At 57.2% G+C, this 230,686-nt stretch carries 198 protein-coding genes, 1 tRNA gene and 1 pseudogene (1 of these 200 only partly in view); 49 read left to right on the forward strand and 151 right to left on the reverse strand.

Annotated elements, in window-relative coordinates; all coding sequences use genetic code 11:
• Positions 1–238, reverse strand: the start of a protein-coding gene (locus ACK2JC_RS04585) for a LacI family DNA-binding transcriptional regulator (RefSeq protein ID WP_411338457.1). Its footprint begins 761 nt before the window's first position; 238 of the gene's 999 nt are visible here — the first part of the coding sequence; it begins with the start codon at positions 236–238; its stop codon lies beyond the left edge, outside the window.
• Between the two features lie 442 nt (positions 239–680).
• Here ACK2JC_RS04585 and ACK2JC_RS04590 point away from each other — a divergent pair, with 442 nt between their 5' ends.
• The 5 genes from ACK2JC_RS04590 (at position 681) to ACK2JC_RS04610 (ending at position 4,333) form a co-directional block, all read left to right on the forward strand.
• Complete coding sequence (locus ACK2JC_RS04590) at positions 681–1,970, forward strand: alkaline phosphatase family protein (RefSeq protein WP_092361702.1); 1,290 nt, start codon at positions 681–683, stop codon at positions 1,968–1,970.
• Positions 1,971–1,974: 4 nt separating this feature from the next.
• Positions 1,975–2,340 carry an L-rhamnose mutarotase gene (locus ACK2JC_RS04595; protein ID WP_007710370.1) on the forward strand — a complete coding sequence of 122 codons (366 nt, stop codon included), beginning with the start codon at positions 1,975–1,977 and terminating at the stop codon, positions 2,338–2,340.
• Positions 2,341–2,352: 12 nt separating this feature from the next.
• A complete protein-coding gene (gene deoC, locus ACK2JC_RS04600; RefSeq protein WP_107434402.1) occupies positions 2,353–3,093 on the forward strand; it encodes a deoxyribose-phosphate aldolase in 741 nt (246 codons plus the stop codon).
• A 181-nt stretch (positions 3,094–3,274) separates the two neighbouring features.
• Positions 3,275–4,165 carry a DUF6709 family protein gene (locus ACK2JC_RS04605; RefSeq protein ID WP_368271512.1) on the forward strand — a complete coding sequence of 297 codons (891 nt, stop codon included), beginning with the start codon at positions 3,275–3,277 and terminating at the stop codon, positions 4,163–4,165.
• 39 nt (positions 4,166–4,204) lie between these two features.
• Positions 4,205–4,333: a hypothetical protein gene (locus tag ACK2JC_RS04610; RefSeq protein WP_368271513.1), complete on the forward strand. Its 129-nt coding sequence runs from the start codon at positions 4,205–4,207 to the stop codon at positions 4,331–4,333.
• Between the two features lie 77 nt (positions 4,334–4,410).
• Here the strand turns inward: ACK2JC_RS04610 and ACK2JC_RS04615 are convergent, their stop codons facing one another.
• The 16 genes from ACK2JC_RS04615 to ACK2JC_RS04690 form a co-directional block, all read right to left on the reverse strand.
• Positions 4,411–5,688 (reverse strand): CapA family protein, encoded by a 1,278-nt coding sequence (locus tag ACK2JC_RS04615; RefSeq protein WP_320936113.1) that lies wholly within the window; start codon positions 5,686–5,688, stop codon positions 4,411–4,413.
• A 273-nt stretch (positions 5,689–5,961) separates the two neighbouring features.
• Positions 5,962–6,819, reverse strand: coding sequence for a DegV family protein (locus tag ACK2JC_RS04620; RefSeq protein ID WP_107434404.1), 858 nt, complete (start codon positions 6,817–6,819; stop codon positions 5,962–5,964).
• Between the two features lie 158 nt (positions 6,820–6,977).
• On the reverse strand, positions 6,978–7,199 hold the full coding sequence (locus tag ACK2JC_RS04625; RefSeq protein WP_024736858.1) for an HPr family phosphocarrier protein: 222 nt from the start codon (positions 7,197–7,199) through the stop codon (positions 6,978–6,980).
• Positions 7,200–7,396: 197 nt separating this feature from the next.
• Positions 7,397–7,771, reverse strand: a complete 375-nt coding sequence (locus ACK2JC_RS04630) for an Hpt domain-containing protein (RefSeq protein WP_092361714.1) — start codon at positions 7,769–7,771, stop codon at positions 7,397–7,399.
• A 47-nt stretch (positions 7,772–7,818) separates the two neighbouring features.
• Positions 7,819–9,828: a molecular chaperone HtpG gene (gene htpG, locus ACK2JC_RS04635; RefSeq protein ID WP_320936114.1), complete on the reverse strand. Its 2,010-nt coding sequence runs from the start codon at positions 9,826–9,828 to the stop codon at positions 7,819–7,821.
• Positions 9,829–9,984: 156 nt separating this feature from the next.
• Positions 9,985–12,096 carry a glycogen debranching protein GlgX gene (glgX, locus tag ACK2JC_RS04640; RefSeq protein WP_320936122.1) on the reverse strand — a complete coding sequence of 704 codons (2,112 nt, stop codon included), beginning with the start codon at positions 12,094–12,096 and terminating at the stop codon, positions 9,985–9,987.
• A 21-nt stretch (positions 12,097–12,117) separates the two neighbouring features.
• Complete coding sequence (rpoD, locus tag ACK2JC_RS04645) at positions 12,118–13,335, reverse strand: RNA polymerase sigma factor RpoD (RefSeq protein WP_092361719.1); 1,218 nt, start codon at positions 13,333–13,335, stop codon at positions 12,118–12,120.
• Between the two features lie 99 nt (positions 13,336–13,434).
• Complete coding sequence (locus ACK2JC_RS04650; RefSeq protein ID WP_320936115.1) at positions 13,435–14,043, reverse strand: thymidine kinase; 609 nt, start codon at positions 14,041–14,043, stop codon at positions 13,435–13,437.
• Between the two features lie 102 nt (positions 14,044–14,145).
• Entirely contained in the window at positions 14,146–14,637 is a 492-nt protein-coding gene (locus tag ACK2JC_RS04655; protein WP_007710346.1) for a DUF5721 family protein, read from the reverse strand.
• A gap of 260 nt (positions 14,638–14,897) precedes the next feature.
• Positions 14,898–15,761 carry a hypothetical protein gene (locus ACK2JC_RS04660; RefSeq protein WP_320936116.1) on the reverse strand — a complete coding sequence of 288 codons (864 nt, stop codon included), beginning with the start codon at positions 15,759–15,761 and terminating at the stop codon, positions 14,898–14,900.
• A 370-nt stretch (positions 15,762–16,131) separates the two neighbouring features.
• On the reverse strand, positions 16,132–17,088 hold the full coding sequence (locus tag ACK2JC_RS04665; RefSeq protein ID WP_320936117.1) for an ROK family protein: 957 nt from the start codon (positions 17,086–17,088) through the stop codon (positions 16,132–16,134).
• 60 nt (positions 17,089–17,148) lie between these two features.
• The gene (locus tag ACK2JC_RS04670) at positions 17,149–20,556 is read right to left on the reverse strand and encodes an alpha-mannosidase (RefSeq protein ID WP_320936118.1); all 3,408 of its coding nucleotides are present in this window, start codon (positions 20,554–20,556) and stop codon (positions 17,149–17,151) included.
• A gap of 13 nt (positions 20,557–20,569) precedes the next feature.
• Positions 20,570–22,258 (reverse strand): hypothetical protein, encoded by a 1,689-nt coding sequence (locus tag ACK2JC_RS04675; RefSeq protein ID WP_368271514.1) that lies wholly within the window; start codon positions 22,256–22,258, stop codon positions 20,570–20,572.
• Between the two features lie 15 nt (positions 22,259–22,273).
• A complete protein-coding gene (locus tag ACK2JC_RS04680; RefSeq protein WP_092361725.1) occupies positions 22,274–23,113 on the reverse strand; it encodes a carbohydrate ABC transporter permease in 840 nt (279 codons plus the stop codon).
• A complete protein-coding gene (locus ACK2JC_RS04685; RefSeq protein WP_368271515.1) occupies positions 23,110–23,994 on the reverse strand; it encodes a carbohydrate ABC transporter permease in 885 nt (294 codons plus the stop codon). The genes ACK2JC_RS04680 and ACK2JC_RS04685 overlap by 4 nt, the downstream gene beginning before the upstream one ends.
• Positions 23,995–24,161: 167 nt before the next feature.
• Complete coding sequence (locus ACK2JC_RS04690) at positions 24,162–25,358, reverse strand: ABC transporter substrate-binding protein (protein WP_411338458.1); 1,197 nt, start codon at positions 25,356–25,358, stop codon at positions 24,162–24,164.
• Positions 25,359–25,649: 291 nt separating this feature from the next.
• Between ACK2JC_RS04690 and ACK2JC_RS04695 the strand changes: the two genes are divergently transcribed.
• Positions 25,650–26,921 carry an IS110 family transposase gene (locus ACK2JC_RS04695; protein WP_022512864.1) on the forward strand — a complete coding sequence of 424 codons (1,272 nt, stop codon included), beginning with the start codon at positions 25,650–25,652 and terminating at the stop codon, positions 26,919–26,921.
• A 117-nt stretch (positions 26,922–27,038) separates the two neighbouring features.
• Here ACK2JC_RS04695 and ACK2JC_RS04700 read toward each other — a convergent pair whose 3' ends face one another.
• The 3 genes from ACK2JC_RS04700 to ACK2JC_RS04710 form a co-directional block, all read right to left on the reverse strand.
• Complete coding sequence (locus tag ACK2JC_RS04700) at positions 27,039–28,157, reverse strand: glycoside hydrolase family 105 protein (RefSeq protein WP_320937030.1); 1,119 nt, start codon at positions 28,155–28,157, stop codon at positions 27,039–27,041.
• On the reverse strand, positions 28,142–29,356 hold the full coding sequence (locus ACK2JC_RS04705; protein WP_320937031.1) for an MFS transporter: 1,215 nt from the start codon (positions 29,354–29,356) through the stop codon (positions 28,142–28,144). The genes ACK2JC_RS04700 and ACK2JC_RS04705 overlap by 16 nt, the downstream gene beginning before the upstream one ends.
• A 302-nt stretch (positions 29,357–29,658) precedes the next feature.
• Positions 29,659–30,834 (reverse strand): IS110 family transposase, encoded by a 1,176-nt coding sequence (locus tag ACK2JC_RS04710; RefSeq protein ID WP_368272759.1) that lies wholly within the window; start codon positions 30,832–30,834, stop codon positions 29,659–29,661.
• Between the two features lie 286 nt (positions 30,835–31,120).
• On the opposite strand from ACK2JC_RS04710, the gene ACK2JC_RS04715 reads away from it, so the two are divergent.
• Positions 31,121–32,038: an AraC family transcriptional regulator gene (locus ACK2JC_RS04715; protein ID WP_320936355.1), complete on the forward strand. Its 918-nt coding sequence runs from the start codon at positions 31,121–31,123 to the stop codon at positions 32,036–32,038.
• Here the strand turns inward: ACK2JC_RS04715 and ACK2JC_RS04720 are convergent.
• The 3 genes from ACK2JC_RS04720 to ACK2JC_RS04730 are packed head-to-tail and all read right to left on the reverse strand — an operon-like array spanning position 32,007 to position 36,619.
• Entirely contained in the window at positions 32,007–32,957 is a 951-nt protein-coding gene (locus ACK2JC_RS04720) for a helix-turn-helix domain-containing protein (protein WP_368271015.1), read from the reverse strand. The genes ACK2JC_RS04715 and ACK2JC_RS04720 overlap by 32 nt on opposite strands.
• A 24-nt stretch (positions 32,958–32,981) precedes the next feature.
• Positions 32,982–34,073, reverse strand: a complete 1,092-nt coding sequence (locus ACK2JC_RS04725) for a glycoside hydrolase family 105 protein (RefSeq protein WP_320936357.1) — start codon at positions 34,071–34,073, stop codon at positions 32,982–32,984.
• A 32-nt stretch (positions 34,074–34,105) separates the two neighbouring features.
• On the reverse strand, positions 34,106–36,619 hold the full coding sequence (locus tag ACK2JC_RS04730; RefSeq protein WP_320936358.1) for a hypothetical protein: 2,514 nt from the start codon (positions 36,617–36,619) through the stop codon (positions 34,106–34,108).
• A 267-nt stretch (positions 36,620–36,886) separates the two neighbouring features.
• On the opposite strand from ACK2JC_RS04730, the gene ACK2JC_RS04735 reads away from it, so the two are divergent.
• Genes ACK2JC_RS04735 through ACK2JC_RS04750 form a run of 4 tightly spaced genes read left to right on the forward strand, consistent with a single transcriptional unit; the run spans position 36,887 to position 41,466 of the window.
• Positions 36,887–38,827 carry an NAD(P)/FAD-dependent oxidoreductase gene (locus ACK2JC_RS04735; RefSeq protein ID WP_320936359.1) on the forward strand — a complete coding sequence of 647 codons (1,941 nt, stop codon included), beginning with the start codon at positions 36,887–36,889 and terminating at the stop codon, positions 38,825–38,827.
• 42 nt (positions 38,828–38,869) lie between these two features.
• Positions 38,870–39,337, forward strand: a complete 468-nt coding sequence (locus ACK2JC_RS04740; RefSeq protein WP_320936360.1) for a VOC family protein — start codon at positions 38,870–38,872, stop codon at positions 39,335–39,337.
• A gap of 21 nt (positions 39,338–39,358) precedes the next feature.
• Positions 39,359–40,402, forward strand: a complete 1,044-nt coding sequence (locus tag ACK2JC_RS04745) for an alcohol dehydrogenase catalytic domain-containing protein (RefSeq protein WP_320936361.1) — start codon at positions 39,359–39,361, stop codon at positions 40,400–40,402.
• Positions 40,403–40,431: 29 nt separating this feature from the next.
• On the forward strand, positions 40,432–41,466 hold the full coding sequence (locus ACK2JC_RS04750; RefSeq protein WP_320936362.1) for a zinc-dependent alcohol dehydrogenase: 1,035 nt from the start codon (positions 40,432–40,434) through the stop codon (positions 41,464–41,466).
• Between the two features lie 42 nt (positions 41,467–41,508).
• Here the strand turns inward: ACK2JC_RS04750 and ACK2JC_RS04755 are convergent, their stop codons facing one another.
• The 3 genes from ACK2JC_RS04755 to ACK2JC_RS04765 form a co-directional block, all read right to left on the reverse strand.
• On the reverse strand, positions 41,509–42,714 hold the full coding sequence (locus tag ACK2JC_RS04755; protein ID WP_320936363.1) for a helix-turn-helix domain-containing protein: 1,206 nt from the start codon (positions 42,712–42,714) through the stop codon (positions 41,509–41,511).
• A 257-nt stretch (positions 42,715–42,971) separates the two neighbouring features.
• Positions 42,972–44,345 carry a C69 family dipeptidase gene (locus ACK2JC_RS04760; RefSeq protein WP_320936364.1) on the reverse strand — a complete coding sequence of 458 codons (1,374 nt, stop codon included), beginning with the start codon at positions 44,343–44,345 and terminating at the stop codon, positions 42,972–42,974.
• Between the two features lie 29 nt (positions 44,346–44,374).
• Positions 44,375–45,304: a LysR family transcriptional regulator gene (locus tag ACK2JC_RS04765; RefSeq protein ID WP_092361772.1), complete on the reverse strand. Its 930-nt coding sequence runs from the start codon at positions 45,302–45,304 to the stop codon at positions 44,375–44,377.
• A 264-nt stretch (positions 45,305–45,568) separates the two neighbouring features.
• Between ACK2JC_RS04765 and ACK2JC_RS04770 the strand changes: the two genes are divergently transcribed.
• From ACK2JC_RS04770 to glnA, 3 genes are all read left to right on the forward strand, one after another.
• Complete coding sequence (locus ACK2JC_RS04770) at positions 45,569–47,002, forward strand: sodium:solute symporter family protein (RefSeq protein ID WP_320936365.1); 1,434 nt, start codon at positions 45,569–45,571, stop codon at positions 47,000–47,002.
• Between the two features lie 103 nt (positions 47,003–47,105).
• Positions 47,106–48,191 carry a hypothetical protein gene (locus ACK2JC_RS04775; protein WP_320936366.1) on the forward strand — a complete coding sequence of 362 codons (1,086 nt, stop codon included), beginning with the start codon at positions 47,106–47,108 and terminating at the stop codon, positions 48,189–48,191.
• A gap of 183 nt (positions 48,192–48,374) precedes the next feature.
• A complete protein-coding gene (glnA, locus tag ACK2JC_RS04780; RefSeq protein ID WP_368271016.1) occupies positions 48,375–49,802 on the forward strand; it encodes a type I glutamate--ammonia ligase in 1,428 nt (475 codons plus the stop codon).
• 172 nt (positions 49,803–49,974) lie between these two features.
• Here glnA and ACK2JC_RS04785 read toward each other — a convergent pair whose 3' ends face one another.
• From ACK2JC_RS04785 to ACK2JC_RS04840, 12 genes are all read right to left on the reverse strand, one after another.
• Positions 49,975–50,241: an HPr family phosphocarrier protein gene (locus ACK2JC_RS04785; protein ID WP_007710252.1), complete on the reverse strand. Its 267-nt coding sequence runs from the start codon at positions 50,239–50,241 to the stop codon at positions 49,975–49,977.
• 98 nt (positions 50,242–50,339) lie between these two features.
• On the reverse strand, positions 50,340–51,107 hold the full coding sequence (locus ACK2JC_RS04790) for an epoxyqueuosine reductase QueH (protein ID WP_320937774.1): 768 nt from the start codon (positions 51,105–51,107) through the stop codon (positions 50,340–50,342).
• Positions 51,108–51,259: 152 nt separating this feature from the next.
• Positions 51,260–52,405: an RNA polymerase sigma factor RpoD gene (gene rpoD, locus ACK2JC_RS04795; protein ID WP_007710248.1), complete on the reverse strand. Its 1,146-nt coding sequence runs from the start codon at positions 52,403–52,405 to the stop codon at positions 51,260–51,262.
• Between the two features lie 217 nt (positions 52,406–52,622).
• On the reverse strand, positions 52,623–53,525 hold the full coding sequence (locus ACK2JC_RS04800; protein ID WP_092361782.1) for a diacylglycerol/lipid kinase family protein: 903 nt from the start codon (positions 53,523–53,525) through the stop codon (positions 52,623–52,625).
• Between the two features lie 58 nt (positions 53,526–53,583).
• Positions 53,584–54,693, reverse strand: coding sequence for an A/G-specific adenine glycosylase (gene mutY, locus ACK2JC_RS04805; RefSeq protein WP_320937775.1), 1,110 nt, complete (start codon positions 54,691–54,693; stop codon positions 53,584–53,586).
• Complete coding sequence (locus tag ACK2JC_RS04810; protein ID WP_118754928.1) at positions 54,693–55,673, reverse strand: biotin--[acetyl-CoA-carboxylase] ligase; 981 nt, start codon at positions 55,671–55,673, stop codon at positions 54,693–54,695. Before ACK2JC_RS04810 ends, mutY begins: the two co-directional genes overlap by 1 nt.
• Before the next feature lie 8 nt (positions 55,674–55,681).
• Positions 55,682–55,984 (reverse strand): DUF6637 family protein, encoded by a 303-nt coding sequence (locus ACK2JC_RS04815; protein ID WP_024736894.1) that lies wholly within the window; start codon positions 55,982–55,984, stop codon positions 55,682–55,684.
• A gap of 9 nt (positions 55,985–55,993) precedes the next feature.
• The gene (gene argF, locus ACK2JC_RS04820) at positions 55,994–56,983 is read right to left on the reverse strand and encodes an ornithine carbamoyltransferase (protein WP_118754929.1); all 990 of its coding nucleotides are present in this window, start codon (positions 56,981–56,983) and stop codon (positions 55,994–55,996) included.
• Between the two features lie 238 nt (positions 56,984–57,221).
• The gene (locus ACK2JC_RS04825; protein WP_092361790.1) at positions 57,222–58,364 is read right to left on the reverse strand and encodes a patatin-like phospholipase family protein; all 1,143 of its coding nucleotides are present in this window, start codon (positions 58,362–58,364) and stop codon (positions 57,222–57,224) included.
• The gene (locus ACK2JC_RS04830; protein ID WP_182481659.1) at positions 58,339–58,617 is read right to left on the reverse strand and encodes a hypothetical protein; all 279 of its coding nucleotides are present in this window, start codon (positions 58,615–58,617) and stop codon (positions 58,339–58,341) included. The genes ACK2JC_RS04825 and ACK2JC_RS04830 overlap by 26 nt, the downstream gene beginning before the upstream one ends.
• A 193-nt stretch (positions 58,618–58,810) precedes the next feature.
• Complete coding sequence (locus ACK2JC_RS04835) at positions 58,811–59,650, reverse strand: TrmH family RNA methyltransferase (protein ID WP_092361792.1); 840 nt, start codon at positions 59,648–59,650, stop codon at positions 58,811–58,813.
• The gene (locus tag ACK2JC_RS04840) at positions 59,647–61,596 is read right to left on the reverse strand and encodes an NAD(+) synthase (RefSeq protein ID WP_368271017.1); all 1,950 of its coding nucleotides are present in this window, start codon (positions 61,594–61,596) and stop codon (positions 59,647–59,649) included. The genes ACK2JC_RS04835 and ACK2JC_RS04840 overlap by 4 nt, the downstream gene beginning before the upstream one ends.
• A gap of 406 nt (positions 61,597–62,002) precedes the next feature.
• Between ACK2JC_RS04840 and ACK2JC_RS04845 the strand changes: the two genes are divergently transcribed.
• Entirely contained in the window at positions 62,003–62,722 is a 720-nt protein-coding gene (locus tag ACK2JC_RS04845; protein WP_368271018.1) for a ThiF family adenylyltransferase, read from the forward strand.
• Positions 62,723–62,908: 186 nt separating this feature from the next.
• On the opposite strand, the gene ACK2JC_RS04850 is transcribed toward ACK2JC_RS04845, so the two are convergent.
• The 3 genes from ACK2JC_RS04850 to ACK2JC_RS04860 are packed head-to-tail and all read right to left on the reverse strand — an operon-like array spanning position 62,909 to position 64,804.
• Positions 62,909–63,367 (reverse strand): hypothetical protein, encoded by a 459-nt coding sequence (locus ACK2JC_RS04850; RefSeq protein ID WP_320937778.1) that lies wholly within the window; start codon positions 63,365–63,367, stop codon positions 62,909–62,911.
• 54 nt (positions 63,368–63,421) lie between these two features.
• Positions 63,422–64,321: a YitT family protein gene (locus tag ACK2JC_RS04855; RefSeq protein ID WP_368271019.1), complete on the reverse strand. Its 900-nt coding sequence runs from the start codon at positions 64,319–64,321 to the stop codon at positions 63,422–63,424.
• A 48-nt stretch (positions 64,322–64,369) separates the two neighbouring features.
• Positions 64,370–64,804, reverse strand: coding sequence for an RrF2 family transcriptional regulator (locus ACK2JC_RS04860; RefSeq protein WP_007710220.1), 435 nt, complete (start codon positions 64,802–64,804; stop codon positions 64,370–64,372).
• Positions 64,805–65,256: 452 nt separating this feature from the next.
• Between ACK2JC_RS04860 and ACK2JC_RS04865 the strand changes: the two genes are divergently transcribed.
• On the forward strand, positions 65,257–66,666 hold the full coding sequence (locus ACK2JC_RS04865) for a spore germination protein (protein ID WP_092361814.1): 1,410 nt from the start codon (positions 65,257–65,259) through the stop codon (positions 66,664–66,666).
• A 97-nt stretch (positions 66,667–66,763) separates the two neighbouring features.
• Here the strand turns inward: ACK2JC_RS04865 and galT are convergent, their stop codons facing one another.
• The gene (gene galT, locus ACK2JC_RS04870; protein WP_320936388.1) at positions 66,764–68,284 is read right to left on the reverse strand and encodes a UDP-glucose--hexose-1-phosphate uridylyltransferase; all 1,521 of its coding nucleotides are present in this window, start codon (positions 68,282–68,284) and stop codon (positions 66,764–66,766) included.
• A 118-nt stretch (positions 68,285–68,402) separates the two neighbouring features.
• On the reverse strand, positions 68,403–68,918 hold the full coding sequence (locus ACK2JC_RS04875) for a Gx transporter family protein (RefSeq protein WP_227169162.1): 516 nt from the start codon (positions 68,916–68,918) through the stop codon (positions 68,403–68,405).
• A gap of 105 nt (positions 68,919–69,023) precedes the next feature.
• On the opposite strand from ACK2JC_RS04875, the gene ACK2JC_RS04880 reads away from it, so the two are divergent.
• Both ACK2JC_RS04880 and ACK2JC_RS04885 read left to right on the forward strand, forming a co-directional pair.
• Positions 69,024–69,515: a hypothetical protein gene (locus ACK2JC_RS04880; RefSeq protein WP_107434414.1), complete on the forward strand. Its 492-nt coding sequence runs from the start codon at positions 69,024–69,026 to the stop codon at positions 69,513–69,515.
• A gap of 3 nt (positions 69,516–69,518) precedes the next feature.
• Entirely contained in the window at positions 69,519–69,884 is a 366-nt protein-coding gene (locus ACK2JC_RS04885) for a NusG domain II-containing protein (RefSeq protein WP_092361821.1), read from the forward strand.
• Positions 69,885–69,995: 111 nt separating this feature from the next.
• Here the strand turns inward: ACK2JC_RS04885 and ACK2JC_RS04890 are convergent, their stop codons facing one another.
• From ACK2JC_RS04890 to ACK2JC_RS04955, 14 genes are all read right to left on the reverse strand, one after another.
• A complete protein-coding gene (locus ACK2JC_RS04890; RefSeq protein WP_320936389.1) occupies positions 69,996–71,972 on the reverse strand; it encodes a leucine-rich repeat domain-containing protein in 1,977 nt (658 codons plus the stop codon).
• Between the two features lie 20 nt (positions 71,973–71,992).
• The gene (locus ACK2JC_RS04895) at positions 71,993–72,742 is read right to left on the reverse strand and encodes a DNA alkylation repair protein (RefSeq protein ID WP_320936390.1); all 750 of its coding nucleotides are present in this window, start codon (positions 72,740–72,742) and stop codon (positions 71,993–71,995) included.
• An 11-nt stretch (positions 72,743–72,753) separates the two neighbouring features.
• Positions 72,754–74,013, reverse strand: coding sequence for a coproporphyrinogen-III oxidase family protein (locus ACK2JC_RS04900; protein WP_227169165.1), 1,260 nt, complete (start codon positions 74,011–74,013; stop codon positions 72,754–72,756).
• Positions 74,014–74,040: 27 nt separating this feature from the next.
• Complete coding sequence (gene lepA, locus ACK2JC_RS04905) at positions 74,041–75,855, reverse strand: translation elongation factor 4 (RefSeq protein ID WP_092361830.1); 1,815 nt, start codon at positions 75,853–75,855, stop codon at positions 74,041–74,043.
• Between the two features lie 113 nt (positions 75,856–75,968).
• Positions 75,969–77,258, reverse strand: a complete 1,290-nt coding sequence (locus ACK2JC_RS04910) for a stage II sporulation protein P (protein WP_320936391.1) — start codon at positions 77,256–77,258, stop codon at positions 75,969–75,971.
• A gap of 900 nt (positions 77,259–78,158) precedes the next feature.
• Entirely contained in the window at positions 78,159–79,334 is a 1,176-nt protein-coding gene (locus tag ACK2JC_RS04915; RefSeq protein WP_320938070.1) for an iron-containing alcohol dehydrogenase, read from the reverse strand.
• 39 nt (positions 79,335–79,373) lie between these two features.
• On the reverse strand, positions 79,374–79,634 hold the full coding sequence (locus tag ACK2JC_RS04920) for a EutN/CcmL family microcompartment protein (RefSeq protein ID WP_092361836.1): 261 nt from the start codon (positions 79,632–79,634) through the stop codon (positions 79,374–79,376).
• A complete protein-coding gene (locus ACK2JC_RS04925; RefSeq protein WP_320938069.1) occupies positions 79,631–80,287 on the reverse strand; it encodes a phosphate propanoyltransferase in 657 nt (218 codons plus the stop codon). Before ACK2JC_RS04925 ends, ACK2JC_RS04920 begins: the two co-directional genes overlap by 4 nt.
• Before the next feature lie 30 nt (positions 80,288–80,317).
• A complete protein-coding gene (locus tag ACK2JC_RS04930; protein ID WP_007710069.1) occupies positions 80,318–80,614 on the reverse strand; it encodes a BMC domain-containing protein in 297 nt (98 codons plus the stop codon).
• Positions 80,598–81,011, reverse strand: coding sequence for a BMC domain-containing protein (locus ACK2JC_RS04935; RefSeq protein WP_092361838.1), 414 nt, complete (start codon positions 81,009–81,011; stop codon positions 80,598–80,600). Before ACK2JC_RS04935 ends, ACK2JC_RS04930 begins: the two co-directional genes overlap by 17 nt.
• Positions 81,012–81,115: 104 nt before the next feature.
• Positions 81,116–81,394, reverse strand: coding sequence for a BMC domain-containing protein (locus ACK2JC_RS04940; RefSeq protein WP_092361840.1), 279 nt, complete (start codon positions 81,392–81,394; stop codon positions 81,116–81,118).
• 34 nt (positions 81,395–81,428) lie between these two features.
• Positions 81,429–81,752 carry a BMC domain-containing protein gene (locus ACK2JC_RS04945; RefSeq protein WP_092361842.1) on the reverse strand — a complete coding sequence of 108 codons (324 nt, stop codon included), beginning with the start codon at positions 81,750–81,752 and terminating at the stop codon, positions 81,429–81,431.
• A gap of 14 nt (positions 81,753–81,766) precedes the next feature.
• A complete protein-coding gene (locus ACK2JC_RS04950) occupies positions 81,767–83,212 on the reverse strand; it encodes an aldehyde dehydrogenase family protein (protein ID WP_368271020.1) in 1,446 nt (481 codons plus the stop codon).
• Positions 83,213–83,224: 12 nt separating this feature from the next.
• A complete protein-coding gene (locus ACK2JC_RS04955) occupies positions 83,225–84,382 on the reverse strand; it encodes a class II aldolase/adducin family protein (RefSeq protein ID WP_118754946.1) in 1,158 nt (385 codons plus the stop codon).
• A 305-nt stretch (positions 84,383–84,687) separates the two neighbouring features.
• On the opposite strand from ACK2JC_RS04955, the gene ACK2JC_RS04960 reads away from it, so the two are divergent.
• Complete coding sequence (locus ACK2JC_RS04960; RefSeq protein WP_092361846.1) at positions 84,688–85,455, forward strand: DeoR/GlpR family DNA-binding transcription regulator; 768 nt, start codon at positions 84,688–84,690, stop codon at positions 85,453–85,455.
• Between the two features lie 93 nt (positions 85,456–85,548).
• On the opposite strand, the gene ACK2JC_RS04965 is transcribed toward ACK2JC_RS04960, so the two are convergent.
• The 6 genes from ACK2JC_RS04965 to ACK2JC_RS04990 form a co-directional block, all read right to left on the reverse strand.
• The gene (locus ACK2JC_RS04965; protein ID WP_007710052.1) at positions 85,549–86,088 is read right to left on the reverse strand and encodes a YcxB family protein; all 540 of its coding nucleotides are present in this window, start codon (positions 86,086–86,088) and stop codon (positions 85,549–85,551) included.
• Positions 86,089–86,121: 33 nt separating this feature from the next.
• Entirely contained in the window at positions 86,122–86,394 is a 273-nt protein-coding gene (locus ACK2JC_RS04970; RefSeq protein WP_092361850.1) for an HPr family phosphocarrier protein, read from the reverse strand.
• 27 nt (positions 86,395–86,421) lie between these two features.
• A complete protein-coding gene (gene ptsP, locus ACK2JC_RS04975; RefSeq protein ID WP_320938596.1) occupies positions 86,422–88,143 on the reverse strand; it encodes a phosphoenolpyruvate--protein phosphotransferase in 1,722 nt (573 codons plus the stop codon).
• A 119-nt stretch (positions 88,144–88,262) separates the two neighbouring features.
• Positions 88,263–89,678 carry a PTS transporter subunit IIC gene (locus ACK2JC_RS04980; RefSeq protein ID WP_227169173.1) on the reverse strand — a complete coding sequence of 472 codons (1,416 nt, stop codon included), beginning with the start codon at positions 89,676–89,678 and terminating at the stop codon, positions 88,263–88,265.
• Between the two features lie 26 nt (positions 89,679–89,704).
• Complete coding sequence (locus ACK2JC_RS04985; protein ID WP_024736918.1) at positions 89,705–90,016, reverse strand: hypothetical protein; 312 nt, start codon at positions 90,014–90,016, stop codon at positions 89,705–89,707.
• Between the two features lie 57 nt (positions 90,017–90,073).
• Positions 90,074–90,523 carry a PTS sugar transporter subunit IIA gene (locus ACK2JC_RS04990; protein ID WP_107434423.1) on the reverse strand — a complete coding sequence of 150 codons (450 nt, stop codon included), beginning with the start codon at positions 90,521–90,523 and terminating at the stop codon, positions 90,074–90,076.
• A gap of 347 nt (positions 90,524–90,870) precedes the next feature.
• Here ACK2JC_RS04990 and ACK2JC_RS04995 point away from each other — a divergent pair, with 347 nt between their 5' ends.
• The 3 genes and pseudogenes from ACK2JC_RS04995 to ACK2JC_RS05005 all read left to right on the forward strand — a co-directional run bounded on the left by ACK2JC_RS04995 (position 90,871) and on the right by ACK2JC_RS05005 (position 93,486).
• Positions 90,871–91,341, forward strand: a complete 471-nt coding sequence (locus ACK2JC_RS04995; RefSeq protein ID WP_092361856.1) for an RpiB/LacA/LacB family sugar-phosphate isomerase — start codon at positions 90,871–90,873, stop codon at positions 91,339–91,341.
• Between the two features lie 23 nt (positions 91,342–91,364).
• Positions 91,365–92,212 (forward strand): annotated as a pseudogene (locus tag ACK2JC_RS05000) (triose-phosphate isomerase).
• On the forward strand, positions 92,209–93,486 hold the full coding sequence (locus ACK2JC_RS05005) for a RuBisCO large subunit C-terminal-like domain-containing protein (RefSeq protein ID WP_320938594.1): 1,278 nt from the start codon (positions 92,209–92,211) through the stop codon (positions 93,484–93,486). The pseudogene ACK2JC_RS05000 and the gene ACK2JC_RS05005 overlap by 4 nt, the downstream one beginning before the upstream one ends.
• Before the next feature lie 472 nt (positions 93,487–93,958).
• Here the strand turns inward: ACK2JC_RS05005 and ACK2JC_RS05010 are convergent, their stop codons facing one another.
• Complete coding sequence (locus ACK2JC_RS05010; protein WP_227169177.1) at positions 93,959–94,672, reverse strand: CAP domain-containing protein; 714 nt, start codon at positions 94,670–94,672, stop codon at positions 93,959–93,961.
• Between the two features lie 464 nt (positions 94,673–95,136).
• On the opposite strand from ACK2JC_RS05010, the gene sdaAB reads away from it, so the two are divergent.
• The 3 genes from sdaAB to ACK2JC_RS05025 all read left to right on the forward strand — a co-directional run bounded on the left by sdaAB (position 95,137) and on the right by ACK2JC_RS05025 (position 97,770).
• The gene (sdaAB, locus tag ACK2JC_RS05015; protein ID WP_107434427.1) at positions 95,137–95,796 is read left to right on the forward strand and encodes an L-serine ammonia-lyase, iron-sulfur-dependent subunit beta; all 660 of its coding nucleotides are present in this window, start codon (positions 95,137–95,139) and stop codon (positions 95,794–95,796) included.
• A 270-nt stretch (positions 95,797–96,066) separates the two neighbouring features.
• A complete protein-coding gene (gene sdaAA / locus ACK2JC_RS05020; protein ID WP_320938593.1) occupies positions 96,067–97,008 on the forward strand; it encodes an L-serine ammonia-lyase, iron-sulfur-dependent, subunit alpha in 942 nt (313 codons plus the stop codon).
• Positions 97,009–97,110: 102 nt separating this feature from the next.
• A complete protein-coding gene (locus ACK2JC_RS05025; protein WP_320938592.1) occupies positions 97,111–97,770 on the forward strand; it encodes a hypothetical protein in 660 nt (219 codons plus the stop codon).
• 144 nt (positions 97,771–97,914) lie between these two features.
• On the opposite strand, the gene gpr is transcribed toward ACK2JC_RS05025, so the two are convergent.
• On the reverse strand, positions 97,915–98,904 hold the full coding sequence (gpr, locus tag ACK2JC_RS05030; RefSeq protein WP_330391375.1) for a GPR endopeptidase: 990 nt from the start codon (positions 98,902–98,904) through the stop codon (positions 97,915–97,917).
• A 248-nt stretch (positions 98,905–99,152) separates the two neighbouring features.
• On the opposite strand from gpr, the gene rpsT reads away from it, so the two are divergent.
• Complete coding sequence (rpsT, locus tag ACK2JC_RS05035) at positions 99,153–99,416, forward strand: 30S ribosomal protein S20 (RefSeq protein WP_024736925.1); 264 nt, start codon at positions 99,153–99,155, stop codon at positions 99,414–99,416.
• Between the two features lie 139 nt (positions 99,417–99,555).
• Here rpsT and ltrA read toward each other — a convergent pair whose 3' ends face one another.
• From ltrA to ACK2JC_RS05055, 4 genes are all read right to left on the reverse strand, one after another.
• Positions 99,556–100,947: a group II intron reverse transcriptase/maturase gene (gene ltrA / locus ACK2JC_RS05040; protein ID WP_411338459.1), complete on the reverse strand. Its 1,392-nt coding sequence runs from the start codon at positions 100,945–100,947 to the stop codon at positions 99,556–99,558.
• A gap of 507 nt (positions 100,948–101,454) precedes the next feature.
• Positions 101,455–102,855 (reverse strand): MFS transporter, encoded by a 1,401-nt coding sequence (locus tag ACK2JC_RS05045; RefSeq protein WP_368271707.1) that lies wholly within the window; start codon positions 102,853–102,855, stop codon positions 101,455–101,457.
• 18 nt (positions 102,856–102,873) lie between these two features.
• Entirely contained in the window at positions 102,874–104,583 is a 1,710-nt protein-coding gene (locus tag ACK2JC_RS05050; protein WP_411338460.1) for a glycoside hydrolase family 3 protein, read from the reverse strand.
• A 17-nt stretch (positions 104,584–104,600) separates the two neighbouring features.
• Positions 104,601–105,455, reverse strand: a complete 855-nt coding sequence (locus ACK2JC_RS05055) for an HAD family hydrolase (RefSeq protein ID WP_320936894.1) — start codon at positions 105,453–105,455, stop codon at positions 104,601–104,603.
• Positions 105,456–105,633: 178 nt separating this feature from the next.
• On the opposite strand from ACK2JC_RS05055, the gene ACK2JC_RS05060 reads away from it, so the two are divergent.
• Positions 105,634–106,911: an AraC family transcriptional regulator gene (locus ACK2JC_RS05060; protein WP_320936895.1), complete on the forward strand. Its 1,278-nt coding sequence runs from the start codon at positions 105,634–105,636 to the stop codon at positions 106,909–106,911.
• A 35-nt stretch (positions 106,912–106,946) separates the two neighbouring features.
• On the opposite strand, the gene ACK2JC_RS05065 is transcribed toward ACK2JC_RS05060, so the two are convergent.
• From ACK2JC_RS05065 to ACK2JC_RS05120, 12 genes are all read right to left on the reverse strand, one after another.
• Positions 106,947–108,458 (reverse strand): ABC transporter ATP-binding protein, encoded by a 1,512-nt coding sequence (locus ACK2JC_RS05065; protein WP_092361878.1) that lies wholly within the window; start codon positions 108,456–108,458, stop codon positions 106,947–106,949.
• A 12-nt stretch (positions 108,459–108,470) separates the two neighbouring features.
• The gene (locus ACK2JC_RS05070) at positions 108,471–109,379 is read right to left on the reverse strand and encodes an ABC transporter permease (protein ID WP_092361880.1); all 909 of its coding nucleotides are present in this window, start codon (positions 109,377–109,379) and stop codon (positions 108,471–108,473) included.
• Positions 109,372–110,466, reverse strand: coding sequence for an ABC transporter permease (locus ACK2JC_RS05075; RefSeq protein ID WP_092361882.1), 1,095 nt, complete (start codon positions 110,464–110,466; stop codon positions 109,372–109,374). Before ACK2JC_RS05075 ends, ACK2JC_RS05070 begins: the two co-directional genes overlap by 8 nt.
• Before the next feature lie 119 nt (positions 110,467–110,585).
• Positions 110,586–111,668, reverse strand: a complete 1,083-nt coding sequence (locus ACK2JC_RS05080; protein WP_007710016.1) for a BMP family protein — start codon at positions 111,666–111,668, stop codon at positions 110,586–110,588.
• A 45-nt stretch (positions 111,669–111,713) separates the two neighbouring features.
• Positions 111,714–112,325 carry a TetR/AcrR family transcriptional regulator gene (locus tag ACK2JC_RS05085; protein WP_320936897.1) on the reverse strand — a complete coding sequence of 204 codons (612 nt, stop codon included), beginning with the start codon at positions 112,323–112,325 and terminating at the stop codon, positions 111,714–111,716.
• A gap of 321 nt (positions 112,326–112,646) precedes the next feature.
• A complete protein-coding gene (locus tag ACK2JC_RS05090; RefSeq protein ID WP_320936898.1) occupies positions 112,647–113,420 on the reverse strand; it encodes a DeoR/GlpR family DNA-binding transcription regulator in 774 nt (257 codons plus the stop codon).
• 148 nt (positions 113,421–113,568) lie between these two features.
• Positions 113,569–114,564, reverse strand: a complete 996-nt coding sequence (pdxA, locus tag ACK2JC_RS05095) for a 4-hydroxythreonine-4-phosphate dehydrogenase PdxA (protein ID WP_276855340.1) — start codon at positions 114,562–114,564, stop codon at positions 113,569–113,571.
• A gap of 39 nt (positions 114,565–114,603) precedes the next feature.
• Positions 114,604–115,965, reverse strand: a complete 1,362-nt coding sequence (locus ACK2JC_RS05100; RefSeq protein WP_368271701.1) for a GntP family permease — start codon at positions 115,963–115,965, stop codon at positions 114,604–114,606.
• 32 nt (positions 115,966–115,997) lie between these two features.
• On the reverse strand, positions 115,998–117,284 hold the full coding sequence (locus tag ACK2JC_RS05105) for a four-carbon acid sugar kinase family protein (protein ID WP_320936900.1): 1,287 nt from the start codon (positions 117,282–117,284) through the stop codon (positions 115,998–116,000).
• A gap of 284 nt (positions 117,285–117,568) precedes the next feature.
• Positions 117,569–118,141 carry a TIGR01440 family protein gene (locus tag ACK2JC_RS05110; protein ID WP_320936911.1) on the reverse strand — a complete coding sequence of 191 codons (573 nt, stop codon included), beginning with the start codon at positions 118,139–118,141 and terminating at the stop codon, positions 117,569–117,571.
• A 19-nt stretch (positions 118,142–118,160) separates the two neighbouring features.
• Positions 118,161–119,138 (reverse strand): DNA polymerase III subunit delta, encoded by a 978-nt coding sequence (holA, locus tag ACK2JC_RS05115; protein WP_320936901.1) that lies wholly within the window; start codon positions 119,136–119,138, stop codon positions 118,161–118,163.
• Positions 119,139–119,252: 114 nt separating this feature from the next.
• Positions 119,253–120,893 carry an amidohydrolase gene (locus ACK2JC_RS05120; protein WP_320936902.1) on the reverse strand — a complete coding sequence of 547 codons (1,641 nt, stop codon included), beginning with the start codon at positions 120,891–120,893 and terminating at the stop codon, positions 119,253–119,255.
• A gap of 263 nt (positions 120,894–121,156) precedes the next feature.
• On the opposite strand from ACK2JC_RS05120, the gene ACK2JC_RS05125 reads away from it, so the two are divergent.
• From ACK2JC_RS05125 to ACK2JC_RS05135, 3 genes are read left to right on the forward strand one after another with little or no spacing between them, the layout of a single operon-like run.
• Complete coding sequence (locus ACK2JC_RS05125) at positions 121,157–122,641, forward strand: AAA family ATPase (protein WP_118754959.1); 1,485 nt, start codon at positions 121,157–121,159, stop codon at positions 122,639–122,641.
• A gap of 14 nt (positions 122,642–122,655) precedes the next feature.
• Positions 122,656–122,808, forward strand: a complete 153-nt coding sequence (locus tag ACK2JC_RS05130) for a hypothetical protein (protein WP_166434374.1) — start codon at positions 122,656–122,658, stop codon at positions 122,806–122,808.
• Positions 122,809–122,833: 25 nt separating this feature from the next.
• Positions 122,834–123,310, forward strand: coding sequence for a hypothetical protein (locus tag ACK2JC_RS05135; protein ID WP_320936903.1), 477 nt, complete (start codon positions 122,834–122,836; stop codon positions 123,308–123,310).
• 129 nt (positions 123,311–123,439) lie between these two features.
• On the opposite strand, the gene ACK2JC_RS05140 is transcribed toward ACK2JC_RS05135, so the two are convergent.
• Both ACK2JC_RS05140 and ACK2JC_RS05145 read right to left on the reverse strand, forming a co-directional pair.
• Positions 123,440–123,517: a putative holin-like toxin gene (locus tag ACK2JC_RS05140; RefSeq protein WP_227030990.1), complete on the reverse strand. Its 78-nt coding sequence runs from the start codon at positions 123,515–123,517 to the stop codon at positions 123,440–123,442.
• A 416-nt stretch (positions 123,518–123,933) separates the two neighbouring features.
• Positions 123,934–124,071 (reverse strand): putative holin-like toxin, encoded by a 138-nt coding sequence (locus ACK2JC_RS05145; protein WP_368282647.1) that lies wholly within the window; start codon positions 124,069–124,071, stop codon positions 123,934–123,936.
• A gap of 110 nt (positions 124,072–124,181) precedes the next feature.
• Between ACK2JC_RS05145 and ACK2JC_RS05150 the strand changes: the two genes are divergently transcribed.
• The gene (locus ACK2JC_RS05150) at positions 124,182–124,685 is read left to right on the forward strand and encodes a low molecular weight protein-tyrosine-phosphatase (RefSeq protein ID WP_320936904.1); all 504 of its coding nucleotides are present in this window, start codon (positions 124,182–124,184) and stop codon (positions 124,683–124,685) included.
• A gap of 234 nt (positions 124,686–124,919) precedes the next feature.
• Here the strand turns inward: ACK2JC_RS05150 and arcC are convergent, their stop codons facing one another.
• The 9 genes from arcC to ACK2JC_RS05195 form a co-directional block, all read right to left on the reverse strand.
• A complete protein-coding gene (gene arcC, locus ACK2JC_RS05155; protein WP_334309315.1) occupies positions 124,920–125,882 on the reverse strand; it encodes a carbamate kinase in 963 nt (320 codons plus the stop codon).
• On the reverse strand, positions 125,857–127,290 hold the full coding sequence (locus ACK2JC_RS05160) for a DUF1116 domain-containing protein (protein ID WP_320936905.1): 1,434 nt from the start codon (positions 127,288–127,290) through the stop codon (positions 125,857–125,859). The genes arcC and ACK2JC_RS05160 overlap by 26 nt, the downstream gene beginning before the upstream one ends.
• 17 nt (positions 127,291–127,307) lie before the next feature.
• The gene (gene fdrA, locus ACK2JC_RS05165; protein WP_320936906.1) at positions 127,308–128,855 is read right to left on the reverse strand and encodes an acyl-CoA synthetase FdrA; all 1,548 of its coding nucleotides are present in this window, start codon (positions 128,853–128,855) and stop codon (positions 127,308–127,310) included.
• A complete protein-coding gene (locus ACK2JC_RS05170) occupies positions 128,837–129,820 on the reverse strand; it encodes a DUF2877 domain-containing protein (protein WP_320936907.1) in 984 nt (327 codons plus the stop codon). Before ACK2JC_RS05170 ends, fdrA begins: the two co-directional genes overlap by 19 nt.
• A complete protein-coding gene (locus ACK2JC_RS05175) occupies positions 129,817–131,160 on the reverse strand; it encodes a uracil-xanthine permease family protein (protein WP_233460674.1) in 1,344 nt (447 codons plus the stop codon). Before ACK2JC_RS05175 ends, ACK2JC_RS05170 begins: the two co-directional genes overlap by 4 nt.
• Positions 131,161–131,249: 89 nt before the next feature.
• Positions 131,250–132,503 carry a hypothetical protein gene (locus ACK2JC_RS05180; RefSeq protein ID WP_320936908.1) on the reverse strand — a complete coding sequence of 418 codons (1,254 nt, stop codon included), beginning with the start codon at positions 132,501–132,503 and terminating at the stop codon, positions 131,250–131,252.
• 3 nt (positions 132,504–132,506) lie between these two features.
• Entirely contained in the window at positions 132,507–133,700 is a 1,194-nt protein-coding gene (locus ACK2JC_RS05185; RefSeq protein ID WP_320936909.1) for an amidohydrolase family protein, read from the reverse strand.
• Between the two features lie 11 nt (positions 133,701–133,711).
• Entirely contained in the window at positions 133,712–134,812 is a 1,101-nt protein-coding gene (locus ACK2JC_RS05190; RefSeq protein ID WP_320936910.1) for a ring-opening amidohydrolase, read from the reverse strand.
• A 152-nt stretch (positions 134,813–134,964) separates the two neighbouring features.
• Positions 134,965–136,569: a PucR family transcriptional regulator gene (locus tag ACK2JC_RS05195; RefSeq protein ID WP_227169196.1), complete on the reverse strand. Its 1,605-nt coding sequence runs from the start codon at positions 136,567–136,569 to the stop codon at positions 134,965–134,967.
• Between the two features lie 251 nt (positions 136,570–136,820).
• On the opposite strand from ACK2JC_RS05195, the gene ACK2JC_RS05200 reads away from it, so the two are divergent.
• Positions 136,821–138,554: an IS1634 family transposase gene (locus tag ACK2JC_RS05200; protein ID WP_368275008.1), complete on the forward strand. Its 1,734-nt coding sequence runs from the start codon at positions 136,821–136,823 to the stop codon at positions 138,552–138,554.
• Between the two features lie 305 nt (positions 138,555–138,859).
• Here ACK2JC_RS05200 and ACK2JC_RS05205 read toward each other — a convergent pair whose 3' ends face one another.
• The 12 genes from ACK2JC_RS05205 to ACK2JC_RS05260 form a co-directional block, all read right to left on the reverse strand.
• The gene (locus ACK2JC_RS05205) at positions 138,860–141,538 is read right to left on the reverse strand and encodes a ComEC/Rec2 family competence protein (protein WP_320936273.1); all 2,679 of its coding nucleotides are present in this window, start codon (positions 141,536–141,538) and stop codon (positions 138,860–138,862) included.
• Between the two features lie 7 nt (positions 141,539–141,545).
• Complete coding sequence (locus ACK2JC_RS05210; protein ID WP_276853873.1) at positions 141,546–142,502, reverse strand: GerMN domain-containing protein; 957 nt, start codon at positions 142,500–142,502, stop codon at positions 141,546–141,548.
• On the reverse strand, positions 142,499–143,968 hold the full coding sequence (locus ACK2JC_RS05215; protein WP_092361926.1) for a sensor histidine kinase: 1,470 nt from the start codon (positions 143,966–143,968) through the stop codon (positions 142,499–142,501). The genes ACK2JC_RS05210 and ACK2JC_RS05215 overlap by 4 nt, the downstream gene beginning before the upstream one ends.
• Positions 143,969–144,838, reverse strand: a complete 870-nt coding sequence (locus ACK2JC_RS05220; protein WP_092361928.1) for a DegV family protein — start codon at positions 144,836–144,838, stop codon at positions 143,969–143,971.
• A gap of 85 nt (positions 144,839–144,923) precedes the next feature.
• Positions 144,924–146,696: an ABC transporter ATP-binding protein gene (locus ACK2JC_RS05225; protein WP_092361930.1), complete on the reverse strand. Its 1,773-nt coding sequence runs from the start codon at positions 146,694–146,696 to the stop codon at positions 144,924–144,926.
• A 188-nt stretch (positions 146,697–146,884) separates the two neighbouring features.
• Complete coding sequence (locus ACK2JC_RS05230; RefSeq protein ID WP_092361932.1) at positions 146,885–147,346, reverse strand: DUF6672 family protein; 462 nt, start codon at positions 147,344–147,346, stop codon at positions 146,885–146,887.
• A 2-nt stretch (positions 147,347–147,348) separates the two neighbouring features.
• Positions 147,349–148,470 (reverse strand): ABC transporter permease, encoded by a 1,122-nt coding sequence (locus tag ACK2JC_RS05235; protein ID WP_092361934.1) that lies wholly within the window; start codon positions 148,468–148,470, stop codon positions 147,349–147,351.
• Complete coding sequence (locus tag ACK2JC_RS05240) at positions 148,467–149,546, reverse strand: ABC transporter permease (RefSeq protein WP_276853881.1); 1,080 nt, start codon at positions 149,544–149,546, stop codon at positions 148,467–148,469. The genes ACK2JC_RS05235 and ACK2JC_RS05240 overlap by 4 nt, the downstream gene beginning before the upstream one ends.
• A gap of 12 nt (positions 149,547–149,558) precedes the next feature.
• Positions 149,559–151,148 (reverse strand): sugar ABC transporter ATP-binding protein, encoded by a 1,590-nt coding sequence (locus ACK2JC_RS05245; protein WP_276853884.1) that lies wholly within the window; start codon positions 151,146–151,148, stop codon positions 149,559–149,561.
• A 75-nt stretch (positions 151,149–151,223) separates the two neighbouring features.
• The gene (locus ACK2JC_RS05250) at positions 151,224–152,531 is read right to left on the reverse strand and encodes a DUF3798 domain-containing protein (protein WP_092361940.1); all 1,308 of its coding nucleotides are present in this window, start codon (positions 152,529–152,531) and stop codon (positions 151,224–151,226) included.
• Positions 152,532–152,666: 135 nt separating this feature from the next.
• Positions 152,667–154,007 carry a hypothetical protein gene (locus ACK2JC_RS05255; RefSeq protein WP_276853889.1) on the reverse strand — a complete coding sequence of 447 codons (1,341 nt, stop codon included), beginning with the start codon at positions 154,005–154,007 and terminating at the stop codon, positions 152,667–152,669.
• A gap of 54 nt (positions 154,008–154,061) precedes the next feature.
• A complete protein-coding gene (locus ACK2JC_RS05260; protein WP_007709922.1) occupies positions 154,062–154,955 on the reverse strand; it encodes a LysR family transcriptional regulator in 894 nt (297 codons plus the stop codon).
• A 270-nt stretch (positions 154,956–155,225) separates the two neighbouring features.
• Here ACK2JC_RS05260 and ACK2JC_RS05265 point away from each other — a divergent pair, with 270 nt between their 5' ends.
• A complete protein-coding gene (locus ACK2JC_RS05265) occupies positions 155,226–156,548 on the forward strand; it encodes a cation:proton antiporter (RefSeq protein ID WP_276853895.1) in 1,323 nt (440 codons plus the stop codon).
• Positions 156,549–156,862: 314 nt separating this feature from the next.
• On the opposite strand, the gene ACK2JC_RS05270 is transcribed toward ACK2JC_RS05265, so the two are convergent.
• From ACK2JC_RS05270 to gap, 5 genes are all read right to left on the reverse strand, one after another.
• On the reverse strand, positions 156,863–157,072 hold the full coding sequence (locus ACK2JC_RS05270; RefSeq protein WP_276853897.1) for a hypothetical protein: 210 nt from the start codon (positions 157,070–157,072) through the stop codon (positions 156,863–156,865).
• 519 nt (positions 157,073–157,591) lie between these two features.
• Positions 157,592–159,133, reverse strand: a complete 1,542-nt coding sequence (gene gpmI / locus ACK2JC_RS05275; protein ID WP_276853901.1) for a 2,3-bisphosphoglycerate-independent phosphoglycerate mutase — start codon at positions 159,131–159,133, stop codon at positions 157,592–157,594.
• A gap of 317 nt (positions 159,134–159,450) precedes the next feature.
• A complete protein-coding gene (tpiA, locus tag ACK2JC_RS05280) occupies positions 159,451–160,203 on the reverse strand; it encodes a triose-phosphate isomerase (protein WP_118754980.1) in 753 nt (250 codons plus the stop codon).
• Positions 160,204–160,283: 80 nt separating this feature from the next.
• Positions 160,284–161,501: a phosphoglycerate kinase gene (locus ACK2JC_RS05285; protein ID WP_007709869.1), complete on the reverse strand. Its 1,218-nt coding sequence runs from the start codon at positions 161,499–161,501 to the stop codon at positions 160,284–160,286.
• Positions 161,502–161,650: 149 nt separating this feature from the next.
• On the reverse strand, positions 161,651–162,682 hold the full coding sequence (gene gap / locus ACK2JC_RS05290) for a type I glyceraldehyde-3-phosphate dehydrogenase (protein WP_276853908.1): 1,032 nt from the start codon (positions 162,680–162,682) through the stop codon (positions 161,651–161,653).
• A 450-nt stretch (positions 162,683–163,132) separates the two neighbouring features.
• On the opposite strand from gap, the gene ACK2JC_RS05295 reads away from it, so the two are divergent.
• A complete protein-coding gene (locus tag ACK2JC_RS05295) occupies positions 163,133–163,939 on the forward strand; it encodes a histidinol-phosphatase HisJ family protein (protein WP_118754982.1) in 807 nt (268 codons plus the stop codon).
• 234 nt (positions 163,940–164,173) lie between these two features.
• Here ACK2JC_RS05295 and ACK2JC_RS05300 read toward each other — a convergent pair whose 3' ends face one another.
• Positions 164,174–164,947 (reverse strand): N-acetylmuramoyl-L-alanine amidase family protein, encoded by a 774-nt coding sequence (locus ACK2JC_RS05300; RefSeq protein ID WP_092362332.1) that lies wholly within the window; start codon positions 164,945–164,947, stop codon positions 164,174–164,176.
• Positions 164,948–165,140: 193 nt separating this feature from the next.
• Here ACK2JC_RS05300 and ACK2JC_RS05305 point away from each other — a divergent pair, with 193 nt between their 5' ends.
• The 4 genes from ACK2JC_RS05305 (at position 165,141) to ACK2JC_RS05320 (ending at position 168,289) form a co-directional block, all read left to right on the forward strand.
• A complete protein-coding gene (locus ACK2JC_RS05305) occupies positions 165,141–165,647 on the forward strand; it encodes a sigma-70 family RNA polymerase sigma factor (RefSeq protein WP_320937461.1) in 507 nt (168 codons plus the stop codon).
• Positions 165,644–166,510, forward strand: coding sequence for an RsiV family protein (locus tag ACK2JC_RS05310; RefSeq protein ID WP_320937462.1), 867 nt, complete (start codon positions 165,644–165,646; stop codon positions 166,508–166,510). The genes ACK2JC_RS05305 and ACK2JC_RS05310 overlap by 4 nt, the downstream gene beginning before the upstream one ends.
• Before the next feature lie 81 nt (positions 166,511–166,591).
• Positions 166,592–167,107 (forward strand): superoxide dismutase family protein, encoded by a 516-nt coding sequence (locus ACK2JC_RS05315; protein ID WP_117777517.1) that lies wholly within the window; start codon positions 166,592–166,594, stop codon positions 167,105–167,107.
• Positions 167,108–167,539: 432 nt separating this feature from the next.
• A complete protein-coding gene (locus ACK2JC_RS05320; protein WP_320937463.1) occupies positions 167,540–168,289 on the forward strand; it encodes an SIR2 family NAD-dependent protein deacylase in 750 nt (249 codons plus the stop codon).
• Positions 168,290–168,538: 249 nt separating this feature from the next.
• Here the strand turns inward: ACK2JC_RS05320 and tnpA are convergent, their stop codons facing one another.
• The 5 genes from tnpA to ACK2JC_RS05345 form a co-directional block, all read right to left on the reverse strand.
• Positions 168,539–169,012, reverse strand: a complete 474-nt coding sequence (gene tnpA, locus ACK2JC_RS05325) for an IS200/IS605 family transposase (RefSeq protein ID WP_048931400.1) — start codon at positions 169,010–169,012, stop codon at positions 168,539–168,541.
• 212 nt (positions 169,013–169,224) lie between these two features.
• Positions 169,225–169,416, reverse strand: coding sequence for a PspC domain-containing protein (locus ACK2JC_RS05330; protein WP_007709828.1), 192 nt, complete (start codon positions 169,414–169,416; stop codon positions 169,225–169,227).
• A gap of 19 nt (positions 169,417–169,435) precedes the next feature.
• Positions 169,436–170,491 carry a DUF4097 family beta strand repeat-containing protein gene (locus ACK2JC_RS05335; protein ID WP_411338511.1) on the reverse strand — a complete coding sequence of 352 codons (1,056 nt, stop codon included), beginning with the start codon at positions 170,489–170,491 and terminating at the stop codon, positions 169,436–169,438.
• A 5-nt stretch (positions 170,492–170,496) separates the two neighbouring features.
• Entirely contained in the window at positions 170,497–171,240 is a 744-nt protein-coding gene (locus ACK2JC_RS05340) for a DUF1700 domain-containing protein (protein WP_302326735.1), read from the reverse strand.
• On the reverse strand, positions 171,237–171,557 hold the full coding sequence (locus tag ACK2JC_RS05345) for a PadR family transcriptional regulator (protein ID WP_007709820.1): 321 nt from the start codon (positions 171,555–171,557) through the stop codon (positions 171,237–171,239). Before ACK2JC_RS05345 ends, ACK2JC_RS05340 begins: the two co-directional genes overlap by 4 nt.
• Before the next feature lie 531 nt (positions 171,558–172,088).
• On the opposite strand from ACK2JC_RS05345, the gene ACK2JC_RS05350 reads away from it, so the two are divergent.
• The 4 genes from ACK2JC_RS05350 (at position 172,089) to ACK2JC_RS05365 (ending at position 174,638) form a co-directional block, all read left to right on the forward strand.
• A complete protein-coding gene (locus tag ACK2JC_RS05350) occupies positions 172,089–172,919 on the forward strand; it encodes an AraC family transcriptional regulator (protein ID WP_092362322.1) in 831 nt (276 codons plus the stop codon).
• 11 nt (positions 172,920–172,930) lie between these two features.
• A complete protein-coding gene (locus ACK2JC_RS05355) occupies positions 172,931–173,851 on the forward strand; it encodes a DMT family transporter (RefSeq protein WP_320937859.1) in 921 nt (306 codons plus the stop codon).
• A complete protein-coding gene (locus ACK2JC_RS05360; RefSeq protein WP_092362318.1) occupies positions 173,835–174,257 on the forward strand; it encodes a DUF2000 domain-containing protein in 423 nt (140 codons plus the stop codon). The genes ACK2JC_RS05355 and ACK2JC_RS05360 overlap by 17 nt, the downstream gene beginning before the upstream one ends.
• A gap of 243 nt (positions 174,258–174,500) precedes the next feature.
• Positions 174,501–174,638, forward strand: a complete 138-nt coding sequence (locus ACK2JC_RS05365) for a hypothetical protein (RefSeq protein ID WP_007709797.1) — start codon at positions 174,501–174,503, stop codon at positions 174,636–174,638.
• Between the two features lie 115 nt (positions 174,639–174,753).
• On the opposite strand, the gene ACK2JC_RS05370 is transcribed toward ACK2JC_RS05365, so the two are convergent.
• From ACK2JC_RS05370 to ACK2JC_RS05430, 13 genes are all read right to left on the reverse strand, one after another.
• Positions 174,754–176,256, reverse strand: coding sequence for a GntR family transcriptional regulator (locus ACK2JC_RS05370; protein ID WP_320937858.1), 1,503 nt, complete (start codon positions 176,254–176,256; stop codon positions 174,754–174,756).
• Positions 176,257–176,297: 41 nt separating this feature from the next.
• Positions 176,298–179,885: a response regulator gene (locus ACK2JC_RS05375; RefSeq protein ID WP_320937857.1), complete on the reverse strand. Its 3,588-nt coding sequence runs from the start codon at positions 179,883–179,885 to the stop codon at positions 176,298–176,300.
• A gap of 5 nt (positions 179,886–179,890) precedes the next feature.
• Positions 179,891–182,473, reverse strand: a complete 2,583-nt coding sequence (locus ACK2JC_RS05380; protein WP_320937856.1) for an EAL domain-containing protein — start codon at positions 182,471–182,473, stop codon at positions 179,891–179,893.
• A gap of 358 nt (positions 182,474–182,831) precedes the next feature.
• Positions 182,832–185,714, reverse strand: coding sequence for a response regulator (locus tag ACK2JC_RS05385; protein WP_320937855.1), 2,883 nt, complete (start codon positions 185,712–185,714; stop codon positions 182,832–182,834).
• Positions 185,715–185,859: 145 nt separating this feature from the next.
• A tRNA-Ser gene (locus ACK2JC_RS05390) sits at positions 185,860–185,949 on the reverse strand.
• Positions 185,950–186,182: 233 nt separating this feature from the next.
• On the reverse strand, positions 186,183–187,451 hold the full coding sequence (locus ACK2JC_RS05395) for an N-acetylmuramoyl-L-alanine amidase (RefSeq protein ID WP_320936172.1): 1,269 nt from the start codon (positions 187,449–187,451) through the stop codon (positions 186,183–186,185).
• The gene (mnmA, locus tag ACK2JC_RS05400) at positions 187,448–188,533 is read right to left on the reverse strand and encodes a tRNA 2-thiouridine(34) synthase MnmA (protein WP_320936171.1); all 1,086 of its coding nucleotides are present in this window, start codon (positions 188,531–188,533) and stop codon (positions 187,448–187,450) included. Before mnmA ends, ACK2JC_RS05395 begins: the two co-directional genes overlap by 4 nt.
• A 6-nt stretch (positions 188,534–188,539) precedes the next feature.
• Positions 188,540–188,977: a Fe-S cluster assembly scaffold protein NifU gene (gene nifU, locus ACK2JC_RS05405; RefSeq protein WP_007709768.1), complete on the reverse strand. Its 438-nt coding sequence runs from the start codon at positions 188,975–188,977 to the stop codon at positions 188,540–188,542.
• Positions 188,978–189,224: 247 nt separating this feature from the next.
• Positions 189,225–190,409, reverse strand: a complete 1,185-nt coding sequence (gene nifS / locus ACK2JC_RS05410; protein WP_276950180.1) for a cysteine desulfurase NifS — start codon at positions 190,407–190,409, stop codon at positions 189,225–189,227.
• Positions 190,410–190,671: 262 nt separating this feature from the next.
• Positions 190,672–191,499 carry a carbohydrate ABC transporter permease gene (locus tag ACK2JC_RS05415; protein WP_092362304.1) on the reverse strand — a complete coding sequence of 276 codons (828 nt, stop codon included), beginning with the start codon at positions 191,497–191,499 and terminating at the stop codon, positions 190,672–190,674.
• Positions 191,496–192,377 carry a carbohydrate ABC transporter permease gene (locus ACK2JC_RS05420; protein WP_092362302.1) on the reverse strand — a complete coding sequence of 294 codons (882 nt, stop codon included), beginning with the start codon at positions 192,375–192,377 and terminating at the stop codon, positions 191,496–191,498. Before ACK2JC_RS05420 ends, ACK2JC_RS05415 begins: the two co-directional genes overlap by 4 nt.
• 23 nt (positions 192,378–192,400) lie before the next feature.
• Complete coding sequence (locus tag ACK2JC_RS05425; RefSeq protein ID WP_092362300.1) at positions 192,401–193,792, reverse strand: extracellular solute-binding protein; 1,392 nt, start codon at positions 193,790–193,792, stop codon at positions 192,401–192,403.
• A 63-nt stretch (positions 193,793–193,855) separates the two neighbouring features.
• Positions 193,856–195,586 (reverse strand): glycoside hydrolase family 2 protein, encoded by a 1,731-nt coding sequence (locus tag ACK2JC_RS05430; RefSeq protein ID WP_368271474.1) that lies wholly within the window; start codon positions 195,584–195,586, stop codon positions 193,856–193,858.
• Between the two features lie 309 nt (positions 195,587–195,895).
• Here ACK2JC_RS05430 and ACK2JC_RS05435 point away from each other — a divergent pair, with 309 nt between their 5' ends.
• From ACK2JC_RS05435 to ACK2JC_RS05445, 3 genes are all read left to right on the forward strand, one after another.
• Complete coding sequence (locus tag ACK2JC_RS05435; protein WP_320936169.1) at positions 195,896–196,861, forward strand: ArsR/SmtB family transcription factor; 966 nt, start codon at positions 195,896–195,898, stop codon at positions 196,859–196,861.
• A 206-nt stretch (positions 196,862–197,067) separates the two neighbouring features.
• Positions 197,068–198,645: a polysaccharide biosynthesis protein gene (locus ACK2JC_RS05440; protein WP_320936168.1), complete on the forward strand. Its 1,578-nt coding sequence runs from the start codon at positions 197,068–197,070 to the stop codon at positions 198,643–198,645.
• Positions 198,646–198,722: 77 nt separating this feature from the next.
• Positions 198,723–200,600 (forward strand): PEP/pyruvate-binding domain-containing protein, encoded by a 1,878-nt coding sequence (locus ACK2JC_RS05445; RefSeq protein ID WP_320936167.1) that lies wholly within the window; start codon positions 198,723–198,725, stop codon positions 200,598–200,600.
• A gap of 111 nt (positions 200,601–200,711) precedes the next feature.
• Here the strand turns inward: ACK2JC_RS05445 and ACK2JC_RS05450 are convergent, their stop codons facing one another.
• The gene (locus ACK2JC_RS05450; RefSeq protein ID WP_320936166.1) at positions 200,712–201,512 is read right to left on the reverse strand and encodes a Cof-type HAD-IIB family hydrolase; all 801 of its coding nucleotides are present in this window, start codon (positions 201,510–201,512) and stop codon (positions 200,712–200,714) included.
• Positions 201,513–201,600: 88 nt separating this feature from the next.
• Here ACK2JC_RS05450 and ACK2JC_RS05455 point away from each other — a divergent pair, with 88 nt between their 5' ends.
• On the forward strand, positions 201,601–202,974 hold the full coding sequence (locus ACK2JC_RS05455) for an MATE family efflux transporter (RefSeq protein WP_320936165.1): 1,374 nt from the start codon (positions 201,601–201,603) through the stop codon (positions 202,972–202,974).
• 199 nt (positions 202,975–203,173) lie between these two features.
• Here the strand turns inward: ACK2JC_RS05455 and ACK2JC_RS05460 are convergent, their stop codons facing one another.
• The 4 genes from ACK2JC_RS05460 to ACK2JC_RS05475 all read right to left on the reverse strand — a co-directional run bounded on the left by ACK2JC_RS05460 (position 203,174) and on the right by ACK2JC_RS05475 (position 206,786).
• Entirely contained in the window at positions 203,174–203,833 is a 660-nt protein-coding gene (locus tag ACK2JC_RS05460; RefSeq protein ID WP_368271475.1) for a suppressor of fused domain protein, read from the reverse strand.
• A 215-nt stretch (positions 203,834–204,048) separates the two neighbouring features.
• Positions 204,049–205,209 (reverse strand): UxaA family hydrolase, encoded by a 1,161-nt coding sequence (locus ACK2JC_RS05465; protein ID WP_092362283.1) that lies wholly within the window; start codon positions 205,207–205,209, stop codon positions 204,049–204,051.
• An 11-nt stretch (positions 205,210–205,220) separates the two neighbouring features.
• Entirely contained in the window at positions 205,221–205,526 is a 306-nt protein-coding gene (locus ACK2JC_RS05470; RefSeq protein WP_092362281.1) for a UxaA family hydrolase, read from the reverse strand.
• 18 nt (positions 205,527–205,544) lie between these two features.
• The gene (locus ACK2JC_RS05475; protein WP_092362279.1) at positions 205,545–206,786 is read right to left on the reverse strand and encodes a dicarboxylate/amino acid:cation symporter; all 1,242 of its coding nucleotides are present in this window, start codon (positions 206,784–206,786) and stop codon (positions 205,545–205,547) included.
• 229 nt (positions 206,787–207,015) lie between these two features.
• Between ACK2JC_RS05475 and ACK2JC_RS05480 the strand changes: the two genes are divergently transcribed.
• Entirely contained in the window at positions 207,016–207,960 is a 945-nt protein-coding gene (locus tag ACK2JC_RS05480; RefSeq protein WP_368271476.1) for a LysR family transcriptional regulator, read from the forward strand.
• Between the two features lie 12 nt (positions 207,961–207,972).
• Here ACK2JC_RS05480 and ACK2JC_RS05485 read toward each other — a convergent pair whose 3' ends face one another.
• From ACK2JC_RS05485 to ACK2JC_RS05570, 18 genes are all read right to left on the reverse strand, one after another.
• The gene (locus tag ACK2JC_RS05485; protein WP_276853968.1) at positions 207,973–209,448 is read right to left on the reverse strand and encodes a carbon starvation protein A; all 1,476 of its coding nucleotides are present in this window, start codon (positions 209,446–209,448) and stop codon (positions 207,973–207,975) included.
• A 250-nt stretch (positions 209,449–209,698) separates the two neighbouring features.
• Entirely contained in the window at positions 209,699–210,721 is a 1,023-nt protein-coding gene (locus tag ACK2JC_RS05490; RefSeq protein WP_320936162.1) for a zinc-binding alcohol dehydrogenase family protein, read from the reverse strand.
• Positions 210,722–210,741: 20 nt separating this feature from the next.
• Positions 210,742–212,232, reverse strand: a complete 1,491-nt coding sequence (locus ACK2JC_RS05495; RefSeq protein WP_320936161.1) for a tagaturonate reductase — start codon at positions 212,230–212,232, stop codon at positions 210,742–210,744.
• Positions 212,233–212,249: 17 nt separating this feature from the next.
• Positions 212,250–213,200 carry a D-2-hydroxyacid dehydrogenase gene (locus tag ACK2JC_RS05500; protein ID WP_276853974.1) on the reverse strand — a complete coding sequence of 317 codons (951 nt, stop codon included), beginning with the start codon at positions 213,198–213,200 and terminating at the stop codon, positions 212,250–212,252.
• Positions 213,201–213,376: 176 nt separating this feature from the next.
• A complete protein-coding gene (locus ACK2JC_RS05505) occupies positions 213,377–214,273 on the reverse strand; it encodes a sugar phosphate isomerase/epimerase family protein (protein WP_368272548.1) in 897 nt (298 codons plus the stop codon).
• Positions 214,270–215,772 carry an altronate dehydratase family protein gene (locus ACK2JC_RS05510; protein WP_320936159.1) on the reverse strand — a complete coding sequence of 501 codons (1,503 nt, stop codon included), beginning with the start codon at positions 215,770–215,772 and terminating at the stop codon, positions 214,270–214,272. The genes ACK2JC_RS05505 and ACK2JC_RS05510 overlap by 4 nt, the downstream gene beginning before the upstream one ends.
• 3 nt (positions 215,773–215,775) lie before the next feature.
• Positions 215,776–216,759: a hydroxyacid dehydrogenase gene (locus ACK2JC_RS05515; protein ID WP_320936158.1), complete on the reverse strand. Its 984-nt coding sequence runs from the start codon at positions 216,757–216,759 to the stop codon at positions 215,776–215,778.
• Between the two features lie 39 nt (positions 216,760–216,798).
• Positions 216,799–217,521 (reverse strand): ABC transporter ATP-binding protein, encoded by a 723-nt coding sequence (locus tag ACK2JC_RS05520; RefSeq protein ID WP_166445647.1) that lies wholly within the window; start codon positions 217,519–217,521, stop codon positions 216,799–216,801.
• A 1-nt stretch (position 217,522) separates the two neighbouring features.
• A complete protein-coding gene (locus tag ACK2JC_RS05525) occupies positions 217,523–218,278 on the reverse strand; it encodes an ABC transporter ATP-binding protein (RefSeq protein WP_320936157.1) in 756 nt (251 codons plus the stop codon).
• On the reverse strand, positions 218,265–219,248 hold the full coding sequence (locus ACK2JC_RS05530; RefSeq protein ID WP_227169231.1) for a branched-chain amino acid ABC transporter permease: 984 nt from the start codon (positions 219,246–219,248) through the stop codon (positions 218,265–218,267). Before ACK2JC_RS05530 ends, ACK2JC_RS05525 begins: the two co-directional genes overlap by 14 nt.
• A gap of 12 nt (positions 219,249–219,260) precedes the next feature.
• Positions 219,261–220,133, reverse strand: a complete 873-nt coding sequence (locus tag ACK2JC_RS05535; RefSeq protein WP_092362255.1) for a branched-chain amino acid ABC transporter permease — start codon at positions 220,131–220,133, stop codon at positions 219,261–219,263.
• A gap of 110 nt (positions 220,134–220,243) precedes the next feature.
• Complete coding sequence (locus ACK2JC_RS05540) at positions 220,244–221,542, reverse strand: ABC transporter substrate-binding protein (protein WP_368272213.1); 1,299 nt, start codon at positions 221,540–221,542, stop codon at positions 220,244–220,246.
• A gap of 47 nt (positions 221,543–221,589) precedes the next feature.
• The gene (locus ACK2JC_RS05545; protein WP_320936155.1) at positions 221,590–222,870 is read right to left on the reverse strand and encodes a lactate racemase domain-containing protein; all 1,281 of its coding nucleotides are present in this window, start codon (positions 222,868–222,870) and stop codon (positions 221,590–221,592) included.
• Positions 222,871–222,945: 75 nt separating this feature from the next.
• Complete coding sequence (locus ACK2JC_RS05550) at positions 222,946–223,707, reverse strand: HpcH/HpaI aldolase family protein (RefSeq protein WP_276950203.1); 762 nt, start codon at positions 223,705–223,707, stop codon at positions 222,946–222,948.
• A gap of 62 nt (positions 223,708–223,769) precedes the next feature.
• Positions 223,770–225,140, reverse strand: coding sequence for a sedoheptulokinase (locus ACK2JC_RS05555; protein WP_368272214.1), 1,371 nt, complete (start codon positions 225,138–225,140; stop codon positions 223,770–223,772).
• A gap of 169 nt (positions 225,141–225,309) precedes the next feature.
• Positions 225,310–226,131 carry a class II fructose-bisphosphate aldolase gene (locus tag ACK2JC_RS05560; protein ID WP_411338461.1) on the reverse strand — a complete coding sequence of 274 codons (822 nt, stop codon included), beginning with the start codon at positions 226,129–226,131 and terminating at the stop codon, positions 225,310–225,312.
• Positions 226,132–226,145: 14 nt separating this feature from the next.
• The gene (gene iolC, locus ACK2JC_RS05565; RefSeq protein WP_092362372.1) at positions 226,146–227,165 is read right to left on the reverse strand and encodes a 5-dehydro-2-deoxygluconokinase; all 1,020 of its coding nucleotides are present in this window, start codon (positions 227,163–227,165) and stop codon (positions 226,146–226,148) included.
• Between the two features lie 107 nt (positions 227,166–227,272).
• Positions 227,273–228,766: a CoA-acylating methylmalonate-semialdehyde dehydrogenase gene (locus tag ACK2JC_RS05570; protein ID WP_368272215.1), complete on the reverse strand. Its 1,494-nt coding sequence runs from the start codon at positions 228,764–228,766 to the stop codon at positions 227,273–227,275.
• A gap of 345 nt (positions 228,767–229,111) precedes the next feature.
• Between ACK2JC_RS05570 and ACK2JC_RS05575 the strand changes: the two genes are divergently transcribed.
• Positions 229,112–229,891, forward strand: coding sequence for a DeoR/GlpR family DNA-binding transcription regulator (locus tag ACK2JC_RS05575; protein WP_368272216.1), 780 nt, complete (start codon positions 229,112–229,114; stop codon positions 229,889–229,891).
• A gap of 25 nt (positions 229,892–229,916) precedes the next feature.
• Positions 229,917–230,672, forward strand: a complete 756-nt coding sequence (locus ACK2JC_RS05580) for a DeoR/GlpR family DNA-binding transcription regulator (RefSeq protein WP_092362243.1) — start codon at positions 229,917–229,919, stop codon at positions 230,670–230,672.
• The last annotated feature ends 14 nt before the right edge of the window (positions 230,673–230,686 follow it).

Genomic DNA, 230,686 nt, shown 5'->3' on the forward strand with positions numbered 1-230,686 from the left:
CCTCTTTGATCCCTTTGATCACTGCCCCGAAAAATGGATTGGACAGGTCCGGCACAATCACGCCCACAATGTTGTTGTTCAGCACGGTGTTCTTTTTCTTCTGAAAATATCCGCCTTCCTCAGCGGCCTGCATGACCTTCCGGTAGGTCTCCTCGTTCACATAACCGGTCCGGTTCATCACTCTGGAAATCGTTGTGATCGAAAATCCGGTTTTCTCTGAAATTTCTTTTAACGTCATTTCTGTCTTCCTTTCCTGTTAATGAACACAAAAGTTGTTATATGAGACAGGTATATCAAATCATTGCGTATTTGTACAGTCCTCTTTGTGAAAATTTTCATATATTTTTCCATGCTTTTTCGCTTGTGTTTTCATTATATTTTCTTATGTGAAATTTTTCAATACACAAAGTGCCTCATCTTTTTATTATTTTATAGATAAATATGCACAAGAAAATTTTCATATTATTCGTAAATTTGTTCAAAGTTTATCTGAATTGCAGTTTGTCCCCTTGAACTGCCGAATCCTTTGTGCTATACTCCACAGTAAGAACCGTGCAGAAATTTTTCACATGATTTTTTCTGAATTTCATCAATAATATGAAAAATATATGAAAATTAATGTGTGAATTTTCCGCAGGCAAACCAGAAGTTTATATTCTATATCAGAAAGGCGATGCATTATGGAAAAGAGAAAATTGATTGTAATCTCCATCGACTCAATGGTGACGGAGGATTTAGAGATCATCCGAAGGATGCCGCACATGGGGAAGCTGCTGGAACACTCCTCCATTATCAGGCGCAATCTCACCACCTACCCCAGCTACACCCACTCCATCCACACCTCCATCAGCACGGGCTGCTATCCCGGAACCCACGGCGTGATCGGCAACGAACATTTCGATCCCGGCAACATGGAACCCGAATGGTTTGAGAAGGCCACGGACGTGAAAGTGCCCACCCTGATCCAGGAAGCCAGAAAACACGGCTACACCGCGGCCGAGGTCTACTGGCCCCTGACCCTGGGGGACGACGCGGAGTGGAATATCCACCGGGCAGGCATCCACGTGATTCCGGAAAATGAGCAGGAGATCATCCGCCAGCGCTCCAAGCCGGGATTCTTTGACGAGGTTTATCCCTATATCAAGGACTCCTTCAAGCTACATAAATATTACAAAGGCGACGAGCTCTGCTTTGACACCGCCGAGTACCTGATCGGAAAATACCAGCCGGACGTGATGTACCTTCACCTGGTCTGCATCGATTACCTGCGGCACAACTACGGCGTGTTCAGCAAGGAGCTTTGGACCGGCTACGAGTATCTGGACAAGGGCTTCGCCCGCATCTTAAAGGCGTTAAAGGACCAGGGCCTGGAGAACCGCACCATCATCAACGTGACCAGCGACCACGGCCACCTGGACATCCGCAGAGTGTACTCTATCAACCGTTTCCTGCGGGACCACGGCTTTATCACCGTGGATGAAAACGGCCGGCTGGCGGACTGGACCGCGTACTTCCACACCTGCTCCCTGTCCGGCCATCTCTACATTAAGAACCACGACCCCGAGGTTGCAGGGAAGGTAATCTCCCTGTTAAAGGAGCACGCCGGGGAGCTGAACATTGAAACGTTCTACACCCGCGAGGAGGTGAAGGAGAAATACCATCTGGACGGCGATTTCGACTATGTGCTGGAATCCTTCGGCAACGCATCCTTCTCCTCGGATTTCAACGCCGAGCTGGTGCAGGACACCAACAACGCCAGCTACCGCTCCAGCATCGCCACCCACGGCCACGAGCCCTACAAGGGCGTGCAGCCCACCTATTTCCTCTACAACCCCTATTCCGGGCGCAAGGTGGACCTGCCCCAGGGCCGCATCATCGACCAGGCGCCCACATTGGCCCGCCTGCTTGGATTCGAGATGACCACCTGCGACGGATCACCGATCAAAGAACTGTTAGAAGAAGGAGAATAATACAATGGGAAAACGCTATGTGATGATCAATGAACTGAAACCGGAACACGTGCAGGACTACATCGACATGCACATGAACTGCCCCTCCAGCGAGATCTACAAGGGCCAGCTGGACGCGTTGAAGGAAGCCGGGGCCGAGGAGTGTATTGTGTACATGTGGAAAAATTACTCCATCCTCATCGTCAAGACCGACGACATCGATGCCTACATGAAGAAGCTGGGCGAAACCCACGCCAACCAGATCTGGGAGGAGAAGGCCACGCCCTGGTTCGCAAACGCCACCAAATTCGACGGCTCCTGCGAGATGGAATTCCTGCAGAAGGTATTCGACATGAAGCAGATGGCCGAGGGCGATTTCAACCCGTACTAAAGGAGGCGCGCTATGGGATTATCAAATGTAAAAATGTTTCATGACGGGGATTCCATCACCGTGAGGGAGATCGCGGGTACCATCGACCACTCCCTGCTGAGGCCGGACATCACCACCGCAGAGCTGGTGGAGGGCTGCGCCCTTGCAAAGGAATACCACTGCGTTTCCGTGTGCGTGCGCCCCTCGGACCTTCCCATCGTGGCCCGGGAGCTTAAGGACAGCGGCGTGCTGGTCACCACCGTGGCCGCCTTCCCCCACGGCACCGCCACCACGGAGTCCAAGGTTTTTGAGACCATTGACGCCATCGAAAAGGGCGCGGTGGAGGTGGACGTGGTAATGAACTACGCCAGATTTCTGTCCGGAGAGTTCGACTATGTACAGGATGAGCTGGCAAGGGTTGCGGCAGCCGCCCACGGGCGCGGCGCGCTGTTGAAGGTCATTTTCGAGAACCACTACCTGACCGGCGATCAGATTGCGCACGCCTGCCGCATCGCGGAGAAGGCGGGGGTGGATTTTGTGAAAACCTCCACCGGCTACGCGCCCTCCGGCTCTAAAATCGAGGACTTAAAGATCATGCGCGCGTCGGTCAGCCCGGACATCATGGTCAAATCCGCCGGCGGCGTGAAAACCCTGGACCAGGCGCTGGCGGTGCTGGCCACCGGCACCGTGCGGATCGGAACCCGTTCCACAAAGGCCATTCTGGAGGAAGCGGCCCAGAGGGAGCGGGAAGGGAAATTGTTCGTGAGATTCTAGCTGGGAAATGGATTCCCCCTGGACCGCTGTTTGCGCCTCGTTTCCGCCGGAATTTACCAGATAAGATGTTTGACAGAAGCCGGGGGATGTGGTTAAATACAGGTAGATGTTAAAATTTGGTGAAAACTGGCGGCTCGCGGCAGAGATTACCCCGCGGCTACCGGGGACGAGGGGGATCTGTATGTCAAAGTACAAAGGTTTAAAGTCAAGTTGGTTTTTAATTGTGCTCTTTTTGGGAATCGGAATATTTATGCTGGGCAACTCCGGTAAATCCCTGTTTACAAGGGCGTTCAGCCAGCCCATGACGCTGGACGAGCTGGACTACAGCGGGGAAATCGAGGGAACATACGTGCGCACCACGGTTTACGGGATTTACGGCGCTTACTCGGAGACCGTCTCCTCCAAGACGAACTCCGTCAAAGCCCGGGAATACGTGATCGACGCCGGAGATTACCACTACATCTCCCTGAAAGCCCGCAGCGGCGACTTAAAGAAGGCGGACGCGCTGATGGAAGCCTCCTTCGATTACCTGGACGGCAAGATCGACTCGGACGCGCTGGAGCCTTATCAGTTTGAGATCACCGGCACCATCCAGCCGCTGTCCAGCAAAAGCCTGCAGTATTACCACGAATTTTTTGACTGGTACCAGCTGGACGATGAGGTGAAGGAAAGCATTCTGCCCTACTATGTTGAGATCGGCGAGGTCGCCGGGATGGATAACGGCACCATGTGGGGTCTGTTCGCCATCGGCGTTGCGGCGACCGGCCTTGGAATGTTCTTTCTCTACAACAGCCTGACCGGCTATGAGCGGGCGGTCCGGAAGTTCTTAAAATCCGCGCCTGATTCCCGCTCCGAGGAGCGCGTGCGCGATTTCCTCTCCCACACCCAGGAGCTTCACGGCCTACAGATCGACCGGAACTTCCTGTTTATGCTGGTAGGCGGCGCAGGCTACTACCTGGATCTGCCGGATCACGTGGTGTGGATGTACAAGCGGATCACCAGCCACCGCTACAACGGAATTCCCACCGGAAAGACCTACGGCGTCAACATCGCCTTCGCAGACCACAAATAGCGGGAGATCACGGTCAAGAACGAACAGCAGGCCGACGAGGTGATCCAGGCATTAGCCAGCTACTGCCCCAGGGCCATCGCCGGGTACTCCAAGGATCTGGACAATCTGTACCAGAAAAATTATAACCAGTTTCTGGAACTGCGTTATAATCAGACCGGACAGAGCTGAATTGTTTTATGAGACGGTAAAAGCCTGGAAAGCAAAACGCTTTCCAGGCTTTTTGAATTTAAATGCAATGGGCCGCCTTACTGTGCGCTGATCCCCTGCTCCGTGACGGTAACGCCGTAGGAGATATCCGTCATATACTGGTAAAATTCCTGCTTTTTGGCCTCGTCCATCACCATCCGGGTGTAGCCCGCCGACGAGGTGGCGGGCACCAGGCGCAGGGTGGTGTTCTCGCCGTCCCAGTCCGCCTCCAGCAGGGCGGTTCTGGGAATACTGCTGCCGAACACCAGGTTGCCCAGGCTGTACACGATGGGTTTGCCCTTGTAATATTCCAGGCCCTGGAGCACGTGAGGATGGGCGCCGATCACCAGGTCCGCCCCCGCGTCAATGTACTGCTGCCCCAGGGAGCGCTGGTAGTCCTGGGGGCGCTCATCCCGCTCAATCCCCCAGTGCACATAGACGACCAGGTAATCGCAGCGCTCCCGGAGAGCCTTGATCTGTTCCACCAGAGCCGCAGGATCGTAGGTGGTCAGCATACCCGGTCTGGTGGACGAAGCGTTCCAGGAGCCCTCGGGGATCACCCGGGAAGCGCCCAGAAAGCCGATATTCCTGCCCTTGGCCGTGAGGATCACCGGCTCCTTGGCCTCATCCAGATTCCGCCCCGCGCCCACGTGGGGGATGCCCGCCCCGTCCAGGGTGTCCAGCGTGTCCACCAGCGCATCGGTGCCGAAATCCAGAGCGTGGTTGTTGGCCAGCGTCACAATGTCCACGCCCATTTCATTCAAAATGGATACCTTTTCCGGCGGCAGGCGGAAGGTGTACTGTTTGTCCGCCGCCGCTGTCCCCCGGCTGCTGAATGGGAATTCCTGGTTGACCATAAACAGATCGCTGCCCCCAATGACCTCCCGCAGCCCGTCGTCCAGCACGCCGGTGATATCCCCGGTCTTGCTGTAAGCGTTGAGCACATGGTCCGAAAACAGCACGTCTCCGCCGAACACCAGGCGCACGGTGTCATCCTCGGGTTCAGCCGTTTCGGACTCCGCCGCCTCTGCCGGATCCCCGTGTCCAAAGGAGCCGATGTCTCCGGTTTCATTCGCCCCGATGCCGTCCCCGTCAGCCGCTTTGTCCCCGCCTCCGCCAAAACCGGTATTCCCAAACGCCTCGTTCTCACCGCCGGGCGCTGCATTTGCGCCTTCCTGCCCGCCGCTTCCGGCCCTCCCGGCCTCCCCGGCAGCGGTTTGCGTCTCCACCGCCTGATAAGAATGTCCGGCGCTGTGCCACACCATATAACCGATCACGCCGGCAAGCGCGATCCCCAGCACTGCCGCCAGCGCGGCAGCCCATCCTGTCCTGTTCATCTGTCCACCTCTGTCACGTTCCTGTTCGTCTGAAAACAGCCGCCGCACCGGCTTTAACCGGCTCCGGCGGCCGCCCTGATATTCCCGCTCATTTCCCGTTCACAGACCATCCGGATACCAGGTCCTGCAAACAGTAAGCTAATCATACCATTAAAACGCCATTGTGCCAAGCCGCATATTATCCGCGGTTTGGCACAATTTTGATCTCTATCATTTGATTTACAACGCGCTCCAACGCAAACCGTCCGGCGCAAACCGCCGGATCTCCGGCCGTCAGACCGCCAGTACGATCCCTCCGTCCCCGGCGTACACCGTCGCAACGCCTGCGGTCTCGGTGATCACAATCTCTTTGAACTTCGCCCGCTTTGCCAGCTCCGCTTTCACGTAATCCGCCCGCTGGGCGTTGTTGCAGTGGGCGATCACAGCCACCTTATCCGCGCTGTCGCCCGCTTCCTGAACCGCGATATCGCACATCCGCTGCAGTCCCTTGTTGATCCCCCGGGCCTGGTCCAGCTTGATGATGGTACCCTTGTCCGCTCCCATCACAGGCTTGATGTTTAACGCCGTGGCAAAAAACGCCTGAAGGCCGGAAAGGCGGCCGTTCTTGCGCAGGGTGTCCAGCGTCTCCAATACGAAATACGTGTGCATCCGGTCCCGGAACTCCAGGGCCCGCTTCACCACCTCGTCGAACTCCAGCCCGGCCTCGCAGAGCCCCTGGATATAGAGGGCGATGTTCAGCTCCCCAGCGGACGCGGAAAGGGAATCGATCACCTCCACGCGCTTGTTGTCCGTGATCTGCTTCTCCGCACGCTCCTCCTCGAAGAGCCGCTTGGCCAGGACCGCCGAATTGTTGGAACCGCTTAAATGGCCGGACAGCGTGATGACGAACACCGCTTCCGCCTCCGCCTGCTCATAGGCTTCCTTGTAGGTCTCCGGCGACGGGCACGCCGTCTTGGGACACTCCGGACAGGCCTTTACCAGCCCCAGGAATTTTTTCTGGTCAAATGTCTCGTCATCCACTACCTGGGCGCTCCCCACCTGGAGTGTCAGCGGAACCATCTGAAAGCGGGAATCCCGCTTCATCTCCTCCGTCAGATCCAGGCAGCTGTCCCCGATGATTTTGTAGGTCATATTAAGCTTCCTCCAAACCCGAAGCATCCTTGTCTTCCGGCAAGGATCCCTCCACTTTTTTAACATGTCTGTATCACATGTAGTATTCATTACTACTTATTATATCATGATAGGTCCAGATGTCAAGCGGACCCTGGGTTGGATTTGGGTTTCTTTTCTCATGCTTTGGCTTTCAGCCGCTCCAGATCCTCCGGGTCCTGGGAGTGGACCACGGCTTTGGCGTGGCAGCCGCAGCCCATAGCCAGCACGCCCTGGATGGACTTTGCGTCCACCAGAATGTGGCCGAACTGCAGGTCAACGTCCGCCTCCACTGTATTTGCCCGGCGCACAAAATCCACCATCTCTTCCATATTTTTAAAATAAATTTCCAAATATTGCATCGCGTTCCTCCGCGTCCTCGTTTCCGGGATTCCCTATCAGTATATGCGGTTCCCTGTCCTTAAATGCAGGACGCGCGCCGGGGCAATTTCCCAATGCAGCCGCCGGCAGGCAGCGTTTCCGCCGCAATGTATCCAGACAACCTCCCCGGCTCACTGCATACAAAAATGCGGCGCCGCTTTCGCGGCACCGCACCTTATCATTCGTTCCAATTTTTCTCGATAATATCCACAATCTTCCCGTATTCCACCTTGCAGGCACTCACCTGTTCTTCGGAGGGTTCTTTGCCGGCGCGCAGCACCTCCACCATGGGGACCAGCACGGCCAGCAGGTTATTGATTCCCAGATTGCCCGCAACGCCCTTGAGCGTATGGGCCTGGCGGAACGCCTCCTCCGGATCGTGACCAGCGAGACTTTCCAGCATATCGGGGTAGGACCTGTCCTCAAGGAATTTTTTCATGAACTTCTTGTAGAGCGATGTCTTCCCCATAAACCGGTTCAACGCGCCATCCACATCGGCTCCGGCCGCATCCAGCGCCACCAGGAATTTATCGTTTTTGTACTCTTCTTTCATCCCCGTAAATCCTCCTACGTTATTCAGGGAACTGCAGCTTCAGGGGATTATTCCGCCTTCTCACCAGCCATGATCAGCATGATCTCATTGCTGCGGGCCACGAACTTTGTCATGCGCTCCGGCGACAGCGGGCCATGGCTTAAGCTGGCCAGATCGTAGAGCTGCTCACAGATCTTGTCCGTATTCTGGCTCTCCTTATTGTTCAGGACGTACTTGACCAGCGGATGGTTGGCGTTTAATACCAGCGTTTCCCCAGTGCCGCCGAACATCGACGGATCCATGCCGCCCATGTTGTACATCTTCATCATATCCTGCATCCGGCGGGTTTCCTCGCTGACCGTGATCATGGAGGCCACGCCCTCGTTCTTCATCTTCTCCACCTTGATGTCCAGCTTATCGTTGGACAGGGCTTTCTTGAACAGCTCGGTCAGTTCCTCGGAGCTCTTCTTGAACTCCTCGTCGTCCTCCTTCACTTCCTCCTTGAAAGCGGCGTTCAAGTCCGTATCGATGCGCAGGAACTTCACACCCTCGTGCTTCTGCTCCATGTGGCTGATAAAGGGGCTGTCGATGTTGTGGGGAAGCAGCACCGCGTCGATTCCCTCCTGGCGGAACAGGTTGATATACTGGCTCTGCTCCTTCTCGTTGGTCACGTAGAAAATCGTGTTCTCGTGCTTCTCCTTATTCTCCTCCAGGCAGTCCGTAAAGGTCAGATACTTGCCATCCAGATTCTTGAACAGGATATAATCTCCCATCTTCTCTGCAAATTTCTCATCCTTAATATACCCGAATTTGATGAAAGGTGCAATATCATCCCAATATTTTTCATAATTTTCACGGTCCGTCTTGCACATGCCGGACAGCTTGTCCGCCACCTTCTTGGTGATGTAGTCGGAAATCTTCTTCACAAAGCCGTCGTTCTGCAGCGCGCTTCTGGACACGTTAAGCGGCAGATCCGGGCAGTCGATCACACCCTTGAGCAGCATCAGGAACTCCGGAATCACCTCTTTGATGTTGTCCGCGATAAACACCTGATTGTTGTACAGCTTGATGGTGCCCTCCAGGCTGTCGTACTCCATGTTGATCTTTGGGAAATACAGGATGCCCTTTAAGTTGAAGGGATAGTCCATATTCAAATGGATCCAGAACAGGGGCTCCTTGTAATCCATAAACACCTTGCGGTAAAACGCCTTGTAATCCTCTGCGGTGCACTCGTTGGGGTGCTTGTTCCACAGCGGGCTCACGTCGTTTAACGCCACCGGGCGCTTTAAAATCTTGTACTTCTCCCGGGAGGGCTCCACCTCCACGGTCTCCTTGGTGCCGTCCTCATTCTCCTTTTCCTCGGTTTTGGCCGGCTCCACCACAGTCTCCACGATGGTGTCCTTGTCCGTCAGCTCGTCCTTCTCAATGGTCTCATACTGCGGCTCTGCGGTCTCGTTGTCCAGGAAAATCGGTACGGGCATGAACGCGCAATACTTGTCCAGAACTTCCCTGGCCCGGTACTCGTTGCAGAACTCGTGGCTGTCCTCATTCAGATACAGGGTGATGGTGGTTCCCACCTGCTCCTTGCCGCTCTCGGCCATCTCAAAGTTGATGCCGCCCTCGGACTCCCAGTGCACGGGCTTGGCGTCCTTCTGATAGGAAAGGGTATCGATGGTCACCTTGTCGGCCACCATAAACGCGGAGTAGAAGCCCAGGCCGAAATGACCGATAATCTGATCCTCGTTGGCTTTGTCCTTGTATTTTTCCAGGAAATCCTGGACGCCGGAAAATGCGATCTGGTTGATGTATTTGTCGATCTCGTCCTCGGTCATACCCAGGCCGTTGTCCGTGACCTTGATGGTCTTTTCATTGGGGTTGACGGAAACCTGAATCTTGTAATCCATATCCTCCGGTCTCTCGTACTCTCCGATCAGCTCCAGCTTTTTCAGCTTGGTAATTGCATCGCAGCCGTTGCTGACCAACTCGCGGTAGAAAATATCGTGGTCGGAATACAGCCACTTTTTGATCACCGGAAATATGTTCTCACTGGTAATGGATAAACTGCCTTTCTTAGCCATATCTTATACGCCTCTTTCTTTTCGTTCTTGTCAGAGATTCCACACCCGGAACCCTTTATTCTACATTTTAGTACCATCCAATGAAAAAGTCAACAAAAAATTAGCACTCAATCAAAATGAGTGCTAATAAATAAAATTCAACACCTTTTTCCGCTGTCACTGGTTGCCGTTCGCCGTGAACACGGCTACGGAACGGGGCCGCATCAGAAAGCCGGAGTCTACCCTGCTACGCTCTCCGCAGCGGTAGCAGAAACGGCTCTGCCCGTCCCCCGCGGTGTTCACAACCGCGTACCAGGCCAGATACCTGGGCAGCTCCGGCAGCTGAATGTTCACATCCTCCCAGTAGACGTTGACGGCCAGGTAAACCACGTCGTCTTGCCCCCGCTTCCGGTCATATCCGGCGTAGAGAATTCCCAGGGCGGCGGTGCCGTCGTCCACCCGGTTCCCGCCGCCGTTTCCGTACACGGTCAGGGCGGGCAGGCCGCAGACCGCGCCGGGCAGATCCCTCCGGATCGCCGGATGGCTCCTGCGGAAGCGGATCATAAAGCGGAAAAAGTCGAACAGGTCCTCATTTTCCTTGAGCAGATCCCAGTTGAGCCAGGAAATCTCGTTGTCCTGGCAGTAGGCGTTGTTGTTGCCAAGCTGCGTGTTACCGAACTCGTCCCCGGCAAAAAACATGGGCGTGCCGCGGCTGCACATCAGCACCGCGCAGGCGTTGCGCATCATGCGGAAACGCAGACCCAGCACCTCTTTGTCGTCCGTCGGCCCCTCTGCGCCGCAGTTCCAGCTGCGGTTGTCGTCCGTGCCGTCGGTATTCCCCCAGCCGTTCTCCTGGTTGTGCTTTTCGTTATAGGCGTACAGGTCGTAGAGGGTGAAGCCGTCGTGGCAGGTGATGAAATTCACCGAGGAATTGTAGCCCGCATAGTGGCCGTTGTAGAGGTCCCCGGAGCCGGTGATCCGCCTGGCTGCCTCCCGGGCCGCCCAGGTTCCGCCCTTTAAGAACTCCCGCAGGGTATCCCGGTATTTTCCGTTCCACTCGGCCCAGCGCTTCCAGGCCGGAAAGGTCCCCACCTGGTAGAGTCCGCCCGCATCCCAGGCCTCGGCGATCAGCTTTACATTTCCCAGAATGGGGTCAAAGGCCAGGCGCTGCAGCAGGGGCGGATTGTTCATAGGAGAGCCGTCCTCGTTCCGCCCCAGAATGCTGGCCAAATCAAACCGGAAGCCGTCCACCCGGTAGTCCACGGTCCAGTAGCGCAGGCATTCCACGATCATCTGCTGCACGATTGGGTGATTGCAGTTGAGCGTGTTGCCGCAGCCGCTGAAGTTGTAATAGTAGCCGTCAGGCGTCAGCATGTAGTAGATGTTATTGTCAAACCCCTTAAAGGAGATCACCGGCCCCTTTTCATTGCCCTCGGCGGTGTGGTTGAACACCACGTCCAGGATCACCTCGATGCCATTCTCGTGCAGGGTGCGGATGAGGTTCTTGAACTCCGTCCCCTCCCGGTTGTACTCCAGACCGGCGGTGTAGCTGGTGTTGGGCGCGAAAAATCCCACCGTATTGTACCCCCAGTAGTCCAGCAGCTTTTGGCCGTTCACCTCCCGACCGCCCATGGTCTCGTCGAACTCAAATACGGGCATCAGCTCCACCGCGTTGACCCCCAGACGTTTTAAATAGGGGATTTTTTCCAAAATCCCCTCGAAAGTACCGGGATGGACCACGCCGGAGGAGCTGTGGCGGGTAAAGCCCCGCACATGAAGCTCATAGATCACCAGGTCGCTCATCTCCCGGCTGGACTGCGGCATGTCTCCCCAGTCGAAATTGTTCTTCACCACCCTGGCCCGGTATGTACGGCCCGGCTCCTGTTTTTCACCCCAGACGCTCTGTCCGGTCACTGCCTTGGCGTAGGGGTCTAAGAGAATCTGCTCCCGGTCAAACAGCAGTCCCGCACCGGGATCATGGGGTCCATCCACCCGGTAAGCGTACTCGAACTCCCCGATGTCCAGGCCAAACACGATCATGGAATACACGTTACCGATCTTGTACTCCTCCGGGAACGGCAACACTGCGTAGGGCTCCCTGCCCTCACGCTTAAACAGCAGCAGCTCACAGCCGGTCCCGTAGTGGGTGTGCACCGTAAAATTCACCCCGTCCTGCAGCAGCGTGGCTCCGTTCATGTCGTACAGCCCCGGACGCACCGGAAATCCTGCGATTTCCCGCAGCGGCAGCAGGGAAACCGGGATACTCTCCGCTGATTCCTGATTGATCATCTTCACCGGCTGTCCCTCCCTTTAAGGTAAAAAATCCCTGACTTTCTTGCTCCGCACGGGATTGCGCAGTTTCCGCAGCGCCGCCGTCTCGATCTGGCGGATGCGCTCCCTGGTGACGTTGAACTGTCTTCCCACTTCCTCCAGGGTCAGGGGCCGGCCGTTCTCCAGGCCGAAGCGCAGCTTGATTACCTGGCGCTCCCGCTCGTTGAGCCCTTGTAACATGCTGTCGATCTCCTCCCGAAGCAGCACATTCTCCGCCTGGTCCTCCGTGGAGTCGCCCGCGTTGTCGGCCACGAAATCCCCCAGGCTGGAGCCGTCCTCATCCCCCACCGGGGTCTCTAAGGACACCGTGTCGCCGGAAGTCTGAATCAGCTCCTCCACCCGCTTCTCGGTCATTCCCACCGCCTCCGCCAGCTCCCGGTTGGAGGGGTCTCTGCCCAGCTGCACGGACAGGTCCCGCTGGGTACGGCGGATCTTGTTCACCGCCTCCACCATATGCACGGGCAGCCGGATCGTGCGCGCCTGGTCCGCCAGAGCTCTTGTGATGGCCTGCTTCACCCACCAGGTGGCGTAGGTGCTCAGACGGTATCCCTTCTCATAGTCGAATTTCTCCACCGCCTTCATCAGGCCGATGTTGCCCTCCTGAACCAGGTCCAGAAAGCTCATCCCCCTGCCGGTGTAGCGCTTGGCGATGGAGACTACCAGCCGGAGATTGGCTTCCACCAGGCGTTTTCCCGCCTCCTCGTCCCCCTCCGCGCAGCGCTTGGCCAGTCCGGCTTCCTCCTCGGGAGTCAGCAGCGCGATGGCGCCGATCTCCTTCAAATATTCCCGGATGGGATCACCGGTGCTCACGCCCTCCAGCACCTTCTGGGGCGCTTCCTCGCTGAACAGGTCCTCCTCGGCCTCGCCGTATTCCGACGGCTTCTCCCGCAGAACCAGACCGTCCTCCGTCTCCTCGTCCCCGGTCAGAAGCTTGTCCTTGCCCAGAACCCCCGCGTCCAGCCCGGTATCAAAATCGTCCTCCAAATCCAGCTCCGGCTCCAGTTCTGCGTCCCCCTCCGGGGTCCCCACGCGGATTCCCTTCCGCTCCAGACGGCTGTAAACTTCTTCCAATTCCTCCGGTGTCACCTGGACATCCCGCAGACAGTCCAGCACCGCGGTCAATTCCAGGAAGTTCTCCTGTTTTGCCGCCATGTCCTGAAGAATCCCCAGCTTCTCCGCCAGTACCTTTTTGTCCATACACCGCCGTCCTTTCCGTGTGCGCTTTTATAACCGCGCCGTCCGCTGCCTCCATAGTTGCTGTCAAAACAGGTCCAAACCGCCTGTATCCGGGATTTCTCAGGCGCGTCTTCCCGCGCCCTCCGCCACCGGTTCCTTAAGCCCCGGCCCCAGGTCGCCCTGGTTGTAGTGTTTCCGGCAGAGCGCCACATAGCGGTCGTCGCCGCCCATAACCACCTGGTCCCCGATCCGCACCATCCGGCCGTCCTCGCCGATCCGGGCGGTACAGTTGGCCGCCTTTCCGCACCAGCAGACGGTTTTCAACTCTTCAACCTTGTCCGCCCAGGCCATCAGCCACTTGCTGCCCTCAAAAAACTCATGGCGGAAATCGGTCCGCAGCCCGTAACAGATCACCGGAATATCCAGATCGTCCACAATATGGACCAGAAATTCCACCTGTTCCTTGGTTGCGAACTGAGCCTCATCCAGAATAATGCAGTCGTACTCCCGCAGCCGGACGTCGCTCATCTGTGTCAGCTCTTCCAGCAGAACGCCCTCGCACTCCAGGCCGATCCGCGACCGGATCATGTGATCCCCGTCCCGGCTGTCCAGCCTGGGTTTCACCAGCAGAGCCCGCTTGCCCCGCTCGCCGTAGTTGTATTCCACCATCAGCGCGTTGGCCGTCTTGGAACTGCCCATCGCGCCGTAACGATAGTATAATTTTGCCATCTCATCATCCCCGCACGTAAAAATCATCCGCAGGCCGAGACCCGCGGCTTTAATCTCCGCTCCATATCCCGGACGGATCAACACTGACCCGGTCAGGGTATGCTATTCCCGCAGGCAGGCGATTCCCCGCTTGCGCAGAAATTCTTCCGCGGACCGGTCCCACAAATCCTCCAGGGTCTTGTCCAGTGTAAAAAAGCCCAGGGACAGCCCGGTTATACAATAGAGTGCTCCATCCTCGTACCGAATATTCAGATACATACCCTGAATCTGCCCGGCCTCCACGCCGTTTCCGGATGCAAAGCGCTCCACCTGACCGGCCGGCAGCTGGAGCACGATGTGAAAACTCCCCGGCAGCCGCTTTCCCTTGATCAGGCCGAAACACACCGGCCGCAGCAGCTTCCAGGGCGCAAATCCCTCATCTCCGATCTCTTCCAGCTCTTCCTCGGAAAAATATCCCTTTCGGATATGCCCGTCGATGGAAAAGCTGTTGAAGGTGACAATCTGTACCTCCTTTACCAGAAACAAATCAAAGTCTTCTTTTACAAAAAGCTTGCTGGTAAAGCCCTTTACATCCTCAATTTTTAGTCCAACCATCTGCGTTCACCGCTCCCAAAAACTTACTTCCATCATTATACTTGCTTTTCCATACAGCGTCAAATAGTATTTTCCCACGCGGTTTTTCTGGCATTTCCCCCTCGCTTCGGTCAATTTATCGACAACAAAATCATTGACTGCAATCTGCCTTTACACTTTTTACGCCATCACGCGGCAAAACGGCGGCACACAGTCCTCACAAAGGCCTGCATGCCGCTGGGTCGCTCCTTCCCATGCCGTCTGCTAAAATCAAAAGGGGATCAAAGGTCCTCTTCCTCGCGCAGAATGTCGTCTACCTCCTTCCGCCCGATCCCGCAGTCCTCGGCAATCTGATCCCGCGTGAGCCCCTTCGCCGACAGGCGGAGCACCCGCTTTGTGAGGGCGATCCCCTGTTCGATTCCCTGGGCAATTCCACGGGCAATCCCGTCCTCAACCAACATTTGACCAAGTCTCGTCATCGCAATCATCTCCTTTACCTGTTCCAAATCCCCAGCGGATAAGAACTTATCCGCAAACGTGTACAGCACCGCCTGCATCTTTTCCATCTCCAGCCCGGTCACCGCCGCCTCTTCCTCCCGAAGAATTTCCAGGCTCTTCACAATCCGCACTCTCACGCTCAGACGGCTGGACATCAGCGGCGTCAGAAGTAAGGGCACCAGCTCCGCCTTCTGAACCTTCCCGCCATTTCTGCGCTTTTCCTCCAGCCCCGCGAATACCTTGTCCCCGTCCTGGCCTCTCATCCGGATCACGCGCACCCGGTAAACATTGATCCCCTCCGCCAGCTCGGTGACCGGTTCCGCCACCCGGGAGGAGCAGATCACATAGGTGACCACAGCCACCCTGTGGGTGCGGCTGGTGGAAGCCTCATACTCCCGGAACCTCCGCAGGTCTTCCAGGGTGATGAGATCGCTCTCAAACTCCAGATGCACCCAATCGCCGCCCTCCATCACGTAATTGAAGTCCTGGTACATTTTCCGGGCTTCCAGCTTCACCGTCTCCGTAGGCGCGGCCAGCGCCACCACCCCGGGTACGCCCATAAACCGCAGCAGCTCCTCGCCAAAATACTGGGCCGCCGTTTTGAGCGCCAGGTCCTCGTGATGAATCCCCTGTTTTTCTTTGTCCACACAGCCTCCTTGTCCCGCAAAGCTATGTGCAAACACCTGTCTACATTATAATTATAGTAACTATTCCGGCACCAGGCAACCGGCCCCCGCGATATTTCAATCAACCTTATGTATTATACGTATTATACTACAGATTGTCGTTTAACTGAACATTCGTCCGAAACGGACTGGATAATCGACTGCCGCGCGGTCTGACCGCCCGCGGCAAAATGAATGAAACATATGATGATTCGATCGTTGTGAATCCGGCAGACAGGCATTTGGCACACGCTCCGGTTCCCGGTGTTCTTTTAATATAACATAAAGAACGGCGGTTGCCAAGACGGATATTTACGTCTTGGCAACCTTCTTCCGCCTCCCCACTCCCTTCTCAACGCCTCCCAAGCAGCGCCGCCCCGATCAATCCCGCGTCGTTTCCCAGCTCCGCCAGGCGGATTTCAGTGTGGACACTGCTGTCCCTGGCGTAATCTCCGGCCGCCACAATCTGTTTCAACGGCTCTAACAGAGCAGCTCCCGCCAGGCTGACGCCTCCGCCGATGCAGATAATCTCCGGCTGAAAGAGGTTGACCAGGTTGGTGATTCCGACCGCCAGATAACCGATATACCGCTCCACCACCATGGCCGCGGTCCGGTCTCCGCGGCCGGCCGCCTCAAAGACGGTTCTGCCGTCCGCCATCCGCTTGTCTCCTCCGCAGAGCTCCCACATCAGGGACTTAGGCGCATTGTCCATGGCCTCCCGTGTCTGGCGGATCAGAGCCGTGGCCGAGGCCAGGGCCTCGAAGCATCCCCTGCGCCCGCAGTTGCACTCCGGCCCGTTTTGGTCGATCACCATGTGGCCCAGCTCCCCGGCGCCGTAGTTCACGCCGTTCCAGAGCTTCCCGCCCAGGATGATCCCTCCGCCCACGCCGGTGCCCAGGGTCACGGCGATCATGGAATCAGCGCCTCTTCCACCCCCCGCCAGGTACTCGCCCCAGGCAGCGGCGTTGGCGTCGTTGTCAAACCAAATCTGTTTGCCCGGAAAGCAGCCCGCCATCATCTCCACAATGGGCTCGTGGAGAAAGCCCAGATTGTTGGCGAATTCCAGCACCCCATCCTTCTGGTTGGCAGTGCCGGGCACGCCCATGCCCACGGCGCTCACCTGCTCGATGGGAACGCCCGCCTGCTCTGCAGCTCTGCGGCCCGCGTGAGCCATGTCCGCCGCGATCTCCGCCGCAGGCCGGCCCGCCCCGGTGGCAAGGTTGGCCCTGCCCAGGATTTTGCCCTGCCCGTCCACCAGAGCCGCCGCGATATTGGTGCCTCCCAGGTCGATTCCGATATAGTATTCCATGTTGTCCTCCTGTTATCATCAAAATGCCGCCGTTGTTTTCTGTAAACCACCGTCCCAATATCAGCTGATCCTGAGGGTGAGAATTTCGTAGGGTTTTATGGTGATCTCCGCCCGCTCTCCATCGTGCTTCAGCTCTTGCAGCCGGTTTTCCATGCAGCCGCACGCCCAGAGCTGTTTTCCCGCCAGGATAGAGGCCTCCATCTCGGTCCGGGTCCGTTTTCCATAAGCCTCGTACAGGCGGATCTCAATTCCATCTCCGTCCTCCGCCTGTTTAACGGTCTCGACGATCACATTTTCCGCTTTGACGCGGAGGAGGGAAAAACCGGTGTGAGGGACGCCGGTAAGCGCGGCTGTGGTTTTAAAGCTTCCGGGGCGTATAGCTGCGTTTACGCCGTCCCCGCACTGCACTGCTGCCGTTTCACCGTTCCCATACCCCACATCTACATTTTTACCGTCCCCCCATACCTCAATCCCATTTTTCCGTTTCCCCTCCGTCTGCCACCCAATCAACGGACAATTCAGATCATACGCCTCCTGAACCACCCGCCCGGCCCGGAAATCTCCGGCGTGGGGGTACAGCGCGTAGGTGAACCGGTGGATCTCCTGATCCGCCTCGGGATAGGGGAATATGCCGGATTTGATCAGCGTCAGCCGCATCACCCCGTCGTGGATATCATAGCCGTACTTGCAGTTGTTGAGCATCGCCACGCCGTATCCGTACTCTGACAAATCGGCCCACTTGTGGGCGCAGACCTCAAACTTTGCCTGTTCCCAGCTGGTATTCCGGTGGGTTGGACGCTCCACATTTCCGAACTGCACATCGTAAACCGCGCGCTCCGCCAGCACGTCCACCGGGAAGGCGGCTTTTAACAGCAGCTGGCTCTCGCGCCAGTCCACGGTGGTGACGAAATCAATCCGGCCCGTATGGCGGTAGAAGCAGATATCCTGACGGATCGCGGAATTCATAAAGCGCTTTTCACAGCGGACCACCGCTCTGACCGCCGTATTCTCCACCAGCTCCAGGCGGGTCACATCCGTGACGGTCCACTGCTTCTCCTCGTAGGATTCGTCGATATTCCAGGCGTCATAGCTCTCCGGCCGGTCCTCAAAGACCACCAGGGCGTTGCCCGCCCCGCCCGGAGCGATCACCTCCCGCTCCTCCCTGCGGTCATACAGGGAAATGATCTGCCCCTGCCCGTCAAACCGCAGGTCATAGAATTCGGTGCAAAGGCCGGTGAGAAAACCGCTGCCGCCGGTCTCACAGCTGAGAACCACCCCCGGCCGTTCTTCTTCCTCCGGCTCCTCCAAACCGGTCAGTCCGAACGCCAATACGCCTTTGGACGGCACGTTCTCCACCAAGAATAGCCGTTTTTGTCCGTTTACAACCGTCTCAACCAGGCCGCTGCGGTCAAATCCCAGCTGGTTTGCCACAAACAGCGTACCGGAAGCGTCCATCACCCGGGCCGGACCGCAATTTCCGCCGCACTGGGCGTCCACCGTCTGGCCCGCGTCGCGATTTCCCCCGCACTGTGCGTCCACCGCCCGGCCCGCGCCTGCCGTTTCCAGAGTCTCAGCCAATCCCTGATACCCTGCCTCAATCCCCCGTTTTGCCCGCTCCATCACCTGCGCGCAAATCTCCCGCAGCCTCGCAAACTGCCGGTCCGAATCCTCGTAGACCTCCCCGACGGAGGACCCGGGCAGAATGTCGTGGAACTGGTTCAACAGCAGCAGCTTCCACGCCTCCTCCAGCTCCTTTCGCGGGTAGGCGAATCCCTGATCCGCCAATCCCGCCATCACACAGAGCAGCTCCGCGTCCATGAGCAGGAACTCACATTCCCGGTTGTTCTTCTTGATCCGGGCCATGGAGGTGTAGGTTCCCCGATGGAATTCCAGATACAGCTCCCCGCACCACCTGGGCACCTTCTTCCCCTCTAAATTGTTCTCCAGAATATGGAAAAACTCGTTCACGCCGGTGATCCGGACCGCCGGGCAGTCCCCAGCGAAGTTTCCCGCCCCCGCTTCCAGGCGCTTCTCCTCCTCCAGCATCTCCCGGGTGGTTCCTCCCCCACCGTCCCCGAAGCCGAAGCAGGTCAACACGTCCCGGCTCAGATCCTTGTTCCGGTAGCGCTGCCAGGTCCCCAGGACCTGATTGGCGTTCATACGCCCGTTGTAAGTGGTCTCAAAGGACTTGCGGCCGCCCACCTGGGGGTACTTTTTGTAGTCGCTGGTGGTGATAAAATAGGTCAGCACCTCGCTGCCGTCCAGTCCCCGCCAGTAAAAGGTATCGTTTGGAATCTGGTTGTACTCGTTCCATCCCAGCTTTGTGGTCATAAAATATTTGATTCCCGCCTGCCTTAAAATCTGGGGCAGGGCCACGCAGTAGCCGAACACGTCCGGCAGCCAAAGCACCTCCTGGCCGTCCCCGGTTCCAAACTCTTCCTGGAAAAAGGACTTTCCGTAGAGAATGTGCCGGATCAGGGATTCCCCTGAGGACAGGTTGCAGTCCGCCTCCAGCCACATGGCGCCCTCGGTCTCCCAACGCCCTTCCCGCACCCGCTCCCGGATCTTCTCATAGAGCCAGGGCGCTTCCTCCTTCACAAACTGGTAGAGCTGGGGCTGGCTGGACATAAAGCGGTACCGGGGATACTCCTCCATCAGCCGGATCACGGTGAGGAAGCTGCGCACCGCCTTCTGCCGGGTCTGGCGCAGAGGCCATTTCCAGGCCACATCGATGTGGGTGTGGCCGATGCCGTGAACCACCACCCGGGGCAGCGGCCGTTCTGCGCTATAGTGCGAGGTCTGCAAAAACGCCTCCGCCTCCTTTACGGACTGAGCAAAGGCCGGGCCGCTCACGTCCCGCAGATCCAGCAGGTTGACGCACCGGTTCAACACGTCCTCCAGCTCCAGCCGGCCGTTTTCCTCGTCGCCCATCAGATCGGCCAGGTCCCACAACACCTTGAGATCATAATACAGCTGATCAATCTCCCTGTCCAGGGCGCACAGGGAGACGTCGAAAAAGTTCGTCCTGCCCGCCGAATTGGAGTAGGCGTAAAAGCTCAGGCCCACGGTCTCCCCGCCCGCCGCCCGCTCCTCCAGCAAAATCCGGTTGTGGTTCAGATCCATGGTGCCGTACATCTGCCCGTCCCGGTACACGATCACCTGGGGATTGTCCGTGTTCCAGAGATCCGTCGCCCCGGTGGACAGACAGAGAAGCACCTTCTCCCCCCGCCAGTCCGCCGGCAGTTTCACCTGGGTGTCAAACCAGAAATGCCGGTCCGCCCCGCCCCAGGTGTCCCCTGGGAGCGCCGTCTCCCAGTTCAGCCCCGCAAACGCCTCCGGTTTAAAAACAGCGGGCAGATCATATGCCGCGTCCGCCCGCCTGATGGTCTCCGGGCGGAGCCGCCCTTTAAAGCGCAGCTCCCCCAGTGTCTTTATAATTGTGTGGATTCTGTCCCATTTTCGATTCATATTCCGTCCCGCCTCACTGCAAGTCACGGTTTCCCGCCGCCACAAGGCGGATATCCACCGTTTTTTCAAATGGCGTGTACTCGTTTAAGTACACGGTGTAGCCGGAAGCGAAAACTTCCTCGCCGCTGTAATGCCCGCCGAACTCGTGGGTTCCGAAGCCGGGCCCAAACTCCACCGTCCGGTCGCCCAGCCGTAGTTTTGCCATTCCGCTCTTTAAAATCATCCAGCCGCCCGCAGCCGTGCGCAGGTGGAAGCAATCGTGCTCCAGCACCGCATCCTTTGGCGCGCAGACCTGCACCCGCAGCGGAACCCTGGAAAGCCCCTCCGCCTTGATGCGCAGGCTCAGTCCGTCCGCCGCCTCGGCAATCTCCACCTGGATGTCCAGGCGCGCGTTGTTCAGAATCTCCCGGCTGGCGTGGTCCATTTTCCACCAGTCGTTTGTGCCCTGGAACTCCCCAAAGGGCTGGTAATAGCTGGTGTAAACCGTGGATTTCAGGGTACATTTCCCCTCCTCCACCTCCATGGTCTCCGGAATAAAATTGCGGCAGCTGCCTACGCTCTCGCCGATCTTCACAAACAGCGGCAGCTCGCCGAACTTGACGTACAGGAACGCGGATTTTCCGCTGAGCACGCTGTAGCCGTACCGCTCATTTTTGACCCTGAGCACCCCTGCGTCCCGGAAATATTTCCGGTAGGTATCCGGGAAGCCGCAGCCCGCAAAAACATGCTCATACATCGCCTTGTGGGCCATGACAATGTGCAGGCAGTCCGGCGCCAGATCGCCCCGCTCCTGATTGTCACGGATGATCCTGTGGGCCGCCGCGTCGAACTCCTCACGATATTTTCCATATTCTCCCAGTTTTTCCTCCGGCAGTGAGACCATAAACAGGTACTGGTAGAAGTATTTGTCCGGGTAGTCGGCCTTTCCCTGATCCTGACGGGTGGAATTCTGGGTGAAAATGGTGCCGTCCGGGTCGATGTAGGTCAGCATCATATGAAGGTTTCTGGCCACGTAACCCAGGTAATCCAGGTCGCCGGACTCCTCATACATGGCCATCATGGCGTTGTTGACCACCGCGTTGTAATTGCCTGTGGACCGCTCCGCATACTCTCCGTCCGCGCTTCTGTCGATGCCCTCCGCCAGGTACTGTCCGGCCCGGGCCATAAGCTCCGGCGCCAGGTCTGGAAACAAACCCGCGCCCTGCATCAGGGCCGCGGTTATGCCCCAGCGGTGGTTAGGGGTGTGGAAGCCGCCGGTGCGGATCATTTCCAGGGAACGCCTCATAACAAAGCGGTATTTTTCCCGCAGCGTTTCCACCTGTTTGTCCGCTCCCGCGGGCTCGTACAGTTCCAGCACGCGGTAGGCGGCGATCAGCCGCTTGAAGCAGAAGGAGGTGTCGGCCGCGGAGTTGAAATTGCAGGTGGGATAATCCAGCGCTCCGTTGTCCCGCTGCCATCTGCCGATGAAATCCATCGCCAGGTTCATGGCCTCAAGCAGCTCCTTGTCATGGTAGTACCGGCTGTCCCGGTTACAGTACACCGAAACGGCCGCAGCCAGGGCGTAGATCGTGGGTTTTCCCTCGATCACGTCCCCCCGCATGGCCCCGAAGTCCTCCCTGGACCGGTCCAGAACCTGTGCGTTTAAGAAATGTTCCACCCTTCGCTCCGCAGAGCGGATCAGATGTCCCAGATAGCGCCTCATACGATGTCCTCCTTATCAGCCTTTCACGCCTGTGGTAGCGATTCCCCCGGTGATGTATTTCTGGAGGAAAATGAAAATCACGATGATGGGCAGAATGGAGAGGATGGAGGACGCCAGAATCGCATTCCAGTTGACTCCCATGGTGCCGATGTAGCTCTTGATCGCGATCTGAATGGTAAATTTCTTCTGGTCGGACAGCACCATCAGAGGCAGAATATAGTCGTTCCATCTCCACACAAAGGAGAAAATGGTCAGGGAAACGGTCACCGACGACGCAAGCGGCATCATGATGGTGGTGAAAATCTTGAACTCCCCGGCCCCGTCCAGCCTGGCCGACTCCGCAAGGGACAGCGGAATGGACATGAAATGCTGGCGGTACATGAAGATTCCCGTGGTGGTGGTGACCACCGGCAGGATCACGCCCCAGATGTTGTTGTACAGGCCGATGGCGCTGATCACGGTGAACTGGGAGACCGTCAGAATCTCGCCGGGAATCAGGGTGCCAAGCAGGAACACGGCGAACACCTTGTTGGAGTAGGTGATCTCATGGCGGTAGATCGCCAGGCCGTACCCGCACATAGCGCTGATGGCCAGGGTGATCAGAGTGCCCACCACGGCCAGAAACAGGCTGTTCTTCACATACTGGAAAAATCCGCTGCCGATCACATTTTTGTAGGAATCCAGACTGAAGTTTTCCGGCAGAAAATGAAGGGGGTACGCGAACAGCTCCGTGGAGTCCTTAAAGGAGCTCATGAGCAGCCAGATGATGGGAAACACCATCACAAAGGATACGCCGAGGCCCACAATGGTGGTGACCACGGTCAGCACGCGCTTTTTATCGGACGCCTTACTCATTCGATTTCTCCTCCCTTCGTAGCCTTAAACTGGATTGCCGCAATGATAATGAACACAATACTCACAACCACGCCGATTGCGGAAGCGTAGCCGTAGCGGTACTGGGTAAAGCCCTGGTTAAACATGTACTGCACAATATAGGTGGTGGAAGTTCCCGGCCCGCCGGAGGTGATACCCTGTACCAGCGCGTACTCCTTTAACAGGTTTACGGTGGATAAAAGCAGCACGATGAAAATGGTGGGGCTGAGCATGGGCAGGGTGATCTTAAAGAAGGTCTGGTAGCCCTTGGCCCCGTCCACGCTGGAAGCCTCGTACAGCTCCCTGGAAATGTTGTTGATACCTCCGATAAACATGATCATGTAAAATCCGGTGGAGGCCCAGTTGGAGGCGAAGCTGACCACAAAGGTGGCTAGCATGGGATTTAAGGCCCACTGAAGGGGCTCCCCGCCCAGGAACTGGATGATGAAGTTGATCAGACCGTACTCCTGGCCGAACATCCAGTTGATGGTGATACCTACCACCAGGGCCGAGATCAGCACCGGCAGATAGCTGATGGTGCGGACCACGGTGATGCCCTTGCAGTATTTGGTGGTAGCCAGAACCGCGATCAAAAGGGGGATGATCACTTTGAACGGAAGGCTGAACAGTGCGTAGCCGAAGGTCCTCCCCAGCGTCTTGTAGAACTCCCCGCTGGACAACAATTTTGTGTAGTTCTGCAGCCCCGTAAAGTTCATGGTTTTCCAGCCGTCGTAATCCGTGAAGGAAAAACCGATGCTAAGGATCAGCGGCAGTATGAAAAATACGGAAAACAGCAGCAGCGCCGGCAAAACAAACATCCAGAACGCCCTGGTATGGCAAAACGCCTGTTTCCTCTTACCCATTTGATCATCCTCCTTAAACTATGGCGCGGCTTATCTTACTCGGCAATGGACCAGCCTGAGGACTCAGACAGCTCCTTTGCGAAGGAATCCAGCGCATCCTTTGCGGACAGCTCGCCGCTCACCGCGCGTTTGATGTAATCCCGGTACTCGTTATCCTTGTAGGTTCTTCATGCAGAGCTCTCGTCCACCATGAAGGTGTCGGTCACATAGCCCACTTCCTCCTGGAGAATCTTGTAATCCGCGGCAGCGCCCTCTTCCGACGGCTCGTACACCACGTTCTTTAATGCGGAAAGTCCCTTGTCGTCCTGGAGATAATTCTTGAAATTGCCCTCCTCGAAGAACCATTTCACAAATTCCTCGGCCAGATCCTTATTCTTTGCGTTCTCCGGGATCGCCAGGGCGCTTCCGCCGATGATGGCCGCCTGGGAAACCGTTCCCTTGGGAGAGGGCATAACGCCGAATTCGAACTTGGTGATGTCGGTGGTCATGGAGTTGTAGTTCCAGGAACCGGACAGCAGGATGGCCACGTCGCCGTTCTTGAAATATTCCACCGGGTTGTCCGTGGAACCGCCGGCCCAGATGGCCTTGGGCATCACGCCGTCCTCGTTGGCCTTCACGAACTGCTCCAGTGTGGACACGTTGGCGGGGCTGTTCACCGCCACCTTGAAGGAATCGCCGTCCTTCACCGTCAGGGAGCCGCCGTTTGCGTACATGAGAATATCGTATCTGGCTCTGGAAACGTCGGCAGCAAAGCCGTACTTGATGTTTCCACCCGCCTGAATCTTAGCCGCGTTCTCGTACAGCTCGTCCCAGGTCCAGGGATTCTCCACGGTGGGAGCTTCCACGCCGGCAGCCGCAAACGCGTCCTTATTATAATAGAAGTTTGTGGTCGTAAACTGGCTGGGCAGGCCGGAAATCTTGTCGGACTTGTAGTCCTTGCCTACGATCTTTAACGCGGACTCCTCAAAGAGGCTGGTGTCCACCACCGTGCTCATGTCCACGAACTCCTCGGGATAGAGCTGGTGCAGTCTGGTGGTCTGGATCAGGTCCGGCAGATCCTTGTTCTTAGCCATGGAGGGGAACTTGGTCAGCTGGTCGTCGTGGGAGATCACCATCTTGTCCAATGTCACGCCCGCCTCAGCCGCCCAGGCGTCCATCGCCTTGTTCAGCGCGTCCTCAGCGCCGGGCTCCTCGGGGTTTAACACCTTCATGGTTCTCCCCTCGGTCTTTACGGAGCCGTCCGCCTGGGTCTCAGCCGGAGCCGGAGCGCCGGAATTCGAGCTGCCGCCGCAGGCCGCCAGAGACAGAGCCATCATTGCCGCCAGAACTCCGGCAGCCGCCATCTTACTTGTTTTTTTCATCATTTTTGTCATTCCTTTCGCTTCGCTCAAGGCACAAACAAGTTATGAAAAAATGTTGTACCTCTCCACTATTTGATTTATAATCCCTGTAGGGAATAGCAATACACTACAGAGCACGGAAGGAGGAGTGGCGAATTTATTCCGACCCCGTATCATTATATGTGCCGTCATCCTTTCAAGCACAAACAAGTGGGACTTTGAGCCCGGACTCTTATCATTGGTAATAAACCATGTTTATTCAGTCACAGGATGACAGTCACTGTTGCTATTCCTTTTTATAAGGTGGTGATACTTATGATGAAGTTAAAATACCCCATCTGCTGTGGGCTTGACGTCCACAAAAATGTTATCGTTGCAACCATCGTAATCACTAACAGGGACGGAGTATCCGAATACAGGCAAAAATCCTTTTCAACCATCAACTCGGATATTCAAAAGTTTCACAACTGGCTTATCGAGAATAATTGTTATCACGTTTGTATGGAATCCACAGGAAAGTATTGGATTCCTATTTTTAATTATCTCGAAAAGGACATAGAGGTCTGCCTTACACATCCCAAATATGTCAAAGCTATCAAAGGCAAGAAAACGGACAAAAAGGATTCAAAATGGATTGCCGACCTCTACAAATTTGACCTTGTCAGATGTTCCTTTATCCCTCCCAAGGATTTCCGCCAGCTCCGGGAACTTGCCAGATACCGCTTTAAGCTGGTCTGCATGAAATCCTCTGAGAAGAACCGCATCCAGAACTGTATGACCGTTTCCAATGTCGGCATTGCCAGCGTGCTTTCTGACCCTTTCGGCAAAACAGCAACCGAAATCATGTCTTATCTGCTGGAGCATACCGCTGATTCCATTGACGAAAAGGCTGTCCGAAAACTGATAAAAAAAGGGGCCAAAGCCAAGTCTGATGAAATCATCGAAGCAATCAGAGGCTGCAACATTGAAACAGACCAGGCAAAAAAACTGGAACTGGCCCTTGGCCATCTGGAATATCTTGACGGTATGATTACCCAGACCGAAGTGGAACTCTATGTCCGTATCAAACCTTATTATGAGTTTGTGGAATTTGTCAGCACCATGCCCGGCATGACAGAGTTAAGTTCCACCATTGTTCTCGCAGAAACAGGCGTTGACATGAACATTTTTGATGATGCCAAACACCTCTGTTCCTGGTGTGGACTTTCTCCTTCCAACAATGAATCCGCAGGTAAGAAAAAATCTGTCCGAATTGCCAAAGCAGGCGCTTACTTGAAACCGATGATGGTACAGTGTGCCCTTGCCGCAATCAAAAACAAAAAGCAGCCTTATTTTGCAATCAAATATGGGCGAATCAAAAAGCGTCGTGGCCATAAGAAAGCAATCATTGCCATCGCAAGAATGATGATGGTCTGTATTTACCATATGGTCTCGGAAAAGAAACCTTTTACCCCTGCTGACTATGAGGAATTGATGAAGCCTCAAAACCATGTAGAGCGTGTTGTTCTGAATGAAAACAATGTTTTTGCCTATCTTGAAAGTCTTGGTTACGATAGTTCTAAGTTAGTGAAGCGCAACGATAACTAATCTTTATTCTATTGTCAAACAATCGCAAAATCAGGGGTTTTATGAACCCTTATATAAGTGCGCCCAAAAATCCACTTTATTTTTCACTCTTACCTTCCTCTCTTTCCTTTTATCTTATCATTTCATTGATTGGTGATCCAGTTCCAAAAAATACAGCATAGCCAGCGCCTGGCCGTAGGGCATGGGCTTTAAGGGGATTTCCTTGTAGAAATTCTTATCCTCCCGCCCCATGGGCGTGCCGTAGGAAACCTGCTGAAGAATCCCCTCCCCGTCCGTGTAAGCCAGAATCTGCTCCATGGGCTTTAAAGCCACCGCCTCGTAAGCGCCGTCCAGCAATCCCATGTGGACTCCTTTGAGCAGCCCGTAGGCGAACCCGCAGGTGGCGCTGGACTCCACATAGGAATCCGGGTCATCAATCAGGGTGTGCCACATCCCGTTCTCCGCCTGGTATTTCTCCAGGGACCGCGCCTGGGCCCGCAGGGCTTCCGTCAAATAACGGCGCACGCTCTCGTCGCAGTCCGCGATCTCCAGGTATTCCGGGATCGCCGCCGTGATCCAGCAGTTACCCCGGCCCCAGAAGGCCCCGGCGAAATTGTTCCGCTCCTCAAAGGTCCAGCCGTGGTACCACAGTCCGGTCTCCCGGTCGCACAGATATTTGGTGTGAAGCAGAAACTGGTACTGTGCTTCCTCTTTATAGTCCTTTCGGTCCAGAATCCGGCCCATGTTGGCCAGAAACAGCACGGTCATAAACAGGGTGTCGTCCCAGAGCTCGCCCTTGTTCACGCTGTCCGAGGTGATGTGCTGCAATCCTCCCTCCTCGGTTCTGGGGAAATCTGTCATAATCCAATCCGCCCACTGAGTACAGACCTCCAGGTAATCTTCCCGGCCCAGATGCTCCGCCAGAAAGGACAGGGGCAGCATGGGCGTCATGGTATTCACATTTTTTGCCGGCAGGCCGATGGCAAACTGCCGCTCGTAATATTTGTTCAGAACCGACAGATACCGCTCCTGTCCGGTCGCCTTAAACAGCTTCCAGTAACCGAAGAGTCCAACGCCCTGGGTCCATTCCCAGAACTGGTACCGCCTGATGTCATCACAGGCCAGGCTGTTTTTCTTCATCCCCTCGAGAAAGGTTTCATCCTCTTCGTAGAGCACTTTCTCGAAGCTGGAGGCGTACAGCCGCAGCGCTGCTTTGATCGTTTCCTGGTTCATATCGTCGTTCATCCCCTCTTCCATATAATCTGTCCGCTCCGCGCCCCGAACCTTCCCGCAAACACCAGATATGCGAGATAAAAGCCGGCCATGCACAGAGGAACCGCCATAAAGCTGATTCCGTAGCCAAAATAGTCCGTCGCTCTCCCGAACACCAGGTTAAACCCGATGTCCGCCAGGGTGCCCAGGCTGATCACCGCCCCCGCCGCCGTGGAAAGCATGTGCTGCGGGAAAACGGACCCGATCATGAACACCATAGTTGGGTACACAATGGAGAGGAACAGGCCGGACAGGCTCAAAAGCCACAGCCCGCTTCCGCCCAGGACCGATCCCAGGATAAACAGGACCGCGCCGATTCCGCCGAACCCGCCGATGCTCTTCACTGCTCCCAGAGCGGATACTGCCGGTGAAAATACCAGCCTCCCCACCGTCATCCCGCCGTAGAACCCGGAGAGGTAGAGGGCCGCCCGGGAGGCCTCAAGGCCCAGGGCTCCGGTGCCGTAAGCCACCAGCCAGTTCATGATTCCGTGCTCCGCCACAAAGTAGAATCCGAAGATCACCACCAGGAGCCAGAAGCCCGGCTGCCGCGTCACGGCTGCAAAGGAGACGGCCTTTTTGGGGGACTGCGCAGAAGATGCGGCTTCGGGGCGCTCCCCGCTTCCCGGGATCTTCACCCCTGCCAGAAACAGCGCCGCCAGAATACCAAGCCCCAGCAGAAACAGGTTCACGCCCCGGAACACGCCGTAGCTGTCCGCCATCCGCCCCACCAGGTTCTGGCTGGCGCTGGTTCCCACCCCTTGCACGAAGAAGAACACATTGACCAGCATCCCCGGAGCCGCGGTAAAGATAAGCGGCGTCAGCAGGTTGACCGTGGTGTTGAGCAGCGTGGACGCGCCCATGGCGAAAAACACGCTGACCAAAAGAAGCAGAAAGTGGTCGGAAACCACATAGACGACCAGCGCCGCCATCCACAGAAGCAGCACCGCCATGGTGGTTTTCTTCCGGTCGAACCAGTCCATCATCTGACCGCCCAGGCTGAGAAACACCAGGTTTCCGAGATAGCTGACCATGATGATCACCGACAGGCCGGAGGCGTTCAGGGTAAAATGCTGTTGGAACACCGGGGCGAAAATCCCTCTCAGGGAATCGCTCACTCCCAGACCTGCCATCAAAATCATAAAACCGGCTGCCGCCCGCAGCTCCCCGACTCTCCTGTGTTCCACGCCGTACCTCCGATGTTTCAATCCGTCTCTCGACTACGCACCTAGTATAGCGGTTTTGCTCCTCCAAATTCTACTTCTTTTTTGCTTATTATCGCTAATTATATTGCATTCTTTGCTTTTTTCGTTGTATAATCAAGGAAATGTACCACGACCCCCATACAGAAGAAACTCTCTTGAGGTGACAAACTATAAATAGTCAAGAGGATTTTGAAAAAATTTTCCTTTAGTAAAAATGGGTAACTTTAATAGACCATCTGAATGCAGTGTATTTCAGATGGGAAAAGGGTTATTTATGTAAGTAGCTATCTGAGCTTCAGCGCGTTAAAGTCTACCCCCTGCCTCTCCAATGCATAGATGACTCTAACAAGCTTCTTCGCCACATGGGTGACAGCAACCCTGTGTGGCTTGCCTTCTCCTCGTTTTTTGGCATAGTAAGCAGCAAATGTCATATCGAAACGGATTAGAGGAAGGCAGCAATTAATAAGGACATACCGGAGCTGAGACGAGCCGTGTTTCACCATCCGCCCTCCGTGTGATTCGGTTCCAGAATCGTTTATACCGGGTTCAATACCTGCAAATGCGAGCATCTGGGCCGGTGTTGAAAAGTTTGATATATCTCCGTATTCCGAATAAATGACGGCGGCAGATATAGGCCCGATGCCGGGAACAGACATATAGTGAGGATGCACTTCCTCGATCAGCCGGTTGATTTCCTTTTCAAGTGTGTCAATCTCTTTTATGAGAGACTTATATAGGGCAAGCAGGCTGTTCAGTTCCACATCAAAGATGGAGTTGTTTACGCCGACCGTATTGGCAGCAAGCTCCTTTAACCGAATGAACTGCTGGGGAGAAAATTTTCCTCTTGACAGGGAGCGTAGCTTCTCATAGGCTGCAGAATTCATTTTTACCATTTTTTCAGCAGAACCATAGTTTTCAAGAAGATAGAGAGCAGTCTTGGATAAGCGCTCATGAAAAAACGGCTTGAATTCAGGGAATGTGTGATCCAAGACATTTGTGATTTTCACAAGATAAAAAGAGCGCTGGCGAATGAGCCGATCTCTTAAACGTGTTAGTGACTTTAAGGAATAAGAGTGGTAAAATCCTTTTGAATGGGGTTTGTATTCAACAGTCATTAACCACCGAGCTATTGATTCGCAGTCAACAGAGTCGGTTTTGGTACGCCTGAGAGATGTGGATTTCTTGTATTCCTTGATAAGAAGTGGATTAATTTCCATGAAGCTGTGGTGGGCATTTTCAAGGAAGAGTTCAAGATTGAGGGCATAGTGTGCTGTTGATTCAAACCCTATTTTTATGTTATCTGGATTGGAGAGGGAATTAAAAACAGTAAGCAACTGTTCAAAGCCAGCTTTATCATTTTTAACGGTAAGTTTTGAAACAATCTTTTGATCAACTGCCGATATAATACAGCAATCGTGTTTGTACTTGGAAATATCAATTCCGACAAAGTACATGGCCATAGAGTAATACCTCCTGATAAAAATATTTTGAGCACTGTTGTCTTCCACAGGGAATTCGGCTGTGTAATCACGTAAATAGAAACGTCAGGCGTTAACAAACTGATTAACAGTAATAGACGAAAAGCTGTGGTCTGAGTCACCTCGGAACAGTCAAAGCTGTAAAAAGATAGGTACAGATCCACAGTGCCAAAGTAAATATATCAGATAAGGATTGAATAACCCAGTAGAACCTGGGAGAAAGGAAAATCCAATCACTTTCTAATATGATTGGATTATACGTGATCAGATGAGCGAATTAATCAACGGAATTCTCTATGAAAAGCGCCACGACATTATCATCAACAACATGTCCGACGGCATCTATTATTACTTTGACTACGACGAGCGTTCCTTCCAGGTGAACATGGATTTCCAGCATTTCCACAGCTTCTACGAGATCCACATCCTGCTGGCCAAGAGCGCCAGCCATCTGGTGGAGGGCATCCCCTACACCATACACGCCGGGGACATCGTCCTGCTGCGCCCCTCCCTGCTCCACAAGACCATCTACCCACAGGGAGCGCCCAGCCGCCGTCTGATCATCAACTTCCTCTATCCCCAGGAGTATCTGGACAGCCACCCGGCATTTTCCCGGATTCTGGAACCCTTCGGCCAGGATATCCCCATCTTCCGCTTTGACCAGGAAAAGACGGCGATCCTAAGCGATATGCTCAACCAGGTGTTTCTCCTGTCCACCCGGTCCATGCCCGCGGACATCTTAAACACCATGGTCCACGCGGAGTTCACCCGGTTCCTCTACCGGCTCTGGGAGCTGAGGAGCTTTAACGTCTATGTGCCGGAGAAATTCGAGAGCCCGCTTTCGGAGAAAATTTACCAGATCACAAGCTACATCCACAACCACTATTCCGAGGAGTTGTCCCTGGAGTCCCTGGCGGAGCAGTTCTATATCAGCACCTACTACCTGTCCCACCGGTTCCGGCAGGTGACGGGTTACACCCTGATCCACTACATCCAGATGACCCGCATCCGCAGCGCCCAGTACGCGTTAATCAACACCCGTGAAAAGATCACCGACATCTCCGCCGCCTGTGGATTTACCAGTTTTTCCCAGTTCAACCGGGTGTTCCGCAAATTCTGCGGGGTGTCCCCGTCGGACTTCCGGCGGGATCCGGTCACTTCCTCATTTCCGACGCATAGCGCTTAGGGGTGGTGCCGGTCAGGCGCTTGAAGGTGTTGATAAAATGGCTGTCGCTGTTGTAAGACAGGGAAATGGCCATGTCCGTCACGGAAAATCCCTTTTGCAACAGTTCCTTGGCCCGGTCGATCTTGGCCTGGGCGATAAACTGCCCCAGGGTAAACCCCGTCTCCCGCCGGAAATAGTGGCTCAGGTAATGGCTGCTGATGTAAAACTGCCGTGCGATGTCCTCCAGGTCCAGGCGCTCGTCGATATGTTCGCGCACGTAGGATTTGATCTGCTCTACGCGCTCCCGGTCCGGGAGCGCGGTGCCTTGCTTCCGGGTGATGGTGCCGGGCTCCCGGCTCATGCTGCCGCTGGGCTCCCGCCCGTCCTTCCCCCATCCGGCTCTCCCGCAGTTCTCCCAGCCGTCTCCTCCTCCCGCTTCCAGGGAACGCGAAAATTCATCCAATTTCACCAGCAATTCCAATATGCAGAGCTTTAAGAGCACCTGCCCGGCCTCATCCTCCCGCCTGCGGCTGTACCCCTCGATGCGCTCCATCTGCCGGATCACCTGCTCCAGGGTGCCGCCGGACAGATGCAGTCTCACGCCGCCCTCCTCCCGGTCCTCAAAAAGCCGCGAAAACCGATAACCCAGAGCCGGTTCCAGGCCCAAAATCCAGTCCGGATCAAACATCAGCACATACCGGCTGTAAGCCGCTCCCTCCGCGCCCTCGGTCTTGTGGTATTCCCGGTTGTTGATCAAAAACAAATCCCCCGGTCTGGTCTGATACATCCGGCTGCCGATTCGGATGGAAGCGCCCCCGCTCATAAACAGCAATAGCTCATACTCCTTGTGGATATGAAGCCCCTTCATTTTCCAACTTCTGGTACTGCCGCTGTAGTAGTAAAAGGAGTGGAATTCCTCATAAAATCCTTCCTGTCTCATCTCCCGCCGCCTTTCCTCCATTCCTCACAGAAGCCGTGTCTCCTGCAACAGCAGGATCGTCATCGCCTGACCATAGGTGATCGGGCAGCAGACAATCTCATTGTAAAAGTCCGAGTTCCAGCCGATGGGCGTGCCGTAGGAAACACCCTCCACCGTGCCGTCCTCCGAAATCTTCCCCAACACTCCGGGAATTCCCCGCCGGATCACCGGCTCAAACTCCTCCCGGTCCAGGTATCCCAGACGGACCCCCTTCATAATCCCGGCAAGGAACGCGGCGCTGGCCGACGTTTCCAGATAAGTGTGCGGGTTGTTGATCACGGTATGCCACAGCCCGGTCTCTGAATCCTGATACCCCTTCAGCGCCCGGGCCTGGCAGCCAAACACGCTGAGGAAATAGCGCCGCAGCGGGTCTCCTGTGCCCATCTGCTCCAGATATTCCATGATCCCCATGGTATACCACCCGTTCCCGCGCCCCCACAGTACCTTGCCGTAATTGTGGTTCCCCCGGAAATTCCAGCCGTGGCAGAACAGACCCGTCTCCCGGCTCAGCAGAAAACGGATGTGGTTTAAAATCTGATAATCCGCCTCCCGGACGAGCTCCTCCCGCCCCAGGATTTTCCCGGCCCGGGCCAGGAAAAACACCGCCATAAACAGGGTGTCGATCAGAATCTCACCGTCGTTTGGATCGCCGGTGATCATGTGCTGGAAGCAGCCCTCCCCGGCGCGCAGCAGACCCGTTTCATCCATCATCCACTGAACCCATTCCTCCATAAACCGCCGGTACGTCTCCTTCCCCGTGATCTCGTACAGGTAGGTGAGCGTCAGCATGGGGGCCGTGGTATTCACATTCCGCTCCATTCCCCCCTCCGCGATCTTCCGGTCAAACCATGCGGTCAGAAACTCCAAAACCCGCGGATCCTTCTCCATCTGATAATTCCGGTACATCCCGTACAGGCCCACGCCCTGAGGCCACTCCCAGCAGTCCATGTCGATCAGGCTCACCGGAAATTTTTCCTCCATCCCGGTGTTCTTCATATCCATCATCCGGGCATTCACCCGCTTTTCAGTCTCCCGGATCCATTCCCTATCCCAGGCATTCTCCATCATGTAGTTCATATCCTACCAGCCTTTCCTGTTTATCTCTCCCTCTATTCCCAAATGCGCCGCACTGTCCCGGCATTACCCGCCGGGTAATCGTACGGGCTGCTCCCGTTCACCGTAAACCCGTCCCTCGTCAGAACCATCCGCCCCAAACGTTGATCTATCACTTCGGCCTTCACTCCCGGCTCCCAATGAATCTCCATTCCGTCCAGGCTCTCATAAAAAGCTTCCAGCGAGGGATATTCCCGGCAATTTCCAATCTTGACGATCCATAGATTGTCCCGCCCCGGGCTCTTAAACTCCCGGTACCGGCACGGCCCGCTCTCCTCCATTCTCAGTCCGTTGACCGCCCGGACGCCCACATAGCCGCCCTCCTTGCAGGCCGCCACCGTGTACTCCCCGCCGATATAGGAAGAAAATTCCATCAGCGGCGCGTAAGCATGGGTAAAATCCACCGGGTGCTCCGGGTCCAGACGGTACATCATAATCCCCAGGTTCCGGTACTGGGCCGCCAGAGGCAGCGTGCCGTTCCCCGCCCAGTAATTGGGCCTGCCATTGCCGTAGGGCTGCACCTCCCCGGGATGGCTCACATACATCTGCGCCGTCATATCCAGGGTGGCCTGCATGATATGCTCCTGATATCCCGGCGTGAACGGCCGGAAATTCACCGCAGTGGAAAGCTGGGCGTACCGGTCCTTGTACAGGTACAGATTCACATGCCCCTTATAGCCCTGGGTTTTCCGGTACTCCAGCGCCTCCCCCTCCGCCGTCTCCAGAAACGCCTCATTCTCCGCCTTCGGCCGGTAATCCCCCAGCGCAAAGGAAATGTAGGCCAGGGCCGCCCGGTTCAGATTTCCTCTATTGTATGCAATGTACAATAACGCCGTGGTGCCCGCCGCGTAATTTCCCTTATTCTCCTTCTCGTAGCTTCTCCCGAAGGTGGTCATCACCGCCCCCCGGTGGGCCAGCAGCGCCAGATCCCGGAAAATTACATCCAACGCCTTTTCGGACGCCTGATGCCAACGGCTTCCCTTCTCCGCCAGGTTGTGGAGGCCGCATAATCCCAGCACATCCACCGGTATGTAAGCGTTGCTGTTCCACTCCGTGATATACTCCCCGAAAAACGTGCCGAACCATTCCTCCAGCAGCTCTTCCGCCCGCTCCCGCTGGCAGCGCCCGGTGCGCCCGCTGCATGTAAATACCTCATTCGGGTACAGCATCCCGGCGTAATACTGGCAGATATGGAACAACAGCGCGTGGTTCTCGCTGAAAAACCACATCACGTCGTTGCCCAGCTCGTCGATCCAGTAGCGGAAATTCAGGATCACCCGGCGGACCTCCTCCCGCACTTCCGTTTCCAGCAGTTCTCCGAACCGCTTCACGATCTGCAGCACCACAATCAGATGAAAATCGCTGCAATCCTTGCGCGCATCAATCCCCGCCAGTTCCTCCAGGATAATACCCCCGGCCCGCTTCCGGTCCCCGCCGGTGGCCAGGATCGCCGCAGCCTTGTATACATTATCCACCTCTGTATCCGCCAGGTATTGCAGGGCCCGCCGCTTTCTCCCCTCCAGGGTATCCGGCCCGCTCAAAAGCAGCTTCCGGTTAAAAATCTGCGTAGCGATTTTCCGCCTCACCCACACCTGTCCGGACCGGCAGCCGATGGTAAAATAGTAAAATCCGGGCAGCTCCCGCTCCGCGTCAAAAAGCCTCAGACTTTTAGACCCGGCGGCCAGGTGGTATTTTGAACGGCGCACCAGCGTCTCGCTGCGCGCAATCTTATCCGCCACCGGCTTGTACACGGCCTCCATGTCCACCTCGCGCCCCAGGGGATTTTCCAGGGACAGCTCCACCGGCCCGTCCAGATAAACCTCCCGGTCAAAGGCCATGTCCTTTAACATTCCCTCCAGCCGGTCCACCTCGTCCACATCCACCTCGTCCTCCGCCGGGATGCAGATTTTGAGCTTTTGATCCCCCAGATACCGGAGCCGGAAATAATAATCCGTGTCCCGCTCCGCCAGATCCTCCAGGCAGACCACGATTTTGTTCATCCCCCTGCAAAGCGCCGCGCTCACCCGCCTGCGCTTCACCATGTTGCGGGTAAACGGAATAAAATCCTCCACCAGCTGTCCGTTGATCCACAGGGTAACACCCCCGCAGGTCTGTAGCTCAAACTCCGCCCGCTCCTCCTCCTGCGCGAAAAGCCCTGCATAGCAGTAGGTGCGCAGATAGGTCGGATTGAAATAGAACTCCGAGAAATCCACCCCCTGGTTGCCGAAGGGAACATACAGCTCCACCTGTCTGTGGCAGCCGAACACCTCCACCTCTGCCCCCAGCCCGCACTCGCTCAAATCCACGTACTCCGGCAGCACGCCCGTCCGCTGCCCGATCATCTCCCGTCGGCAGGGATTCTCATAGACCGAAAAACCCTTCTCCAACCATTCGTTCACCGTGCCGGACAGAGTCGCTTTTGCGTACTCCCCCGGCTTGCAGAAGGTGCCCGCAGTCAGAAAGCGGTTGATATACCCTTCTGCTTCCAGATTATATATAAAATGCTTCATTTGTGATTCCTCCCGTCTCCCCGCCATAGTCCGGCGGTATTTCTTATCATATCACATCACGCTCTGACCCATTTACATTTTTTTACGAGAAAATTGCAAAATCTTGCCCTGTGCCACCCTTCTTGTGCAAACCCCAAAATATCCGCTCATAATTCCGTCGGAACGAACATGGCCTGCCATCACCCTTTCCCGTTAAAATAAAATCATCACAATCCGTAACCCCGGCGGCCAAACCGCCTCAGAGAAAAAGAAAGGAAGGAAATCACTATGTACAAATACCCTCACATGTTTTCCGGCTTCCAGATCAATGGGATGCACTTAAAAAACCGCATCGTCATGGCGCCCATGGGCACCTTCTCGGAGAACCGGAACGGTTCCCCCAACGCCAAACAGATTGAATATTACCGCGCCAGAGCCAGGGGCGGCGTGGGCATGGTGCTGCTGGAAGGCCAGTACACCACCAACAAAACCGACCCCTGGATCGATTACGTGACCATCGCCGGTACCGACGAGCAGATGCAGGGCTGGGCCCTTCTGGCGGAGGCCTGCCACGCGGAGGGCGCTAAAATTTGTCTGCAGCTGAGCTGCGGCCTGGGCCGGAACGCCTTCCCCTTCAGCGACGACCAGATGGTGTCCGCCTCCGAGGTTCCCTCCTTCTACATGCCTGATAAGCTCTGCCGCGCCCTGACCATAGACGAGGTCCACGACATTGTGGAACACTACCGCATCGCCGCCCGCAACGCCGTGAGGGCCGAGGCCGATGCGGTGGAAATTCACGCCCACGCCGGCTACATGATCGACCAGTTCATCACCCCCGCCTGGAACAAGCGTACCGACCAGTACGGCGGAAGCTTTGAAAACCGCATGCGCCTGCTCACTGAGATTTACCATGCCATCCGCGGCGAGGTCGGCCCCGGCTATCCCGTGCTGATCCGTCTGGCCGCGGCCCACGACTTCCCGGAGGGCCGGACCATCGAGGAAACCATTGAGATCGTACAGTATCTGGAAAAGCTTGGAATCGACGCCTTTGACATCGACATGGGCTGCTATGAGCGCAAACAGTGGATCGTTCCCTCCATCTACGCTGGCGACGCCTGTATGGTGGACTACGCGGCCAAAATCAAGGAGGCAGTCCACGTGCCCGTGCTCTCCGCAGGCACCTTCACCCCGGAAACAGCGGAACAGGCCCTGGCGGACGGAAAATGCGACATCGTCATGTTCGGCAGACAGTTGATCGCAGACCCCGACATGCCCAACAAGCTTCTGGAGGACAAGGAGGAGGACGTCCGTCCCTGTCTGTACTGCAACCAAATCTGCGTGGGACGTCTCTACGAGAACCGGGTGATCTCCTGCGCCATCAACGCCCAGGCGGTATTCGAGGCGGATTATCCCATTGTCAAAACCACAGCCCCCAAGAAGGTGGCCGTGGTGGGCGGAGGCCCCGGCGGCATGGAGGCGGCCAGAGTTGCGGCCCTTCAGGGACATCAGGTGACTCTCTACGAAAAATCCGGCGCCCTGGGCGGGCAGATCAACGCGGCGGAGAAGCCGGTATTCAAACGCCGCCTGAAAAAATTCAACCAGTGGCAGCAGCTCCAGCTGGAAAAAGCAGGGGTCAAGGTCTGCCTGAACCATGAGATAAACGCCGATTCACCGGAACTGGCCGAAGCGGAGCGCATCATCGTGGCCCTGGGAGCCGTCCCCGCCGTGCCGCCTATCCCCGGCATCGATGGTCCTGGCGTGGTAAATGTGATCGACGCCCATCTGGATCCCTCCCTTGTCAAGGGTCAGAGCATCGTGGTCTGCGGCGGCGGAGCCTCAGGCTGCGACTGTGCCCTGGAGCTGGCCATGGAGGGCCGCAGCGTGACCATCATCGAGATGATGGATGAACTGGCTCCGGGCATGATCATCGACAACCGCAATCCGCTGATATTCCGTCTGGAGGACTACCACGTGAAGGGACTGACAGGCACGAAGATCAGCCGCATCGAGGGCGGCGCAGTGTACGCCTCCGGCAGGGACGGGGCGGAAATCAGGATCGACGCGGACACCGTAATCACCGCCTTCGGCATGAAACCGTTAAACGCTCCCGCCAATGAGATACGCGACCGCTACACCCCCATCACCACTGTGATCGGCGACTGCGGCAAGGTTGCCCAGATCGGAGAGGCAGTCCGTGAAGGCTTCTTCGCCGCCTGGTCCATCCATTAACAATCCTGACCTCAACACAGAGATTTGAAAGGAGAGAAACATATGATCGATGCCTGCAATGGTTTGAGAATGCATCACAGCGCCCTATGCGTGTCGGACTGGGAGCAGTCGAAAAAGTTCTACTGCGACGGCCTGGGCTTTGAGTACATGCTGGAATTCCCGGGATTTTTCCCGGAACAGAAGATCGCCATGCTGCGGCTGCCAAACGGCGGCGTCATTGAAATGTTTTCCCACGGAAAGCCCGGTCTGCCAAGCGCCGACGACAGGACCTTCACCGCGGGAAGCTATTTCCAATACTGCTTCCAGGTCCCCTCTGCGGAGGATGTGGACCGCCTTTACGACTATGTTATCCATGAGCTTGGCGGCACAAGCCACGTTCCCCCCGCGGACTATGATATGAAACACGACGGAACCGTCATGGCCCACGCCTGCTTTGTCTGCGGCCCGGACGGGGAGATTCTGGAATTTATCAAGCTCCCCGACGAGTACCTGACTGTGCCACGCAAATAAGCGGAAAAAGGAGGGCTGCAAATGAGAGGACTTATCTTGATAGAACAGGGCAGGGTGGCACTGGGCGAGCGCCCCACCCCCAGGCCCGGGCCCTATGAGGCCCTGATCCGGGTCACCGCGGCGGCGGCCTGCAACACGGATCTTGAGATCGTGGAACACTTCATCATGCCCCCGGTACAGGGCCGTTTCATCGGCCATGAGTGCGTGGGCGTCATCGAGGAGGTGGGCTCGGAGGTCACCTATTTTAAGCCCGGCGACCGGGTGTGCGTCCCCGCCCTGACGCCGGAATGGCGTTCCATCGAGGCCCAGCAGGGATGGGCCACCTTCTCCAACGGCGGCATGTCCTTTGACTGGGGACTCATGCGGGACGGCACCTTTGCCGAGTACGTGTGCTGCCGCGACGTGGATATGAACTGCGGAAAAATCCCCGACGAGGTCACGGACCTTCAGGCCGTCATGGTCTCCGACATGATCTCCACCGCCTGGAACGGCCTGGACAACACCCATTTCCGGCTGGGTGACAATATTGCTGTGTTCGGAATCGGCCCGGTGGGGCTCTGCGCCATCGCCGGAGTCAGGCGCAAGGGCGCTGGGCGGATTTTCGCCATCGGGACCAATCCCAAGGGCATCGAGCTGGCGCTGGAGTTCGGCGCCACGGACATTATCAGCTACAAGGGTGGGGACGTGGTGGCCCAGATCCGTGAGAAGAACGGCGGCCCTGTAGACGTGTCGGTCCTTGCGGGCGGAAACGGCTCCACCGTGGCCCAGGCCTACCGGCTCACCAGGCCGGGCGGCCAGATTTGCAGCGTCAATGCATTCTACGACGACGTGGTCATTTCCCCGGGAGACTGGAACAGCGGAATGGAGACCAAGCAGATGACAGGCTACCAGAACACCGGCGGCAGGTGGATGTTCGAACGGTATCTGAACATGCTGAAATACGACAAATCCTTCGATCCATCCAAAATCATCACCCACATCAACCACGGCCTGGAGGGGCTGGAAGAGACCCTCTGGAACAAAAAAAAGAGGGAATGCCTCAAATCCGTCACCATACTGGACTGAGACTTCCCCAATAAACGAGGTAAGCGATTATGAAAGCTGGAATCTATAACGGCATCAAACAGATTGAAGTTCAGGAACTGCCCAGTCCCACGGCAGGCGACAGCGACGCCGTCATCCGCGTGGTAAAAGCAGGCATCTGCGGCACAGACGTTCACGCCTATCTGGCCGGCGGGGACGACGTGGGCATTCACGCCGGCAGCCAGTTCGGCCATGAGCTGGTAGGTATTATCTGTGAAATCGGAAAAAATGTCACCGGCCTGCATGCCGGCGACCGGGTCACCCTCTGCCCCACCACCCGACGGAGCGAGAGCTGCGGCTTAAACTCCACGGAAATCGCCGATATGACCGGCGCGTTTTCCGAGTATGTGTACGTGGAAAATGCACAGGCAGGTTACAACGTGTTTGTCCTCCCCGACAGTCTTTCCTTTGAGACCGGGGTTCTGACGGAGCCGTTAAGCGTAGCCTCCCACGGGGTAGCCATCGCGGACCTGAAGGGTCATGAAAATGCGGTAGTGTATGGCGCGGGAACCATCGGGCTCTGCGCCGTGGCCGCCCTGCAGAATAAGGGAATCCGCGACATCATCGTCTCAGACATCAGCGATTCCCGGCTGGAGGTGGCGCGGCGCATGGGCGCTGTGGTATTTAACTCCAAAGACGGCGGTCTCATCGACTTCATTAAAGCTCAGTGGGGCGTCCACACCGGCAATTCCAGCGAGGAGTGCATAAACGCGGACGTGGTCATCGACTGCGCCGGACTGCCCTTTATCATCAACGAATTTATCGATCACGCCAAGACTCTGTCCTCCTTAATCATCATCGCGGTCCACGGGAAAAACGTGGAGATCAGCCCCTACTGGGTCCTGGCCAAGGAGCTGACCCTAAAAGGCTCCCGGGGTTATACGCCGGAGGACATTCTTACCGCGATCCGCACCCTGGACGCTCCCTCCTGCAAGCTGGGAGAGATCATCACCCAGGTCTACCCACACAGCCAGCTGTGCCAGGCTTTTGAACAGGCATGCGACGCCGAAAGCTCCATCAAGGTTGTCATCGATTACGAAAAATAACCAAGGTCTTACCCAACAGGCCCGCCCTCCCGGCGGGCCCTTTTAGCGCTCCAGATAGTAAAAGCTGATCAAAAGATGAAGCGCCGTCATGGGATCCCGCAGGTTCACGCCGGTGATCTCGCCGATCTTCTCCAGGCGGTAGGCCAGGGTATTCCGGTGGATGTTAAGCGCCTCCGAGGTGCCGCTTTTGCTGTAGCAGGCGTGAATATAGGTCTTAAGCGTCACCAGATATTCCGTGTTGTATGCCTGGTCGTATGCCTCCAGCTGCCGGATCACCGGGTGCAGCAGGTTCTCCTCCGAAATATTCCGCGCCAAAGCTTCCATAGCGATATAGAGGGCGTTTTCCCGATAATGCAGGACTGTCCGCCCGGCCCTGAAACTCTCCGGCAGTCCCAGCAGGCTGTCCACCTGTTCCCTGTAAAGAGGCAGCTGCATAGGATCGGAGAACACATTACTGAACGCCGCCCTCAGCGCCTGGGCATCCTTCAGCCGGACGGTCATCCTGCGGATCGCCTCCTCTTTTTGCGGAATCTGCCGTCCGTCCGTGAGCACGTAGAAGCAGCCCTGCTGTCGAATTTGCAGGGAGCCGGGGAAAAAGTCCATCATCCGTCTTGCGATATAGTCCGAAAACAGCTTGTTCTGCATATCTCCAATCAGAAAACCGATCAGCACGTACTCCGGGCCGGCTTTAAGTCCCGCCAGCTCCGCCATGCTTTGAAACTGTTCCATAGAATTGATATTGTTCAGAAAGAGGGACCGCATCATCACCTCCTTCAAGTCCACCAGCTTTTTCAGCCTGGAGTCCTGGCTGTCCATGGCGATGCCTGCCGCCCGGGCGATGATCCTCACCGCCTCCAGATGCCAGTCCTCCCTGGGATGATCGCCGATCAAAAATGCAAGACTGCCCAGCACCTTGTCCTCCTTTTCCACCAGTGCCGCGTATTTGGGGTGTTCCTTGCAGTATCCCCAGTCGATGTACAAGGCTCCCTGAGCCTCCCGGATGGCGTTCCAGTGTCCGTCATACTGGTAAGCGATGATGGCCTCCACCAAAATCGGCTCCCCCATTCTACTGCTGTCCCACTGCCGGTCCCCGGTCTCCTCCTCCGGGTACATGGCCGTCACCACATAGGAGGTATCCGCGATCATCACCGGCATGTCCATAATCCGGTACGCCGCCTCCGCCACCCGATCCAGACCTCCTTGCTGCAGGGCCGCGAACATTTCCTGGTAAATATGGCAGAAATCCATTTTTTGTCCCCCCTCTCCCGCATAATGTTTCAATCCAATTATATATTGTCGGCAGACGCAGGCTGTCGATAAGAGATATGTTTCCTTAATTATAGCAAAACCCGGACGATGCCACAATGTAAATGACGTTTTTCACCCGGGTTCTATGGAAGCTGCATCCGACGATCCTGAAAATACACTGTGGGGTTTGAGACGCGACACATCTAAGAAGCGGAGATTTGAGTCCTCTATCGGTCTCAAACCTCCGCCCGGATATCTCACACAAGCTCCATCCCCGTTCTCCTGCAATAATCCTCCAAAAACTCCCTCCGCGGCCCCAAAACGTCTCCATCCCGCTCCAGCTGCCCGCGTACGGCCTCAAAATGCCGCTGTGCAAACGCTTTTGCCTGCTCTGCGGCTGACTCCATCATCCGGTTTAAAACCGCAGCGGCCTGTCCGGCCTCCCCCTGTTCCAACAGGGCGGCCGCCTGAGCCTCCGCCTGCTTTGCCTCCCGGTCAAGCCGCTCCTCAAGCTCCGCTGCCTCCCGTTGGACCGCAGGTGCAAACCGCTCATAATCCGCGCTGACCGCCATAGCCAGCCGCTCGAACAGCCACCACAGGGAAGTCGCCTCAAATTGTTCTCCTCCCGCCTCCATGCAGGCCGGAAGCCATCCGGTCAGATAAACCGGCAGATACACGGAACAGCAGGGCAGAGACATCGCATGGCGCGCCACAGGCCCCAGAATGTCATGGTAAAACACCTGCATAGACGCGGTGGTCTGGCAGGCATCCCAGGTCATGGCGTGCATGCAGATGGTGGGAAACGTTCCGTACGCCGCCCCAAACCTGGGCTTTAGCAGGCTGTCCTCATAGTGGTCCCGCATCATCCTTCTGATCCCTGAAATACTCTGAGGCTCCCCGCCTTCCAGAAGCTGGTTCAAACGTCTCCACCGGGTGACGGAATTGGTCTGCCTGGGCGCGGGAAGCGTGTAGGCCTTGGCAAAATTGAAGGGTTCCCCCGGGGACAGCCATCCATTCTCCCGGGCGTGCCGCTCCAGGTCGCCGCTGCACAAGTCGAATTCCCGCTCAATGGAATAACAGTTGCTGATCGCCCCGTAGGTGTGAATCTGCCGCGCGATCCACCTGCGCCCCGCGGTCTCCAGCACCCAGATTTCATCGGGGTCCATCACCATGTACGAGTTTTCATACCGCCGCTCAAACAAACGGCTGGCATTTCCCCGCTGCCCGTACTGCTCCAGCAGGCCGGTGATGACCTCTACCGCCTCCCTGGCGGTAGCGCCTCGTTCCAGTCCCAGGCGCAGCAGGTCCATTCCCAATAACCCGGGTTGCATTTCACCGCTCTCATCCCTGCTTCCCTGAGCCTCGTTTCCAATCGCCACGCCACGCTCATTCACCCCCATCTCAAATCCCCAGATCCAGTACGGGCGCGATCCCAGAACGCCGTAGGTATGGGCGGCCTGAGGGATGGAGATATAGGTGCACTCCACCATCTCGCCGTCCCCGTGATCCCGCGGCGGAAACCAGATGAGGGGCTGCGCCTCCCCCAGAGGGCGGTCGCTGTTTTTTGCCATAGTATTGCTGCCCTGCGCGCAAAACCGCGCTGTTACGGCAAGGGTGTCGCATGATAGCATCGTGTGTTCCTCCTCGTATTATAAATAAATTAATCCGGCATGTGAAAGGACTGCCTCAATATCTCGATAAAGGATTGTTCCGGCGGCATAAGCACATACCCTTCCCGTTGAATCCAATATGTTTTGATGGTCAGGTTGGTATCGTTCAGTGGAATATATTGGATATTCTGCGTGACCCCCAGATTGTAATGGCTCCAATCGCAGCCCAGATAATAACCGTCCGTTCCCCCAATCACCTGCAATAACGTCCCCCGATCCTGTACGATGATCCGCTTCTCCACCACATTCTGATTATACTGGAATATATCCGAACAATAGTTGATCTTTGTGATATCCTCATCTGAGTAGGTAACGTGTGGATATGCCTCCAGCGCCTTGCTCCCTATGCTGACCTGTCCGGCCAGAGGGTGGCCGCAGCGCACCTGCGCACAAACAGGGCTCTCGTCCAGCAGATGGCTCTCCAGCCCCAGATTCCGGCACATTTGCAAAAAGTCTGCCTCCCGGTCGTTGGTGGTGTGCAGAATGCCCAGATGACAGACCCGGTTCGCCACCAGGCGCAGGATATTCTCCGTGGGTTCCTCCTGGAGAACCAGATTCAGCAGCCTGGCTTCTCCGCAGTTCTGATGGTAAAAATTTACAAATGCATTCACCACCACGGAACAGCGCTGTGTGGCAATCAAAAGCGTTATCTCGGCGGTTTTCTGACAGCTGAAATATTGGCTGTCCAGCTCCTCCATATCCGCCAGCACCTTCTTAACCTTAGCCAGGAACAGCGCCCCGTCGTTTGTCGGAATTACGCCCTTGTTCGTACGCCTGAAAATCGTGATGCCGGTCTGCGCCTCCACCTCCTTTAAAATACGGCTCAAAGTCGACTGGGATACATACAGAGATTGGGCTGCCCGGTTGATGGAGCCGATCTGTTCGATCTGCACCAAATAGCGTAGATTCTGAATATCCATCTGTTTTACCCTCCGTTACTTAAACAATACCTGTTTTGAAACATCATTGCAACTGAAATCTGCACGCGGTGTTATGAGGATTCTGCATGACCGCTATGGGAAAATCGCACTTCTCGTATTCAGTAGTATTTGCTATAATTTTATTGTGACAATTTATTTTTTTATTCATTTTGCCGGGCCGGTATAAAGGAAATGTTAATTGGGGTAATGTTTACAATGTGACACTGCGGGATTTTTCCAAAAGAAAAGGAATGGGGGAAACTTATGACAACAACGATTAAAATAGGCGTCATACTGGTCTATGTAGGGCTGATAACTGCAATCGCGCTGTACTGTGGCCGCGGCAACAAAACATTCAAGGATTTTGCCATCGGGGGCGCAAAAATCCCATGGTTCATCATGGCGGGTACGCTCTTCTCCACCTTCTGCGGCGGCGCCACAATGGTTGCTTATGTAGGCAACTTCTACTCTCAGGGAATGATCTGGATCTGGATTCCCATCCAGGTGTCCCTGGTGGGTCTGATCTATCTGGTCATATGCCGCCGGATTTTTAATATGAGGCAGATTTCCACCGCTGATATTATGGCAAGGCGCTACGGCGAAAAAACGCGGCTGCTCTCATCCGTTGTGGTCATGATCGCAGAGGTAGGCATGGCCGCGGCGATGATGAACACCTTTGCCGCAATGGTCACCACCTATGTAGGCCTCTCCAAAGGTATGGCCCTGGCGCTGGCCGTAGTGCTGTTTATCGCCACCGCTGCTCTGGGAGGTTATAAGGGGGTGGCCACCACGGATGCGCTCCAGGGCGTGATTATTTTCTTTGGGCTTTTGATGGGCGTAGTCGTCTTTACCGGAAAGGCGGGCGGCTTCCACGCCATCACACAGGCGGCCGGACCTGAAAAGATGAGTATTTTCAGCACTGCCAACGGCTGCTCCTTTATCACCATATTCGGCACCTTCGTCTCCAGCTTCGGCATGCACATGGCCCTTCAAAGCGGGTACGTGAGCCGTATTAACTCCGTAGGGACCCTGAAGGAGGCGCGTAAAGGCCTTACCGCCTATGTCATTTTCATCACCCTGGCCTTTGCGGTTTTTGTGCCGATCATCGGTATGAGCGCCAATGTGCTGTTGGAAAATGAGACCATCGGCGACTCCGTAATCGGTACCATGCTGAACCTTTACATGAGTCCTGCCATATCCTGTATTTATGTGGCCGCCATTGTCTCCGCCGTACTCACCACAGCCAATTCCTCCCTGCTGTCCGCTTCCATCTGTATCACCCATGACATTTACGGGCGCATCATCCGCAAGGATGCAACGGACCGGCAGCAGCTGGCAGTGTCAAAGGCTGCGATTATAGTGCTCACGCTGATCGCCCTGGTGATCACCCAATATTTCACCACCATCATTTCCATGATGTTTGTGACCTACACCATCAACGCCCTGATCGCAATTTCCCTGTTTGCAGGGCTTTATTCCAAAAAGGGCGGTTCCACCGCGGCCAACCTGTCCCTGGGGCTTGGAATTGCCAGCGTGTTAATCTGGCTGCTTTTGGGTACTCCTTTTGAAATCCATGTGGCAATCATCGGACTGCCCGTGGCGGGCATCGGTTATCTGATCGGAATCCTTGTGGGGAAAAAGCCCACCGAAGCCCAGATGGCCGTTGTGGACGAATCCGCCCGGCATTTGGCTGAGTGATAAAACACAATCCAATCCCTGTTGTAACCTGCGGCAGCTGCCCTGTTCGGATAGCTGCCGCTTTTCAATCACCTTTATTCGCGAAATGGAAAGGAAAACGCTTATGAAACCTTTGAACCCGCTGCGCCTGGGAATGACGTTCGCCGGCTGCTTTCTCGGCGCCGGATATGTCTCCGGCCAGGAACTCCTGCAATTTTTTGGCGTCTTTGGCGCCCGGGGATGGGTGGGCCTGATGGTTGCACTGCTGTTGATCTGCGCCGCCGGCTTAAGCCTTCTAAAGCTGGCCTTTACACACGCCGGACAGACGCCCGAACAGCTCATACTTGGGCGGAAAGCTCCTGCACTTCGGGGACTGCTGACCGCACTGCAGCTGTTGTTTCTGTTCAGCGTCACCTCCGTCATGACCGCCGGAGCGGGGGCCCTGATGGAACAGCTGGTGGGGCTCAAACCCTGGCTGGGCGCCCTGGGATTTACGGTGCTTCTGTTCTTCGCGGCTATTCATGGGCTGGAAAATGTAATTTCCATCTTTTCCCTGTCCGTTCCCCTTCTCACCGTCACTTCCGCCGCCTGTTCCCTGTTTGCACATTTTGTTCTGGCGCCGGATGCGGCAATGGACGCCGCTGTTAACCCCCTCATCGGCGGCTGGCTCACAGGAAGCGTAACCTTCGCCAGCTACAATCTGTTCAGCGCCATCGGGATATTGACCTTGTTGGGAAGGCGGACTGCCGAGAAGCCCATTCTCTTTAAAGGGACTCTCTTAGGCATTCTCCTCCTCTTTCTGATCGCAGCCAGCGTACTCTGTTCACTTAACGCTTACCCGCAGATCCGCGCAGCGCAGCTGCCGATGCTGGCCCTGGCCGGGGCCATTCACCCATATCTCGCTTACCTGTACGGAGCTCTGCTCCTGGCATCCATGTTCGGCACCGCTCTCTCCTGTACAACGGCCCTGACCGAACAACTTCGCTGGTATTTTCCCTCTCTGGGCGGACGCCGGAAAATGCTGTCGGCGCTTCTACTGACCGCTGCTTTTACAGGCAGTCTGGCCGGATTTTCAAGCCTGGTCGGCACCGCATATCCGCTGTTCGGATATTGCAGTAGTATCGTTCTCGTCTGCCTGTTGTGGCGCTTAGCCGGCCCCCCGTTGCGCGCCCTTCTCAAGAGGCTGTTTGCGGCGCGGCGCTATTCATAGTCCGCGGCAGCATTGTTTCCAATTAAATATTTCCATTTGGAAAATATAAACGGCCATAATCTCCCCAAACTATGGTATAATCAAGGAAACGCATCCCTTGTCATCAACCTTCCGGTTGGTGACAAAGTATAATCAGGGAAAGCGAACGCGTTTCGTAAACACACCAATTTTGGAGGGGAAAACATGTCTAAGAGTACAGAAGTATTACAGATCTGCCAGGAGCAGGGAATCAAAATGATTGATTTCAAGATGACGGATTTAAACGGCCGGTGGCGGCACATCACAATCCCGGTGGAGCGCTTTAACGAGGATATTTTCACCCAGGGCATCGGCTTTGACGGCTCCAACTACGGGTACGCCCCGGTGGAGAAGAGCGATATGGTCTTTATCCCGGACCCGGAGACCGCGGTGGTAGACCCGTTTACAGAGATTCCCACCCTGACCATGTGCGGGGACGTCTGCGTCATCGGGAAGGAGAACCGCCCCTTTGACCAGTATCCCAGAAACGTGAGCCTGCGGGCCATCCAGTACATGAAGGACCAGGGGATCGCGGACCAGATGCTCATCGGGCCGGAGTTTGAGTTCCATTTATTCGACAACGTCAGCTACATGGTAGAGCCCCAGCGCATGGCCTTCACCGTGGACACCAGGCAGGCGTCCTGGAACAGCGGCCGGGAGACCGCGGACAACAAGGGCTTCCAGGTACCCGGAGGCGGCGGATACCACATCGCAGCGCCTCAGGACGTGGCCTACACCCTGCGCAGCAAGATGTGCATGCTGCTCCAGGACTGGGGTGTGGACGTCAAATACCACCACCACGAGGTGGGCGGCTCCGGTCAGATGGAGATCGAGGTGGAGCTGGGCGATATGGTGGACATGGCGGACAAGACCATGATCATCAAGTATGTGATCCACAACGCCGCCGTCCAGGACGGAAGAACCGCCACTTTCATGCCCAAACCCATCTACAAGGAGGCGGGCAACGGCATGCACGTGCACATGCTGCTGTTAAAGGACGGGGAGCCCGTTTTCTTCGACGAGAACGGCTATTCCGGCCTGAGCAAAACAGCCCACTATTTTATCGGCGGACTGTTAAAGCACGTCCCGTCCCTGTGCGCCTTCACCAACCCGTCCACCAACTCCTTCAAACGCCTGGTGCCGGGGTTTGAAGCGCCGGTGACCATCGGTTACGCCACCTCCAACCGCAGCGCCGTGATCCGCATCCCGGCTTACGCCAAAACGCCGAAGGCCAAGCGGTTCGAGCTGAGGAACCCGGACGCCACGGCCAATCCCTACTATGCCTACGCCGCCATTCTCATGGCCGGACTGGATGGAATCAAAAACCAGATCGATCCGGAAGCCCACGGCTGGGGTCCCTTTGACTGCAACCTCTACGATCTGCCCGAGGAGGAGAAGGCGAAGATCCAGTCCCTTCCCAAGACATTGGACGAGGCATTGGACGCCCTGGAGGCGGACCACGACTATCTGACCGCAGGCGGCGTGTTCCCGAAGCGCCTCATTGAAATCTGGCTGAGGAAGAAACGCCAGGAGAGCCGGGAGCTGTCCCAGATCCCCCATCCGGCGGAGTTCCAGCGGTATTTTGACTTATAATTTGGAAATACACCGGGCGCGGTCTTTTGCAGACTGCGCCCGGTGTATTCTGCCAGATCCCAAAAAATCCGGCAAAAAGGGGTACCGCTCCGTTCAGGAACGCGGTACCCCTTCTCAAAATTCTTATTTACCTGTATGGGAGTCCTGGGACTCCAATCATGCAGAGACGGACTTACAGCTCGCCCAGTCCGCTCTCAATCGCCTCGGACAGAGTCTTTAACGCCTCTTCCTCGTCCTCGCCGTCGCAGATCAGGTTGATCTCGGTGCCGGACTTGATCCCGGCAGCCATCACGTTTAATACGCTCTTTGCAACGATCTTTTTATCCCCACACTCAATGATTACGTCGCATTTGAACTTCATGGCAGCCTGAGAGAGAACGCCGGCGGGTCTTAAATGTAATCCGGAGGGATTCACAACGGTTAATGTTTTACTGATCATATCAATTCTCCTTATTAATATATTTTATACTCGTTTGGGAGCCTTAGAAAGGCATGTCTCCTACCAAGATTTTATTACAATCACCCATTGATGTCAAGTTAATCGGCCACTTCGCGGTCAACTTTTTCACAAGCTTTTTCACAGGCGTCCGCCGCCCCGCCTTCTGTTATGGCGTCCCCGTCCTTTCCTCTCCTGGCTTCCTGGGAAAATACGCAGCCGCAGTAGTCCTGCCGGTAAAGGCCGTACCGGGCCGACAGCTCAGTGGAGCGCTTGTAGCCGTTCTTTTTCTTAAAATCGGACATTAGATAGGGCACGCCGTACTCTCCGGCCAGCCGCTCCCCGATCTCGTTGAGCTTCCCTGCATTTTTCAGGGGGCTGATGGACAGCGTGGTGGTGAAATAGTCGAACTTCCCCTCTGCCGCCGCCCGGGCGGCTCGGCGCAAGCGCAGCTCATAGCAGATAAAGCAGCGCTCTCCCCCTTCCCGGTCTCCCTCATGCCCCCTCACCGCCCGGTAAAACTCCTCCGGTTCATACTCCCCGCCCTGAAATTCCACCGGAATTCCCAGGGCCCCGGCGCACTCCATCTCCCGGATCAGCCGCTCCTGCTCTCCGATCCTCTCCTGATACTCCTGCGGCGGGTAGATGTTGGGATTAAAATAAAACAGCGTGATGGTAAAATACCGGGAAAGGTACTCCAGCACGTAGCTGCTGCAGGGCGCGCAGCAGCTGTGCAGCAGCAGTCTGGGCTTTTTGCCTTCCCGCTCCAGACCCTCGATCACCTTGTCCAGCTCCCGCTGGTAATTGCGCTTCTGCGCCGTCCGGCCCGCGTCTGCGCCCCGGCCGTTTTTTGTCGTCTCTCGCTCCATTCGCTCTCCTCCCCGCCGCTTTGTAACGGCGGCCTCTGTTTTCCCTGGCTGCGGCGTCATTTTCCGGCGCCTGCTGCATTTTTGAAACGCGAAAAACGGGGCCGCCCAACCGGCGGTCCCGCACAACGTTCCATTCACTCTATACCCGAAGCTTACAGGAAATCCCGGATCCGCTTGCTGCGCACCGGATTGCGCAGTTTGCGCAGGGCCTTGGCCTCGATCTGGCGGATGCGCTCCCTGGTGACGTTGAACTCCTTGCCAACTTCCTCCAGCGTGCGGGGATGTCCGTCCTCCAGGCCGAAGCGCAGCACGATCACCTGGCGCTCCCGCTCCTTCAAATCTCCCAGCAGCGCATCGATGTGCTCGCGCAGCATCACGGACTCCACGTTGCCCTCGGGAGTCACCACATTGTTGTCCGCCACAAAATCGCCCAGGTTGGAGTCGTCCTCCTCGCCGATGGGAGTCTCTAAGGAAGCAGGCTCTCTGGCGATCTGCATGATCTCCATCACCTTGTCCTCGGTCATGTCCAAAGCCTCCGCCAGCTCGGTCACGGAGGGCTCATAGCCCAGCTCCAGTGTCAGCTTGCGCTGCATCTTGGACATCTTGTTAATCGTCTCCACCATATGCACCGGCACCCGGATGGTGCGGGCCTGGTCTGCCAGTGCCCGTGTCACGGACTGACGAATCCACCAGGTAGCATATGTACTTAGCTTATAACCCTTTGTATAGTCGAATTTTTCAACGCCTTTAATCAGTCCCAGATTTCCCTCCTGAACCAGATCCAGGAAGCTCATTCCCCTGCCGGTATAGCGCTTGGCAATGCTGACCACCAAACGCAGATTGGCCTCAATCAACCGCTCTTTTGCAGCTTCGTCGCCCTCTGCCTTGCGCTGGGCCAGCTGTAATTCTTCATCTGCCGTAAGAAGCGGTACCGTGCCGATCTCCTTCAGGTACATACGGACGGGATCTTCGGTTCCGATACCCTCGAGCAGGTCCACCGCATCCAGGTCGATCTCCTCTTCCTCCGTATCCTTCATAAAGCTGTCATCATCAAGGTCCAGATCCAAATCCAGATCGTCCAGGAGCGCGGATTCCTCTGAGAGCATCTTCTCGTCCAGTTCGGGAACTACGTCGATATTACGGTTCTCCAGATAACTGTAAATGTGGTCCATCTGCTCCGGCGACAGGCTGTCTCCGGCAAAGAAGTCGTTGATCTCCCCGGCATCGAGCGTATTGTGTTTGCCCTTTGCAAGTTCAACCAGCTTTTCCAGCTTTTTTAAAAAATCGTCCTTTTCCACTGATAAACGTCCTTTCGCTTGAAAGTAAGTAGGTTGCCTACGCAGAAGCTCCTGTGGAGAAACTTCTACAACTTATCATTATATACGATCAATCGATACTTTTCAACATATTTACGGAAAAACTTATTAAAATCGACGCAATCGTCCAGGCGGCTGGAAAATCAGCGCGAAAAACAGCCTCCAAGTCCGATTTTTCCTCAAAAACAGCCGTTGGGATTCACATCAGCTCGTCGGTTCTGCGCAGAATCCGGATCTTTTTCTGCAGATTCACGATCTCCACCTCAGTCCTGCTGCCGCCGAACTCGCCGTCCAGCACCCAGTCCACCGGCGCATCCGACACCATGCGGATCGCCCGGGTCTTAAACTTGTAGACGTACTCGTTGGGCTCTTCCTTCAGAAACATGTAGTTGATAATGTTGGTCAGGTCCACCGGCGTCCTGGGCATGCGGATCAAAAGCACCTCGAACTCGCCGTCGTTTAAGGCCACGGACTGGTTCACCAGACCCTTGAAGCCGCCCACGCTGATGGTGTTGGTGACCATGCCGAACACAAAATCCTCCTCCAGCACCTGGTCGTCCCACTCCACCCGCATATGTCTGGGCTTTAAGCCCGCCAGGCTCTTTACGCCCTCCAGCACATAGGCGTTGTGGCCCAGCCAGTTTTTCTTGTCCTGGGGCGTCAGATAGGAAACCTCCGTGAAGGCTCCGAAACCGGCGATGTAGACGAAATACTGGTCTTTGCAGAAGCGCCCGATGTCGATGGGGTAGGGACTGCCCTCCACAATGTCGGCGGCTGCCTCCTGCATGGACTTTGGAAGCCCCAGGCTGGCGGCAAAATCGTTGGTGGACCCGGCCGGAATATACCCAAGTAACGGGAGGCGCTCCAGATTCATCATACCGGTCACCGCCTCGTTCAAGGTACCGTCCCCTCCGCTCACCACCAGCACGTCCATCCGGCCCGCGTAATCCTTCACCCACTCCACACAATCTTTCTGGCTCTGGGTCACGTGGACATGGATATCGAAACCCGCTTTGGTGAAAATGTCCAGGATTCCCATGAGCTGGCCCCGGATCTGTTCCTTACCGGAACGCGGATTGAAGATAAACATCAGTTTTTTCATTCCACATTCCCTCCTTTCCAAAGTATGTCCCCTTTTTCTTCCATTATCCAACAAAATCCTAAATCAATTTGGTGTACGCCTTAAATGCGCCCGGCAGCGGGTATTCCCCTTTCACCGCGCTTCGCTCTACAAAGAAAAACGCTCCCTCCCGGTTCATTTCCCCGCTCTCCCTAAGCGATACGGCGTAACCGGCCATATGCCACTCCACATGGGAAAAAATGTGCTTGGCCGGGGGAAGGGGTTCCACCGCCTCCACCAGGTCCGTGGATAACCCGAAGGCCCCGGGAACCTGGTCCGGTTCCAGATGTCCCGGCACGTTGGGCAGCTCGTAGAGGGAAGCCAAAAGTCCCGTGTCCGGGCGCTTATGGATGGCTACCTCCTTCCCCCGCCGGATCAGGCAGACGGTCAGTTCCTCCACCTTCCGCTTCTTCAGAGCGCCGCGCACCGGAATCTCCTTCCACAGCCCCTGCCTGCGGGTCAGGCAGATGGATTCCATGGGGCACTCTGCGCAGCGCGGTTCCCCGCCCGGCACGCAGACGATGGCTCCCACCTCGATCAGACCCTGGTTGTACTGGCTGGTCCGCTCCCGGGGCATGATCTCCTTGAGCTCCCGCTCCATCCTGGCCTTGACCGCCGGCTGCCGGATATCCTCCCGGTCCGCCAGCACCCGGGAAATCACCCGCAGCACGTTTCCGTCCACCGCCGGAACCGGAAGCCCGAAGGCGATGGAAGCGATGGCCCCCGCCGTGTAGCTTCCGATCCCGGGAAGAGCCAAAAGCGCCTCGTAGGAACCGGGCAATTCGCCGCCGTGGCGCTCTGTGATCATAAGCGCCGCTTTCTTTAAATTCCTGGCCCGGGTGTAGTACCCAAGGCCCTCCCACAACTTCATCAGGCGGTCATCCTCCACCGCTGCCAAAGCCTGCACGGTGGGGAGGGCCGCCATAAAACGTTCAAAATAGGGTTTTACCGCCTCCACCCTGGTCTGCTGGAGCATAATCTCCGAAATCCAGACCCGGTAGGGCGTGGGATCGTCGCGCCAGGGAAGGGATCTGGCATGTCCCTCATACCAGGAAAGCAGCGGCCTGGCCATTGCCTTAAGCCGCTGCTGACGGTCCAATTCATCTTCTCGTTCCAAGACCTGTATCCGGTCATACAAATGTTTCGTCATCACACATACCCGTAAACGCCCCGAACGGAAACCTCGCCCGATATCACGGACTTTACTTCTCCTTCGGAACATTTTACCAGGAGAGCCCCCTGGCTGTCAATACCAAGGGCCTCCCCCTGGTACTCTCCGGCCGGATCCAGAACCCGGACCTGGCGGCCCGTGTTGGCGGACCAGAGGTTGTAGGTGTCCACCAGGCCCGATAAGTCGCCCGCCTTCTCGAACAGAGCGTAATACTTCTCGAAGGCGTTCATCACCGCCGCCACAAGGGGACTGCGCTTCACGCCGCGCCCCAGCTCCAGCTTCAGGGAGGTGGCGGTTTTTCCCAGCTCCCCGGGAAAGCCGTCCATATTCACATTGATCCCGATGCCCACGATCACGTAACGGATCCACTCCGCCTCCGTGCTCATTTCCGTCAGGATGCCCACGACCTTTTTCCCGCCACAGACAATGTCGTTGGGCCACTTGATCACCGCCTCCAGGCCGGTCAGGCTGCGGATTGCATCCGACACCGCCAGGGCGGTCACCAGCGTCAGCATGGACGCCCGATGAGGCTCAAACTCCGGGCGCAGGATCAGGGTCATCCAGATTCCCGTCCCGTCCGGCGCCTCCCAGTGGCGGCCCCGGCGGCCCTTTCCGGCTGTCTGGCTGTCCGCCACCACCAGGGTCCCGTGGGGCGCGCCCTGCTCGGCCAGCTGTCTGGCCCGGGTGTTGGTGGAGTCCGTGCGGTCGTAGTAGACCAGGTTGGAACCGGCCCAGGCGGAATCCAGGCTGCTCACCAGCTCGGCCCGGGTGATCACATCCGCCCCCTGTACCAGCCGGTATCCCTTATTGCGCACAGCCTGAATCTGGTAGCCTTCCTCCTTGAGCTGTCCGATGGTTTTCCACACCGCCGTCCGGGATACCCCAAGCTGTTCGCAGAGCTGCTGGCCGGAGAGATAACCCTCCGACTCCCGCAGCATTTTTAAAATTTCTGTTTTCATGGCTTCATTTACCCCCAGATACTGATGGCGCTGAGCACGCCCACCGCGGCCAGGACCACGGTGAGCAAAATGTGTATTATGCCCGTTCTGCGCTTTTTCTTGTCATGTCCCTGAGTTTTCAACTCAAACACGCCGCTGACCGCGTTCAGCGCTGCGGCCAGGAAAAACACCAGTGGGAAGAGCACCTCATGGCCCTCCGGGTTGAGAAATGAAAGCAGTCCGAGGACTACCACTAAAATACCTACGATGAGGTGGAACACATCCAGAAATACGCCTGAATGCCGGTCTCCCCTCCTCGACTGTGAATGCATCATATATTATTATTCTCCCAACGTAGCCAGCATCACCGCTTTTATGGTGTGCATGCGGTTTTCCGCCTCGTCGAAAACCACCGACCGGGCGGATTCGAATACTTCATCTGTCACTTCCAGTTCCGTTACATTAAAACGCTCGCCCATCTCCTTGCCGATCTTGGTTTTGAGATCGTGGAAGGAGGGCAGGCAGTGGAGGAAAATAGCCTGGGGTCCCGCGGCGTTCATCACGTCCATGGTCACCTTGTAGGGCGTCAGATCGCGGATGCGCTCCTCCCAGACCTCGTCCGGCTCGCCCATGGACACCCAGACGTCTGTGTCGATCACGTCCGCGCCCTTCACCGCGCTGCTCACATCCTCGGTCAGTGTCACGGAGCCGCCGCTGAGAGCAGCGAACGCTTCACACTCCGCCACCAGCTCCGGCGCGGGGAAATACTTCTCAGGCGCGCAGGCCACAAAGTGCATTCCCACCTTGGAACAGGCGATCATCAGGGCGTTGCCCATGTTGTAGCGGGCGTCGCCCATATAGACCAGCTTCACGCCCTTTAAATGTCCCAGGTGCTCCCGGATCGTCAGCAGATCCGCCAGCATCTGCGTGGGGTGGTCCTCATTGGTCAAACCGTTCCACACCGGCACGCCTGCGTATTTTGCCAGCTCCTCCACGATCTCCTGGCCAAATCCGCGGTACTCGATGCCCTCGTACATTCCGCCCAGCACGCGGGCCGTGTCCGCGATGCTCTCCTTCTTGCCGATCTGGGAGCCGGACGGGTCCAGATATGTAGTGCCCATGCCCAGGTCGTGGGCGGCCACCTCGAAGGCGCAGCGCGTTCTGGTACTGGTCTTCTCAAAGATCAGGGCCACATTTTTTCCCTTCAGCGTGTCCACGAGAATCCCTTTTTTCTTCTTGTCCTTCAGCTCTGCCGACAGGTCAAGCAGGTACAGGATTTCCTCTTCCGTATAGTCTTTTAATGTTAAAAAATGCCTTCCTTTTAAGTTCATGGCTGCTTCCTCCGCTTTTTTTACAGTATGCATATTTATTAGTATGTTTAAATATTTATACTATAATTTACTACAGGAGCAGCTGGATGTCAAGGGTTGGATTGCATATTTTATCAATTATTGGTATAATTAATATTAAATATACAGGTTATGCAATCCGCTTTAAAGATAAATTTCCCTTTAAAATCAAGATTTTTCGTTATTTCGTCTCCTGGTCCGCTGCATAAATCATGCATAATCAGATCCCTTTTAAAACTTTCTTTCCCGCCTTTCGGTGAATGATCCGCAGAAGCTCCTCCACCTGATACACCTTAAAGCGGCTGATCCGGTACTGTCTGGCAAGCTCCTCCAGCAGGGACAGGTACAATTCCTTGTAGTCCCAGCCCTCCTTCAGCTTCATCTCCCGGGCCATCTGCGGCAGAAGGGTTTCCGTGTAATAGCGGTAGCCGTTGGGGAACCGGCTGATCTCCTCCTCCATCTCCGGCCTCAGATAGGCCAAAAGCTGCGGAAGCTCGGACATCATTTTGTCGAAATAGTAGGGCTCCCCGGAGGGGGCGTCGATGTAGTACCCGCGCCCGGCCAACCCGTAGAGCATGCGCTTGGCGTCAAAATAGCCCAGCACCATGTTCCGTTTTGCCCGCCTGCGGTCAAATTCCAGGATTCCGCCCAGGTCCTGGCGCGGGCAGATATGATGGAGGTTCACGTCCTCCGGGACTTTGAGGCGGCGCTCCGTGTCCACGCCCAGGCCGTAGATCCGCACCACGATGATGTCCTTGTAGCCTTTGTCCATCAGCACGTCCACCGGCACGTTGTTCACGCCGCCCCCGTCCATGTAGAGCTTGCCGCCCAGCCGTTCCGGGCGGAAGCCGATCAGGTAGGCGCTGGCCATCAGCATGTCGCCGATCTCGCCCTCCGGCGTCTCCTTGACGTTCACCACCAGCGGCTGGCGGTCCGAGACGGAATAGGTCACCACGTAGAGGTCTCTGGGCGAGCTGCGGATCCGCTCCTCGTCCACCATATCCCCGATCAGGCCCATGAGAGGGGCGATGTCAAAACCCCGGTCCTTTAGCAGCCTGGTGCCTCCGGCGATGAGATCGGGCAGGTTTTTCAGACTGAAATTCCGGATCCGCTCCATCAGGGCTTCGTCCACATCCATCACCCGGGAATAACTGATGTTCTCCCAGATCCGCTCGGCCTTGGAAAAATCGTCCATGCAGATCAGCGCTCCGTTGAGAGCCCCCACCGAAGTCCCGGCCACGCCCTTTATGCGGATCCCAGCCTCCTTCAAAGCCTTCCACGCGCCCACCTGGTAAGCGCCCTTGGCGCCTCCGCCTTCCAGGACGATGCCGTATTCCTTATTCAAGTCCAGTTGTAACTCCATGCATCCTCCCCTTGCTGCGCCGGCCGCCACGATCCGCCCGGCCCGCCAGAAGCGCTGCCGGCCGGACCGCCAAAAGCAGCAGAAATGAAACCGTCACAAAACACATCAACTGGCCTTCCATACCTGCGTACAGAAAGGCCGCCGCTGCCGCGGCCAGCGCTCCTCCCGCAAACCATAAGGTCGTCAGGGATTTCTGGATCATCTCCAGTCCCAACAGCGCCAGAAAAACCGTCATCCACGCGATTACCGCCATTCTTTGATCCACTCCTTCCACAAATCTGTTCCACAGATCCTCCCGCCGGACGGCGGCCAGGCCCGCGTTTCCGGTTGGAATGATCTATGTATTAGGAAGTTTGGCCTGGGGCGACAGAAACAGCTGCGGCGCCGGAGGAATCTGTGGACGGCGGAATCGGCTGCCGGGCCGGTGAAACCTGCGGACGGCGATATCACCTCTGGCTGCTATTTCTCCTCTGCCGGGCCGCCTCGAACATCAGAACCGAGGAAGCCACCGCGGCGTTGAGGGACTCCACCTGACCGGCCATGGGAATTTTGATGTAGCAGTCCGCCATGGCGGCAGCCTCCTCCGTCAGGCCTGCCGCCTCGTTTCCGATCAGAAAACCAATATTACCAGTATAATCTTCCTGGTCGTAATTATTCGTCCCTTTGAGATGGGCCGCAAACAGCCGCACGCCCGCGGACTTGATCTGCGCCAGGGCGGCGCTCAGATCGTCCACATACACAAAGGGCACCCGGAGAATGGAGCCCATGGTGGAGCGGATCACCTTGGGATTGTAGATGTCCGCGGTATCCCGGTTCATCACCAGACCGGTGATTCCGGCGCCCTCTCCCGCCCGCAGAATCGTGCCCAAATTGCCCGGATCCTGAAGGGTTTCCAAAATCATCAGACAGGCGGGCGCGGGCGGGTTCTTCCCGGACGGGGCGGAGGTTTTCAGAGCCTGTTTTCCGGCCTGCGGCAACAGCTCCTCCAGCCGGTAATGCCGCTGCTTCACCACCGCCAGCACGCCCTGGGGCGTTTTTGTGTCCGCCATGTAGTTCATCACCACATCGCTTACCGTCTCGTGGGGAAATCCAGCCAGCCAGCGGCGGTTCCCCGGCACGCTGCCGAACTCCTCCGTCACATAGAGCATCTCCACCTGGTCCGGCGACAGCTCCCGGCACATGCGCAGGCCCTCGGCCACGTAGCAGTTCTCCTCCCGCCGGGCCTTGGCCTTGGCGCGCAGGTTCACCACCCGTTTTACCTGTTTATTGCTCGTGCTGCCGATCATAATTTGTTCTCCTGTCCGTGAATCCGATCCAGCTCCTCCAGCCACAGGCGGCTGCATGCGTCGCTGGGCATCCGCAGGTCCCCTCTGGGCGACACGGCCACCGAACCCACCTTGGGGCCGTCCGGCAGACAGGATCGCTTGAACTGCTGGGAGAAGAAGCGGCGGTAAAATACCCGCAGCCACTTGTAAACCACATCCGCCTCATACTGGCCTTCAAACGCGATCAGCGCCAGGCGGTAAATCTTGGAAGGCGCATAGCCGTAGCGCAGGATATAATAGAGGAAGAAGTCGTGAAGCTCGTAGGGCCCCACCAGGTCCTCGGTTTTCTGGGCGATCTCGCCGTCCTTGGGCGGCAGAAGCTCCGGGCTCACCGGCGTGTCCAGCACGTCGTAGAGCACGTCCGCCAGCTCCTTCTCGCCGCAGGTGTCCGCGTAGTAGCGCACCAGATGGCGCACCAGCGTCTTAGGCACTGAGGCGTTGACGCCGTACATGGACATGTGATCGCCGTTGTAGGTGGCCCAGCCCAGGGCCAGCTCGGACATATCGCCGGTTCCGACCACCATGCCGCCCACCTGGTTGGCCACGTCCATGAGAATCTGAGTCCGCTCCCTGGCCTGGCCGTTCTCATAGGTCACATCATGATTTTCCAGGTCCTGGCCAATGTCCTCAAAATGGCTGGTCACGGAACGGCGGATGTTGATCTCCCGCAGGGAGGCGCCCACCCGCTTTGTCATGGCGCAGGCGTTGCTGTAGGTCCGGTCCGTGGTGCCGAAGCAGGGCATGGTCACGCAGCAGATCTGTTCCCGGGGAAGGCCCAGCATGTCGAAGGCGCGCACCGTCACCAGCAGCGCCAGGGTGGAATCCAGCCCGCCGGAGATGCCGATCACCGCGTGGCTGCAGTTTGTGTGCTCCAGGCGCTTTTTCAGGCCCATGGCCTGGATGGAGAGGATTTCCTCACAGCGGCGGCTCCGCTGTCCCTGATCGTGGGGTACAAAGGGCGCTGGGTCCACGGCCCGCAGAAGCGCTCCGGAACAATCCGGCTCCGAGAAGGAAAACTCCACCACCTGATAGTGGTCCGCCCGGCGTATCTCCTCCCCCGCCGGGAAGGTGGTCATCCTGCGGCGCTCCCCGGTCAGACGTTCCAGGTCCAGGTCCGCATAAATGGTCTCGTTGACAAACCGGCGGGACTGGGCCAGGCAGGTGCCGTTCTCCGCGATCAGGTTCTGGCCGCCGAACACCAGATCCTGGGTGGACTCTCCCTCTCCAGCGTTGGCGTACACATAACCGCAGACCAGGCGGGCGGCCTGGCCGCAGATCAGCTCCCTGCGGTAGGCGTCCTTGCCGGTTGTCTCATCGCTGGCCGAGCAGTTGACCATCACCGTGGCCCCGGCCATGCAGTGGCGGATGCTGGGCGGACAGGGAACCCACACGTCCTCGCAGACCTCCGCCCCAATCATCAGGCCCGGAGCGTTCTTGCAGGAGAACAGAAGGTTGGCGCCCATGGGCACCGTCCCGCCCTCCCACGCTGCCTCCACCGGAATCTCATTTCCGGGGCAGAAGTGGCGGACCTCATAGAACTCCTGATAGTTGGGCAGGTTGGTTTTCGGCACAAGGCCCAGAAGCTCCCCGTCCTTCACCGCGGCCGCCACGTTGTACAGCTTGCCGCCGCGCTCCCAGGGCAGCCCCACAAAAACCAGCATGTCCTTCCCAGCCGTGGCCCGGATCACCTGCCGGAGCGCCTCCTGTGCGCCGTCCAGCAGCGTCTGCTGCGAGAACAGGTCGCCGCAGGTGTAGGCGGTTAGGCACAACTCCGGAAACACCATAAGCTTGGCGCCCTTTTCATACCCTTCCTCCATCAGCCGGACGACCTGCTCCCCGTTGAACACGGTGTCGGCCACCCGGACCTTGGGTGTCGCCGCTGCGACACGGATAAATCCATCTCTCATATTGATCATTGCCTCCATCTATCTGCTTGTCCGCTGGTCGGAACCGAACCGGCGCGGATATAAGTCTAGCGACATTATGCCGGCCCTGCCGGCTTCCCTCCGGGGGGATGCACACGGTTCGGTCCGTGTTTTTCCTCCCGCTGGTCGGAACCGAACCAGCGCGGATATAAGTCTAGCGACATTATGCCGGCCCTGCCGGCTTCCCTCCGGGGGATGCACACGGTTCGGTCCGTGTTTTTCCTCCCGCTGGTCGGAACCGAACCGGCGCGGATATAAGTCTAGCGACATTATATCATTATCCTCTCCAAAAACAAAGGCGTGATTTACATTTTCGGAAAAATGATGTACATTGGATACTGTGAAAAATAGACGCTGTGCCATTTGACGGCAGCGAAAGGAGTAGTATATGATTCATGAATTTTCCAGAACCGGAATGCTCATCGGGGAACCGGGCCTGCGGGCGCTGGCGGAAAGCCGCGTTGCGGTCTTTGGCGTGGGCGGGGTGGGAAGCCACGCCATCGAGGCCCTGGCCAGAAGCGGCGTGGGAAGCCTGGCCCTGGTGGACAACGACACCGTGTCCCTCACCAATATAAACCGCCAGTCCATCGCCCTGCACAGCACCGTGGGACGCTATAAAACCCAGGTGATGAAGGAGAAAATCGCCGACATCAATCCCAAATGCAGTGTTTCCACCTTTGAAACCTTCGTCCTTCCCGACAATCTGGAAGAACTCTTCGGGCAGATCGGCCCTGTGGACTACATCCTCGACGCCATCGACACCGTGACGGCCAAGCTGGCCCTCATCGTTTACGCCCAGAGCCGCGGCATCCCCATTATCGCCTCCATGGGCACGGGAAATAAGCTTCACCCGGAGCTGTTCCAAATTTCCGACATCTATAAGACAAGCGTCTGCCCGCTGTGCAAGGTCATGCGCAGAGAGCTTAAGGCGCGCCAGGTGAAGAAACTGACCGTCTGCTGGTCCCCCGAACTCCCCCTGACCCCCGGCCCCACCGAGGAGGACACCGGCGCCCGACGGGCAACGCCCGGCAGCATCGCCTTTGTCCCGCCGGTGGCCGGGCTGCTGATCGCGGGGAAAATCGTGAGGGAGCTTTGCGGGTTGGAGTAGATCTTACTCCACCCCGCCCTCGGGGCCTCTTTTCCGCTCCATGGGCCGCCCTTCCGGCCTTTCGCCGCCGCGTGCCCCGAATCCTCCCCCAATCCCTCCCCGGCGCCCCAACGCATTTCCCAGCGCAGCAAAAAGGGGGCAGCGCCCAAAACTGCCCCCTAAATCCCATACACAAGCTGTTTCCCCTCAAATCCGCTCGGCATACAGATCAAAATAAACCTGCCACCTGCCGTCCTCGTCTGCCATGACATCCTGCCAATGAAAATAATTGTCCTGAATCTCCGCAAAAACCCATTTTCTCCGTTCATCCTCAACATTTGTGAGAACGATCCGGTCCCCCTGCTTTCTCGCTTCAAACCGCATAATTTTTCCGGTATAGCAGTATGCGATATCCCAGGCGTGCGTTCCCGGATTGTAGACACGAAGCGTTGTCCCATATTCAAATCCGGGCAGCACGATCACGTCCTGCACCGCCATTCCCCCGAGAATCCATGAAAAATGCCACTCGCCTTTCATCACGCTCAAATCGCGGTTGTCGACGTAATCAATTTTCCAACTGCCAATCAGCTTTCCAAAATAGTCAAACTCTTCGGGCAAATCGTTATGTTTCCCTCCACTTGCCAGCGCTTCAAAAAAATGCTTCATTGGCCGCTTCCTCCCCTTTCCCGGCCGTCCCGCCGTAACGCGCCTCCGCCGTATTTACTCCAACGGCTTGCGGTAAAACCGCCCCACAAACCGCTGGGTCTTTAAAACATTGATAATCACGTGCTCATCCACATGACGGATCAGGTGAATGGCATCCGTGGATTCATAGGATGAAAGCACGGTGTTGAGCAGATACATTTTCTTTTTGCTGTACCCGCCGTAGGCCTCCACACAGGAGATGCCGTGGTGAAAATGATGAATGTAGGCGTCGATCATCTCCGGGCCCTTCACCGTGGTGATCTGAAGGGTCACCTGATCGTACCGGTGGTGGAACGAGCCGATCATGCGGGTGGATATAAACTGGAAAATAATGGAATATCCTGCGTACTTCCAGCCGAACACGTACCCGTAGATACAGTACATCACGGCGTTTCCGAAAAATACCCAGGTCCAGATGGACATGCCCGTCCGGTTGGAGATGTAGAGCGCGATAAAGTCCGTGCCGCCGGTGGAAGCGTTTCCCCGCAGGGCAATCACAATGGAAGCTCCCCAGATCACGCCGCCGAAAATGACGTTCAGCACTTCGTCGTTGAAAATGGGCCGGAAGGTAAACACCTGCAGAAACAGGCTGCAAAGCGCCACCTGGACCAGCGAGAAGGCGGTAAAGCGCAGGCTGATTCCCTTGCAGCACAGGATGGCCACCGGGATGTTGAGCAGCAGCATGGTCACCTGCATGGGGATATGAAAGCCCCGCAGTTCCCCCAGGCGCTCCACCAGCATGGCTAACCCGGTAAAGCCCCCGGAAATGATCCCGGACGGCCTCGCAAATACCTGCAATACATAGGACTGAACCAAAGCGGAGAGAATGACCGCTGACAGTGTGATGGTGTAACGGACTTCTCTCCGGTGCTTTAATTGTTCGATATAGTCGCTGATCATACGAATTCGATTCATGAGCAGAACTCCTGTTTGTTTTTTCGGGAAAACTGCGGGCGGATTGGATCAGATCACGTAATTGTCCTGCATGGCCCTCTGCCACTGCACCAGATCGTCCAGGGTGTAGCCGTCCACCACGTCCCTTATGGCGCCGTCCAGCTCCTTCCAGAGCTTTAAGGTCACGCATTCCTGCTGGCGCGCGCAGGGGTTGTCATCCCCCGTGAGGCAGTCCACCGGCGCCAGGCTTCCCTCGGTGACGCGCAGAATCATGCCCACCGTGTAGTCCTTCGCCGGGCGGGCCAGATAGTAGCCGCCCTGGTTTCCCCGGATGCTGCGGACATAACCCGCTCTGGATAGTATGGATATAATCTGCTCTAAATATTTGCCGGAAATCTCCTGGCGTTTCGCGATGTCTTTTATTTTTACAGGCTCCCCGTCCGCGTGAAGGGCCAGATCAACCATCGTGCGGAGGGCATAGCGCCCTTTGGTGGATATCAGCATAATTTGTCACGTCCTTTTGTGATTCTTCTCGGTGTTATGAATATCATACTATTCCTGTAGGAAATATGTCAATAGGGAGTTTTAAAAGGGAACCCTTGTCAGAAAACAGGATCCGCATACAAAGAGAAGCTGCCTTTCCCCCACAGAAAGCAGCTTCTGGTCACGATCTTAAACCGTCACACTATTTAGTTTATCTGGCATCCCCATACCAAACAAAACGTTGTAAGGCACTTCATTGTGCTTCTTACAGACACACTATAGCATCGCGGGGGTATTTTGTCAATATTTTTTGTGCAATTTAGTGAATTGCGACATCTTTCGACTTTATTTTTTCGATTAATTTTTCTGTGCTTGTCCGCGTGTGAAATACATCTGTCTTTTTGCATAATTTCCCGGGGTGTGCGCATACTCATTTTAGACTTATTTTTGACACGCTTTTAAGGAGGAACTTCATGGAATTCTCAACGAACCTGCAGGATAATATCGATTATCTCCACAAAAAGTTGAATGTGCAGAACAACTTCGACGTGGTTTACCGGACCCTTCACATCGGCGGGCGGACGGCCTGCCTGTACTTTATAGACGGCTTTGCGAAGGATGAGACTCTGCTGAAAATCCTCCAGGTGTTCAGCACCATAAAGGAGGAGGACATGCCCGGGGACGCCCACGGGTTCACCAAGCGGTATGTTCCCTACGGCGAGGTCGGCCTGATCAAAAAGGACGACGATATGATCGTCCAGCTGCTCTCCGGCGTCTCCTGCCTGCTGATCGACGGGTACGACACCTGTATCGCCATAGACGCCCGCACCTACCCCGCAAGGGGCGTCAGCGAGCCGGAGAAGGACAAGGTTATGCGCGGCTCCCGGGACGGCTTTGTGGAAACCCTGGTATTCAACACCGCCTTAATCCGGCGGCGCATCCGCGATCCCCGGCTGACCATGGAAATCATGACCGCGGGCGAAAGCTCCCACACGGACATCGCCATCTGCTACATGCAGAACCGTGTGGACCAGCCCTTGCTTGAAATGATCAAAAAGAGGATTCAAAACCTGAAGGTGGACGCCCTGACCATGAACCAGGAGAGCCTGGCCGAGTGCATTTACCCCCACAAATGGTTCAATCCCTTCCCCAAGTTCAAGTTCTCCGAGCGGCCAGACACCGCGGCGGCCTCGGTGCTGGAGGGTAATATCATCATTCTGGTGGACAACTCCCCCGCCGCAATGATCCTGCCCTCCTCCGTGTTCGACATCATCGAGGAGGCGGACGATTACTACTTTCCGCCCATCACAGGCACCTACCTGCGCCTGTCCCGGATGTTCATCTCCCTGCTCTCCCTGATGCTGACGCCCATCTGGCTGCTGCTCATGCAGAACCCGGAGCTGATCCCCTCCTGGCTGGCCTTCATCCGGGTGTCGGACCCGCTAAACGTGCCCCTGATCTGGCAGCTTCTGATCCTGGAATTCGCCATCGACGGCCTGCGGCTGGCGGCGGTGAACACCCCCAACATGCTGACCACACCCCTGAGCGTCATCGCCGGTATCGTGCTGGGCGAGTACGCGGTGAAATCCGGCTGGTTCAACAGTGAAACCATGCTGTACATGGCCTTCGTAACCATTGCCAACTACTCCCAGGCCAGCTTTGAGCTGGGTTACGCCATGAAATTCATGCGGATTCTGATCCTGATTCTCACGGCCATCTTCAACATCTGGGGCTTCGCCGTCGGAGTCATCCTGTCCGTCTGCGCCATCGTCTTCAACAAGACCATCGCCGGAAAGAGCTATATCTATCCGTTAGTCCCATTCAGCCTCTCCGAGCTGAAAAAGCGGTTCCTGCGCGGCCGGCTTCCCCACACGGAAAAATAGACCGGGGCAACCGCCGGTTTTCACCAAAAAGGCCGGATTCCCCCGGACATCCCTTCCTTCTGCGGGCTGTCCGGCGAATCCGGCCTCTTATTTCTTTCTACGCCTCCGCGAATCCCACGCTGGCCAGGAACCGGCCAAAGGCCGCCCGCCCATTTTCATCGCACTTGTAGACTCCCGCGTCCTCCAACACTCTGGCGAACACGTTCCCAACCTCGGTTCTCAGGATGTCGTTTACATTTTCCCGGGTAACCGCAACTCCGGCGGCCGCGTAGCGGGGCAGAAACTCTTCCACCCAGTCCGCGTGTTTTGCCAGCTCCCCGTCCCCACGGATATCCCGGCCCTCCGCGATGAAATCAGCCAGGTCCGTCAGCTCCTTCTTCAGTCTGGAGGGCAGCACCGCCAGACCCATCACCTCGATCAGGCCGATATTTTCCTTCTTGATGTGATGCAGCTCCTGGTGGGGATGATACACGCCCAGGGGGAATTCTTCGGTGGTGAGGTTGTTTCTGAGCACCAGGTCCAGCTCGAACTTGTCCCCCACCTTGCGGGCGATGGGCGTGATGGTATTGTGAGGTTCCCCGTCCATCTCCGCGAAAATGAACGCGGACTCGTCGCTGTAGCCCCTCCAGGCCGCCAGCACCTTATCCCCCAGCTCCACCAGCCGGTCGGAATCCCCGCACCGCAGGCGCAGCACGGACATGGGCCAGAACACGATTCCCGCCTCCACGTCCTCAAAACCTTCCAGGGTAAAATACTTCTCAATGGGCGCTTTGGCCATGGCAAAGGTGTAATGTCCGCCCTGGAAATGGTCGTGGCTCAAAATGGAGCCGCCCACAATGGGCAAATCCGCGTTGGAGCCCAGGAAATAGTGGGGGAACAGCTTGATGAAATCGAACAGCTTCACAAACGTGGCCCGCTCGATCTTCATGGGAATGTGCTCCCCGTTGAACACGATGCAGTGCTCGTTATAATACACATAGGGGGAATACTGGAATCCCCACTCCCCGCCGTTGACGGTGATGGGGATCACCCGGTGGTTGTTCCGGGCCGGGTGGTTGGTTCTGCCCGCGTAACCTACGTTCTCCATGCACAGCTGGCATTTGGGGTACCCGCTCTGCTTGGCCAGCTTGGCCGCGGCGATGGCCTTGGGATCCTTCTCCGGTTTGGAAAGGTTCACCGTGATGTCCAGCCGGCCGTAACGGGTGTCAGCCGTCCACTTCATGTCCTTTTTGATGCGGTAGCGGCGTATGTAGTCCGAGTCCTGGCTCAGCTTGTAGTAATACTCCGTGGCGGTCTCAGGCGACTGCCCGTAGCGTTTCCAGAATTCCCGGTTCACCTCCGAGGGTCTGGGCATCAGGCAGTTCATCAGCCTGGTGTCGAACAGGTCCCGGTACACCACGCTGTCGCTCTCCAGCAGGCCCCTGGCGCAGGCGTCGTCCAAAAGCTCCTTCAGGATCTCCTCCAGGCCGGCGTAAGCCCTGGGCGTTTCCGGCTCCCGGTACTCTGAAAGGCCCATCACATCCAGAATCTGGTTGCGCGCGTAGATGGCGTCCTCCCGTTCAATCAGCCCTGTCTCCAGGCCGTACTCCACCAGTCCTCTGATCGCATCATCAATCATCAAAAGTCCCCTCCTGCTTCTCAAAGTGTTCTTTTCCAACGTTTTCCTTTATTATATGCCCCGCCGGGCCTGAACACAATGGCAATTTTTTATGTGTTCTAGCAAAATTCTACGCACTTTACCTGGATACGGCCCGCTTGATCCGTTGGACCACCATCCCGCCCAAAAGGCCGATCAGGCTGCCCGCAATGGTCCCCGCGGCCAGCAGCACCGGCAGGTAGGCGAACAGAGCCGCCTGCTCCACCACCGCAGCCGCCACCGCGATCTGGCCGATGTTGTGGGCCGCGCCTCCGGCCACGCTGATGCCCACCATGCCGAACACCTTAAAACGCTTCAGAAACGCCATCACAAGCAGGCTCAGAATCCCGCCCGCCAGGCTGTAGAGGATCATGGACGGGGTTCCGAAGGTAAAGCCCATGAGCACGATGCGCACCAGGCTGATAAACGCGGCCCCACCGGCCCCCACGGTGTAGAGGGCCGCGATCACCGCCAGATTGGCCAACCCCAGCTTGACGCCGGGCACCCCCAGGGAGATGGGGATCAGGCTCTCCACATAGCTTAGAACAAAGGCCAGGGCGATCAGCAGGCCGTAGAGCGCCACGTCCCTGGCATCCATATTTTTCCTACGCTCCATCGCGCGCAAACCTCCTTTAATTCCCATTCCATCCTCTTGTGCGAACGTTGCATCTGTGTTAAAATTATAACTGTCCTAACTAATTTAACCATAAGGAGTGTAAGTATGAGCAAGACACAAATGAGTGCTGTCAAAAAGAACTATTTCGGCCTGGGGATTATGGCCATTCTTTCCGCACTGGTCATCGCTGTTTCCGGCCCCCTGTACCAATCCATGAGCAACCATCCGGATATGCCCCTGGCCGACGGCGTCTACACCTACAAGGACGAGCAGCCAGACGACAACGGCTTTTACAGCATGGTCACCGTGACCGTGCAGAACGGCCGCATCACCGCCTGTACCTGGGACTGTGTCAATGATGAAAATATCGGGAAGCGCCAGCTCTCCGTGGAAGGCCACTACGTCATGACGGAAAACGGCCCCACCTGGAAGGATCAGGCCGACGCCCTGGCCTCCTACGTGCTTCACCACCAGACCACGGGCGGTCTGATCAACGCCGAGGGTTACGCCATGGATGCCGTGTCCTCCGTGAGCATCAACGCCTATCCCTTTGTCAACGGCTTATCCGACTGCCTGGACCAGGCAGCCATCCGGTAATCCATGAAAGCCAAGGGTCCGTCCCTGCCGCGCAGAGACTTAATCCTGATACTGGCGATCCTGTCGGTGGCCGGAATCTGGTACGGTATCACCCGCTATCAGGCCTTAAAAGGCCCCTCCGAGGTGGCCCAGGTCACGGTGGACGGCAAGCTGGTGGAAACCCTGGATTTGAGCGTAAACGCCACCGTCACCATCACCGGAGCGGGAGGCGGCACCAACGTGCTGGTGGTTCAGGACGGGGAAATCTGGTGCAGCGAGGCTTCCTGCCCGGACAAGCTCTGCGTCAAACAGGGCAAAAAGCACCTGAGCACGGACACCATCGTCTGCCTGCCCAACAAGATGGTGGTCACCGTCACCGGAACGGACTGAGGCGGAACGCGCCGTCCATTTTCCTCATAAAAGTGTCCCATAATACTGCCGCAGCCGGCGAAAACCGGCTGCGGTATTTTTGTGCGCTCTGTTTGAACTGTTACGTTTGAATTATCGGATCACCGTGACCTTCTCTCCCACCACCTGCCAGTTGCTCACCGGGTTCTCCCGGCCGTCCACCTTTTTCAGGTGCTCCAGCCCGGCCAGGGGATTTAAGTCCGTCACGTAGTTCTTGCTGATGTCCAAAGTCTCCAGCAGGGGCAGCGTAGCCGCCGGCTGGATCTGGGCCAGCTTGTTGTCCGCCAGGGAGAGGTCCGTCAGCCCCGGATAATGGGACAAAAAGCCCAGCTCCGCGTCCAGGACCACGTCGTCCCAGTTCACCATGCTGATTCCGCCGTACCGGTCCGCCTTCACGTTCTTGTACAGCTTTACGCCGTTCATGGACAGGGAAAGGAGGCCCGGATTGTCCTTTAACCGGCTGAAGTTGATCTCCATACTGGCGCCGTTCAGGTTCAGGGACACCAGCCCCTCCTTGTTGAGCAGCGCGGAAATGTCCGTGTAGAACGTGGTGCCGGACAGATCCAGCTGGGTCAGCGCCGGAAGGTTCGCCAAAAAGTCCACGCTGTTTAAGTATTCCCAGCTCTTGGTACCCTTTAAACGCTCAAGCTGCGTCAAACCGGAAAATGCGCCGGGATCGTCGATGCAGTAGCCCGCGATGGTCAGGTCCGTAAGCCCGCCCATGCTGCGCAGGAACGAACAGCCGTTGAATCCGGCCAGAGTCAGCGTTTTCATGTTGGTCATGCCCGAGAGATCCGGGTCCGGCTGGTTGGAGTATTTATCGATGGTCAGGGACTCCAGGCCCGTCAGTCCGGTGATAGCGCTGTAGTCGGGCAGCTCGTAGTTGCTGGTCAGGCTCAGCTCCTTTAAATTTTCGCAGGAGGAAAGCGGGGCGATGGAGATACATTGGCTGTCGTCCAGCGCAAAACGCTCCAGCTGCGGCATGCTGTTCACAAAACTGATATCCTTCACATGTTCCAGGTCCAGGCGCAGCTCCGTGAGTCCGCTCATGGTGAAGAACACGGAAAAATCCGTCAGGTTGGGACAGTATTCCATGGACAGGGACTTCAAATTCTTAAGGGACGCCAGGTCCTTGATGTCGGTCAGATCGTCGCTTCCATGCAGCTCCAGCCGCTCCAGGCCCGTGAACTGGCCGATTCCCTCCAGGGAAGTCTGATTGTAATCGTAGATCAGCCCGGTCAGCTGGCCCGGATCGTCCACCAGGGCGGCCACCTCGTCCGGAGAAATATACTGCACGCCCAGCGTCCTTAACTGTTCCAGACCTTCCAGGTCGCCGGGTTTTAAGGTGCTGTGCAGGGACAGCGTTTCCAGGCCCTTTAGCGCTCTTAAGCAGGAGAAATCATTGAACAGCTCCCAGCCCATGGTCATACCGGCCGGAAGGTCCCCCTCAAAGGTATGGATCGCCATCTCGCCGTCCGCCCCTAAATCTCCGTCCAGGCCATAGGACACCCGGAAATACTTCCGGTCCGTGTGCGTGTCCCAGAGGCCGGGCTTCAGCTCCAGATAGCGCAGCTTCATAAGCTCCTGTTCGCTGACCTGATCAGGCGTGCGCCCGTAGATGCCTAAGATCACCTGCTCCATCCCCTGGGACCACACCACCGGCTTTTCGGGAGCTTGTGTGGGCTCCGCAGCTATCGCCGTCTCGACCACCGCGCTGGTGGCCTTGGCCGAGCTCTTCTTTCCGGCCGAACCCCGGGCGGACACGGCGATAGCGGCCACAAAGACCACGGCGGCCGCCACGGCGATGATCACAAACCGCTTCCGCTCCTCCTCATGAACCTTCTGCGTCTCCTGAGGCAGAGAGGTCCTGGGTTTTACCTCCTGAAAGGAATGAGGCGGAAGGTCGCCCAAGCTTCGGCTTCCAAAATTCCCCAATTTATACTCATCCCCGGATTCCTGTTCCACCATGTAACGGGTCTTGCAGTATTCGCAGACCGCCTCGCCCGGATGCTCCGGGTCCAGTTTTACCGTGCCGTTGCAGGCCGGACACTTTAATTCCACCAGTTTCATTTAATTACCCCCTCCAGCCTCTAAGGCATTTCTCGTCTGTCAATTCCGCCGGCAGGCCCGGCCTGGCGCTTCATACTCCGGATCACCGCCCTGGTCTGCCCATCGATCCGCAGCGACTCACAAATCTTCTGCAGCGCCTTGTTGTAGGTCCAGTCGTCCAGATGGTTCTTCTCCAGATAGGGCATAACCCGCTCCGGCATCTTCACATAGAAAATGGACACGGCCCAGGCCACCGCCATCTTGGAATAGTACGCCTGGCTCCGAATCCGGTCCAGAGCGCCCAGCGCCCGGTCCACATAGTCCTCATCGATAAAATAATCCAAAAGCATCACCGCGCCGAACCGGCACTCGTACTCCAGCTCCGAGTCCAGATAGGGGGTCAGAAGCTCCCACATCTCCGCTTTATGCTTCCCGGCGATTTTTAACGTGCCGCAAAAGCTGTCGCACACCGCCCAGTTGTCGATCACCGGCACAAAGTCCCGTATGTACGCGGCCGCTTCCTCCCACGCTCCGGCTCCGGCGCCCACCACCATACCCCAGAGCAGGCGCTCCTCGTGGCAGGCTTCACCCTGCTGCCAGGCGGTTCTCACCTGGTCCACGTAACCGCGCCAGTCACCCTTTGCGATCTCCCGCGCCAGCCTGCGCAGGGCGGGCGTCCTGACGCCCAGCATATCCTCCACGCCGGGCAGCAGCTTACGGTTGAAATCCCGGTATCCCGGTTCCGCCAGTTCTTCCAGCCGGCGGCGAATCTCCGAACGTTCCAATGTCATTTGTATTCTCCTCACGCGGATGTGAGCAGGAATTCGCCGAGCACAAAATTGCTCACGTCCATTCCCCACTCGGTCAGCGACAGCCACACGCCCTCCCGCCTCAGCAGGCCGTTTTTCACCAGGCGCTCGATCACCGGGCCGTACACCGAGTCCAGCTTGACCCCGAAGGTGGCCACAAAATCGATCTCCGAGATGCCGCGGATCATCCGCAGCCCCAGAAACATGAATTCCTCCATCCGCGCCTCCCGGCTCAGGCGGGTAAACTGCGGCCGCAGGCGTTCCGCCCAGTCCTCCGCGGCAAAATCAAGCCCCAGATACCGCTCCAGGTCCCGCTCGTTGCAGAACCGGCAGCCGCCCAGAAAGGAGGAAGCTCCCAGCCCCAGGCCCAGATACTCCACCTCGGTCCAGTAGCCGACGTTGTGGCGGCACGCAAAGCCCGGCCGGGCATAGTTGGAAATCTCGTACCGCTCGTAACCCTGCTCCGCCAGAAACGTGCGGGTCAGGTGGTAGATCCGGTTCTCCTCCTCCTCGTCCGGCAGCTCCGGGTAATCCCTCCGGCGCAGGCCGAACCGGTCCGGCGCCTCCCCCGGGCAGGTACCGGGCTGGTGCGCGCTTTTTTCGGCCGTTTTCTCACATCCTGCGCCGTAGCGGTCCCAGAAGGGTGTGCCTTCCTCGATGATCAGGCTGTAGGCGGAAATGTGCTCCGGCTTCAGCATGGTCACCTTTTTTAAGGTATTCCGCCAGGACTCCAGGGTCTGGCCCGGGATGCCGCTCATCAGGTCCACGTTGATGTTGGCAAAGCCCGCCATCCTGGCGCACTGGAAGCTCTTTAAAAATTCTTCAAAGGAATGGATTCTGCCCAGATTCTCTAACTCCCGGTTGTCAGCGGACTGAAGGCCGATGCTGACCCGGTTGATCCCCGCGGCCCGGTAGATGTGGAGCTTGTTCTGCAGCAGGGTTCCGGGGTTCACCTCGATGGTGATCTCCGCGTCCTGGGCCACGTCAAAGGCCCGGCGCACGGCCAGGCAGACGTCCCGGATCAGCTCCGGTTCCAGGACAGAAGGGGTGCCCCCTCCAATGAATACGGTCACAACCTGGTATTCCTGGCAGGAGGCACCCTCCGCCTCGATCTCGCGTATGAGCTGTTCCACATACGCCTCGTGTACTGCCGCCAGCGTCCGGAAGGAAAGAAAATCACAGTACAGGCATTTCCGGGCGCAAAATGGGATGTGAATGTACAGCTCCAACGGTTTTTTCTGTTTTTTAGTCATAAATGTCTCATCTTCTCAGTTCTGTCTCTACTCGTCGTCCAGCTTCAAAACGCTCATAAACGCCTTCTGCGGAATCTCCACGTTGCCGATCTGGCGCATGCGCTTCTTGCCCTCCTTCTGCTTCTCCAACAGCTTGCGCTTACGGGAAATGTCGCCGCCGTAGCACTTGGCGAGCACGTCCTTGCGCACGGCCTTCACCGTCTCCCTGGCGATAATCTTGCCGCCGATGGCCGCCTGGATGGGGATCTCGAACAGATGCCTGGGAATCTCGTCCTTCAGTTTCTCACACATCCTGCGGCCCCGGTCGTAAGCCGATTCCGCGTGGACGATAAAGGACAGGGCGTCCACTTCCTCCCGGTTCACCAGGATGTCCAGCTTCACAAGCTCCGAGCGCTCATAGCCCTTCAGCTCATAATCAAAGGACGCATATCCCCGGGAGCGGGACTTCAGCGCGTCGAAAAAGTCGTAAATGATCTCGTTCAGGGGCAGCTCGTACTTCAGCAGGGCGCGGGTGGTCTCAATATATTCCATGCCCAGGTAAACGCCCCGGCGCTCCTGGCACAGGGTCATGATGGAGCCCACAAACTCCGTGGTCACCATGATCTCCGCGCTGACGATGGGCTCCTCCATGTAGTCGATCTCCGTGGGATCGGGCAGGTTGGTGGGGTTGGTCAGCTCGATCATCTCCCCGTTGTTCTTGTGTACCCGGTACACCACGCTGGGCGCGGTGGTCACCAGATCCAGGTTGTACTCCCGCTCCAGCCGCTCCTGGATGATCTCCAGATGCAGCAGTCCCAAAAAGCCGCAACGGAAGCCGAAGCCCAGAGCCACGGAGGTCTCAGGCTCGTAGAACAGGGAGGCGTCGTTGAGCTGCAGCTTCTCCAGCGCGTCCCTCAGATCGTTGTATTTTGCGCCGTCCGCGGGATAAAGGCCGCAGTACACCATGCTGGTCACCTTCTTGTAACCCGGCAGGGGCGCCGCGCAGGGGTTGTCCCGGTTGGTCACCGTGTCGCCCACCTGGGTATCCCGGACGTTCTTGATGCTGGCGGTGATATAACCCACCATACCCGCCGACAGCTCGTCGCAGGGGATAAACTGGCCGGCTCCGAAATAGCCCACCTCCACCACGTCCTCCTCGGCCCCCGTGGCCATCAGGCGGATGGGGGTGCCCCGCTTCACCGTGCCCTCCATGACGCGGCAGAAAATGATCACACCCTTGTAGGAGTCGTAAATGGAGTCGAAAATCAGCGCCTGAAGGGGAGCCTCGGGATCACCCGTGGGGGCCGGAATCTTCTCCACGATGGCCTCCAGCACCGCCTCCACGTTCTCGCCGGTCTTGGCGGAAACCCTGGGCGCGTCGCTGGCGTCCAGGCCGATCACGTCCTCGATCTCAGCCGCCACGTGGTCCGGCTGGGCGCTGGGCAGATCCACCTTGTTGATCACGGGAAATACGTCCAGATCGTGGTCCAGAGCCAGATACACGTTGGCCAGGGTCTGGGCCTCGATGCCCTGGGAGGCGTCCACCACCAGGATGGCGCCGTCGCAGGCCGCCAGGCTTCTGGACACCTCGTAGTTAAAGTCAACGTGTCCCGGAGTGTCGATCAGGTTGAAAATGTACTCGCAGCCGTCCTTAGCCTTGTAAACGGTGCGCACGGCCTGAGATTTGATGGTGATGCCGCGCTCCCGCTCCAGGTCCATATTGTCGAGAATCTGTTCCTGCATCTCCCGGCTGGTCAAAAGGCCGGTTTTCTCAATAATCCGGTCCGCCAGGGTGGATTTGCCGTGGTCGATATGGGCGATGATACAAAAGTTGCGAATTTTGCTCTGGTCAACGATTGACATGTTTTATCCTCTTTCTTATGGTTTAAAAATGGAACGGTTCAGACGCGGCGCTCGAAACCAACTTTTCCGCCATCTGAACTGTTGCCTGGATTGGAGGGCAGCGCGCCCTCCGCTTACTGAATAGTATCATTTTTTCGGCTACTTTGCAACACCATATCCAAAAGTTCTGACAGCGGCTCCATGGCGTTTCTGGCCTCCTCGTAGGTGTTGGTCTGGGCTCCCACTTCGATCAGAGCGGAGCGGGGGCGCAGGTGGAGGTTGTAGCGCAGTCCCTTCAAATAAATCTTGCGCGTAAATCCCGGATAATATGCCTGGGCGTCCAGCTGCATCTGGAAGCTGAAGGCCAGATTCTGCTCCCGGTAAGGATTTTGCAGGTACTCGATGGGCCCCTCCGGCGTCTGGCTCATGCCGTTGAAAAACATGATCTGCGCGGTCGGTTTACCGTCCACATCCGTCACCAGGTGAAGGCTCTCCCCCACGCCGTCCCGGTGGATGTCCAGCACCACCTGCACCGACGGATTTTCCTCCAGGATCTTGCTGATCCCATCGTACGCATATGTATAAGCCTTGCTGCGGTCCAGCTTCCCGTCCACCAGGTCGTACACCGAGGTGTCGTGGATCACGTTGTAGCCCTTTGCCGTCAAAAGCTCGGTCAGGTAATTTCCGATCCCCACCACGGTCTCCCCCGGCCCCGAGTCCTTAAACGCCTCCTGGGAGTGGGTGTGGTAGATCAGAATCTGGGGTTGGCTGTTATCCTCCCCGATGGAGAGATCCTCGCCCAGAAGCCGCGCCGCGCTTATCTCATCCCGCCCCGCCGTGGTGGAGGTGTGAACGCTGTAAAAATGCTTCATCAAAAAATCATAGTCCGCCAGCTGCTCCATCACATAGGTAGGCCCGGTCACCGCCCGTGAGGTAACCCCCACCAGCGCCGCCCCTGCCGGCACGGCTCCCGCGTCCGTCTCCCCCTGGGCCAGCGCCTGCGCCCCGCCCGCGTTCTGGTCCGCGCCGTTGTCTCCCGCCTGACCGGCCGTTGTACCGCCGTTTTGTGTTTCGCCGTTCTCCGCCTTAGTTTCCCCCGTTTCCTCGTTGCCATACCAGGCCAGGTACTGGTGTTCCTCGTAAAATGTTTTAACCGCCTCATACTGCCGGTAGGCCGGGTCCGGATCGCCGGTCTCCCATCCGTCTCCGATGCGCCCACCCGTTCCCCCGCTCCCCGGCCGGGCCTGATGCCACACATAATCCACCAGCCACCGGCCGCCGGTTTCCACAGCGCGCCGGCAGGCGTCCCGGTCCAGATTCTCCGCCGCCGTCCCGGCAGCCCGACCTGCCAGCAAAAGGACCAGAATCAGCCCGGTACCGGCCGCAAACCACCGGATACCTCCCGCCAGACCTCTTCTCCTCACAATGCCTCACGTCCCTTCACCCGCAGATTCTTGCGTTCAACCGCATTACTATAATCATATGCGGGAGGAGGGTGGGAATTGCAAGGAAGATGTGGGGGGATGCAGCCGTTCGTGAGAGGCGGGGGAACAGGGGGGGAGGTTCCAAGCTCCGCGGTAGGAGAGTCTAAGGCCCAAGGGGGCGGGAAAGACGGGCACCGCTCCGAGCTCCAGCGCCGGCCTGATGCCGGCCCCTCCGCCTCCGCTTTGCTCCGGGCTTTGAGAGCCCTGCGCAATCCCGCCTTTCCCGCCCCCTTGGACCTAAGACTCTCCAAACCGCTCCACAGTCACCCCCCCCCCTGTTCCCCCGCCTCTCACCCACTACGCGTTCTCTCTTTTCTCCGCTTGCATTCCCACATTTTGGGAGGGGAGACGCCAGCCCAAAATAATACTCGTAACGTTAGCTTGTTATTTCTTATTTATAATATGGACCAAAAAGTTCCTGGACAGAGCTGCCTCATCGTCAGCGGCCCTATCCGGGAACTTTCAAAAGGAACATTTTATCAACTTAAGGTCGGAACATAGTACGAATACAACCCAAACCCCAGCGGCCCTCCTTTCCGCCACCCCAGGGGAGGAAGTTGAGGGAGTGCTTTCGACCCCTAGCGGGTGAGAGTCAGGGGAGCGGGGGCTGGGGTGACTGTGTAGCGGTTCGCAGCGTCTTAGGCGGAATCGGCGCGAAAAGGTGGGATTGCGCAGGGCTTACAAAGCCCGGAGCAAAGCGTAGGCGGAGGGGCCGGCATCAGGCCGGCGCCGGAGCTCGGAGCGGTGCCCGCCTTTTCGGGTCGATTCCGCCTTAGACGCTGCCACCGCGGAGCCCTGGAACCCCAGACCCCGCTCCCCTGACTCTCACGAACGGATGCATCAATCCCCTCCCTTCCAAGCCTCCCCATAAACCCTCATCACCTGCTCCCTGTCAGCCCTCACCAGATTATCCCCCATACAAAAATCCCTCACCGCCAAATCCGCCAACTCCCCAAACTTCTCCGGATCCACCCCCCTAAGCTCCTTCAGCGTCTGCGGCATCCCCAAAGCTTTCGAAAAGGTACGAACATATCTCACACACGCCTCCGCCGCCTTCCCATCCGCCATTTTCGCCGCCCCCGGCAGCTCAAGCGCCTCAGCGATCCGCTGGAAGCGTCCACAGGTTTCGGCCGATTTCCCGTTAAACCTCATCCCGTAAGGCAACAACACGCTGTTGCAAATCCCATGGGGCAGGTTAAAATGTCCGCCCAAGGCATGGGCCATGGCGTGTACGATCCCCAGCCCCGCGTTGGAAAAAGCCATACCCGCCGTGTACTCGACGTAGGCCATCATCTCCCTGGCCTTCACGTCCTGCCCGTCCTTCACGGCGGCAGGCAGATAATCCTTGATCACGCGGATTGCCCACATGGCGTCCTTGTCCGTAAACGGCGTGGCCCGGACGGACAGCACAGCCTCGATGGCGTGGGTCATGGCGTCCATCCCCGTGGAGGCCGTCAGCCCCGGCGGCATGGTCATCATGAAGTCCACGTCGTTGACTGCAATGCTCACCATGCAGTTGGTGTCCATGATGCACATCTTGGAGTGGGTGGCCGGGTTGGTCACAATGTAGAAGGACGTCACCTCCGAGCCGGTGCCCGCCGTGGTGTTCACCGCCACAATGGGAAGTCCGGGCCGGGCGGACAAATCCACGCCCTCGTAGTCCTCCACCCGGCCGCCGTTGGCGATGACGATGCTCACCGCTTTGGCCGTGTCGATGGCCGAGCCGCCGCCCACCGCCACCAGAAAATCCACCTCCAGGGCCCTGGCCGCCTGGATGCAGTCATTCACCACCTGGATGGTGGGGTTGGGCTGGACCAGATAGAAAACGGCGTACTCCGCTCCCGCCGCCAGTATCTGCTCTCCCACCCGGTCCGCCGCCTTGTGCTCAAACAGAAACCGGTCCGTCACAATCAGCCCTCTGCGGTAGCCGCGCTTTTTCAGCTCGCCCTGCAGCAGCCCGATGGAGCCTCTGCCGAAAAAGCTGGTCGTCACCGCGTTAATTCTCTCTCTGCCCATATCGATTCCTTCTCTCCTGCTTCAGATATGATTTCAACCTTATTTGCCCAGCTGAGGCGGGGCATCCACAATCCCCACCACGTAGGCGTCCACCGGAGCCGAGCGGTCCAGCGCGTGCTGGGTGGTCTCGTCCGTGGTCACCAACACCAGCTCGCCGATGCCCGCGCCGATGGTGTCAGCCGCCACAAACAGCTGGGACTTGTCCCCGAAATAGGGTTCCACCAGCAACAGCTTAAACCCCACCAGGTTCCGGCATTTCCGGGTCGACACCACCGTACCGCGAATTGTTCCCAAAATCATCTGGTTCCCTCCTTTACCAGTTCCAGCAGCTGGCCCTGTTTGAGCCGGAACGCGTTGGCGTCGTCCGTGTCCACGTGAAAATCCAGCCGTCCCTTTTCCGAAACCCGGATCACCACCTGGCCCATGAGGCCGCCCCTGGGGCCGCCCACCCGGACCGATACCCGCTCCCCGTCCTCCACGCCAAACCAGCGCGCGTCCTCCGGCGTCATATGGATATGGCGATCCGCGATTATGAGACCTGCGCTCAGCTCCAGAACGCCCGCCGGTCCCTTAACCGTGATTCCCGGCGTGCCCGACAGCTGCCCCGAGGTGCGCACGGGCGCGTCGATTCCCAGCTTCAGGCAGTCCGTTCCCGACAGCTCCACCTGGCTGGCCGGGCGCTCCGGGCCCAGCACCCGCACTCTGGCGATGGAACCTCTGGGGCCTGTCAACTCCACCTGCTCCTCGCAGGCAAACTGGCCCGGCTGGCTCAACGGCTTCATGGGCCTCAACCGGTGGCCGGGGCCAAACAGCGCCTCCACAGCCTCCTTGGTCAGATGAATGTGGCGGGCTGATATTCCCACCGGCACCTGGTAATACCCACCGGCAAACTCCCGGACCTGGGCGGCCACCAGCTCTGCCACAAGGGCCGCCATGTTCTCTCTATCCCACATTTAAATCGCTCCGTTCTTTTGCGCTGCAGTTTATTTCAAAAAGGGCAGAATTGCGCCCACGGAACCGTGGGGTCTGGGGATCACATGGACCGCCACCAGCTCGCCGATTCTGGAAGCGGACTCCTGACCGGCCTCCACTGCGGCCTTCACCGCGCCCACATCTCCCTGCACCATCACGGTCACCAGGCCGGAGCCGATCTTTTCCGTGCCCACCAGCTCCACGTCCGCCGCCTTCAGCATGGCGTCCGCCGCCTCGATGGACGCGGTCAGTCCTCTCGTCTCGATCATTCCCAGCGCCAGCATTCCTCTTTTAATTCCCTCTGCCATTTTTTGTTCTCCTCTCTCGCTTTAAATCCCGGGGATTTTCCCCTGTCTTGTGATCCGCTGCCGTCTGTTTTTCTCCGGCTGCGGCTTTTTCCGCCTCATGGCTTTCAATCATGTTCAAAAGCTTCAACACCTGGGGGTGGGGATTGCTGATGGTCACCGCCACCTTGACGTTGTGTTCCCCCACGATCCTGCCGGCGGCCCTGGCAGCCTCCATGGCCGCCTCCACGCCGGAGGTTGAGCCCGCCAGCACCGTGTGGCACATCTTGCCGCCCAGCCGCTTGTGGCAGCTCACCAGCTCCACCTGCGCGGCCTTAAGCGCCTGATCCACCACCACCACCGTGTTGGCAAAATAACTGACCTCCAATACACCTATGGCGCTCTGCCTCAAATTGATCACGCCCCTATCTCTGCTCGTCTATGCCTGTACAGGCCGCCGTCCGGTCGATCTGCCCCAGCGCCGCCGGCCATTGGTCTGCCGCCATCCACCGGTCACGCAAGCTCTCACTTAAGCCCCGGCAGAATTTTCCGGATGTCGTCGTGAGGTCTGGGAATCACATGAACCGCCACCAGTTCGCCGATCCGGGAGGCCGCCGCTTCCCCCGCCTCGGTGGCTGCCTTCACCGCGCCCACCTCGCCGGTCACAATCACGGTCACCAGACCGGAGCCGATCTTCTCCGTGCCCACCATCTCCACATCCGCCGCTTTCAGCATGGCGTCCGCCGCCTCGATGGACGCGGTCAGCCCTCTTGTCTCAATCATTCCAATCGCTGTTGCTGCCATAATTTTTTTCCTCCTGATTTATAGCGGTCCCTGATCACTCCGCCTCTTCTTGAAATTTCACTTTTGAGATACACGATAACGCTTTTGTCCCGTCGTAGGGCCGTTCGATCACTTCCACCAGCACATCCTCCGGCCGGTTCAGCTTAAGCGCGGCTCTGCGGGCGACCTCGCAGGCTACCTTCACGTCGTCCACGCTGCCCGCGAACTTCACCTGGGCCGTCAGCGGGATGAACGCGGAGGCGTCCTTGGGGTTGATGGTGTCGATGCCGATGATCTCAATATCCGCCGCCTTGCACGCCCTGTCCATGGCGTACAGCACCGCGCCGTACCCGGCGCACTCCAGAAAGCCGATGGCCATACCGTCTCACCTCCCTAGATGATCCGCAGGCCGCCCTCCGCCAGCATACAGCGGCGGCGCCTGGTAAAGCTTCTGGCGCAGGTCAGGCCCTCGCCTGTGGGACCCGCGATGGTCATGGTGGTGTGTCCTTCCCCGCCGATGCCAAGCCCCCTCAGGGTGGCCCCGTTTTTCACATAGATGGTCGTCTCGATTTCTTTTCCAAATTTTGTCATATTGTAGACGTTGGTGGAAAAAATGCTGGAGGTGTGGCGGTTTCCCTGCTCCGCCTCCACACTGCACTGAATACACTCGTCAAAGGTGCGGCAGCGCACGATGGGAAGCACCGGCATCAGCTGTTCCACCATCACGTAGGGATGGCATTTGGGAACGTCGCAGATCAAAAGTCTGGTGTTCTCATGCCCTGAAACGCCGATGGCCTTCAAAAACAGACCTGCGTCCTTGCCCACCCATTTCTTGTTGACCTCGTATTTCCCGTCCTTCTGGATCAGGGCCAGCTTCACGATGGCCTCGGTCTCGGCCGGTGTGAGCAGATAGGCGCCCTGCTCCACCAGACCGCGGATCAGTCCGTCCGCGGACGCCTCCATCACGAACACTTCTTTCTCCGCAAAGCAGAACAGGTTGTTGTCAAAGGAAGCGCCCCAGTAAAGCTCCCGGGCGGCCAGCTTCACATCCGCCGTGTCGTCCACGATCACCGGCGGATTGCCCGCCCCTGCGCCGATGGTCTTTTTGCCGGAGCGCAGCAGGGCGTTCACCATCCCCATGCCTCCGGTTCCCACCATCAGGCGGATCTTGGGGCTGGAGGTCATCTTGTTCACAGCGTCCATGGTGGGTTCCCGCTGCATGGTGATCAGATTGGCAGGCCCGCCGTTCTCCACAATGGTCTTGTGCAGCAGCTGCAGACAGAAGGCGCAGCACTTTTTCGCTCCCGGGTGCACGTTGAACACCACGGAATTTCCGCCTGCAATCATGCTGATGGTGTTGTGGATCACCGTCTCCGTGGGGTTGGTGGAGGGTGTGATGGCCCCGATCACCCCGAAGGGCGCGTATTCCTCGATCATCAGCCCCCCGTCCCCGGAAATGGCGTCCGTGGTCAGGCATTCCACGCCGGGCGTCTTGTCCGCCACTGCCAGATGCTTTTCAACCTTGTCCTCCATCCGGCCCATGCCGGTCTCGTCCCGCACCATCTGCGCCAGTGTGCGCGCGTTCTCCCTGGCCATCACGCGGATGGCCTCGATCACCCGCCTGCGGTCCTCCACTTTATAATGGAAGGCCCACTCCCGCCCCGCCGCGTAGGCGGCGCCGATGGCGTCCTCCACCCGCTCGAAAACTCCGTTATCGCCCCGGGGGCCCGGGGTGCCGGGCGCGGGCGGGTACGCTCCCCCGGCGATTGTTCCCTGCTGCTCCATCGCCGCCATGACCTGGCGCACGATGCGTTCAATATCCCTGGTCTCTATCTCCATCTGCAACCTCCCCTATGCCTTCAGCTGTCCCACAACCCGCCTTACGATTTCCGCAATCAAGGCTTCCTTGTCCTCGGGGCCGGGACCGGTGGACGGGCTGCCGGGACCGGCTGCCGCATTTGCCAAACCGGCTCCCGCGCCCAAACCGCCGCCCGACATCTTCCCGGAATCTCCCGGCCGCACCAGCGGCGTCACGCCTTTAAGCGTCGCCTGCGGTCCGGTCTGTGTCTCTCCGGCCGCCGCGCAGCTCCCGCAGGGGCTTGCCGTCCGCTCTGCTCCGGTCACTGCCGGTTTTCCTCCGACCGCCGCGTAGCTCCCGCAGGGCACGCCTGCAAGCTCTGCTCCGGTCACAGCCGTTTTCCCTCCGGCCGCCGCGCAGTTCCCACAAGAAACTCCTGCCAGCTCCGCTCCGGCCGCAGCCGGTTTCTCCCCAGCCGCCGCGCAGCTTTCGCAGACCTTCGTCAGCTGGCCGCCGTTCATGCAGGGCGGGACGCCCCCGCCGGTGATGCCCATGTTCTTGCGGATTTCCAGCAGCCGGTCCACCTGCTCGCAGGACAGATGGTTCTGCTGGCCGATGATATTTCCGGTGTACATAAGGATGGTGGCGTAATACTCCACCGACTCCAGGCGGTAGAACGCCTGGTAAATGTCGTCTCCCCAGGTAAGCGCTCCGTGGTTTGCCAGCAGCACCCCGTTATAGTGGTTGACAAAGGGAGCGATGGAATCCGGCACCTCCTGGGTTCCCGGAGTCGCGTACCGGGCCACCGGGATGGTGCCCAGGCTCAGAATGGCCTCGGTCAGAATCGCCGCGTCCAAGGGCTGGCCCGCAATGGCAAAGCACGTAGCCATGGGCGGATGGGCGTGGGTCACCGCCTGCAGCCTGGGGTTCTCCTGGTAGACCCGCAGGTGCATCTTGATCTCCGAGGACGGTTTTAACCGCCCCATCAGCACCTTTCCGTCCAGATCCATTTTCACCAGCATGTCCTGGGTCATGAAACCCTTGGAAACCCCTGTGGGCGTGGTCCAGATGGTGTTGGGCCCCACCCGGCAGCTGATGTTGCCGTCGTTGGATGCGACAAAGCCCTTGGCGTACATTCGCCGCCCGATATCCAGGATCGCCTTCTTCGCCTCGAAGTCCGATTTGTATTTCATGCCCTGAATCGTCATCATGTTTTCACTCACCTCTGCTCTCTAAAAAGTTATCTCCTCAACCAACACGAAACATTCTCAATCCCGCGCTTCGGACCTGGGTCCGCACGGGCTGATAACCATATTATATTGTGTTTGTATTGTTTTGTCAACATTTTGTTTTTGATTGTTTTTGATTCTTTTTGTTTTTGCCAATTTTTTAATATATTTCTTTTGTATTTGCCAGCAAACAACAGCTTGTAAACGCATTTTCTATTTGAGTTTTCTTTTCTTTATGCTATAATAAAAGAAAATCTTTATGGATATCTCCATAAAAAGGAGGCTATATGCTTGCCGTAACCCGTAAATCCGAAATTAAAGATATTGTACTGGAAAAAAAGAGCGTAACCGTCACCGAACTGGCCAAGATTTTCTCCGTCACCGAGGAGACGATCCGCAGGGACTTAAAACAGCTGGAGAGCGAGGGATTTCTGACCCGCACTTACGGCGGCGCCTTCATACAGGACGGCGTCGAGAACAACATTGACTTATCCATCCGCGAAACCGCCTATTTGAAGAACAAACAGGCCATCGCCTCCCGATGCCGGGAGCTGATCCACAACGGCGACTCCATCTTTCTCGATTCTTCCACCACCACCCTGACCATCGCCAAGGCCATAAGCGACATGCGCCTGACTGTGGTGACCAACTCCCTGATGATTATCAACGAGCTGTGTGACAAAGCCAATATTCATCTTATCGCCATCGGCGGCAACTATACTCCGAGGGAAAAAGCTTTCAACGGCCTCAGCACCCAGGCCTGTCTGGAAACCTTTTATCTGGACAAGACCTTCATGTCCTGCCGCAGCCTGTCCATGGAGCACGGAATCACCGATTCCCTGGAATCCGTGGCCGCCGTCCGCCAGTCCTTAGCCCAGCGGAGCAAGGAAGTGTATCTGGTGGCCGATTTTTCGAAATTTGACAAGACCAGCTTCATCCACATCACGGACTTCGACGCCATCACCGGCCTGGTGACGGACCGGAAGCTGAGCAGCCAGTGGGTGGATTTTCTGAACAGCCACAATGTGGCGGTGTACGAGGCGCAGAACGAGTAGATGGGCCAGAGAACCGAAGCCCGAAAACGGATATTTGACCGCAAAAAGCCGGAACCCCGGGTATGGGATTCCGGCTCTTTCGTCTGTCCCGCTTTACCGGAATACAGAGCGCTTCAGGGGATAAAAACGCTCCGGAATCTTTTCCTTGACCATTTCCCTAAACTGATCCACCTTTTTTGTGTTTCCCATGCCGCGTTTGGGCAGAATGACAGCCTCTCTCCGGTTCAGCTGGATCACAAACACGTCCTTAAGCTCCTCCAGCTTTGTCACCTCGCCCCACGGGTTGCTGCCCGACTCGCCGGTGGACCGGTTGCAGAAGGTCAGACCTTCCTCGTCCGCCACGATCTGGCGCTCGGCCTTAAATCCGGACAGATACGCGTCCTTGTACTTTGAAACGTTGATCTCCATGGTGATAACAGCGGCCGGGAAGGACACGGCCACCAGCAGGGCGCACACATGGACGATCCGGGTCAGCTCGATCACACCGGTCAGATCCAGGACGATCAGGCCGGTAAATACCAGCCACACCACCAACAGGATAATCCGCCTTATCCAGGAATTTCCAAATGTCCGGCTCACCATCATCTGGTGGTAGTCCTCCAGGGACATCTTAAAGTTAAACACCATTCTCATATGCAATCAACCTCTCTGATTTTTACTGGTTTCTCACTCGCCGAATCCGGAATCGATCAGCGCAATGAGCGCGTCCACCGCCTCCTGCTCGTCGTCGCCCTTGGCCGTGATCTCCACCTCTTCCCCCTGGCACAATCCCAGGGACAGCAGGAAGATAATGCTCTTGGCGTTGGCCTCATCGTCCTCCTCGTCCACTCTGCGGATCGTGATGCTGGAGCTGAATTTGCCGGCCGCCTGCACAAAATCAGAAGCCGGGCGGGCGTGAAGCCCTGTCTTATTCTTAATTACCGTAGTCCCTTTTACCATAACTGTATTTACCTCTTTCCTATCGATTTATAAAATGTCCTGCAGCTCGCTTGTCAGGTACTCCTGAATCTCAGCCGCGGTCTCCATGTCGCATACCCTGCAGGCGATCTCCCGGGCGCGGGAAATGGTCATGCCGGTGATCATCTTCTTGGTCTGGGCCACGAAGGCCCGCCCCATGCTCAGTTTTCTCATCCCCAGGCCCACCAGCACGGCCGCGGCCAGCTCGTCTCCGCCCAGCTCCCCGCACACGCAGATGGGTTTACCCGCCCGGTTGAAGGTCTCCACCACCGTGCGGATCAGGCGGAACATGGCCGGGTGGTATTTCTGGTAATACGTGCTGACCGCCGGGTTCATGCGGTCCACCGCGGTGGCGTACTGGCAGAGATCGTTGGTGCCGATGCTGGCAAAATCCACCTCCCGGACCGCCATGTCCGCGATCAGCGCGATGGAGGGAATCTCGATCATGATGCCGGTCCTGACGGTTCCAAAGGGTTTACCCTCGGCCTTCAGCTCCTCCCCAACCTCCCGCAGCGCGGCTTTTGCCCTGCGGATATCGTCCATGCTGCCCACCATGGGGAACATGATCCAAAGATCCCCCGCCACGGCGGCCCTCAGCGCGGCCCGAAGCTGGGTCTTAAAAATCTCCGGGTAGGTGAAGCACAGGCGCAGCGCCCGGTTTCCCAGGAAGGGGTTCTCTTCCTTCGGCAGCTCCAGGCAGTCCAGCTTCTTGTCCCCGCCGATGTCCAGAGTCCGCAGAGTCACCGGCCGCCCTTCAAAGGCCTTCAGAACCCTGGTGTAAATCTCCACCTGCTCGTCCTCCCCGGGCAGGGTATCCCGGCCCATGTAGAGGAATTCAGATCGGAACAGGCCCACGCCGTCGGTGAAACAGGCGGCCTCCAGCTCCTCCGGGGAGGCGGAACCGATGTTGAGCTCCACGTCGATGCGGACACCGTCCCTGGTAACCGGCTCTGCGCCCTGGTATTTTTTCGTCTCCCGGGCGTGAATCCGGCAGGCTTCGCCCTTCTTCTCCAGGGCCGCAGTCTCCTCCGGGGACAAATCCGTGGCCAGGACTCCGTCGATGGCGTCAACGCCCACTACCTGTCCGTCCGTCAGAAGGTTCATGGCATCGCTCACGCCCAAAAGGGCCGGAATCTCATAGCTCCTGGCAATGATCGCGGTGTGGGAGGTAGCCCCTCCAACCTCCGTCACAATGGCCAGAACCATCTCACGTTTCAGGGAAGCGGTGTCCGACGGGAACAGATCCTGGGCCACCACGACCACAGGCTCCGTGAGCGCGCCTAAGTTTACCTCCCCGGCTCCGTCGCAGCTGCGCAGAAGGCGAAGCCGCACATCCTTCATATCCGCGATGCGCTCCCGGATCATGTCGTCCTTCACCCGGCTCAGCATCTTGATAAACTTGGAAAATGCACGGTCAACCGCCCATTTCACATTGTAATATTCGTCCCGGATCAGCCCGGACACCATCTCATCCAGCGCCGGATCGGCCAGAATCTCCGCGTGAGCCCCAAGGATCGCCGCCTTGTCCGCGTCGCCCTCTCCCAGCCGCTCCCGCATGGCGGAAAGCTCGGCTCCGGCCCGCTCCCTGGCGGCCTGGTAGGCGGCTAACTCCTCCTCCACCTGTTCCGGGCGGATGCTGGTCTGTTCCACCACGGCCTGGTAGGGAACGTACTTGTAAACCCTGCCCACCGCCGCGCCTTTGGACACCGGATTTCCCTGATGTGTAACCATGTTTGTCTCCTCCTCAAAGCCAATCTGTTCTCCACGGGAAAAGTCCGTGGTCAAAAATGCTGCACTGCCGTTTAAACAGTGCAGCATTTTCAGTCATTCATCGAATTATGCTGTTATCCCTATTGTGCAGCAGATGCAATCCCTCCGGGATTCAGAGCCTGATTCTCCAGAGCCGCGTAGATCTTCTCTTTGTTCTTGCGGATCAGCACGTAGGAAACCGCGTAGACCGCCACAAGAAGCGCGATTAGGATCGGATTTTGGCTGGCGAATATCAGGAAGGTCAGGTAACCGATGGGCTGTCCGATGATAATAAAGGACGTAACCATCATTGCGCCGCCGGAACCCAGGGAGCCGCCGGCCACCTTCACAACCTCCGTAAATGTGCTGCCGCAGGCGGAGCAGATATACAGGAAGATGATACATACAATGGTGGAACCGATGACGGATTTCACCACGTTGCCGTTGGACATTGCCACGATGGGCTGGATCACGTAAGGAATCGCAACCAGGTCTACCATCGGCAGAGTTGTGTTGCCGGGCAGAACGAACGCAAGCAGCAGGATGATGGGCATGGTCAGCAGGCCGGAAACCAGGGTTGCAGTCTCGCCGTAACCGGTAGCGTCGTTTACTGCCAGGTACCACTCGCCCTTGAATCCTTTGGTCTTTTTCTTGGAAGCCTCTGTCAGAGCCGTAAATGCGCCGGAGAAAATGGAAGAGATCTTCGGGAACACGGACATAACAGCGGAAGTCGCAACGCCGCAGCTGAGGATTTCGCCCCAGGCAGCCAGCTGGGTGATTCTGGTAATGTTGCCCACGAAGCCGATCAGGATACCAAGGATCAGGCCCAGGGTCATGGGCTCGCCGATGATTCCCAGTTTTTTACGCATGCCGTTGGGATCCATCTGGATCTTGTACAGGCCCATTTTGTTGAGCAGCCAGTTGAGCGGGATGGCGATCACCGCCACCGTGGCCGTATGTAAGGAAGCGATGGAACAGCCGGGATAGCCATAGTAGGTGGACCATCTCTTGGCGATCACCTCGGTGATCAGCAGGGTGATTAACAGCTGCATGGTCATCAGGCAGATGGCAAGGAACATATTGCCGGTCAGAACGTACAGCATGGAACCCCAGCAGAAGTAGGAATAGTTGTTCCACAGATCGCCCGCCTGGAAAACGGTGGTGTATCTGGACAGGAACAGTCCTACCTGAAGCAGGATTGCGATTACCACGAACACCATACCGGCCTGTGTGGAGTACGCCACAACCGAGGTATTGGGCCAGCCCGCATCGTATACCGGCAGGTTCACGCCGCTGGTCTCAACCATGCGGGTGATGATCGGCTCGATGATGGGACCGTAGGCTCCGATTACCAGGTTAAAGCCCTGCAGGCCGACACCGGCTGACAATGCGGAGATAAAAGCCTTTTTGGGCTTTACCTTAAACGCAAGGTTGATGACGAACATAATCATAGGAACGAATACGACTGCGCTAAATGTGTCAAAGAATGCCTTTACTGCTCCAAAAAACATATCCATGGTTTATCCCCCTTATCTTTCCACAGTTACTTTCCAGCTGCTTTGAAGATCTCCAGTGCTTTTTCCAAAAATTCATCCTCTCCCAATCCGGTGATCAGACCGATGGCGGGCAGAGCCGGTGTGCCGTTTAACTCATCCTCGTCGATGGGGCTTGCGTAGGCGACCAGATCATATTTGTCCCGCGCAAGATAAGTTCCCATCTCGCTGGGATTGGCTTCCATCGCGGAAACCTCATAGCCCTCGTCCTCGAACATCTCCGTCAGCTTGTTGGCAATCATCGAAGATGTCACAATGCCCGAGCCGCACACGGTTAATAATTTGATACTTTTCTTTCCCATAGATAAAACCTTCCTTTCTGAGATAAATATTATAGTTGTTCCACTGTGCTCCGCGGGTTAAAACAGCTGCGGGTTCACAATAGAATAAACTTCGTCCACATCCCCGGCCTCCCGGATCTGATTTAACGCCTCCGGGTTCTGGATCAGCTTCATGATCTTGCGCAGCAGCTTGATCTGGTCCTTGGGATCGGTAATCGCCAGCATAAACAGCAGGCGCGGGTGAAGGGTGATCTCCGGCGAGCCCATCTGGTGAAACTCCACCGGTTCTCTCAGCACGCAGATGCCCATGGCGGGCTCGTTTACATGCTCCGCAAATGTGTGGGGCACCGCAATATCAAACGCGGTGGCAGGCAGCGCGGTGGGGTACTGGGCCTCCCGGGCTACAATGGCATCCGGATAGCTGGGTTTGGCAACCCCGGACTCCACAAACAGTCCGGCCATGATCCGCAGCGCCTCTTCAGCTGTTTTTGCTTCCACATCCAGTCTGATCAGCTCTTTTCTCAGCATTTTTTCAAATTCTCCTTAATATTGTTTTAGTGAATTCATGAAAATACAAAAAACTTTCTCGAAAATTTCTGGGTATATTGTATCATATTCTTTTCGTTTTAACAATACTTTTTATCATAATTTTGTTTATTTATTTTTGTTTGTTTTTATTTTACGCCTTAATAATTTTGTTTTTCTTGATTTATATTTGTTTTAAGGCGAAAACGCACATTTTTTACATGATTTATACCTTATTTTTGATCCAAAACTCAAAAAATACCATATTTTATTTTGTTTTTGTCTTGATTGTAGGGTTTTCCTGTGCTAATATGGGTTTAACAAGACCGTATCGCAAGGAGGATTTCCAGATGAAGAAAACCATAGTCATCGGCTGTGACAACGCGGCCGTCAGCATGAAGAATCAGCTTAAAGCGTACATGGAAGCAGCAGGGTACACGGTGGAGGACATGGGCTGCGACAGCCCGGACGATCCGATCTACTATCCCTACGTGGCTGCCAAGGCCTGCCAGGCCATCATTGACAGCGGTTATACTAAGGAAGGAGTTCTGATCTGCGGCACCGGGCTTGGCATGGCCATGACCGCCAACAAATTCCCCGGCATCCGCGCAGGCGTCTGCCACGACAGTTTTTCCGGCGAGCGTTTAAAGCTCAGCAACAACGGCAATGTGATCTGCTTCGGCGAGCGTGTGATCGGCGTGGAGCTGGCCAAGAAAATTCTGGGCGAATGGCTGACCCTGGAGTTCAAGGATGGCTCCTCTACCCCCAAAGTGGCGGCGATTAACGAGCTGGAACATCACAATATGAAGGCCGGGGCCTGACCGGCAGCGGATGGAGGGTACATATGAAACGTTTAGACCGGCTTTACATGGGAACCAACACAAAAATGTATAAGACCATCTCCGACACCACCGTCTTTCTCTCCCGCCTGGACCAGCTGACGGCGGATATCCCGGCGGACCATTTGGAGCTGTTTGTCATTCCGTCCTACACCTCCCTGGAATCCGCCTCGCGGACCGTGTCCGGGGGCGGATCCGGGTCGGAGCCCAAAACATGGGCTGGGAGGATGAAGGCCAGTTCACCGGGGAGATTTCCCCCGTCATGCTGCAGGAAATCGGAGTAAACCTGGCCATGATCGGCCACTCTGAGCGCCGCCACGTATTCGGCGAGACGGACCGCCAGGAAGAGAAAAAAGTAGCCAAGGCCATCTCCTCCGGCTTCACCGCCCTTCTATGCATCGGCGAGACCGCCGAGGACAAAGCCTACGGCCTCAGCGACGAAACGCTGCGCGCCCAGCTGAAAATCGGCCTCCACTCCATCACCGCAGAGCAGGCCGCCAACCTCTGGATCGCCTACGAGCCAGTCTGGGCCATCGGCGTAAACGGCGTCCCGGCGGACGAGCATTACGCCGACGAGCGCCACCGCGTGATCAAGGAAACTCTGTCCGAGCTCTTCGGCCCTGAAACCGGCCTGGACATCCCGGTGCTCTACGGCGGCAGCGTAAACCCCGAAAACGCTCCCCTTCTAATTCAGATGCCCCACATAGACGGCCTGTTTATCGGCAGAAGCGCCTGGGACGCAGACCGTTTCAACGCGATCATACGCACCGTCCTGCCACTGTTCGGCAGCCGGAAAAACGCTGCCTCCCCCCAATCCGGCAGCTGCAAATCCCAAAAGGAGGAAATCCGATGAGCCATCCATCCCTGTTCGTTCTCCCGGAACACGTCCGGGACCAGGATTACGCCCTGGCCACCTACTATATCCAGCTGGATCCGTCGGTGGATGTGGTGAAAAAAGCGGAAACCATGGCCGTAGGGCAGACCGTTGGCACATGGGTGCCGGTGCCCGGCGTCACCGACGAGATGCGTGAAAAGCACATGGGCCGTGTCGTGAATATTCTGGACGCCCCGCCCTGCGAGCTGAGCACCCAGATTGGCGACGGCCTGCGCACCTACTTCATCCAGATCGCCTACCCCACCGTAAACTTCGGCCCCCAGTTTCCCATGATGTTCACCACCCTGCTGGGCAACGACGCCTCCACCAGCGCCCAGGTAAAGCTGGTGGACCTCCAGCTCCCTGAAGCCTTTCTCAGCCATTTCAAAGGCCCCAAATTCGGCATCCAGGGCCTGCGTGAGCTGACCGGCGTCTGGGACCGCCCGCTCCTTCTCAACATGATCAAGCCCTGCACCGGCCTGACCCCCGAAGCCGGAGCCAAAATCTTCTACGAAACCGCCCTGGGCGGCGTAGACTTCATCAAGGACGACGAGCTTCTGGCAAACCTGGACTTCTGCCCCGCAGCCAAGCGGGTCAAAGCCTACAACGAAGCCGCCAAAGCCGCCTACGAAAAAACCGGCAAGGAGACCATCTACATCTGCAACATTACCGACTCCTCCGCCCGTCTCAAGGACACCCTAAGCGCCGTCTTAGAAGCCGGAGCCAAAGCCGTGATGTTATGCTTTTCCACCGTAGGCTACAGCACCTTCCGCGCCATCTCCGAGCAGATCCCCATCCCGGTCATGGGCCACTACGCGGCCAGCGGAATCAGCAACGAGGGCCTGAACAGCGGTCTCAGCTCCCACCTGTCCATCGGAAAATTCCCCCGTATGGCCGGAGCCGACCTGGTCATGATGAACACCCCCTACGGCGGCTACCCCCTGACCCGGCAGCAATACTTCAAAACCGCCCACCAGTTAAGCCTGCCCTGCTGCCATTTAAAGCCCACCATGCCCATCTGCGGCGGCGGCGTCCACCCCGGCATGGTCCAGCGCTTTATCGACGACTTCGGCACCGACATCATTCTGGCCGCCGGAGGCGCCATCCAAGGCCACCCCCAAGGCCCCGCCGCCGGCGTCCGCGCCATGTCCCAAGCCATCACCGCCGCCCTAACCCACACCCCCCTAACCACCGCCGCCACCCACCACCCCGAACTAAAAACCGCCCTAGACCTCTTCTCCCCCACCCCCTAGAGCAAAAAAGGAGCCTCAAGTCCCCCACCCCCGACCAGAGGCTCCTTTTTTGCTCCCTCTCCCCCAGCAATTCAACGGCAAAAACGTGTCTGCCAAAGCAACTCCATAGCCCCTCGCAACCTCCCCGTCCCACCCCCATCGCCCTTCTCGACCCCCAGCGAGTGAGCGGCAGGGGAGCGGGGGCGGAGGTGACTGTGTAGCGGTTCGCAGCGTCTTAGGCGGAATCGGTGTGAAAAGGCGGGATTGCGCAGGGCTCTCAAAGCCCGGAGCAAAGCGTAGGCGGAGGGGCCGGCATCAAGCCGGCGCCGGAGCTCGGAGCGGTGCCCGCCTTTTCGCGCCGATTCCGTCTTAGACGCTGCCACCGCGGAGCCCCGGAACCTCAGCCCCCGCTCCCCTGCCGCTCACGCCCGGATGCATCTAAAAACCCCCAAAAAAGAAGAGGCATGCCCAAGCACACCTCTCCATTCAAATCCTAGTATGTAAACACCTGCACCCAATACCCCACTCCACTTCCATTCTCATAATACCCCACTCCAATATCCGTAAACTGTCCATTCAAAATATTCCCCCGATGCCCCGCGCTATTCATCCAAGTCTCCATCACCGCCTCCGGCGTAGGCTGTCCATACGCAATATTCTCCCCCGACCCGCGGAAGCTCACCCCATTCTGCGTCAAAACCGTACTAAACCCGCTCCCATCCGGTCTGGTATGAGAAAAAGACCGCTCAATCTCCTTCGCCCTCACTTCGGCGGCCCCCATCATCCGGCTGTTCGCCTTCACCGGCTGAAGCCCCGCCTTTGCGCGCTCCGCGTTCACCAGCTCCACCACCTTCGCAGCATAAGCGCTCACGCTGCCGTTCTGATCCGGCTGGGACGGCACCCCGATATCCGGCAGCTGGGAATTCCCGCCGTCCGGCAGCACAGGCAGCTCCATATCCGGGAACACCGGCATATTGTTATCCGGCATATTCGGAACATTAAAATCCGGGAACACAATCTGCGGCCCATTTCCATCCGGTCTCATATTTCCCCAGCCAATCACCTGTCCATTCCCATAATCGCAGCCGTAAGAACCGCTCCCCCCAACCACGTAAGTCAGCACCGCCGCCTGGGATGTCATCGCCATGGTTCCGGTCATTGTCATGGCCGCCAGGGCCGTCATTGCATATAATGGTAATTTTCTCATGTTTTGCCTCCTGTATTGTTACATAATTTTTACATTTCTGTTACAAACATAGGATAACATAAAAAATATGGCAATTACACTAGGAGATCCCTGGCAGAAAACCCAGCCATCTGCCATTGACGCCGCGGCCGCCGCACAAAAACACCTTTCCGGGAATCCGACGCGGATTTTTATTCCTTTTTTATCCGTTTTTTCCGTTTACATCCTTTTCCGGCAACGTTTTTTAGGCTATAATAAAGGATGCCGGTTTACATCCAACCAATCGGGCGTTTTCTCAAAAACTGCCTGCAAAAACCGGCCCACGGCCTCCCCTGCCCGCAGCAGGCGGACAGCCCATACGTTTCGCAAGAGCCAATGCCAACCGCCGCGGCATTTCCCCCGCAGGCTGCCGCCCGGACCAGGCGGATCGCCAGGACCCAGGCCCATAGCCCTTCGCGAAAATAAACAGAAAGGCAGATAAACATATGAATGTATTCGACATCCTGGGGCCCGTGATGATCGGCCCCTCCAGCTCCCACACCGCCGGAGCGGCGCGGATCGGGCGCATCGCCAGAACGCTCCTTGGCACCGAACCGGTGAAAGCGGACATCCTGCTTCACGGCTCCTTTGCCAAGACTTACAAGGGCCACGGCACCGACAAGGCGCTGATCGCAGGCATCATGGGCATGGAGACCGACGACCCGCGTATCCGTCTGGCCCCGGAGCTGGCCCGCGAGAAGGGCCTTGAGGTGAACATCACCACCGGCGACATTGACGGCGCCCACCCCAACACCGCCCGGGTGATTCTCACCGATGTGGACGGACGCACGGTAATCCTTTTGGGCAGCAGCATCGGGGGCGGCAACATTCTGGTGCGCGAGATCAACGGCATGGACGTGTCCATCACCGGGCAGCACACCACCCTCATCGTGCTCCACCGGGACGCCCCCGGCACCATCGCCTCCGTCACCGAGGTACTGGCCGATGCCGGAGTCAACATCTGCAACTTCCGCCTGTCCCGTGAGCAGAAGGGCGGACAGGCTGTTATGACCATCGAGATCGACGGCAGCTTCGGGCAGGAGCTCAACGACAAGGTGCAGGTTCTGCCCAACATCTTCTCCAGCACCATGCTCCAGCCCATCTGACGGGAGAGTTTTTCGGCGTGGCCGGAGGCCCCGCCGCGGCTGGAACTTCTCTCTGCGGCCGGAAATCCCGCCGCGGCCGGAACTTCTCTCTGCGGCCGGAAATCCAGCCGTGGCCGGAACTTCTCCCTGCGGCCGGGAATCCCCTCCGCTGCCGGAGCTCCCGGCCCGGCCGGCAAACAGCGGATCAGACACCGGCACGGGCTCACCCTCACCAATTCCGCCCCTTACCGGGCGGCAGACAATCTTACAACTACGGAAAGGAATTTTCCCATGGAAATCGAATTTACTTACAATACCCTCTCCTCCCTGATCGCGGCGGCTGAGAAATCCGGCCTGCCGGTCTCCCGTCTGGTGCTGATGCAGCAGGCGGAGCAGATGGAGCTGAGCGAGGATGAAATCTACCGGCATATGGAGGAGACGTACCGGGTCATGGCCTCCTGCATTGAACCCGGCTGCGCCCCGGACCTGCGCAGCACCAGCGGCCTCACCGGAGGCAGCGCTTACAAGATGAGCCAGGTCTCAAAGTCCGGCAGGAGCCTGACCGGCTCCCTGCTCTCCGGCGCGCTGTACCGGGCGCTGGCGGTCTCTGAGCTGAACGCCTCCATGGGCCGCATCGTGGCCGCGCCCACCGCCGGAAGCTGCGGCATCCTGCCCGCCGCCCTGCTGACTATGCAGGAGGAGCGGGACATCCCGGAGCGTGACTGCGTCATGGCCCTGTTCACCGCCTCCGCGGTGGGCATCGTCATCGCCAACAACGCCAGCCTGGCCGGAGCCCAGGGCGGCTGTCAGGCCGAGTGCGGCTCCGCTGCGGCCATGGCGGCCGCAGCCATCACCGAGCTGGCGGGCGGCACCCCGGCCATGATCTCCCACGCCGTTGCCATCGCCCTGAAAAATATTCTGGGCCTGGTCTGCGACCCTGTGGCCGGGCTGGTGGAAATCCCCTGCATCAAGCGCAACGCCTCCGGCGTGGCCGGGGCCTTTGTGGCCGCTGAGCTGGCCCTTGCCGGAATCGAGAGCGCCATCCCCGCCGACGAGGTCATTTGGGCCATGAAAAAGGTGGGCGACACCATGCCCACCGCTCTCAAGGAAACAGCCGAGGGCGGCCTGGCCGCCACCCCCACCGGGCGCAGGCTCCACGAGCAGGTATTCGGCACCGCGGCGGACGGCCTGACAGGCGGCTGCGCGGCCTGCGGAGGCTGTCCCTCCCGGTAAGTCCCATGCGGGTTGTAATCCGGATACCCGGATTCTCAACCCGCTTTTTCAATTCTGCACATCGGCAGTTGATAAGAAATGATGAAAGGCAGGGAGCCACAGATGAACAGGCTGCTGGTTGAAATTGAAAAATTCAAGAAGTGGTCGGAATTGACCTTTCCCTGCCATATCGCCGGTGATATCGGCGGAGAATGGGAAACCGGTTACAACGGTTGGGATGCGGTCTACGCCGCATTTGAAGAAGCGCTTAACCGGCTGCGCCCTGAGGATTTTACCGCGGATGAGCTGGCCCCGCTTCTATATATAATTGCCCGGGACAATGAATGCGAGATCCTCGCTCAAACTCTCTCTGAACACGATGTCTGGTTTGTAAAGGTCTGCCATCTGGCCCTGCAAAGTTCAGATCCGGAGGCCAGGTGGCAGCTGGCATCCCGGCTGCATGGGATGAAAGACCACGACCAGGCCAGGCGCTTCCTGGAAGCATTTGTCCGAGATGAGGACGAGTACGTTTCCCGGAGAGCGCTGTTGGAAATGCCCGCTTTGCAGCCGGACAGGGTGGAGGACTATGCCGCCTGGTTTTGGGACCGGGATTGCCACGCCGAGATGCAGGAATACCAGCGTATGGCGGCCCTGACTGTGCTGGAAGACGTCCATTCCCCGTTGCTGGAAGAATATCTGGAACGCGCCCGTTCTGACGGCCGCCCATACCTGCTCAGCTGCGCGGACCGGATCCTTTCACGGCGGAAACGACCTGGTGCCTGACCGCACTTGTTATGCGCGCCCCGCGCCTTAAACGCACCCGCAACTTAAACGTACCCGCAACTTATATACACCCACGCCTCAAATGCCCCCAGCTTTAAACGCGCTCGCACCTTAAGCACACATCCTGCGATTAAAAACACACCCTTAAAACACCGCCCTGTGAATCCCCTCAGAGATGGTGAAGCTCAGCTGCTTCACCGTCTCGTCGATGTCCGGCGGCGTCACGTACAGCGGCCCGAACTCCGGCTCCAGCAGCTCCCGGATCAGCTCATACTGCTCCTCCGAGTCCATATCCCCCACCCATTTGCCGGTGGCCTTTGTGCTCTCGCTCTGGGACAGGGCGTTAATCAGGGCGGACACCGTGTCGTGGACAATGGCCGCGGCCCCCACCACCGTGGGCACGCCGATGGCCAGCACCGGGATTCCCAGACTGTCCTTTGTCAGGCTGTGCCGGTGGTTTCCCACTCCGGAGCCTGGGTGGATCCCCGTGTCCGTCAGCTGGATGGTGGTCCCCAGCCTGCGCACGCTCCTGGCCGCCAGGGCGTCGATGACAATCAGCATCTGGGGCCGGGTCTGGTGGATGATCCCCTTCAAAATCTCAGCGGTCTCCATTCCGGTCTGAGCCATTACCCCCGGAGTAATGCCGCTGATGGCGGGTAGGTCCCGCTTTTTCAGGAAATCCTCCCCGTACTCCCCGGTCAGATGTCTGGTCACCTGGAGGTTGTTCAGCACCCGGGGCCCCAGGGAATCCGGCGTGACGGAAGGATTTCCCAGTCCGACCACCAGCACTGAGAGCGTTTCCCGCTCCTGGCCTTTTAACATCTGGTCCATCAGCTTTTTCAGCTGGGTCCCCAGCTCGTCGGAAATCTCGCTGTGGTACTCGTCGTCCTTTTTGGACAGCCGGTCCGCCTCCAGGGTCAGGTAGGTGCCCATGGGTTTTCCCATGGCCTTTGCGCCCTGTTCATTTAAAATCCGGACCTCCGTCAGCTTGACACCCGTCTGTTTGCGGTCCCACTCCTTTAGGGACACGCCGGAGACCTCCCCGCCGTCTCCCTCAAAACTCTCCCGCTCCTCCAGAGCCAGGTCCGTCCGCACCTCAAACTGCCCGATTCTGCTCTTTTCCATCTCTTCCATTTACCGTATCCGCCTTTCGCACATTTTATTTAAGGAACATTTTCAATCGTCCGGACGGCCAATTTTGCCGCCGCCTGCACGCTTACCAATATTTTTCCAAAAACCTCCCTAAAATATGTATTTAGATATTGACTTTTCCTTCTGAATTGGCTAAAATACAAAGGTATGTTTACATTGAACTGTCCGTGTCCAGGCTTTGATGGAAAACACAAAGATAATTATTCATGAAGAAACGGAGGTGTATTTCATTGGCTAACATTAAATCTGCTAAGAAGAGAATTTTAGTAAACGAGACGAAAGCTGCTAGAAACAAAGCGATCCGGTCTAAGGTTAAAACTATGGTTAAGAAGGTTGAAGCTGCTGTTGCTGCTGGGGACAAGGCTGCTGCCCAGGCTGCTCTGCTGGCTGCCACTTCTGAGATCGACAAGGCTACCACAAAGGGAGTTTATCACAAGAACACTGCTTCCCGCAAAGTGAGCCGTTTATCCAAGGCTGTTAATTCCATCGCTTAATAGATAGAGACAACCTTTCTCCTTCCGGACCAACCCACCGGGAGGATTTTTTATGCCCATTGCATTCAATCGAGTAGGAGGGAGTGATTAGCTCCCGTCCTCTCACACCACCGTGCGTACCGTTCGGTACACGGCGGTTTCAACAGTTGACGTGCACCGACTGATAGGCGGCAGCTAAATCATAAAAGCCACTGCTTATCAGTCTTTCTTTTGTCATTGCCAGATTCACCGCTACCGTATGCGTCGTAAACCAATAACCTCTTCGGCTATTTCCTGCTTGCCATGCCAAGTCTTCCGGCACTCCCATTTTCCGCAGGTTCTTCACCCTCGTTTTCGGTTTCTTCCATTGCTTCCATATACACATTCGGATTCTGTGGTATAGCCACTTATTGAGTTCGTCTATTCGCTTCTTCATATCTGCTATTCCGTAATAATTCAGCCATCCCCGCATATACACTTTTATCTTTGCTAGTGCTGGGCGTATGCTCTGAACAGACCTTCGGGAACTAAGGTCTTTCAGCTTTGACTTCATCTTCTCCCATGACTTTCCATGAACCCGGACATAGATGCCCTTTCCGTTCTTTCCCAATGTAAAGCCAAGAAACTTAAAATTTCGGATTGCAAATACACTGACTACACGGCTTTTCTCTTGGTTCACCTTCAGTTTCAGCGTCCCTTCCAGATATTTCATGCTTGTCTCCAGCAGTCTCTTTGCCGCTCTGTCGCTTTTCGCCAGCAGCACGATGTCATCTGCATAACGGACAAATATAACTCCCCGTTTCTGATACTCCTGGTCAAACTCGTTCAGATAGATGTTCGCCAGCAGAGGGGAAAGATTTCCCCCTTGCGGCGATCCTTCTTCTGTTTCCATGACTACTCCATTTTCCATAACGCCACTCTTTAGGTACCTCTTAATCCACTGGATTACCCTTTCGTCCTTTACATCTCTGCGCAGGATATTCAGGAGTATCTCATGGTTCAGAGTATCGAAGTATTTCGACAAGTCCAATGCTACCGCATGGGTATATCCCTGCTCTGCATACTCTTTCACCTTCTGAATCGCGTCTTTCGCACTTCTTCCCGGACGATAACCGTAACTGTTCTCCGAGAACAACGGCTCGTAGACCGGTGTAAGGCGCTGTGTTATCGCTTGCTGGAAAATGCGGTCTTTTACGGTTGGAATACCAAGCTTTCGTATTCCACCGTCCGGCTTGGGAATCTCCACTCGTCTCACCGGGTCAGGGGTGTACTTTCCCCTTTTTATTCTCTCGATAAGTTCTTTCTGGTTTTCCCTCAGGTATGCGCCTATTTCTTCCACGGTAATCCCGTCGATTCCTGGCGCTCCCTTGTTTGCCTTCACCCTCTTAAAAGCTCTGTTAAGGTTGCCCTTATTCAGTATCTCCTCCAAGAGTTCCGGCTGTGCACTGTCCCTTTCCTTCCATATCCGGCGGAAAGAACGGTGCGCTCTCACATACCCTTCACGTTCCGCGCTATCTCTTTGCGAGCAGCTGTCTTTGTTTTCTGTACCCAAGGCTCTTTCCTCCTTTCCCGGTTGTACTAAAGACTCCTATTGATTCGGTCCTTCACCGAAGTACCCTGTGGTACTCGACTACTATGACCTCGGCTGACTTCTGTACGTTCAGCACTACCTCTCGATAGTGGTTATCCCTTTCGGGACATTCCGCACAGACCTCCCCGGGTATCACACGTTTCTTTCTCTCCATCCATCTGCCACATTTACCATACATGATTCCGTGTAGTTATTGGGCTTCGGCTTGTAATGCAGTCTTACCCTCATGCATAGCCTGATGTGATTTCTGTCCGTCAGACCAGAGATTTGCCCATGGGTTAGTATGTTCCCCACATCCAGCTTCCTTCAGATTCCATCTCACGATGGACACCCTTGCTTTCGGCTATATCCTTCCCACTACCGGGCGGATTCCGGACTTTCACCGGTTAGAAACGTGCGCCGCCGGGCGCACACCGAAAAAAGGGGCGCGGACAGCGGGATGAAACCGCCGGTCCGCGCCCCTTTGGGCTATCTTGCCGCTCTTCTCTTTTGCAGTATCTCAGAATTCTCCTCAACCTTCTTTTTGTTCAGCGGATACACCACCAACAGCATAAAGGTCACGCAGAAAAACAACAGCGCCGGAACCAAAGTGGAGATGGTGTACAGCCCGTTTAAGACCTCGGCCGTCTGCACCTTTGCCGCCGACTCGTACCCGATCAGCCCCATGGCATAGCCACTTAAACCGCCGGCCAGGGCCTGGCCCACCTTGCGCGCAAAGGAGTACACCGCGTAGATCGTGCCGTCCTCCCGCTTCCCGTTCTTCACCTCGGCGTCGTCGATCACGTCCGTAATGTTGGCCCAGATCACCAGGTTAAAGAAGTTCACGCCCAGAAATCCGATAGCGCTGGAAATCATGTAAATCCAGGGGTTTGTCAGCTTCAGCGCGAACAGCACCAGGTACACGACTCCCGTAAAGGCTGTGGCCACCGCCGCGGCCTCCTTCTTGCCCATCCGCCCGGTGATCCGGCCCACAAATCCGGCCAGCACCAGGGACAGCATGATGTTGATGAAGGTGTAGCTGGAAAATGCCTTCACATCCCCGAAATAGTCGGCGTACAGGTACATGTTCAGGCCGCTGATCAGCAGCTGGCTCAGCATGAGGAACAGGGCCGCCCCGATGATTCCCAGCATCGCCCTGCTGGAAAAGATCGTTGCAAATGTCTGAAGCAGCGTGAACTTGGGGGCGTCCGGGTCCTTCTCGATCCGCACCCGCTCCGTGGTGCACTTGTAGCAGATCACATAACAGAGAATGGCGCAGACGGAGAATATTCCCGCCACCACCGGAAAGATGCTGCCGCCGCCCCGGATCACCTGGGCCCCATCCACATCCGTGGTGTAGATGATCACCGGGCCCAGGACTCCGATCACCAGCTGGGCCAGGTTGGCGCCCACGCCCCGGAAGGTGGACAGCGCCGTGCGCTCCTCCGGCTTCTCCGTGATGGCGGAGGCCATGGAGCCGTAGGGGATGTTAATTCCCGTGTAGCAGATGCTGCCCCAGAGCAGGTAGGTGACGTACATGTAGACGATCTTCACCGTCATGGAAGCCCCTGCAAGGGACGACTGGTACATCAGGAAGCTGGCGATGGCCACCGGGCCGGCCATCCGGCGGATCCACTGTTTAAAGCGGCCGTCCTTTCCCGGCTTGCAGATATCCACAATCCGGCCCATGGTGACGTCGGTGAAGGCGTCCACCACCCTGGCTATGAGGAACAGCGTTCCCACCGCCGCCCCCGGAATCCCCAGCACCTTCATATAAAAGACCATCAAAAAGGTGCTGGCAAATATAAACGTGAAATCATTTCCAAAATCCCCAAATAAATATCCAATCTTATCGCTGAGCCCAAAGGGCTTTACCTGTTTTTGGTCCATCTGTCTTTTCTCCCTAATTTAAAATCTGGTTTCCCATCTCCCGCAGAACACGTTTTCATTGTACCGGCCCGTAAACGGACTCTCGCCCGCCATCTTTTCCAGCGTGGCGGCAAACGTCTCGTGGGTCGGCAGATAGGAATTGATATAGCAGCGCGCCATGGGCACGTCGATCAGGTTGTTGGTGTTGCTTAAGGACACCACGAAGGCGGGCAGCTCCGACATATACCAGGGCTGTTTTGCCGGCTCATCCCATTTGATCCGCATGGTGTTGAACTGGGCGAAACCCTGGACGTTTAACACCAGCAGAACGGCGTCGTATTTCTGCCGGAACTCCTCCATTTTCCCCTTTTTCTGTTCCACCGCCGCGTCCACCGAAAATCCCCGGGCCTCCAGCTGCTCCACGATGTCCTGGATCACCGCGTCGTCGTTGCTCTTGAACTTCTGCCCCGCGATCACCGTTGCCTCGGAACCGATGTACACCAGCTTTAACCGCCCGTACCGCTCCTTTGTCATAGGCAGGTAATGGCAGCGGTCCTTGACCAGGGTTACGAAACGGTCCGCCATCTCCTTTGCCGCCTCATGGTGCTCCATGCAGCCTACCACGGCCAGATTCTCCCTGGGCGGCACCAGATTTCCCTCCGCCTTTAAGACGTGCAGGTTCAGGGCCGCCTTCACGCCCAGAATCCGGTGCAGGGCGTCGTTTAAGCGCTCCTCGGTGATAATCCCCTTGCGGTAGCCGTCCATCATGTAGCCGAAGTCCTCGTCCCGGTCGTTGAAGAACAAAAACATATCGCAGCCCGCCGCGATGGCCCCGGGTACCTGCTCGCTGCGCGGGATGGTGGCGCCGAACATGCCGATCATGTGGGAGGCGTCCGTCACCACCAGGCCGTTGAAGCCCAGCTGGCCCTTTAACAGACCGGTGATCAGTTCGGGAGCCAGGGTGGCGGGGCGAATCTCCTCGTCCTTCATCCCGGGGCAGAGCTTCTTGGAGTAGGCCGGAAGGGCGATGTGGCCCGCCATGATGGTCATGCAGCCCTCGTCGATCAGGGCTTTATAAACCTTGCCGAAGCTCTCGTCCCACTCCTCCACGCTCATGCCGTTGATGCCCATGATCAGGTGCTGGTCGTTCTCCTCCGTGCCGTCCCCGGGGAAATGCTTCATGCAGGTTGCAAAGTTCCTGGTTCTCATCCCCTTAAAGAACGCCTTGCCGTAGCGGATCACGTCCTCCGGGCTGTCGTTAAAGGCCCGCAGCTGCACGATGGTGTTGCGCCAGTTGTAGGTCAGGTCCACCACCGGGGCGAAATTCCAGTTGCAGCCCACCGCCTCGCTCTCCTTTGCGCTGATGGCCGCCATCCGGTATACTTCCTCCTCGCTGTCCATAGCCGCCATGGCCGCGCCGTTGGCTAACGTCGTGCCCTCGTTGACGCCGCCGTTTCCGCCCATCTCGCAGTTGGAGGCGATCAGCAGGGGGATTTTGGAAGAATCCTGCAGGTTCTTCGCCATCTCCCACAGCTCCTCCTTAGGGGCGTTGTGATAGCGGATGGCTCCGGGATGGTATGTACTCAGCACCGCCTGAATGGCTTCCGGCCTGCGCTCGTCGGCGTTTGCCACCATGTTGACAAATAGCTGGCCGATCTTCTCCTCCACTGTCATGGAAGCGATGGTGTCCTCCACCCACTTGATCTGTTCCTCATTTAAATAGTAAGGTTTCTGTCTTAAATCTACCATGTTTTTCCTCCTCCGGTTTATCCCTGCAAATTATTTACAAATTCTTCCAGAAGCTGTTTCTGGTTCTCCTGGCCGAACGCATTTCCGGCAAGCCGCCGCACGGCTCCCGGCAGCTCCCGCCAGCTCTCGTACTCCCGGGCCACCAGGATGGGGTAGAACCAGACCCCGTTTGCCTCCGCGGCGCTGCGGTCGCCGGGCGCGTCGCCCACCATCATCACATGGTCCGCCGGGTAGCCGTATTTCAGCAGTTCCCGGATACAGGATGCCTTGGAACCGGCGTTCTGGGCCAGCACAACGTCCACATCCCGCAGCAGGCCGTTCCCGCCCCACTCCTTCACAACCGCGTCCTGGTTGGCGGAGGAAACCACCGCGATGTCCGCGTACTGATGGATCAGCGGGATTCCCTCTTTCACGCCGGGAAAAACGCGCTTGCTCTCCTCCGGCAGCTGTTCGATCTCCAGGTTCACCGCCTGGGACCAGTGAAGGGCCTTTTTCAGGCAGGGACTTTCTTCCCTGATAGCCGCCCTCTCCAGCGCGCCGTTGCTCAGCTCATCCGACTCCTCCACCCAGTGGTTCAGGGCTTCCAGCCCCTCGATCTTCCGGTAATCCCGGTCCACCCCGGCCAACACCAGGGCCAGCGCTTTAAACCGGTTGATTCCTCTGGTCATGGAGTAGAGGTTTACCTGGTTCCAGCGGAACAAAACCGGGTCCCGCCAGTTTTCCAGCCCCCATTCCTCCACCATGCAGGGACCGAAGCACCGGTGATGCTTGATGTCCATGGTGTCCATGGCGCAGCCGTCCGAGTCGATGCAGACCAGATAATCCTTTTTCCGCTCAAAACCCGAAAACGGGTTCATTTCCATCTGTTCCATCGCTTCCTCCTTTTACCGCCTCTTGATGGATTGACTTTACCGTAAAATCAGAATATAAAAAAGGGATAATCTTGCTTTAAAATCGTACGATTTTTTGGTATACTGTAATTCAGTCCAATATTTTTATATTTATGTGTAAAATTATACGATTAATTTTTTGTTAAAATGGAGGTTTTCCATGGAACTTGACCATCTCACCCTCTTTTCCCAGATCGTCCAGGCCCACAACATCAACTGTCTCCTGGTGGACCGGGATTTTTCCAACCTGTACAAGGCGGACATGGAGCTGCGCAGCAAGCTTTACTCCAACTACGACTACGCAAGGCTGCGGGACACCATCCTGAAGCACTGCCGCCGCGGCGAGCTTTTGAAGCTGAAGGACGATTTTGGCCTGATCCTGTACATTTTCCCGCTGCCCACGGACTCCCTGGCCCAGATGGGACAGGCGGTGTGCGTCATCGCCGGCCCGGTGCTGGAGGCCGCCCCGGACCCGGGCGAAATCCAGAAAATCATGTTCCGCAAAAAACTTCCGGACAGCCTGTTTCGGGAGCTGCAGGAATTTTACAGCAGCATCGCCGTGCCCCCGGAGCTCAAATCCCTGGAGTCCACTCTGATCACCATCGCGGACCACCTGTTCGGGGAAGCCCATGTGCTGCGCTCCTACCCGGAGTCCGGGGACCTGACCCTGGAGTCCCCCTCCCAGTTCCAGGCGTTAAACGACGCCCCCTCCATCGCCATCAACACCATCGAGGAGCGCTACGAGGTGGAGGACCAGATGCTGGAGGCCGTCGCCTGCGGGGACCACATGAAGGCGTCCCGGTACCACAGCCTGTTCAAAACCTACCGGATCACCCCCAGGACGGAAAACGCCCTGATCAACCGGAAAAACATGCTGATCATCCTCAACACCCTCTGCCGCAAGGCCGTCCAGAAGGGCCACGTGCACCCCTACTACATCGACGAGCTCTCCACCCAGTTCGCCATCCGCATCAACCAGTCCCGGTCCATGACCGATCTGGACGCCATCGACAACGAGATGATCCACAAATACTGCCTGCTGGTGCGCAACCACTCCATGAAAAACTACTCCCGCCTGGTCCAGCGCTGCATCACCTACACGGACTTCCACTACGCCGAGCCCCTGACCCTCTCCTTTTTTGCGGACATGTGCCACGTGACCAAGTCCTACCTCTCCAACCTGTTCCGCAAGGAGACCGGCAACACGCTGACGGACTACATCCACACCGTGCGGCTGCGCCACGCCCTGGTTCTGCTCAACTCCACCACCATCCCCATCCAGGTGGTGGCGGCCAGCTGCGGCTACAGCGACTTAAACTACTTCATCAAGCTGTTCAAGCGGGAAAACGGAATCTCGCCCAAGCAGTACCGGGTACAGATGAACCGGAACGAAAGCGCATTGTGCATCAAAAAATCCCCGCCGGAGCCATTGCCGTGAAAGCAATGACCCCGGCGGGGATTGATTTGTGCGTTTTATTCGGTCAGACCGGCCATCAGCGGTCCCAGAGTCTCCCTGGAAGCGTCCTTCTGGTCAATGATGCCCATGATCTTACCCTCGAACATCACCATGATGCGGTCGGACAGCTCGATCAGCTCATCCAGCTCCGTTGACACCATCAGCACCGCGGTGCCACGGTCCCTCTGGCCCATGATCTGGGACTGAATGTACTTGGTCGCGCCGATGTCCAGTCCCCGGGACGGGTGAACCGCTACCAGCAGGTTGGGCGTGCGGTCCAGCTCGCGGCCCACCACGAACTTCTGCTGGTTTCCGCCGGAGAGGTTGATGGCCTTCTCCTTGATGGTGGGCGTCTTGACCTTAAACAGGTCGCAGATACTTTTGCTGTGCCCCGCGATCCATTTCCAGTTGAGGAAATTGTGCAGGGAGAACAGCTTCCGGTCGTAGCTGACCAGGATCAGATTCTCCTCCACGGACATGGCGCCGACCATGCCGTACTTGTGGCGGTCCTCCGGGATATGGGACACGTCCAGGTTCAGAATCTGCTTGGGGGTGAAGTGGGTGGTGTCCACTCCGGTGATGGTGATCTTGCCGCTGCTGGCCTGGCGCAGTCCGGTGATACACTGCACCAGCTCGGACTGGCCGTTGCCGTCCACACCGCACACGCCCAGGATTTCGCCGCCCTGGACGGAGAAGCTCACGTCCTTTAACATGGGAAGTCCCCGGTCGTTGTCGCAGCACAGGTTCTCCACCTTCAGCCGCTCGCCCCGCAGGTTCAGGGGCTTTTTGTCGGTCTTTAACTCCACCTGGTGACCCACCATCAGGTTGGCCAGCTCCTGGCGGTTGTGCACCTCGCTGATCTCCACGGTGGCGGCCAGCCTGCCCAGGCGCAGCACGGTGCAGCGGTCGCAGATTTTCATGATCTCGTTGAGCTTGTGGCTGATGAAGATCACGGTGTGCCCCTCGCCGGTCAGCATGTTCATCATGTCAAAGAGTCCGTCCACCTCGTCCGGCGTCAACACGGCGGTGGGCTCATCCAGGATCAGCAGCTTGGCGTCCCGGTACAGGGCCTTCAGAATCTCCAGGCGCTGCTGCTGGCCCACGGACAGCTGCTCCACCCGCACCCAGGGGTCGATCTCCATGTTGTAGCGTTTTCCAAGTTCTGTAAAACGCTGGGCCGCCGCCTTTAAGTCCAGCACGGCCTTGTTGTCCTGAAGTCCCAGAATCACGTTCTCAATCACGGTCAGGGCGGGGATCAGCATGAAATGCTGGTGCACCATGCCGATTCCAAGGGCGATGGCCTGCTTGGGGTCCTGGATCTTCACCGGCTTGCCGTCGAAGAAAATCTCGCCCTCGTAGGAGTCGTACATGCCGTACAGGCAGTTCATCAGAGTTGATTTGCCGGCGCCGTTTTCGCCCAGCAGCGCGTGAACCTCGCCTTTTTTGATGCTCAGGTTCACATCTTCATTTGCCACCACGGAAGCAAACCGTTTGGTGATATGCTTCATCTCTAAGATATATTCAGACATCCTTCTCCCTCCCTATTCTTTTCTGTAGGCAACGCCGCTGCACGCCGGTTTGTTGCTGCGCTTGGCGAACATACACAGGGCCACGATGGTGATCAGGTAGGGCAGCATGTTGAGGAACTGGTAGTATCCGCCCAGGCTGGTGGTCAGCAGGCGGTACTTTAACGCGTCGGCCGCGCCGAACAGCAGGGCTGCCAGCAGAACCGTTTTGGGAGAATAGTTTCCGAACACGCACACCGCCAGGGCCATGAAGCCCTTGCCGCTGACCATACCCTCGGTGAAGGAGCTCAGCTGTCCCATGGACACGAAGGAACCGGCCAGTCCGGCCATCATGCCGGAGAACAGCACCGCGCCGTAGCGGATGCGGAACACGTTGATTCCCACGGTGTCGCAGGCCTTGGGATATTCGCCAACGGCGCGGACCTTTAAGCCGATGTTGGTGCGCTGCAGCACGAACCAGCACAGGGGAACGCAGATAAATGCAAAGTAAACGGGAAGGGACCAGTTAAACAGCACGTCTCCCGCCACGGGGATCTTGGACAGCCCCGGAACCGGCAGGTTGACGTAACCTTTTACCTTGGCTCCGTTTAACAGCAGGCGGTTTAACGTGATGGTAAAGCCTCCGGCGAAAATGTTGAAGGCGGTGCCGACCACGATCTGGTTGGAGCGCAGGGTGATGGTGAAAAATGCGAAGATCAGGGACATCACCAGCCCTCCGAAGATGGCTGTCAGCGCGCCGACCAGGGACGAGCCGCTAAAGGATGCGCCGACGCAGCCCAGCAGAGCGCCGATCAGCATAATTCCCTCAGTTCCGATGTTTACAATACCCGCGCGTTCGCTGAATACCAGTCCCAGCGCGGCCAAAAGCAGAGGGGTCGCGGTACGGATATCCGCGGTGAGAAAGTTTGTAATCAGATCAACCATTGCTCGTACCTCCTGTGGCGTTATGAGATTTGCCCGGAATCAGGGATTTTCCGGTCCTGCCAAACCAGATAAACAGCTCGCGGCTGACAGCAAAGATGATAATCATACCCTGGATCATGTAGATGGAGGCGGAGGGAACCTTCGCCAGAAGCTGCATCTTCACGCCGCCGGCATTTAACGCTCCGAACAGGATGCCGGAGACGATGATTCCCAGCGGATGACATCCGCCCAAAAGGGCCACGGCCACGCCGCTGAATCCGAAGTTGTTGGAAAATCCCTCGGTCAGGAAATACTGGAGTCCGATAATGTTGATGGTGCCGCCCAGCCCTGCGAAGCCGCCTGCGATGAACATGGACAGCAGGGAGTTGACGGGAATGTTCATGCCGGAGTAACGGCCGGCGTTGGGGTTCATGCCGATCACGCGCATCTCATAGCCGCGGGTGGTCTTCCACATGAAGATGTAATACACCACCACCGCCAGCAGGGCCAGGATGATGCCGAAGTGAAGCCGGGTCTGGGGAAGGATGATGGGAAGCTTTACCGCGTCCACCACCGATGGCATACGGGGGGCCGCGCCCGGCGTCATATCCTTAAAGGGCGGGTTGGTCACGCAGTAGCTGACGAACTCCAGCGCAATATAGTTGAGCATGATGGTGGTGATCAGCTCGCTTGCGCCGAATCTCATCTTCAGCACGGCCACGATCAGCCCCCACAGAGCGCCGCCGATAAAACCGCACAGCAGAACCAGAATGATATGTAACACAGGGGGAAGTCCCTGGATATGGGCTCCCACCATGGAGCCGCAGATGGCTCCCATGTATAACTGCCCCTCCGCGCCCAGGTTTACGAGGCCGCACCGCAGCGCGATGGCATAACTTAACGCTGTAAAGATCAGCGGAGTTGTCTGAATCAGAGTTTCGGCGATGGAGTTTTTGCTGCCGAAGGCGCCTTTTAAAAGGCTGGAATACGCTTTCCCCACATCATAACCCATTGCCGACATGATAATCGCGCCCAGGATCAGTGCGACTAAAATGGAGGCCAGGGGGAAACTTATCTCTTTTAATTTGTTAAGATTCCGTTTTTGCATATCAACCCTCCGAAAAATGATCACTTATATTTTTAAACAAGGCTGCCAGAAACTAAACCGCTCTGAACAGCCTTGAATGTCACGACACGAAAGTTGTGCTTTTTAGATATGGTAACCGTTTACTGGAGAGAAATCTCGATTTCGCCCTTGGACATCTTGTCGATGGTCTCCTGAAGTCTGGCCTTGGCCTCGTCGCTGGCCTTGGTGCCCATCCAGTCGGTTGCATACACAACGCCCTTGTTTGCGCCGTAGGTCTCAACCTCGGTTGCCTTTAACTCGCCCTTCATGAAAGCGTCGAAGGTAACGTCGTAAGCGATTGCTACATCTTTAACGATGATCAGCTGGGTTGCTGTGGGAGCGGAGGTCTCCTGGCCAAGGCCGCAGCCGATTGCCATAACGCCCTTCTCCTCGCCTGCTTCCATGATGCCGGTGCTGGCGTCATTGGCCATGGGGGCGATCACGTCCGCGCCGCCCTCGATGATGGAGATAGCGGTCTCTTTTGCCTGGTTTACATCCGTGAAGCTTCCGGTGTTGATGCGCTGCGCCTCTACGTTTAAGCCGTAGGTTGCGTTCACATAGTCAACGCCCTGCTGGAATCCGGAGGAACCCAGCTTGATGGGGTTGATCTCCTGTCCGCCTACGAAACCTACCTTGCCGGTCTCGGTGAGCAGAGCAGCCGCCACGCCCTGTAAGAAGCCCTGCTCCTCGTCGGCGATGCGCACGGAAATGAAGTTGTCGGTGATCTCGGTGCCGTTGATCTGAACGAACATGGTGTCCGGGAAATCCTTGGCAACGGGCGTGCAGTAATCCTGATAGGAGTTGGTGGTCAGGTATACCAGGTTGTAGCCCTCGGAAGCGTATGTACGGGCAGCCTCAGCCGCGTCGGTATCGCTGACGTTCTCCATATAGGAAGTCTCAGCGCCCAGCTTCTCGATGTTCAGTAAGCCGTTGTACTGTGTCTCATTCCAGTTGCCGTCGTTGATGGCTCCGCCGAAAATAGCCGCTACCTTGAAGGAAGATGCGTCCCCGGAGGGCGCTGCCGTGTCGGCTGCCGCCGTGCTCTCTCCCTCTGCCGCTGCTGCGGTGGAATCAGCCGGCGCTTCTGTTGCCGCTGCGGTCGTCTCCTTGGCTCCGCCGCCGCAAGCGGTAAGTGCTGTCACTGACATTGCCATCGCCAACATCATTGCTGTGATTTTTCTCATAGTTCCTCTCCTTTTAAATAGGTTATTTATTTAGAGCGTTACGCTTTAAATACTTGGGTTGCAGATAAGCGCCAGTCTGGCCTTGACGGCGTCCCTGGCCGCGTCGAAATAGTTGTCCAGGTCAAAAGCCTCCGAATCGATCAGGTACTGAAGGGTCGCGCCCTCCAACAGGGACACAAACATGGCCGCGCACAGATCCAGCTCTTTTTCCTTGGCCCCCGGGGCGTGCGGACGCAGAATATCCTTAATGTCGCTGCGCCAGTTCTGAAAGGACCGCTTGAACTCCCGCCGGATGTCCTCGTCGCTGCGGGCCTGGACCCAGAAATCGATCTCCGCGTAGTCGTATTTCCTCAGATTGCGTATAAATTCTACTTTCTGCCGGATAAACACATTCAACTGGGCGTCCAATGTGTCCTCCGCTTCCTGCTCCAGGGCGCTTCTGATCTCAATGCAGCGGTTCAGCACTTTTTTCTGAACGGCCAGCAGAAGTTCCCGTTTTGACCGGAAATAGTAATGGATGTTGGATTGGAAGAGATTCGCCCGCTCGGCGATCAGGCGCAGCCGCGTTCCGCTGATTGCCCGGTCCTCGATCACATCCAGCGCAGCCTCCAAAATCACCTCTTTTGTAGGCTCTTCTTTGCATAAAACTTGATCCAATAATTGTGCCTCCTTCAGTTTGGCTGTACAAGGCGAAATGATGTTGATCCGAAATTTTGTCAGATGACCAAATTCACAAGGCTATTATACCCATAGATACCAGATATTGTCAATAGATTCACGAAATAAAGCGTGTTATAAAATTGTTACAACTTTTTAAGCTTTCACAAGCAAAATATAGTTAATGTATCTGAACACAGGCGGTTTTTCGCAAAGTCCTTCCACTATCGCTCCAAAAAAACGCACAAATTCGCCGCTGTCATGAGCCAAAACGCCGCCATTTCCCCATCCGCCCTCTGCAAGCCCTACGGGCAGGCGGATTTAAATCTCCTGTTTGCCTCCGCCGCCCACTGTCACCACCTGGATTTTCAGCTCCTCAATCCGTTTTCGCTCCCGATCGTCAAACACCTTCGTTGTGACGACTCCGGTATAGTCCTGAAGGCTGTTGATCTTCATCAGGGCCTGGCGGTTGAACTTGGAGTGGTCCACCACCAGATAACTCTTATTGGCGTTTTTGGTAACCATCCGCTTGAGCGAGGCCTTGTCCAGCGTCGGGGTGAGCACGTTGAAATTGGAGTCAATGGACATTGCGCCCATAAACGCGATCCCCACATGGATATAGGACATCATCTGATTGGAAAAGGTTCCGAAAATACTTCCGGTCTCCTTCTGAACCGTCCCCCCGCAGATCATCAGCTCCACGCCGCTGCGGTACAGCAGAAATCCGGTCTCAATGTCGTCGGTGATCACGGTGAGATCGGGAATGTCCATGATCCGCCTGGCAATCTCATAGATCGTGGTCCCTGAGTCCAGAAACACCGTATCCCCCGGCTTGACCATCGCTGCGCAGGCCTCCGCCAGCAGCCGTTTCTCCTCCATCATGGTCACCATCTTTTCCGTGTAGGTGGTCTCGTGCTTGATCACCGCCACGCCGTGACGCCGCTCGATAATCCCCTCCCGGTCCAGCTTGTCCAGATCCCTGCGAATGGTCATCTGGCTCACGTCCAATATCTGCGCCAGCCGGTCCACCTGGATATTTCCCTTCTCGCTGACCAGCTCCACAATCCGGTTCTGCCGCTCTTCTGCCGCCGTCATGTTCATCCCCGCCTCTCTCTTCCGATTCCCATTTTAAGCCAATGTTACACGTTCCCCATCTTCCTGTCAATACCACGGACAGAATGCCGGACGCAATCGCTGCGCCCGGCATTTTCCAAAAAGTTCCATATTTTATAATTTCGATTTCCTATCCCATAAATGCGGGGGAGTATTTTGCCGCAAGGCGGATGGCCTCCACCATGCTCACATCGCTGGCGATCCCGGTCCCGGCGATATCCATGGCGGTTCCGTGGTCCACGGAGGTCCGCAGGATGGGCATCCCCGCCGTCACGGCGATGGTCCGCTCAAAGTCCAGCGTCTTGGTGGCGATGTGGCCCTGATCGTGGTACAAAGACAGAACGCTGTTAAATTTTCCCTGCAGCGCCATGTGGAACACGGAGTCCGCTCCCACCGGTCCGGCCACCTTGTAACCCTGGGCCTGCAGCTCTTCCACCGCCGGATAGATGGCCTCCATCTCCTCGTCCCCAAACAGCCCGTGCTCCCCGCTGTGGGGGTTCAGCCCCGCGATGGCCATGGTGCCGTCCTCCACTCCCAGCTGTTTTAAGGCCTGGGTGCAGCGCTTCACGTAGTCGATGACCCGCTCCTTGGTGATCATGTCGCAGGCCTTCCGCAGAGACACGTGCCTGGTAAGGAAAAACACCCTCATATTTCTCACCTCAAACATGGTCAGCGGGTCCGGCGTGCCGGTTAACGCCCCGAAAATCTCCGTGTGTCCGATGTAGGGCACCCCGGCGGCCCGCAGGGACTCCTTGTTGATGGGCGTGGTGGACACCGCGGCGGCCTTCCCGGCATTTGCCAGGGAAATGCTCGTAGCGATGTATTCGTAGGCGGCCTGGCCGCACATTGCGCTGATCTCCCCCCGCTTGAACTGCCCAAAATCCACGTTGGCCAGATCGATCAGGTTGATCACGCCCTGCTCAAACCGGCCCTGCTCCGGCTCGTCTATGGTATGGATGGTCAGGGGAAGGTTCACGATATCTGCCGCCTGCTCCATCACCCGTCTGTCTCCCACCACCACACACCTGGCGCGCTGAACGGTTTCCTCCCGCGCCAGCGCCTTGGCCACAATCTCCGGCCCGATCCCGGCCGGGTCTCCCATGGGAATCAATATAATCGGTTTCATCTTTTTTCCTCCATTTTTTAATATCCGTTTGATGTTCAGTTATCCCAGAAAATGGTTCATCACAAGCAGCATCGCCAGCGCCGCGAATCCCGACAGCGTGGTGGTCACGCTCCACACCCGCATCTGCTCCCTGGTGTCGCTGATTCCGATGGACTCATTGATCACCCAGAAATAGGAATCGTTGAAATGGGAAAATGGGATTGCGCCGATGCAGGCGGCCAGCGCCGCGAACACCGGATTTAAGTTCAGCGTTCCGATCATGGGCGCCACCACGGAGGCGGCCGTCATCATCGCCACGGACCCGGACCCCTGGGCCACCCTCAAAAGCGCTGCAATCAGGAACGGGAGCAGCAGGGGCGGGATGCTGGTTTTGATGATGTTGGAGGCGATGTACTCCCCCAGTCCGCTGTTCTGGATGATCATTCCCAGGGCTCCGCCGCCGCCCACCAGGAGCATGAGCTTGCCGCTGGCCTTCAGTCCCTCTTCCATCGCATTTAAGGTGTCGCTCTTGCCAAACTGGCGCATCAGACCGTAAATCGCGATCAGAAGCCCCAGGGCCAGGGCCACGATGGGCTGCCCCAGCAGGGAAACCACGCCGTTTTCCACACCGACCGACTTTAACCCGGTCTTTAACAGGATGAACAGAATGGGAAATAATATGGGCGAAAACGCCATCAACGGCGAGATCGAAAGGGCGTCGCTGTCCGCTGCCGCCGCCTCGGGCTCAGCCTGCGCCTGCCCTGGCTCATATTCCCTGGTCCAGCCCTCCCCGTCCGGTATCTGGCAGATTTTCCTGCCCAGGTATTTTCCGTAAATCAGGCTGACCAGAATAATGGGAACGGAGAGCACGGTGCCGTAGAGCATAAACTGCCCAATGTTCACATTCAGGATTCCCGCCACTCCGATGGGACCGGCCGCAGGCGGAACCAGCGAATGGCTGGCCACCAGGCCGCCCGCCAGGGCGATTCCCAGAGCTACCACGGATTTTTTCGTCTTTTTGGACAGCGCCTTCATAAGCGGCGCCAGAATAATAAAACCCGAGGTGCAGAAGATGGAGAGCGAGGTCACAAACCCGGAGATGGCCAGCGCTTCTTCCTCCCTGTTTTTTCCAAATATTTTAATAAACGTGTTGGCCATCACCCGGGTGGCCCCCGACATCTCCAGCAGTTTTCCCAGCATCACGCCGAAACCGATGATGATGCCGATGCTGCTGAGGGAATTGCCGAACCCCTTGGTGATGGATGCGATCACATCCTCCTGACCCATGCCGCCGAACAATCCGATCAAAATAGAGCAGATGATCACCGCCAGAAACACGTGAATTTTCGTCTTTGTAATCATCAGCACCAATATTACCAGCCCCAGCGCCAGACCCAGGGCCATTCTCAAACCTTCATCCATATGTCACACTCCCCTTCATTTTTCAGATAAAATCAGATTACGGTCTCAAAATACTCCATGCACTGCAGCAGGGTGTCCTCCCTGCCCACCAGTCCGCCCTTGGTGATCATGGGCAGTCCCTCATGGGCGCCCCCGATGGTGTTGGAATAGATCGCCAACGGAATCACCTCTCCCTTCACATTGAAGCCGGAGATTCCCAGTTTTTCACAGAAAGCCGCCGCCACGTCGCCTCCCGAGGCGTAGACACCGCCCACCCGGCCGTCCATTTCCTGCACCAGGTCGTAGAGAACCTGGGCGATGGTGTCCGTGATCACACCGGCGCACTCCTTCTTGGAGCAGTGCTCCGCCCCGTCCACTCTGGACAGGTCCAGCACGTCCTCCTTAGATTCCGTTGTGGTGATCACCAGGATACCGTGGGGCTCCTCCGAGCGCAGAACCGCTTCCTTCACCCGCTCCATCTCCCGGGCGCGCCTGTCCGGCCGGAAGAATTCCCCGGCGTTCATCCGCACCACCAGAGGGTTGGCGATTTTCTTCAGGTACTGAAGCTGCTGCCTGGTCAGGTCGCTGGCGCTTCCAAGGCCGCACAGCAGTTTTTTCTGGATCGCCTCTTTCTTGTGCTTAAACAGGTTGCCGGCCAGGGCCGCCGTGAAGGAACCGGGGTCAATGGCCGCAATCTTAAGCCCGCTGGCCGCGCAGCAGGCGGCAATGGCCTCAATGTCCCGCACGGTGCGGGCATCCATCACGATGATTCGGTTCTGCTTCGCGGTCTCCAACAGCTGCTCCAACAGCTTCCCGGAGCTCTCCAGCACCTTTTCCAGACCGATGTAACCCACGCTGTGTCTGGACTGCTGCCGGATGATCTCCGTCACTCTCGACGTATGTACCGGCGCCGTCGGGTCCTTGGCCACCTCCGTCATCTGCAGGGGAACCTCGTTTACCAGCAGAATGTCCCCGATGCAGGTGCGCCCCGATCCGGGAAAGGAGGCCACCACAACTGCCCGGTAATCCTCTCCCAGATAGTCCAGGATGCTGTCGATCTCCGCTCCCACATTTCCCCGCAGCGTAGAGTCCACCCGCTTGCTGTACAGAATAGATTCGCTTCTGGGAAACAGCGCGGCCGCCTCCTGCACCCTGGCGTATGCCTCCGTCCCACTGATCCCTCTGCTGTTGGTGCTAATGCACAGCACGTCGTAATCCTCAAACTGCTCCATATGATCCGTTTTCAGGATGGTCCCCACCTTGAAGCCGTTCTGCGCCAGTATGGCTCCGGTGTCATTGGCTCCGGTCAGATCATCCGCTATAATGACTGTGTTTATCATAGTAAACCTCCTCAGGAAATAATCCTTCACTTCTCCTCTTATAAACTTCACGGGCCCGTCTCAATGTTTATAGGCACATTCTAGCCGTCCGCCCGGGTCCCGTCAACGCTTTGGCCCGATTTGTTCGTTTCCGGGGGATTAAAAAATCGTGAAGGTAAAAAACGAACAACCGACCGCAGGCTGCGCCGGCGGCCCATTGCGTTCAACAAAAAACAGGGACCTTCAAAGGCCCCTGAATGCCTTTGAAAATCCCTGCCGGAATTTCGGCTTACGTTTGATTGGTGTTACATCAGCTCCTCATCATAGTGGGCGCGCACCCCGCCGATGAATTTTAACCGCGTCCTGGCGCAGACCACGTGGGCGGAACCGATCTCCTTTGTTGCGATGCGCACCGGCACCACCACGTCCCGCAGGTGCATGCCGATCAGCGTGTCGCCGATGTCGATGCCCGCGTGGGCCCGGATGTGCTCCACCGCCACCGGGTGATTGAACCCGGCGTAAGCCGCGGTGGCAAAGGAACCGCCCGCCTTCAGCTGGGGAACCACGTTCACCGGCTCATAGCCGTAACGCCGGGCGGCCTCCTCCTCCAGAATCAGCGCCCGGTTCAGATGTTCGCAGCACTGGGCCGCCAGGTAGATCCCCCTGGTCTTTAACTCCCCGTAAATGGCCTCGAACACCGCCTGACCGATCTCCCCGCTGGAGTGGGAGCCGATGCGGAAGCTGTCGATCTCGCTGGAGGAGCAGCCCACCACCAGAATCTGCCCTTCCCGCATCTTCGCCGCCTCCAAAAGCTCTTCCACCACCTTTTGGGCCTGCTCTTTGATTGTCTTTAGTTCTATGGTGTCCATCATATCCATCGCCTTTCCCTTTCTGTTCTCAATAATGATTCGCAATCAGAAGCTCCACCGCCAGCCGGTCGGCCAGCTTTCCGGTCTTCACCGCTTCCTCCGCGTCCACGCACAGGTTCACATAGGAAAAAATCTGCTCCTTTGTAAAACTCTTGGCCTGCAGCATGATCTTGCCCGCCACAAAGGGGGCCAGCTTCAATTTGGACGCGATGGTGCTCTTGTCCATGCCTTTGCCCATCAGCTCCTTCACCTGGAGAATCTGGTTGAACTGCCGGGCGATGAGAAAAAGAATCCGCATGGGCGGCTCCTTCAGAGTCAGAAGGTCCTCGTACAGGTCCATGGCCTTTCGCGTCTGACGGCTGGAAATGGCCGTAATCATGTCAAAAATTTTATTGGTCACCTGGGTGACGCAGACCGCCTCCACGTCGGCGTCCGTGATCACGTCCCGCCCCAGGGTGTAGCTGATCAGCTTGTCCAGCTCCGAGAGAATGTTCTCCATGTCGTCCCCGGTCTTGCTGAGAAACAAATCCATGGTGCGGCCGGTGATCTTCTTTCCCTCCCGGGCCAGCACTCCCGCGGCCCAACGGGCCAGCTGGGCCAGCTCCTGGCGCACCATCTCCGCCGCATAACCGTGCTTCTTCACCGCCTTGTAGAGCTTGCTGCGCTTGTCCACCTCGGTCTCCACAAACAGCAGACAGGTGGTGTCCGGCACATTGGGCAGATATTCCGCCAGGCTCTCCGCCTCCCCGCCTCCCTTGAAAAACCCGCTGTCCTCCACCAGAATCAGCCGTTTCTCCGCGAAAAACGGCATGGTGTCCGCCATCCCCAGAATCTCCGGAACGTTGATCCCCTTGCCCTCGTAATAGTTGTAGTTCATGGTGTCCCCGCCGGTGATGGCCTCCTTCAGCCGGTTCTTGTAGCTCTTTTTGAGAAATGCCTCGTCCCCGAACAGCAGGTAGGCGGACTTAAAGGAGCGGTCCTTGATGTCTTGGTTCAGTGTCTGCATGTATGCTTATCCTCGTCTGGTTTGTTTGCGCAGTCTTGGGCGCGCAGTGGCCGCGCCCGTATCTGTGTTCGACTCTATTATATCCCATGGAAATTTTAAATGCAAGGGTGGGCGTCAGCTCCGATTCTCCCGATTCTCCCGCCGGTACACGCATTTTCCGTCCACGAACGCGGCCAACACGGCGATTCCTGCGATCTCCTCCACCGGCGTCTCAAAGGGATTTTTTTCCAGAATCACAAAATCGGCCAGCATCCCGGGGCAGATCCGGCCCTTGTGTTCCTCCTCAAAGGAGGCGTACGCCCCGGCGCCGGTGAAGGAGTCAAGCGCCTCCTGCACGGTCATGGCCTGGTCCGGCAGGTAGGGACCAAGGTGGTCCCGCAGGGTTTTCCTGGTCACGGCGCACTGGATTCCCGCCATCACGTCCGGCTGCTCCACCGGGCAGTCGGAGCCGTTGGACACGCGGACGCCGTAGTCCATCAATGTTTTAAAATTGTAGCTGCTCTTTGCCAGCTCCTCCCCCACCCGCTGTCTCACGATGTGGATGTCATAGTCCAGGAAAATGGACTGGACGTAGGCGTGCAGCCCCAGCTCCCGAAACGCCTCCAGCTGGTCCGGTCTGGTGATCTGGCAGTGCACCACGCCGTGGCGGTGATCCCCGCGCGGGCAGCGCTCCAGCACTTCCCGGTACACCGCCAGCACGTCGTCCAGGATTCCGTCGCCGATGGCGTGGATCGCGGCCTGCATATTATGCTCGTGAGCGTAACCGATCATTTCCCGGAACTGGTCCCGGGTGTAGATGGGAATGCCCCGGGTGCCCGGATCGTCCGCGTAGGGCCGGGAGAGGTAGGCGGTACGGGAGCCCAGGGAACCGTCCCCCAGCATTTTCAGCGGGCCAATGCGAAACCAGCTGTCGCCCCATCCGGTGTTGTATCCGGCCCCGATAAAGCGTTTCAGCTCCTTCAGGCTGGGGAACTGGGACTGTTCGTTCACGCGCACCGTTAATTTCCCTTCCTGCTCCAGCTCCCGGTACGCCTCAAGCGTCTCCTCCCAGGGCACGTTGGGGAACGCAAGGAAATCGTCGGACTGGCTGGAGGTCACCCCATAGCGGTTCAGAGTCGCGCAGGCCGCAAGTATCATTTCCTTGATCCCGCCGCGGTCCGGAGCCGGGATGAAGTTATACACCAGGTCCATGGCATTTTCCCGGAAAATCCCCAGAGGCTGCCCGTTTTCGTCCACCTCGAAGCGGCCGCCCTCCGGCTGCGGCGTACTGCCCGTGACGCCTGTGATCTCCAGCGCCCGGGAATTCACCACACAGGCGTGGCCGCAGGCCCGGGCAATGCAGATGGGCACGTCCCTTGACACCTGGTCCAGGTCGTAGCGGTTGGGAAAGCGTTTCACATCGGTAAAATAGTCCTGGTTCCAGCCCCGGCCCCGCAGCCATCCCCCGGCCAGGTCCGGGTTGGCCCGGTGGAAACGGCGCAGCTCCTCCTGAACCTCTGCCAGCGACGAGGTGTGGCGCCCCAGGTCCGCCGCCTGGAGGGAATATCCGAAATTGACCAGATGCATATGGGAATCGTTGAATCCCGGGCAGACAAACCGCTTATCCAGGTCCACGACCCGCGTTTCGGCCGTCCGATAGGTCATGGCTTCCTCCGTGCCGCCGGCATAGAGAAAGCGGCCATCCTCCTGGACAAACGACTGGCAGAGCGGCAGCTCTCCAGTGTACACGGCTCCGTTTGTGTAGATTGTTCGCATGGCTTTAACTCCTTTTGGGAAATGATAAAGGTTTCTGATCTGTCTAGTATAACACCGGCAGGGCGGGAAGGGCAATGGGATTGGGTTGTGAATTAAAAGTGAATAAAAATGCAAAATAATTGCTGCAGCGGCTAGTCACAGAGCCGTTGTCTTGGTATAATAAGGAAACGTAGTGCTTATCATCAGCCTGGCGGCTGATGACAAAGTATAACAAGGAAACGTAGTTATTCATGTCTACTAAAATCCACAAAGGAGTATCCGTCATGCCAGTATTTGATTTCAACGACACATCGGAGGTCAACGCGCCGTCCGAGTGTACCTACACTACATACCAGTCCAGCCACGCCACCGCCTCCCCCGACCAGCCGATTCTGGTGCTGGACAACCGGAAGCGGGCCTGGAAGCACCATTCCTGTGGTCTTTTTACCAATCCCATCAAGCGCACCGCCTTTGAGTTCAAGGATGAGGACGGCACGGCCAGCGCCGATATTTTACAGATCGATGCCCGCTTCGTCAGCCTGCTCCGGTGGCTGGGCGAAAACCACATCAATGTGCGCCTGTCCGGCGAGAACCGTGAAAACGGTTATGCGGTCTACCGGATCCGGGAAATCGCCTTCGGGGGCGGGACCAAGCTCTCGGCTGAGGACGGTTTTCTTCAGTTTATGATCGACCGGCTGTTTGCCAGCAGCGCGCCCACGGATGAGCAGGAGGACGAGGACCAGATGGAGGACGCCGACGATATGAAGCTCACCAGCCTGCAGAGCATCACGGACTTCATGACCTGCGCGGGCCGCACCCTGCCAGACAATATCCGCCTCTGGGCCCGCAGAAACCTGGCGGTGGCCCGCTCCCACGAGGTCTCCCCCGAGGAACGGCGTCACGCCCAGCGCGCCCTGTCCATTATGATGAACATCCAGTGGAAAAGTAATTATTTCGAAGCCATCGATCCCCGGGAGGCGCGCCGGATTCTGGACGAGGAGCTTTATGGAATGGAGCGTGTAAAACAGCGGATCATCGAAACCATCATCCAGATCAACCGCACCCACACGCTGCCCGCCTACGGCCTGCTGCTGGTGGGCCCCGCCGGAACCGGAAAGTCCCAGATCGCCTACGCGGTGGCCCGCATCCTGAAGCTGCCGTGGACCACTTTGGACATGAGCTCCATCAACGACCCGGAACAGCTGACCGGCAGCTCCCGCATTTACGCCAACGCAAAACCCGGCATTATCATGGAGGCCTTCTCCATGGCGGGCGAGTCCAACCTGGTGTTTATTATCAACGAGCTGGACAAAGCCGCCGCCGGAAAGGGAAACGGCAATCCAGCGGACGTGCTGCTGACCCTGCTGGACAACCTGGGCTTTACGGACAATTACATCGAATGTATGGTTCCCACCGTGGGCGTTTACCCCATCGCCACGGCCAATGACAAGGACCAGATCAGCGCGCCGCTTATGTCCCGCTTCGCGGTGATCGATATCCCGGACTACACGGCGGAGGAAAAGAAAATCATCTTCTCGCGCTACTCCCTGCCCAAGGTATTAAAACGCATGAGTCTGCATGAAAATGAATGTATTATCACCGATGAAGCCCTGGACGCGGTGATCGGGAAATACGCGGACACCACCGGCATCCGGGACCTGGAGCAGGCCGCGGAGCATCTGGCCGCCAATGCGCTTTACCAGATCGAGGTGGACGGCGTGCGCGAGGTGAGGTTTGACGGGGAAATGGTGCGGAAGCTGTTGGGATGAAAGGAGATGTGAACATGAAAAAAAGCTTGATAGGTATTGCGATTCTCTTATTTGCGATTCTATTGCAGCAGTGTAGTGCTGGAATGGAAATGGATATACTCTCATTCATGATCGGGATTGTAGGACTTATTATAACAATCATTTGTGGAGTTAAGTCCGATCAGTGAAACTTGTAATTTATTGGAGACGCTTATGATTGTCATTAAACCCCATCATCTAATCGATATTATGAAACTTTATGGAGTGGGCGTTGAACATTTTGTGCCGGATGAATCATACCAGCATGACTTCTATAAAGTTGCAAATTGTATAATTGAAAACCTGGATACGGAATTGCAGTATACCATTTTGGGGGATGATATTTGCAAACCGTGTAACCGATTCAAAGATTCCCGTTGCAGCGACCCTTTGGATCACATCAGAGGCTATCACTGTAAGGATACATACAATCAGGCATTAGATTCAAGGCTAATTGATCAGTTAAAGCTGGATCCAAATGCAATTTATACCCCGAGGGAATTTATTGAAATGTTGAGCAGAGACAGAGATATTATCTTTCATGTATGGCTGGAAGAAGACAGCGGGTTGACGGAGAAACGAAACCGTTTGTTTCAAGAGGGATTAAAAAAGTTGAGGAATGTGAACGGGAAAATGCAGGAGCGCGACTGAAAAATCGTGATTGACAGAAGAACTGAATTGGGCTTATAATTAAGGTACAAAAAGGCAGTTCACTCCAGTGAGTGGCTTCCAAAGAATAACAACTAAAAAATAGTCACCACAGCTTTGGGAGGCGGGTGACTATTTTTTTGTACCTATAATCATAACAACAAGTACTCCAAACGCAATCATCAAAGAAAGTGTCTCATATGTACTCATGTTATACCACCCCCTTTCGGAGATGGAAGTCACCCAGCAGTAGGAACTGCCTGCTATAATTATACAAAACAGCTCACAGGCTGTAAATAGAAGAATCAAAAAGAAATACTTGTTCAAAATATGAACTTATAGTAGACTTTAGCTATTAAAGCATAACGGAGATAGAGTATATGACCAAACAAGTTCAGAATAACATTAACATCCTTTTCGTCTGCCACGGCAATATGCTCCAGGGCATTTCAATAGGATTGAATCTGTATGAAAGGAAAAATGTGAAAGAAACACTGAAAAATCATGATTGACAGACAAGCTGAAACTGTTTTATAATAAAGGTACAAAAAAGGCAGTTCACTCCAGTGAGTGGCTTCCAAGTTAATAACTTAATTAAAAATAGTCACGGCTTGGTAGGCGGGTGACTATTTTTTTGTACCTATAATCATAACAACAAGTACTCCAAACGCAATCATCAAAGAAAGTGTCTCATATGTACTCATGTCATACCACCCCCTTTCGGAGATGGAAGTCACCCAGCAGTAGGAACCGCCTATACACATTATACGAAAGGCTTAACTGCCTGTAAAGGATACAAATGGAAACCAGCTCTTGTTTATTGGACAAATTTATAGTAGACTTTAGCTATCAAAAAGTAACGGAGATTTCGCGTATGACCAAACAATTTCAGAATAGCATTAAAATACTTTTCGTCTGCCACGGCAACATTTGTCGCTCCCCCCTAGCCGAGTACCTCCTCCGCCATCTCGTCCAAACCCGCGGTCTCTCAGACTCATTCCACATCGCCTCCGCTGCCACCAGCCGGGAGGAGATCGGCAATCCCGTACACCGCGGGACGCGCGCCAAGTTACAGGCGCTGGGTATCTCCACCGCCGGGAAATGTGCCGTGCGCCTGGAAAAGCAGGACTATGGCAAATACGACTACCTGATCGGCATGGACCGCTACAACATCACCGACATGCTGCGCATCCTGGGCGGCGATCCCGACGGCAAGGTATCCCGCCTGCTGGATTTCACAGACCACCCAAGGGATGTGGCGGACCCGTGGTATACCGGAGATTTCGACACCGCCTACGACGACGTGCTGGAGGGCTGCAACGCGTTCCTGGATCACATTCTTTCCCAGAAACCAAACTTCTCCCAAAAATCCAAATAGCCTCCGGCCCAACTGCCTGTACCCGAACGCAGACATACATCGGTCCGTTCTCCCGCCTGCCCAGCCTCCCGGCCCGGCAGGCCTATCCAACAATTCATTCCCGCCATCTGTCCCCCCAGACACACCACACACAACCAGCCCGCCCACCCCTCAAAAAAAGCGCGCCGCTTTCCCAAAAAACGGAAAGCCGCACGCTTTCATTTTCTCCATCCCCCCATCCTCCCCCTCAAAACCTCAGGCGCAAATCACCGTCCCAGTCTCTCCCTTAAGACCCTCTCCCGCCTTTTCCAACAGCGTGATCAGCGCCCGTCTCCCGGGCAGCGATGACGCGAACTCCACCGCAGCCTCCACCTTTGGCAGCATGGAGCCCGGCGCGAACTGCCCCTGGGCGATGTACGCCCGGGCCTCCTCCACGGAAATCCGCGACAGCCACCGCTGGTCCGGTTTAGCGTAGTTTACGGCCACCCGTTCCACCGCAGTCAGGATCACCAGGTAATCCGCCCCGATCATCTGGGCCAGCCTGGCGCTGGCAAAATCCTTGTCGATCACCGCGCTCACGCCCCGCAGACGGCAGCCTTCCCGCACCACCGGGATTCCCCCGCCGCCGCAGGCCACCACCACCTGACCGCCATCCAGCAGGCTGCGGATTGTCTCAATCTCCACAATATCCACCGGCTTTGGCGACGGCACCACCCGGCGGTAGCCCCGGCCCGAGTCCTCAATCACCCGGCAGCCCCGGCGCTCCCACTCTGCCGCCTCATCCCGGTCCATAAAACGCCCGATGGGTTTTGTGGGGTTGGCGAAGGCCTCATCTGACCGGTCCACCACCACCTGCGTCACCAGGGACGTCACCGGCTTGTCGATCCCCATCCGAAGCAGCTCCTCGCGCAGAAAATTCTGCAAATCGTAGCCGATATATCCCTGCGTCATTGCCACACACACGGAAAGCGGCGCCTGCGCCAGATCCGGCTCCTGGGCGGCCAGCATGCCCATGGCCCGGTCGATCATTCCCACCTGTGGGCCATTTCCGTGGGACACCACCACCTCGTAGCCGTCCCGCACCAGACCGGCAATGATCTTCGCCGCCCGGCCCGCCGCCGTCATCTGATCCTGAAAGCTGAGTCCCAGCGCATTTCCCCCCAGGGCGATCACAATCCTCTTATTCACGCATCTACTCCCCCTTGTTTCCATCTCCATAGCATTGGCCAAATGCTTCCAGCGCCTTCACGAAGCACGCTCTGGGCGGATGCACGATCCCCGCGCCGATCTGGCCGATGCCCGGAACCTTGTGGGCGATGCCCGTGTTAATCACCGGGATAATTCCCGTCTCCAGCACCTTCAGAATATCGATGCCCGTAGCCGTCCCCTTAAAATCCAGCGGAGGCAGCGAATAATTGTTGTTCTCCGCAGTTGTGATGGAATACATACTGCGGGTATAGTTGATGGCGTCTGAAACCGTCCCTCCCACAAACTGGGTGATCGCCGGGGAAGCTCCCATGGCGAAACCGCCGATCCCCATGGTCTCGGTGATGGCGCTGTCCCCCAAATCCGGGTTTGCGTCGTCCGGGCCGTACCCTGGAAACAGCAGTCCCTCCACAAAGTTGGCCGGTGCGGTGAACCAGCGGTCCTTTCCCAGGCCGCTGACCTTGATCCCGAATTCCACGCCGTTGCGCGCCATCGCGGTGACCACCGTGGAGCGCTCCACGCCGCAGGCCGCATCCAGAGCGGACTTGCAGGCGGGCATGGACAGATTCAGGAAATAGTGGTCGTTTGAGCGGATAAAATCGATGGCCCTTAACACCTGAGGCATAGGATAACCGCTCTGCATCATAAAGGGCGTAATCTCCTTGAAAAATAAGCTGGTGGCCGCCTTGTTCCGGTTGTGGCACTCGTCCCCCATCTGCACCGCCTGGGCCGTGATCAGCTTCAAATCCACCCCTCCGGCCATCCCGATGGCCTTGTTCAGCACCGGGGCAAACTCTTTCTCAATCCACCTCAGGCGCTCCAGAACGGAATCGCTGAACGCGCCGAACCGCAGCACCTTCCCCAGCCCTTCGTTCACCGAGCAGTACGCCCGGTTGCCGTTTGTCCGGTTCTCCACAATGTGCACCGGCATGGAAGGCGAGATGATGCCCGCCATGGGGCCCACCGCACTGTGCTCATGACAGGGGGAAAATGTGATCCTGCCGGAAGCGGCCAGCTGCCTCGCCTCCCCCTCGTCGGCTGCTCTTCCCTCGTAGAGTAGGGCCCCGATCACCGCCCCCTGCATGGTTCCGCACATGCGGTCCCAGGTAATGGGCGGACCCGAGTGCAGAATGGTGTCCTTTGTCATTCCCGGCACCACCTTGTAAGCCGGTTCAATGCCGGTCAATACCGGGCTGGCGCTCATCACGATGTCCACGGCCTTCCGGTTCGCCTCAGCCACCCCATCGTCGAAGGAATAGCGGTCCAAAAGCTCCAGCAGCTCCTGATCCCCGTCCATTGGCGGCTGCCATTTGATCTGCGTCACCTGCTGCCCCTGCAGCTTTAAATCCTCGCGGAAATTGGGCGCTCCCACATTTAAAATCGTTAACTGTTCCTTAAATAATTCATTGGTCCGATTCATAAGACTCACCTCCTCCGTCACAGCAGAATGTCCGCGGCTGTCTGAGCCGCTTCCACGTTGCTCTCCGCCAAAATAACGCCTTCCGCCAGCAGAGCCGCCCTCTGCCCAGCAAAATCCTGCTTATCCGCCGCCGTCCCGCAGATATAGCCGACCACCGCCAGCTCTCTCCCCTGGGCGCGCGCTCTCGCTCTCGCCTCCCGGATCGCCGGAACCGTCTCGCCGGCCGGGTCCCCGTGGGAGCCGTATCCCAGCTCGAAATCCAGCAAAATCACACCCACCTCAGGGTCATCCCCCTGCTCTGCGATCTTGTCGTTGCGCAGCGAAGGCTCGATCATGGGATGGGGACGGCCGTTGGTAAATTCATCGTCGCCCAAATCCAGCAGCACGCTGCCGCGGCAGGTTTCCTTTCCGTCGATCTTCTCCCCGTCCCGGTGGGACACATTGCTCCGAATCCTGCCCAGGCGTCCCCGCAGCACAAAGAGCGCTTCCGCACACAGCGTGCCGCCGCAGAACAAGCCCCGCACGCTTTTCTGCCCCGGCAGCAGCAGGCCCCTGGCCCCCGCGATCTCCTCCTTTAACCGAGCGGCCCTGGCTTCCTCCCGGCCCGCGTCCTGAGCCACTCCGGCCAATTCTACCGCCGTCCTGGCCGCGTCCAGCAGATTATCGCACAGATAAACGCCCTCCCGGCATTTCCTGGCGGTGTCCCCCTCCAGGAAGCAGACCACCACCGGCTTTTCCAGCGTGTCAAGCAGCTCGAATATCTTGTCCGCCACCGACTGCTCCGGCGGCTTGGAGACCAGCACAATGATCTCTGTGTCCGGCTCTTTTGCCAAGGCGCGGATGCCGTGGAGCATCATCAATCCGCCGATCTCGCGGCTCAAATCCCGGCCGCCTGTGCCCAGCGCCTGGGTGATGCCGCCGCCCAGCCGGTCGATCTGCACGATCACCTCCTGAAGCCCGGTGCCTGAAGCGCCCACCACGCCGATATTTCCCCGCCGTACCTCGTTGGCAAAGCAAAGTCCGGTGTGGTTGATCACCGCGGTGCCGCAGTCCGGCCCCATCATCAGAAGTCCCTTGGAAACCGCCAGCTCCTTTAACTCCCGCTCCTCCTCAATGGAGACATTGTCACTGAACATCATCACATGCAGACCGCTGTTCAGGGCGATTTTAGCCTCCCTTGCCGCATACCGGCCCGGCACCGAGATCACCGCCACATTGGCCGCCCGGTTGTCCTTCACCGCATGGCGGATCGTCTTATACTCCACCTCCGCCTCCTGCCCGGCCTGGCCGCTTCCCTTGGTCAGCTTGTCCAGGATCATCCGGTGGGCCTCCACGCAGGTCTCCTCGTCCCGGGCCTCCACGGCGATAATCAGGTCGTTCTGAGTCGCCCCTTCCGTCTCCTCGTTTCCCAGGCCCACATTCATCAAAATTTCTTTATTCATACCGGTGGCCATCACCACCACAGCCTCTTTTACACCTTCAACCGCTTTTATCTTGCTGCCAAGGGACATAAGCGTCACGGAATCATAGTATGTATTGGGCTTGATTATTGTTTTCTTGTACATGCCGTTACCCCAGTTATCGTTTCAATTCTGTTCAGGACCAGGCAAAACCCGGCGGCCAAACCGGCCGAAAAATCAATGCCGGAGGAATGCCCGATCCCTTCCACCAGTTTCATAATCTCTTCCATCTCCCGCCCCCCGTTCAAAAAGCAGGTGGCCAGGCGGCGATTCAACAGGGAATTTTCCCCGTTTAAATATGCCTTCAACATTTGCCGGCTCACCGCGGTGGTGGCCGCAAGAACTTCCGGACGGTTCAGCCCTCCTGCCAGAGCGGCCCGCAGCGAAATGGTCCGCTCACAGCAGTTCAGCGCCGCCAGCATACCGCACAGGAAATCATCGCCCGCGGGCGTCAGTCCCATCCCGGCTCCCACCAGCCTCCGCCCGGCGGCTGCGAACCGTTCCGGCTCACCGGCCGACCTAAGAAGCGCCCAAAGACGCCGGTTCATCTCCTCCTGCAGAATCCCCGGATTGGGCAAAATCTCCCCGGAACAATCGCGGCGGAAAAAATAGGCGCAGCCCTTTCGGATATCCTGATTTTTCAAATACAGCCGGTAGCGGGCGATTCCGGAGGCAAGATTTTGCGCGCATTCCTGCGCACTTTCCGCCGGGAGCCTTCCTCCCCCGTCCGTTTCCCACTCCCGCTGCGTCCACTGCCGTTCGCCGCTCACCCGGACCCGGCGGCAGTCCAGCACCAGCCCGCTCCCGATGCGGATCACCGGAAACCGGCCCTCCACCGAATCTCCCACGCGGACCAGCTTCCCCGTAAAACCATTTTCATCCACAGCTCCGGTGTACGGCGCGGCGTATCCAGCGCCCGCCACCACCGCGTACAAATCCGATCCGTCCCACAGATTAAACACACTCTCATAGACGCTGTGCACCCGCCCCCGGGGATTTTCCGCAAACGCCCGGAAATGCGGATCGCACACCCGGAGCGAGGCCCTATGGGCCGCATCCCGGCGGATCACTGCGCCTCCCGTGTCTCTTCCTTCCCGGCAGCCTCACTCCCGTCCTTTGGTAAAAACCAGTCCAGGGCGATGGCGATCAGTGAGGCAGGCACAATCCCGTTATTCAGGCACACCGACACCGATTCCCCGAACACTTTGGTTACGTCCGGCACCAGGCTGAAGCCCACTCCGATTCCCAGGGAAACCGCCATGATCAGCATATTGCGGCTGCTCAAATCCACGCTGGTGATTAAGGACACGCCGGAGATAAAGACCATCATAAACGTGATTAACGTCGCCCCGCCCAGCACCGGCTCCGGCACGCACAGGATCACGGCCGAGAGCTTGGGGAACAGGGACATGGCCACCAGAATCACCGCTCCGATGTTCACAATGCTGCGGCTGAACACACCGGTCAAGTTGACTACGCCGATATTCTGGGTGTAGGAGGTGTTGGGAAACGCATTGAACACCGCCGCCAGAGCGCTGCCCAGGCCGTCGGCCAGAATACCGCCCCGGCTCTCCTCAGGGGTGGGCTGCCGGTTCTGCGCCACCACGGTCAGGGCGGTCATATCGCCCACCGTCTCCACAGTGGTTGCCACATACATAAACAGCATAGCCACAATGGCGGACCAGTGGAATTCCCAGCGGTAGCGAAACGGCATCGGCACCGAGAACGCAGCCGCCTGACCGATGGCGGAAAAATCCACCAGGCCCGCCACAGCGGCCACCACGTACCCCACCACGATTCCCACCAGAATCGAGGCGGATTTAAGAGTCTTGTTCCTGCTGCGGCTGCACAGGACGATCACCAGAATCACCAGCCCGGAGAGCAGCAGGTTCACCGGAGCGCCCAGACCGGCGGCGGTCTTGCTGCCTGCGGCCTGCTTCATGCCGGTGGGAATCAGCGTGATTCCGATGGTCATGACCACGATGCCGGACACCAGCGGATTAAAGATCTTTTTCAGACGGCCGATAAAATTTCCCAGCACTGCCTCAAAAAGACCGCCGATAAAACTTGCCCCCAGGCAGGCCCCGATGCCGTACTGGGAGGTGATGGCCACCACGGTGGACAAAAACGCATTGCTGGTCCCCATGACGATGGGCAGACGGGATCCCACCGCCTTTATGCCCCTCACCTGCAGCAGGGTGGCCACGCCGGCCACCAGCAGGGCGCACTGGATCAGAAACGTTCCCTCCTCGCTGTTTAACCCCACAATGTTGATCACCAGCAGGGGAACCGTCACATTTCCGGCGAACATGGCCAGAATATGCTGAAACGCAAATATCACGCTCTTTCCCACAGGCGGCCTGTCGTCGATGTTATAGAGAATATCCGCTCGCTTCGTCTCTCCACTCATTTCGTCACCCTCACTCCTTTTCACACCCATCTGTATTGAATGGAAGCAGCCCGTCCCTAAGACGGGCTGCCGCCGTCAGTAACACCCGATCACACAAAGAAGAACGAAAGCACGATCAGCAGGATCAGAGCTCCCACCACAAATTTGATGTTGTTCTTGACCGTTATCATAATGTCCTGTTTAAATCCCTCGGAAAGCGCGGCGATATTGATCTGAACCGGGCTGACCTGGGTGCCGAAGCCGGTGGCGATGGCCACAAAGCCCATGGCCTCCGACGGCATCCCCAACAGGGAAAGGGTTGGCAGAATCAGCGTCAGCACGCCGGCGCAGAACGCGCCCGACGGAATCGCGATCAAAAAACCCATGATCATGGCGCAGGGCACGATCACCGCCTGGGGTGCATTTCCCACCAGGGCCGCCAGCTCCTCAAAGGTCCCAAGCTTGGCGATAATGTTGATGAATGCCAGGAAAAATCCCACGGAAAACAGAGTGGTCAAAATATAGCGGGATCCCTCGCCCAGAGCGTCGCAGGTCTTGTTGATCTTAAGCGGCGTCAGGCAGGCGGTCAGCACGGCCGTGATAATCACGTTGATGGCCGGAACAAACAGATGAATCCCGATCAGATTGTTTAACTTGGAGCCGAATACCACCAGAACCAGCAGCGTGATGGCCGGCACGGCGCGCACCCACAGCTGCCCCGTGGTGAGCTGATCCTGCTGCTCTGCATCCTCCTCCCGCCTCACAATCATGGTTCCCCGCTTGTACACGCCGTAAACGGCCAGGGCCGCTCCCAGCAGGAAGAACAGGATGGTGACCGGCATCATGCTGGAGGCGTGCTCCACCACGTCCCGGCCCGCGGCCTCTGCCGCCAGAACCGTTTCCGTGGAAGCCGGGGAGGTGGTAAATCCCACCGCCGTGGCGATGGCCATACCGGCGATAACCTCCGGCACCGCTCCCACCGCCGCCGCGACTAACGGAGCGATTACCATGGTATTTCCGGCTCCCATACCGGCCATGTAGGTGGCAAATGCCTGGATCAGCACCAGAAAGCCCGCAAACAGGGCGATTTTCTTTTTCAGCGCATGCTGGGCGATGTCCACGATGGCCTGGATACTGCCGCCCTTGGACACCATCACGGCCGCGGCCGCGTACAGGATCGGCGCCGTATAGCTGAACATGGTGCCGATGCCCTCCATTACCATATTTCCCGCCTCCACAGGCGCGATACCCCCGATAATCATAGCTGTCACAGCGCCGCAGAGACCGGCAAACAGCATGTGCTTCCTCATAAACAGGATCACAAGGATCACTGCAACGGGAATCAAGTGAAGTAAAAGCTGCACAAACTACACCTCCATTCGATTATTTGTAAAACTCCCAAACAGTTTTTCATGTCCCACAATCACCTCCGCTGCCGTACAGGCATCGCAGATGATAAACCGGGCCTCGTCCCCCTCCCGCAGGTAAGGGTTGACGCCGAACATCTCCATGGGCTGGCGGCTGATCATGTCGAACAGCAGCTCAAGTCCCTCCGTGCCGCCCATATGGCAGCCGTGGGCCGCAATCAGCGCCTCCTCCGGCAGATTGCCATTGCCGAAGGGATTGAACACGTCCCGGATATTGTCCGAGGCCACAGCCGTGGGAATCTGAAACTCCCGGCTGATGCGGCCGATGGGCGCGATGCCCCTGCGGACGTTGTAGGAATCCCCTCTCCCCTGCAGATACAGGTTGGTGGAGGGCAGCGAGACGATCCGCACCCCCGCGTTTCTCACCTTGCGCAGCACCTCCCCCGCCCGCTCCGGCGGGTTGGCCGCCAGGCTGCAGCAGTGTCCCGCCGTCACCCGGCCCTGCCATCCCATGCGCACCGTGGCGTCCGCCAGCATTTCCAGGGTCATACACTCCGCCCGGTCCGTCTCGTCGATGTGCATGTCAACATCCACATTGTATTTCTGAGCCAGGGTGAACACCATGTCGATGTGCTCCCGGGGATTTTGGTCCGCGGCGGGAATCCCGCCCACAAGCTCCGCCCCGTCCACCAGCGCCTGGTCCAGCGCCCGGATATTGCCCGGCCGGTTCACCAGCCCCTCCTGGGGAAACGCCACGATCTGGATCTCCACCCGGCCCGCAAATTCCCGCTGAAGCCTTTTTAGCGCCAGCACGCCGCGGCTGCCCGTCTGTTCATCCACGTCCACATGGGTCCGCAGATACCGGGTGCCCTTTGACCAGCACATTAAAAGCGCCTCCCTGGCCCGGCTGCAGATATCTTCCTCCGTCATGCCCGCCTTATAGGGCCCCATCACGGCGATGGCCTCATTAAGCGTCCCGCTGCGGTTCTCCACCCGGGAGCTGACCAGGGCCTTGTCCAGATGGGTGTGCAGGTCGCAGAAGCCCTTCAGCACGATGCGCCCCTGCAGATCCGTGATCTGATCATACCGGTCCGGGTCCTTCAGCCCGTGAAAGCGCATTTTCCCCTTCTCCACTGCGAAATCCCCTTGGATCCCTTCCAGGATCAGGTTCGCATTTTTAAAATAATAGTCCATAGTCTCCCCGTCTACCGCTTGATGATAACTGCCACCGGCCCTCCGCCGTCAGGACCCTGGTGCTCGGCTCCGCCGGATACATAAACCATGGGATCGTTGACAATCGCCGCGATCACGCCGTTTACAACCGCCCGAGCATGACGGGTGTGGTTGATGTCGGAATCCGTGTGCATGGTATTTCTCCGCCCGCGCACATAACCGGTGGAATCCGCCTCCGCCTTGGCGAACACGTTGACGATCTCCTTCGCCTGCTGGTCGGTGGGATACTTGTCCACCTCAAGGCCCGCACTCTGGATGGCCTCGATCACCGCCTTAAAATCAATGGCGTCCGCCATCACGCTGTGGCCGATGCGGTAGTTGCTGGTGGAATTTACAGAATTTCCCATTAAAATAATCTCACAATTCAGCAGCTCCACACCGGCTGAGGTGGAGGCGACCTTGGAGTACAGGGAGTAGTTGTGGCAGATCGTCTCCTGGCTGACCGCCTCCGCCGGAATCTCCCCCAGCGCGATGGCCACGCCCAGAGCGGACGCGCCGCGGTTGTAGCCCATGGACTCGTATGTATCGTGCACCACCACGTCCTTTCCCCGGCTCTTCGCATCCAGGATGCGCTCCGAGGTCAGCAGCGGGCATTTGATCTGCACAAAATGCACGTCCGCAGGATCGTCGATACCTGCCTGCGCCATCAGCTCCAGGGTCACGCGCCTGCACTCCTCCACAACCGCCATGGTGCCCTGCTCCTCCGGCAGGAAGTCCCGGGTAAAGCCGCTGCTCACCGCCAGCCGTTTCTCTCCGGTTCCGGCCGCCCCGTCCTCATGTTTGCAGAAAATAGTCGCGTGCGGGGACATAACCCCCTCCGTTCCGCCGGACATCACGAAGGCCACCTTCTTCGATACCTCGGCCTCGCTCCAGCCCGTTTCGGCCATGATCAGGGATCGGAATGAAACGGTGGACAGCGCCCGGGTAAAGTCGTTGACACAGCCGTTTCCCTCGGTTTTGCCCAGCACCGCAATGATCTCTCCCGGATCGACTTCCCCCGCGTCGATCAGCTTCTTCAGCTCCCTCACATCATCGGGCGCCGACATCTCAATCTTGAACACATCAATCTTCATACTGTTGCCTCCTATTTCGCTCAGGTTTCATTTGTCTGTACAGAACAAGCCTTGTGCATTAATCATAGCATCCGGCCGAAGCCCTGTCATTGTCGCTGATACACAAACACAAAGGGGCCAAATTGTCACCGGATCACAATTTGGCCCCCTGATTATTCCATCTTTTTTATTGATTTCAGCCATACATAAATTCGATATGCCAGGATAATCTCCCCCAGCCCCTCCCCCGGCTCCAGATCCACCCCCAGCTGCTGCAGTTTGTTGGCCCGGTACCGGACCGTGTTGTAGTGCAGGTATCGGGCCTCGGAAACCTGTTTCAGGTTAAAATGATACTGGATCAGATACTCCAAAGTCTGCATCAGGCTGGCCTTATTCTTCCGGTCATAGTCGATGACCGCGCCCAGCCGTTCCCGCACAAAACGCACTAATAAATCCGTGTCGTTTATCTGTTCGATCAGCTCGAACAGGCCATTTTTACTGTACCGGCTGATAAAGGAATCCCGGTACAGAATATTTCCCACCCGCACCGCGTGAACCGCCTGCCGGTAGCCGGTTTTGAGCTCGGAAAAATTTTTCACCTCCCGGGAAATGCCGATGCCGATCTTAGAATTCTCCCCGGCCTCGGCCTCCAGCTTTCCGATCACCTGACTGTAGAACTCATTCACGCTCTCCTCGCTCTGCTCGTTCTCAATCACCACGATGGAGTCATTGAAGTAGACGCTGTTCTTTTTGCGGATGTGCTGGTAAAAATAGGCCATCCGCTTGCTGATCAGGTTCTGGTCGATCAGCTCGTTGTAGAAATGTTTGCGCATCATCTCATTGTCCGTGAACAGCTTGATGGCCACCACATACTGGGGAAATGCCAGGGAAACGTCAAAGGCCCTCATCTTGTTCTCCAGCTCGATCTCTGAGCGGATCTTCCCCTGCAGCAGGTCCCGGATGAACACGTCCTTGAAATTGCGCTGGTTCAGCGTCACCGCGTAATTCTTAAAAAACACAGAGGCGAACAGCAGCGCCGCCTGCTCGATGGCCATTTTTAAGTTGTCGTCGCTCTTCTCCGAGTCCGGCACGAAAATGAACCCGAAGCGGTTATTTCCCGCCTTGATGGGGTGCATGGTGTAATGATTCTCAAACAGCCTCCGTCCCTCCAGAATCCGGTCCGCCTCCTCCCGGCGGTAAATGGTCCAGCCCGTTTCTCCCTCCCCACGCAGCGCCGCGCAGATGCTGTCCAGCTGGTTGTCCAGCAACACGATGTCCTTTTGCAGGAGCTCCGCCAGCTTTTCCGCCAGTTCCTCCACCTCCGCGCCGCTGAGCAGCATCTCCATCATGTTCCGGTGCACGCTGTCCCGAAATTGCAGCTGGGAAATGTAATCGTTCAGCGACATGGAAAGCACCAGGTTCACCAGGGTGGAGAGGTTGGCGCCCATGGGCAGCTCGATGATGGGAAATCCCAGCTCGTCCGCCTGGCTGATCATCACCGGCGGTATCTGTTCAATGTAGCGCAGGGGTTTGATGCAGATGCCCGCCACCCCGCGGCTTCCCAGCTCCGGAATCAGCTGCTCCATCTGCTCCCTGCTCCCCGCGATGGGGTACAGCGTAGTGATGAGCAGCGTATTTTCCTCCACGTAGGGGAGAATATCCGGCACCTCCATCAGGGAAGCGCTGGTGACGGTGCGCCCCAGCCCCCGCCGGCCCGCCACCAGACGCACGCCCTCAAATCCCTCCAACCTCAGCACGTCCTCTACTGTGTGAAACATATCCCTACCTCCCTCCATGGGATTCATTATAGTGGATGGCACCGGTAAAAACAAGCGGGCCCCCACCTCTGGCTTGATCCACCCCCCTGGTACCCTCACGGGTGACTCCGCGGCCGTCGGGAGTTTGACACCTGAAAATCTTGCAAGCCTTATGGCTGCTTATTTTTTTGTCAAATTCAGAAAGTTTTTAGTGCGTAATAGCGTAATATATGATATAATACGATTATACCATCTCTCTTAAGGAGTCTGCCATGCGATTGACTACAAATAAAACCAAAAATGGAATAAGCTACTACATCATCCGCTCTGTCCGCCGCGACGGCAAACGCTCCTCAGAAGTTGTGGAACGCCTTGGAACTGAACGGGAAATCATGGAAAAATATCATTGTACAGATGCCAATAAATGGGCTAAGGCGCATCTGGACGAGCTCAATCAGGCCGAAGCTGAAAAGCAGCATAAAGTCCTTGTTCCGCTGCGGACGGATATTCTCATTCCTTTCGATAAGCAGAATTCCTATAACGTTGGTTACCTTTTCCTTCAGAAGATCTACTATGATCTTCGCCTGCCAAACATCTGTAGAAAGATTTCAAAAGAATATTCGTTTTCCTATGACCTTGATTCCATCCTTTCACGTCTTGTATATGAGAGGATCCTCAATCCGTCTTCAAAACTCTCCTGCTATGAGCAGTCCTCCGATTTGCTCGAACCACCGGCTTTTGAACTGCATCAGATTTATCGTGCCCTGTCTGTCATTGCAAACGAATCCGATTCCATCCAGGCGGAACTGTATGAAGCAAGCCGGCGGCTGGTCAAACGGCAGACCGGAGTCCTGTACTATGACTGTACCAATTACTTTTTTGAAACGGAATGTCAGGAAGGCCTGAAACAATACGGTCCGAGCAAGGAACATCGCCCGAGCCCTATCGTCGAGATGGGACTTTTCATTGATCGAAGTGGGATCCCCCTTGCCTTTTGTATCCATCCAGGCAATACCAATGAACAGACTACTCTGATCCCATTGGAAGAACAGATCCTGAGAGATTTCTCGCTTTCAAAATTTATCGTCTGTACGGATGCTGGATTGTCTTCTGAACGCAACCGGAAATTCAACAACTTTGGCGGCCGCTGTTTCATAACAACGCAGTCCATTAAAAAGCTCAAAAAAGATTTGCGCCAATGGTGTCTGGAGCCCACCGGATGGCATCTGAAAGACAGCCTGGATACCTATGATATCAGCAGGCTCGAAGACACCGCTAAAAACCGCAGCAAGCTATTCTACAAGCAGCTGTATGTGGAAGGAAATGACGGGAAACGTGATATTGATTTCGATCAGACTCTGATCGTGACCTATTCCCTGAAATACAGGAACTATCAACAACAGATCCGAAATCAGCAGATTTTAAGAGCGATAAAAGCAATTGATACCGAGCCGAAAAGGATTGATAAGCATAGCCAGAATGATTACCGCAGATTCATAAAGAAAACATCGATCACCGCATATGGTGAATGCGCTGCAAATAAAATTTACGAAATTGATCAGGACGCCGTACAGGAAGAAGCCCAGTATGACGGCTTCTATGCCGTCTATACGAATCTCGACGATGACCCTTCCGAAATCGCAGCAGTAAATCAAGGGCGGTGGGAAATCGAAGAATCTTTCCGGATCATGAAATCAGAATTCGAGGCCAGGCCGGTTTACCTAAAACGGGATGACAGGATCAAAGCTCACTTTACGACATGTTTTATCGCGCTTTTAATCTACCGGATTCTGGAACGCAAACTAGACAGCCAGTTCACTTGTGATGAGATTATTTCGACACTCAGAAAAATGAGGGTAACAAGCATAGGAAACGAAGGATATATCCCATCTTACACACGTACAAAGCTTACGGATGCGTTGCATGAGTACGCCGGGTTCCGTACTGACTATGAATTGATAAAGAAACGTACCATAAAGGGTATCTGCAGACATTCAAAAGAATAAGAATCCATTACTCCCTTTTTTCAAAAAGAAAAGCCCTCAGAAACGGCATAAATACGACGTTTCTAAGGGTTTTCAACATTCTAAACTGTCAAACTTGGGAGTATAGTGGATGGCACCGGTAAAAACAAGCGGGCCCCCACCTCTGGCTTGATCCACCCCCCTGGTACCCTCACGGGTGACTCCGCGGCCGTCCCTGCACTCCATCACGGGTCACTCCGCGGCCGTTCCTGCACTCTGTCACGGGTCACTCCGCGGCCATTCCTGCACTCCATCACGGGTCACTCCGCGGCCGTCCCTGCGCTCCGTCACGGGTCACTCCCCAGCCACCCCCTGCACTCCATCCGCTTCCCGTCGGTCCACAACAGGATGGCCCCGCATTTTCCCGTCTCCAGGATGCGGCTCCCCCGCTCCCGCAGCCGTTCCAGCACCTTGGGCGACGGATGGCCGTAGGAATTCCCATTGCCGTAGGAGACGAGAACCAGTTTCGGCCCCAGCCGTTCCAGAAATTCCGGGCTGCTGGAGGTGTCCGAGCCGTGGTGAGCTGCCTTCAGCACCTGGATACCTGCCAGATCCCCCGGCCCGCAGGTCCGCAGCAGCCCGGCCTCGCAGCTGGCGTCCATATCCCCGGTGAGAAGCAGCCCCAACCGCCCGTAGGAGACCCGCACCGCCAGGGAATGCCGGTTCTTATCCGTGTCAGTCTCCTGCGCAGGATTACCCGCGTACAGACAGGTGAACTGAAGGTCTCCCAGGCTGATCCGCTCCCCCGCCTCCATGTAGAGGACCTGCGCCCCGCAGACTCCTGCCGCCCGGACGAGCCCGGCATAGTGTTCCTGCCCTCTGGCCATCCGCGGAAGCACAAGGTTTCTGATCCTCACGCCGCCGCCCTCCATCAGTTCCAAAAGCCCGCTCACATGGTCCGAATCCCCATGGCTGACGATGGCGTAATCCACCGTCTCCACCGCCCTGCTCTCCAGATACGGCTTAAGACAGCGCTCCCCCAGCCCGCTCCGGCTGCTGCTTCCCCCGTCCACCAGCACCGTTCCCTCCGTGCAGGTGAACACCAGCCCATCCCCCTGCCCCACGTCCAGACAGGTCACGGAGAGCCCGGCCTGGGGCCGCGGCAGCAATATGCAGAAACACAATATATACAGCAGGAAAACGGCGACAAGTCCGCCCCAGCGAAAGCCCGGCGATTCTCCCGGCAGGCTTCCCGGTGGCTTCCCCAGTAGGCCTCCCGGCGGCCTCCCCGGCAGGCTTCTCGGCAACCTCCCCGGCAGGCTTCCCGGCAACTTCCCCAGCAGGCTTCCCGGCAGGCTTCCCAGCAACCTCCCCGCCAGGCTTCCCGGCAACCTCCCCGCCGTTTTCCTCCCCACAACCACTCCCACCCCCACCGCCATAACCGCCCCATAACCCAAAATCTGCCCCCATCCCGGCCGTCCAACCAGCAGGCTGTACCCCGGAAGCCCGGAAAACAGCCCGCACAGCCCCTCATACAATACCAGCACATAGTGCCCGGCCCCCACGGCCATCACTCCGGCGGGTTGGCAGAACCCGCCCAGCAGAATCCCCAAAATTCCCGAGTACACCAACACCGCGGCCAGGGGAACCACCAGCAGGTTCAGCACAAGCCCATAGATAGGATAGCGGAAATAGTGCCACACCGTGGCCGGAGCCAGAACCATCTGCACGCACAAGCTGCAGATCAGCGTCCTCTGCCAGCCTTTTTCCGCCCCCAGCGCCTCGTTCAGCAGGCCGCCCAGCCCTCCGATGGCCCAGACCGCGCCGAAGGAGAGCTGAAACCCGCTCTGAAACAGCAGATAAGGCTGCCGCCACAACAGCCACATTCCCGCAAGGCCCATGGCGGAGAGGCAGTCGTAGCTCCTGCCCAGATATCCCGCCAGCCACAGACACAAAATCATCACCACCGCCCGCAGCGCCGAACCTGAGCCGCCGGTGAGAATCCCGTAGCTCACCACCAGCGCGCCCCCGAACATTCCGGCCCGCCCCCGGTTCATCCCCGCCTTTCGCAGCAGCAGGTAAATCCCTCCGCCCACAATGGCCAGATGCTGTCCGCTCACCGCCAGCAGATGGGAGATGCCGTGGCTTCGGTACATATCCTTCATCCCCTGATCCATGGAGGACTGGTCCCCCAGGACCACGGCCTTGAACACGCCCAGGTCGCCGGGCTCGCAGACGCGCTCCAACACCCGTGCGCACCACAGCCTAAACCGCCGTATTCCCTCGAAATACGGCGCCATCTCCCTGTCGGCCACCGTCAACTCCTCCCCGTACAGACGGCAGGCCGCGCCCTTGGACCGGTAATAGCGGGCGAAATCAAACTCGCCCGGGTTGGTGGCTCCCGCCACCGCCTCCAGCTTCCCCCGCAGTCTGACCACCGAGCCGATTCCAACCGCGGCGCCGGAACCGGCTCCGCCACCAACCCGCACGCCGGATTCCAAACCGCCACCAACCCGTACGCCGGATCCCAAGTCTCCACCAACCGCCACGCCGGAATCCGCATACACCACCACCCGCCCAAACTCCATCCCCTCTTTCCCCACCTTCGCCGCCGCGTCCCGCAGCCACAGCTCTGTTTGATCCTCCTTCTCCTCCATCCTCTCCACGGTCCCGGTCAGACTCACCTTCACACCCGCGGTCTTACCGGCCCAGGCCGCCTCCCCGTCCAGCCGGTCCCGGACTCCCTGCGCCCGCCCGAATCCGGCCAGCAGCGCAGCCAAAAAAAGCAGAAGCACTCCAAATCCAGTGCCTCTGCTCCGCCGCAGGCCGGGACCCGGGGCGCTTCGCGCCCCGTCCCCGGCTCCGTTCAATCTCCGTTTTGCCCTCCGTTTTCCCAGCACCACCGCCGCGCAGGCGGCGGCAAAAGCGCCGGTGATCCATGGAATTGCAGCCACATCCAGCAGAGCCAATACCTCTCCAAGTACGAAACTCCCTGCTAATCCAAGAAGCGGCCGTTTAATTGTCATTCTCCTCTCACTGGGGTTCCCCGGAATACTCCACGTTCCGCTCAAAGGCGGTATTCAGCGACACCACATCCCGGAACATCACGTCCTGGGAGCCGTTCACCAGAATCCGCACCTTGGTGACCGTGGTCAGCTCGCAGAGCGAATTCACAATGGAATAAATGGGGATATACTCATTTAACTCCGGTTTCACATTCAAAAACGTGGAATCAAAATTGATATAACACACGCTGTCGTTCACCGTCAGATTCAGAATCTTCAAATCCGCGGGCAGCGTGGCAAAGTGCCCTTCCTGCTCCGGCCCGTCGATCAGCTGTTCCACAATCAGCTGCTCCAGGGAAGTATTGATGTTGTGCACCACCTCCCGCTTCTCCTGCACCAGCTTACCGCCGTCTCCGTCGGCAAAATACAGGGTCAGCTCCGTCTTTTCGTAGGCGTTCACATTGCTGGTGTTCATGATAAAATCGCTGCCGGAGAGCATACCCACTGGATTTCCGCTGCGGTCCATCAGCGGCTGGTCGGCGCAGTAGATATTGATGTAATCCACCCCGTCCACCTGGGTCAGCATCTTGGTCAGCGCGGCCCGGCAGAGGATCTCCCGCTCCGGCTTCATGCTGTTGTAATTGGCGTCAAAATACAGGTAGAGCACCTGATCCTTCCGGGTGAATTTCTGGAAAACCACCTTGTCCGACAGCGCCGGCTGGCTGTCCACATCCGCCGGAACCTCCTGAAACTGCTCCATCAGCTCCGCGATGATACCGTCCGCGTCCTTAGCCTGGGGCCGGTAGGGCTGGGGCGCCAGGCGGGTGGTGGAGGAATCCAGATAATACACCAGGTACTCCCCCTCCTCCAGCGGCTTCTCCTCGTCCGCCATGGGCTGACAGCCTCCCAGCAGCAAAGCGGACATGGCCCACAGGATCAGGCAAAGATACTTCACAGGCCTCGTCCATCTGCACATTTCTCTCATGGTCTGGCCTCCTGTCTCACAATATAAGTCAGCGGAATCCGCATGGCAAAGGTGGTTCCCTCCCCGGGCACGCTCTCCACGTCGATGACGCCCCGGTGCATCTGCACCACATTTTTGGTGATGGCAAGTCCCAGACCCGTGCCGCCCACCTCTCTGGACCGGGCCTTGTCCACCCGGAAAAAGCGGTCGAAAATGTGATCCAGTGCGTCCTCCGGAATCCCGATCCCGGAATCCGCAACCTTAATGTAAAAATACTTGTGGTCCGCATCCAGCGTGACCCGCACCCAGCCTGAATCCACGTTGTATTTGATGGCATTCTCCACCAGGTTGGTGATGGCCAGGGACATTTTCACCTCGTCCACATCCGCCGTCACCTCCCGCATGCTCTCCAGAATCAACTCCACGTTCCCGCGCTTGGCGATGGGCCGCAGGCGTTTTAAAATCATTTCCAGCTGCCGGTTGATGTTCACCTGGGCGATGTTCATCTGGCTCTCCGCGGATTTGTCCATCTTCACCAGGGTCAACAGGTCCTCGATGATCTGATTCTCCCGGTCGATCTCATCGGAAATGTCAGCCATAAACTCCCGGTACAGCTCCACCGGCACCTCCTCCATGCCCATCAGCGAGTCGGCCAGCACCCGGATGGAGGTGATGGGCGTTTTCAGCTCGTGGGACACATTGGAAACGAACTCCTGGCGGGACTGGTCCACCGCCTTCAGCTTGGTCAGGGACTTCTTCACCGCCTGGCTGAGCAGGCTGGTCTCCCGGTAGGTGTCCACCGTGATATCGGACTCCAGATCCCCCTGCGCCACCCGGTCAAACGCCTTCTGAAGCTGACGGAAGGGGCCAAACACCATGTACACCAGGGTCAGTCCCAGCACCACCAGAATCACCATGGCAAACATCAGGAAAAAGTTGATCTTCCCCTCCATCAGGTCTGTCAGCGTGCTGATATTCTCCGTGGAAGCCGTCACCACGATCACGCCGTCGATATTTTTATCCGACTGCGGGTCGTAGACCGGGATCGTCTGGGCAAAATACCCCATCTGCTTGTTGTAGTGATTGCTGTTCTCCCCTTTAAAGCACTTGATCACCTCTTCTGAGATGTAAAACTTGCCGCCCGCCAGATTGAACGTGTCCTTCACCACCCGGAAGTTCCGGTTGACGAGCACCACGCGCCCGTTGAAAATATCCGCGATGGCCTGCATCTGTGTCTCGATCTGACCGTTGTCCTTGCCCTCGGCGGCCATATACCCCAGCCGCGTCATCTTGTTGCTCAGAATCACGCACTGGTTCTGGATCTCAATGCTTCTGGCATCCAACTGCGCCTGTTGAAACGACCCCAGCATCACCTTTCCCTGTATGAAAAGCGGCACCACCCCCAGGACGATCACGATCGCCGCCAGGGGTAGGCGTATGCTGAGGCCGTATGCCTTTATTTTTTTCCACAATTTACCTTGTTTCAACTATTCCAGCTCCTCCAGCTTTTTGGTGCAGGCGATGGCCAGAGCGCCCGGCCCGATGTGGCAGGCGATGCTTAAAGGAAGGCGATCCATATAGGCCGGCGTGCCCGGATACAGCTCCATGATGGAGTCCATAAACTCCCTGGCCGCCGCGTCGTTTAAAGTGTGGGCAAACTGTAAATACGTGTGCCTGGCCTCCTTATCCAAAAACCGCTCCTCCAGATCGTGGGCCAGCGCCGTGGTCATGGTCAGCTTGGCCTGTTTGATGGTTCTGGCCTTGGAAAACGCGTCCAGCTTCTCGCCGTCGATGGTGAGCACCGGCTTGATCTTGAGCAGCGTTCCCAGAGCCGCGGCCGCCGGTGTGATGCGCCCGCCCTTTTTCAGATATTTCAGCGTATCCACCGTAATGTAGATGATGGAATCCCTGTGGGTCCGCTCTAAAATCTCCCGAATCTGCTCCGCGCTGTATCCCTTCGCCGCCAGGTCCCTGGCGTCCAGGGCGGACTGGCGCTGCGTCACGGAAATGCGGTGGTTGTTCACCACCTGCACCCGGCCGTCATAGTCCTCGGCCAGCATGCGCGCCGTCTGGCAGGCCCCGCTGAGCCCGCTGGACATGGGGATGTGCACCACGGCATCGTAATCCTTTAACAGGCCGTCCCACAGATCCGTCACCGCCTTGGGCGAGGGCTGGGAGGTAGAAATGTCCGCACCGGCGTTCATGCGCTGGTAGAACTCCTCCTGACTCAAATCAATGTCCTCAAAATAGGTCTCCCCATCGATCATAAACGGCATGGGGAGCACGGATATGCCTAACTCCGTCCCCTGCTCCTGGGTGATGCCGCTGTTACTGTCGGTAACAATCGCTACTCTCATAATGAACTTTGTCTCTCCTTACTATAATTAATCCGCCCAATCCCCTGATGCGGCCTCTCAGCCGCCGGATCGGGCCGGTCCTGCGTCAACTTCCTGTTTCCTCTGCCGCCTCCTGATCCGCCATGTTGGCCGAGGTGTACAGCTGGTAATAGATTCCCCGCTGCTTCATCAGGGTCTCATGATTGCCTTCCTCCACAATCCGGCTGCCCGAAAGAACCAGAATCCGGTCCGCGCCCTGGATTGTGGTCAGGCGATGGGCGATGGTCAGGGTTGTTCTGCCCGCTGCCAGCTTGTCCAACGACTCCGCCACCAGGTGCTCGCTCTCGTTGTCCAGCGCCGCAGTGGCCTCGTCCAGCACCACCAGCTTGGGCGCCCGCAGCATCACCCGGGCGATGCTGATTCGCTGCTTCTGTCCGCCCGACAGCTTGACGCCCCGCTCGCCCACATAGGTGTCATAGCCGTCCTTTAAGCCCTCGATAAACTCATGGGCCCCGGCCATCTTCGCGGCCCGGACAACCTCCTCCCGGGTGGCCCCGGGCTTGCCGTAGGCGATATTCTCGTAAACGCTGCCGGAGAAGAGGTACACGTCCTGCTGCACCACGCCCACATTGCTGCGCAGGCTTTCCAGCGTCACGTTTCGGATATTCTGTCCGTCCAGCAGAATCTCCCCTTCCGTGGGGTCATAGAAACGCGGGATCAGGTTGCACAGCGTGGTCTTTCCGCCTCCGGATGGGCCCACTAGCGCCACCTTCTCCCCCGGTTTGATGGTCAGGTTGATATCGGAGAGCACCGGCGTGTGGTCGTCCGGGTACTCGAAGGACACATGTTTGAACGTGATCTCGCCCTCCACATCCCGCAGCGGCACCGCTCCCTCCTCGTCAAAAATATCGATGTTGGCATCCATCAGCTCGGTAAAACGCTCGATGCCCGTCATTCCTCTCTGGAACTGCTCCGCAAACTCGATGATACGCCGGATCGTGGACAGCAGCGTGGTCACATAGAGCGTGTACGCCACCAGGTCTGCGGGCATGATCAGTCCTTTGATCATGAAAATACCGCCGGCCACAATCACCACCACATACATCAGCCCGTCGAACATGCGGATGGTATTCTGGAACGCCGCCATGTACTTGTAGGTCTGGCGCTTGATCTTTAAGAATTCCTGGTTGTCGCGGTTGAACTTGCCGATCTCCACCGCCTCATTTGCAAAGGCCCGAACCACCTTGTTGCCTAACAGGCTGTCCTCAATGCGCGCATTTAATTCACCGATGTGGTTTCTCTGCCGCTTAAAGGCCTTTCTCACCTGCAGGTTAAAATAGGAGCAGGACACCGCCATAACCGGAATCAGCACAAAAATGATCACGGTCAGCAGCACATTGATCCGCGCCAGAATCACAAAGGACACCACCGTCTTGACGAAGGCGATAAAAAACTCCTCCGGGCAGTGGTGAGCGAACTCCGTCACGTCGAACAGGTCGCTGGTAATCCGGGACATAATCTGTCCCACCTTGGTATTGTTGAAATAATTGTCCGACAGTTTCTGCAAGTGGGCGAAGGCGTCCTCCCGCATGTCCGTCTCGATGGAGGCCCCCATCACATGGCCCGTGTATGCCATGTAAAAGCTGGCCATGCCGTCGATGATGCGCAGCACAAAATAGAGCGCTCCGATGGTCACGATGGTCTGTACGGTCAGGGCGGACAGATCGTTCATACCAAGATTGGTAATATAGCGAAGAATCAGGGGCAGCACCAGCTCGCAGACGGTCGTGAGCGCGGCGCAGAACAGATCCATTATCATAATCCCCACATAATTTCGGTAGTAGGGGACAAATCGTTTTAACAGGGTGCTAGTTTTCATCTCTTTTCTCCAAATTTCCGGACCCGGTGATGTTTACTAGTGTATCACAAAACCGCGCCTTTTTCCACAGGAAAAGCATAACCTTTTTGGTCAATTCCCATTGCTTCCAATAACGCCAAAGAGGACGCCCGTTTCCGGGACATCCTCTGGATTTTTTCTTAATATTAATACTGCCTCAAGCGCAACGCTTAGAACTCCGCGTCGATACCAAACTCGTCCACGTTCTCCTCGCTGGTCTCAGACTCCACAGGCTCGATCACGAACTCCGACATACATACGTCGCCGGGAAGGCCCGACATGCAGGCCGGAAGGTTGATGGCGATTCCGTCCATGTTGTAGGGCAGATTGAGCGTCACCTCCACGGTTTCCTCGGGGCCGCCCTTCTCCCGGGTGATCGCCAGGGTCATGGTGAATTTCTGGCCGATGTTGGTGGCCATACCTCTGTCCTTGTCCCGAAGCTTTGCAACCCGTTCGCCGTCCACATACACATCCACTTTATAGAACGAATTGTAGGTCTGGCCGTCGTACTCTATGGTCTTGTTGTCCATATAAACGGTGTGGCCGCGGCCAATGACCATCATGGAAGCTGCAATGATGAGCAGGAGCAGGATAGCGCCTACCCTGAATATAATAGCTCGTCTGTTTTTCACTTCTACTCCTCCTCACTCTGATCAAGCTTCAACTGTTCGCCGGCTTTGCCCTTGGCGATCCGCTTTTTCGTCTCGTACATAATAAGAGCAAGGGTGATAACACCGTAGGAAACGAACACGCGGAAATATTCACCGATCATGGAGTCGCCCGTGATCTTCGCGCCCGCCGACGGAGCCACAATGAACATCAGATGGAACAGGACAACGCCCAAAAACGCATTGCCGATGGACGCCTTGTCCACGGAAGCTCCTCCCACCAGCAGCGCTGCGATACAGAACATACCGATCTGCGTGTGGGAACTGTAGGTGGCGATATTTCCCATATTCTGTAAATAGATCACCATGCCGATGCCCGCGCAGACCGTGGACAGCACGATGGCGATAATTCTGGTTCTCTCAACCTTGATACCGGCGTCCCGGGCCACATCCATATCCTGGCCAACCGCACGCATGTCCTGGCCCAGCTTGGTCTTGCGGAACCAGATGATGAACAGGCACAGCAGGCCGGTGATGAGCAGGGTCAGCACCGGAATCTTTACGCCGCCGATGCGGATGGCCCACAGGTTATCCAGGGCCTGACGCATGTTCAACAGGCTGACCGTGTTGCGGATGCCGTAACCTCTGGGCAGCTTGATGGAGGCGTGTTTGATGGGGATCACAGGACCCATCATGTACAGCACCACCAGCTGGTACAGACCGTTCATGAAAAAGGCGATGATATAGCTGGTGATCATCTCACGCCCCTTGGCCATGTTGAGCATCTTTCCGCAGAAAAGGCCCAGCAGCACGGAGATCGGAATGGAAATGATCACGGCCAGCACCATGCCGGGGATCCCCCAGATTTGCCAGTCCGCGGCAAAGATCAGTCCGATCTGCCCGGCCATGGCGCCCAGGGTCATACCGAAGTTCAGACCCATGCCGGCCATGATGGGGATCAGCAGGCTGAGGATCAAAAACGTGTTCCGGCCCATTCTGGTGAGAATCTCGTTGATCAGATACCCCGGCGAGAAGCCGGATACCGGTATGCAGACGGCGCAGATCAGGATAAACATGATCGGCACTGAGTTATTGCGAAGCAGTTCCAGGGGGCTTTTCGCTCCATTCTTTTTTTGTTTTGTACTCATTTTGATCCCTCCGTCTTTCTGGTCAAAGCATAGAGAATCATACCATTGGAAACAATGATACGGATAACCTCGCTCATATCCATATGAATCATGGAATTGATTACCGTTGGGGTCATGGTCACGATACCCTGGAACAGGAACGTACCGATGATAACGTTGGTAATGGTCGCCTTGTTGACCGAAGCGCCGCCGATCAGGATAGCGGAAACCGCGGGAAGGGCCATATAGAACGGCGCCATGTACAGCTGGATAAAGCCGAAGCCCTGCTCATACATCAGGATGCCGATGGCGGCCAGCCAGGTGGACATAATCACCGAGAGCATTCTCGTCTTGTCGATGTTGATACCGGAAGCCCTGGCGAAGTTGGGGTTGGAACCCACCGCGGTCATGGCCGTACCGGTTTTGGTGTGGAGAAACGCCCACATCAGGCAGGCCAGCACCGCGAAGAACAGAAGGCTGCCCACCGGAATGGAGAGATTTCCAATCTGAATATGCAGGAAGTTGGCCAGGACCTTATCGTAAAAGCCCTCCAGGGAGATGGTGGTACGAAGTCCCTTGCCCGACAGTCCCCAAACCATGGTCGGACTGTTGTAGGGCAGCAAAAGCCACATCATACACATGAAGGAAACCGATGAGAAGCCCACATAGGTGGCGATCATCATCTCCCCGCCCTTGATCTTGTTTAACAGCCAGCCGTAGCCGCCGCCTAAGATCAGAGCAAAGGGCGTTGCGATCACGATTGCCATCACAAAGCTCAGGGGACCGGTGAAGCCGAACTGGATGGACATGGTCGCTCCCAGCAGGCCGGAGATGATACCCAGGGGCAGTCCGAAGTTCAGTCCGCAGCCCGAGTGCACCATGGGTACCATCGCCAGAACCATTACTGCGTTCCAGCTGAAACGGTTGATTGTGTTACTGATCTGTGTGGGGAGATCCGCCCCCACCACGGGCGCCAGGATGAACAGCGCCAGAAGGAATCCGGCGATGATCACTCTGGGAAGGCCGAAATTATGAACGAATTCCGTGATTTTGCCTTTCAATCCGGAACCGGCTGTATTATCTGCATTTTTTCCCATGCTGTCTCCCCCTTATTTAACCTGACTGACCATCAGCAGGCCGAATTTTTCCGAAGATTCGGTAGCCGGCAGGATTCCAGCTATCTTACCGCCCGAAACAATGGCGATGCGGTCACAGGTTGTCCGCAATTCCTCAAGCTCGGACGAAATCATCACTACCGTGACGCCGTGTTCCCTGTTAAACTTCTTGAGGGCGTCCAAAACCAGTGATTTCGCGCCGACGTCGATTCCTCTCGTGGGCTCGGATACAAACAGGAATTTAGGCTGAAGCGCAAAGGCCTTGGCCAGGCACACCTTCTGCTGGTTGCCTCCGGAAAGCTCCTTTGCCTTCTGTTTGGAACTGGTACACTTGATCATCAGCTCGTCGATATATTTCTGGGTCACCTCATGGATCGCCTTTTCATCTCTCCAGCTCACCAGGCCGCCCAGATATTTTTTCAGGAATCTGCCCTGAATCTGCATGGCCGTGAACGCCACGTTCCACTCCAGCGTCTCGTCCAGCAGCAGGCCTACGCCTCTTCTGTCCTCCGACACAAAGGCCAGGGAGGAATCCAGACATTTTCTCGGGTTGTTTAACGGGATGCTCTGGCCGTCGAATTCCACGGTGCCACCCGCATCGTAAAGCCCCATAACGCCGTTGGGAATTCCCAGCTTGCCCTGTCCGGCCAGGCCGCCGATTCCCAGAATCTCGCCTTCCTTGATATCCAGGGTCACATTGCGCACCGTCTCGCCGGGCATATCCACCCAGAGGTTGCGGATGCTCATGATGTTTTTAGCGTTGGGGTTGATCTTGATATCCACCTTAGCCGCGGACGCGATATTTCTTCCCACCATCCATTTGGTGATATCCGCCACGTCCGTTTCCTTAGAGGGAACATCTTTTACCACATACCCGTCGCGCATGATCACGACCTTGTCGCAGACCGAAAGAATCTCATGCAGACGATGGGTGATGAAAATCACGGCAATACCTTTGGCAGCCATGCCGCGAATGGAGCTCAGAAGCGCCTCGGCCTCCTGCTCGGTCAGAACGGCCGTCGGCTCGTCCAGGATCAGGAGCTTTAACTGCTCCTTGCTGAGCTCGCGGGCGATCTCGGTAAACTGCTTGTGGCCCACCGGCATATCGCTGATCGCCATGTCCGCATCGATCTTAACGCCCATTTTGTCAATGGCCTGTTCGGACAGCTCTGCCATCTTCTTGTAATCCAAAGTGTCCAGACGATCTCCGAATACCTCGGCGATCACACTCTTTTTCCTCGGTTCGCGGTTGAGCAGGATATTTTCAGTGGCCGTGAAGCCGGGGATCAGGGAAAATTCCTGATGGACCATGCCGATACCCGCATGCAGAGCATCGAAGGGGGTATTGAAGCTGACCTTCTCACCGTTAATCAGCACGTCGCCCTCATATCCGCCGGTCTCTCTGATCACGTCCATACCAAAGAGAAGCTTCATCAGGGTGCTCTTGCCGGCGCCGTTTTCGCCCACAAGGCCCAGAACCTCGCCGGTATTCAGCTTGAAATTGATATCAGTCAGGACCTGGTTTCCAAAGAAGTCCTTCTTTATATTTCGCATCTCCAACAAAGGAGCGTTATTTTCTATCATATTGTGCCCACCTATAACAATGGGGGAGGAAATTTCCTCCCCCTGTTTCCCATACTTGCTATTTTTATAAGCGACTTATTTAATGGTGAAATACTTCTCCGGAACCTCAACCTGAGTGGAGCCCATGAAGTGTCCGGGATTGCCCATGATGTAGGTGTCCTGATATACCAGGAATACATTGCCCAGCTTAACGCCGGTGTCTACGTTGGTGTAGTTGGAGCCGTTCCACTCCGCCTTGGGTGAATATTTCTGATATGCCTTCGCGATATCGTCCATGTCGTCCAGCTCGCTCTCGCCGTTGAGCACGTTCATAGCGTGCTGTGCAAGACCTGCGCTCTGGATGTAGCCATAGGAGTATGCCCATGTGCCGAAGTGGTCAGCGCCGCCCTTCTCGCAGATGGTGGACTCAACCTTTGCAAGGATCTTCTCGAAATCGCCGGCCTCAGCGGTCAGGTCGATACCAAGAGCTCCCGGATAACCCATTAACGGGGAGGGAAGGTCAGCCTCGATGAAGTAGCCGCCGTACTCAAGCAACTGCTTTAACAGGGGCTCGGTGTGCGCGTCGTTGGTACAGAAGTAAGCAGCGTTCTCGCCGTACTTCTCAACCCACTCCGGAACCTTCTCCAGAATGTAAGCCTGAGCGCCGGCAACGCCAACGTCGGAGGTGGGATCGGGAGCGGTCTCAAGTACGAACTTCATGCCGAACTCCTCGCAGGCTGCCTGCATGATGGCCACACGGCGGCTCATGGTCTCATAAGCCATGTGACGCGGGAAGGAGATATGTACGAAGGTGTCGCAGCCCAGCTCGTGAGCGGTGCGGATGATCAGGTAGCCGCGGGCAACGAAGTCGTTGTTGCAGACCAGATCGGCCGCGCTGCCGATCTCCGGCAGATCCTCGTGGCTCTCACCTGCGATACACAGGATGTCGGGGCGGCTCTCTTTGATCTTACGGAACGCCTCGGTGGTGCCCGGTACGGACTGGTTAACGATGATCGCCTTCATCTGGGGATCATCGGAAAGGTTTACGATTGTCTGGATTGTGGTCTCAAGCTCCTCGGTGAAGTTGTCCGGGTAGATGGCAAGCTTTACCATGTCCTCGCCGTACTCTGCCTGGAACGCTTCTGCGCCGCGGCGGTCGTCCTCGGACTGGGAAACGGAACCGGTTACGATACCAATGTGGTAATCAGCGGCAGCCTTCTCGCCGGCGGCCTCGGTCCCTTCTTTGGCTTCCTCAGCCTTGGTTTCCTCTGCTTTTGTCTCCTCAGCCTTAGTCTCGGCCTGTGTCTCAACGGCCTTGGTCTGAGGCGTGCTGCTGCTGTTTCCGCAGGCTGCAAGCGAAGAGATCATGATCGCTGCCAGCGAAATACTAAGAATTTTTTTCATACTAACCTCCATCATCTTATTTTGTTAATAAGTTTTATAGTATCTTCATAATTGTAACAACATGTACCGTGTTTGTCAACTGGTCGCGCACATTTGTTTCCACGGATTACACACAAACGGTTGCCCCTGGATGGTTCAGCCCACAATTTCCACCTTTCGGATCAGGTCGATGGCCCACGCCTCGTCCTCCGCCCGCCCGGAGGTGATGCTGACGATTGTCAGCTGGTCCCTGTACGCGATCTGGGCCGCCACAGTGTAGGCGATGCTCTCCTTAAGCCCCGTATCCTCCTGAGGTTCCCCGCGCCTGAATGCCAGGCTCTCGCCCACCAGCACCGCATTGGTCACCGCCGGTTTTCCCGGCAGCGGCCGATTTGACGGCTTGTAGACCGCAAGCTTCCCGGTCACGCCGCCCGCGGCGAATTCCTCCGTCCGCAGCACCGTCTCCCGCTCAAAGGGCTCCGGGCGAATCTGGGCGTCCCCCTCGGTCTTGACCGCGCAGATGTAGTAATCCCGGCGGTTTCCATCGCTCTCATCATAATAGCGCTCCGAGTTTCCCTGGGTCTGCAGATCGTAGAGAAAGCTTCCCGGCACCGCAAAGCGCATCCGGCCGATGGTCCGCTGCAAAAGCCCTCTGCGGCAGCCCACGGGCTGCTCCTCCGTCATGGGGCACACGCCGGTTAAGTCCACCGGTTCATGTCCGTCCAAAGCGCACACCTCCCGGTATTCCGCCACGGGAAACGGCACCGTCCGGTCCATTTCCAGGGTCTTTTCCAGCAGGCGGATCACCTCGCGGTTGACCAGCAGGTCCTCATTACTGCGGGCGGAGGGCTTGAAATAACACTGCTGATTCAACAGCACCAGGGCGCAGTTGCGGAAATACCAGGCATCCTTCTCCTCGTCGCACCACACAAAAAAGTCCTTGGCAAAGGCGTTTGTCAGCCCGGACTGGACAATCCCCTTAAGCTCCCGGACGCCGAAGCCCCGGATATGGGTCATCACGATCCCCGGCTGCTCCTGGGGCAGGTAATAGTCCGAGGGCCAGCACACCAGCTTGCCCTCGCCCGTCCCCACCCGGGACACAATGGCGTGGAGCAGCTTCTTAAACCAGCCGTAGAAATACTCCCGGCGCATGCGCTCGAAATTCCGGTCCGCGTAAAACCCGGTGGGGTCCTTCACCGAAAGCTTCAGGCTACCCCTGGCCGCGAACAGTTCCAGAAAATAGACCACGGCCGCATGAAATCCCGGCCCTGCAATATTGGTCTGGCAGTCCCCCACCAGCTGCTTTCCCTTCCAGGTCATCCACAAAAATCCCTCCGGGCACAGCTGGTAGACCACATATCCGGAAATCACGTCGCAGTGATACCCCAGCTCCTTTGCCAGCCCTTTCGTGAACCCTGCGGTCTGCTCCCCGTCCCAGGGCTTTGTGCCCGTCAGGCTCATCTTCGGTTCCATCGTAAATGAAATGGTAATGCTCATCTGACCAATCCTTTCTCCCACTTCCTATTTCTATGTCCGCAAAACACACAACTCTCACTTGCCCCGGAGCTGCTCGTAAATCTCCCGGATGTTCTCAATAATCTCCGGGTGCATGAAATCCTTCAGATAAACAATATCGATCTGGCGGACCATACTGGAATTCTCGATCGGGATGACAGCCAGCCGTCCGGCCGCCGCTTCCTCCCTGCAGGCGCTCTTGGCGATCACCGTGATCCCCATATCCATGCTCACCAGCTCCTTAATCATTGCCACGTTGTCCAGCTCCATCATCACATTGAATCCCTCCAGGGACAGCCCCCTGGCCTCCAGATGTTTCTCAAACAGCTGTCTCGTTCCGGCGCTACGGCTGCGCAGAATCAGCTTTTCGTGGCGGATATCCTCCACGGAAGCCGTCTTGGCCCGGGCCAGCCGGTGCATGGGCGAAACGGCCAGGCAGAGGTAATCCGTGTCCAGAGCCGTGGTCACCAGGCTCTCATCCGGCACCGCGCCCTCCACAACCCCAAAATCCAGCTCATAGGTTTTGAGCCGGTTATAAATTTTTTGAATCGTGTTCATACAAATGTTTATATGTATTTTGGGATTTTCATTGCAGAGCGTGGCCAAAACCTGGGGCAGAATGGTCTCGCCGGCCGTGGGGGTGATGCCCACGTTTAAGTGCCCTGCCCCCGTCTTGCTGTCCTCCAGCGCCTGGCAGGCATTCGCGTACACAGCGGCAGCCCGCTTGGCATATTGTACGAGAATTTTCCCCTGCGGCGTCAATTTCAGCTTATTTTTATCCCTATAAAATAATTTAATATTAAATTCCGTTTCCAGCAGCCGTATGTGATGGCTCACCGCCGGCTGCGTCAGGTTCAGTTTCGCCGCCGCTTTCGTGTAACTTCCGGTTTGTACCACTGCCAGAAGCGTATTCGCCTTTGAATCAAACATACCCCGTCCTCCTGAGCGGCATAAATTTTCTTTATGCCCCAATCAATTTATATCATTTGATTTTATCACCAAACGCTACTATAATCAAGCAGAACAAAGAAATAGCTTCATTCCACCGGGGGAAAGCGTGGATAAAAGCCGCTTATGTATGAAAGGCTGGAAAGCCTGTGACCGACGCATTTAAGTATGATTTCCGGTATTTCATATATACACGGCTTTGAGCTATGACAGAATGTATCAGTTATACATAATGGAAAGGGGAGTATCACTATGGCTCAAATTTTATTAAATCTTCATGGTTCCGGAATCATCCTCACCGCGGCAATTATGCTGATTTCCGGATTTCTGTTCACAAGACTCACCAAACTGGCGCACCTTCCCAACGTCACCGGATATATTCTATCCGGTGTTTTGATCGGGCCCTGGTGCCTGCACCTGGTTCCCCAGGAGTATATCAGCCAGATGGATTTCATCACCGACGTGGCGCTGGCCTTCATCGCCTTCGGCGTGGGTAAATACTTCAAGCTCTCGGCTCTGAAAAAGAGCGGGATCAAGGTCGTCATCCTGACCCTGTTTGAATCCCTCACCGCCGGCGTGCTGATCACCATCGTCATGCTGCTGTTAGGGCTGTCCCTTCCCTTCTCGTTGCTGCTGGGCGCCATCGGCTGTGCCACCGCGCCGGCCTCCACCATCATGACCATCCGCCAGTACAAGGCGAAAGGCCACTTTATCGACACAATCCTGCAGGTCGTTGCTTTGGACGACGCTGTTGCCCTGATCGCGTTCAGCGTGTGCGCCGCCATCGTGCAGGCCACCGCAGGCGAGGGCGGCCTGAACATGACCCAGCTTCTGCTGCCCATTTTCTTCAACATCGTGGCTCTGCTCATCGGCGGAGGCAGCGGCTGGCTCCTCAGCAAGCTGATCCACGAGCGCCGCAGCAAAGACCACAGCCTGGTGCTGGCCTGCGTGTGCATCATGGGCGTGGCCGGTTTCTGTTCCACCATGAACGTATCCCCGCTGCTGGCCTGCATGGCCTCCGGCACCATCTACATCAACACCAGCGGCAACAAGCACCTGTTCAAGCAGCTGAACCAGTTCACCCCGCCTCTGTTGGTTATGTTCTTCGTGCTGTCCGGCATGCGGCTCTCTCTGCCCAGCCTGATCAGCGCCGGTTTTGTGGGTGTGATCTACTTCCTGGTCCGCATCGTTGGCAAATACCTCGGCTCCACCCTGGGCGCCCTGGTAACCAATGCGACACCTGAGATCAAGAAATACTTCGGTCTTGCCTTAATCCCCCAGGCAGGCGTATCCATCGGCCTGGCCGTGCTTGGTCAGAGAATGCTTCCGGCCGCCAGCGGCGAGATGCTCTCCACGATCATCCTGTCCAGCGGAATCCTCTACGAGATGGTCGGTCCGGCCTGCGCCAAAGCCGCCATCCGCCTCTCCGGCAGCATCCCCGCCAAGAAGGCCGAGACCAAACCCGCCGCCAAAGCGGCCAAACCCGAGCAGCCCGCCGAGGCCCCCCAGAAAGTCGCCTCCCAGGATCTGGCCTCCGAAGCAGCTTTGGAGCTGGCCGCCGCTCATCACTCCTAGAGTGTATCTGAAAATTCATTCAAACCAAAACCAAACCTCAAGCCGCCGGCCAACACCGGCGGCTTTCTTGTTCAAATCAAACTTCCCTCAATCCCGCTTTCATCTCATGACAAATGTCACTCCCAAAATGACAAACTCCATATGTTCCTCCCGTTCTCTTCATGTTACAATCAAGAAAACATAGCTCCTATCGACAGCCTTTGGCTGCCGGCAAGGTACAATATTCTCATAAAAGGAGGCGCGCCATGAAAAAGTACATTCCCCTGCATCTCATAAATTTCTATCTCATCCCCACAGCCCAGTACGCCCTAACCCTACGCCGCCATCCGGACTGCGACACCGGCGACCTGGGCCTGGGGCTGCTCTTGGGAACCATCCCGCTGGGCTGCTTTCTTATCTCCCTGCTCTACGGCCTCCATCCCCAAAAATCCTTCATCCTCCATTCCGCCCTCTGTCCACTCCTCGCCCTCCCCATCTCCCTCCTGGACATCCTGGCCGGCCCCACCCTGCTTAACCACCTCCATGGAGCCTACATCCTCTACACCGGCTACTTCACCATTTCCCTCCTCGGCGGTCTCACCGGCCGTCTCCTCAACCTAACCTACACCACTCTAACCTCCCGCAAAATCCCCCCTCCCAACACATCCCCAGCTCCACCCAAAAAAAATCCCCCTCCCCAAAAAAAATTATAAAATCCCCTTCCCCCAACCCCTAGCGGGTGAGGCGGCGGGAACCGGGGATGGAGGCGACTTTGGAGCGATTCGCAGCGACTTAGGGGGAAGGGACGCGAAAAGGTGGGATTGCGCAGGGCTCTCAAAGCCCGGAGCAAAGCGGAGGCGGAGGGGCCGGCATCAGGCCGGCGCCGGAGCTCGGAGCGGTGCCCGCCTTTTCGTGTTCCTTCCCCCTTAGACGCTGCCATCGCGGAGACCCGGAGTCTCCATCCCCGGTTCCCGCCGCCTCACGAACGGATGCATCAAAAAAGGCCGCGCCCCCAGAAACAATTCCAGGGCCAGCACGGCCTATTTTTTCTCAAATCTTCTATCTTACTTCACCAACAAAGACTTCCCACTCATCTCCTTCGGCTGTTCCATCCCCATCAGTTCAATCAGTGTCGGCACAATATCACACAATGCCCCGCCCTCGCGCAGCTTATACTGCGGATCCGCGTTCACCAGAATAAACGGCACCGGATTCGTCGTATGGGCCGTAAACGGATCGCCGGTCACATAATCCACCAGCTGCTCCGCATTACCGTGGTCCGCGCAGATAAACATCACGCCGTCCACTTCCTTAATCGCGTCCACCGCGCGCCCAACACAGGCGTCCACCGTCTCAATGGCCTTGATCGCCGCATCCTCAACGCCGGTATGCCCCACCATATCCGGATTGGCGAAATTGATAATCACCACATCATACTTCCCGGACTTGATCGCCTCCACCAGCTTATCGCAAACCTGCGGCGCGCTCATCTCCGGCTTCAGATCATAGGTAGCCACTTCCTTAGGCGACGGCACCAGAATCCGGTCCTCGCCCTCATTTGGCTCCTCCACGCCTCCATTAAAGAAGAACGTCACATGCGCATACTTCTCAGTCTCCGCAATCCTCACCTGAGTCTTGCCGTGAGCCGCCAGGAACTCTCCGAAAGTATTCGTGATGCTCTCCTTGCGGAACGCCACCAGCTTATTCGCGATAGTCTCATCATAATCCGTAAAGCACACATACACCAGATCCAGGCGCTTCTCCCTTGCAAACCCGTCAAACTCGTCGTCGCAAAACGCCCTGGTGATCTCCCTCGCCCGGTCCGGCCGGAAGTTAAAGAAAATTACAGAATCCCGATCCTGGATGGTTGCCACCGGCTTCCCGTCCTTCTCCACCACAAAGGGAATCACGAACTCATCTGCCTTCCCGTCGTCGTAGGAAGCCTGAATCCCACCGGTAGCGCTCTGCGCGGTCTTGCCCTGGCCCTTGGTCAGCGCGTTGTAAGCCATCTCCACGCGGTCCCAGCGCTTGTCACGGTCCATTGCGTAGTAACGCCCCATCACGGACGCCACCTGTCCCACGCCGATCTCGGCCATCTTAGCCTCCAGCTGGGCCACAAAATCCTTGCCGGATTCCGGGGGCGTATCGCGGCCGTCCAGGAAGCAGTGTACATACACCTTCTCCAGGCCGTTACGCTTCGCCAGCTCCAGCAGCCCGTAAATGTGGGTATTGTGGCTGTGCACGCCGCCGTCGGACACCAGCCCGAACAGGTGCAGGGCGGAGCCGTTCTTCTTGCAGTTCTCCACCGCAGTCAAAAACTCCGGCACCTCGAAAAAGTCCCCGTCCTGGATGGACTTGGTGATGCGGGTCAGCTCCTGGTATACGATACGGCCCGCGCCCATGTTTAAGTGTCCCACCTCGGAGTTGCCCATCTGCCCGTCGGGAAGTCCCACGAACATGCCGCTGGCCTGGCCCTCCACAAAGGGGCACTGGCTCATCAGCTGGTCCATCACCGGGGTTTTCGCCTCGCAGACCGCGTTGTGGTCGCAATTCTTGTTCAGGCCGTAACCATCGAGGATCATTAATACGGTTGGTCTCTTACTCATCGTTTTCATATCTCCTTCTAAGACACGCAAATGCTTCTGCCTCCCGGAGTCCCTTCCCAAAGGGCCGTCCCGGGACGGAAGAAGCATTCGCCCTGCCGCGTCCTCCTGCCTGCTCAAATCCAAACAGCCGGAAGCCGCGGCGTTACTTCCATCATTTGTAACTGTTCAGGACGGCTCATCTTCTTGACCGAAAAAGACGGTCAAGAAGCATCGGATGTCCATCCGATGTGGAAATTGGCACGAAAAGCCGCTTACAAGCGAGCTTGACGCGGCTTTCCGAGCCAATTTCCCCGCCGTCCTGAACTGTTACCATCATTTTACTTGTTGTAGTTGACAATCTTTCCGAAATCCGGCTTCAGGGAAGCGCCGCCCACCAGACCGCCGTCGATATTCGCCTGTGCGAACAGCTCGGGAGCGGAGGAAGCGGACACGGAGCCGCCGTACTGGATGCGGATGGCCTCAGCGGTCGCCTCGTCGTAGATCTCGCCGATGCATACGCGGATGGCTGCGCAGACCTCTTCCGCCTGCTCGGTGGTGGCCACCTTGCCGGTGCCGATGGCCCAGATGGGCTCGTAGGCGATCACAGCGGTCTTAGCCTGATCCGCGGTCACGTTCAGGAACGCGATCTTGATCTGCTGGCGAATCCAGTCGATGGTGATGCCCTGCTCTCTCTGGGTCAGGGACTCGCCGCAGCAGATGATGGGGGTGATGCCGTGCTCGAAGGCCTTTAACACCTTCTTGTTCACGGTCTCGTCGGTCTCCGCAAAATACTCACGGCGCTCGGAATGTCCGATCACCACATATTTTACGCCGGCATCCACCAGCATATTCGGGGAAATCTCGCCGGTGAAGGCTCCCTTCTCCTCAAAGTACATATTCTCAGCGCCGATGTGGATGTTGCTGCCCTTGGCAGCCTCCATGGCGGGGATGATGTCGATAGCCGGAACGCAGAACACCACGTCCACCTCGTCATTGGCCACTAAGGGCTTTAACTCGTTTACCAGGGCCACGGCCTCGGTGGGAGTCATGTTCATTTTCCAGTTGCCTGCGATAATTTTCTTTCTTGCCATTTTAACTTCTCCTTCTATGTGCATTATCCCTCAAAGGCCCCCTTATTCACAGGGGGCCATCGTCATTTCACAAATCGCAATCAGGCGTTGTCAGCCGCAGCTACGCCGGGCAGCTCCTTGCCTTCCAGGAATTCCAGGGAAGCGCCGCCGCCGGTGGAAATGTGGGTCATCTTGTCCGCGAAGCCCAGTCTCTTCACAGCGTTCACGGAATCGCCGCCGCCGATAACGGTGGTCGCGTCCGCCAGCTCCGCTACCGCGCGGCAGATTTCCAGGGTGCCCTCCGCAAAGTTGGAGAATTCAAATACGCCCATGGGTCCGTTCCAAACCACGGTCTTGGCGCCTTTTAAAGCGTCCTTGTACAGCTCGATGGTCTTGGGGCCGATGTCGAAACCGGACCAGCCGGCGTCGATCACGTCCACAACCTTGTGCTCGGTATCGTTGGAGAACTCCTTGCCTTCCACGTGGTCCACGGGAAGCAGCAGCTTCACGCCCTTCTCCTCAGCCTTTTTCACCATCTCCAGCGCGTAATCCAGCTTATCCGCCTCGCACAGGGAGTTGCCGATCTCCTGGCCTTGGGCCTTGGCAAAGGTGTAAGCCATGCCGCCGCCGATGATCAGGGTGTCTACTTTATCCAGCAGGTTGTTGATCACGTTGATCTTGTCGGAAACCTTGGCGCCGCCCAGGATGGCAACGAAGGGACGGACCGGATTCTCAACGGCCTGGCCCAGGAACTTGATCTCCTTCTGCATCAGATAGCCAACCACGTTCTCCTTGGTGTATTTGGTAACGCCAACGTTGGAGCAGTGGGCTCTGTGAGCGGTTCCGAAGGCGTCGTCCACGAACACGCCGCCGTCGCACAGATCAGCCAGTTCTTTCGCATAAGCTTCCGTAGCGGCGTCGCCCTCTTTGTACTTGGTCTCCTCAATTCTGTAGCGGGTGTTCTGAAGCAGCAGAACCTCGCCGTCCTTTAACTCAGCGGCAACCTTTTTGGTCTCCTCGCCGGTCACCTGGGGATCGTCCACGAACTTCACCTCCACGCCCAGTCTCTCGCTGAGAGCGGGAGCCACGGGAGCCAGGCTCATCTCCGGCAGCGGCTGGCCCTTGGGTTTGCCCAGATGGGAGCAGAGAATCACCTTCGCGCCCTGATCCAGCAGCTTTTTGATGGTGGGAATGGCGCCGTCGATGCGGTTGTAGTTCTGAATCACGCCCTCTTTTAACGGAACGTTGAAATCGCAGCGAACCAGTACCTTCTTGCCCTGTAAATCCTTCAGATCGTCAACTGTTTTCTTGTTTAACATAGTTTAAATCCCCTTTCAGATGATCACCGGCCTTGTTTTGACGGCATTTTGCCGCAGGCCGGCGCTTTGCGCTTAAAAAGGGCCCGGTCCAAACGACCGGACCCTTCATGAGTCTACTAAATCTTCGTACTTTTATTGAGGTGTTCCAATTAGCCCAGCTCAGCGAAGTACTTAATGGTTCTAACCATCTGGCTGGTGTAGGAGTTCTCGTTGTCGTACCAGGCAACAACCTGAACCTCGTACAGGTCATCCGCGATCTGGCAAACCATGGTCTGGGTTGCGTCGAACAGGGAGCCGTACTTCATGCCGATCACGTCGGAGGAAACGATGGGATCCTCGTTGTAGCCGTAGGACTCGGAAGCGGCAGCCTTCATAACGGCGTTGATCTCTTCCTTGGTCACGTTCGCCTTCTTAACAACAGCGGTTAAGATGGTGGTGGAACCGGTCGGAACCGGAACACGCTGTGCGGAACCGATCAGCTTGCCGTTCAGCTCCGGGATCACCAGGCCGATTGCCTTGGCAGCGCCGGTGGAGTTGGGAACGATGTTGGCAGCGCCAGCTCTTGCTCTTCTCAGATCGCCTTTTCTGTGTGGTCCGTCCAGGATCATCTGGTCGCCGGTGTAAGCATGGATGGTGCTCATGATACCGCTCTGGATGGGAGCGTAGTCGTTCAGAGCCTTCGCCATGGGAGCCAGGCAGTTGGTGGTGCAGGAAGCTGCGGAGATGATGGTATCCTCAGCGGTCAGGGTGTTCTCGTTTACGCTGTAAACGATGGTCTTCAGATCGTTGCCGGCCGGAGCGGAGATAACCACTTTCTTGGCGCCAGCGTCGATGTGAGCCTGTGCTTTATCTTTGGAGCAATAGAAACCGGTGCACTCTAACACTACGTCAACACCGATCTCTCCCCACGGCAGGTCAGCAGCCTTGGGCTCTTTGTAAATGGTGATTTCCTTGCCGTCCACGATGATGCAGCCCTCGCCGGCCTCAACGGTGTGCAGGCCTTCGCCTAAACGTCCGGCATATCCGCCCTGAGCGGTATCATACTTTAACAGATGAGCAAGCATCTTGGGATCAGTCAGATCGTTGATTGCAACAACATCATAACCTTCAGCTCCGAACATCTGACGGAAAGCCAGACGTCCAATACGTCCAAAACCATTAATCGCTACTTTTACTGCCATGATCAATTCCTCCTAGTTTGTTAAAAAATATATTATTGTTAAATATTAATCAACCTTCCTATATTGTAATCAATTTCGATAGAAATGGCAAGTCCTTTTTTATTTTTTTATTGTTTTCCCTTTTTCATACATTTATTCATGGAAAAAGCCGTTATTCCTGTCAAATCCTACATTTCGGAATAACGGCTTTATAACCCTTTGTCGTCTATTTTTGCCTTCTGCGCATGATATCCGGGTATCCTGACAGCAGAATGATCGCTTCGCGCATTTCCGGCGGTTTTTGCGCTAAACCGGGGCGTTTTCCGCTAAAACGTCAAATTCAACCCTCCCCGTGCAAATTGTGCTTTCGGACCGCCTCAGATTGTGATATAAGTATTATAGAGCCGCTAAAACACTGCGGCACCACGGCCAACATAAATGTTGGAACTATTTTTCCAAGGAGAATCGACTATGATCTGTGACTTTCACATGCACACTGAGTTTTCCGGGGACAGCGAGACGCCGGTCCGGGCACAGATAGACCGGGCCATCGCGCTGGGGATGGAGGAAATCTGCATCACCGACCACCACGACTATGACTCGGATTTCTGCGCTACAAACTTCTATCTGGACATCCCTCCCTATTTAAATTCCCTAGAGCAGATCCGCCTGGAGTACCGCGACAAGATCCGGGTTAACATCGGGATCGAGCTGGGACTTCAGCCCCACCTGAAACAATATCTGGACGCGTTGGTGGAACGTTTTGGCGCCAGACTGGACTTTATCATCGGCTCCTGCCATTTCGCGGACCGGCTGGACCCGTTTGATGAAAACTTCTGGGCCGGGCGCACCGAGGCCGAGGCGTTTGAGCGTTTTCTCAACGTATCCCTGGAAAACGCCAAAACCATGGACTGCTACGATGTGTTCGGCCACCTGGACTATGTGGTCCGCTACGCCCCCCACCAGAACGAGCAGTACAGCTACGAGCGCTTTCGCGATCTCATCGACATGATACTGGTGGAGCTGATCCGCCGCGGCAAGGGTCTGGAGTGCAACACCGGCGGCCTCAAATACGGTCTTGGACACCCCAATCCCACTGAGGAAGTGCTGGTCCGTTACCGGGAGCTGGGCGGGGAAATCCTCACCGTCGGCTCAGACGCCCACAAACCGGAACACCTGGGCTATGATTTCGACTACTGCCGGGAGCTTCTGAAACGCTGCGGCTTCAAGTATTACACGGTGTTCCATCAGCGGAAGCCGGTATTTCTTCCGCTGTAGGCGGCCGGACAGGGGCGCGGCGGCGGAACCGGAGCATGGCGACGGAATCGGGGCACGGCGGCCGGACCAGGGTGCCGCGGTCGGACCAGGACGCCCCGACCCGAGCGTGGAATTTCCGGCCTGCTGCCTCTCAGCAATCGCCCGCAGGCTGCGCCAGCGGCCCATTACATTCAACCAAATCGGAGCGGACACGCGGGATTTCAAATCCCGGCGCGTTCGCTCCGCCGCGTTACGTCACTCCACCCAGGACTTGTCCTTGATGGCTGTCTTTACATCCTTTTTGAACTGCTTCCAGGCGGCCTCGTCGTCCACAAAATACTTGGGGCAGACCTTGCCGTTGATGTCGTAATGGCGCATCAGGTCATTTTCATCCAGCTTCAGCTGGGTGCACAGGGCCGCGGTCAGCTTCACCAGGGATTCGTAGGTGGCCTCGTTGTATGCCCCCGACTCGTCCGGGTGACAGGTCTCGATGGAGATGGTGTCGTTGTTGCGCGGGGCCGCCGCGTAGGCCATCTCGCTGACCGGGATGCACTGGATCACTTCCCCTTCCAGTCCCACCACAAAGTGGGCGCTGGCCGATGTTCCCGCCGCCTGCGGATCCTGATCCGCCAGACCGTCGAAATAATCCCGGTTTTTCTGAGCCGATGTGCCGGGGTTTGCCACATAGTGGATCACAATGTTGTTGACCCGCTTCAGGCTCACGTCCGGCCGCGAAAATATGTTCTTGCGGATAAATTCCTGTTTCACCCACTTGGGCACCTCCACGGCCTTCAAATCCACCGTGTAGGGGCGCTCCCACTTCCATTTCATATACCCGGCGCCGAATCCGGCCGCCAGCCCGATCACCAGGGCCAGCACGATGGGAAACACAGCGATGCGCCGCCCTCTGGACCTCCTGGACCGGCTCTCCCGGTTCTCAGGGCGCTCCTTGGATTTTGGTGTGACCTGCCGCGGCTGGTGGACCGGGGGCTTGGCCGGTTTTGTTCCTCTCCCGTTCTCTTCTGTCATCTGGTACTCACCTCTTGTACATTTTCATTTGTCAATCACAATACCACCAATATATCATTTCTCGTTAAAAAAAACAATGAATGTTGCGTTTTATTTGTAATGGGATAAAATAGTAAAAAATAATCCGTACTCAATGCAACTTTCACGCCTCCCGGGGCGTCTAACATACAGAACAGCGAAAGGAGGAACGTACATGGGTTCCAAACAGGAAACAGAGGTGGAACGCCTGCTGCTGGAGAACTACGAGACATATTACCGGCTGGCCTACAGCTATGCGCGCCAGGAACAGGACGCCCTGGACATCGTCCAGGAAAGCGCCTACAAGGCGATCCGGGACTGCAAAACCGTCCGGAATCCGGATTACCTGGCCACCTGGGTGTACCGCATCGTCATCAACACGGCGCTGGACACGATCCGCAAGCGCAAACGCGAGGAACTGTCGGACACCCTGCCCGAAGCCGTCTGGGAGGACAGCTACGGGGATGTGGATCTGCGCGGCGTATTGGAACGGCTGGATGACCGCAGCCGTACCGTGGTAATTCTGCGGTACTTTGAAGATATGAAACTGGAGGACGTGGCCCGGACTGTGGGCGAGAACCTAAACACGGTGAAGGCGAGGCTTTACCGGGCGTTAAAGAAGCTGCGGCTGGACCTGGAGGCCGGCGCCTACGAAGCTTCGGGAAAGGAGAAACCGAGATGAAGCAGGACGAAAAGCAGATTATGGACGAACTGAAACGGGAATATGAGTCGATCCCGGTGCCGCCCCAGGCGCGCGCGCGGATCATGCAGGGAATCAACCAGGCAAAAAAAGAACAGAAACGAGGTAATTATATGAAAATCATGAAATCTACCGGAGCTACCGCGGCTGCGGCCATGGTAATGATCACCGTGATGGCAAACTTAAACCCCACCACCGCGAGCGCAATGGAAAAGCTGCCTGTAATCGGCTCCATCGCCAAGGTGGTAACCTTCCGCACCTTTGAAGATCAGAAGGAGAATTTTGAGGCCAATATTCAGGTTCCCCAGGTGACAATAGACGGAAATACGGAGAACAAGGTGAATAAGTCCATTGAAGAGTACGCCGACGAGCTGATCGCCCAGTACGAAAAGGAACTGGCCGCAGACCAGGGCGAGGGCCACTATTCCCTGGACAGCTCTTACAAGGTGGTGACGGACAACGACAAGTACATGTGCCTGCGTATCGATACCACGGAAATTATGGCCAGCGGCGCTCAGTTCGTAAAGATTTTTACGGTTGACAAGGCCACGGGAAATGTGATCTCCTTGAAGGACCTGTTTGCCAACCGGCCGGATGCGCTGGACAAAATCTCCGAAAACATCAAGGAACAGATGCGCAGCCAGATGGCTGAGGACGAGAACAAACAGTATTTCCTGGACAGCGATATGCCTGAGACGGATTTCAAGGGTCTTACCGGCGACGAGAGCTTCTATTTTGACGAGTCCGGCCAGCTGGTGATCGCCTTCAACGAGTACGACGTAGCCCCCGGCTACATGGGCGCGGTAGATTTCACCATCCCCAAAACCGTCACCGGAAAGCTGTAAGACCCGTTCCTTTTCTTCCGGCAGGTACGCAAATGCCCGGGCGCGGCATATGATAAGGTGACAGGAAAAATGGAGGCTTCCATGCAAACCAATCAAATCACGCCCAGAATGGCATTTACCAACCTGCTGGCCGAAAACCGTCCCCAGGCCATGGCCTGGGTGACCGGCAATTCCAAGGCCCCCCAGCTCAGCGGTCTGGTCAAGTTTTACCACACCCCCTACGGCGGTGTGCTGGTGGAGGCAGAGTTCTTCGGACTGCCCAATGTGGACCGTGAGGGGTCCTCGGACTTCTACGCCATGCACATCCACCAGTTCGGCGACTGCTCCGACAACTTTGCCAACACCGGAGAGCACTACAATCCCACCAGCATGCCCCACCCGGACCACGCCGGCGACATGCCGCCGGTTCTGGCCAATCAGGGCTACGCCTGGCTGAGCTTTTATGACAAACGCTTTACCATCGACGATATTTTGAACCGCTCCGTGATCATCCACTCCCGCGCCGATGATTTCACCACCCAGCCCTCGGGAAATTCCGGCGACAAGATCGGCTGCGGCGTGATCCGCCCCACAAGCCCGGACTGGGAAAACGCCTGACCTGCCGGAGCCGGGCGGGCATTTTCCCCGGCTCCACCCCTTTTTCAGAACGTTTACGTTTTCTTCCGGGGTTGTTAAAGAATCCTTTAGGTTTTTTATTTTTTCTTTATTCTGCGCTCAAACTTTGGACACATTTAAGCTCTATACTATAAATCGTACAAGGCAGACGCCTTTTCAAATAAAAAAGCTTTTCATACCTACAGCCGGCAAATCCCCCTTTGCCGGCCCCTCCTTTTTCTGGGGGCTTTCGCCCGATTTTCCTGTATTTCCAGTATTTTATAAATAGGATATGCCCTGAAACACTTTGTGCTTTTCCCGGTAACATGGTATAATTAAGGAAACGTATATCATGTCATCAACCTATCGGTTGGTGACATGATATAATGAAGGAAACCGATTGTGCGATATTCCGGTAGAGAAGGAGGGATTCGAATGTGCAGCAAACTTTCCTATTTAAAAAGTTTTCTGGATGAGAGCAGCTACACGGTGGCGCTCTGCGGCTCCGGGATGATGGAGGAGGGCGGCTTCATCGGAGTCAAAAAGCAGGAGCGGGACTACGAGATCGAGACCGCTTACGGCTATTCAGCCGACGAGATATTTTCCAGCGCCTTCTACAACACCCGGCCGGAGCTGTTTTTTGAGTTTTACAAAAAGGAAATGCTGGAGCACGCGCCCAGAGCCACGCAGTCCAGCCCGGCCATGGCCTCTCTGGAACATCTTGGAAAGCTCAACTGCGTGGTTTGCAGCAATATTTACGATCAGGCCCGGCTGGCCGGTTGTATGAACGTAATCAACCTGCACGGGAGCATTTATGAAAATCAGTGCCCGCGCTGCAAACGGAACTATCCCCTGGAATACATCAAGTCCGCCAAGCGGGTTCCGCTGTGTGAGACCTGCGGCATCCCGGTCCGCCCCCTGGTCAACCTGTTCGGCGAGCAGGTGGACAGCCAGCTGATGACCCGGACCACGGAGGAGGTCTCCAAGGCTGACTTACTCCTACTCCTGGGCACCACCCTGGAATCCGAGGTGTACCGCCATTATATCAACTATTTCGAGGGCAGGCGCCTGGCCATCATCCACCAGAGCGAACACTACAAGGACCACCTGGCGGACCTGGTCATCGTGGACCAGCCCCAAAACGTGCTGCCGGAGCTGGTGAAGCTCTACAACGCGGAGCGTTAAACCCGCGGTTCGGTTTGCGGAAAACGCGGTTATTTTGTACAGTCAAGACCACCGGCTTAGCCGGTGGCTTGTTCTGCCCCTATAAGGGGCTGTTACCTGCTTGCGCCCGGAAAGCGCACTGAAAAGTCTGCCAGCTGCACCACATTCTCAGCTGCCCTTAAAAGGGCATATTCAGTGCTTCCTTACTCCGGCTTTGCCCCAAAAGGGGCTTGCTGGTTTGCTTTGACTCCCTACTGACTCTTAAGAGTCTTACTTCTTGTTTTTCTTCACCGGCTCACCCGTAAACGGGTCTATGTACTCTACTAACGACATCTGGTCATATTCCAAGTCCTCTTTTATCTGATTTTGGATGTATGCCTTTATTGCCGCCGTATTCTTTCCTACTGTGTCCACGTAATATCCACGGCACCAGAAATGACGGTTTCCGTACTTATACTTTAGGTTCGCATGCTTCTCGAATATCATGAGTGAACTTTTTCCTTTGAGATATCCCACCACCTCTGATACTGAATATTTGGGTGGAATGCTTACCAGCATATGAATATGATCTGGCATGCATTGTGCCTCGATTATCTCGATTCCTTTTCTTCGGCATAATGTCCCAAGGATTTGTCCTACATCTGCCTTGATATCTTTATAGATTACCTGTCTACGATATTTTGGTGCAAAAACCAGATGATACTTGCAATCCCATTTTGTGTGCGCTAAACTATTATTGTCCATTTTGGACCTCCTGTGCTTTTTATTTGTGGTTTGCAGACCTACATCTAGTTTAGCACAGGAGTTGCTTTTATCTGAAGATATTCCCTCCACCTGCAGAGCAGGTGGTTTATTTTTACTGTGACACAACAAAAGGCCGTGTGCGAGGCAATTCAATTCCTCACACACGGCCTTTTTATGATGATCGGACAGGCGGTTTCCCTTCTGGCGGTTTCCTACATGGGTTCCATCGGAATGATAATCGCCGCCAGGAAGTAGATCAGCAGCCCCTTCCAGGAGAATGCCAGTATGGCAAATACCAGGCGCACGATTGTGGGGTCTATATTGAAATACTCCGCCACGCCGCCGCATACACCGCAGATCATTTTATTCCGGTTAGACCGGTAAAGTCTTTTATTCGCTTCCATATGATAGTTGCTCCTTTCCTCACAGGCTGCCTGTAAACTGCACCTCAATGGTGCCCACGCCGCACTCCAGTTCCATACTCCTTGCCGCGCGGTTGTCAATCTTTCGCTCCACGCCAAGGGAGCTGTATTGGTCGCCGTCGATATTCACACTGCCCGCGCCGCACTGAATTTTATAGTTATAATCTTCCCGGCTGCCCGTCAGCTTTACACTTGTGACGCCGACTCCTGTCTCCACTTCCAGCTTCTCGTCCACCCGTCCGGTGAACGCCATACTGCTGACGCCGCTCTGCAGCTCCAGCTTGCGGGTCACAATACCGTTTATCTCGCAGGCGGCGGCCCCGGCCTCCACCTCGACCTTGTCAAAGTAATAGTTTTCCGGCACGATCACCTCGATCTTGGCCTCCTTGCGGCTGCTCTTGAACTCGCCGCGCTCAATTTTCAGTTTATCATCGTCCAGATAACAGCGGACTCTCCCCGTCTCGTCCTTTATGCGCACGGAAATGTCTTCGGCCTGGGCGCTGGATATTACACGCACGGAACCGCGGTCCACCTCGATGTCCATCTCCGCCACACCGGTCACATGCCAACTGCCGTCCTCACGCTCTTCCATCGCCGCCGGACCGCTGCGAGCCTGGCTCCCGGGGAGATTTCCGGCAGCGCCTGCGGGATTCCCGGCGTTTTCACCACTGGGACCTGCAACATTCCCGCCAGCCTCACCGCCGGCTCCTGCAAAATTTTCACCGGTTTCACCGCCGGCAGATCCCAAGCCGCTGCTCCCGGCCTGGGCCGGAAGTCCCGGCTCCTGACCAGCCCCGTCCCCGGGCGGATTCTGGACGCGCCTTTTGCTGTGGCTGGCCTCGTCGCTCCAGAAATCATCCTCCCAGAGTTCGTCCCAGTAATCCGGGTCCTCCAGATCGTCCGCCCAGTCGTCGTCCGCCCAGCTCATGGCGCGGTGGACCGCGTTCTTCACTCCGCTTCCCAGACGGCGGGCTCCGCCAAAACTCACCGCCGCAAAAGTAGTAAGAATACCCGCCACCAGCATGACAGCACCTGCCACCGCACAGATCTTAATCATCTTTTTCAAACTTCATCCCTCCTGTTCTTGTGGAAGAAACGGTTCAGGCAGTCCGCGATCCCCCGGATCACAAAGGGCACGAACCGGCCGTAAAACAGTACGGACAGCGCCAGCCCCAAAAGTCCCAGACCGGCCAGGGCCAGGCCGCTTCCAAATACCACCAGGCCGCTCCAGGGGCTTGCGAAGGCCATCACGATCCCCCAGGGGATCATAATAACGCCTGCAATGAGGAAACCCACTGTGACCAGGCCCAGAAACACCAACAACACGATTAACAGCGCCAGGATGCACCCGGCAAGTCCCCACAGTCCCTGGCCGATTCCCCAGGCCACCGGGAGCGCTAACGCCAGCAGCACCAGGATCAACACGATTTTTAACAGCCTGGACGTCCGCGGTTCCGCTTTTTTCCCACTCTCCCCGGTTTCCCCGGTCCGCCCGGCCTCTTTCCCTCCGGCGCTCTCCGGCAGATCGTAGCGGTGGGCCACCTGGTAGCCGGGATCCCGGAAACGCTCGTCCGTGTATCCGCTCTCCGTGAACGCGCCGCCCTCCTCCAGATTGCCCGCAAGGTCGGAGCGGATGATCGCCGCCACTCGCTCCGGGCTTCCGAACTCCCGGATCACCTGTTCCTCGTTCTCAGGCCCCGCCTCGTCAAAATAATCTCTGTAATACTGCAAAGCTTCTTCTTTCTCATCGTCCTGGACATCCTGCAAAAGATACTCCAGCTCTCTCATAAACGCATCCCTGGTCATATGTTCGCCTCCTCAAATATCTGGGATATCTTCTGCGAGTACACGCTCCACTCCCCCCGGTACAGCGAAAGCTGCGCCCGCCCCGGCTCCGTGATCTTGTAATACCGCCGGTTTCTCCCGTCGATGGCCAGATCATAGACCTCCAGGCACTCCTCCTTCTGGAGCCGCCTGAGCACCGGATACAGCGTGGACTCGGAGATGTCGATCACCCGCCGCACATCCTGGGTGATCTTGTATCCATAGGTCCCTTCCTGCTCCCTGGAGACAACTGCCAGCACGATGGCGTCCAAAAGAGCTGATCCTGTATTAAATACCATGTGATCTCTCCTATTCTGATTCTTGTAATATTGGCTGTTGAATTATATTATACATCATATAATATGCTTATACTATACAGTATATAATATTATATGTCAATAGGTGAAAATACATTTTCAGGATTATTATGGTTGGCCGCCGCCAAATCATACACATTCCCCCCTTGTACGCATTTTTTCAATTTCATCATACTTTCGTAAAGATGTTTAGATTTTTTTAATCACCCGGACAAACTTTCTCCATATATTTTCTCTATACTATGTATTGTAAACAATGATTCACAGATTTCATCAACGGAACATTGTATCTAACAAAAGCAGTCAGAGCTTTACATCATTCATCTCATACCTCAAGCCGGTGGGATTGACAGGAAGTCAGCCTCGCCGGCTCAACCTAATTTCAGGGCATTTTTTCCTTCGCCGCGGCTGTTTCGCCGCATTTCCTGCCATTTCCTACTCATTTATGAAGATATTTTACAAGCCTTCCTGGGAATCTCATGTTAAAATAGAGCGAGTCAGGAGGATTTTAGAATGAACAAAGAGCTTCGCACCATCTGTTTTGACAGCGATTTAAAGATTGAGGCCGTCCGATTTGAGGAGATTTCCCAGTCCTTTCCCCCGCATTTCCACGAACACTATGTGGTGGGTCTGGTGGAGAACGGGGACCGTTCCCTGTCCTGCAAGAACCTGGACTGTCTGCTGAAACCGGGCGATATGGTACTGTTCCATCCGGGTGAAAAACATGCCTGCACCCAGCTGGCCGGAGCCGCCCTCAATTACCGCGGCTTCAATATCCCGGAGCCGGCGATGCGCGAGATCACCAGAGAGCTGACCGGTACGCCGTTTCCGCCGCTATTTACCAGCAATCTGGTGCAGGACGAGGAGCTGACCGGCCGCCTGATCACCCTGCACAATATGGTGATGAGCGGTTCCGGAGAATTTGAGAAGGAGGAAATTTTTCTGTTTCTGCTGGACGCCCTGATCACCCGCTACGCCCAGCCCTTTGACGCGCCCATGCCGGAGTGCATGGCTGAGATCGGCCAGGCCTGCGCCTTTATGGACGAACACTACAGCGAGCGGATCACGCTGGAGCAGCTCTGCCGCCACTGCGGACTGAGCAAGTCCACGCTGCTGAGGGCCTTTACCAAGGAGCGGGGAATCACCCCCTACCGTTATCTGGAAAATGTCCGCATTAACCAGGCCAAAAAGCTGCTGGAGCAGGGCACGTCCCCGGCCCAGGCCGCGCTCATGACCGGTTTTACGGACCAGAGCCATTTTACCAACTATTTCAGCATGTTCACCGGAGTTGCGCCCGGCGTGTACCGGAAAATCTTTCTGGAGAAACCGGACCATTCAAACTAGGAGGAACTGTCATGGAACGCAAAACCGCGGCCGGCCATCTGGCGGCCCTGATCACAATTCTCGTTTGGGGAACCACATTCATCTCAACCAAACTGCTGCTGGTGGATTTTAAGCCGGTGGAGATCCTGTTTTTCCGCTTTGTCATGGGCTACGTCGCGCTGATTCTGGCCTGCCCCCGCATATTGCGCCTGAAGGAGCGGCGGCAGGAGCTCACCTTTGCCCTGGCCGGGCTCTGCGGCGTGTGTATGTATTACCTGCTGGAAAATATCGCTCTCACCTACACCCTGGCCTCCAACGTGGGCGTAATCATTTCCGTGGCCCCCTTCTTCACCGCCATGCTGACCCACCTGTTCATGAGGGGCGAGGAACGGCTGCGGCCCAACTTTTTCGCCGGATTCGCCGCGGCTATGGCCGGAATCTGCCTGATCAGCTTCAACGGCGCGAACGGCTTCACCTTAAGCCCTGTGGGCGACCTGCTGGCCCTGGCCGCGGCCCTGATCTGGGCCTGCTATTCCGTGCTGACCCGCAGGATCAGCGGTTTCGGCTACGGCACCATCCAGGCCACCAGGAGAATTTTCTTCTACGGACTTCTGTTTATGGCGCCCACTCTGTTTTTATTTGACTTCAACCCGGACCTGACCCGTTTTTCCAACCCGGTTCATTTATTTAACATCCTGTTCCTGGGCTTCGGGGCCTCCGCCCTCTGCTTTGTGACCTGGAACACGGCTGTGCGGGTACTTGGCGCGGTCAAGACCAGTATCTATATTTACATGGTGCCGGTGATCACGGTGGTCACCTCGGTGATCGTGCTGGGCGAGACCGTGACACCGGCCTCCGCCCTGGGAATCCTGTTGACCCTGACCGGTCTGCTGCTTTCGGAATCTAAATTTGAATGGAAGAAAAGGAGTACACAAAATGGACTTGCAGAATGAGAAATGCGTGATGGTAATCGACGAAAATCTGCCGACGGGAATCATCGCCAACACGGCGGCGATCCTGGGCATCACCCTGGGGAAGAAACGGCCCTATGTGGTGGGCTGCGACGTGGAGGATCAATCAGGCGGCGGACACCTGGGTATCGTGGAGCTCCCGGTTCCGATTTTAAAAGGGAATCCCGACCTGATCCGGGAAATTCGTGAAAAGCTTTACCAGCCAGACTTTGAGGACCTGACCGTGGTTGACTTCACCGACCTGGCACAGAGCTGCAAGACCTACGGGGAGTTTATGGGGAAAATGGCCCAGGTTTCCGGGGACGAGTTAAACTACTTCGGCCTAGCTATCTGCGGGTCCAAGAAGAAGGTCAACAAGCTGACCGGGAGCATGCCTCTGCTGCGGTAGCCGGTTCACAAACTGCTAACATTATGTTCATAAAAGTGTTACAGAAAGATCAAATTCTCCTCACAATTTCCCTCTATACTTATAAATGTAAAGAGCTAATGCTAACAAGACTTTTTTTCATAATACTCTGGCCGGCAGGGAACACCTGACCGGCCTCCTCCTTTTTTCAGGGCTGTCTCCGCGTTTTTGTCCAACTCATAATTTTTCCGCTTCCCACCCATACTAACACCGGAGGTGAGAGAGATGGCAAAGGACGAGACAAACGCAACCAACCGCGACACATCAAGCGATACCGACCGGACCAGGAAATCGGGCTGCGGTTCTGTGGAACCCCTTCCCGAGAGCTCCAGACCGCGGCGCGACGGCCCCGGCGGAGACTGATTGGGGAGAAACCAGCAAAAAAGAACGGAAGCGGACTCCGGGAGATCAGATTCCCGGATGTTCGGCTTCCGTTTTATTTTGGGTATTCAGATATAAAGTGGCGGCCGGTGGTGCCTTACCGGATACAACGTGCCTCCTCCTGCCGCAGGAAGCGCTCGCATTCCTCCGCAAATCCCTCCGCGCTCCCCTCTTCCAGACACTGCGCGAGCAGCTTCGCGGGGGAGGGGACGCCGTCGGGGCTGGGGCCGCTGCCAGGGCCGGGGCCAGAACCGTTGCCAGCGCCGGGGCCTCTGCCAGGGCCGGGATCAGAACCTCTGCCCGGGCCCAGGCCGTTGTCAAGGCTGTTATGGAGGCCGCCTCCGGCACCGCTGCCAGCGCCGTTTTTCCGCCGCTGCAATTCCAGTGGATAGCCCCAGGCGGCAAGCTGCCGGACCATGCCATAGCACTCCCGGACAAACATGGAGGGACATTGAACTACAATAAAATCCAGTATCCGCTCAAGGCAGAGACAGCGCTCTTCCCCCTTTAAACAGGACAGGCGCCGCTTTAACTCCGCTGCCGCCTCCGGCGCCGCGCTCTCCAGGGCGCACAGGGCGACCGGGCGGATGGTGAGCGCCAGAAACTGCAGGCTTTCCCGGTACAGCCTGAAGCCATCCCGAATCTCCGGGCTCTCCAGATCCATTTCCCCCGGCTGCTCGCAGACCAGGGTTCCCTTTCCGTGGCGGGAGCGGACCAGGCCCAGGCGGTTTAAAAGCTCCAGCGTCCGCCGCACCGTGTTCACCCCAACCCCGTAGGTCCCCGCCAGCTGAGGCAGGGAGGGCAGATAACTGCCCGCAGGATAGGTCTGATCGAGCATCTCCCGGATCAGGCGGGATGCCAGGGTATAGCGCAGCTGAGGCCTCCGGCTGTAAATATTGCATTGAAAATGCACGGGCTTTACATTCTCCATATGATATTCTGCGGCCGCCTGCTCCATAAATGCGTACAGCTGCCCCGCGGCGACGGCGGTGATCCGCTCCAATTCCCGCCGCAGCAGATCGATAATTTCATCCCTGGATGTGCCCGGCAGGTTCAGAGCCGGCCGCTGCCGCTCCTCCCGGTTGGTCAGATACGGGTAACGGATGTAGCGGATCACTTCCCAGTAGCAGTTTATGATCAGGCCGTTGTTCAAAGCTTTCAGGGCGAACATGTACAGCTGCACCGGCATGGACACCGCCCCGGGTCCGGGATCGGAGAGTCCCTGCAGCAGCACCTCCCACTCCGCTTTGCTCCAGCAGCGCAGACCGGCCTGCCACAGCGGTTCGATCAACAGCTTTTGGGCCTGTATCAGGTCCCGGATTCCCTCCCTGCGCGGCACAAAATAGGCGGCCGCGTTCCGACGGAAATCGGCGGATTCCGCCTCGTAGACCACCAAAGCGGCCCTTCGGGCGTCCATTTTAATATAACCATTTTTTTCCAAAATCCTCAGCCCCGCTCTCACCGTAGCCGGCGCCATTCGGAAGATTCCGCATATTTTTTGGATCGACGGAAGCCGGTCTCCGCGGACATAAAAACCGCAGCGTATTCTGGCCTCATAATATTCGTATATCAGACGGTAAAACTCATCGCCAGACTTCATCCCGTCCCCTCCTTCGCCGCCCGTTGCAACGGAGCGCGCCTTCAGTCTTCCTTGCCGAACACAAAATCATACAGCAGCTGGTACAGCCGCTGTGGGTCCACGGGTTTTGCCAGATGGGCGTTCATCCCCGCAGCCTTACTCTTCTCGATATCGTCGTCAAAGGCGTTGGCCGTCATGGCGATGATCGGCACCGTGTGCGCGTCCGCGTTACTCAGATGCCGGATGTTGTTGGCCGCCGTGAGGCCGTCCATCAGAGGCATGCGGATGTCCATGAGGATGGCGTCGTAATAGCCGGGGTCGGATTTGCTGAACCGCTCCAGGGCACGCAGCCCGTTCTCCGCGGTATCCACCTCAAAACCCTTGTCCCGCAGGAGCAGGGCCGCCACCTCGGTGTTGATCTGATTGTCCTCCACCAGCAGAATCCGTTTTCCGGCGAAATTATACTCCACATTTACGGGCTGCTGCCGCTCCTCCTTCTCCCCCAGTGCCCTGGTGAAGGCCGATACCAGGGAGGATTTGAACATGGGTTTGCTCATCAGCAGGTTGACGCCCGCCAGCTTGGCCTCGTGCTCGATGGAGAGCCAGTCGTAGGCGGTCATGATAATGATGGTGACGTCCGGCCCCACAATGGCGCGGATGCGCCTGGCCGTCTCGATGCCGTCCATATCCGGCATCTTCCAGTCCACCAGGATCATGTCGAAATACCGGCCGTTGTCCTTCAAACCGGCCACCAAATCCACCGCCTTGCGGCCGCTGTCCACCCACTGGGCCTGGACGCCCATCTCCCGCAGGGTCGACACCGCGCTCTCGCAGACCGCTACGTCGTCGTCCACCACAAGGGTTTTTAAATGGGAAAAATTGCAATCATGCTTTTTCTGACTGTGGCGGTGCTTCTCCTCCTCGGAGATGCCCAGCTTCACGTCCACGGTAAATTCGGTGCCGATCCCCTTGATGGAGCGCACCGTGATTCTGCCGTCCATCATGTCCACAATATTTTTGGAGATCGCCAGCCCCAGGCCGGTCCCGCCGTATACCGCGGTGGTGCCGGTGGACTCCTGGGAGAAGGGCTCGAAAATGTGGGGAATGAACTCCTCGCTCATGCCCACGCCGGTGTCGTTTACAATGAAACGCAGCACGGCATCGTTTTTCGTTTTCTTCCGCTGGGAGGCCGAGAAGGTGACCTTTCCGCCCTCGCCTGTAAATTTGATAGCGTTGCTGAGAATGTTGATGAGCACCTGCTGCAGCTTCATGGCATCGCCCACGTAGTAGTCGTCCAGCACCGGGTCTGCGATGCACTCGTAGTCCACCCCCTTGGAGGCGGCCTGGGCGTAGCAGATGGAGTTGATTCCGTTCAGGAACTCCTCGGTTGGAATCTTTTCATTTTTCAGCAGCATCTTGCCGCTCTCGATCCGGCTCATATCCAGGATATCGTTGATCAGCGACAGCAGGAAACGGGAGGAAATGCCGATTTTGGAGATGCAGTCCGCCACCTGCTCGTCGTCCCCGATGTGCTGGGCCGCAATGGTGCTCATGCCGATGATCGCGTTCATGGGCGTGCGGATCTCGTGGCTCATGCGGGAGAGGAAGTCGGATTTGGCGGCATTGGCCTGCTCCGCAGCCACCAGCGCGGCGGCCAGCTCCTCCTTCTGGCGCTGCTCCTGGCGGACCACGTCGGTCACGTCGGTCCGCGCCATACACACCCGCTTCAGCTCCCGGCTGATGTAGAATACCTGAATCCGCTTGACCCGCAGGCTGCCGTTGTTGTCGCGCATCTCCACGCTGAACGTGTAGGACGGCTGGTGCTCCAGCTGTCTTAGCATATAATCAAAATCCAGATGGGCAAGAAATTCCTGCTTTACAGGGTCGTCCATAAAGCGGTCCGCGATGCGGCGGATCTCTTCCTGGAACACTCCCTCCCGCACAATGGTGTCCTTGATCTGTTCATCGTAGGAAATCAGGCGGTGGGTCCCCTCGGGGATGTTGATCTCCGTGATCACATCGTAATCCAGCGCCGCGATCTGCATGAGCAGCTGCTCCCGCAGCTTCTGCTCGGTGATGTCAAAGGTGTAGAAGAAGGTGATAATGTCGTTGTTCTCAGGATTTAAGCACAGGCGGAAACTGGTGCTTCCCCAAAACGCTCCGCCGCCGTTGCGCCTGCGCAGGAAGTCCATATGAAAATCTGTCTTTCCGGCGGCGTAATCCGCCAGCACCTTCCCGCGGTTTAAGCTGGCGCGGATCTTCTCCCCGCAGACCGGGTCGATGGCCGAGGCGGCCAGATTCTCGATGGTCTGGTCGTAGGTGTCCCCCACCGAGGCGACGGCCACGTCCTCGGTGGCCATATAGCTCTCCACATGGTTGCGGGTCAGATTGAGTCGCCCCTGAGTGCTGCCCCCGGTTGAGGACAGCTCCGCAAAATAGGACAATTCCTGCTCATATAGTTCCCTCTCCCGCGTCTGGAGCAGCTTTTCATCCGTGATATCCACAAACACGCAATAGAAAAATTCTTCCCCGTTCGTCTCCCGGAACAACTGGGCCTTGACGGAGACCCAGCGCATGGTCCCGTCCTTGCAGATCAGGCGGTTTTCATTGTGGATCGTATTGCTCGTTTCCAGCTGCCGGTTCAGGATGTCGGCCATCACCTTTAAGTCGTCCGGAAAAATCACCGCGGACATCCGGTTCCCCAGGGCCGCAAACTCCTCCCTGGAATAGCCCAGAAATTCAAAGAGGCCGTCGTTGGCGTCGATCACGGAAAAGTCGGCGTCAAAACGGCAACGGAATACCGCCCCGGGGATGTTGTTGTACAGGTTCAGCACTTCCTCCTGGGCGCGCTTTTGGGCCGTGATGTCGGTGCAGACCGAGGCGATGGCCGCCCGGCCGTCCTCGGCCGTCATGCTTCTGCCCACATCGTGCACCCAGATATAGGTGCCGTCCTTTTTCTTCATCCGGTATTCCACCACATACTCTCCGGACGCCTCCAGCTGGTCGGCCACCTCCCGGTCCACCACTGCGCGGTCGTCCGGATGCATGCAGTTGGTAATCATACCGTCGATATCGTCGATAAATTCCGCCTCGGTCTCATACCCCAGGTAGCACAGCATCTGGCGGTTGATAAAATAGAAGGGAAAGCCATCCTCTATGTAGCCGCCCATCATACCTCCGGGCAGCGAATCGTTCAGCAGCTCCTGGCGCTGGCGGACCGTGTTTTGGATCACCAGCGTCTGGGGATAGTGCTCGTCTCCCTGCTGGCTGTTGCCAGGCTCCGCAAAATGCAGGCTGGCGATCTCCCACACGCCCTCCGCCTCTTTAACCAGGGTAAAGAAACACCGAAGCCGCCACATATATACCGTATTCTTCAGCACAATCTCAAAGGAAAGGCTGACGACGTCCTCCCGGATCGGCTGCTGGTGAATCACGGTGAAATCCAGGCCAAAGGGCTCCGGAATCTCCAGAATATCCTCCCGGAGATACGCGGCCATCGCCTCTTTTCCTCTGGCGGATTCGTGCTCCCCAGTCCCCACAAAGGTGACGTCCTCCGTCAGATATTCCACCGTCTTTTTCCAGTCCCGCTCCTCAAACCACACCCGGCAGAACTCCCGTACTGTCTCAATCGCTGTCATCTGTCTCCTCATCCGGCTCATTTCCTCCACAAACTGCAGCCGCCCTTATTGTTTTTCTTCGCCTGGTATAATGCCTGATCCGCCCATTCAATCAGCTCCTCTGAGGAATCCGGCTCATTCCGGCGGACCACCCCCGCCGTGCATGCCGCCAGATTTCCTCCGGCCCCCATTTCCCGGATCGCCCGGCAAATCTCCTCGCCCTTTTTGAGCGCGGCTTCATCGGTCTTCATCTGCTTCATCACCACCACGAACTCATCCCCGCCGTAGCGCGACAGGATATCGGATTCCCGGGTGTGGGAACGCAGAAGCTGGGCAAACTGCCGGATATGGCGGTCCCCCTCCGCATGCCCGAAGGTGTCGTTGATCGACTTCAAATTGTCCAGGTCGAACAGATAGAGCGCCAGGGGAGCGTCCTCCTTGCGCAGGGAATCCATGGCGGCCTGAAATCCACGGCGGTTTAACAGTCCGGTCAGATAGTCCCTGCTGGCCTCCTGCTGAAGCTCCAGGCTCCACTCCCGGGTCTGCGTGGCTCTGAGCGCCCGGGTCACACGGCGCTTCAGGCTCTTCATGGTATGAGGCTTGCCGGCAAAGTCGTCGGCGCCCATCTCCAGGGCCCGCTCCTCCATGCCCGCATCCGCTGAGGCCGTGGCGATAGCGCAGATGTTCCACACCGCCTTCTCCCGCTGCAAAATCTCCAGCACGGAGAAACCGTCAGGTCCGGAGAGGGTCAGGCTCAGGACCACCGCCCCGATCCGGCTCTCGTAGTCCGCGATGCAGCCCAGGGCCGCCTCGCCGTCCGCTGCCTCCACCACCTCAAACTGTTCTTTAAAGGTCTCCCGCACCTGCCCGCGGTAGGTTTCGTCTTCGTCCGCAATCAACAGAATCTGCCGGGGGCGGTCCTCCTGCTGCGATTCTTCAGCCTCCTCCGCCTGCTCTCCGCTTCCGGCCTGCTCTCTCAGCAGCTCCTCAAACTGGTCGCAGGGCATGGGTCTGGCCATATAGTAGCCCTGAGCGTAATCGCAGCCGATCTCGCGCAGCCGCTCCATCTGCTCCGGGGTCTCCACGCCCTCCGCCACCACGCTCAGCTTCATCCACCGGGCCAGGCCCATGATAAAGCGCAGAATTCCCTGCTTATTGGGTTTGGCCGTCTCGCTCTGGATGAATTTCATGTCCAGCTTCAGGATATCAAGCGGCCTCTGGTTGAGCATGTTCAGGGAGGAGTACCCGCTGCCAAAGTCGTCCATCTCGATGATAAATCCCAGATTGCGCAGGCTGACCACCGTCTCGATGATCTGATTGGGGTCCTCGGTGTAGGCGCTCTCCGTGATCTCCAGGTGAAGCCTGGAGGGGGACAGACCGTACTTGTTTACCGTGTTCATGAGGAAATCCGCCAGGTTCGCATTGTAGATGTCCGCCCGGGATACGTTGACGGAGACGGCGATTGCCGGAAGTCCCTTGTCGTCCCAGGACCGCAGAGCGGCGCAGGTCCGGTCCCACACGAACTGGTCCAGCTTGGTGATAAAGCCGTTTTTCTCAAACAGGGGGATGAACTCAGCCGGAGACTGAAAGCCCCACTCCGGGTGGTTCCACCGGATCAGCGCCTCCGCGCCCGCCAGCCGGTAGTCCTGAATGCGGTACTTGGGCTGCAGATAGATCACGAACTGTCCTTCCTTCAGCGCAGCCTCCATGCCGTCCGTGATGGCCTGCTCCCGCAGCAGCTTGTTGCGCAGCTTATCGTCATAGGTGGCGAAATACTTTCCGTACTGTCCCTTGATGCTGCGGGCGGCCAAAAGCGCCCGGTCGCACATCTGCTCAAAGGGAATGGTCCGGTCCACAACCGCGAACACGCCCCATTTCAAGGATACGCTCCTGGTGTTTGACATGGCGCTGATCTCGATCTCCGCATTCCGGAACATCTCGTTGGAGTATTCCCAGCCGTGCTCCAGCAGGCACACGAACTGGTCCGCGTTGAACCGGCCGCAGAGGCCGCGCCCGTTCACCAACCGGGTGTAGAGCCGGGCGATGCCGCACAGCAGCCGGTCCCCGGCCGGAATCCCGAACACATCGTTGATCAGCTTGAAATTCTCGATATCGGAACAGATCACATCATAGCGTTTTTGGGGATTCTGGGCCAGCAGGTCCTTGGCCTTCCGGTAGAAAAACTCCTTGCTGTAAAGCCCGGTCAGGCGGTCGTACTGGAACTGGTTGACCATGGCCGCCGTCTCCCGCAGGTTGATGATGCTGGCCACGCGGTGCAGGATCACCTGGGGCTTGTAGGGTTTTGCCACAAAATCGGTGGCCCCGTGAGCCAGGGCCGCCACCTCGTCGGTCTCGCCGTCATTCTGCGTGGTGACGATCACCGGTATGGTCGCGTAGTCAGGCGTGGACTTCATGATGGACAGAAAGGTGTAGCCGTCCATCACGGGCATCACCAGATCCAGCAGAATGAGGGATATCTCATCCTTATACTGTTCCAGCAGGGAGAGCGCCTCCTCCCCGTTTTCCGCCTCCAGCACCTGATATTGATCGGCCAGTATCGTGTTCAGCATAGTCCGGTTGATCTCGTTGTCCTCAACCACCAATATTGTTTTATAGATCATTGTTTTATCCCCTTGTCCTGAACTGCCGCGCCAGCGTCCTCTGTCCCCGCGTTCGGTGAATCCGGTCACTCCAGAAATATTTCATATATTTTTTGTGTAAACAGTTTCTTAACTCTGTCCATATATATACCATTTTATTCTAGCATAGAAGGGTTGAATGTGCAATGCTTTTAGCCCGCTCGATTGCAGCGCAAACCCATGGTTTATATAGGTTTTTAAGGTTCCCCCTTCCCAAAGGGTCCGCGCCCCGGGGCCGTCCGGGAAGGCTTCCCGGGATGCAGAATAAGGGAAACGGCCGCCGGACCATTTCCCTCATTTTACCGCGCTTATGCTTTTTTGCAGGATTTTGCCGGGCGTCTCAGCCCAGGCAGCGCTTCAGTTCCTCCACCAGGAGACGGATATCCAGGGGCTTGACCAGGTATCCCGTCATCCCCGCTGCAAACGCTTTCTTCTTGTCCTCCTCAAAGGCGTTGGCGGTCATGGCCAAAATCGGAACCGACGCGCCGTCCCCGCGGTCCATGGCGCGAATCCGCATGCACGCCTCCAGGCCGTCCATGACCGGCATGCGGATATCCATCAGAACCGCGTCGTAGGTCCCCGGTTCCCGGGCCCCGAAGAAGTCCAGGGCCTCCCGGCCGTTTACAGCGGTGTCCACAGCCGCCCCGTTCATTTCCAGAAGCGTCACCGCAATCTCCCGGTTCAGCTCGTTGTCCTCGGCCAGCAGGAAGCGTTTCCCCGCAAGGCCCGGATCGCATTGCCCGGACGGCTCCGGATTCCGCTTATCCAGCTTGGAGAACGTGTCGTAGATCGCGGACCGGAACAGGGGCTTGGCGATAAAATAGTCGATGCCCGCAGCCCGGGCCTCCGCCTCGATTCCGCTCCAGTCGTAGGCCGTGATCATGATGATCATGGTATCCCCGCCCACCAGGTTTCGGATCCGCCTGGCCGTCTCGATCCCGTCGATCCCGGGCATTTTCCAGTCGATCATGGCGATGTCGAACATCCGGTCCTGGCGGAGGCTTATCTGTACCTCCTCCACAGCCCGGTAGCCGGAATCCGCCCACACGGTTCTGGCCCCGATGTCCTCCAGGATCACCGCCGTCTGCCGGCCCACCGCCGGATCGTCGTCCACCACCAGCACCTCAAAGCCTTTCAGGAGATTCTGTCGTTTCCGCTCCCACTCCCGCTCCTGGTTGTCGGATACCAGCTGGAAGGGAATGGTGACGGTGAAGGTGCTGCCTTTGTCCTTCTCGCTCTCCACACCGATGGTTCCGCCCATGAGCTGCACCAGATTGTAGACGATGGACAGGCCCAGGCCGCTGCCCACGTTGTTGCGGGCATTCCCCGGGTTCTCCTGCTCAAAGGGCTGGAAGATCCGCTGCATGAATTCTTCCGACATGCCGATGCCATTGTCCCAGACCATAAACTCCAGGTAGGCGAAGCCGTTTGCGCGCTTTTCCTCACGGATGTCCACCCCCAGCTTTCCTCCCGGTGGCGTGAATTTCAGGGCGTTGGAGAGCAGGTTCATCAAAATCTGCTTCATGCGCAGGGAGTCGCCGATATAATGGCTTTCCAGGGGCTCCCGGTGGCGCATCTCGTAGCCCACCTCCTTCTCCAGAGTCTGGGGATAGATGATCTGATTCAACTCCTCCGCAAAGGCTTTGAAGTCAAAGAGCTCGTGGGCGATCTCCATTTTGTCTGTCTCGATCCTGGACATGTCTAAAATGTCATTGATCAGGGACAGGAGATATTTGGACGAGGTGTCGATCTTGCGGAAACAGTCCCGCACCACCTGACTATCCTCCAGTTTGAGCTGGCCGATGGTGGTCATGCCGATGATGGCGTTCATGGGCGTGCGGATATCGTGGCTCATGCGGGAGAGGAAATCCGACTTGGCCCTGCTGGCCGCGTTAGCGGAGGCCAGGGCATCCCGCAGAAGCTGTTGCTGGCGGGCCTGCTCCTGGCGCTGGCTGTCCAGAAGCTTCACCAGATCAATGGCCAGCACGTCGTCGTTAAAGGGGTTCTCCACAGCGATCACATGCACGGAGAGCCAGTGGTACTCCCCATCGTCCCCCATCTGCTGCATCTCCATGTAGATCTCCCGCTCCCCGGCCTCAAATCTGCGCAGAATCTCCTCCCGCCGGAAGGTGTTCCGGTAATCCTCCTGGTAGGAGGGATAGATCATGGGCAGGCTGTTCTCCACCAGATCCGTGTAGGTCCCCTCCCCCTGGATGGTATAGGAATCCTGCTCATCCACAAACAGGCTGTAGGTATTCCGGGTCAGATTCAGGCTCATGATCAGGGGGTATGCGGTGTAGATCGCAGCGCGCAGAAAACGGTTTTCCAGAATCCGCTCCTGCTCCTGGGCCTTTTCCAGGCGCATCTGCTCCGTGATATCCGTAAATACCGCCTGAATCACCTCCTGGCCGTCGCTGTTGACGATCCGGCCCATGACCACGCTGATCCACGCCTCCTGGCCGTCCCTTCGGACGCAGCGGCGGCGGTAGGATGAATTCTCACCGTTTAAGGTCAGGCGGTCGATGGCTGCCAGGACCCGGCCGCGGTCCTCCTCCTCCACATTGTCCAGCGGGCTGGTCACATCGCGCCGGTACGCCTCCTCGGAGTCATAGCCGTAGAATTTCCAGGTCATGGGATTTAAAGCCACCACCCTGTGGCCGGGATCCGTGGTAAACTGAAGAATTCCGCAGGGTATGGTGTCGTACAGGCGTTCCAGAAACTGCGCCTGGTTCTCGAACTCCTGGTTTTTGATGTTCAGAGCCGATTGCAGGCGGATAAATTCCTCCCTGCTGGACTCGATCGGGAACAGTTCGTCCTCCTTAATGGCCTGGTAGGGCACGGAATTGTGGATATGTACGGCCTTAAGCCCCTCGTCTGTCTCGCGGAACACAAAGGTCACCCGCTGCTGCATGTTGACGTAGAATTCCGATCCCGGCTTGCTGTGCAGCCAGCTCACCCCCTCGCAAAGGTAAGCGCCGCCTCCAAGGTCCATGCAGTGGTAGGATTCCTCGCTCATGTCGCAGGCGATCATACCGTCCTTTCCGCTTCGGAAGCAGGCGGCCACCGCCTCTTTTCCCTCCGCCTTCTGTTTCTCGCCTCCGCCCAGCCAGATAATGTCATCTGCAAATGTGGAAATCAAAAACTCCAGGTCGGAGTCGCAGAAATAGGTCGTCAGTATCTTCCGTGCCAGGCTCTCAACCTCCGCCAGCGTCACATTGCCCAAATCTTTTTACCTCCTTTTATTGAACACCAAAGCCGCCTTGTCTCCATTCCGTCTAAGTTTACCGTATCCCGTGCCCAGGTGCCGCAGTGAATGGTCATAAAAAACGAAAAACCCTTGAACGAGTCAAGGGTTTAGGGTTTACAAGCGGAGACGGAGGGATTCGAACCCTCGTACCGGGATGAACCGATAAACGCATTTCGAGTGCGCCGCGTTACGGCCGCTTCGCTACGTCTCCTAAAAATAGCCAACTATCGTATTATACACTAAAATTCATCTTTTGGGAAGTGGTTCGCTGCATTTTTTCCTTAATTTCAGCGATTTTTTTGAGCGAAATCCCGTGGGCAGGATTCCAGCCCGGGGGATTTCGCCGTTTTCCCGGGAGCAAAACACGTTTGCCGTGAAAACGGCAGGGACTCCGCCCGCTGGGAAGGCTGCGGCAGCGCCGCAGGCTTCCCGGTTTCATACTGTTTAATATCCGAAATACTGGTTGATTCCGGTCAGCAGCCCGTCCGCCAGGGTATCCAGGGTGGCGGAGGAATGGTCCGATGCCTTGTCGCCCAGCTCGATATCCACGGAAGGAATGGTGGAGAAGGAGGTCTGGGTCAGGTCCATCTCCATGGCTCCGTTGGAAAAGATCTTCACACCGGCGGATTTAAGCCCGGCTACCAGGCTGGCGCCTAAGGCATTGTGCTGCTCCCAGTGGGACTTCACCGGCTCCATGTTCCGGTAGGACTGATTGGAGGGAACGCTCATGTAGAAAGCCCCCTTGTTGTTGGTGGTACTGTCCCAGTGCAGGGCAATGTGGCAGTCGCTGGTGTTGTTGGCGATCACGGTGCGGGCGATGTTGTCCAGCTGGACGTCGTCGCTCTCCCGGATCATCAGCACGTCGTAGCCGTTCGCCAACAGCTTGTCCTTCAGCTTCAGGGCCATGGCCAGCGTGACCTTGGCCTCCGGGGTGCCGTCGGAAAATGTCATGCCACCGGACACCGCAACTGCCGAGGTGGCGCCCGCGCTGGTGGTGCCGCCTGTCACCTTGGGAGTGCCGTCGGGATGGCACTGGGTCTTTACGCTGCTGCCGCCCGAGGTGCCGTGGCCCGCGTTGACGCAGATTGTCTTGTTCTTGCGGCTGTCCGCCTCGGAGCGGTACAGCTTTGCCGCCCCGGAATTGATCTTGGAAAAGTCCGCGTACTTCCAGGAGGAGTCCAGCTTCACCTCGCCCGCCTCCACGTTGGCGGAATTCGAGGCCGCCGTGGTCTCGGGGACCTCGGTGGTCAAAAACGCCGTGGCCACGTAGTACACCTGGCCCTCCATCACAATGCGGCTCCACTCCTCGCTGATTCCGGTGCGCTTAAGCTCCGCGCCCACGGCGGCCGTGATCACCACGTTGGAATTGTTCTGCTTGTTGCAGCTGGAGCGCACGTTTACCGGCGTCCCGTCCGCAGTTTTTACATAGACCGTCTCGTCCACCTCGTCGAATTCCGGCGGCTTGGCGGTGGTCAACTCCGCCTCGTTGCGGCTGGACTCAGGGGTGGGCTGGGTATTCCCGTCCGCCTGCCCGTTATCTGCCGCGGCCTGTCCGTCTCCGCCGTCCGCCCGGTCCTGGCTGTCCCCGGCGGCCGTCTGGTCTGCGGCGGCCTCCACCGGCTTGTATGTCCCGCACGCGGAAAGGGCTCCGCTGGTGCAGAGCGCGCCTGCGCAGAGCACCGCCAAGCCCATTTTCGTCACTGTTCGTTTCATAAAATCGTTCCTCCTCCGGCCACGTAGTCCCCGGTGTAGAATACCACGGCCTGTCCCGGCGTCACCGCCCGGACCGGCTCGTCGAACACGCATTCCACCAGGTCTTCGCCGATCTCGCGTATGGTACAGGCTGCCCCTCTGTGGCTGTAGCGGATCTTTGCATCGACCCGCAGCTGCCCGCCGTGAAGCCCGTCCACCGCCATCCAGTTCAGTTTACTACAGCGGAGGGTATTTGTAAATACATCTTCGCCTTCCCCGATCACCACCTCGTTGGTGTCCGGTCGGATCTCCACCACGAACACCGGGCGGCCCATGGACAGGTTCAGGCCCTTGCGCTGGCCCACGGTGTAGTGGGAGATTCCCTTGTGGCGGCCCAGAACATTTCCCTGAAGATCCACAAAATTGCCCTCGGGGCAGGATTTGCCGGTGTAGTCCTCGATAAAGGAGGCGTAATCCTTGTCCGGCACAAAACAGATCTCCTGGCTGTCGGGCTTGTGGGCCACATTGAGGCCGATCTCCTCCGCCATCCGCCGGATCTCGTCCTTGTGGTAGCTGCCCACGGGCATCAGGGTTCTGGAAAGCTGCTCCTGGGTCAGGTTGTATAGGGCGTAGGTCTGGTCTTTGGCCTCGGTGACGGAACGGCGCAGGGCGAAACGCCCGTTTTCCAGGCGCTCGATCCTGGCGTAATGGCCAGTGGCGATGTAGTCAGCACCGATGGCGATGCTGCGGCGCAGCAGGGACTCCCACTTTACATAGCGGTTGCAGGCAATGCAGGGATTGGGCGTGCGGCCCTCCAGGTATTCCCCTGCGAAGTAGTCCATCACGTGCTCGCGGAATTCCTGCTTAAAATTCATCACATAGTAGGGAATCTCCAGCTGCATGGCCACCCGGCGGGCATCGTCCACGGCGCTTAAGCCGCAGCAGCCCCCCTGCTCCTCCTGCACGTCCCCGTCCTCGTCCTGCCAGATCTGCATGGTCACGCCGATCACCCGGTAACCCTGCTGTTTTAAAAGGTAGGCTGCCACGGAGGAATCCACTCCCCCGGACATGCCCACCACTACGGTCTTTTTCTCTTCACTCATGGCCGATTAATAATCTTCCTCTTCTTCCTCTTCACCGATGTTGTCCTTGGGTTTCTCCAGCCCGTCGATGGTGATGCCGTTCTTCTGGGCGTAATCCCACAGCGCCGCGTGGATGGCCTCCTCGGCCAGCAGGGAACAGTGGATCTTCACGGGCGGAAGTCCGTCCAACGCCTCACAGACTGCTTTGTTGGTCACCTGCATGGCCTCGTAGATGGATTTGCCCTTGACCAGCTCCGTGGCCATGCTGCTGGTGGCTACGGCGGCTCCGCAGCCGAAGGTCTTGAACTTCACGTCCCGGATGATCTGGTTCTCGTCGATATCCAGGTAAATGCGCATGATATCGCCGCACTTGGGATTTCCCACAGTGCCCATGCCGCTGGCATTTTCAATTTCTCCTACATTTCTGGGGTGCTCAAAATGGTCCATTACTTTCTCTGTATACATAATTCAATCTCCTGTATTTTGGTTTTTGTGAGCGGGCGGGGCCCGTTGTCCGGGGGGCGTCCCGCGCCCGCGGCGCTGTTGTCTGTGGGGAGGCCCCGCCGCCCATGGCGCTGTTATTCGGGAATGCCCCACCGCCCGTGGCGCTGTTATCCGGGAATGCCCCGCCACCCATGGCGCTGTTATCCGGGAATGCCCCGCCGCCCGTGGCGCTGTTATCCGGGAATGCCCCGCCGCCCGAAACCGGCGGTTACCGGCTGTTTTTCTTCATGAAGTCCTCATAAAGCGGGGACAGATTGCGCAAGTAGGCTACGATTTCTTTAAGCTTCTCCACCACGTAGTCCATCTCCTCCTTGGTGTTCTCCTCGCTTAAGGTCAGGCGCAGGGAGCCGTGGGCGATCTCGTGGGGCAACCCGATGGCCAGGAGCACGTGGGAGGGATCCAGGGAGCCGGAGGTACAGGCGGAGCCGCTGGAACCGCAGATTCCTTCCATGTCCAGCTTGATGAGTAAGGACTCGCCCTCGATGAACTGGAATGCGAAGTTCACGTTGTTGGGCAGACGGTTTTTGCGGGATCCGTTGATCCGGGTGTAGGGGATCTCGGCCATAACGCGGTCCATCAGGTAGTCGCGCAGACCGGTCTCATATTTGGAGCGCTCCTCCAGCGTGGCCATGGCCAGCTCCACGGCCTTGCCGTAGCCAACGATGCCGGGTACATTTTCCGTGCCGGCACGGCGCTTGCGCTCCTGGGCGCCGCCGTGGATGAAGGAGCGGATTTTCACGCCCTTGCGGATATAGAGGAAACCGATGCCCTTGGGGCCGTTTAACTTGTGGGCGCTGGAGCTGAGCATGTCGATGTTGTACTCGTCCACATTGATCGGCACATGGGCGTAAGCCTGCACCGCGTCGGTGTGGAACAGGATGCCGTGATCTCTGGCGATCTGTCCGATCTCCCTTATGGGCTCGATGGTGCCGATCTCGTTGTTGGCGAACATAATGGAGATCAGGATGGTGTCGGGACGGATGGCCTTCTTAAGCTCATCCAGCTTGACCACACCGTTCTCGTCCACGTCCACGTAGGTCACCTCAAAGCCCCGCTTCTCCAGATGAGCGCAGGTGTGCAGCACCGCGTGGTGCTCGATCTTGCTGGTGATGATGTGCTTTCCCTTGGACTGGTAAGCTTCCGCGGTGGCGGTCAGGGCCCAGTTGTCGGACTCGCTGCCCCCGGCGGTAAAATATATCTCTTCGGTCCTGGCTCCCAGAGACTTCGCGATGGTCTCGCGTGCCCCGGTCACCGCCTTTTTAGTGATGGTTGAAAATTCGTATACGGAAGATGGGTTCCCGTAATATTCGCTGAAGTAGGGAAGCATGGCCTCCACCACCTCCGGCCGCGTCTTGGTCGTGGCCGCATTGTCCAGATAAATCAACTGTTTCATGTTGCAAATCCGCCTTTCATTTTGTTTTATACATAGCATAAAGTTAAAAGCTTCATCTACGCTACTTACTATACCATTTAATTCCTACAATTTCAATGGGAATGATATTATTTTGTATTAAAAATGGAGTTTTTTTATCCACTATTGTATCATATGCAATTTTGCAGCCGGAATTCCTGATGATCCGCCCGAACCGGCGCGCCAAAAAAAAGAGATACCGCGTTCTGAAGCGATATCCCTTTTTTGCGGATTTATTAAATTCTCACCCTTTCACTCCCGTCATGGCAATTCCTTCCACAATATAACGTTCCAGCAGAAGATACGCCACAATCGCCGGAATGGAAGCCACCATTGAAGCGGTCAAAGGCACCACATAATCGATGGAGTATTGCCCGATAAAAGTTGGTATCCCCACCGGAAGCGTGAAAATATTTTCATCCATGGCGCACAGGAATGGCCACAGATAATTATTCCAGCTGGCCATAAAGGCAAATATGGCCACCGTAACCAGAACCGGTTTGGACAGCGGCAGAATCAGACGGGCGAAAATCTTCCCATGGCCTGCGCCGTCGATGATAGCAGCCTCAATCAGCTCGTCCGGAATTCCTTTGAAAAAGTTCGTCAGAATAATCATGTTCATGGACACGGCAATCGTAGGCGCCATAATTCCCACATAGGAGTCCAGCAAATGCAGCCGGTTGCAGATTATGTAGAGCGGAATGATAGTGGCCTCTCCGGGAACCATCAGCCCGATGAGGAAAAACAGGTAGACCAGCCCCGAACCCTTGAAGCGGATCTTCGACAGGGCGTAGGCTGCCATGGCTGACAGCATCACCACCAGCAGAGTGGAAACCAGCGCGATCACCACGCTGTTGAACAGCCACAGCGGCACCTTACTGTCGAAGAGCACACGGGGATAGTTCTGTGCGGTATAAGGCGGCAAAAACCACTGTATGGCGTTGGACACCGCGGTTCCCTCTTTTTTGAAGGACACCGCCAGAGCCCATATCACCGGAAATAAGAACAATACCGCCACCAGGGTCGAAACAATCGTCAGCAGTACGCCTGTAACGCCTTTTTTCCGTTTCATCGCTCTCCCCTCCTTTGCACCGAAAGCTGCGCTACCGTCAGCACCAGCAGAATCAGAAACAGGGCGAAGGACATAGCGGAAGCGTATCCCATATTGTTTTTCTCAAATCCGGTCTGATAGATCAGCTGGATCAACGGGCGGGTGCTGGTACCCGGACCGCCTTTGGTGATCAGCCAGAACTGGCCGAACACCTTGAACGAGGCGATCACCTGAAGCATAAAGATCAGGTAAGTGGTTCGTTTGAGCATCGGGATCGTGATATAGAAAAATGCCTTCATATCCGTCGCCCCGTCCATGGCCGCCGCCTCATAGAGCTGGCCCGGTATGTCTTTCAATGCGGAGAGATAGAGCATCATGCTGTAGCCCACCGTCCACCACACCGTGGCCGCCACCACCACAAACCAGGGCCGCTGTCCCTCAGACAGCCAGAATATCTCCTCCGCCGGCTGCAGCACACCGATGGTCTTTAAAAAACTGTTGACAAACCCCAGATAGGGCTTAAACATAAACAGGGCGCAGTAAGAGACAACCGTCACGGACAGCACGTTGGGCAGATAGTAGGCAACCCGAAAAAATTTTCTTCCCCGGCTGTTTCGGTTGGCCAAAAGGGCCAGAAGCAGCGCCAGCACCATCAGCACCGGAACTGTTAACACCACAAATTTCGTGGTATTTCCCAAAGCTTCCCAGAAATAGCGGTCGCCCAGAAACTTCTGATAATTTTTCAGGCCCACAAACCGCTGTTTGCCCATCAGCCCCCATTTGTGCAGGCTGACATAGAGTCCCTGTATGATCGGCCAGATGGTAAAAATCGTGTAGAACACCGTGAACGGCAGCAAAAACAACACCGCGGCCAGCAGATTTTTTCGTTTGTACGTCATGACAGGGACTCCCCCTTTACTTTCTATTCGATGTCTGCGCGGATTGTGGCAATCATGTCATCCACCATATCCTCCGCGGACACGTCTCCGTTCCAATAGCTGTCCAGCTTCTCAATCATATCAGCCCTCGCCGTGTAGAAGGACTCGGACTGTGGCGGATACGCAGCAATCTGCGCGGCACGCACGTACTCGCTTCTCTGCGGCAATGCCTTGAACGCATCGCTCTGTGTCACCGTCAGGTTGGAAGGAATCTGGCCGGACTCCGCCCAGGTAAGCCCTCCGTTCTTGGACGCCCAGGTGATAAAATCGATGGCGCCCTGCGTCTCCTCCGGCGTGCGGCCGGGATTCACCGGGATGGTAAACACGTGGGAATCCGCCCAGGCGCTCTCCGTCCCAAACAGGCTGGGTACCAGAGTGGCCTTAAAGTTCAGTCCGTCCGTGGCACCGAACTTGCCCACGCACCACGTGCCGGTAAACACCATGGCAGCCTTTCCGGCCTGGAAGATCTTATCCTGCTCCTCCGTGGTCGTCAGGTTGGGGGTAATGTACTCTTCGTCAAACAGCATCTTGATAAACTCAGCAGCCTTGATGGCCTTGTCCCGGTCGATGGCAACCTTGCCGTCAGCGTCGATTACATCGGTTCCGCCCATGGAATAGTAGACCTGCCACCAGTAGCGGAAGGGGTAATCCTGAATTTTGTCCATAGCCAGCGGGTACGTGCCCTCCGGCAGTTTTTCTTTGAGTTGTTTGAGTAATGCCACAAAGTCGTCCTCAGTATTGACCGACAGATCCGGCTCAATTCCCGCCTCCTTGAACAGATCGGTATTCAGATAGGCGATCAGGCAGTGGGTGTCCAGCGGTACCCCGTAAACTTCGCCGTCGAACGTCACGGTGTTCCTGGCGCCTTCTGTGTACTCCGACCAGTCCAGATTGGTCTCAAAGGATTGCACCGCTCCGTTCGCCACCAGTTCCGGCAGCTTGGAGACATGGGAAACACCGATATCCGGTCCCTTACCGGCCGCCACGGCGGTCATCAACTTCGTGTAATAATCCGCCCACACCAGTTTCACGGGTACAATCTTATACTCCGGGTTGGTGGCGTTATAATCGTTGATGATCTTGTCCATCCAGTCGCCGTCGCCGCCGCTGAACAGGGACCAGAAAATCAACTCATGTTCACCGGCCACAATTTTCTCCGGATTGTTTACAGTACCGTCGCCGTTCACATCCGCCGCCTCCGTAGTTTCAGGGGCCGCTGTGGCGGAGGCCTCCGGCGCTTTCGTCTCCGGAGCCTTGGTTTCCGGAGCCTGGGACGCAGCCGTGGTGGGAGCATCCTTGCCGGATGAGCAGCCAAACAGCGACAGGCCCATAATGCTGGCCATCAGTAATGCGGTCAACTTCTTGCATTTTTTCATTTCTAATCCTCCCTTTCTTTGAAATAAATCAACTGAATGGTTCCCTTTATTAAAACATGCCGGTCACAGCATCGTTTCAATCTGATCATTGATCTGCCTTAACGCCTCCGGGTCCACCTTGGGTGTGCGGTCCGGCCGCAGCAGACCGTTAATCTCCTGTTCCACGTCGGTAAACTGAGTGTAACAGAACCCCTGAATCATTCCGGACTGGCCGATGGCGCGGATGATGCGCTGGTACTCCTCCAGAAATTCCTCAGCCCCGGACGCGCTGGTATAGCCCCATCCCCCCTCCGGCGCCAGTGCGATTCCGCCGCACTCCGAGAGGATCACCGGCTGTCCCTTGTAACCGTATCCCTCTGCAAATGGCTTGCGGATCATAATGTCCGCCAGCCCTTCCACCGAACAAAGCCCCCGTGAGAAACGCTCCTGCATCCCGGCGTCCGACCGTTCCCCATGGCGGTAGCTGTGCACCGCCACAAGATCCGTCTCCGTCATCTCCCAACCGTCGTTGGAAATCACCAGCCGGTTCCCGCCCAGGCTTCGCGCCAGATAGTACATGGCATTGGCAAACGCCTGCTGCTCGGGGTCATGGCTGACCACCGGAATCCCCCAGCTCTCGTTTAGCACGTTCCATACCACAATGCAGGGATGGCTGTAATCCCGCTGGATCAGGCCGCACCACTCCCGGACAAAGGCAGAGGCTGCCTGGTGCGTATAGCTGATGAAGCTGCCCATGGATTCCCACACCAGAAATCCCATGCGGTCCGCCCAGTACAGAAATCTTGGATCCTCCGCTTTTTCATGTTTGCGGCAGCCATTAAATCCCATTTCCTTAGCCCGCCTTATATCCTCCCGATACGCTTCATCCGAGGGCGCGGTCACCAGGCTGTCCGGCCAATAGCCTTGATCTAAAACCAGTTTTTGGAAATAAGGGCGGTTGTTCAGGTAAATCTTTCCCTCCGACACATGGATCTTGCGCATACCGAAATAGGTGTCCACCGAGTCCCGGATCTGCCCATCGGACTCCAGCTCCGTGTGCACGTCAAACAGCGTCGGGCTCTCCGGAAACCAGCACAGTCCGCTGTAATGGAAGCTGCCGTTCAGAATCCGGTTATGAAACACATCCACCGCAAACTCCCCGTTCCGTTCCCGGCTTATAAACCCACCCTCGTAAATCTCTTCGCCCTTCACCCGGATCTGCCATCGCAGGCGGCACGGCAGAGGACATTGATCCGACAGGCTGAAACGGATGCGCACCAAACCGGCATCCACGTCGGAATCGTAACGTATTCCTGCAATATGGGCCTCATCCAGGGGTTCCAGCCATACGGACTGCCATATCCCCGAGGACGGCGTATACCAGATAAACGCGGGATCTCCCGCCCAAAATTGCTTCCCCCGGGGGATCGTCTCATCTTTAAGGGGATCCCAGACCCGGACCTCCAGCATTTCCTCCCCGCCGGTCAGATACGGGGTGATATCGGCTGAAAAGGGCGTATAGCCACCCTCATGGCTGCACGCCGGCGAACCGTTTACAAACACCTGGCTGCGGTAGTCCACCGCCCCGAAATGAAGGATAATCCGGCTCCCGTTCCATTCCTCCGGAACCCGAAACGTCCGGAAATAACGCATGGTGTCATATGCTCCGCTCACTCCTGTCCCGCTCATGGCGCATTGATAGGCGAAGGGTACCTGGATTGTACAGGTCTGGTCCCCAAGCGTGATCCCCCATTCTCCATTGAGGCTGCACCAACGTTCCCTCCGAAATTCCGGCCGCGGATATTCTCCCCTCATGTCAAATCCTCCGATTATCTTGTAATGGTTAAATTGTATCGATTTTTATTTATTACATTCTTTTTGTAATTTATTCTTCTAAATTCATGCTAGCATTTTCTATCCAATCTGTCAATATATTTTAAAATTAATTGCTTTTTTGAGCATTATTTCACAATATTTTTTCTTATATTTTCCATTTAATTTTAACATCTGTTTATTTATTACATTTTTTATACAATTAAATGGACGTTTTTGAAAATTTACTGGAATTTATACTTCAGTTTTGATAGAATAAAAGAAAATGAATCAGAACACTCAGGAGCGCTTATGTCAAAATCAAAGAAACCCATTCAGTTGAGCAATGACCGGAATATTCACCTGCGCACCACCGTTCCCTCCCACCAGGAACAGCTGGTTCACATCGGAAAGGCCATCTCCTCGCCCGTACGCCTCCAGATTTTAAACCTGTTGGACAATACCCCCATGTCGATTCAGGAGATCGCCTCCACGCTCGACATTCCGGTATCCTCCACCGCCATGCACATACGCTGCCTGGAGGAGGCCCGCATGGTGGTAACCGAATCCCAGCCAGGCCTGCGCGGCTCCATGCGCGTGTGTATCAACAGCGTGGAATCCATCCGCATCGACGTATCCATGCCAGAGGCCGACCGCCGGAGCAAAAGTATCACCTTCGACATGCCGGTGGGGAATTATTACGACTTCGAGGTAGCTCCCACTTGCGGATTGGCCGATAAAAACGGGGTCATCGACACCTACGACAACCCGCGCGCCTTCTACTCCCCCCTGCGGACCAACGCCCAGCTCCTATGGTTTCACAAGGGTTTTATCGAGTACCGCTTTCCCAATTTTCCGCCGCCTGTGCCGCTTAAAGAGCTGACATTCAGTCTGGAGCTGTGCTCGGAGGCGCCAGGCTATGCGGAAGACTGGCCCTCGGACATCACGTTCACGGTTAACGGCCGCGATATCCTGACTTATCAGTCTCCGGGCGACTTCGGGGCCAGAAGGGGCAGTCTGACTCCCGAGAACTGGAAATCCGGCAGCACCCAGTACGGTCTTCTGAAAACCGTCTCCGTGCGTCCCAACGGCGGTTATCTGGACGGAAAGCTGAAAAATCCCGACATCACCCTGGAGACGCTGAACCTGCCCGCCCAGCCCTATATTTCCTTTGGTGTCTCCGTGCGCGAAACTGCCAGATTTGTAGGCGGTGTAAACCTTTTCGGCCGGGAATTCGGCGATTATGGCCAGGGAATCGTCATGTCGATGTTCTATTAGAAAAAACCAGACAACTCCAATCCCCACAGACGGCTCTGCAGCCCGATTCCCCGGCGCAGGGCCGTTTTGCCATGCTCCCTTTCATTTCACTCCCGGCCCTCTCCCAAAAAGCCGTTCCCAATCTTTCCGCTCCAATCTTCCCACCCGCGTCATAACCTACCGCCTCCCCCATATATTTATAATAATTCGCAAAACCCGGAGTTTATATGAACAGTCCCAAGACTTCCTCACAATCCATAGGCAGCTGGCTGTCCCCGCGAAAGCGGGCGTTCATCACCGGCACGCTGCTGCTCACCGGGACCGGCTTCCTCTGCCGGGTTCTGGGGTTCTTTTACCGGATCTTCATGTCCCGGGCCGTCGGCGCGGAAGGGCTTGGAATCTACAACATGGTCCACCCGGTGTTCGGCATCTGCTTTGCCGTCTGCGCCGGTTCCATTCAGACCGCCCTCTCCCAGTACGTGGCGGCCAATATGAAGCGGGGCCGGGCGGCGTTCCGCAGCGGCCTCATCATTTCCATGTCCCTGTCCGTCCTGCTGGCCGCTTTCATCTGCCGGTTCGATGACTTTTTAGCCGCCAGGCTGCTGTTGGAGCCGCGCTGCGCCCCCTATCTGCCCGTCATGGCCCTGTCCGTGCCCTTCGCAGCCCTGCACGCCTGCATCAACGGCTACTATTACGGCATGCAGAAGGCCCGGGTTCCGGCCTTCTCCCAGGTGGCGGAACAGGTGATCCGCATGGCGGCGGTATTTCTCATCGTGGACATCTGGGCGGAGCGTGGCCGGGAGATCACCGTCACCCTGGCCGTCTACGGCCACCTGATCGGGGAAATGGCCTCGGCCGCCTTCACCTTCCTCTCCCTGCTCCTGTTCCCGCCGGACCGCGGCCTGCGCCCCGGCCTTCAGACCGCCGGGTGGGGCGGGCTCACCGCGGGGCTGCGCGACACCTCCGGCCCCTTGATGGCCCTGGCCCTCCCCCTCATGGGCAACCGCCTGGTGCTCAACTTCTTAGGCAGCGCGGAAGCCATCTGGATTCCCAACCGCCTGGTGCGCTTCGGGCTCACAAACAGCGAGGCGTTCTCCGTCTACGGCGTGTTGACCGGGATGAGCCTGCCCTTCATCCTCTTCCCCTCCGCCATCACCAACTCCATGGCGGTGCTTCTGCTGCCCACAGTGGCAGAGGCCCAATCCGACGGAAATGAGGAACGCATTTCCTCCGTAATCTCCATGTCCCTGCGCTACAGCTGTTACATGGGCATCCTCTGCATCGGCGTCTTTACCATGTTCGGAAGCCAGCTGGGCATCAGCGTTTTCCGCGACCCGGACGCGGGCACCTTCATCACCATCCTGGCCTGGCTCTGCCCCTTCATGTACCTGGCCACCACCCTGGGAAGCGTGTTAAACGGCCTTGGAAAAACCTCCATCACCTTCTTCCAGAACGTGCTCGCCATGCTGATCCGTCTGGCGTTCGTCCTCTTCGCCATTCCGGTTTTCGGCATCCAGGGCTACCTCTGGGGCATGCTGGCCAGCGAGCTGGCCCTGGCGCTCTTCAGCCTGATCTCCCTAAAGCGCCTGGTCCCCTTCCGCTGGAACGCCTGGAGTATGGTCTTAAAGCCCTCCCTGCTCCTCGCCATCTCCATCGGACTTTACCGCTTCGCCACCCCCATCTCCAGCCCCACCGGCCAGCTGCCCCTCTTTATCGAGACGGCCCTGCAAATCGGCTTCCTGTGCCTTTGCTACCTTGGGCTGCTGCTGGTATTCCACAGGAAAAAGGGATACGGTCCTGTGTAAAAATGTCCCTTGCCACCGGTCCATTTTTGCGTTACATTACTTATAAAGAACTCAATACAAAAGACGGGGGAAATAAGATGACGGACTGGACGGAAATGCTGAAACAGGAAAACCTGACGCCGGAGGAGCAGAAATGGGTGTGCAATAAGCTCATGACTTCGGAAAGCCATATGGAGCAGCTGATTTTAAAATACTTTACCGCCGCGGATTTCCGGGCGGTGAACGCGCGGCGGATCGGCGGAGGCGTGATCGGCGGAAAGGCCTGCGGGCTTTTGGTCGCCCGCAAGCTGATCGCGCTTAAGATGCCGGAACTTGCGGCCCACATGGAACCGCACAACTCCTATTTTATCGGCACGGACGTGTTCTACCAGTACATGGTATTAAACCGGTGCGCTGAGCTGAAGGCCCGGCACAAACTGGAAAAGGAGCATTTCCAGGAGGCGGAGGAGCTGACAAGGCGGCTGCAGAACGGAAAAATCCCGGAGGACATCCGGGCTCAGCTGGAGGAAATGCTGGACCACTACGGCAATCTGCCGATCATTGTGCGCTCCAGCAGCATCATGGAGGACGGCTACGGAAACGCCTTCTCCGGAAAGTACGAGTCTGTGTTCTGTATGAACCAGGGCACCAGGGAAGAACGTCTTAAAGAGCTGGAGGACGCCATCCGGCGCGTCTACGCCAGCGTTATGAACGAATCAGCCATTGAATACCGCAGAAAACGCCATCTGCTGGACATGGATGAGCAGATGGCGCTGCTGATCCAGCAGGTCTCCGGCCAGACCTACGGGGATTACTATCTGCCGGTGGCCGCAGGCATGGGCTGCTCCTACAATCCCTACAAATGGATGGAGTATTTAAATCCCAGGGCCGGGATGCTGCGCATGGTGGTGGGGCTCGGAACCCGGGCCGTGGAGCGCACGCCCGGAGACTATCCGCGGTTAGTGGGGCTGGACCGCTCTCAGGCCAACCTGCGGACCACCCTGGCGGACCGCCACAAATACTCCCAGCGACAGGTGGACGTGCTGGACTTCCAGAACAAGCAGCTTTGCACCAAAAAGCTGGATGAAATCATCGACCTGCTTCCCAAATGGCAGAAAAAGTTGGTGTTGAGCCGTGACACCGAGGCCGAGGACATGCTGGCGGAGCGGCACGTGTATAAAAAGATTTACTTTGCGGACTGTCAGGGTATTGTGGACAACCACGAGTTCATCAGCATGATGTACTCCATGCTGCAGATGCTGGAATCCAAGTATGAATGTCCGGTGGATGTGGAATTTGCCATCACCTGTCCTGAGGAGAATACCTGGAAGCTGAACCTGCTCCAGTGCCGTCCCCTGCAGTCCGCAGCCTCGGAGCAGGTGCACATTCCCACCGGCGTGGACGACAACCTGCTCTTTGACGTGCGCCAGACCACCATGCGCCGCTCCAAGACGGAGCTGATCGATTACATCGTGTGGCTGGACCCCCAGAAATATTACGAGTATCCCTACGCGAAAAAGACGGACGTGGCCCGGCTGATCGGGCGGATCAACCGGTATTTTGAGACCGTGGACAAAAAGCTCATGCTGCTGGTTCCCGGCCGCATCGGCACCTCCTCCCCGGAGCTTGGCGTTCCGGTGTCCTACGCGGAAATCAGCCAGTTTAACGCCATCTGCGAGGTGGCGTACAAGGACGCCGGTTACCATCCGGAGCTGTCCTACGGAAGCCATATGTTCCAGGATCTGGTGGAGGCCGACGTCTACTATGGGGCTATCAACGACAACCGCAACACCCGACTGTATCAGCCCGAGCTGCTTCGGCGCTACCCGGAAGTCTTAGAAGCCCTCCTGCCCGGCGAGGCGGAGCTGACCGACATTGTGAAGCTCTACGACCTCAGCGGCGGCAGGGCCAGCCTGATCCTGGACGCAGGACAGGGGCGGGCGGTGTGCCGTCTGGGCGGGCCAAACCAGGGATAGAGGCAAAATATGTCCCGCAGCTCCCGCAGACGTCAGAGAGGATAAAACCGGGAGCGGCTCCAGGCAAAAACCTGTGTGCCGCTCCCAAACCTCTGTCCGTTCGGTTTTATCTCACCGCCTCAAAATCTCTTCAACCGCTTCCAAAAGCCCTTCTTCCTCAATCCCCGCCACCACAAAATCCGCTGCCCCCTTGGCCTCCTTACACCCATTTCCCATCGCAATCCCCACACCCGCATACTCCAGCATCGACACGTCGTTCTTCCCGTCCCCCACAGCCGCCGCTTCCTCCGCCTTCATCCCGAAATACTCCAGCATCTTCTCAATTCCCCCGCATTTTCCTCCCCCGAAGGGCAGCAGATCCACCGCATTTCCCGCATGCCACATGGCATGGCCGCAGCCCGGAAGGCCCGCGATAATCCGCCTGGCCCGCTCCTCATCCACATAAGGCACAATCTGATAAACCGGATTCTCCAGCGCCCGCCCGATGTCTCCCACCGGCGGCAGCGCGGTGCCGATCCCCTGCTGCACCAGTTCCACCCGCGGGTCCGTATAATTGATATACATCCTCCCCTCCTCCATAAACAGACAAGGGAACGGCTCCTCCTCAATCATCCCCAAAAGGCGTCTCACCTGCCCCGGATCAATGGGATTTTTGTAAATGGCCCGCCCCGGAAGCTCCCGTCCCTCCCGCACATAGCAGAGCTGCCCGTTGAGCGTCACGTAGGCGTCAAATTCCAGATCCCCCAAAAGCCCTTCCTCCTCGATTTCCAGCCAATGGCGCCCCGTGGCGATAAACAGCCGCAGCCCCGCCTCCCTGGCCTTATCCAGGGCCTTCCGGGTGTATTCCGGTATGCCTTTCTCCTCGAAATCCCTCAGCGTTCCATCGATGTCAAAAAAGATTGCCTTGATCATATCATTGACTTTCCCTTCTCTTCGCGTTATAGTTATTAAATGATTATTATTCACACTTATTTATCACTTGTGAAAGGACGTGTTATTTATGGCGGATCAGAAAAATGTAAAAGAGGTGGATCTCGGATCCGGCAGTGTTGGAAAACTCCTGTTCAGCCTGGCGCTCCCCGCTATCTCGGCCCAGGTCATCAATGTTCTCTATAATATGGTGGACCGTATGTACATCGGCCACCTGCCGGACGTGGGTGCTAACGCCCTGACCGGAGTGGGCGTCACCTTCCCCATCATCATGGTCATTTCCGCGTTTGCGGCCCTGGTCAGCATGGGCGGCGCTCCCAGGGCCTCCATTATGCTGGGCAAAGGCCGCAGGGACGAGGCCGAGAAGATTCTTGGAAACTGCACCACGGCTCTGATCGCGGTGTCCCTGGTTCTGACCGCGGTCATCCAGATCTTCGGCCAAAGAATTCTCTTAACCTTCGGCGCCAGCGGCGACACCATCGAATACGCCTGGAGCTACATGCAGATTTACTCCATCGGCACCATCTTCGTCCAGCTGGCCCTCGGCTTAAACGCGTTCATCAACGCTCAGGGGTACGCCCGAACCGGTATGCTGACCGTGCTCATCGGCGCGGTGTGCAACATTATCCTGGACCCCATTCTGATGTTCGTGCTGCACATGGGCGTCCGGGGAGCAGCCCTGGCCACCATCATTTCCCAGGGAATCAGCGCGGCCTTTGTGGTCACGTTCCTGGTATCCGGCAAGAGCTATTTAAAGATCCGCATCCCCTGCCTGAAGGTGGAAAAATCCGTGCTGATGCCCGCCATCGCTCTGGGGGCGGCTCCCTTTGTGATGCAGTTTACGGAGAGCATCTTAAACATCTGCTTTAACACCTCCCTGCAGCGCTACGGCGGCGACATTGCGGTGGGTTCCATGACGATATGCAGCAGCGTGATGCAGTTCTCCCTGCTGCCCCTCATGGGCATGTGCCAGGGTGCCCAGCCCATTATCAGCTTCAACTACGGCGCCAGGAAAATCCACCGGGTGGACTCCGCCTTCCGCCTGCTGCTCATCACCTGCCTGGGTTACGCAACCGTGCTGTGGGCCGTGGCCATGTTCATTCCTCACGTGTTCACCGGCATTTTCACCCAGGACCAGGCGCTGACCGGGTACGCCGTCTGGGCCCTGCGGATCTATATGGCGGCCTCCCTGATGTTCGGCGCGCAGATCGCCTGCCAGCAGACCTTCATCTCCCTGGGCGACAGCAAAACCAGCCTGTTTCTGGCTCTGCTGCGCAAGGTGTTTCTGCTGATTCCGCTCATCTATCTCCTGCCCCGGTTCTTTGAGAACAAGGTCATGGCCGTGTTCCTGGCCGAGCCCATCGCGGACGCCGTGGCCGTGTGCACCACAGTGGCGCTGTTTGTGGTTTCCTTCCGCAAATTGAAGCGGGAGCTGGGCGGCTGAGGCGAGGGGGCGGAGCCAAGTAAACGAGCCGCGGGACCGGAACCAGGGGGGCGAGCCGCGGGACCAAAACCAGGGGGCGAGCCGCGGGACCGGAACCAGGGGCGAGCCAGGGAGCCCGAACCAGGACAACCGAGTTTAGGAGCCAGGACAACCGGGCCTTGGGCCGCCCCACAAGCCCAGGACCGTCCCCACGCAATCTCTACAAATACGATTTCGTCCGGTTCAAATCCGTCACCAAATACGGATTCTCCGCCCGCATCCGCTCATACAGCACCCTGGCATTTTCCCGGTCCTCCATCAGCAGCTCCAGTTCCCGCTGTGTGATGCCCACCAGCTGGATAAAATCCGTCCTGCCGTAGATGGTGTCCACGCCCTGGGCCTCCGTGTCGTTCACCGCCATCAGGGCGGTGATCTGGGAATCCCGGTCCCGGTTGATGGAACCTCCGCCCCCTGCAATATACTGGAAGGGTTCGAAAAACCGCTTCTCGGTATAGGTGTAGTATGCCAGATTGCTGAGCAGGTCGATGGCCCACATGCAGCTCTCATTGTCCTTCTCCGGCAGCTTGATGGTCATCTCATAGCCCCAGTTGTTCCACTCGCCGCCCAGAGCGTCCTCATCGGCGTACAGCTCCGTCATGCCGAAGGTGACGATGTGCTTGTAGCCGTTGGGGGAATCGTAGATGGAATACCCGTCCAGGTAGCATTCCCCGCCAAACATGGCCCGGGCTACCATGTTGGTGCCGTAATGGGACGGCTCCTGGTCCGGGTACAGCTTCTCAAAGACGCCCTCAATGGCCTCCCAGCCCGGCGCCCACTCCTGGTTCTCCTCCAGCTTTTTTCTGAATTCTTCTGCGGTCATGACCGTGTCCTCCCTTGTCAATTCTCATAAACACAACTTTACCATATCCCGGAAGGTTTGGCTACCCGGTTTTCCCTGCGGTTCGCCCCGCGCCTCCGCCGCGTTTTTTCCCAGCCTCCCCGCGGCCCGTTCCATTAAAAAAGCTGATGGGAACCCATCTCCCACCAGCTTTTCCTTCTGCCTTTTATCTCACGCAACTTCTCTAAAATCTCACACTATACAAACCGGCACACATGGTCCACCGCGATATCCGAGAAACCGTAGGCCTCCGCCTTGGTCATCTTGCCGTTGCACACCTCCAGGAACTCGTCGAAGAGCTGTTTTCCGCTCTCCTTGATGGTGCAGGTGCCGTCCACGATGCCGCTGACGTCCACGTCCATGTTGTCCTCCATGCGCTGGTAGGTCAGCTTGTTGCCCGTGACCTTGATCACCGGGACGATGGCGTTGCCCGTGGGGGTGCCCCGGCCGGTGGTGAACACGATGGCCTGGCAGCCGCCGGCCACCATGGAGGTGACGGAGGAAATGTCGTAGCCCGCCGTATCCATGATGATAGCGCCCTTTTTGGTGGGCCGGGCGGCCTGCTCCACCACCTCCACCACCGGGCGGGTGCCGCCCTTGCGGATGCAGCCCAGGCTCTTCTCGTCCAGGGTGGAAAGCCCTCCGGCCTTGTTGCCCGGGGTGGGCTGGCCCGCCCGGCAGTTCTGGCCCGCTCCCGCCAGGTGCTCCTCGTACTCCTTGCAAATCTGAATGATCTGATTGTGAATCTCAGGGGTGGCTCCGCGCTTTGCCAGCACGTGCTCGCCGCCGATGAACTCGATGGTCTCGCTCATCATGGTGGAAGCGCCCGCATCCACCAAAAGATCGCTGAGCTCGCCCACCGCGGGATTGGAGGCGATGCCCGAGGTGGCGTCCGAACCGCCGCACTCGATGCCCATGAGCAGCTCCGAGATGTCGCAGGGAACCCGCTGCTGCCTGGAAGCCGCCGCCGCCATATCCCGGGCGGCCCGCACCGCCTTCTCGATGGTTTTTAAGGTTCCGCCCTCCTCCTGGATTCCGAAGGAGGCCACCGGCTTGTCGGTGAGAGCCTGGATTTTCTCCCTCAGCTCCCTGTGGGGCACGGTCTCGCAGCCCAGGCCGATGATCACCACGCCGTAGACGTTGGGATTTAAGGCGAATCCGGTCAGCACCTTCTGGGACATGGCCGTGTTCGCCGCCACGTCGGAGCAGCCCGTGTTAAAAATAATGTTCACGGCCCCGCGCACCTGACTTGCCACCACCCGGCAGCTCTCGCTTCCGCAGGCGCAGGCCGGGAGAATCAGCACATGGTTGCGGATTCCCACTCTTCCGTCAGACCTTCTGTATCCTAAAAATTCCATATCGCTCCTCCTCACACCATCTCGCTCTCGTAATCTCTGGGTACGCTGTAGATATTCTCATGGTTCACCAGGCACCCTTTGCCGATGGCCCGGTTGGTTCTCCCGATCATCTCGCCGTACTTGACCACCTCGTCCCCCTCGTCAAAGGGGATTAAGGCGATCTTGTGGCAGTAGGGAATGTCCTCCAGCGCCTCCACGGCACAGTATGTATCTCCCTTGCGGTAAACGACAGTGTCTCCCTTTTTGATCTCCATGACGCAGGTCACCACATTGTCGGTCTCCTCCATCATCAGCGCGTTGATTTTTCCGGTTTCCATATACTCCTCCTCACATTTCTAAGCGTTTGCGGCGCTCTCCGGCACGTCGGCCAATGCGCCCTCGGTCTTGGCTACCAGCACTGCGGTGGCTGCGTCGCCCACGATATTGGGGATCACGCGACCCATATTCAGGATACGGTCGATACCGGCCAGCAGTCCGATGGCCTCCATGGGCAGGTTCACGGAGCTGAGCACGATGGTCAGCATCACCAGGCCGGAGCCAGGCACGCCCGCGGTTCCGACGGAAGCCAGGGTTGCGGTGAGCATGACCATGATCTGCTGCATGAGGGTCAGCTCAATGCCGTACACCTGGGCGGTAAAGATTACCGCCACCGCCTCGTAGATGGCCGTTCCGTTCATGTTCATCACAGCGCCGAAGGGGATCACGAAGTTGGCGATCTCGTCGCTGACGCCCAGCTTCTTTACGCACTTTAAGTTTACCGGGATCGTGGCAACGCTGCTGCAGGTTGCGAACACGAACATGGCGGCTTCCTTCACGCCTTTTAAGAACTTAACCGGGCTCATGTGAGCGCCGACGCCTACCATCAGGCCTGCCTGCACCAACACGGTGAACAGGGCGGAGGCCACATACACTGCCAGAATCGTCTTCATATAGGGAAGCAGAATTCCCAGTCCGTTGGTGCCCACCACGTTTGCCATCAGGCCGAACACGCCGTAAGGGGTGAATTCCAGCACGATGGAGGTGATCTCCTTCATGGCGTCCGTGCAGCCGCGGAAGAAATTCAACACCACGGCGCCCTTGTCGCCCAGCTTGATCAGCGCGAAGCCGAAGAACAGCGCGAAGAAGATGATCTGCAGCAGGTTCTGGGTGCTCAGCGCCTCAAACGGGTTCTGCGGGATAATGTTGATCAGCGTGGTCAGAGCGCTGGGAATCACCACCGAGGACTCCTCCGCCTCCTTGGGAATCTCAATGTTCACACCCGTTCCCACGTTGATCAGATTGGCCATCACCAGGCCGATGAAAATGGCAAAACCCGTGCTCACCAGGAAAATTACCACCGTTTTAATTCCAATTTTTCCCAGTGTCTTGTAGTCGCCTACGTCGGCGGCCGCACAGACCAGCAGGCAAAGCACCAGGGGCGCCACCACCATGGTCAAAAGGCGGACCAGAATGGTCCCCAAAAAGTTAAACATCTTAGCCTCGGGTCCCATCACCAGGCCGCAGAGAATACCCAGCACAAAGCCTACCATAATCCGCGTAAACAAACTCAAGCCATTCCATTTCTTAATGATACTCATAAGAATCCCCTTTTCTTGATTGGATTTGCATGAAACACATGCGACTTGTTGCGTTGCTGATCCCTCTATGCCGGCACATAGTGAAAAATAACGATTTTTTCTCGAGAATTTCGTTATTTTTGTCATATTAATTTTATGTTAAAGATGTTATAAAATCAAATTTATAGTATTTATAAAGCCATTAAATTAGTTTATAGGGATAACTACGCAGAAATCGGGAGGGGAACATATGCATCAGGAAATGAAATACATCTACATGGTATACCAGAAAGGCAGCTTTTCCAAGGCCGCGGCGGCCCTGTACCTGACCCAGCCAGCCTTAAGCATCGCGGTTCAGAAGGTGGAGGCGGAGATCGGAATGCCGCTCTTTGACCGGAACCGCCAGCCGCTCAAACTGACGGAGGCCGGGGAAATCTACATCCGCAAGGTCCGGCAGTTCCAGGCCCTGGAGGACGAGATGAAGCAGCAGTTTAACGACCTGTCGGGCTTAAACACCGGCTCCATCTGCATCGGCGGCTCCCACTACTTCAACTCCTACGTGCTGCCCCCGGTGCTGACGGCCTACACCTGCCGCCATCCGGGCATCCGCCTGGAGCTGGTGGAGGCGGGTTCCTATGAGCTGGTGGATCTCTTAAAGGACCGGGTCATCGACACCACCTTCAGCTGCAACCCGCTGTACGAGGACGATTTCGACCGCCATCCCGTGTTCCAGGACACCGTGCTGCTGGCGGTTCCCGCCTCCTATGAGGTGAACATTATCCTGCGGGATTTCGCTCTGACCGGGGAGGATGTGCTGAAAAAAAGGCATATGGAATTGTCCTGCCCTTCCATACGCCTTGAAGCCTTTGGGGATACCCCTTTTATATTGCTGACCGAAGGCAACAGCCTTCACGCCCGCAGCAAACACTTTTTTGACGCCGTGGGGATCACCCCCGTCGTCCGGCTGAAGGTGGCCCAGCTGGTCACCGCCTACCATCTGGCCCGGGGCGGCTTAGGAGCCACCTTTATCAGCGACATCCTGGTCACCGACCCCGGACCGGACACATTGTACTACAAAATCGACTCCTGCCAGGCTGTCCGCCACTTCGACCTGATCCTTCCCAAAGGGCGCTATCTGTCCAACGCGCTGCGGGAATTTATACAGATCTTTAAAGAGTTCTATTGGCGCAGCTGACCGGGGACGAGGCTATTTGATCACCAGCGCCTCGTCCTTTCTGGTGGACTTCACCTCGGATTTCACGTACACTTTTACCACGTACAGCGCCAGGCACACAACGGCCGCGCAGATGCCCACTCCGTTGGACAGGGCGGCGGGAAGGCGGAAGCCCTCCTGGGCCTGTAAAATATAGGCGACGCTCACCGAGGTCATATAGGTGGCCGGGACCGCGGCGATCCAGCCGTAATTCTTGCCCACAAAGCGGCACACATAGGTGGCTGCCGCCCACAGCGCCATCATCGCCAGGGTCTGGTTGGACCAGGAGAAATACCGCCAGATGGTGTTGTAGTCCAGGAAGGAGATACCATATCCCACCAGGAGTAAGGGAACTGAGAGCATCAGGCGCTTCTTGGTGTCCTTCTGGTCAATCTTGAACCAGTCCGCAATGGTCAGACGCGCGGAGCGGAACGCCGTGTCGCCGGAAGTGATGGGGCAGGCGATCACGCCCAGCATGGCCAGCACGCCGCCAACGCCGCCCAAAAGCTGGATGGACATGTCGTAAACCGTGGTGGAATTTCCGCCCTTGGCAGCCAGCAGAGCCTGAAGCCCGGTGCCCGCGCCCGCCCGGTCATAGTAGAAGGCGATACCCGCGGAAGCCCAGATCAGGGCGATCACGCCCTCCGCTACCATGGCTCCGTAGAACACCTTGCGGCCTTCCTTCTCGCTCTTGATACAGCGGGCCATCATGGGCGACTGGGTGGCGTGGAAGCCGGAAATGGCTCCGCAGGCCACGGTGATGCACATCAGGGGCCAGATCGGAAGCTCCTTGCCGGGATACATGTTTTCCACGTGGTCCCAAATCTCCAGCATGGGCCTTGTGCCGCTGTAATACAGCGTAGCTCCCGCGATGCCCAGCGCCATGACGATCAAACAGATACCGAAAATCGGGTACAGCTTGCCGATGATCTTGTCGATGGGGAGCAGCGTCGCCAGGAAATAGTAGATCAGAATCACAATCGTCCAGAACTGCACGTTCAGGGCCTCCGGCGTCAACAGGGCGATCAGCCCCGCCGGGCCTACCATAAACACAACGCCTACCATCACCAGCAGAATCACCGAGAAGATCCGCATGACCACCGCCATGACCGGACCCAGGTATTTACCCACGATCTCCGAGATGGACGCGCCGTTGTTGCGCTCGGAAAGCATGCCGGACAGGTAATCGTGGACGCCGCCGGCGAAAATGGTGCCCAGCACAATCCAGATGTAGACCACCGGCCCCCACAGCGCTCCGCTGAGCGCGCCGAAAATGGGGCCAAGACCCGCGATGTTCAATAGCTGAACCAGAAATGCCCGGCTGGTGGACATGGGCACAAAGTCCACGTCGTCCTCCATGGCGTAGGCAGGGGTCTGCCGGCTGTCCGGGTGGAATACCCGCTCCACAAAGCTGCCGTAAAGAAAATAACCGGCAATCAGCAGTACAAGTCCTCCAAGAAACGATACCATATACCTGACCTCCTTAGGGGTATTGCAGGATACCCACCCGCATATACCCAATATTATTTGTCTATAGTATACTACCGAGGTTACAAATTCGGAACACTTTTTGGCATTTCTTAACATATTTGTAACCTTGTCCCCTGCCCTTTGGACGCGCAAAAAAATCCGGACAGGGCCCGCGCCGTTTCCGCGAATCCCGTCCGGATTTTTAAATTTTCCAGTTTTATCCAATGTTACTTTCAGCGCACACCCGGCCTTATGTAAAGTCCAGCACCACCTTGAGCATTTCCCCGGCCCTGCGGTCGAACTCGGCAAATGCTTCCGGCGCGTCCGCGAACTTGTACACGTTGGTCACAATCTTCTCCAGGTCCACGCCCCCGGCCTTCACCAGGTCGATGAGCTCCAGGAAGTCCGCCTTCAGGGCGTTGCGGGAGCCGAACACGTTCAGTTCCTTTTTCTGGATGGTGGTGAAGTTGAAGTCCAGGTTCTTCTTGCCGATTCCGATGAGCACCACGTTTCCGCCGAAGGCCGCCGCGTCGATGCAGTTCTGGAAGGTGGAGGGCAGGCCCACCGCCTCGATGGTCACGTCGAATCCGTCCCCGCCCGTGACCGCCTCCACCTGCTCCAGGAAATGCTCCGGGGAGTCGTTGAGCAGCGTTCCCTCCAGGCCGAAGCTGTCCATGGCAAACTGAAGCTTTTTCTCAGCCACGTCCGCCACGTAGACCCTGGCTCCCCTGGACTTAGCCGCCACCGCGGCCAGCACGCCGATGGTGCCCGCTCCCAGGACCAGCACCCGGTCCCCGGCCTTGATGTTGGCCCGGGAAACGCCGTGGTAGCTGATGCAGAAGGGTTCAATCAGCGCAAGGGTTTTAGGCGGCACGCCCTTGCCGTCGTAGATGCGCTCCAGGGGCATGGCCACGTACTCGGAAAAAGCGCCGTCCCGCTGGCAGCCCATGGTCTGGTTGGTGGTGCAGCAGTTCACCAGGCCCCGGCGGCAGGAATAGCAGTGGGTGCAGTTGAAATAGGGGTTACAGGTGACGATCATGCCTTTTTTCAGGCCGTAGTCATTTTCCCCCACCTCCACGATCTCGGCCGAAAACTCGTGGCCCGGAATCCTGGGATAGTCAAAATACGCGTAGGTTCCGCGGTAGGAGCCTAAATCGCTTCCGCAAATGCCGCCGTAGAGCAGCTTTAACAGGGCTTCGCCCTCCTTTGCAACCGGCATGGGGTCCTCCCGGAACACCACCTGACCCGGCTGGTTGATCACAATCGATTTCATCCGCTTCTCTCCTTCTCTTGTCAGCTTCCCAGCAGTTCAAATACGCGGTGGACGCCCTCCCGCTCAAACAGCTGCAGATATTCGGTTACCAGTTCCAAAAAGCCCGGAATTTCTGTCAGGTCCCCGTCCCAGAAACCGGCATTGCGGCACACGGCCCCGGCCAGCTCCGCCAGGCTGTCGCTCTTGTGGGCCTCAAAGAAGCGCAGCACCTCCATGTCGTCGCAGATCCGGTACTCTGCGTCTCCCCGATGGGCCACCAGGGCATTTCCCTCCAGACGCTCCCCCCGGTAGAACATCACGTAGGCCGCGAACCCGGCCATCAGCCTGGGCGGCAGCTTGCCCGTGGCGGCCTGGTACTCCCTGACCGTGGGCAGAACCCTGGCTTTCCACTTGGACGTGGTGTTTAGGGAGATGGCCAGCAGGCTGTGGTCGATAAAGGGGTTGCACAGCCGGTCGAACAGGCCCGCTGCGTAGTCCTCCAATTCCTCCTTCGGGTACTCGGTCAGCACCGGGATGATCTCGTCGTAGACGCAGCGCTCCATGAAGGAGTAGATAGCCGGGTCCTCCATGCATTTGCGCACAATGTCCTGGCCCGATAAGTAGGAGGCCAGCACCATGGTGGTCTGAACGCCGTTGAGCATGCGGACCTTACGCTTCTTGTAGGGCGTGCAGTCCTCCGCCACGATCACCGGCAGCCCCGCCTTCTTGAATGGCAGCTCGTCCTCCAGCTCCTTGGGACCCTCGATCACCCAGATGGCGAACACCTCGCCGGTGTCCAGCAGAAGGTCCTCGTAACCGTTCTGAGCGTTCAAAACCTCCGCCTCGGCCCTGGGATAGCCGGTGACGATGCGGTCCACCATGGTGGAGCAGAAAATCACCTCCCGGTCAAGCCAGTCAGCAAATTCCGGCTCCAGCTTCCACAGTTCGGTGTATTGGCCCACGCAGCGCTTCAGCTCGTCGCCGTTGTGGTCGATCAGCTCGCAGGACAGGATCACCAGCCCCCTGCCCGCCTCCCCCTTGAAGCAGGAGTAGCGCTCGTAGAGAAACCGGGTGAGTTTGGCCGGAAATGAACCCGGCGGTTCCTCGTCGAACCGGGAATTTTCGTCAAACGCGATGCCCGCCTCGGTGGTGTTGCTGACAATATAGCGCAGGTCGGGATTGGCTGCGCAGGCCAGAAGCGCGCCGTAATCCTCGTAGGGATTTAAGGCCCGGCTGATGGCGCTGACCACCCGCTTGCGGATCACCTGCCCGCCGTTTTCCAGACCCCGCAGGTACACGGTGTACAGCCCGTCCTGGCGGTTGATATCTTCGCATCTGCCCTGGGCGATGGGCTGGACCGCCACCACCTTGGTCCCCCAGCCGGTCCGCTCGTTGGCCAGGTCGATAAAATAGTCCACAAAGGCACGCAGGAAATTCCCCTCGCCGAACTGCAGCACCCGCTCCGTGCCCTCCGGCATGAGATATCCCTCAAACCCAAGTTTTTCCAATGTTTTGTATGACAATCGTTCCATGACTTCATTCCCCCTTGTCAGGCGTTCACCTGGTTCGCCGGACGGCCCTCCAGAAACGCGCTCAGATTTTCCACTGCAATATCCATCAACCGCTGCCTGCTGCTCTTCGCCGCCCAGGCGATGTGGGGCGTGATCAGGCAGTTTTTTGCGCCAAGAAGCGGGTTGCCGCCCCGGATCGGCTCTGTCTCCACCACGTCCAGACCGGCGCCCGCCACCTTTCCCGAATCCAGGGCCCGGCGCAGGGCGGCCTCGTCCACCAGCGGCCCTCTGGACGTGTTGATCAGATAGACCCCGTCCTTCATCTTCCCGATGCTCTCGTCATTTATCATCCCCCGGTTGTCCGCAAGGAGCGGACAGTGCAGGGAAATGAAATCCGACCGCCGGTACACCTCTTCCAGGGACACATAGGTCAGGCTGCCGCACTCCACCGGGAACTTGTCGTAGCCGATGACCTCCATTCCGAAGGCCCGGCCGATCCCCGCCACCGCCCGGCCGATGCGGCCGCAGCCCACCAGGCCCAGGGTTTTCCCGGCAAGCTCGATCAGGGGATAATTCCAGAAGCAGAAGTCCGGGCAGCGCTCCCACGCCCCGTCCTTCACCGCCCGGCTGTGCTCCCCCACATGGTGGCAAAGTTCCAGCATCAGCGCGAACACGAACTGAGCCACCGCTGCGGTGCCGTAGGTGGGGATATTGGACACCACGATGCCCCGCTCCCGGGCCGCGCCGACGTCCACGATATTGTAGCCCGTGGCCAGCACGCCGATGTAGCGGACCTCGGGGCAGCGCTTAAGCGTCTCCCGGGTGACGGGCGTCTTGTTGGTCAGCACGATCTGCGCGTCCCCGATGCGCTCCGCCACGTCCTCCGGCGGCGTCCGGTCGTAAACCGTCAGGTCACCCAGGGCCGAAAATCCATCCCAGCTCAAATCGCCCGGGTTCTCCGTATATCCGTCCAGTATAATGATCTTCATTCTTTTCCTCTCCAAAGTCCGGGGACGTGAGCGCTCCCTCTGCCCGGCCTGGTATGCCCGGAGTTAGGGCCGCCCCGCTGCTCCCTCTGTCCGGAGTTAGGGCCGCCCCGCCGCTCCCTCTGCCCGGGGCCAGGGCCGCCCCGCCGCTCCGTCCGGGGCCAGGGCCGCCCCGCCCTCTAAAGAACAGACCAGGCCCTGTTAATCACCCGTTTTGTATTTGCAAGCACAATCTCCGCCTCCTCGCCCGGCCGGGGCGTCACCTCAGCGGACAGCATGATGGGATTTCTGCTGTTGAAAAACCCCTCCTGCCGGAGCACGGCAAAAAAATCATACAGCTCCCCCACGTCGTTGGCCCCGTGGGGATAGCCGAACCGGGGATGTTTGTCCCCGTAGGCGTCCTTCTCCGGCGTCACCACCGCGTTTCCGATGTGGAAATGGGTCAGGTAGGGCCGCATGGCCCGCACCGCGAAGGCGCTGTCCTCGTAGGTGGTCGGGAAATGGGACAGGTCGGCCAGCAGTCCGAAATTGTTCGTCACCTGGCGCATCTCAGCGGCAAACCGGGCCGCCAGAGGCGCGGGGCCGATGAGCACTTTCTTGTCCAGATCGAAGTCAAAGACCTCCAGCTCCACCGCCATGCCCAGGCTGCTGCCGCGGCTGCACAGGGCCCTGGCCGTCTTTTTGAGCTGCGAGAGCGCCTCCTCCTTCCCCTCCTCGCACCAGGCTCCGGCCATGAAGGAAAAGCCCGAGGCCCCGAAGCTCTTGGCGTCCTCCATGGCCTCCAACAGGCGTTCCTGAGCCATTCTCCGCTCCGGCTCGTCCAGGCTGTTGGGGTTCAGGTTTTCCCCAAGGATCACAGGCTGGGCCCCGTAGGCCACTGACAAATGGGACTGGGTCAGGATATGCCGGATCTGTTTCTTCACCTCCGGGTCCTTGTAATCCGTGATCTCCACCGCGTCCAAATCCCCGTCCCTGGCGATGTGCCGGACGGCGTCCACCGGGTCGTACCGGTCCGTGGGGAAGCTCATCCAGCTCAGGGTTCCCAGCTGGAAATATTTGTGAATCGGTTCCATCATACGATAACCCCGTTCTTGAAAATCGCGATGCGCCGGTAGCCCATGGTCTCGCCCTTAGTCTGTTCCCCTCCGGCCACCCGCAGAATCTGCCGGTAAAGCTCCTCTGCCGCGTCCCGGATCGGCATACCTTCCGCAACCACCCCGGCGTTAAAATCCATCCAGCCCCTTTTCTTCTCATACAGCGGCGTGTTGGTGGACACCTTGATGGTGGGCGCGGCGGTGCTGTAGGGCGTGCCCCGGCCGGTGGTGAAGATTACAATGTGGGCCCCGGCGGCCGTCAGGTTGGTGGCTGAGACCAGATCGCTGCCCGGTCCGGCAAGCAGCGTAAGCCCTTTTTTGCGGATCTGTCCCGCGTAGGGGATCACGTCCTCGATGGGCGCTCTCCCGCCCTTCTGCACGCAGCCGCAGCTCTTGTCCTCCAGGGAGCTGATTCCCCCCTCGTAGTTGCCCGGTGCCGGGTTGCCGTACACCGGCTGGCCGTTGCGCACAAAGTAGTCCCGGTACTCGTTGAGCATGGCCTGGGCCTTGTCGAAAATCTCCCGGCTGACGCACCGGTGCAGCAGCATCTGCTCCGCGCCGAACATCTCCGGCACCTCCGTGATCATGGTGCTTCCACCTCTGGCCACCAGCATATCCCCCGCCTGTCCCAGCACCGGGTTGGCCGTAACGCCGGACAGGCCGTCGCTGCCGCCGCATTTCATCCCGATCACCAGCTCGCTTGCGGGGATGGGTTTTCGCTTAAACTGTCCCGCGTATTCCGCCAGCCTGACCAGCAGACGGCTGCCCTCCGCGACCTCGTCCTCCACCTCCTGGCAGACCAGAAATTTGACCCGGTCCGAGCTGAAGCCGTCCCCTGCGGTGCGGATAATGGCCTCCTTAAACTCCGCGGGCACGTTGTTCTCGCAGCCCAGGCTGACCACCAGCACCGCCCCAGCGTTGGGGTGGTTCACCAGGGAAGCCAGAAGCTGCCTGGTCATCTCGTTGTCCTCGCCCAGCTGGCTGCACCCGAAGGGGTGGGGGAACGCGTAAAGCCCATCTAAGCCGAAGCGCTCCACCAGTTCCTGGTTCTCCACGGCCAGGCGCATGCACAGGTCGTCCACGCAGCCCACGCCGGGGATGATCCAGATTTCATTGCGGATTCCCGCCCTGCCGTCCTCCCGCCGGTAGCCCATAAAGGTCTCCGGCTCGCAGGGGGCAAGGGGCCTGACGTCCGGCTCGTAGGCGTACTCCACGTGCTCGGTCAATCTGCTCTTCATGTTGTGGGTGTGCACCCACTGCCCCGCCTCAATATCCGCGGTGGCCCCGCCGATGGAACAGCCGTACTTGATCACGTCCGTTCCCGCCGGGATGGGCCGCAGGGCGATCTTGTGGCCCTGGCGGACGCTTTCCCTGGCCGTCACGGTCTTTCCCGGCCCGAAGGAGACGATCTCGCCGGCCGCGATGGGCGCCAGGGCCACGGCCACCGCGTCCTCCTCACGAATCTGTAATAATTTCTGCATGGCTCATCCCTTTTCTCTCATGGCGCGGACTTCCTCGTAGTTCACGCACCAGGTAGGCTTCTCTCCCTTCAGTATCTCCACGATGCCCTGGCAGCCCTGGTAACTCATCCGGTCCATGGCCTCCACGGTCAGCGCCGCGCAGTGGGGGGAGAGCACCACGTTGTCCAGGCTCAAAAGCGGGTTGTCCGCCCGCACCGGCTCCTGGGCGAACACGTCCAGGGCCGCCCCTGCGATCACATGGTTTTTTAACGCTTCGTACAAATCCGCCTCGTTCACGTTGGAGCCCCGGGAGAAGTTCAGCAGGCACGCGCCGGGCTTCATCAGCTCCAGCCGCCTTTCATCCACAAAATTATCGTTTTCCGGCGAAGCGTTCAAATGCAGGCTCACATAATCCGCCCGGCGGAAAATGTCGTCCACGTCCTCCACACAGGTAATGAAGTCCGGCAGGTCCTCCTTCTTCACAAAGGGGTCATAGCCCAGAATCTCCATATCAAAGCCGCCGTGGGCCTTTTTCGCCAAGGTTCTTCCAATATTTCCCAACCCGATGATACCCAGGGTCTTTCCCCCGATATCGTGGCTCTCAAATGACAGCGGCGCGTCGAAATCCGCCCTGCGTGCCGCCTTCTCCAACGGCAGCATGTTCTTGGCAAGGGCCAGGATCGCGCCCAGGGTGTGCTCGGCCACGGAATCCATGTTGGCGAGAGGCGTGCGCACCACGTAAAGCCCCAGTCCGGTGGCAGTCGCCACATCCACCACGTTGTCCACGCCCACGCCGTGTTTGGATACCACCTGAAGCTTCTTCCCCTCCTTCAAAATGTCCTCGGAGAAGAAAAATGTCTTGGAAAAGCAGGCGTCACAGTCTTGGATCAGCTCCTTCATAACCTCCGGGTCCTCCCGCGGGGCCAGAACCACCTCGCAGCCGTTCTCTCTCAGCAGCTCCTTGCCGGACTCCGACACGTCCTGCGCCAGCAATACTTTATATCCCATTTTGAATTACCCCCGTTCTCTCTATTTGACAGGCAGCCCTTATGAGCCGCCCAGATAGGCTTTCTTCACTTCTTCGTTCTGCAGCAGGTTGGCGCAGGTGTCCTCCATGATGATCTCGCCGGTCTGCATCACATATCCCCGATCCGCGGTGTTGAGCGCGATCTTGGAGTTCTGCTCCACGAACAGGATCGTGGTGCCCTCCTCCCGAATCTTAAGAACCGCCTCGAAAATCTCCTTGATCACGATGGGCGCCAGTCCCAGGGAGGGCTCGTCCAAAAGCATAAGCTCCGTCTTTGCCACCATGGCCCGGCCGATGGCAAGCATCTGCTGCTCGCCGCCGGAGAGGGTGCCGCCCATCTGTTCCCGCCGCTCCTCCAGCCTTGGGAACAGGTTGTAGACGCGCTTTAAATCCTCCTGGATGCCCGCCTTGTCCTTGCGGGTGTACGCGCCCATCATCAGGTTTTCGTACACCGACAGCTTGGAGAAAATATGACGCCCCTCGAGCACCTGGGACAGCCCCATGCGCAGAATCTTGTTTCCGTGCATTTTCTGGATCGGCATACCCTTATAAATGATCTCGCCCCGGACGCCCGCAGCGGGGGTGAGCCCGGAAATGGACTGCAGCGTGGTGGTTTTACCGGCTCCGTTGGCCCCGATCAGGGTCACGATCTCGCCCTTGTCCACCTTCAGGTTGATGCCCTTCACCACATGGATATTTCCGTAATAATAATGAAAATCTTTTACTTCCAGCAGTGCTCCCATCCTATTCGTCACCTCCCAAATATGCCTTGATCACTTCCGGATTCGTCTGAATCTCGGAGGTGGTGCCCTCCGCCAGCAGCTTGCCGTAGTTGAGCACGTACAGGTAGTCCGCCACGCCCATCATCAGCTTCATGTCGTGCTCGATGATCAGAATGGACACGCCCCGGTCGATGATGCGGTACAACAGCTCGTTTAACTCCTCCTTCTCCTTGGAGTTCATACCCGCGGCCGGCTCGTCAAGCAGAATCAGCTTGGGATTGCTGGCCAGGCCGCGCACGATCTCCAGGTGGCGCTGCTGGCCATAGGAGAGGGATCCGGCCTGCTCAAAGGCCCTGCCCTTTAACCCCACGAAATCCAGCAGCTCGTAGGCCCGCTCGTAACACTCCCGCTCCTCCCGGCGCTCCCCGGCGGTCTTGAAGGCCGAGGCGAAATAGCCCTGCTTCATGTGGGGGTGCATCCCCACCATCACGTTCTCCACCACGCTCATTTTCTTGAACAGATTGATGACCTGATAGGTCCTGGACATGCCCATCTGGTTGATCTGATAGGGCTGGAGGCCGTCGATCCGCTTGCCCAGGAAGGTGATGGTGCCGCTGGTGGGCTTGTATACGCCGCTGATGGAGTTGAAAAAGGTGGTCTTTCCGGCTCCGTTGGGACCGATCAGACCGGTGATCTTACCCTCCTGAACCTGCATGGATACGTCGTTGTTTGCAATCAATCCGCCAAATTTTAAGGTAAGATGATCAACCTGCAGCATTAGCCTTCTCCCCCTTCTTCGATTTAAACTTTGCGATCACTTGTTTGATCAGCCCGTACAAGCCGCCCGGGAACGCCAGGATCACCAGCAGCAGAAGGATGCCGTAGATGAGCAGCTGGTAGCGCTCCGCGGAGCGCAGGATCTCGTTTAAGAACTGGACCGTAAACACGCCGGTCACGGTTCCGCCGACGGACGCGCTGCCGCCGAACAGCAGCATGGTCAGGAACATAACGGACTGCTTGTTGGTGAAGGTATCCGGGCTGATAAAGCGCACCAGATGCGCGTAAAGCCCGCCGGCAAAGGCCGTGTAAAATGCGCTGGTGGCAAAGGCGATGACCTTGTACTTGCGCACATTGATTCCCATTCCGTTGGCCGCGTGGGAGTTCTCGCGGATGGCGATAAACGCCCGCCCCACCCTGGAGTGCACCAGGTTGACCTTGATCACGATGAAGATAACCATACAGATCATTGAAAAATAATAATATTTGGTGTAAGAATTCAGCTTAAACCCAAACAGGGAGATGGTATCCGTGAACTTGCCGGTAAAGTTGCCCGTGATATTTCCCGGGGACTGGGCTACCAGCTGATAAACCACCTCTCCGAAGGCGATGGTGGCCAGGGACAGGAAATGGAACACCAGCTTGGAAGCCGGGTAAGCCAGCAGGGCGCCGATCAAGGTTGCAATCACCGTACCCATTAAGATGGTCACGATCACGGGGAGCCCGGTGAACTGGTGAATCAGCACGGAGCCGTAAGCGCCGATGCAGTAGAATGCCGCGTGGCCCATGGAAATCTGCCCCGAATATCCGAACAGGATGTCCAGGCCGGACACCGCGATGATGTAAAGGATCGCAAAGTTTGCCAGGAGCACACCGTAGTTCCAGTTAAACAGCTTGTCGGCGACAAACGGAAAGGCAACCAGAATCACTCCCAAAATGATGAAATTCTTTTTCGAAATTGTCTTGTTCATACCTTCCTCCTATCAGTCAGCGATTGCGCGTTCATTGAAGATACCGGTCGGCTTCACAAACAAGAAGATCAGCAGGATGGAATATGCGATGATATCTTTATGCGCCGAGGATACGTAGGCGGACAGAAAGGTCTCGATCAACCCCAGAAGCACGCCGCCCACGATGGCTCCCAGCATGTTTCCGAAGCCGCCCATCACGGCGCTGCTGAAGCCCTTGCGGCCGATCACCGCGCCCACCGTGGTATACACGCCGTATACCGGCCCGATCAGCATCCCGGCGAAGCCCGCGATACCGGAGGCGATGGCCCAGGAAAGTCCGGTGGTGAAGCCCACGTCGATTCCGCAGGCCCTGGCCGCCATGGGATCCATGGTGGCGGCCCTCATGGCCGTTCCGTGGCTGGTCTTGTTCATGAAGAAGTTAAACAGGATCATGAAAATGATGGAGGCTATGATACAGAGCGCCGCCTCAGTCTGAACGCTGAGCCCCAGAAGCCGGATGCTCTTGACCGACGTAACCGGCGGGAAGTATTTGATGTCCGACCCGAACAGAACCATGGAGCCGTTCTGGATGATATAGGAGATGGCGATGGTCGCCAGCACGGTGTAGATGGGGTTGACCCCCTTGGCCACCAGGCGGTGGATCACGCCCTTCTCGATGCCAAAACCCAGAAGAAACATCAGGAAAATGACCATAAAAAAGGAAATGAAAAACGGAATTCCCAGAACCCCGTAAAAGGTGTAACCCAGGAACGCGCCGAAGGTCAGCATGTCGCCCTGCACGAAGCTCATGAGGCCGGACGACTTGTAAATCAGGCTGTATCCCAGTGCAATCAGCCCGTAAACGCTGCCGATCACCAGGCCTGAAATGATAATCTGAAATAACATAGAAGCGGTTTCCCCCTCTCGACAGATGTCTTTTTCGGGAAAAGGCGAGTTACCTCAACCCGCCTTCCCCATTTTCTCAATCACTATTCAAATGTTGTTTCCGTGTTCCATTAAAGTCCCATCTGTTCCTTCATAGCGGTCCAGTCGTCGGTCTTTAACCACTCGTTTAAGTCGATCTGAAGTCCGCCCCAAACGATCCACGGCTTGAAGTTCTCCAGGCTCATGCCCTCGCCGTCCCCCTTGGTAAAGTCCTGAATGCCGCCCAGAGTCTCGAAATCCTTGATGGTCAGGATGGCGTTCTTGACCGCCTCGCCGTCGGTGGCTCCCGCGATCTCGATGGCCTTCTTCAGAACCATCATGGAATCATAGGCTCTGTAGGCGCAGTCATGGTAAGGCATTGCGCCGTACTCGTCAAAATACGCCTGGCTGAATTCCTTCATCATGGGATCCTGAATCTCGTCCACGCTGTTGTAGGTCACATAGGGGAACATGAAGCAGTATCCGTTACCGGCGTCGCCGGCCACCTTGATGTTGTCAATGGACAGAGTCTCTTTGTTGAATACCAGACCTTCGTATCCGAACTGTCTCAGCTGCTTGGCAAAGGGAGCCTGGGTCGGGGAGAAGGTGGAGGTGAACACGGCCTGGGGATTGCTGTTTAAGATCTTAGCGATCTGTCCGGAATAGTCGGTGTCGCCTTCCACGTACGTCTCGGAGGTCAGCACTTCGATTCCAGCGTCCTTACAGGCGTTTCTCATATCCTCTGCGCCGGAGGCGGAGGAGTCGTCCTGGCCCTGGAAGATGGCGATTCTGTCGATCCCCAGGTTCTTCATGTACTCAGCCAGAGCGGGCATGCCCATTCCGGCGTTGGGGCAGGCGCGGAACACGTACTCCCAGCCCTGCTTCATCCAGGTGGAGCTTAAGCCCGTTCCGATGCAGGGAATCTTGGCTTCCTCGAAGAACTGTCCGGAGGCCAGTACGCAGCTGCTGATTAAGGAGCCGCAGACCACGTCCACCTTGTCCACCTCGATCAGCTTGGTGGCGATCTTTACCGCCTCCTCGGGGGATGCCTGGTCGTCGTAAACCACCAACTCAACCTGTCTGCCCAAGAGGCCGCCCTGCTCGTTGATCTGTTTCACCGCCAGCTGGGCCGCCTTCACGGTGGTGTCGCCTACCAGGGCGTTGGTTCCGGTGAGGGGCTGGGGGCAGCCGATCTTGATCACGTCCCCGCTGGCAGCGGCCGCGGTGGTGTCCGCAGCGGCAGCGCTGTCCTTCCCCGCCTCAGGGGCCTGGGTGGCCTGTGTGTCCGCGGGGGCCGCAGAGCCGGACGCCCCCTGACTGCCGCCGCACGCGGTCAGCAGTACCATGGCGGATGCCAGAGCCAGCGCAAAACCTCTTCTCATTTTCTTCATACCATTTCCTCCTTCAATTCGTTTTATTTTAATTACGCTTTGGTAAATCACCACAAGTTTCCGTTTTCGTCAAAAGCCCAGGGATACGGGCCTCCCACGATCTCGATATCGGGGTCCGCCTGAGCCTCTGCCAGCAGGGCCTCCGAGATTTCAATTTCCTCCAAATGCATGGTGTCCTGTATCCGCACGATCCGGGGATGTTCCCGGTCGATCTCATTGCAGGTCCGGACGCCCAGCCGGATGGCCGTCTGATCGTTCTCCGTCACAAAGGGAATCTTCACCACGTCCAGCACCGTGGATGTCACCGCGTTGGGATAGGTGGCATCTAAGTCCGTATCCGCCGCAAGCCGCCTGGTGGTCACGTCCGCCATGCCGATGCCGTTGGCGTTGTGGTGGCTGGCCTCCGTCAGGCCCAGAACCACGATGCGCTGGGTGTTGATCCCGCCGCTGGCCGACTTAGCGCAGGCGAACCGCCCCGTAACGTTGGGGTCCATGCCGTCCCCGCTGATGTCCTTGCCGATGCGGTCCACCACCAGCACGTCCAGATTGTCCAGGAGCAGCCTGCCCATCCGGCCCTTGGCCTCCTTTAACAGCTCCGGCTCCTGCTCCCAAATCTCGTCCGGCAACAGGGCCCGCACCTTGCAGGTCTTGTCAAAGGCGTTCTCGATGAGGCCCAGACCGAACAGAATCTTCGTGTTGTCAAAAATCACCCGGGCCACCTGGGGCATGAGTTTTCCCATATTATGGAAGCCCGACTCGTGGACCTGCTCGGCCCCGTGCTGCTTGCCCATGCCGATCACGGCCATTTTCATGAGGCCGCTCTCGTAGGGGCCGCGGAAGGCCGTGTGGGCCTTGATCCGGCCGCAGAGCACGATACCGTCCGCCTCAAAGGCGTTTTTATCCACAAACACCGGCTTGCCGTCGGGCCGTTTCCCCACTTCCACCGTCTCCATGGAGGAGAGAATGGGGCAGCCCACATATTCTTCCGTCACACCGTAGGATTCGATGATTTCCCGCTGTCCTTCGGCCGTGGCGCCCCCGTGGCTGCCCATGGCCGGAAATACAAAGGGATCCGCCCCCTTTTCCTTTAAAAAATCCGCAATACATTTGGTGATCAGGGCCACGTTGGCCACGCCCCGGCTCCCCGAGGTGATTCCGATCCGCATCCCGGGCCGGACCTGATCTCCCATCCGCTCAAGCTCCCCGCGGACCACCGACGGCAGCTCCTCCTCCCCGATGTGGGAGGCGTCGAACTTCTGCCGGATTCTGTACATGGGCGGCAGCTCCACGTCCCCGCAGAATCTTGTCACCAGATTGTTTCTTGTCACATCAAGCATCTCTTCACCCGACTTTCGTTTGATGTAAAACCTGTTATGTAAGGCCGCAGCAGCCAATTAACCCTCTCACGCCTGCAGCTCGCCCATCACCTTACGCGCCATCTTAAGAAGCATTCCCACCTCGCTGTCGCAGCTCAAAACCGTCATACCGCGGTCCCGGCACTCCCGGATCACATCCGTGCGGGAGGTGATCATACCCGAGGCCTTGCCCGCCCGCGCGGCAGCCTCCGCCACAATGCGCTGGGCCTCCTTCATGGCCGGAGCCCCCAGATCCCCCGGGACGCCCAGGTCGATGGACAGGTCGTTGGGCCCGATCACCACCGCGTCGATTCCCTCCACCGCGGCGATCTCCCCCACGTGGTCCAGGGCCTGCCGGGTCTCGATCTGTGCCAGAATTATGGTTCTGGCGTTGGCGATCTCAAAATACTCCTCCAGCTTCGGCGGGTCGTAATTGGTGTGGGCCCGCTGGGTGGACGCCCCCCGGTGTCCCAGGGGAGGGTACTTGGCGTAGGATACAATCTGCCTGGCCTCATCCGCCGTGTTCACCATAGGAACCAGCAGCCCGTCCGCCCCCATGTCCAGCACCTTGGTGATCACCCCCCGGTCAATGGTGGGAATGCGCACCACCGCGCCGATCCCCGCGCCGTTTGCCACCGAAACCATGGCCGCCAGCTGGGAATAGTCGAAATATCCGTGCTCGCAGTCCACAATCATGTAGGCAAAACCCGCCGCCTTAAAGATCCGGGCCAGATTGGGGCAGGCCATCTCCGATATCATGGTGCCGAACACCGGCTCCCGGTCTCTGATCTTCTCTTTTACTGTCTTCAACTCTCTCACCCCTTCTGTTCTCTCTTGTCCGGGCCGCAATCCCGCCCGGCCGGTCCGGGCCTTCACAGGCGCAGGATCATTTCCCTCTTATCGTCCAGTCCCCGGCAGATTCCGCTGCAGCAGAGAGCCATCCGGTAGAGTCCGGCCATAGCCTCGTCGTCCAGGGCCGACAGGCGGCAGGGCAGCCCCGTCACCCGGCCGATCATGCGGATCAGCTCCGGCCGTTTCCAGGAAACGCCTCCGGAGCACACCACCCGCTCCAGGGGCTGGCTTCCGGCAAGGATACCCAGATTTTTCCAATACGTCTCCGCCATATCCCGGAAAGCCGCCGAGAACAGGGTGTTGACGTTCAGGTTGTTCTGGGTGATCCCCCGGATTTCACCGCCGTCCAGCTTCTGAGGGGTGGCGTAAAAACTCATATCCACCGCGATCCCCTGGCTGTCCTCCACGAACTGCCGTTCAAAAGCGGACCAGAACTCTCCCACGCTCACCTCGGCTCCGGTCAGAAGCTTTGTTCCGCCGGTAATGAAGCGCACCAGAACGTCCAGCCCGCGGCCGGAAGGCATATTGGAAATGGTCCGAAGCACCCGCCCTTCAAAATAGGGCCGGATCTCGTACTCTCCCGGCTCAAACACATCCGAGACCATGGACACCTGCCCGGCCGTGGCGATGTTGATCAGGCCGTCCCCCGGCTCCGGCATGGAGCCCAGCACCGCGATCTGCTGGTCGCCGTAATCCGGGTAGGCCGAAACCGTCCGCCCATTCACCGTGCAGCTGCCGCAGGAGGCGAAATCCGACGGCGCCAGCTGCGGAAGCCTGATCCCCTCAAATCCGGCTTTGCGCAGAATCTTCTCCGACCAGCGCCGCCGCCGGACGTCCACCAGGCCCAGGGGAGCGGCGTTAGTAATGTGGCAGATATTATTCCCGGTCAACTGCTCTATGACGTAGGACCCGAGGGTGTAGAGGGTGCCGTTCCGGTCCAGGCCGGGATTTTCCTCCAGCATGGTGTACAGGTTGCACAGCCCCAGGGAGGGCTTGATGTACACGCCGCAGTCCTCCATATCCTCCTTGGAAAACAGCTCCTGCAGGTATCCCAGGTACGTGAGTCCCGGGGACTTTTGGTGAAGGCACCTCATGTCCTGCCAGGACACGTAGACAGGTTCCGGCGTCTGCCCGGTCCGGTAGACAAAACCGTGCATCTGCGTGGACAGGAGGAGGGAGGTCAGATCGCCGTATTCCCTGGTTCCCTGATCCAAAAGCTCCTTCACCGTATCCACGATGGACCCGGCCGGCACCTCGAAAAGGAGCTTGTCGTCGTATCTTCTTTTTGACGAAGATATGGTCTTTTTTTGACTCAAAAGTTTCCCATTTTCAAGATCAAGTATTGCAGACTTTACAAAGCTGCTGCCAAGGTCAATCACAAGCGCCTTCATTTCATCCCTCTTTTTGGTCATTTTTTATTGTTATACGTTTGATCCGCTTTTTCTTTTGTGCATTTTCTATGTTTACGATTATAGCAACTTTGCGAGTATTCGTCAACAATTTTAACAAAACTTTATCTTTTTTAATATTTTTGAGTAACTTTTGATTATCTTCTACTTTTTAAAGGCATTTTATTTTCTCAATAGCCTTGCATTCTACAGCTTTCATACATTTTTGGTACATTTCTACTCGATCGAACAGTTTTGGATTTTCCTCAATCTGTTCCCGGAGCGTCTGGCCGAACACCATGCGCAGGGTGGTGCCCATGTTGATTTTCACCGCCCCACACTCGATCAGACGGCGCAGATCCCGGTCCGCCACGCCCGTGGAGCCGTGGATCACAAGAGGAATCTTCACCACCTGGCGGATGCGGCGCAGCAGGTCGAACTGCAAGTCCACCCCCTGGGTCTCCATGCGGTGCACCGTTCCCACCGCCACCGCCAGGGCGTCCACCCCGGTCAGCGCGGCAAAGCGCTCCGCCTCCCCGGGGTCCGTGAACCGGCGTTTGGCGTCCGCGTTGTCGCTGTAGCCCACAGAACCGATCTCCGCCTCCACGCTCACCCCCCTGGGCCTGGCAATCTCCACCGCAGCCCGGGTGACCGCCACATTCTCGTCAAAGGGAAGCTGGGAGCCGTCGATCATCACGGACGTGTAACCGCTGTCCACCGCCTGGCGGATGTCCGCCAGCTCCGTGGCGTGGTCCAGGTGCACGCAGGTGGGCACCTCGGACCGCCTGGCCATCTCCAAAAGCATCCCGGCCAGCACCGGAATCCCCATATGGGCCACGGCCACCTTGTTGGTCATCAGCACCACCGGCCGGTTCATCCGTTCGGCGGCACTGATCACAGCGGCCGCGTCCTCATAGCCGAATACGTTAAATGCCGGCAGCCCGCTGTTTTCCGCTATGGCGATGCGGGCCGCCTCCTTCAAATTGCACAGCATGTCTCTCCTCCGTCTCACTTGGCAACTGCAATCATTTCCCCGTACAGTTCCTTTTCCCTGCGGATAAACTCCGTGATTTCCTCCAGCTTCGGCATATCAGGGGAACAGCCGTGGCTGGCCACCAGCATGGAAGCGGAGGCGCTGCCGTACTCCAGACAGCGCATGATGTCCCAGCCGTTTAACAGGCCGTTTAAAAACGCGCTTCCGTAGCCGTCCCCGCCGCCCGTGGACTTGACCGCGTCCACAGGGAAGGGCTTTATGCTGTAGGATCCCTCGCCCTGAATGTAGGCGGTGGAGCCCTGTTTGCCGTGTTTGATCACCACGATCTTCGCCCGCTCGCCGAACCATCTCTGAGCGATCTCCTCGTCGGTCATCTCACGGCCCAGCAGGGCGTCGGTCTTGTCGAACTCCTCCCGGGAGCCCATGATGATGTCCGCCTCCCTGGCCGCCATGGAATAATAGAGGGCGATCTCGTCGTCCGTTTTCCAGGTGTAGGGCCGGTAGTCGATATCAAACACGATGACGGTCCCGTTCTTCTTGGCATAGTAGATGGCCTTGAGCACCGCCTCACGGGAGGGGCTTGCCGCCAGGGCCGTTCCGCTGACCACGATCATTTTCGCGCTCTTTATGTACTCCTCGGACACGTCCGAGGACTCCAGCTGCAGATCCGCCACGTGATCCCGAAACATGATCAGCCCGCAGTGATCCCGGTCCGTCACCTCGGTGAAGGCCAGGCCCATGGACTCGCCGTGGCGCGCCCGGACGATATTGGAGGTGTCGATGCCCTCGCCCTCGAACACCTGGATGCAGAAATCTCCCATCTGGTCGTCCGAGATACAGCCGATAAAACCTACCTTGCAGTTCAGCCGGGCCATTCCCACGGCGATATTGGCCGGGGAGCCGCCCACGTACTTTTTGAAATTGTCGCACTGGGGCCAGGGTTTAAAATATTCCACCGGGTTAAAATCCAAACAAATTCTCCCAATCGGGATTACATCCAGCTTCCGGCTGGAATCAAATGTTATGATACTCATGATCTTCATCCTTTCTGTGCGGTTTCCGCCTGCGCAGTCCCCGCCCGTTCCGTTCCCGCCTGTTTCGTTCCCGCCAGCGCGGGTCCCGTTTTTGCGCCTCTCCTGTCTTAGATCGTCCCATCCCAGGTGCTGACCGTCTTTTTCTTCCGCTCCTCCTCGTCGAACCAGCGGGTGGTGACCACCTTGGTCTCCGTGTAGAAGCGGTATCCGTCCTTGCCCAGGCAGTGCAGATCGCCGATAAAGGAATTCTTGTGGCCGGAGAAGGGGAACACGCCCACCGGCACCGGAATTCCCACGTTCACACCCACCATGCCGCCGTCCGTGTGTCTCGCGAACTCTCTGGCGTAATGGCCGTTCTGGGTGAAGATGACGGAGCCGTTGGCAAATGGGTTGTGGTTCATCACCGCCAGCCCCTCTTCAAAGTTCTTAACCCGCTTGATGCACAGCACCGGCCCGAAGATTTCCGAATCTCCCACCGTCATGCCGGGCTTTACATGGTCAAAAATCGTGGGCCCGATATAAAATCCGTTTTCATAGCCCGGAACCTTGACGTCACGGCCGTCCAGCACCAGACTGGCGCCCTCCTCCAGGCCCTTTTCAATCCAGGCCAGCACGGACTTTTTGTGTCCCGCGTTCACCACCGGTCCCATGGCCGTGGTTTTCTCGTAGGCCGGTCCCACAGTGATCTTCTTCGCCTGCTCCACAATGGCCTCCACCAGGGCGTCGGCGATGCTCTCCTGAACCACCACCACCGGCAGGGCCATGCAGCGCTCGCCCGCGCAGCCGAAGGCCGCGTTGATGATTCCGGCCGCGGTCCGTTCCACCGGAGCGTCCTCCAGCACCAGCGCGTGGTTTTTGGCCTCGCAGAGAGCCTGAACCCGCTTGCCGGACGCGGCGGCCGTGGCGTAGATGTGTTTGCCCACGCTGGTGGACCCCACGAAGGTGATTCCCTTCACGTCCGGGTGGTTGAGGAAAATCTCAGCCTCGGTGCGGGAGCAGGTGACGATGTTGATCACGCCGTCGGGAAGCCCCGCCTCCTTGTAAAGCTCCGCGATGCGCATGCAGGACTGAGGCGTGAAGGTGGCGGCCTTCAGCACGATGGTATTTCCGCAGGCGATGCACATGGGGGTCATCCAGCCCATAGGAATCATGGCCGGGAAGTTAAAGGGCACGATCCCGGCAAACACGCCCAGCGGTTCCCGGTAGAGAACCGTGTCGTAACCCGCGGAGGCGTCCATCAGGCTCTCCCCCATCATCAGGGACGGAGCGGAAATCGCCTGCTCCGTGGCCTCCTTGGCCTTGAGCACGTCCCCCTTGGCCTCCTCCCAGGCCTTTCCGTTTTCGTAAGCCACCAGATAGGTCAGCTCATCCATGTGCTCCACCAGCAGGTCCCGCAGCTTGTAGAGAATCTGCACCCGTTTCATCACCGGCGTGGACGACCAGCCGGGATATGCCTGCCTGGCGCACGAGATGGCATACTCCACTTCCTCCTCCGTGCAGCAGGGAACTTTTGCGATTACCTCCCCGGTACTTGGATTATATGCGTCCATGTACTTCTCGGTTTTGGAAACAATGTACTCGCCGTTCGCATAGAATCTCAATTTTTTTGCCTCTCCCATCATGTTCTCCTTTCACGCTTTTAGTTAATTTTGTTTCATTTTTTGATAATATTTGTTTCATCATTTCCCATCATAGTACATAATTAATATTTTTTCAAGTTATTTTTACGTCTTTTTGTGATCATTTTTATGTCAAAAGAGTGAGTTGACGAATCGTCCCTTTCTATGTTATCATTTTATTATCAAAATAGCTCCAATATATAGCCAATATCACCATACCTATTTTCATGTTCCGGCGGCCGTACAATCGCGGGTTTTGACATTCGCTTATTGCTTTTTGAGCATGTCTTGGGTATAATGAATTCATAACGCAGGGGGGTATACAATATGAAACGTGCAAAATTGTTAGAAATGGAAGAATATATCCGGTTCCGGCAGACCATTTCCTTAAAGGAGCTGCAGGATCACTTCGACGTCTCCATCAATACCGTGCGCCGTTACATCGCCACCATCCTGGAGTCGAATCCCGACATCAAGAAGGTTTACGGCGGGGTCACCGTGGAGACCGGAGCCGTGCCCAGAGGGAACGCGGTCTTTCACCCTTACTCCGAGGCGCCGGAGATTCAGAATGTCAGCGAGAAGCAGCGGCTCTGCCGCTACGCGGCCTCCAGGATCCGGGCCCACGACATTATCTATATTGACAACGGGACCACCACCAGCTTCATCCCCTTTTACATTCCGGATGAGTTGCCCTTGACAATCATCACAAACAGTGTCAATATTATCAATGCTGTGATCAAAAAGCCCAACATTACCCTGGCCACGCTGCCCGGCATTCTCAACCGGGCCACCATGTCCTTTACGGGCGAGAGCTGTTCCCAGCAGATGAAAACCTACAACATACTCAAGGCATTTCTCTCGTGCGTCGGCTTCTCCCTAAACGCGGGGGCCACCAATTTTTCCGTGGAGGAATACAAAATCAAAAGCATCGCCGCCCAGAAGGCGGAGGAGGTATTTTTGCTGGCCGACCACAGCAAGATCGGCCACAGCACCTTAATGACCTATTGCCCGACATCCAGGATTAACACTCTGATTACCGATCAGCCGTTAAATGACGAATATGAGGAAACATTTCAAAAATATGGCAACCAAATAGTGATAGTTTAGAATTGATTATGCAAAGGAGAATCTTGTGAACGAGCAGAAATTGAAACGAATTGAAGATTATGTTGAGGAGCACGACAACGTGTCCATGACCGCCCTGTGCAATGAGTTCAATATATCCATGAGCACGCTGCGCCGCGCCGTCACCGTGCTCTGCGAGCGGGGTACGATCAACAAGAGCTACGGCTGCGTCTACACCACCAGCAAGCGCAAATTCATGCCCTTCCACCTGCGGGCCAGCTTAAACACCGAGGCCAAGAAGGAGGCCTGCCGCTACGCGGCGCAGCTCATCCAGGAGAACGACATCATCTACCTGGACAGCGGCTCTACCACCTGCTATATCCTGGATTATGTGAGCCATTTGAAAAACATCACCGTGATCACCGGCAACATCGACATCATCATAAAAGCCCTGGCCCTGGACAACGTGACGGTTTTCGTCCTGCCCGGCCTCTTAAACAAAAAGAACAATTCCTTCACCCCCACCAACGCCAAGGAGGCCTTCGCGCCCTACAACATCACCAAGGCGTTTATCGCGGCCTCCGGCATGTCCCTTGCCAACGGCTTCTCCCACAGCGATCCCATGGAGCGGGAGACCAAGCTGGCCGCCACCCAGAAATCGGAAACCATCTGCTTTGTGCTGGACGACTCCAAGTTCGGGCACACCTCCCTCATCTCCCTGGGACCGGTCACGCTGGCTAATATCATCTGCTCCAACAAGAAGCCGGATGCGGCCATCGAACAGTATTGCAGCGAACACAATATTATGCTGAAATATTCGTGAGCGGGACCGCGGGG

The organism is Enterocloster lavalensis (assembly GCF_046603895.1).
Taxonomy (GTDB): domain Bacteria; phylum Bacillota; class Clostridia; order Lachnospirales; family Lachnospiraceae; genus Enterocloster; species Enterocloster lavalensis.

Bases quoted from the DNA above. Each gene is read 5' to 3' on its own strand.
- ACK2JC_RS05355 (WP_320937859.1), top strand. From the start codon at position 172,931: ATGGAACGCAAAACCGCGGCCGGCCATCTGGCGGCCCTGATCACAATT.
- ACK2JC_RS04830 (WP_182481659.1), bottom strand. From the start codon at position 58,617: ATGGCGGTAATCGCGTGGATGACGGTTTTTCTGGCGCTGTTGGGACTG.
- ACK2JC_RS05295 (WP_118754982.1), top strand. From the start codon at position 163,133: ATGATCTGTGACTTTCACATGCACACTGAGTTTTCCGGGGACAGCGAG.
- ACK2JC_RS04855 (WP_368271019.1), bottom strand. From the start codon at position 64,321: ATGAATCGAATTCGTATGATCAGCGACTATATCGAACAATTAAAGCAC.
- ACK2JC_RS04710 (WP_368272759.1), bottom strand. From the start codon at position 30,834: ATGGCCATGTACTTTGTCGGAATTGATATTTCCAAGTACAAACACGAT.
- ACK2JC_RS04760 (WP_320936364.1), bottom strand. From the start codon at position 44,345: ATGCTATCATGCGACACCCTTGCCGTAACAGCGCGGTTTTGCGCGCAG.
- ACK2JC_RS04980 (WP_227169173.1), bottom strand. From the start codon at position 89,678: ATGGATATGTTTTTTGGAGCAGTAAAGGCATTCTTTGACACATTTAGC.
- ACK2JC_RS05285 (WP_007709869.1), bottom strand. From the start codon at position 161,501: ATGTTAAACAAGAAAACAGTTGACGATCTGAAGGATTTACAGGGCAAG.
- sdaAA (WP_320938593.1), top strand. From the start codon at position 96,067: ATGGAAATCGAATTTACTTACAATACCCTCTCCTCCCTGATCGCGGCG.
- ACK2JC_RS05340 (WP_302326735.1), bottom strand. From the start codon at position 171,240: ATGACCAGGGATGCGTTTATGAGAGAGCTGGAGTATCTTTTGCAGGAT.
- ACK2JC_RS04770 (WP_320936365.1), top strand. From the start codon at position 45,569: ATGACAACAACGATTAAAATAGGCGTCATACTGGTCTATGTAGGGCTG.
- ACK2JC_RS04680 (WP_092361725.1), bottom strand. From the start codon at position 23,113: ATGAGTAAGGCGTCCGATAAAAAGCGCGTGCTGACCGTGGTCACCACC.
- ACK2JC_RS04615 (WP_320936113.1), bottom strand. From the start codon at position 5,688: ATGAACAGGACAGGATGGGCTGCCGCGCTGGCGGCAGTGCTGGGGATC.
- ACK2JC_RS05110 (WP_320936911.1), bottom strand. From the start codon at position 118,141: ATGGATATGATGGACACCATAGAACTAAAGACAATCAAAGAGCAGGCC.
- holA (WP_320936901.1), bottom strand. From the start codon at position 119,138: ATGCAGACACTGAACCAAGACATCAAGGACCGCTCCTTTAAGTCCGCC.
- ACK2JC_RS04825 (WP_092361790.1), bottom strand. From the start codon at position 58,364: ATGGAGTTACAACTGGACTTGAATAAGGAATACGGCATCGTCCTGGAA.
- ACK2JC_RS05160 (WP_320936905.1), bottom strand. From the start codon at position 127,290: ATGAATCGGACCAATGAATTATTTAAGGAACAGTTAACGATTTTAAAT.
- ACK2JC_RS05305 (WP_320937461.1), top strand. From the start codon at position 165,141: ATGGGTTCCAAACAGGAAACAGAGGTGGAACGCCTGCTGCTGGAGAAC.
- ACK2JC_RS05335 (WP_411338511.1), bottom strand. From the start codon at position 170,491: ATGATTAAGATCTGTGCGGTGGCAGGTGCTGTCATGCTGGTGGCGGGT.
- ACK2JC_RS05005 (WP_320938594.1), top strand. From the start codon at position 92,209: ATGAGCCATCCATCCCTGTTCGTTCTCCCGGAACACGTCCGGGACCAG.
- ACK2JC_RS04850 (WP_320937778.1), bottom strand. From the start codon at position 63,367: ATGAAGCATTTTTTTGAAGCGCTGGCAAGTGGAGGGAAACATAACGAT.
- ACK2JC_RS05010 (WP_227169177.1), bottom strand. From the start codon at position 94,672: ATGAGAAAATTACCATTATATGCAATGACGGCCCTGGCGGCCATGACA.
- ACK2JC_RS04915 (WP_320938070.1), bottom strand. From the start codon at position 79,334: ATGGGCAGAGAGAGAATTAACGCGGTGACGACCAGCTTTTTCGGCAGA.
- fdrA (WP_320936906.1), bottom strand. From the start codon at position 128,855: ATGTACAAGAAAACAATAATCAAGCCCAATACATACTATGATTCCGTG.
- ACK2JC_RS04785 (WP_007710252.1), bottom strand. From the start codon at position 50,241: ATGATCAGTAAAACATTAACCGTTGTGAATCCCTCCGGATTACATTTA.
- ACK2JC_RS05360 (WP_092362318.1), top strand. From the start codon at position 173,835: ATGGACTTGCAGAATGAGAAATGCGTGATGGTAATCGACGAAAATCTG.
- ACK2JC_RS04715 (WP_320936355.1), top strand. From the start codon at position 31,121: ATGAGCGAATTAATCAACGGAATTCTCTATGAAAAGCGCCACGACATT.
- ACK2JC_RS04655 (WP_007710346.1), bottom strand. From the start codon at position 14,637: ATGGTTGGACTAAAAATTGAGGATGTAAAGGGCTTTACCAGCAAGCTT.
- ACK2JC_RS04750 (WP_320936362.1), top strand. From the start codon at position 40,432: ATGAAAGCTGGAATCTATAACGGCATCAAACAGATTGAAGTTCAGGAA.
- ACK2JC_RS05425 (WP_092362300.1), bottom strand. From the start codon at position 193,792: ATGAAAAAATGCAAGAAGTTGACCGCATTACTGATGGCCAGCATTATG.
- ACK2JC_RS04720 (WP_368271015.1), bottom strand. From the start codon at position 32,957: ATGAGACAGGAAGGATTTTATGAGGAATTCCACTCCTTTTACTACTAC.
- ACK2JC_RS04725 (WP_320936357.1), bottom strand. From the start codon at position 34,073: ATGAACTACATGATGGAGAATGCCTGGGATAGGGAATGGATCCGGGAG.
- ACK2JC_RS04985 (WP_024736918.1), bottom strand. From the start codon at position 90,016: ATGGGAAAGAAAAGTATCAAATTATTAACCGTGTGCGGCTCGGGCATT.
- nifU (WP_007709768.1), bottom strand. From the start codon at position 188,977: ATGTATACAGAGAAAGTAATGGACCATTTTGAGCACCCCAGAAATGTA.
- ACK2JC_RS05185 (WP_320936909.1), bottom strand. From the start codon at position 133,700: ATGGACTATTATTTTAAAAATGCGAACCTGATCCTGGAAGGGATCCAA.
- ACK2JC_RS04690 (WP_411338458.1), bottom strand. From the start codon at position 25,358: ATGATGAAAAAAACAAGTAAGATGGCGGCTGCCGGAGTTCTGGCGGCA.
- ACK2JC_RS04965 (WP_007710052.1), bottom strand. From the start codon at position 86,088: ATGAGAATGGTGTTTAACTTTAAGATGTCCCTGGAGGACTACCACCAG.
- ACK2JC_RS04960 (WP_092361846.1), top strand. From the start codon at position 84,688: ATGCTTGCCGTAACCCGTAAATCCGAAATTAAAGATATTGTACTGGAA.
- ACK2JC_RS04845 (WP_368271018.1), top strand. From the start codon at position 62,003: ATGATTCATGAATTTTCCAGAACCGGAATGCTCATCGGGGAACCGGGC.
- ACK2JC_RS05500 (WP_276853974.1), bottom strand. From the start codon at position 213,200: ATGAAGATCATTATACTGGACGGATATACGGAGAACCCGGGCGATTTG.
- ACK2JC_RS05140 (WP_227030990.1), bottom strand. From the start codon at position 123,517: ATGAGTACATATGAGACACTTTCTTTGATGATTGCGTTTGGAGTACTT.
- ACK2JC_RS05520 (WP_166445647.1), bottom strand. From the start codon at position 217,521: ATGGGAGCACTGCTGGAAGTAAAAGATTTTCATTATTATTACGGAAAT.
- ACK2JC_RS05510 (WP_320936159.1), bottom strand. From the start codon at position 215,772: ATGCAGAAATTATTACAGATTCGTGAGGAGGACGCGGTGGCCGTGGCC.
- ACK2JC_RS05245 (WP_276853884.1), bottom strand. From the start codon at position 151,148: ATGATAGAAAATAACGCTCCTTTGTTGGAGATGCGAAATATAAAGAAG.
- ACK2JC_RS05055 (WP_320936894.1), bottom strand. From the start codon at position 105,455: ATGGAACAGATGGAAATGAACCCGTTTTCGGGTTTTGAGCGGAAAAAG.
- gap (WP_276853908.1), bottom strand. From the start codon at position 162,682: ATGGCAGTAAAAGTAGCGATTAATGGTTTTGGACGTATTGGACGTCTG.
- ACK2JC_RS05395 (WP_320936172.1), bottom strand. From the start codon at position 187,451: ATGAAACGAACAGTGACGAAAATGGGCTTGGCGGTGCTCTGCGCAGGC.
- ACK2JC_RS05490 (WP_320936162.1), bottom strand. From the start codon at position 210,721: ATGAAATCGATTGTGATCAACCAGCCGGGTCAGGTGGTGTTCCGGGAG.
- ACK2JC_RS05060 (WP_320936895.1), top strand. From the start codon at position 105,634: ATGGAACTTGACCATCTCACCCTCTTTTCCCAGATCGTCCAGGCCCAC.
- ACK2JC_RS05175 (WP_233460674.1), bottom strand. From the start codon at position 131,160: ATGAGTGGAGAGACGAAGCGAGCGGATATTCTCTATAACATCGACGAC.
- ACK2JC_RS04745 (WP_320936361.1), top strand. From the start codon at position 39,359: ATGAGAGGACTTATCTTGATAGAACAGGGCAGGGTGGCACTGGGCGAG.
- ACK2JC_RS04900 (WP_227169165.1), bottom strand. From the start codon at position 74,013: ATGACTAAAAAACAGAAAAAACCGTTGGAGCTGTACATTCACATCCCA.
- ACK2JC_RS05450 (WP_320936166.1), bottom strand. From the start codon at position 201,512: ATGATCAAGGCAATCTTTTTTGACATCGATGGAACGCTGAGGGATTTC.
- ACK2JC_RS05315 (WP_117777517.1), top strand. From the start codon at position 166,592: ATGCAAACCAATCAAATCACGCCCAGAATGGCATTTACCAACCTGCTG.
- ACK2JC_RS05300 (WP_092362332.1), bottom strand. From the start codon at position 164,947: ATGACAGAAGAGAACGGGAGAGGAACAAAACCGGCCAAGCCCCCGGTC.
- galT (WP_320936388.1), bottom strand. From the start codon at position 68,284: ATGATTGATGATGCGATCAGAGGACTGGTGGAGTACGGCCTGGAGACA.
- ACK2JC_RS05130 (WP_166434374.1), top strand. From the start codon at position 122,656: ATGAAAAAAAGCTTGATAGGTATTGCGATTCTCTTATTTGCGATTCTA.
- ACK2JC_RS05025 (WP_320938592.1), top strand. From the start codon at position 97,111: ATGAACAGGCTGCTGGTTGAAATTGAAAAATTCAAGAAGTGGTCGGAA.
- ACK2JC_RS04950 (WP_368271020.1), bottom strand. From the start codon at position 83,212: ATGGAGATAGAGACCAGGGATATTGAACGCATCGTGCGCCAGGTCATG.
- ACK2JC_RS05225 (WP_092361930.1), bottom strand. From the start codon at position 146,696: ATGAAAACTAGCACCCTGTTAAAACGATTTGTCCCCTACTACCGAAAT.
- ACK2JC_RS04875 (WP_227169162.1), bottom strand. From the start codon at position 68,918: ATGGAGCGTAGGAAAAATATGGATGCCAGGGACGTGGCGCTCTACGGC.
- ACK2JC_RS04595 (WP_007710370.1), top strand. From the start codon at position 1,975: ATGGGAAAACGCTATGTGATGATCAATGAACTGAAACCGGAACACGTG.
- ACK2JC_RS05120 (WP_320936902.1), bottom strand. From the start codon at position 120,893: ATGCGAACAATCTACACAAACGGAGCCGTGTACACTGGAGAGCTGCCG.
- ACK2JC_RS05460 (WP_368271475.1), bottom strand. From the start codon at position 203,833: ATGACCGCAGAAGAATTCAGAAAAAAGCTGGAGGAGAACCAGGAGTGG.
- argF (WP_118754929.1), bottom strand. From the start codon at position 56,983: ATGAACTTAAAAGGAAGGCATTTTTTAACATTAAAAGACTATACGGAA.
- ACK2JC_RS05065 (WP_092361878.1), bottom strand. From the start codon at position 108,458: ATGTCTGAATATATCTTAGAGATGAAGCATATCACCAAACGGTTTGCT.
- ACK2JC_RS05370 (WP_320937858.1), bottom strand. From the start codon at position 176,256: ATGAAGTCTGGCGATGAGTTTTACCGTCTGATATACGAATATTATGAG.
- ACK2JC_RS05495 (WP_320936161.1), bottom strand. From the start codon at position 212,232: ATGGAACGATTGTCATACAAAACATTGGAAAAACTTGGGTTTGAGGGA.
- ACK2JC_RS05435 (WP_320936169.1), top strand. From the start codon at position 195,896: ATGTCAAAATCAAAGAAACCCATTCAGTTGAGCAATGACCGGAATATT.
- ACK2JC_RS04840 (WP_368271017.1), bottom strand. From the start codon at position 61,596: ATGAGAGATGGATTTATCCGTGTCGCAGCGGCGACACCCAAGGTCCGG.
- ACK2JC_RS04940 (WP_092361840.1), bottom strand. From the start codon at position 81,394: ATGGCAGCAACAGCGATTGGAATGATTGAGACAAGAGGGCTGACCGCG.
- ACK2JC_RS05470 (WP_092362281.1), bottom strand. From the start codon at position 205,526: ATGGAAACCGGAAAAATCAACGCGCTGATGATGGAGGAGACCGACAAT.
- ACK2JC_RS04790 (WP_320937774.1), bottom strand. From the start codon at position 51,107: ATGGAGCGAGAGACGACAAAAAACGGCCGGGGCGCAGACGCGGGCCGG.
- ACK2JC_RS05380 (WP_320937856.1), bottom strand. From the start codon at position 182,473: ATGATCTATAAAACAATATTGGTGGTTGAGGACAACGAGATCAACCGG.
- ACK2JC_RS04625 (WP_024736858.1), bottom strand. From the start codon at position 7,199: ATGCAATATTTGGAAATTTATTTTAAAAATATGGAAGAGATGGTGGAT.
- ACK2JC_RS05530 (WP_227169231.1), bottom strand. From the start codon at position 219,248: ATGAACAAGACAATTTCGAAAAAGAATTTCATCATTTTGGGAGTGATT.
- htpG (WP_320936114.1), bottom strand. From the start codon at position 9,828: ATGGCTAAGAAAGGCAGTTTATCCATTACCAGTGAGAACATATTTCCG.
- ACK2JC_RS05350 (WP_092362322.1), top strand. From the start codon at position 172,089: ATGAACAAAGAGCTTCGCACCATCTGTTTTGACAGCGATTTAAAGATT.
- gpmI (WP_276853901.1), bottom strand. From the start codon at position 159,133: ATGAGTAAGAGACCAACCGTATTAATGATCCTCGATGGTTACGGCCTG.
- ACK2JC_RS05265 (WP_276853895.1), top strand. From the start codon at position 155,226: ATGGCTCAAATTTTATTAAATCTTCATGGTTCCGGAATCATCCTCACC.
- ACK2JC_RS04925 (WP_320938069.1), bottom strand. From the start codon at position 80,287: ATGTGGGATAGAGAGAACATGGCGGCCCTTGTGGCAGAGCTGGTGGCC.
- ACK2JC_RS04665 (WP_320936117.1), bottom strand. From the start codon at position 17,088: ATGGAATACTATATCGGAATCGACCTGGGAGGCACCAATATCGCGGCG.
- ACK2JC_RS05480 (WP_368271476.1), top strand. From the start codon at position 207,016: ATGCATCAGGAAATGAAATACATCTACATGGTATACCAGAAAGGCAGC.
- ACK2JC_RS05440 (WP_320936168.1), top strand. From the start codon at position 197,068: ATGAACAGTCCCAAGACTTCCTCACAATCCATAGGCAGCTGGCTGTCC.
- ACK2JC_RS05200 (WP_368275008.1), top strand. From the start codon at position 136,821: ATGCGATTGACTACAAATAAAACCAAAAATGGAATAAGCTACTACATC.
- ACK2JC_RS05125 (WP_118754959.1), top strand. From the start codon at position 121,157: ATGCCAGTATTTGATTTCAACGACACATCGGAGGTCAACGCGCCGTCC.
- ACK2JC_RS04685 (WP_368271515.1), bottom strand. From the start codon at position 23,994: ATGGGTAAGAGGAAACAGGCGTTTTGCCATACCAGGGCGTTCTGGATG.
- tpiA (WP_118754980.1), bottom strand. From the start codon at position 160,203: ATGGCAAGAAAGAAAATTATCGCAGGCAACTGGAAAATGAACATGACT.
- ACK2JC_RS05240 (WP_276853881.1), bottom strand. From the start codon at position 149,546: ATGGGAAAAAATGCAGATAATACAGCCGGTTCCGGATTGAAAGGCAAA.
- ACK2JC_RS04630 (WP_092361714.1), bottom strand. From the start codon at position 7,771: ATGAAAGAAGAGTACAAAAACGATAAATTCCTGGTGGCGCTGGATGCG.
- ACK2JC_RS04970 (WP_092361850.1), bottom strand. From the start codon at position 86,394: ATGGTAAAAGGGACTACGGTAATTAAGAATAAGACAGGGCTTCACGCC.
- ACK2JC_RS05145 (WP_368282647.1), bottom strand. From the start codon at position 124,071: ATGTGTATAGGCGGTTCCTACTGCTGGGTGACTTCCATCTCCGAAAGG.
- ACK2JC_RS05535 (WP_092362255.1), bottom strand. From the start codon at position 220,133: ATGTTATTTCAGATTATCATTTCAGGCCTGGTGATCGGCAGCGTTTAC.
- ACK2JC_RS04890 (WP_320936389.1), bottom strand. From the start codon at position 71,972: ATGAAACTGGTGGAATTAAAGTGTCCGGCCTGCAACGGCACGGTAAAA.
- ACK2JC_RS04740 (WP_320936360.1), top strand. From the start codon at position 38,870: ATGATCGATGCCTGCAATGGTTTGAGAATGCATCACAGCGCCCTATGC.
- rpoD (WP_092361719.1), bottom strand. From the start codon at position 13,335: ATGGACAAAAAGGTACTGGCGGAGAAGCTGGGGATTCTTCAGGACATG.
- ACK2JC_RS04835 (WP_092361792.1), bottom strand. From the start codon at position 59,650: ATGATCGGCAGCACGAGCAATAAACAGGTAAAACGGGTGGTGAACCTG.
- ACK2JC_RS05255 (WP_276853889.1), bottom strand. From the start codon at position 154,007: ATGAGCATTACCATTTCATTTACGATGGAACCGAAGATGAGCCTGACG.
- ACK2JC_RS05100 (WP_368271701.1), bottom strand. From the start codon at position 115,965: ATGGATGAAGGTTTGAGAATGGCCCTGGGTCTGGCGCTGGGGCTGGTA.
- ACK2JC_RS05070 (WP_092361880.1), bottom strand. From the start codon at position 109,379: ATGGTTGATCTGATTACAAACTTTCTCACCGCGGATATCCGTACCGCG.
- ACK2JC_RS05320 (WP_320937463.1), top strand. From the start codon at position 167,540: ATGTGCAGCAAACTTTCCTATTTAAAAAGTTTTCTGGATGAGAGCAGC.
- ACK2JC_RS04650 (WP_320936115.1), bottom strand. From the start codon at position 14,043: ATGGCAAAATTATACTATCGTTACGGCGCGATGGGCAGTTCCAAGACG.
- ACK2JC_RS05475 (WP_092362279.1), bottom strand. From the start codon at position 206,786: ATGAGTATCATTAAGAAATGGAATGGCTTGAGTTTGTTTACGCGGATT.
- nifS (WP_276950180.1), bottom strand. From the start codon at position 190,409: ATGAAACAGTTGATTTATCTGGACAATGCGGCCACGACCAAGACGCGG.
- ACK2JC_RS04810 (WP_118754928.1), bottom strand. From the start codon at position 55,673: ATGAAAACAGAAATTTTAAAAATGCTGCGGGAGTCGGAGGGTTATCTC.
- ACK2JC_RS04955 (WP_118754946.1), bottom strand. From the start codon at position 84,382: ATGATGACGATTCAGGGCATGAAATACAAATCGGACTTCGAGGCGAAG.
- ACK2JC_RS04675 (WP_368271514.1), bottom strand. From the start codon at position 22,258: ATGAGGCGCTATCTGGGACATCTGATCCGCTCTGCGGAGCGAAGGGTG.
- ACK2JC_RS05345 (WP_007709820.1), bottom strand. From the start codon at position 171,557: ATGGTATTTAATACAGGATCAGCTCTTTTGGACGCCATCGTGCTGGCA.
- ACK2JC_RS05515 (WP_320936158.1), bottom strand. From the start codon at position 216,759: ATGGGATATAAAGTATTGCTGGCGCAGGACGTGTCGGAGTCCGGCAAG.
- ACK2JC_RS04605 (WP_368271512.1), top strand. From the start codon at position 3,275: ATGTCAAAGTACAAAGGTTTAAAGTCAAGTTGGTTTTTAATTGTGCTC.
- ACK2JC_RS05220 (WP_092361928.1), bottom strand. From the start codon at position 144,838: ATGAGAGTAGCGATTGTTACCGACAGTAACAGCGGCATCACCCAGGAG.
- ACK2JC_RS04995 (WP_092361856.1), top strand. From the start codon at position 90,871: ATGAAGAAAACCATAGTCATCGGCTGTGACAACGCGGCCGTCAGCATG.
- ACK2JC_RS05555 (WP_368272214.1), bottom strand. From the start codon at position 225,140: ATGAAGGCGCTTGTGATTGACCTTGGCAGCAGCTTTGTAAAGTCTGCA.
- ACK2JC_RS05235 (WP_092361934.1), bottom strand. From the start codon at position 148,470: ATGAGTACAAAACAAAAAAAGAATGGAGCGAAAAGCCCCCTGGAACTG.
- ACK2JC_RS05260 (WP_007709922.1), bottom strand. From the start codon at position 154,955: ATGTTTGATTCAAAGGCGAATACGCTTCTGGCAGTGGTACAAACCGGA.
- ACK2JC_RS05135 (WP_320936903.1), top strand. From the start codon at position 122,834: ATGATTGTCATTAAACCCCATCATCTAATCGATATTATGAAACTTTAT.
- ACK2JC_RS04945 (WP_092361842.1), bottom strand. From the start codon at position 81,752: ATGGCCATCGGCTTTCTGGAGTGCGCCGGGTACGGCGCGGTGCTGTAC.
- mnmA (WP_320936171.1), bottom strand. From the start codon at position 188,533: ATGAGTGAAGAGAAAAAGACCGTAGTGGTGGGCATGTCCGGGGGAGTG.
- ACK2JC_RS04700 (WP_320937030.1), bottom strand. From the start codon at position 28,157: ATGGAAGAGGGGATGAACGACGATATGAACCAGGAAACGATCAAAGCA.
- ACK2JC_RS04590 (WP_092361702.1), top strand. From the start codon at position 681: ATGGAAAAGAGAAAATTGATTGTAATCTCCATCGACTCAATGGTGACG.
- ACK2JC_RS05050 (WP_411338460.1), bottom strand. From the start codon at position 104,583: ATGGTAGATTTAAGACAGAAACCTTACTATTTAAATGAGGAACAGATC.
- ACK2JC_RS05575 (WP_368272216.1), top strand. From the start codon at position 229,112: ATGAAACGTGCAAAATTGTTAGAAATGGAAGAATATATCCGGTTCCGG.
- ACK2JC_RS05205 (WP_320936273.1), bottom strand. From the start codon at position 141,538: ATGACAATTAAACGGCCGCTTCTTGGATTAGCAGGGAGTTTCGTACTT.
- ACK2JC_RS05105 (WP_320936900.1), bottom strand. From the start codon at position 117,284: ATGATAAACACAGTCATTATAGCGGATGATCTGACCGGAGCCAATGAC.
- ACK2JC_RS04755 (WP_320936363.1), bottom strand. From the start codon at position 42,714: ATGGATTTCTGCCATATTTACCAGGAAATGTTCGCGGCCCTGCAGCAA.
- ACK2JC_RS04765 (WP_092361772.1), bottom strand. From the start codon at position 45,304: ATGGATATTCAGAATCTACGCTATTTGGTGCAGATCGAACAGATCGGC.
- ACK2JC_RS04895 (WP_320936390.1), bottom strand. From the start codon at position 72,742: ATGACATTGGAACGTTCGGAGATTCGCCGCCGGCTGGAAGAACTGGCG.
- ACK2JC_RS05195 (WP_227169196.1), bottom strand. From the start codon at position 136,569: ATGTTTCACACAGTAGAGGACGTGCTGAGGTTGGAGGGATTTGAGGGC.
- ACK2JC_RS05210 (WP_276853873.1), bottom strand. From the start codon at position 142,502: ATGAGAGAAATGTGCAGATGGACGAGGCCTGTGAAGTATCTTTGCCTG.
- tnpA (WP_048931400.1), bottom strand. From the start codon at position 169,012: ATGGACAATAATAGTTTAGCGCACACAAAATGGGATTGCAAGTATCAT.
- ACK2JC_RS04670 (WP_320936118.1), bottom strand. From the start codon at position 20,556: ATGAATCGAAAATGGGACAGAATCCACACAATTATAAAGACACTGGGG.
- glnA (WP_368271016.1), top strand. From the start codon at position 48,375: ATGTCTAAGAGTACAGAAGTATTACAGATCTGCCAGGAGCAGGGAATC.
- ACK2JC_RS05420 (WP_092362302.1), bottom strand. From the start codon at position 192,377: ATGACGTACAAACGAAAAAATCTGCTGGCCGCGGTGTTGTTTTTGCTG.
- ACK2JC_RS04860 (WP_007710220.1), bottom strand. From the start codon at position 64,804: ATGCTGATATCCACCAAAGGGCGCTATGCCCTCCGCACGATGGTTGAT.
- ACK2JC_RS05250 (WP_092361940.1), bottom strand. From the start codon at position 152,531: ATGAAAAAAATTCTTAGTATTTCGCTGGCAGCGATCATGATCTCTTCG.
- ACK2JC_RS05365 (WP_007709797.1), top strand. From the start codon at position 174,501: ATGGCAAAGGACGAGACAAACGCAACCAACCGCGACACATCAAGCGAT.
- ACK2JC_RS05330 (WP_007709828.1), bottom strand. From the start codon at position 169,416: ATGGAAGCGAATAAAAGACTTTACCGGTCTAACCGGAATAAAATGATC.
- ACK2JC_RS04620 (WP_107434404.1), bottom strand. From the start codon at position 6,819: ATGACCTACAAAATCATCGGGGACAGCTGCCTGGATCTGACGGAGGAG.
- ACK2JC_RS04735 (WP_320936359.1), top strand. From the start codon at position 36,887: ATGTACAAATACCCTCACATGTTTTCCGGCTTCCAGATCAATGGGATG.
- ACK2JC_RS04775 (WP_320936366.1), top strand. From the start codon at position 47,106: ATGAAACCTTTGAACCCGCTGCGCCTGGGAATGACGTTCGCCGGCTGC.
- ptsP (WP_320938596.1), bottom strand. From the start codon at position 88,143: ATGGTTACACATCAGGGAAATCCGGTGTCCAAAGGCGCGGCGGTGGGC.
- ACK2JC_RS04920 (WP_092361836.1), bottom strand. From the start codon at position 79,634: ATGATTTTGGGAACAATTCGCGGTACGGTGGTGTCGACCCGGAAATGC.
- ACK2JC_RS05525 (WP_320936157.1), bottom strand. From the start codon at position 218,278: ATGCTGCAGGTTGATCATCTTACCTTAAAATTTGGCGGATTGATTGCA.
- ACK2JC_RS05415 (WP_092362304.1), bottom strand. From the start codon at position 191,499: ATGAAACGGAAAAAAGGCGTTACAGGCGTACTGCTGACGATTGTTTCG.
- iolC (WP_092362372.1), bottom strand. From the start codon at position 227,165: ATGAGTATCATAACATTTGATTCCAGCCGGAAGCTGGATGTAATCCCG.
- deoC (WP_107434402.1), top strand. From the start codon at position 2,353: ATGGGATTATCAAATGTAAAAATGTTTCATGACGGGGATTCCATCACC.
- ACK2JC_RS05310 (WP_320937462.1), top strand. From the start codon at position 165,644: ATGAAGCAGGACGAAAAGCAGATTATGGACGAACTGAAACGGGAATAT.
- ACK2JC_RS04930 (WP_007710069.1), bottom strand. From the start codon at position 80,614: ATGGCAGAGGGAATTAAAAGAGGAATGCTGGCGCTGGGAATGATCGAG.
- arcC (WP_334309315.1), bottom strand. From the start codon at position 125,882: ATGGAGATGGAAACAAGGGGGAGTAGATGCGTGAATAAGAGGATTGTG.
- lepA (WP_092361830.1), bottom strand. From the start codon at position 75,855: ATGTCAATCGTTGACCAGAGCAAAATTCGCAACTTTTGTATCATCGCC.
- ACK2JC_RS04730 (WP_320936358.1), bottom strand. From the start codon at position 36,619: ATGAAGCATTTTATATATAATCTGGAAGCAGAAGGGTATATCAACCGC.
- ACK2JC_RS05090 (WP_320936898.1), bottom strand. From the start codon at position 113,420: ATGACGGCGGCAGAAGAGCGGCAGAACCGGATTGTGGAGCTGGTCAGC.
- glgX (WP_320936122.1), bottom strand. From the start codon at position 12,096: ATGATCAATCAGGAATCAGCGGAGAGTATCCCGGTTTCCCTGCTGCCG.
- sdaAB (WP_107434427.1), top strand. From the start codon at position 95,137: ATGAATGTATTCGACATCCTGGGGCCCGTGATGATCGGCCCCTCCAGC.
- ACK2JC_RS05485 (WP_276853968.1), bottom strand. From the start codon at position 209,448: ATGGTATCGTTTCTTGGAGGACTTGTACTGCTGATTGCCGGTTATTTT.
- ACK2JC_RS05045 (WP_368271707.1), bottom strand. From the start codon at position 102,855: ATGGACCAAAAACAGGTAAAGCCCTTTGGGCTCAGCGATAAGATTGGA.
- ACK2JC_RS05540 (WP_368272213.1), bottom strand. From the start codon at position 221,542: ATGAAGAAAATGAGAAGAGGTTTTGCGCTGGCTCTGGCATCCGCCATG.
- ACK2JC_RS05075 (WP_092361882.1), bottom strand. From the start codon at position 110,466: ATGCAAAAACGGAATCTTAACAAATTAAAAGAGATAAGTTTCCCCCTG.
- ACK2JC_RS05445 (WP_320936167.1), top strand. From the start codon at position 198,723: ATGACGGACTGGACGGAAATGCTGAAACAGGAAAACCTGACGCCGGAG.
- ACK2JC_RS04885 (WP_092361821.1), top strand. From the start codon at position 69,519: ATGAAAGCCAAGGGTCCGTCCCTGCCGCGCAGAGACTTAATCCTGATA.
- ACK2JC_RS04880 (WP_107434414.1), top strand. From the start codon at position 69,024: ATGAGCAAGACACAAATGAGTGCTGTCAAAAAGAACTATTTCGGCCTG.
- ACK2JC_RS04815 (WP_024736894.1), bottom strand. From the start codon at position 55,984: ATGCATTCACAGTCGAGGAGGGGAGACCGGCATTCAGGCGTATTTCTG.
- gpr (WP_330391375.1), bottom strand. From the start codon at position 98,904: ATGGAAGAGATGGAAAAGAGCAGAATCGGGCAGTTTGAGGTGCGGACG.
- ACK2JC_RS05505 (WP_368272548.1), bottom strand. From the start codon at position 214,273: ATGATGGAACCGATTCACAAATATTTCCAGCTGGGAACCCTGAGCTGG.
- ACK2JC_RS04990 (WP_107434423.1), bottom strand. From the start codon at position 90,523: ATGCTGAGAAAAGAGCTGATCAGACTGGATGTGGAAGCAAAAACAGCT.
- ACK2JC_RS05150 (WP_320936904.1), top strand. From the start codon at position 124,182: ATGACCAAACAATTTCAGAATAGCATTAAAATACTTTTCGTCTGCCAC.
- ACK2JC_RS04865 (WP_092361814.1), top strand. From the start codon at position 65,257: ATGGAATTCTCAACGAACCTGCAGGATAATATCGATTATCTCCACAAA.
- ACK2JC_RS05270 (WP_276853897.1), bottom strand. From the start codon at position 157,072: ATGGAGGTGGTTAAGCAGGGTGGGGCCGGCCAGGATGTCCAGGAGGGA.
- ACK2JC_RS05430 (WP_368271474.1), bottom strand. From the start codon at position 195,586: ATGAGGGGAGAATATCCGCGGCCGGAATTTCGGAGGGAACGTTGGTGC.
- ACK2JC_RS05375 (WP_320937857.1), bottom strand. From the start codon at position 179,885: ATGAGGAGACAGATGACAGCGATTGAGACAGTACGGGAGTTCTGCCGG.
- ACK2JC_RS05465 (WP_092362283.1), bottom strand. From the start codon at position 205,209: ATGGAATTTTTAGGATACAGAAGGTCTGACGGAAGAGTGGGAATCCGC.
- pdxA (WP_276855340.1), bottom strand. From the start codon at position 114,564: ATGAAACCGATTATATTGATTCCCATGGGAGACCCGGCCGGGATCGGG.
- ACK2JC_RS05080 (WP_007710016.1), bottom strand. From the start codon at position 111,668: ATGAGAAAAATCACAGCAATGATGTTGGCGATGGCAATGTCAGTGACA.
- ACK2JC_RS04695 (WP_022512864.1), top strand. From the start codon at position 25,650: ATGATGAAGTTAAAATACCCCATCTGCTGTGGGCTTGACGTCCACAAA.
- ACK2JC_RS05190 (WP_320936910.1), bottom strand. From the start codon at position 134,812: ATGAAGATTGATGTGTTCAAGATTGAGATGTCGGCGCCCGATGATGTG.
- ACK2JC_RS05455 (WP_320936165.1), top strand. From the start codon at position 201,601: ATGGCGGATCAGAAAAATGTAAAAGAGGTGGATCTCGGATCCGGCAGT.
- mutY (WP_320937775.1), bottom strand. From the start codon at position 54,693: ATGACGAAACATTTGTATGACCGGATACAGGTCTTGGAACGAGAAGAT.
- ACK2JC_RS05560 (WP_411338461.1), bottom strand. From the start codon at position 226,131: ATGCTGTGCAATTTGAAGGAGGCGGCCCGCATCGCCATAGCGGAAAAC.
- ACK2JC_RS04800 (WP_092361782.1), bottom strand. From the start codon at position 53,525: ATGAAAAAACTGATGTTTATCTTCAATCCGCGTTCCGGTAAGGAACAG.